Source organism: Streptomyces sp. BJ20 (assembly GCF_022869105.1).
Taxonomy (GTDB): Bacteria; Actinomycetota; Actinomycetes; order Streptomycetales; family Streptomycetaceae; genus Streptomyces; species Streptomyces griseoincarnatus.
This window is the reverse complement of record NZ_CP094918.1, coordinates 2,393,789-2,622,738: the sequence shown is the minus strand read 5'-3', so window position 1 is coordinate 2,622,738 and position 228,950 is coordinate 2,393,789. Positions and strand designations below refer to the sequence as shown.

The window sequence follows — 228,950 nt, the reverse complement described above, 5'->3', positions numbered from 1 at the left end:
GTGGGTGGTGCCGGTGGCGTACAGGATCCGCTCGGTGACGGTGGTCTTGCCTGCGTCGACGTGAGCGAGGATGCCGAGGTTGCGGACGACGGCGAGGGTGTCGGTGGTGCGCATGGCCCGTGGCCTTTCGGATGGAACCGGAGAAGGGCAGCGCGATTTCCTCGGCGCACGGCGCGGAGAACCCCGGTCGGGGGCGGTCGGACGTGCGTCAGGGCAGTCGGTGCCGGCCGCGCAGCGGGCACCGGGCGGCCGGAGACACCAGGATCACCACGGACCGGCGGGACCGGGAACGGGGAGCGGCGGCGACAGCGGTGTGGACACGCACGGCCGGACTCCCTCCCAGGTCGGATCTGATCGCGCGCACCGCCGACAGGGGGCGGTGGGCGCCTGCCCGGCGAGTGTAGGGAGACGAGCGACCGCGGGGCCACGCAATTTTCGCCGCAGGTCACACGGAGATTGTCTCACATGGTGGAACGCCGTTCCTGAGACGTGAGACCTTCTGAGAATGTGGAGTGATCGTCCCCGTGGAAAGACCGTGAAATGCCCGCACCAACCACCAGTCCGGCCCCGACTTCCGTCAACTCGCGGTCGCGCGTCCTCGTCGCCAGCCTCATCGGCACGACGATCGAGTTCTACGACTTCTACATCTACGCGACCGCCGCCGTACTGGTCTTCCCCACGCTCTTCTTCCCCAGCAGCGACCCCACCACGGCGCTGCTCTCGTCCTTCGCGGTGTTCGGCGCCGCGATGGTCGCCCGGCCGATCGGCGCGGTGGTCTTCGGTCACCTCGGCGACCGCCTCGGCCGCAAGGGAACGCTCGTGGCCTCCCTGCTCACCATGGGCATCGCCACCTTCCTCATCGGCGTACTGCCCACTTACGCGCAGGCCGGCTGGGTGGCGACCGCGCTGCTGGTGCTGATGCGGCTGGCGCAGGGCTTCGCGCTCGGCGGCGAGTGGAGCGGCGCGGCCCTGGTCGCCACCGAGAACGCGCCGAAGGGCAAGCGCGCCCTGTACGGCACGTTCCCGCAGCTGGGCGCCCCGCTGGGCTTCATCATCGGCAACGGCCTGTTCCTGGTCATCGGCGCGCTGCTGCCGTCCGCGGCCGGCGCCGACCCGTCCCAGCCGTCGGACGCCTTCCTCGACTGGGGCTGGCGCATTCCGTTCCTGTTCTCGGCGGTGATGGTCGCGATCGGCCTGTGGGTGCGGATGCGCCTGGTCGAGGCGCCGGTGTTCGAGAAGACGCGGGAGGCGGGCCTGGTGCGGAAGCTGCCGTTGGCCACGGTCTTCCGGAACCACTGGAAGCAGCTGATCCTCGGCACGTTCTTCATGCTGGCGACCTACGTGCTCTTCTACCTGATGACCACGTTCTCGCTGAGCTACGGCCGTACGGCGGAGGACGCGGCCGTGCCTGGCCTGGGCTACGAGTACACGACGTTCGTGCTGATGATGATCTTCGGTGTGCTGTTCTTCGCGGTGTTCACCCTGGTCTCCGGTCCGCTCGCGGACCGCTACGGCCGGCGCGCCACGCTGATCGCGGTCACGGCCGGGATCCTGGTCTTCGGCCTGGTCTGGGTGCCGCTGATCGGCCTCGGCACCGTGGGTGTGGTGCTGTGGCTGGTGTTCGGCTTCACGCTGATGGGCATGACGTTCGGCCCGATGGGCGCGCTGCTGCCGGAACTGTTCCCGACGAGCGTGCGGTACACGGGCTCCGGCATCTCCTACAACGTCAGCTCGATCCTCGGCGCGGCCGTGGCCCCGTTCATCGCGGTGGCCCTGTGGGAGGCCGCCGACGGCTCCCCGTGGCTGGTCGGCGTCTACCTGTCCTCGATGGCGCTGCTGACGCTGGTGGCGCTGCTGATCGGCAAGGAGACGAAGGACGTCGGCCTCGACGAGGGCGAGGGCGGCGACGCCTCCGGCCGGGACGAGGCCCTCGCCACGGTCTCCTGAGCCATCCGGCACCCGCACCGCGGCCCCCTGCCCCCCGTCAGGGAGCGGAAGGGGGCCGCGGTGCGTCCTCGCGGGGGCACCGGTTCGCGCACAGCCGCCGGCGGCGAGAACGGTGACGCTCCGGTCGCGCCCCGCGGGCGGCAACGGGCGTCGTGGACGGCACCACGCCGGTGCGCACGCCGGTCGTGTACGGGGATTCCCCTCGGTGCCGGCGGCACCGTTCGGCGTCGACGCGGATCGGGGAGGCCGCGGACGGTGGCGAGGGGGCCACGGATCCTCCTGGCCGTCCGGCGGGCCATGGCGGGCAGCACCGTACGACCCGTCGCACACGGCGGGGAAACGCCTTACCCATCCGCCGGCCGCCCTCAACACCGGCCGAATCACGCCTGTCACGCGAAGGAGAGAAAGTCGGACGTTCAATTACCGGCGCGCAGGAAATGACAAGAATGGCGAATGCCGCCTGCAATAAGCACGCGTTACACCCGCATCAACTCCCGACCTTGTCCGAAAATAGTAGGCACCGTCGTGTAGTATCGATCGACAGTGGGCCCATTTTCCGACAGCGGAGGACAGGCCGACAACGGGGGCATCTCGATGCACCCGCGCACTCTCTTCACGATCGTGAATACGACGGAGGGTCGCCGATGCCATCGATTCGGATCTTACTCATGGACACCGAACGGCTGGTCGCCGAAGGTTTCCGAAATTTACTACAAAGCTTCAAGGAGTTCTCGGTGGTGGCCGTCGCGCACGACGAGGCCACCGCACTGCGCCACCTGGGGCGGCATCACCCGCACCTTGTCGTGATGGGCCCGGGAGCGGGCGGAAACGGAGGCATGGACACCGCACGAGCGATCCGCCAGACCTCACGGCACGTCCGCATCATCGTCCTGGCGTCCAGCCGGCAGCCGATCCACATGCGCGAGGCCTTCGTGGCCGGCGCCAACGCCTACCTCTCGCGCGACATCGACGCCCAGGAATTGCGCGACACACTGCTCACCGTGCACCGCGAAGGCGTCGCCCTGTCCGCCGCGGCCGCCGGACAGGTCCTCGAACTCGTATCCGGCGGCCTGAGCCGCGACGCCTCACCTCTCGACCTGCTGACCCGGCGCGAACGAGAGATCCTCTTCCTGGTCGCGGACGACCAGGAGACCCACCACATCGCCGCCCGACTGGGCATCACCCCCAAGACCGTACGCAACTACCTCAGCCGCATCTACGCCAAACTGGGCACCCGCAACCGCCTCCAGACCGCCTTGTACGCCCTGCGCTGCCCGGAGCTCCACCCGCAGTCGGCAGCCAAAACCTGACCCCCCTTCGTCCACGTTCACCCACGAGCTAATACGATACGCTACCCGTAGCGTATCGTATTGACTCCGGACTGGGAGGGCGGCGTCGTGCTCAAGCGATGGTGGACCTTGTGCGTGGTGTCGGTGGGCAGCTTCATGCTGCTGCTCGACGTCACGATCGTGAACATCGCACTACCCGACATCGAGGAGGCGCTCGACGCGTCCCTCACCGATCTGCAGTGGGTGGTGGCCGCCTATGCCGTCGCGCTGTCGGCCGCCCTGCTCACGGCGGGATCGCTCGCCGACCGGTTCGGCAGACGCGCCGTCTTCTCGTGGGGGATGGCCGTCTTCACCCTCGCGTCCCTGCTGTGCGGGGTCGCCCAGAGTCCGCTGATGCTCAACCTGGCGCGCGTCCTGCAAGGGGTCGGCGGCGCCGCCCTGCTGGCCACGTCCCTGGCGCTGCTGGCCGCCGCCCACCCGGACAACAAGGAACGTCACGTGGCGCTCGCCGTCTGGGGCGCGGTCAGCGGCGCCGCCCTGGCCGTGGGACCGCTCGCCGGCGGGATCCTCGTGGAGGGTGTCGGCTGGCGGTGGATCTTCCTGGTCAATCTTCCGGTCGGGATCCTGGCCCTCGTCGCCACCGTCATGCGCGTCGAGGAGTCCCGCGCGGAGCGGCCGGGCGCCATCGACTGGCCCGGGTTCCTCACCCTCGGCACCGCCCTGGGCACGCTCTCCTTCGGCCTGCTACGGGCCAACGAGGAGGGATGGGGCAGCACCCCGGTAGTAAGCGCGTTCATCGTCTCAGGCGTCTCCCTCGCCGCCTTCGTCGTCGTGGAACGGATCCGGCGCGACCCCATGCTGCCGGGTGAACTGTTCGAGAAGATCACCACCACGGGCGCCGCGCTGGGCGTCCTGGCCATGAGCACGACGGCGTTCGCCCTGCTTCTGTACCTCACCCTGTACCTGCAGACGGTGCTGGGCCACGAACCACTGGCCGCGGGACTGCGGCTGCTGCCGCTGACCCTCTCCATCTTCGTGGCGTCCGCGGCGGCGGCCCGCCTGGGAACCTCGCTGCCGGCCCGTTGGCTGGTCTCCGCGGGCCTGGCCTGCATCGGTACGGGACTGCTGCTCATGGGCGACATCTCCGCCTCGGACGACTGGACCGGCCTGCTCGCCGGCCAGTTGGTCACCGGTCTCGGTGTCGGCCTGGTCAACCCGAACGTGGTCGCCGCCGCGATGGGCGCCGTCGAGCCGGCCCGGGTCGGCGTGGCCTCCGGGCTGAGCAACACCTGCCGCTCTCTTGGCATCGCCGTGGGGGTGGCCACGCTCGGCTCCGTCTTCGCCGACCGGGTGCGGGACGGGGTGCACGACGCGCTGGCGGGCACCCCGTTGGAGGCGCGGGCCGGCGAGCTCGGCCACGCGGTGGCCTCCGGGCAGGTCGGTCCCGCACTCGCCCAGCTGCCCGGGGAGCAGCGCGAAGTGTTCGCCGGAGCGGCGCAGGGCGCGTTCGTCGACGGCCTCAACTCGATCCTGACCGTCGCCGCGGTGGTGGCCTTCGTGGGGGCGGTGCTCGTCCTCCCCCTGATCCGCAGCCGCGACCTCGTCACCGCCGGGCCCGACGGCGAGCCCCTTCCGATCGCCGCGGGGCACTGATCCCCGCGCTACGTCAACCACAGGAGCAGACAGTGCAGACCCTGACCAGCCGGTGCGTCGTCGTCGGCGGTGGCCCCGCGGGCATGATGGCGGGACTGCTCCTCGCCCGACAGGGCGTGGACGTGACCGTCCTCGAGAAACACGGTGACTTCCTGCGGGACTTCCGCGGGGACACGGTGCATCCCTCGACCCTGCGCATCATCGAGGAACTGGGGATGATCGACGAGTTTTTGCAGATCCCGCACAGCAAGGTCAGCACCATCACCGTGCAGACGCCCGCGGGCCCCACCGTCTTCGCCGACTTCGCGAAGATCCGCGGAGCGCACCCGTACATCGCGTTCATGCCGCAGTGGGACGTCCTCGACTTCCTCGCGCGCAAGGGGCAGGAACTGGACACGTTCCGGCTCTTCCAGAAGGCCGAGGCCACCGGGGTGATCCGGGAGGGCAACCGGGTCCGCGGGGTGCGGGCCGTGACGCCGGACGGGCCCCTGGAGGTCCGGGCGGACCTCGTGCTCGCCGCCGACGGCCGGCACTCCACCATGCGCCGGTCCGTCGGGCTGCCCGTCTCGGCGTCCGCCGCGCCCATGGACGTGCTCTGGTTCCGGCTGAGCAGGGAGCCGGGCGAAACCATGAGCTTCCTGCACACGGGCCCCGGCTTCGTGCTGGTCACCATCGACCGCGGTGAGTACTGGCAGATCGCCTACGTCATCCCGCAGGGTGCCTACGACACGGTCCGCTCGGAGGGTCTGGACCGACTGCGCGCCGACGTGACCTCCGTGCACGGGCCGTTCGCCGCGCGTCTGGGCCGGGAGATCACCGACTGGGACCAGGTGAAGCTGCTGAGCGTGCGCGTCGACAGGCTGCGCACCTGGCACCGGCCGGGGCTGCTGTGCATCGGCGACGCCGCCCACGCGATGTCACCGGCCGGCGGGGTGGGGATCAACCTGGCCGTGCAGGACGCCGTGGCCGCCGCGCGCATGCTCGGTCCGGTGCTGCGCGCCGGCCGCACCCCCGACCGGCGCGATCTGGCCGCGGTGCAGCGCCGTCGTTCCCTGCCGGTGCGGGCGGTGCAGACGGCCCAGGTGCACATGCTGGCCGACCTGTACCCCAAGGACCGCAGGACCACGGTGGAACGCCCCCTGGCCGCCCGCGTCGTCCGCCGCTTCCCCTTCCTGACCCGCTGGACGGCCCAGTTCATCGGCGTCGGCCTGCGCCCGGAGCACGTGGACTGACCGGTGCGGGGTGCCGTGCGGCGGAGGCGCCGCCGGGGCGCGAGCGGTCGCCCCGGCGACGCCGGCCCTCGGACCCGAGGGTGCCCCGAGTTCGCCCGCCGGCGTGACGCGCGGCGCGGGCACTTCGGGACGACGGCCCCACCGGGCGGGGCGGCCGGACGCGCCGCGCGGGGGCGGCCCGGACGCGGTGGGGCCACGGAACCGTGTCAGGCGCGGATCGACGGCCAGACCACGTCCAGGACCCGATCCGCCCAGTCGGACGGCGGGGTGCCCTGAGTGACGGAGCGGGCTATGTAGGAGCCCGCCAGCATGCTCACCACCGTCTCGTGGTCCACGCCGGCCCGCAGCTCCCCCTCCGCCTCCCCCGTACGCAGCGCTCCGAGCATGACGTCCAGGCGAGGACGCAGAATGGTCTCGCGGAAGGCTTGTGTGAATTCCGGGTCCTCGTCGCCGTGCAATACGGCGGCAAGGGCGCGCAGCCCCACCACGTCCTCGACACCGCGCCTGAATTGCTCAAGCAAATTCTTCAGTCGTTCCCGGGTCGGAATTCCCCTCGGCGGCTCGGGGATGTCCTCCACGAAGGCCAGGGAGGAACGCAGCAGCTCGTAACGGTTCTTGTAACGCCGGTAGATCGTGGTCTTCGCGACCCCGGAGCGCTGGGCCACGGCTTCCATGGTGACTCCCGTCGGCCCCTTTTCCCGCAACAACGCGAGTGCCGCCAGGACGATTTCCCGGGACACTTCCGCACTGCGCGGCCTTCCCGGCGCCGACCGAGTGTTTTCTCCATGAATCATTCCGCGGATTATATCTGCGTCAAGGAGCGGGACGGGCCCCCGCGCCGACCGCGGTCCGGCTCACCGGCGCCCCGGCCGTGTACAGCCGGCCGAGGGCGTCCAGCATCGTCCCGGTGCCGTCGGTGCTGCGGCCCAGCGAGGCCGGCCAGAGACGTCCGCCGCCCGGCAGACAGCGGGCGCCGAGCCCCACCAGCGCCCGTCCCGGCCCGAGCTCCAGGAAGGCGCGTATTCCCATCGCGTCCATCACACGTATCGCGTCCAGGAACCGGACCGGACCACGCATGTGCCGCCCCCAGTACACCGGTGTGAGCTGTCCGGCCTCCAGCAGTCGCCCGGTGACGGTGGAGACGAAGGGCACGCGCGGAACGCAGGTGCGCACCCCCTTCGCGACGGCGGCCAGTTCACCGAGTGCCGGTTCCTGGAGAGGCGAGTGCAGTCCCGCCGGCACCGGAAGCCTGCTGACCCGGATTCCCGAGGCGGCCAGCCGCTGCGTGATCCGGTCCAGGGTGGCGGCCCGCCCCGACAGCGACACCTCCGCCGGTGAGATGACCGCCGCGATCCCCACCGTCGGCTCGAAGTCCTCGAGCACGTCGAGTGCGGTGTGCTCGTCCAGGGCGACGACCGCCATCGCGCCGTCCGTGACCCGCTCCGCCAGGGTGATCTCCGTACCGAGCAGCCGCACCGCGTCCTCCACCCGGAGCGCGCCCGCGCAGGCGGCGGCCGCGTACTCGCCCGAGCTGAAGCCGAGCACCGTCGCGGGCTCGACGCCCCGGCTGCGCCACAGTTCGGCCAGGGCCGTGCTCACGCAGAAGGTACCGAGCGCGCCGTGCGCCGTGCGGTGCACGACGTGGGGCTCCGCATCGGGGTGGAGAAGGCGCTGCAACGGCGTCGAGACGAACGGCCGGGCCGCATCCGCGCAGCGGTCGAACGTCTCCCTGTACACCCGCTCGGTGCGGTACAGCCCCTGTCCCATGCCCGCGAACTGCGCGCCCTGGCCGCTGAAGAGGAACGCGACGCGCGCGGGCCCGTCCGCGACCCCGGTGTGCACCTCGCGGACCGTCTCCCCGGCCAGGTGTGCGTCGAGGCGGGCGGCGACCTCCTCGGCGGTGCGTCCGATGACGCTCAGCCGGTGCGCGGCGTGCGGGCCGTCGGCGGCGCGTGCGCACACCTCCGGCAGCGAAGGGCCGCCGGGCCGCGTCAGCAGGACCGCGGTGTCCCGTGCGAGGCCGGCCAGCTTCCCGGCACCGGTGGCGGACAGCAGGAGCAGACGGGTGCCGTGGTCCGCGGTCACGGCCGCCGCTCCGGCCCCGGGCCGTCGCCGGCGCGGCCCGTCTCGGCCACCGCCCGGCACCAGGCCGCGCCCGCGTCGGCCAGGGCCACGGGGAAGGCCGTGAAGGTGAAGGGCCCCTCCGGGATCTCCCGGAGCCTGGCGAGCCCTTCGATCTGCACGAACTCCCTCCGCCTGCCGTGCATGTGGGCCGGCCACAGGACATCACGGTCCCCCGAGGAGTAGTAGCGTTCGACCATGTCGCGGGCGGGCCCGTCGAAACTCCAGCAGTCCGTGCCGAGGACTTTCACGCCGAGGTCCAGCAGGTGGTCGACGGCCCCGGGGGTGATCGCCGTGGACCGTGTGTAGTACTCGGGCGTGCCCAGACGCAGATCGGAGTCGGTGCGGAAGAGCACCACGGTTCCGGGCCCGACGCGTGCGCCGGAGCCCGCCAGCGCCTCCTTGACGTCGGCCGCGGTCACCTTGTTCCCGCAGGCCCGGACGTCCAGCACGGCCCCGGGTCCGCGGAACCACTCAAGGGGCAGGTCCATGACCTTCTTGGCGGGGCGCCCCTCACACTCGGGTCCGTAGTGGAAGGGCGCGTCCACGTGCGTGCCCTGGTGCACGGACATGCGGTAGAACTCGTTGGACAGGAAGCAGCCGTCCGGCAGGTCGTGCGGGCGCAGTCGGCGGCGGCCGGTGAGCCACCGCCAGTGGTTGACCAGCCGGTCCCTGCGGCTGTCGCCGGGCAACGCCCGTATGCGGCGGGAGAGATGACGGATGCCGTCCCGGTGGAGCCACTGCTCGAACTCGACCCCGGGGGCCCGGCGGCTGACGGGAATGCTCAGGTCGACGTACACGGCTACTCCTCACTCAGTACGTGCGCCGGTCCGCGGCACGGCGGCCGGTGGTCCTCGACGTGCCGGGGATCCACCCGGGCACCGCACGCCGGTAGGCGGCGTACTCCTCCCCGAAGGCCTCCCTCAGTCCCGGCTCCTCGATCCGGACGGTGGTCACGCAGGACACGGTCAGGACGAAAGCGGCCCAGACCAGGACGGCCGTCGCGGACCACAGCAGGGCCTCACCGGCCAGGAGCAGGGTCATCCCGGCGGCCATGGGGTTCCGGATCACCCCGTACCAGCCCGACCGGACCAGCCGCTCGGGCGGGCGGTCGCCCAGGGGGGTGGGCTGGCGCAGGTAGACGCGGTCCACGGCGTCCGCGGCCATCCAGGCTCCGAGCAGGGCCAGGACGAGCCCGGCGGTCACGCGGAGTCCGTCCCCGCCCGGGGGCGGGGGGCCCGGCAGCCACAGTCCGAGTGCCGAGGGGACCGCGCCGGCCACCACGAGGGGGATCAGCAGGGGCTCGGCGCGCAGTGTCCGTACACGGCTCACGGCAGGCTCCCGAGCACGGGGGCGAGGGCGGTCGCCGCACGCTCCCCGTAAGCGCCGCGGAGCCGGGCGGCGAGCGAACGGGCACCCACCGTGTATTCCTGGGTGCCGACCGACTCCAGGGCGAAGGAGGCGAGGACGCAGCCGAGCCGGGCCGCCGCCTCGACCGGGGCTCCCCGGGCGACGGCGGCGAGCATCCCGGCGCGCAGCGCGTCGCCCGCGCCGGTGGGCTCGACGGCCGTGACGTCGGGGACGGCGGGCACCACGACCGGTTCGTGGCCGGAGCGCTCGATGAGCACCCCGGCGGCGCCGAGCGTGGTGACCCAGGTCCCGACCCGTTCCAGGACGCCACGGGCGGTCCAGCCGGTGCTCTCCTGGAGCAGCGCCGACTCGTACTCGTTGGTGAACAGCCAGCGGGCGTCCGTCAGCAGGAACTGCACGTCCGCGCGGTTCAGACGGGCGATCTGCTGCGAGGGATCGGCGACGAACGGCAGTGCGGCGGTGCGACACTCCTCGGTGTGCCGGAGCATCGCCGCCGGGTCGTTCGGCGAGACGACCACGAGGTCGAGGGGCCCGGCCCGCTCGGCCACCTCGTGCAGCGAGATGGTGCAGGCCGCCGCCATGGCCCCGGGGTGGAAGGCGCCGATCTGGTTGTGGTCGGCGTCGGTGGTGCAGACGAACCGTGCCGTGTGCCCACCGGGCACGACGAGCACGGAGTCGGTGTCGACGCCGTGCTGCTTCAGCCACACCTGGTAGTCGGTGAAGTCGGGTCCGACCGCACCCACGAGGAGGGGCGTCAGGCCCAGCCGGCCGAGGCCCAGGGCGATGTTGGCGGCGACCCCGCCGCGCCGGGTCTCCAGCCGGTCGCACAGGAACGACAGGGAGACGCTGTGCAGCCGGTCGGGTACCAGCTGTTCGGTGAAGCGGCCCGGGAAGAACATGAGATGGTCCACCGCGATGGACCCGGTGACGGCGATACGCACCTTGGAGCCTCCTGAGGTGGTGCGGCGGTGCGGGGGGTCAGACCCCGGCGGCCTGCCGGAGCTTGTCGGCCCGGTCGGTGACCTCCCAGGTGAATTCCGGGCCGGTGCGGCCGAAGTGCCCGTAGGCGGCGGTCCGGGAGTAGATCGGGCGCAGCAGGTCCAGATCGCGCACCAGGGCCGCCGGCCGCAGGTCGAACACCTCGGTGACGGCACGCTGGACCGCGGAGACCGGCACGGTCTCGGTGCCGAAGCACTCCGTGAACAGGCCGACGGGGCGGGCGGTGCCGATGGCGTACGCGACCTGGACCTCGCAGCGGGCGGCCAGGCCGGCCGCGACGACGTTCTTGGCGACCCAGCGCATCGCGTACGCCGCCGACCGGTCCACCTTGGACGGGTCCTTGCCGGAGAACGCGCCGCCGCCGTGCCGGGCCATACCGCCGTAGGTGTCGACGATGATCTTCCGGCCGGTGACTCCCGCGTCGCCCATCGGGCCGCCGACCTCGAAGCGGCCGGTCGGGTTGACCAGCAGCCGTACCCCGGAGACGTCGAGGACGTCGGCCAGCGCGTGGAGTTCGGGGCCGAGGACGTGGGTGCGCAGGTCGGGGGCGAGGAGCGTGTCCAGGTCGATGTCGCGCGCGTGCTGGCTGGAGATGACGACCGTGTCCAGCCGGACCGGGCGGTCGCCGTCGTACTCGACGGTGACCTGCGTCTTGCCGTCCGGACGCAGATAGGGGACCGTGCCGTTCCTGCGCACGTCGGACAGGCGCTTGGACAGCCGGTGGGCGAGGGTGATCGGCAGCGGCATCAGCTCCGGCGTCTCGTCGCAGGCGAAGCCGAACATCAGTCCCTGGTCGCCGGCGCCGAGCCGGTCCAGTGCGTCCGCGCGTCCCTCGATCTGGGACTCGTAGGCGTCCGACACGCCCCGGTCGATGTCCGGCGACTGCCGGCCGAGGGAGACGCTCACCCCGCAGCTCGCGCCGTCGAAGCCCTTGGCGGAGGAGTCGTAGCCGATGGCGAGGATCCGTTCCCGTGCCACGGCGGCGGCGTCGATGCCGACACGGCCGGAGACCTCGCCGGCGATGTGCACCTGACCGGTGGTCACGAGGGTCTCCACGGCCACCCGGGCGTCGCGGTCCTGGGCGAGCAGGGCGTCCAGGACCGCGTCGCTGATCTGGTCGGCGATCTTGTCGGGGTGTCCCTCGGTGACCGACTCCGACGTGAACAGGCGCCGGGTCACGGTCGTACGGCTCCGGACTCGATCTTCTGCTTGATGCCGGCCTGGTTGTGGCGGGTGTGGACGTTCATCCGCTCCAGGACGGTCTCCAGCGGCACGTCGAACTTCTCGTCCAGTTCGAAGTCCTGGACCCAGGTCATCAGGGTGCCCTCCGGGACCGGCTGGTAGGTCCACCTCAGGTGCATGTACCGGAACGGGTACAGCGGGTCACGCCGCTCGGCGACCGCGACGAGTCCGCGGTGGTCCAGGATGCGCCAGGAACGCCAGCTCGCCCCCTCGGCGTTGGTGAGCTCGAAGACGATCTCGCTCCAGCGGCCCTCGCGCTCCTGGGAGACGACCTTGGCGTCGCTGTACTCGTCGAAGATCTCCGACCAGCGGGAGATGTCGTTGGTGACGTCGAACACGTGTCCGGCGTCGGCCTCGACGACGATGCTGTTCTCGATGCGCGGCACTGTCTCATCCCCTTCCCGCGGCGGCCGGCAGCAGGCGCGTCACGCAGTCCACGAGGTCACCGAAGGTGGTGAAACCGCCCTCGGCCTCGGCGTCGATGTCGATTCCGAAGTGCTGCTCCAGGGCGACGACGATCTCCACCAGTTCGGTCGAGTCGATGTCGAGGTCGCGGCTGAGGTGCCGGCCGTCCTCGAGTTCCCCGGCGTCGAAGCCGATGCCTCGCAGGACGTCGACCACTTCTTCCCGAACGTTCATCCGGTTCACTGACTCCTTCACTCGTTCTCGTCGCGTCTCACACGGCCACGGCGATGGCCACGGCGACACCGGCCTCGTGCGTGATGCTCAGGTGCAGGCGGCTGAGCCCGGCGGTCTCGAACGCCCGTGCCGCCCGCCCGGTCAGCCGGGGCGTCGGCGCCCCGGACGGTTCCCGGCCGATCTCCACGTCCCGCCACGCGCACCCCGCGCCGTGTCCGCCGAGGGTCTTGCGAACGGCCTCCTTGGCCGCCACCCGGCCGGCCAGACAGGCGGCGCGGTGGTGCGCCGACGCCCCCTGGCACAGGGCCTGTTCGGCCGGGGTGAGCAGCCGGTCGAGCAGCGGCTGCCCGCGTCGCTCCAGCATGGTGCGCAGCCGGCCGACTCCGACCACGTCGATGCCCACCGCCCGCACACCGGGTACGTCCGGAGTCACCGGCCCGGTCAACGCCTCAGTACCAGACACGCGTTGACACCTCCCAGCCCTCGTGAGACCACCAGCGTGTGCTCCCACCCGGGGGCGGGCCGGGCCTCGCCGCGCACCAGGTCCAGATCGATGCCCGGCGCCGGGCGGCCGAGGTTGACGGTGGCCGGGACCGTCTCCTCCCGCATGCCTCTCAGGGCCAGCGCCACGTCGGCGGGCGCGGCGGCGCCGAGCAGGTGACCGAAGCCGGACTTGGGCACGGTGACCGGCACGTGGGCCGCGGTCGGTCCGAAGGCCTCGTGCAGCGCATAGCCCTCGGTGACGTCCTCGAAGGGGATCGCGGAGCCGTGCGCGAACACCGCTCCCAGGTCCTCGCCCGAGACGCCGGCCCGGTCGACCGCGGTGCGCATGGCACGGCCGAGGACCTGGCCGGTCGGTTCGACGGTGTAGTACGGCATGTAGCCGTCGGTGCTCACGCCCCAGCCGGCCAGTTCGCCGAGGATCGTCGCGCCCCGGCGTTCGGCGTGCTCGCGCCGCTCCAGGATCAGGAACACCGCGCCCTCACCGAAGACGCTGCCGCCGTGTCCGGCGTCGAAGGGCCGGTACAGCTCGTCGGGTGTGAGCGTGCCGCGGGCCTTGGCGCCGAGCCCACTGGTCTCCAGGCACAGCCAGCCGTACGGGGACAGCGGCGCCTCGACACCGCCCGCGATGACGACGTCGGCGCGGTCGCGCAGCAGCGCCTCGGCGCCGCCGATCAGGGCGTACGCGCCGCTCGCTCGGTCGGCCACGAAGGTGCGGGCCGGGCCCTTGACGCCTTGGTCGATGCAGATGTTGCCCTGGGGGGCGGCGGGGAACCAGGCGGTCGCCTGGTAGGGGCTGACCGCGCGTGGACCGTCGGTCCACAGGTTGCGCAGCTCGCGTTCGGCGAACTCCCAGCCGCCGAGGATGTTGCCGACCATGACGCCGGTGCGCTCGGGGGTCACGTCCGTGCCGATGGCGACGCCGGCCTCCTCGAGGGCCTGGCGCACGGCGTGGACGGCCAGGTGGGTGAAGCGGTCGGTGCGCTTGACGAACCGGGACGGCAGCTCGGCATCGGCGTCGAAGCCGGCCTGCCCCGCGGCCGGGCAGGCGTACGCGGAGGCGTCGAAGCGGTCGATGGCGGTGACGTGCGCGACCCCTTCCCTGGCTCCCTCCCACAGGGGGTCGAGGCCCGTGCCGGCCGGGGTGACCGCGCCGATTCCGGTGATGACGACGCTCATCGCCGGCCTCCTTCCCGGACCGCGCCGACGACCAGGGCCGCGTGCAGTCCGGCGAAGCCGCTGGCGTCCTTGAGGATGACCTCGCCGTCCCAGGGGCGTCCGGTGCCCGGCACGTAGTCGAGATCGCACGTCGGGTCGGGGTTCTCGTAGTTGGCGGTGGGGTGCACGAAACGGTGGGTGCAGGCCAGGGCGCACAACACGAGCTCCATGGCGCTGGCCGCGGCCAGGGCGTGGCCCAGCATGGACTTGGCGGAGTTCACCGGTATCGCGCGGGCGCGCGGGCCCAGGGCGAGTTTGAGCGCACTGGTCTCGCAGGTGTCGTTCTGCCGGGTCGAGCTGCCGTGCGAGCTGACGTGGTCGATGTCGTCGGGGCTCAGTCCGGCGCGCTCGACGGCCTGGCTCATGGCACGGGTCAGGTCGGCGCCGTCGGACAGCAGGTCGGTCATGTGGATGGCGTTGGAGGTGTGGGAGAAGCCGTCGATCCGCAGGTACGGCGTCGCCCCGCGGGCCCGTGCGTGCTCCGCCTCCTCCAGTACCAGGACGCCGCAGCCCTCGCCGAGCACGAAGCCGTCGCGCCCGTCGTCGTAGGGGCGGGAGGCGGCCTCGGGCCGGTCCTTGTGAGCACGTGAGAGGCAGTTGATGATCTCGAAGGAGGCCACGGTGACCGGGGTGATGGGCGCCTCGGTGGCTCCGGCGATCATCACGTCCGCGTCCCCGTGGGCGATGGTCTCGAAGGCGTGGCCGACCGCGTCGATGCCGCCGATGCAGCCGGTGGACAGGGTGACGCACGGGCCCTGCGCGCCGAACAGGGCGGACAGGACCGTGCCGGGGGTGTTCGACATGGAGGCGAGGTACAGGTCACGGCCCGCCTTCGCCGGGTCGATGGGCTTGCGGCCCTCGTCCGTGACGGCGAGGAACTCCTCCTCCATCTTGGGCGTGCCGCAGATCGCCGTGGAGAGCGAGATGCCGGTGCGGTCGGCCGCGTGACCGCCGGCCTCGAGACCGGCGTCCCGCATGGCCTGGGCGGCGGCCGCGACGGCGAACTGCACGTACCTGTCGAGCCGTTGCACCTCGGGCGGCAGGGAGGGTATCTGCTCCTCGAAGCCGGGTACCTCCGCCACCGCGTCGGAGAGGAAGGCGAATTCCTTGAACAGGGCGGAACTGGTGATGTCGGAAAGCGGTTTGGTGACGCTCCTGCCCGCCGAGACCGTGTCCCAGAAGGCGTCCTTTCCTGTTCCCGCCGGGCTGACGACTCCGAGCCCGGTGACGACCACTTCTCGCATGGTTACTGCCTTTCTCCCGTCAGGGCCGTCACCAGCCCGCGGGTGACGCATTCCTTCGCCGTGATACCGGCCTCGGCCATGAGGGCGCGGTATTCGTCGGCCTCGGGCAGGCCGCCGTTCTCGGTGTTCACCAGGAGGCTGAGCGCGAGCATGGGACGGCCGAGCGGGGGCCGGCCCGGCGGCGTCCGCATGATGTCGGCGAGCAGCAGCGTGCCGCCGGGCCTCAGTACGCGGGCGCACTCGCGGATCATCCGGGCGGCGGTCCGCCGGCCGGCGAACCGGCCCGCATGCGCCATGACGACGGTGTCGAACTCGCCCTCCGCGAACGGCGTGCCCCCGAAGTCGGCCGCCACGAAACGGAACCGTCCGGCGACCCCGAACTCCGCCGCGCGCTCGCGGGCCACGGCGAGGAGGGCCGGATGGTCGTGTGCGGTCACCCGCGCCCGGGGGTCGGCGCCGGCCAGCGCGATGCCCCACTCCCCGCTGCCGCAGGTGAAGTCCAGGACCCGGCCGGCGTCGGCCGGCCCCAGGGCCGCGACCACGCCGGACGCGATCCGCACGGCGAGCGGGAAGGCGCCGGCGAACATGCCCTGGTGCCGCCCGCGCCCGGCCGGGTCCCCGAGGTCGCCGCCGCGGTCGCCGGAGCGTGCGAGGGACGTGAGCGCACTCCAGCGGTCCCACTGCGCGAGCACCTCGTCGAAGTGGTCCCCGAGGTAGGCCGGGGACCCCTCCACCAGGTACGCGTGCGCCGTCCCCGTCGGCGTCCAGACCGCTCCGCCGTCACCCGACACCAGCCCGAAGTCCTCGAGCACCTCGAGCAGCCCGCCCAGCACCCGCGCGTCGCAGCTCAGGTCGTCGGCGAGTCGCGCCGTGGTGCGCGGGGTCTCGGCCAGGGCGGTGAACACGCCCAGGTCCAGGGCCGCGCCCAGTGCCCTCGCCCGGGCGAACCCGAAGTTGAGGGCCAGCAGCGGCGCGGGATCAGGCAGTTCGGTGTAGCGGGCGAGGGCCGTGGCGACGGAGGCCGACGGCGTCGACGTGTCCGTCACCCGGAGCCCTTCGTCGCGACGAGCAGCCCGGACAGCGCGGACACGTTTTTGGTCTCCACGTTCCGGAATCCGGCGGCGTCCACCCAGGAGCGGATCTCGTCGACGTCCCGGACCTCGCCCTCCTCGGTGTTGACCAGCAGGATCAGCCCGAACATGGAGGGGAAGAGACCGGAGGCGAGCGACGGCATGTGGGAGTGCACCAGCAGCAGCCCGCCGTCCGGGAGATGGGCGTGGATCCGCTTCACCAGGTGCGCGGCCCGCTCGGGACCGTAACCGTCGAGGACGTGGGAGAGCAGGACGGCGTCGCTCTCGGGCCAGGCGTCCTCCATGATGTCGGCGGGCATCACGTCGATCCGGTCCTTGAGCCCGGCCTCCGCCACGTTGGCGCGGGCCAGGTCGGTGACGGCGGGGTAGTCGAGGGAGGTGACGCGCAGCCCGGGGTGGCGCCCGGCGAGCGCGATGGAGTAGTCGCCGGAGCCGCAGCCCAGGTCGATGATGTGGCGCACGTCGCCCAGGGGTGCGGCGGCGGCCAGCCTGTCCGCCTGGAGGCGGGAACTGACCCGCATGGCCTGGATGAGCCGGCCGGTGCCCTCGCGGCCCTCACCGGCCGCGGCGCCCTGGTCGCGGTACCCCTTCTTCAGCACCCGCTGGTTGAGCGAGGCGTTGGCGCGCACGGCCTCGTCGAGCCGGGCGAAGTGGCCGAAGTGGGAGTCCTGGTGCTCGGCGAAGCCGCCCATGTAGTCGGGCCGCCCGGCGACCAGATAGCGGTCGGCCTCCTCGCTGTTGCGGTACGTCCCGCCCTCGACGCGCACGAGTTCCAGGCCCTTGAGCGCGACGAGGAGCGCCCGGGTGGGGCGCGGACTGAGGCCGAGCTCGCCGGCCAGGTCCTCCACGGTGCGCGGCGCCTTGTCCAGGGCTTCGAAGACGCCCAGGTCGAGGGCGGTGAACACCGCCTTCGACTGGAGGTAGGCGGTCAGGATGGAGTGGACCCGGGAGGAATCCTCCCGGGCAGGCGTCGCGGCGGTCACTTGCCCTCCAGGAGGCTGGTGTACTCGGGCAGCTGGGTGTACTCGTAGGGGTCCTCGGAGAGGAACACGTTGCGCACCGGGGGCCGCTCGGTGGGGGCGACCACCAGAAACCGGCAGGTCTGGTCGGGGCCGGTCACGAAGCCGTGCGGCTCGTTGCGCGGGATGAAGACGGCATCGCCGGGGCCGACCTGCTCGGTGCGGCCCTGGTCGGGCATGACGAGGCCCATGGAGCCCTCGATCACGTAGATCTCGTGCTCCCACTCGTGGAAGTGGGGCGGGGTGGAACCGTTCGGCGCCACCTCGAACTCGGTGAGGACGAACCGGTCGGCACCGTCCGGTGTGTCGATGAGCTTGCGGTGCGTCGTCTCCTTGGCACCCGGCTCCCGTACGATTTCGGCCTTCACCTGTGTCCGGTGCACGCGTTTCATCCGACACCCTTCTTTTCACCGGGGGACTTCTCATTGCGGATCGCGGGCGGAACGCGACAGGTCCTCGCCGGGCCGGTTCCTGACCGTGCCGGCTTTCGGCCTTGTCGACCGCCGGTGCCGAATCTAGGTGAGCCTCTCGGGCCGTCTCGACGGGCAAGGGCCACTGCGCGCGCCGGGCGATTGTCCGGCCGTCACCGGGGACAAACGCCCACGGGGCCGGGACGGACGGGATCACGTCGTCGCTGAGAAGGTGACGCTGAAGGCACGGCGGCCGGGACTCCGTGATCCGCCTGTGGACGGGAGCGCGACCGCCGACTGTCGGGGGCGGGACCTTGCCGCAGCTCACCCCCGTTGTCAGTGCCCCTCCCTAAGGTGAAGCCATCATCTGGACGGGCCAAGATCCATCCGGGGGTTCACGCCTCGGACGGACACGTCCGCCTGCGGAGAAGGGCGTTGGGGAGCTCCCTGACGGTCCGAGGGGAAAGGGATGGACGCGATGAGCGCCACGGTGAAGGACCGGCTGAAGAAGCACTTCGTGAACCACGTCGCTCTCGTCATCGACAAGTCCGGTTCGATGCGGGGCCACTCGGAGCAACTGGTGCGCGTCGTCGACGAGTTCGTGAAGGGGCTCGCGGAGGAGTCGGACCGGCTCGGGCACGAGACGCGGATCAGCCTCTACGCCTTCGACCACCTCGTCGAGAACCTGGTGTGGGACATGGACGTGAAGCATCTGCCGTCCATGCGGGGCCTGTACACCGTGGAGAACGGCGCGACAGCGCTGATCCAGGCGTCGGTGAAGGCGCTCGACGACCTCGGGCACATATGGGAGGAGTACGGCGAGCACAGCTTCCTCCAGGTCGTCGTCACCGACGGCGAGGAGAACGCCTCCGGCGCCGACACGACGGGTGCGCGACACGACCTCATGCCCGACGGGCGTGCCGTCCTGGACGAGTGGCGGAGCAGGATCGCCGACAAGATGAACACCCTGCCCGACCACTGGACGTCGGCCATCATGGTGCCGAACTCCCTGGCCAAGCGCACCGCCCAGCAGTACGGGTTCCCGACGGGCAACATCTCGATCTGGGACGCCGACTCCGACCAGGGCGTCGAGGAGGCGATCGGCGCCGTCAAGACGGCCGCGACCAGGTTCCTGCGCGACCGCGAGCAGGGCGTGCGGGGCACGCGGAACCTCTTCGCCATGGGGCAGGACCTGAGCGCGGCGGACGTGGCGTCGAACCTCCAGGCCCTGGACGCCGGCAAGTACGTGCTCATCCCGGTGGACCAGCGCACGTCGATCCGCGAATTCGTCACCAGCGCCGGGCATCCGTACAAGACCGGCTGCGCCTTCTACGAGCTGTCCAAGCGCGAGAAGGTGCAGGCGAACAAGCAGATAGCCGTGGCGGAGAAGGACCCGGCGACCGGCCGCACGACCGGCAAGGTGTTCACCGGCCCCGCCGCCCGCCGGCTCCTGGGCCTGCCCGCGACCGAGGTCACGGTGGCGCCGGGGAGCAACGACGCCTACACGGTGTTCGTCCAGTCGACCTCGGTCAACCGGAAGCTGGTTCCGGGGACCAGGCTGCTCGTGCTGCTCTGACCTCGACCGGCCTCGCCCTGCACGGCCGGCCGCTGATCACCGACATCACGGTGCCGGTGGGGAAGGCCGCCTGAGCCGTCCTGACCGGTCGGTGCCCCTGACACGCTTCGAGGGCCCCGACCGTCCGGTCGGGGCCCTCGAAGGAGAAAGTGTCCGAGGGGGGACTTGAACCCCCACGCCCGATAAAGGGCACTAGCACCTCAAGCTAGCGCGTCTGCCATTCCGCCACCCGGACAAGGTGTCTGCCGCGTGCGGGGTGATCCCCCGCGGCGACATGGACAACCATACCAAGGTTTAGGAGTGCCTTTCACCTGCGTTTCCGTCGTCCCGGGGAGGCGCCGGACGGTCCGGCGCACGCCCCGTGCGGCCGAGGGCCGCGGACGGCTCAGGGGGTCAGCCGGTGGTCCGGGAAGTTCCCCGGCAGCCTCTCCCCCGCCGGGCCCCGGGTGACCGCCCGGACGAGGAGCTCGCCGCCGACGAAGGCGCCCCGCCAGGACGCGCCGAAGCCGCCGAACAGCTCGTCCCGGTCTCCCCGGGAGCGCGGCACCCCGTGCCCGATCTTGAACGCGCGGATGTGCGGGGCGAGCCGCTCGAAGGTGGCGCGTTCGTCCGTGGAGAGGGTGGCCACCAGCGCGCCGTTGGACGCGTTCATGGCGGCCAGCAGCTCCGCCTCCGTGTCGACCAGCACGATCGTGTCCACCGGGCCGAACGGCTCCGCGTGGTGCAGCGGGGAGGAGCGGGGCGGATTCAGCAGCGTGACCGGCTGGACGTACGCCGACGTGTCCTGGCCGGGCAGGAAGCGGGCGTCGGCCGGGGTGCCGCGGTGCAGCGGGACGGCGCCCCGGTCGATCGCCTCGGCGACCTGGTCGTCCAGTTCCTTCGCCTTGGCCGCGTTGATCACGGGGCCGAAGTCGAGCGCCGGGTACGGGTCGTCCGGGTGCTCGACGGCGAGGGGGTGGCCGATCCGCAGGGCGCGGACCGCGGGGAGGTAGGCGGCGAGGAACGCGTCGAAGAGGCTGCGCTGGACGACGAAGCGCGGGTAGGCCGTGCAGCGCTGCTTGCCGTAGTCGAAGAGCTTGGGGATGAGCGCGCCGAGGGTGTCCCAGTCCGTGTGGTTCCAGATACCCCAGGTGTTCAGCCCCTCCTGTTCGAGGATGTGCCGTTTGCCCAGGTCGGCAACCACGGTGGCGACCGCGGCGCCGGTGTCGCGGCCGCCGACGAAGGAGACGCAGCCGATCTCCGGCGCCCGCACAAGCGCCTCGGACAGCTCGCCGCCGCTGCCGCTGACGAGGGTGACCGGGACGCCCTCGCGGGCGGCGAGCGCCGTGGCCAGGGTGAGGCAGGCGACGCCGCCGTCGGTCGGGGTCTTGGCGACGACCGCGTTGCCGGCGAGCATCTGCACCAGCAGGGCGTGGACCAGCACGCTCATCGGGTAGTTCCAGCTGGCGATGTTGGAGACGGGCCCGTCGAGCGGGGCGCGGCCGTCCAGCATGGTGTCGATGCCGTCGACGTACCAGCGCACGCCGTCGATGGCCCGGTCGACGTCGGCGCGGGCGAGCCGCCAGGGCTTGCCGATCTCCCAGACGAGCAGGAGTGCGAGCAGGTCGCGGTGTTCGGCGAGCGCGTCGAGGGTGGCGGCGACGCGGGCGCGGCGTTCCGGCAGCGGGACGTGGCGCCAGGCGCGGTGCTGGTCCAGGGCCGCGCGTACGGCCTGCCGGGCGGTGGCCCGGTCCAGGCGGGGCGGTCCCGCGACGGGGGTGCCGTCGACGGGGCTCACGGCGGGCAGCGCCCGGCCGTCGGCCTGCCAGGCGGCGTTCCAGAGGTTGAGGACGCGGTCGTCACGGAAGGCCTCCGGGGCGACGGTCAGGCAGCGTTGCCAGGCGTCGTCCCAGGAGGTGCCGGACTTGAGGGTGAGGGTGGGTGGCATACGGTTCGCTCCGCTCTCGGTGCACGGTCGAGAGATCAGGGGGCTGCCCCGGAAGATTCGGGGGCCGGTGAGCCGGAAGATTCGGGGGCCGGTGAGCCGGGAGGTCAACGGCTGAAGCCGGGCGATCAGGGGCCCGCGGGCAGGTCAGGCGCCGGAGTCCAGCACGGCCAGCACGTGCCGCGCCGTCTCCGTAGGGGTGCGGCCGACCCGCACGCCTGCCGCCTCCAGGGCCTGCTGCTTCGCCCGTGCCGTACCGGAGGATCCGGAGACGATCGCGCCGGCGTGGCCCATCGTGCGACCCTCGGGGGCGGTGAAGCCGGCGATGTAGCCGACGACGGGCTTGGTGACGTGGTCGCGGATGTAGGCCGCCGCGCGTTCCTCCGCGTCACCGCCGATCTCGCCGATGAGGACGATCAGGTCGGTCTCGGGGTCCTCCTGGAAGGCCGTGAGGCAGTCGATGTGGGTGGTGCCGACGACGGGGTCGCCGCCGATGCCGACGCAGGTGGAGAAGCCGATGTCGCGCAGCTCGTACATCAGCTGGTAGGTGAGGGTGCCGGACTTGGAGACCAGGCCGATGCGGCCGGGTTTGGTGATGTCGGCGGGGATGATGCCCGCGCCCGACTGGCCGGGGCTGATCAGGCCGGGGCAGTTGGGGCCGATGACCCGGGTGCCGCGCTTTCGCGCACGGTCGAGGAAGGCGACGGAGTCGTGGACGGGGACGCCCTCGGTGATGACGACGGCGAGACCGATGCCGGCGTCGGCGGCCTCGGTCACCGCGGCCTTGGTGAAGGCGGGCGGTACGAAGACCACGGTGACATCGGCACCCGTCGCGTCCATGCCCTCGGCGACGGAGCCGAAGACGGGGACCGGCCGGTCAGGGAAGTCCACGGTGCGGCCCGCCTTGCGCGGGTTCACGCCGCCGACGACGTTCGTGCCGGCGGCGAGCATCCGCCGGGTGTGCTTCATGCCCTCGCCGCCGGTCATGCCCTGGACGAGGATCTTGCTCTCCTTGGTGAGGTGGATCGCCATGTCGTCCGGTCTCCTCAGGGTGTGGTGGCGAGGTGGGCGGCCCGGCTCGCGGCGCCGTCCATGGTGGTGACCTGCTCGACGAGCGGGTGGGCGCGCTCGTCGAGGAGGGCGCGTCCGCGCTCGGCGTTGTTGCCGTCGAGGCGCACGACGAGCGGCTTGGTGAGCCGTACGGTGTCCAGCGCGCGGACGATGCCGTCGGCGACCGCGTCGCAGGCGGTGATGCCGCCGAAGACGTTGACGAAGACGGACTTGACCGACGGGTCGGAGAGGACGACGGACAGACCGTCGGCCATCACCTGGGCGGAGGCGCCGCCGCCGATGTCGAGGAAGTTGGCGGGGCGGGCGCCGCAGCCGGCGACCACGTCGAGGGTGGACATGACGAGTCCGGCACCGTTGCCGATGATGCCGACCTCGCCGTCGAGCTTGACGTAGTTGAGGCCCTTGGCGGCAGCCGCCGCTTCCAGCGGATCGTGACCCGTGTCGGCCTCGTCACCCCAACGCGCCTGCCGGAAAAGGGCGTTGTCGTCGAGGGTGACCTTGCCGTCGAGTGCCATGATCTGTCCGTCGCGGGTGCTGACGAGCGGGTTGACCTCGACGAGGAGGGCGTCCTCGCGGACCAGGACCTCCCAGAGCCGGACCAGGATGTCGACGGTGCGGGCGGGCAGGCCCGCAGCGTCGGCGATGCGGGCGGCGACGGCCGGGGTGACGCCCTCGGCCGGGTCGACGGGGACGCGTGCGACGGCCCCGGGGCGGGTGGCGGCGACCTCCTCGATGTCCATGCCCCCTTCGGCGGAGGCGATGGCGAGGAAGCCGCCGGCGGCGCGGTCGAGGACGTAGGAGACGTAGAACTCGCTCTCGATGTCGACGGGTTGGGCAAGCATCACCGTCTCGACGGTGTGGCCCTTGATGTCCATGCCGAGGATCTGGCGTGCGGTGAGTTCGGCGGCGGCCGGGTCGGCGGCGAGCTTGACGCCGCCCGCCTTGCCGCGTCCGCCGGTCTTGACCTGGGCCTTGACGACCACACGGCCGCCGAGCCTGCGGGCGATCTCGCGGGCCTGTTTGGGCGAGCCGGTGACCTCGGCCCGCGGCACCACGATGCCGTGGTCTGCGAAGAGTTCCCTTGCCTGGTGTTCGTACAGGTCCATCTCGGCTCCTGTCTGTGACGTCGCCGGAGGGTCCGCGGAGGGCCGGGAACCGGCGACCGAAAAGTGCCGCGCACCCCCTGGACACCACCCATCGGATGCGGGATAACAAGGTTCATACAGTATTCGTCGACTGTATGCAATGTACCGCGAGAGCGTTCCCCACCCCCTAGGAAAGGGACAAGGACTTCGCCATGCCCGACGACACCCAGGACGTCATCTCCGGCGGTCATCTCGTCGCCAAGGCCCTCAAGGCCGAGGGCGTCGACCGCATCTACACGCTGTGCGGCGGCCACATCATCGACATCTACGACGGCTGCGTCGACGAGGGCATCGAGGTCGTCGACGTACGGCACGAGCAGGTCGCCGCCCACGCCGCCGACGGCTACGCGCGCATCACCGGCAAGCCCGGCTGCGCGGTGGTCACGGCCGGACCGGGTACCACCGACGCCGTCACCGGGGTCGCCAACGCCTTCCGCGCGGAGTCTCCCATGCTGCTGATCGGCGGCCAAGGGGCGCTCACCCAGCACAAGATGGGGTCACTCCAGGACCTCCCGCACGTCGACATGATGAACCCGATCACCAAGTTCGCGGCGACCGTGCCGGACACGGCGCGCGCGGCGGACATGGTGTCGATGGCCTTCCGCGAGTGCTATCACGGCGCGCCCGGCCCCTCCTTCCTGGAGATCCCGCGCGACGTGCTGGACGCCAAGGTGCCCGCGGACAAGGCGCGGGTGCCGAAGGCGGGCGCCTACCGTGCCTCGACCCGCTCGCCCGGCGACCCGGAGGCGGTCGAGAAGCTGGCCGACCTGCTGGTGCACGCCGAGAAGCCGGCGATTCTGCTCGGCAGCCAGGTGTGGACGACCCGGGGCACCGAAGCGGCCGTCGAACTCGTCCGCACGCTCAACGTCCCCGCCTACATGAACGGCGCGGGGCGCGGCACGCTGCCGCCCGGGGACCCGCACCACTTCCAGCTGTCGCGCCGGTACGCGTTCTCGGGCGCCGACGTCATCGTCATCGTCGGCACGCCCTTCGACTTCCGCATGGGCTACGGCAAGCGGCTCTCCCCCGCCGCGACGGTCGTGCAGATCGACCTCGACTACCGCACGGTGGGCAAGAACCGCGACATCGACCTCGGCATCGTCGGGGACGCGGGGCTGGTGCTGAAGGCGGTGACCGAGGCGGCCTCCGGGCGGGTCAACGGCGGTGCGTCGAAGCGCAAGGAGTGGCTGGACGAGCTGCGCGCGGCCGAGCAGACCGCCCTGGAGAAGCGGCTGCCGCAGCTGCGCTCGGACGCCTCACCGATCCACCCCTACCGGCTGGTGAGCGAGATCAACGACTTCCTCACCGAGGACTCGGTCTACATCGGCGACGGCGGTGACATCGTCACCTTCTCCGGGCAGGTCGTGCAGCCCAAGTCGCCCGGCCACTGGATGGACCCGGGGCCGCTCGGGACGCTCGGCGTCGGTGTGCCGTTCGTGCTGGCCGCCAAGCAGGCGCGGCCCGACAAGGAGGTCGTCGCGCTGTTCGGCGACGGCGCGTTCTCCCTGACCGGCTGGGACTTCGAGACGCTGGTCCGCTACGACCTGCCGTTCGTCGGCATCGTCGGCAACAACTCCTCGATGAACCAGATCCGTTACGGCCAGGCCGCCAAGTACGGCAAGGACCGGGAGCGGGTCGGCAACACCCTCGGGGACGTCCGCTACGACGAGTTCGCGCGGATGCTCGGCGGGTATGGCGAGGAGGTCCGCGACCCCGCCGACATCGGCCCCGCGCTGCGCCGTGCCCGGGAGTCGGGCAAGCCGTCGCTGATCAACGTCTGGGTGGACCCGGACGCGTACGCCCCCGGAACCATGAACCAGACCATGTACAAGTGAGGTGCACGCCCATGACCCCCAAGGCACTTGAGGGCATCCGCGTCCTCGACATGACCCACGTCCAGTCCGGGCCGTCCGCGACCCAGCTGCTGGCCTGGCTCGGCGCCGACGTCGTCAAGCTGGAGGCGCCCACGGGTGACATCACGCGCAGGCAGCTGCGCGACCTGCCGGACGCCGACTCCCTCTACTTCACGATGCTCAACTGCAACAAGCGGAGCATCACCCTGAACACCAAGACCGAGCGCGGCAAGGAGATCCTCACCGAGCTGATCCGGCGTTCGGACGTCATGGTCGAGAACTTCGGTCCGGGCGCCATCGACCGGATGGGATTCACCTGGGACCGCATCAAGGAGATCAACCCGCGGATCGTCTACGCCTCCATCAAGGGCTTCGGCGACGGCCCGTACACCAACTTCAAGGCGTACGAGGTCGTCGCGCAGGCGATGGGCGGGTCGATGTCGACGACCGGCTTCGAGGACGGGCCGCCGCTCGCGACCGGCGCGCAGATCGGTGACTCGGGCACGGGCGTGCACGCGGTGGCCGGCATCCTCGCCGCTCTGTTCCAGCGGGAGCGCACCGGGCGCGGGCAGCGGGTGAACGTGGCCATGCAGCACGCGGTGCTCAACCTCTGCCGGGTGAAGCTGCGCGACCAGCAGCGCCTGGCGCACGGGCCGCTCGCCGAGTACCCGAACGAGGACTTCGGCGACGAGGTGCCCCGCTCGGGCAACGCGTCCGGAGGCGGTCAGCCCGGCTGGGCCGTGAAGTGCGCGCCGGGCGGCCCGAACGACTACGTGTACGTCATCGTGCAGCCCGTCGGGTGGAAGCCGGTCAGCGAGCTGATCGGCCGGCCGGAACTGGCGGACGACCCCGAGTGGGCGACGCCGGAGGCCCGGCTGCCGAAGCTCAACAAGATGTTCCAGCTGATCGAGGAGTGGTCCTCGACGCTCCCCAAGTGGGAGGTGCTGGAGCGGCTGAACGCGCACAACATCCCGTGCGGGCCGATCCTGTCCACCAAGGAGATCATCGAGGACCGCTCGCTGGTGGCCAACGAGATGGTGGTGACGGTCCCGCATCCGGAGCGCGGGGAGTTCGTCACCGTGGGCAGCCCGCTGAAGCTGTCCGACTCCCCCGTGGACGTGGTCGCCTCCCCGCTGCTCGGCGAGCACAACGAAGAGGTCTACGTCGGCGAACTCGGTCTCGGCGACGAGGAGTTGCATCTGCTCAAGTCGAACGGGGTGATCTGAGGTGATGGCCGAGGACCGCACGGCGAAGGTGCGGGCGCTGCTGGACGCGGTGCGCGCCGAGGGCCGGACCGCGCTGACCGCGCCGGAGGGCAAGGTGATCGCCGACGCGTACGGCGTCGCCGTGCCCGGGGAGGAGCTGGCGCGGGACGTCGACGAGGCGGTGGCCGCGGCGGCCCGGTTCGGCGGGCCCGTGGTGATGAAGATCGTGTCGCCGGACATCCTGCACAAGACCGACGCCGGCGGTGTGGTCGTGGGCGTCGAGGGTGCGGCGGACGTGCGGGCGGCGTTCTGCCGGATCGTGGAGAACGCGCGGGCGTACGACCCTCGGGCGCGTGTCGAGGGCGTGCAGGTGCAGGAGCTGCTGCCGCGGGGGCAGGAGGTGATCGTCGGCGCGGTCACCGACCCGACCTTCGGGAAGGTGGTGGCGTTCGGGCTCGGCGGGGTGCTCGTCGAGGTGCTGAAGGACGTCACGTTCCGGCTGGCGCCGGTGGACGCCGACGAGGCGCTGTCGATGCTCGGCTCCATCCGGTCGGCGGAGATCCTCTCCGGGGTGCGGGGCCAGGAGGGCGTGGACCGGTGGGCGGTCGCCGAGCAGATCCGGCGGGTGTCCGAACTGGTCACGGACTTCCCGGAGATCGCCGAGGTGGACCTCAACCCGGTGATCGCGACGCCGCAGGGCGCGGTCGCCGCGGACATCCGGGTGCTCCTCTCCACGGAGACGCCGAAGGAGCGCCGCCGGTACTCGCGGGAGGAGATCCTCACCTCCATGCGGCGGCTGATGCAGCCGCGGTCGGTGGCGGTGATCGGCGCGTCCAACGAGTCCGGCAAGATCGGCAACTCGGTGATGCGCAACCTCGTCGACGGAGGCTTCGCCGGGGAGATCCATCCGGTGAACCCCAAGGCCGATGACATTCTGGGCCGCAAGGCGTACAAGAGCGTCACCGACGTTCCCGGCGAGGTGGATGTGGCGGTCTTCGCGATACCCGCCCGGTTCGTGGCAGCGGCGCTGGAGGAGGTGGGGCGCAAGCGGATCCCGAACGCCGTCCTCATCCCGTCCGGGTTCGCGGAGACCGGTGAGCACGCACTCCAGGCGGAGGTCGTGGCGATCGCCGAGCGGAACGGCATCCGGCTGCTGGGGCCCAACATCTACGGCTACTACTCCACCTGGCAGGACCTCTGCGCCACGTTCTGCACGCCGTACGACGTCAAGGGCGGGGTGGCACTGACCAGCCAGTCGGGCGGCATCGGCATGGCGATCCTGGGTTTCGCGCGGACCACGAAGACGGGCGTCTCGGCGATCGTCGGGCTCGGCAACAAGTCGGACCTGGACGAGGACGACCTGCTGACCTGGTTCGGGGAGGACCCGCACACCGAGTGCATCGCGATGCACCTGGAGGACCTCAAGGACGGGCGGGCGTTCGTCGAGGCCGCGCGGGAGACCGTGCCGAAGAAACCGGTGGTGGTGCTCAAGGCGGGCCGTACGGCCGCGGGCGCCAAGGCGGCCGGTTCGCACACGGGGGCGCTCGCGGGTGACGACGCCGTGTACGACGACATCCTGCGGCAGGCCGGCGTGATCCGGGCGCCGGGGCTGAACGACATGCTGGAGTACGCGCGGGCGCTGCCCGTGCTGCCCGCCCCGCGGGGCGACAACGTCGTGATCATCACCGGGGCGGGCGGCAGCGGGGTGCTGCTGTCGGACGCGGTCACGGACAACGGGCTGTCGCTGATGGAGATTCCGCCGGATCTGGACGCCGCGTTCCGGGAGTTCATCCCGCCGTTCGGCGCGGCCGGGAACCCGGTGGACATCACCGGGGGCGAGCCGCCGTCGACGTACGAGGCGACGATCCGGCTGGGTCTCGAGGACCCGCGCGTCCACGCGCTGGTGCTCGGCTACTGGCACACGATCGTCACACCGCCCATGGTGTTCGCCGAACTCACCGCGCGGGTGGTGGCGGAGTTCCGCGAGCGGGGCGTCTCCAAGCCCGTGGTGGCCTCGCTCGCCGGGGACGTGGAGGTCGAGGAGGCCTGCCAGTACCTCTTCGAGCACGGGGTCGTGGCCTACCCGTACACGACCGAGCGGCCGGTGGCCGTGCTGGGCGCCAAGTACCGCTGGGCGCGGGCCGCCGGGCTGATGGGGGGCGGCTCATGAGGTGACGGGGCGGGGGGCCGGCCGGCGGGTGCGCGCCGGCCGGCCCCGGACCCGGGCGCGCACGAAAGGCATGGGACAGGGGGCGCTGGCCAGTTCTTTCGACGCAAGGGGTGCAAACTACATGGCAACCACGGATGTCACACGGGTCGTCCCCTATCGGGAGGTGACCGACAGGAACGGGCGGGTCTACCGCGTCGGCGAGTCCGACGTCGACATCATGGGCCGCAAGCGCAAGTGGATGGTGATCCTGCCCTGGGTCGGCATGATGGGCATCTCCTCCGCCGAGTACGCGTTCGCGTCGGCGGAGGACACGCTCCACGAGGCTCACAGCTGGTCCAGCGGCAGCATCTACTGGATGATGACCGCCTGGGTGTTCTGCCAGGCCGCGGTGGCCTTCCCGGCGGGCCGGCTGCGGGAGAACGGCAAGCTGCCCGCGCGGTGGGCGATGATGCTCGGCTCGGTCGGCACGCTGCTCGGTTATCTCTCCCTGGCGTTCGCGCCGCATGTCGCGCTCGCGTTCATCGGGTTCGGCGTGTTCAGCGGCATGGGCGCGGGCATGGTGTACGCGACCTGCGTCAACATGGTCGGCAAGTGGTACCCGGAGCGCAAGGGCGGCAAGACCGGCTTCGTCAACGGAGGTTTCGCCTACGGTTCGGTGCCGTTCGTCTTCATCTTCCACGGCTACATGGACGGCTCCAACTTCCGCTGGGTGCTGGTCGCCTCCGGCGTGTTCCTCGCCGGGGTGGTGGCGGTCGCCGGGTTCTACTTCCGGGACCCGCCCAAGAACTGGTGGCCGGCCTCGATCGACCCGCTGAACCCGCCGGACGACCCGCGCGCCCGGCGTTCGCTCCAGAAGAACCCGCCCGCCGTCAAGCAGTACTCCCCGATGGAGGCGTGGCGGACCGGCCGCGTGGCGCTGATGTGGTTCTGTCTCGCCTGTACCTCGGGCGTGAACATCTTCGGCATCGCGTTCCAGGTCGACATCGGTGAGGACGCGGGCTTCGCGGCGGGCATCGTGGCCACCGCGATGTCGCTGAAGGCCATCGTCAACGGCACCGGCCGCGGCGTCATCGGCTGGCTCTCCGACCTGTACGGCCGCAAGCAGTGTCTGCTGTACGTGTGCGTGATCCTGGGCCTGGCCCAGTTCGGCATCATCTGGTCGGCGGAGATCAAGAACCTGCCGCTGTTCCTGATCTTCTCCGCCGTCTCCGGCTTCGGCGGCGGCGCCATCTTCCCGATGTTCGCGGCACTGACGGCGGACTACTTCGGGGAGAACAACAACGCCACCAACTACGGCATGGTGTACAGCTCCAAGCTGGTCTCCGGGCTCGGCGCGGGCATGGGGTCCATGGTCGTGGCCGCGTGGGGCTACAACGGCGCCTTCGGTCTCGCGGGCGGCATCTCGCTCTTCGCCGGGTTCGTCGCGCTGTTCCTGACCCCGCCAGGACGTTCGAGGAGCAAGAAGGTGACGCCCAACCCGCGTCCGCTGGGCGAGGGTTGACGAGCGGCTCCCGCCCGGTCCGTCGTCACGCGGTCAGCCGCGGCGCCGGCGCAGGGCCGCCATGTTGTCGTAGCTGATCTTCGCCTCGCGCAGCGACTGCGCCGGGTCGGTAGCGCTCGGGGAGTTGTCGTCCTCCACCATCGGGTTGCGGTAGTTGCTCAGCCCGACGCGGGAGAAGAACGTGGTGTAGTCGATGTCACCGGTGCCGAAGGGCACCATGTCCCAGCCCATGCCGTTGGTGGTGTCGACGACGCCGTCCTTGGCGTGGAACAGCGGGTAGCGCTTGTTGTACCGGGTGACCAGGCCCGCCGGGTCGAAGACGTTCCTGCGGGTGGAGCCGTCGGGCGCGGTGTAGGTGTGGAACTTGTACTGGGCGACGTGCGCCCAGAAGATGTCCATCTCCAGCCACACCAGCCTGGGGTCGGTGACCTTCAGGAAGTACTCCAGCTTCCGGATCCCGGAGCTGCGGGTCGGACGGCCCTGGTCGTCCAGCGGACCCCGGTCGAGCAGGAAGCCGTACGCGCTGTCGTGGTTGTGGGTGTAGAGCTTGACGCCCTCGCGGCGGGCGATCTCGCCGAGGGCGTTCCACTTGTCGGCGGCCACGTCCCAGTCGGCGCGGTAGGAGCTGCCGGTGGGGTCGCCGCCGGTGCCCATGTGGTCCATGCCGAGGATGTTGGCGATCTCCAGGTGCTTCTTGAAGGTGTCCTTGTCCTCGGCGGTCAGCGGCCAGGACGAGGGGATGAAGCCGTGGTTGCCCTGGGCGCGCAGGCCGTACTCGTCGAGCCAGGAGCGCAGCAGCCGGGCGCCCTGGACCGACTCCAGGCTCGCGCCGCCGGGGGCGTTGGCGTGCTGGTTGTAGCCGGCGAACTCGACCTGGCGGTAGCCGTGCCGGGCGAGCTGCTTGAACACCTCGCGGAAGCCGGAGGGCAGGTCACTGGCGAGCGGGTCGCGGGCGGTGGCGTCACGGACGGTGTAGAGGATGATGCCGCGCTTGTGCGGCGGGACGAGCACCTGGCCGCGGCCGTGGCCGTGGCCGTGGTCTCTGCCGTGGGCCAGGGCGGGGGCGGCGCCGAGGACGGGGGCGGCGACGGCGCCGGCCGCCACGGCGGTGCAGGTGCTCAGGAAGCGGCGCCGGGCCACGCCGAGGCTGCGGCGCAGCGCCTCGTCCGGGGTGTCGGCGAGGGCGGCCGGGTCGGCGCCGGCGGGGCGGGAGGGGTCGGAGTACGAGGTCACGGGTGCCTGCCTTCTCGGTCGTGGCCGGTCCCGGCGGCTGCGGGACCGGCCGTTGTCAGTGCCGTGTGTTTCACTCTCGGTAGTCGGAGTTCGGCGGGCGTGGTGCCGTGCGGTGTCAGCCGAGTCCGGCGAGCCGGAGCAGGAGTTGCTTGACGTCGGTGGCCGCGACGCGGTCGCCGACAGCGCGGGGGGTGGAGCAGATGAGGAGCGGACCGTCGTCGTCGCTCGCGGGGAGGCGGCCGTGGCTGCCACGAACAGGTGAGGCGTCGAGGGGGACGACCGCCATGCGGTAGCGCATGCCGAGCTTCTTGCGCGCCAGCGCGCCGGCCGCCTTGACCTTGACGTAGGGGTCGTGGGGATCCATGAACAGCTCGACCGGGTCGTAGCCGGGTTTGCGGTGGATCTCGACGAGCTGCGCGAAGTCGGGCGCGTGGTCGTCGTCGAGCCAGTAGTAGTACGTGAACCAGGCGTCGGGTTCGGCGACGGCGACGAGTTCGCCGGCGCGCGGGTGGTCGAGGTGATGGGCCTTCTTGCCCTCGTCATCGAGGAGCTGTTCGATGCCGGGCAGTCCGTCGAGTGCCTCGCGGGTGGCGTCGAGGTCCTCGGGGCGGCGCACGTAGACGTGGGCGATCTGGTGGTCGGCCACGGCGAAGGCGCGGGAGGCCATCGGGTCGAGGTACTCCATGCCGTCCTGGGTGTGGACCTCCAGCAGGCCCGCGCGGCGCAGGGCGCGGTTGATGTCCACCGGCCGGTTCACACGGGTGATGCCGTACTCGGACAGGGCGACGACGGTGCGTCCCTCGGCGCGTGCGTCGTCCAGCAGCGGGGCGAGGGCCGCGTCCAGGTCCGCGGCGGCCTTCAGGGAGCGCGGGTCGTCGGGGCCGAAGCGCTGCAGGTCGTAGTCGAGGTGAGGGAGGTAGCAGAGGGTCAGGTCCGGGCGCCGGGTGTTCATGATGTGACGGGTGGCGTCGATGATCCACCGGCTGGACACCAGGTCGGCGCCGGGTCCCCAGAAGTGGAACAGGGGGAAGGTGCCGAACTTCTCGGTGAGTTCGTCGTGCAGCTCGGGCGGCCGGGTGTAGCAGTCGGGTTCCTTGCGGCCGTCGGCGTAGTAGACGGGGCGGGGGGTGACGGTGATGTCGGTGTCCGCGCCCATGGCGTACCACCAGCAGATGTTGGCCACGGTGTAGCCGGGGTGGGCGCGGCGGGCGGCGTCCCAGAGCTTGTCGCCGGAGACGAGGCCGTTGTGCTGCCGCCACAGCAGGACGTCACCGAGTTCCCGGAAGTACCAGCCGTTGCCGACGATGCCGTGCTCGGAGGGCATGGTGCCGGTGAGGAACGTGGACTGGGCGGCGCAGGTGACGGCGGGCAGGACGGTGCCGAGCGGGGCGCGGGAGCCGGACTGCCCGAGGGTCTTGAGGTGGGGCATGTGGTCGAGCAGACGGGGGGTGAGGCCCACGACGTCCAGGACGAGCAGGGGGGTGGGGTCGGTCATGGGAGTTCCTTCAGGCCGAGGTCCGTCAGCAGGTCGCGGGCCAGGGTGAGTTCGGCGGCGATGCCGTCGGCGAGCTGGGCGCGGCCGCGGGGGCGCAGCTCGGGCGGGAGCGCCTGCCAGGTGTAGGTCTCCACCTCGAGGTGACGGGTGAGCGGGTGCGGTCCGCCGACCAGGCGGGTCAGCGCGGAGGTGAGGACGGGCAGCGTGGAGGTGAGGGGCGCGGCGGGGGCCGCGTGCAGGGGAACGTGGAAGTGGGAGCGCCAGGGGCCCGCGTCGGGCAGGGCGTCCCCGGCGAGGGCCTCGTCGAGGTCGTCGGTGCCGCGCAGTCCGGCGGCCGTGGCTGTGCGGGTCTGGTGCAGGAAGCGGGGTTCGGCGAAGGCGGCGAGAGCATCGCGGACCCCGGGGAGGTGCGGCTGTTCGGCGTGCAGGGCGGCGGACAGCTGGGACTTGACTACCGGGACGCCGGCCCGGGCGAGGTTGTCCAGGGCGGTGCCGGGATCTTCGAAGGAGGTGGCGAGGTGGCAGGTGTCGACGCAGATGCCGATGCGGTCGTGTCCGACCGCGGTGAGCGGGGCGATGGCGTCCCGTGTGGTCTCGACGACGCAGCCCGGTTCGGGTTCGAGGGCGACGCGGATGGAGCGCCCGGTGAGCTCCTCCAGCGCGTCGAGGCGTTCGGCGAGGGTGCGCAGGGCCGTGCGGGCGGTCTCCGCGCGCTCGTCGTCGTAGGCGGTGCGCCAGGCCAGCGGCAGAGTGGAGATGCTGCCCTCGGTGACGTCCTCGGGGAGCAGTCCGGCGAGGACGCGGGCGAGGGCCGCGGTGTACTCCAGGCGTTCGGGGTCGGCCCAGTCCGGTGTGTAGACGCGGTACTTGACCTCCTCGGCGCCGAAGCCCTCGTAGGGGAAGCCGTTGAGGGTCACGACCTCCAGGCCCCGCCGTTCGAGTTCGCAGCGCAGTCCGCGCAGCGCGGCGGGGTCGGTGACCAGGGCGCGGGCGGCGTCCTTGGCCAGCCACAGTCCGATGCCGAGCCGGTCCCGGCCGAGGCGGCGGCGGACGGGTTCGCAGTGGTCACGGAGCTGGGCGAGGACGCCGTCGAGGGTTTCGGCGGGGTGGACGTTGGTGCAGTAGGCGAGGTGGACGGTGGACCCGTCGGGGTGGCGGAAGCGCATGGCTCACGCCCCCGCGGCGTCGGCGGTGTCCGGTGTCGGTGCGTCTCTTGGCTGGCCGCGCAGGATGGAGTTGCCCTCGTGGGTGGCCTCGGGGGCCGTGACGTCGAGGTTCAGGCGTCCACTGAGGCCGTAGAAGGCGACCGGGTTGCGCCACAGCACGCGGTCGACGTCGTCCTCGGTGAAGCCCTCGGCGAGCATCAGGTCGGCGACCTTGCGGGTCTTGAGGGGGTCGCTCTTCCCCCAGTCGGCGGCGGAGTTCACCAGCACCTGCTCGGGGCCGTAGGCGCGCAGGAGGGCGACCATCCGCTCCTCGTCCATCTTGGTGTCGGGATAGACGGAGAAGCCGAGCCAGGCACCGCTGTCCTTGGCCTCCTTGACGGTGGTCTCGTTGAGGTGGTCGATCAGCACCCGCTCCACCGGCAGCGCGGACTCGCGGACCACGTCGAGGGTACGGCGCAGTCCGGCGAGCTTGTCGCGGTGCGGTGTGTGGACCAGCGCGGGCAGCCCCTGGTCGGCCGCCATCTGGAGCTGGGCGGCGAGCGCGGTGTCCTCCGCGGGGGTCATGGAGTCGTAGCCGATCTCGCCGACGGCGACGACGTTGTCCTTGAGCAGATAGCGGGGCAGCGCGTCGAGGACGGGCGTGCAGCGCGGGTCGCCCGCCTCCTTGGGGTTGAGGGCGAGGGTGCAGTGGTGGGCGATGCCGTACTGGGCGGCGCGGAAGGGTTCCCAGCCGAGGAGGGAGTCGAAGTAGTCGAAGAAGGAGGCCGGGGAGGTGCGGGGCTGGCCGAGCCAGAAGGAGGGTTCGACGACGGCGCGGACGCCCGCGGCGTACATGGCCTCGTAGTCGTCGGTGGTGCGCGACGTCATGTGGATGTGGGGGTCGAAGATGCGCATCAGGACTCCTTGCCGTGGGGGACGTCCGGGCCGGCCGCGCCCTGCGCCGGGGCGGCTTCGGTCAGGGCCAGGACGCGGTGCAGGTCCTCCGGGACGGTGCGGCCGGCGGCGGTGCGCTCGGCGGCGTGGTCGCCGAGCATGCGGGCGAGTTCGGCGTCACCGCGGGCACGCCGGGCGAGGTCCGCGACCAGGTCGACGGCGACGCCGGTGAACAGGCATTTCAGTACGGCGTGCCGCCATGCGTGGGCGTCGAGGTGGCGGGCGCCGTAGGGGCCGAGGGCGGCGGCGACCAGCCGGGTGTCGTTGGTGCGCAGGGCGTCCTCGACGAGCGGGAGCGCCTCGGGCCCGGGCACCAGGTGGGGCAGGGCGTGCAGGACGGCGCGGCGTTCGTCGGCGGTGCCCTGGTGGTAGACGCGGGTCAGGGCCTCCGCGTCGGCGCGGGCCGCGTGCAGGATGAGGACGCGGGCGGCGTCGGCGTGTTCGGGTCCGCAGCGGCGGCCCGCCTCGGCGAGGCGCAGCTCCCACACCGAGATCGGCCCGTGGGTGCCGGGGTGGGTGGTCGCCTCGTCCACGGCCTGGTCGAACCAGGCGCGGGCGGCTCCGTCGAGCCGGGACGCGAGGTGGCGGCGCAGGTCGGCGGGCGGGGTGACGGCGGGGGTGGTGCCGTCGCCGGGGGCGGCCGGTCTGCCGATGGTGTCGGCGTCCGGACCGGCCGGTGCTGCGTGCGGGCGGGTCATGGGGTGCTGCTCCCTTCGGGGGTGGCGGAGGGATCGCCGTGAGAGGGGGTGGTGGACGTGCCGGTGGTGCGCTCGGCGGCGAGCCGGGCGGCGCGGTGGAGGTACGGCAGCGAGTGGGCGGCGAAGCGGGGGCCGGCGTGGGAGTGCCGGGGCAGTTCGACGACGGTCAGGCCCCGGTATCCGGTGGCGGCGAGCGCGGCGAGGACGGGCGGGAAGTCGATCTCCCCGTCGCCGAACGGCAGATGCTCGTGGACGCCGCGGCGCATGTCCTCGATCTGCACGTGGCGCAGCCAGGGCGCGGCCTCGCGGACGCAGTCCGCGGGCGCGAGGGGTTCCAGGCACTGGCAGTGGCCGATGTCCAGGGTGAGGCCGAGCGGCTCGGGGTCGCCGAGGGCACGGCGCAGGTGGTGGAAGTCGGCGAGGGTGGCGAGGAGATGACCGGGCTCGGGTTCGACGGCGAGCGGGACCCCGGCGGCGGACGCGGCGTCCAGCACCGGCCCGAACGCCTCGGTGAGCCGCTTCCAGGCGGTGTCCTCGTCGGTGCGGTCGGGGACGGTGCCGCTGAAGCAGTGCACGGCGTGCGCCCCGAGGTCGGCCGCGACCTGGACCGCCCGCACCAGCAGGTCGACGCGGCGCGCCCGGTCGTCGGGGTCGGGGTCGAGCAGGGACGGGCCGTGTTTGCGCCGGGGGTCGAGGACGTAGCGGGCGCCGGTCTCCACGGTGACGCCGAGCCCCAGCTCGTCCAGGCGGCGCGCGACGTACCGGGTGCGGGCCGCGAGGTCGGGGGCGAGCGGGTCGAGGTGCATGTGGTCGAGGGTCAGTCCCACGCCGTCGTAGCCGAGGTCGGCCAGCAGGCCGAGGGCGTCGTCGAGGCGGAGGTCGGCGAGGCCGTTGGTGCCGTAGCCGAAGCGCAGCGGCAGCGCGGGGGGCTCGTGCGCGGTCATGTGATGCTCACCTTCCTCATGGAGCGCCGGCGGGCGAACAGCCGTCCCGCCGGGGCCAGCGCCGCGATCAGCAGGGACGTGGCGGTCGCCCCGGACCGGGCGGCGAGCGCCGCCTGGAGCGGGACGGTGGCGCGGATGCCGCCGCCGACCGCGCGCTGGGTGAGCGGGGGTGAGGGGTTGAGCGCGGCGTGGACGTACGGCCGGGCGGCCGTGACCGCGTAGGCCGCGGCGAGCGCGGCGGTGACGGCGCCGGCGGGTGTGGCCCGGGCGCCACCGACCGGGGTGGGACCCGGCAGGCCGGGGGCGGCTGCTGCCCGCCGGCCTGCCGGGAGTCGGGCACGGCGGTGCGCGACCAGCCGGGTCACGGCGCCCGTCGTCGCGAGGGCGGCGAGCGGGGCCGCCGTCGAGCCGCCGGTGGTCTCGCGCCGGGAGACGGCGGTGACGGCGAGGGTGTGGCAGCCGAGGAGGGCGGCGGAGGGCGCCGCCGCACGGGCGGAACCCGCTGCGGCCGCGCCCATCAGCAGGTCCAGTCCGCGGGCGGCGGCCATGGCGGCCGGGCCCGCGGGTGTGTGCTTCAGCGCCAGGTCGTACGCCCAGACCGTCGCCGCCAGCGGGGCGGCCACCGCGAGGGCGGGGCGGCCGGCGCGGGCGGCGAGCAGCAGTCCGGCGCCGGTGAGTCCGCAGGCGGCCGTCAGCGCTGCGGTGGGGCGGATCCGTCCGGACGGAAGGGGGCGGTGGGGGCGTTCCACGGCGTCCTCGGCGCGGTCGGCCCAGTCGTTCAGGACCATGCCGGCCGCGTAGAGGCACAGGGAGGAGCCGATGGGGAGCAGGGCGCGGGGTCCTGGCCGCGCGCCGGCCGCGGCGACGCCGGCGAGGGTGTCGCCGGGGACGGTGAACAGGGCGGGCAGGCGGATCAGTTCGGCCCAGGCGGCGGCGCGGCTCGGGGTGACGGGGCCGTCGGCGGTCGGGGGCTCCGATGTGGTGTCGCGGTCCACGGGGGTGAGGGGTGGCGACGCGCTGTGGGTCATCGGTGCGCCCCGCTGTCCCCCGCCTCGTCGGTCGGGCGTGCGGTGTCGCTCAGGCGTGCGGCGAAGCGTTTCAGCTCCGTGTACTGCTCCCCCAGGGACGCCGGGCCGTCGCCGACGGGGTCCTTGAAGTAGAAGCCGAGTTCGCCCAGCGGGCCGGTGATGCCCTGCTGTCCGGCGCGGAGCAGCAGCCGGGCCAGGTCGAGGACGAGGGGCGCGGCGAGGGCGGAGTCGCAGCCCTGCCAGATCGTCTGGAGGATCATGCGGGAGCCGAGGAAGCCGTCGAAGGCGATGTGGTCCCAGGCCGTCTTCCAGTCGCCCAGCGCGGGCACGTCGTCGATGTGCACCTCGCCCTCGGGGGCGGCGCCGAGGGTGTCGGCGAGGACGCGTTCCTTGCCGGCGTTCTTGGCGGCGGCCGCTGCGGGGTCGGCGAGGGCGGCGCCGTCGCCGCCGCCGAGGAGGTTGGTGCCGGACCAGGCCCGCACGGCGAGGGCGCGCTGCTGGAACATCGGGCCCAGTACCGACCGCAGCAGGGTCTGCCCGGTCTTGCCGTCCCGGCCCGCGTACGGCACGCCCGCCTCGGCGGCGAGCTGGGCCAGCGCGGGGTGGTGCAGGCCGGTCGAGGGGGTGAAGTTGACGTAGCCGCAGCCGGCGCGGAGGGCGGCGGCCGCGTAGAGGGAGCTGGGCGGCAGGTCGCCGGCCGCGGGGGCGGGTTCGGTGGAGGCGACGTTCACGACGACGGTACCGGCGAGGTGGTGGCGGTCGGTGAAGTCGCGGATGTCGGCGGCGAAGACGTCGATCCAGTCGTCGTCGGCGCGGGCGGGGCCGGTGTCCGCGTCACGGAGGGCGGGGCCGCCGGGCCTGATCTCCCGGTCGGCGGCCAGGAGTTCGGCGTGCACGGCGGCCGGGAGGCCGTGCGGGAGGACGCCGCCCTCGGCGAGGTGCTCGGCGCGTTTGGGCAGCGGGCAGTCGACGGTGTCGTGCCCGCCGAAGACGAGCGAGGCCAGCGGGGGCAGGCCGCTCGCGGCGAAGTCGGGGGTCTCGGTGACCATACCGGTCGGCGGATGGAGCCCGGCGGCGACGGCCGCGCATCCCGCGACGGCGGTCGTGGCGACGGACCCACGGGCCCCGACGAGCCAGACGCCGTAGCGGAGGGCGGCGGGGGAAGAGGTGGTGGGGACGGAGGACGGTTCGGCGGACATGGGCAGCCTCCTTGTCGAACGCGAACCGAATGTGGCGGTGCGCCGGCGCACCGCCGGCCCTTCGGCCGGCGGTGTGCCGAACCCCGGACGGGGTGGTGTCCGGCTCGGGGACCGGACGGGAGCGCTCATCCCCGGCCCGGCAGCGGCCGGGCCCGGGAGCCGGGTGCGAAACCGGGTCGGTGACCCGGTCACACGTCCGGTCCGCGGCCCGTCGCCCTGCCGGGCAGGAGCCGTGCGATGCCCCGGGCAGGAACCCGGCGCGTGCCCGGCCTGCGGCCGGGCGGGTACACGTCCCGAGACCGGGACTGGGACCGGGCGCTGGCCCGTACCCGGGAGCCGGGTGGTACCTCGTGCGGCTAACCCGGGCGCGTCACTGCGCCTCGCCCGGCATCGGCACCGGGGCCAGGCCGGTGACGGCGCGTAGGTGGAGCGCCCGCCGGCCCGGGGGCCGGGCGGGTGCCCGTCCCTCCCGGGTCGGATCAGGTGCCGGAGAACTCGAAGGAGGTCCCGGGCCGGGGCGGCCCGGGGTGAGGCGGCGGGCGGGGGTCCGGCGTCCGCCCGCCCGCCGCCGTTCTCGGGCCCTCCTAGGAGGGCAGTTCCTTCAGCTGGATGTTGCGGAAGGAGACCTTGTCGTCGGAACCGTGGTTCTGCAGACCGATGTAGCCGTCGGTCAGGCTCCGCTGCGGGTCCTTGTTGGTGAAGTCGTTGATCTTCACCCCGTTGAGGAACACCTGGAGCCGTTCGCCCTTGACCTTGATCTCGTAGGAGTTCCACTGCCCCGGCGGGCGCAGCACCTGGTCACGGGCCTTGATGTTGGCCGACTTGAAGGAGTAGATCGCGCCGGTGGTGCGATCCGCCGCGTCCGTCGCGTCGATCTGGATCTCGTAGCCCCGGTCGACCGCCGACCACGGGTCGTCGGAGGCCGGGAAGCCCACGAAGACGCCGGAGTTGTCGTCGCCGCGCATCTTCCAGTCGAGCTTCAGCGAGTAGGACGTCAGCTCCTTGGCCTGGTACCAGAGGAGGCCCATGCCGCCCTCCGACTCCATGACCCCGCCGTCCTTGACGACGAACTTGCCGGGGCCGGCCTGCTTCCAGCCGTCCAGGGTCTGGCCGTTGAAGATCTTCCGGTAGCCCTTGTCCGGCTTGCAGTCCGCCTTCACCTGGCCGGTGGCGTACTGGAGGCCGCCGAGCAGGTGGGTGCGGAAGGCCTCGTCGGCGTACGACTCCTTGGTGTGGCCGCCACCGGTGTAGAAGGAGCGGCCGCCGCCGTAGCTCTGGCACCAGGCGATCGGGTGGTCGCCCTTCATGTTCCCGCCCTGGTAGGTGGTCTCGTCCAGGGTGGCGAGGACCTTGGCCTGCTCACGCGGGTTGGTGCGGTAGTTGTACCACTCGTCCGTGCGCTCCCAGGTGTCCTCCAGGTGCGCGGTGGCCGGGTGGTCGTGGTCCTCGACGCGCACGGTGGCCTTCTGGATGGCCGGGTGCGAGTCGAAGTACGCGCCGACGAGACCGCCGTAGAACTCCCAGTCGTACTCGGTGTCGGCGGCGGCGTGGATGCCCATGTAGCCGCCGCCGTTCTTGACGTAGTTCTCGAACGCCTTCTGCTGGTCGGCGTTGAGGACGTCACCGGTGGTGGAGAGGAAGGCGACCGCGTCGTACTTGGCGAGGTTGGCCGTGGTGAACTGTCCGGCCTCCTCGGTTGCGGTCACCGAGATCCCGGCGGGGGCTCCGAGTTCCTTCAGCGCCTTGACGCCGTCCCCGATGGAGTCGTGCCGGAAGCCGGCGGTCTTCGAGAAGACCAGGACCTTCTTGCCCTTCTTGAACGGCTCCTTCGAGAACTCGAAGTCGTCCACGTCGAACAGCGCGCCGTCACCGCCCTTGAAGACCAGGTAGATCTCGGTGGTCTTCTTCGGCAGTGCCCGCAGCGGGACGTCGACGTCCTGGAACGTCTCCCAGCCGCCGGTCGGCGGGATGTACGCCGAGCCGTGCAGCGGGCCCTCGGGGGAACCGGTGCGCAGCTCGATGTAGCCGCCGGCGCCGCCGGAGGAGGCCCGTACGGTCATCTTCCTCTGCCCGTCGAAGCGGTAGGGGCTGAAGGAGATCCAGTCGCCGTCGTTGATGTCGCCGACCGTCTTGCCGCCGTTGGCCTGCGTCTTGTCGAAGACGTTGACGCCGGACTGCTCGGTGAAGTGCTCGGCCTGGCGGTGCAGCGGCTGGATGACGGTGCGCGCGGTGCCGGTGAGGGCCTCCTGGCCGTTGGCCCCGCCGTCGGTGTAACTGGCGCCGACCACACCGTAGATGTTGGCGTTGGGGTCGTGGCCGCCGTCGCCGGGGGGCGGGGTGAGGGTGCCCTCACAGCCCGTCTCGCTGGTGAGCTCGTGGGCGTGGGAGTCGTGGCCGAGGCTGTAGGCGACCTTGACCTTGGAGCAGTCGATCCGCTCCTCGGGGTCGGTGACGGTCACCTTGAACGGCACGGGCTCGCCGAAGGCGGCCAGGCTGCCGTTGCCCGGGACGTCGATCCGCACCTTGGGCTCGGTGTTGCCGACGACGATCCGGACGCTGGCGTTGCCGGTGTTGCCCTCGGGGTCGGTGGCGGTGAAGGTCGCCGTGTAGGTGCCGACCTTCTTGTACTTGTGGGTCGGGTTCAGCCCCTCGCCCTTGGTGCCGTCACCGAAGTCCCAGGCGTAGGTGAGGTCCGGGGAGTCGGCGTCCTCCGCGGTGGCGCTGAACGTGACCTTCAGGCCGGCCGCGCCGGACGTGCGGTCGGCGCTCACCCCGACGATCGGGGAGAAGCCGTCCTCGGCGTTCTCGATGCGGTACAGCCCGGAGAACTCGTCACCCTGGAACCAGGACAGGCCGTAGTCGAGGACGTAGAGCGCGCCGTCGGGGCCGAAGTCCATGTCCATGATCTGCGTGCCGGTCCACGGGAAGTCGTTGATCTTCGCGACCGAGCCGTCCTCGTTCTGCTCGATGCGCTTGATCCAGCGGCGCCCGAACTCGCCGGCGAAGAAGTCGCCGTCGAACTCCTCGGGGAACTTCACCGAGGACTCCAGGTCCGGGTCGTAGCGGTAGACCGGGCCCGCCATCGGGGACTCGGAGCCGCTGCCGAACTCGGGGACGGAGCCGCCGTCGTAGGGGATCCAGGCGGGCTGGGCGGGCGGCAGGTCGACCAGGCCGGTGTTGTGCCGGGAGGTGTTCTTCGGCGCGGAGCAGTCGAACGTGTCGCCGGAGGTGCCGGTGGCGAAGTCGTAGTCGACGTAGGCGTCGTTGTCGCCGGTGCAGAACGGCCAGCCGAAGTTGGCGGCCTTCGTCACCTTGGCGAACTCGACCTGTCCGGCCGGGCCGCGGGTGGGGCTGGCGGCGCCGGCGTCGGGGCCGTAGTCGCCGACGTAGACGATGCCCGTCTTCTCGTCGACGCTGATGCGGAACGGGTTGCGGAAGCCCATCGCGTAGATCTCGGGGCGGGTCTTCTCGGTGCCCGGCGGGAAGAGGTTGCCCTCCGGGATGTCGTACGAGCCGTCCTCGTTGACCTTGATCCGCAGGATCTTGCCGCGCAGGTCGTTGGTGTTGCCGGAGCTGCGGCGCGCGTCGAAGGCGGGGTTGCGGTTGTCGCGCTCGTCGATCGGCGTGTAGCCGTCGGAGGCGAAGGGGTTGGTGTCGTCGCCGGTGGACAGGTAGAGGTTGCCCTCGGCGTCGAAGTCGATGTCGCCGCCGACGTGGCAGCAGGTGCCGCGGGAGGCGGCGACGTCCAGGATCTTCTTCTCGCTGGACAGGTCCAGGGTGCCGTTGGAGTTCAGGGTGAACCGGGAGAGGCGGTTGACGCCGTCGAAGGTGGCGAAGTCCTCGGCGGTGCCGGTCTCCGGGGCGTCCCCGGCGGGCGTGTCGAGCGGCGGCGCGTAGTAGAGGTAGATGGCCCGGTTGTTCTCGAAGTCGGGATCCACCCCGACGCCCTGGAGGCCCTCCTCGTCGTGGCTGTAGACGTCGAGACGGCCGGCCACCTTGGTGGTGCCGCCCGCGTCGGTGAGGCGCAGGGTGCCGTCACGGGAGGTGTGCAGGACGCTGCGGTCGGGGAGGACGGCGAGCGACATGGGCTCGCCCGTCTCGGCCTCGCCCTTGGCGAGCGGCACCTGCTGGAACTGCCCGTCGGCCGCGGCCGGTTCGTCGTGCTCCGGGTGGCCGGGGTGGGCGCCGGCGACGGTGGCCGGGGTGCCCACGGCCAGCAGCAGGCCGGTGACCAGGGCGAGCGTGGTGCGGAAGACGGGGCGTTGGGCGGTGCGGGTCGATTTCAGTCTTCTTCTGTGCACGAAGTCCCTCCGGGAACGGGATGGGGCCGTACGGAATGCTGATCGTGCGGTGCGTGCGGGCGCCGGGGTGCGCCGTCACCCCGGAGGCGTGGGTGCCCTGAACACTCAGGGACGGTAACCGCGTTCTTCCTGGGGGAACACCCCTTGGACCGCGCCTGGTTGAACTTTTTCCCTCAACAGGACAAAGCGGCGTGAGGGCATGCCGGACCGGGGACCGGCGACAGCGCCGGCCCCCGTCACCACCTGCGGCAGGGCCCGTCCCTCAGCTGTTGAACGCCGCGTCGAAGGACGCGCTCGGCGGCTCGTAGTCGAAGGCCTTGAGGCGCTTCAGGGCCTCCGGGGCGCCCTGGAGACGGTCCATGCCGGCGTCCTCCCACTCCACCGACACAGGGCCCCCGTAGTCGATGGAGCGCAGCATGCGGAAGACGTCCTCCCAGGGCACGTCGCCGTGGCCCGCGGAGACGAAGTCCCAGCCGCGCCGGGGGTCGCCCCAGGGGAGGTGGGAGCCGAGGCGGCCGTTGCGGCCGTCGAGGCGCTTGCGGGCCTCCTTGCAGTCGACGTGGTAGATGCGGTCCCGGAAGTCCCACAGGAAGCCGACCGGGTCGAGGTCCTGCCAGACGAAGTGCGACGGGTCGAAGTTCAGGCCGAACGCCGGGCGCCGGTCCACCGCGTCGAGGGCACGCACGGTCGTCCAGTAGTCGTACGCGATCTCACTGGGGTGGACCTCGTGGGCGAACCGCACGCCCTCCGCGTCGAAGACGTCCAGGATCGGGTTCCAGCGCTCGGCGAAGTCCTCGTAGCCGCGCTCGATCATCGAGTCGGGGGCGGGCGGGAACATGGCGACCAGGTGCCAGATGGCCGAGCCGGTGAAGCCGATCACCGTGTCGACGCCCAGCAGGGCCGCCGCCCGGGCGGTGTCCTTGATCTCGGCGGCGGCCCGCTGCCGTACGCCCTCGGGTTCGCCGTCGCCCCAGATGCGTGCGGGCAGGATGTTCTGGTGGCGTTCGTCGATGATGGCGTCGCATACGGCCTGGCCGACGAGGTGGTTGGAGATCGCCCAGCACTTCAGGCCGTACTTGTCGAGCAGCTGGTGGCGGCCGGCCACGTAGGAGGGGTCGGCGAGGGCCTTGTCCACCTCGAAGTGATCGCCCCAGCAGGCGAGTTCGAGGCCGTCGTAGCCGAAGTCACGGGCGAGCCGGCAGACCTCCTCGAGCGGAAGGTCGGCCCACTGGCCGGTGAACAGCGTGAAGTTGCGCGGCATCCGTATCCGTCCTCCTCAGGCGGCGATCGGGGTGTAGACGGCGTTCTTCTCTGCGCTCTCCTCCACCGCCGCGAGGACGCGCTGCACCTGGAGCCCGTCCGCGAAGGACGGCTCAGGGCCGCGGCCCTCGGCGATGGCGTGCACCAGGTCGCGGGCCTGGTGCGCGAAGGTGTGCTCGTAGCCGAGCCCGTGGCCCGGCGGCCACCAGGCGTCCAGGTAAGGGTGGTCGGGCTCGGTGACGAGGATGCGGCGGAAGCCGCCGTGCGCGGCGTCCGCGGTGCCGTCGTGGTACTCGAGCTCGTTGAGCCGCTCCAGGTCGAAGGCGAGCGAACCGCGCTCGCCGTTGAGTTCGATCCGCAGGGCGTTCTTGCGGCCGGTGGCGTACCGGGTGGCCTCGAAGGACGCCAGCGCTCCGGAGGCGAACCGGCCGGTGAACAGGGCGGCGTCGTCGACGGTGACCTGTCCGGTGCCGGCCGCGGAGACGGCGGCCAGGCCGCTGCTCGGCGCGGTGGGCAGAGGCCGCTCACGGACGAACGTCTCGGTGAGCGCGGAGACGCCAGCGAGCCGCTCCCCCGCCAGGTACTGGGCGAGGTCGACGATGTGCGCGCCGAGGTCGCCGAGCGAGCCTGAGCCCGCCTGCTCCCGGCGCAGCCGCCAGGTGAGCGGGAACTGCGGGTCCACCAGCCAGTCCTGGAGGTAGACCACCCGCAGGTGCCGCAGGGTGCCGATGCGGCCCTCCTCCACCATCCGCCGGGCCAGCGCGGTGGCGGGCACCCGGCGGTAGTTGAAGCCGACCATGGCCGCCTGGCCGCGGTCCCGCGCCTCCTGGGCGGCGCGGGCCATCGCCTCGGCCTCCGCGACGGTGTTGGCGAGGGGCTTCTCGCACAGCACGTGCTTGCCCGCGGCCAGCGCGGCCAGCGCGATCTCCGCGTGGCTGTCGCCGGGGGTGCAGATGTCGACGAGGTCGATGTCGTCGCGCTCCACCAGGGCGCGCCAGTCGGTCTCGGCCTCCGCCCAGCCGTGCCGGTCGGCCGCCGCCCGCACGGCGTCGGCGTCCCGGCCGCAGATCACGGCCATCTCGGGGCGGAGCGGCAGGTCGAAGACGCGTCCCACGGTGCGCCAGCCCTGGGAGTGGGCGGCGCCCATGAAGGCGTATCCGACCATGCCGATGCGCAGCGGTGGCTTCCCCGTTTCCGCCCCTTCGGACGCTTGCGGCTGTGCCATTCGGAAGTCCTCCTCGTCGTCGTGGCGGGCGGGGCGGTCCCCGCCCGGTGGGCTGGTCAGGCCCGTGGAGCGGGGCTCCTCACCGGAAGCCGGTGGGCATGTACTGGTCGACGTTCTCCTTGTCGACGACGGCCGAGTAGCAGGTCACCGACGAGGGGATCTCGAACTCGGCCAGGCCGCCGATGCCCTTGCCCTGGCCGAGGGCGCGGGCGAGGTCGATCGCGGAGGCGGCCATCGTCGGCGGGTACAGGACCGTGGCCTTCAGGACGCCGTTGTCGGCCTTGATGGCCTCGAACGCGGAGAGCGCGCCGGCGCCTCCGACCATCAGGAAGTCGTCGCGGCCCGCCTGCTCGATGGCGCGCAGGGCGCCGACGCCCTGGTCGTCGTCGTGGTTCCACAGCGCGTCGAACTGCGACTGGGCCTGGAGCAGCTGCGCCATCTTGGCCTGGCCGGACTCGACGGTGAACTCGGCGGCCTGGCGGGCCACCTTGCGGATGTTCGGGTAGTTCTTCAGGGCGTCGTCGAAGCCCTGGGTGCGCTGCTTGGTCAGCTCCAGGTTGTCCAGGCCGGCCAGCTCGATCACCTTGGCGTCCTGCTTGCCCTTGAGCTTCTCGCCGATGTAGTGGCCGGCGTTGAGGCCCATGCCGTAGTTGTCGCCGCCGACCCAGCAGCGGTACGCCTGCGGGGTGTTGAAGATGCGGTCCAGGTTGACCACCGGGATGCCGGCGCGCATCGCCTTCAGCCCGACCTGGGTGAGGGCCTTGCCGTCGGCCGGCAGGACCACCAGGACGTCGACCTTCTTGTTGATGAGGGTCTCGATCTGGCCGATCTGCTGGGCGGTGTCGTTGGAGCCCTCGGTGATCTCCAGGGTGACGTCGGAGTACTTCTCGGCGCGCTGCTTGGCGTTGTCGTTGATGGCGTTGAGCCAGCCGTGGTCGGCCTGCGGTCCGGCGAAGCCGATGGTGACCTGCTTGCCGGGCTTGTCGTCGGCGGCCGGCTGGTTGTTGGCGGCGGACTCGCCGCCCCCGCTGGGCTCGTTGCTGGTGCAGCCGGTGACGAGGGCGCCGGCGGAGACGGCGGCGGCTCCGAAGAGGAGCCCTCTGCGGCTGGTGAACGTCGGCTCTGGCATGGCGGTGAACCCTTCCCTCAGGTCGTGCTCGCGGTACGCCGCTGGACCAGCACGGCGGCGACGATGATCGCGCCCTTGGCGATCTGCTGGACGTCGGTCTGCAGGTTGTTCAGGGCGAAGATGTTGGTGATGGTGGTGAAGATCAGTACGCCGAGGACGGAGCCGACGATGGTGCCGCGGCCCCCGGTGAGCAGGGTGCCGCCGATGATCGCGGCGGCGATGGCGTCGAGTTCGTAGAGGTTGCCGTTGGTGTTCTGGCCCGAGCCCGCCAGCACGATCAGCAGGAAGGCGGCGATGCCGCAGCACAGCCCGGACAGCAGGTACAGGTAGAGGCGCTGGCGGCGGACGTCGATGCCGGCCAGGCGGGCGGCCTCCGCGTTGCCGCCGACGGCGACGGAGCGGCGGCCGAACGTGGTGCGGTTCAGGACCAGCCAGCCGACGACGGTGACCGCGGCGAACACCAGCACCAGCGGGGGGATGCCCAGCACGTAGGCGTCGCGCTCGCCGAGGTCGAGGACGCTGTCCACGGTGACGATCTGCGTGCGTCCGTCGGTGATCTGGAGCGCCAGACCGCGGGCGGAGGCGAGCATGGCGAGGGTGGCGATGAACGGCACCATCCCGCCGTACGCGATGAGCACCCCGTTGACGAGACCGCAGCCTAGTCCGACCAGGACGGCGGTGAAGAGGATGCCGGCGAAGCCGTACTCCTGGGTGGCGACGGTGGTGGCCCACACGGAGGCGAGGGCGACGATCGCGCCGACCGACAGGTCGATGCCGCCGGAGATGATGACGAAGGTCATGCCGACGGTGACGACGCCGATGACGGACGCCTGGGTGAGGACCAGCTGGAGGTTGCGGGTGTCCAGGAACTGGTCCGGCTTGGTGAGGCCGCCGATCAGGATCAGTACGGCGAGCACGCCGAGCAGGGACAGGGTGCGCACGTCGGCGCGGAACAACACGGCCCGCCAGGCGGGCTGTTCGCCGGCCGACGGCACCTTGGGGGCGCTGTCCCGCGGCGGGGAGACGTTCTGCGTCATGACGCCGGGCTTCCTTCCATGACCAGGTCGAGTACACGGTGTTCGTCGAGTTCGCGGGCGGGCGCCGTGTGGACGACGGAGCCCTCGCGCAGCACCAGCACGCGGTCGGCGAGGCCGAGGACCTCGGGCACCTCGCTGGAGACCAGCAGCACGGCGAGTCCTTCGTCCGCCAGTCGCCGTACGACGGCGTACAGTTCGGCCCGCGCGCCGACGTCGACGCCGCGGGTGGGTTCGTCGAGCAGCAGCACCCGGCAGCCGCGCAGCAGCCAGCGGGCGAGGACGGCCTTCTGCTGGTTGCCGCCGGACAGGGTGCGCACGGGCACGTCGGGGTTGTCGGGCCGCAGGGACAGCTCCCGGACCGCCGCGCGCGCCGCCCCCAGTTCGGCGCCGCGGTCGATCCAGCCGGCCCGCGCGAAACGGGACATGGAGGAGACGGACACGTTGCGGGTGACCGACTCCAGCATCAACAGGGCCTGCGCCTTGCGTTCCTCGGGGGCGAGGCCCAGTCCGGCGCGGACGGCTGCGCGGACGCTGCCGGGGCGCAGCGGTTTGCCGTCGACGAGGACGCGGCCGGTGTCGGGCTTGCGGGCGCCGTAGATCGTCTCGAGGATCTCGGAGCGCCCGGACCCGACGAGGCCCGCGAGGCCGACGATCTCGCCGGGGCGCACCTGGAGGTCGAGCGGGGCGAACTCGCCCCGCCGGGACAGGTTCTCCACGGTGAGCACCGGCTCGGCGGCCGCGACCCGCGGGGTGTCGGGACGGGGCGGGAAGACGTACTCGACGTTGCGGCCCGTCATCAGCGACACCACCTCGCTGGTGGGCGTCGACTTGGCGGGGAGCCCGCGGGCCACCGCACGGCCGTCCTTCAGCACGGTCACGCGGTCGCCGATGCGGCGGATCTCCTCCAGCCGGTGGGAGATGTAGACGACGGCGACGCCGGCGGCGGTCAGGTCGCCGACGATGCGGAAGAGGTTGTCGACCTCGTCCGGGTCGAGTGCGGCGGACGGCTCGTCCATGACGATGAGCCGCACGTCGTGGGAGAGGGCGCGGGCCATGGACACGATCTGCTGGTGCGCGGCGGACAGATCGCCGACCAGACGGCCGGGGTCGATCTCGGGGTGCCCGAGGCGCTGCAGGAGTTCCGCGGTGGACGCGCGGGCCGCCCTTCCGCGGACGACGAAGCCGGCGGTGGTGGGTTCGTGTCCGAGGTGGACGTTCTCGGCGACCGACAGATGCTCCACCAGGTCGAGTTCCTGGTAGATGGTGGCGATGCCGAGGCGCATGGCGGCGATCGGCGAGCGCAGGGTGACGTCTTCCCCGCGCCAGCTGATCGTGCCCGTGTCGGGCTGGTGGGCGCCGGCCAGGACCTTGATGAGCGTGGACTTCCCGGCGCCGTTCTGGCCGAGCAGACAGTGCACCTCGCCGGCCTGGACGTCCAGGTCGACGCCGTCCAGGGCCCGGACTCCCGGGAACGACTTGGTGATGCCGGACATGCTGAGCAGCGGTGGTTCTGGTGCCATGCGGATTCCCCTCGGCGGGCGTGGGCCGACGGCCCCTCGCGGGGCAAGAGTTTTCGGGCAGGGCGGAGCGGAGCGGCGGCGGTGTGGGTGGTGTTCGGGTGCGGGTCGTACCGGTACGGGGCGACGCCCCGCGTGGGCGGGTGGTTCGGCTCCCAGCCGGAAGCAGGCGGCTTCCGACACGGCGGGTCGTGCGGTGCGTGCGTTTCGCGCCGGCGCGGGTGGCGGTCGCACCGGCACGGTGGTGCTGCGCGTGCCGGAAGGGGGGTGGCGGCCGCTCCGGCGGTGGTGCCTTGCCTGCCGGGACGGGTGGCTTCCGCACCGGCGGGTCGTGCTCGTGCCGGTGCGGCTGGCGGCCGTACCGGCGCTGTGCCGTGCACGCCGGTACGGGCGGACCCGTACCGACGGGTGGTGCCGATCTGGTCGGCGCGGGCGGACCCGCGCCGAGTGGTGCCGGCCGGTGCGGGCGGGGCGCCCGCGCCGGGTGGTGCCGGGGTGCCGGATGCCGGTACGACTGGCCGTCGTCCGGCACGGGTGCGGGCGGCGAAACCGCACCGGCACGGTGGTGCCGTGCCCGCCGGAAGCGGGTGGCTTCCGCACCGGCGGGTCGTCTCGTGCCGGTGTGGCTGGCGGCCGTACCGGCGCTGTGCCGTGCACGCCGGTACGGGCGGACCCGTACCGACGGGTGGTGCCGATCTGGTCGGCGCGGGCGAACCCGCGCCGGGTGGTGCCTTGCCCGCCGGAAGCGGGCGGCTTCCGCACCGGCGGGTCGTGCTCGTGCCGGTGCGGCTGGCGGCCGTACCGGCGCTGTGCCGTGCACGCCGGTACGGGCGGACCCGTACCGACGGGTGGTGCCGATCTGGTCGGCGCGGGCGGACCCGCGCCGGGTGGTGCCGGCCGGTGCGGGCGGGGCGCCCGCGCCGGGTGGTGTCGGGGTGCCGGATGCGGCGGGGCCGCCCGGCGAGGGTCAGGCGGGTGAGAACAAGTGGTCGCTGATGAGGCGGGCCGCGCCGATGACTCCGGCGGTGGGGCCCAGCTCCCCCAGGACGATGGGGAGGTTGCCCGTCGCCAGGGGCAGCGAGCCTCGGTAGACCTGGGTGCGGATCGCGGCGAGCAGGGTGTGGCCGAGGCCCGTCACTCCGCCGCCGATCACCACCAGGCCGGGGTTGAAGAAGCTGACCAGGCCGGCGATGACCTGCCCGGTGCGGTTGCCGCCCTCGCGGATCAGGTCGAGGGCGGTGGCGTCACCGGCGGCGGCCGCGGCGGCGACGTCGACGGCGCTGAGCGTGCCGTTCGCCTCGAGCCGGACGGCGAGTTCGGGCGAGCGCTGCTGCTCCGCGGCCTCCGTGGCGTCCAGCGCGAGGGCAGCGCCGGAGAAGTGCGCCTCGAGGCAGCCGCGGTTGCCGCAGGCGCACGGGCGTCCGTCGGGCACGGCCTGGATGTGCCCGATGTCGCCCGCGCTGCCCGTCGTACCGCGGTACACCTCACCGCCGACGACGATGCCGCAGCCGATGCCGGTGCCGATCTTGACGCAGAGGAAGTCGGCGACGGTGCGGGCGACGCCCGCGTGCTGCTCCCCCAGCGCCATGAGGTTCACGTCGTTGTCGACCATGACCGGGCAGCCGAGCTCCTGGCTGAGCGCCTCCCGCACGGGGAAGCCGTCCCAGCCGGGCATGATCGGCGGCGCGACCGGGATGCCCTCGGGGAAGCGGACCGGCCCGGGGACACCGATGCCGGCGCCGTCGAACCCCTCCGCGATCCCGGTGGCCTTCAGCTTGGCGGCCATGGACAGCACCTGCTCGAAGACCGCGACCGGTCCCTCGCGCACGTCCATCGGCTGGTTGATGTGCCCGAGGATCTCCAGCTCGGCGTTGGTGACGGCGACGTCGACCGAGGTCGCGCCGATGTCGACGCCGAGGAAGCGCAGATGCGGGTTGAGACGGATGTTGTGGGAGCGGCGCCCGCCGCGCGAGGCGGCGAGTCCGTCGGCCACGACGAGTTCCGTCTCCAGCAGCCGGTCCACCTCCACGGCCAGTTTCGACCGGGAGAGGTCGACCTGGTCGCCCAGCTGGGCGCGGGAGTTGGGCCCTCCGTCACGCAACAGCCGTAGCAGTCGTGCCTGATGGGCGTTCGCGGGTCGCGCTGTCATGCGTCTCACGAGCCCCTCCCCGCCTCATCGGCTGTGCGCGCCGGATTCCGGCCACGTGCGTGGCGTGCTTTCGGATGGGAAAGTAGCAGCGCCTGCCGGAGGTGGGAAGAAGTCGCGCAGGAATTGCCCCCTACTTTTTCCACTCTCAGGACAAAGAAGGGGGTGCGGGGCCCGGGACGACCCCGCCCAGGTCGGGCGAAAGCCCCTCAGGAGTCCTCCCGCGCGTGGTACGACCGCCGCGTGTGCTCGGTGTGTTCGCGCATCAGCCGCGTGGCCGACTGTTCGTCCCGCGCGGCGATCGCGGCGATCAGCTCGCGGTGCTCGATCCAGGACTGCTCGCCGCGCTGCCGGGCGACGGGCGTGTAGTACCAGCGCACCCGCCGGTCCACCTGGGCGGCCAGCTCGGCGAGGACCGCGTTGCCCGCGAGTTCCATCACCTTGGCGTGGAAACGGGCGTTGAGCGCCACCGCGGCGTCCACGTCGTCCGCCTCGACGGCCTTGAGGCCCTCGGCGAGGATCTCCTCCAGCGCCCGGACGCCCTCGCTGTCGGCGTTGCTCGCGGCGAGCCGGGCCGCCTCCGCCTCCAGCAGCGTGCGCACGGTGAGGAGCTGGTCGGCCTCCTCCTCCGTCGGCTCGTGCACGAACGCGCCCTGCGCGGGCCGCAGATCGACCCACCCCTCGGTGTTGAGACGCTGGAGCGCCTCGCGCACCGGCTGACGGGAGACGCCGAGGTGGCCGGCGAGTTCGCTCTCGACGAGGTGCTGGCCCGGCTGGAGGGCGCGGGTGGTGATGAGTTCGAGCAGTGCCTCGTAGACGCGGTCGCGCAGCGGGCCCGGCCGCTCGAGCCGGGGCACCGCCCCGTGGGGCAGTCCTGTCGACAACATCGGTCCCCCTCTTCGGCGGCGCCGGGCGTCCGTCGTGAACGCCGGTGACACCGTAGACGTCCTGGGTGATTGTCTTTCGTCTACAGTCTACGGCGCGCCGTCGCACCCCGTTCGGGTTGCCCTCGTCACACCCGCGCCACTCCCGGCGGGCTCACGGGTAACGCACGACCTGCCTGCTCACGGGCAGCGCACACCCCGCCTGCTCACGGGCAGCGCACGACCTGCCCCGCGTAGGACAGGTTGCCGCCGAAGCCGAACAGCAGCACCGGGTCCCCGCTCGACACCGCGCCCTGCTCGACGAGTTTGGAGAAGGCGAGCGGGATGCTCGCGGCCGACGTGTTGCCGGAGTCGACGACATCCCGCGCGACGACGGCGTTGACGGCGCCGATCCGGCGCGCGAGGGGCGCCACGATCCGCAGGTTGGCCTGGTGCAGGACGACCGCGGCGAGGTCCTCGGGCGTCAGGCCCGCCTTCCCGCAGACGCGTCGGGCGAACTCCGGCAGCCGGGTGGTCGCCCAGCGGTAGACGCTCTGCCCCTCCTGCGCGAACCGCGGCGGAGTCCCCTCGATCCGCACCGCGTTGCCCATCTCCGGCACCGAGCCCCACAGCACCGGGCCGACGCCGTCCTCCGCTCCCGGCGCCGCCGCCTCCACGACGGCCGCGCCCGCCCCGTCGCCGACCAGCACGCAGGTGGTGCGGTCGGTCCAGTCGGTGACCTCGGACATCTTGTCGGCGCCGATCACCAGCACCCGCTCCGCCCCGCCGGCCCGCACGGCGTGGTCCGCCGTGGCGAGGGCGTGGGTGAAGCCGGCGCACACCACGTTGATGTCCATGACGGCGGGCCCCGGCATCCCGAGGCGGGCGGCGACGCGGGCCGCCATGTTGGGCGAGCGGTCGATCGCGGTGGAGGTGGCGACCAGGACGAGGTCGATCTCGTCGGGCGTCCGGCCGGCCGCGGCGAGCGCCTTGGCGGCGGCGTGCGCGGCCAGTTCGTCGACGGGCTCGTCGGGTCCGGCGATGTGACGGGTGCGGATGCCGACGCGGCTCGTGATCCACGCGTCGCTGGTGTCGACCATGCCCGCGAGATCCTCGTTGGTCAGGACCCGGGCGGGCTGGTAATGGCCGACGGCGGTGATGCGCGAGCCGCTCATGATGATCCCCTCGGTGATCCGGTTGCGGGATGCACCAGTCTGATCAGTGACTCACGGGTACGAGTGCAGGTGATGCGACAGGAAACGGGCGCGAGGCTTGTCGCCTTCCGTCAGCCCCCGAGGGCCGCCGTCAGGCGTCCCCGCGCCCGTCCCCTTCCCTACCGGCCGGTCACCCGGTGAACAGCTGCGTCGCCTTGCGCACCAGCTCGTACAGCCCGTAGGCGAGCGGGAGGCCCACCCAGAGCCAGGAGAAGGCGATCAGCGCGCGACGCGAGCGCTCAGGCTGACTCGGGCTGCTCTCGCCGGTCATCGGCGGCCTCCTTCGACGTCTCGGCCGGTGTCCCGGCGGGTTCGTGGTGGCGGGGGTGCACGGGCCGGACCAGTTCGTTGGCGACGAAGCCGACGGCCAGCAGGGCGATCATGACGACCAGGGAGACGCCGTAGAGGGACGGGCCGTGCTTGCCTGCCTCCTCCTGGCGGTCGGCGACCCAGTTGACGATGAGCGGTCCGAGGACGCCGGCGGTGGACCACGCGGTGAGCAGCCGGCCGTGGATGGCGCCCACCTGGTAGGTGCCGAAGAGGTCCTTGAGGTAGGCGGGGATCGTCGCGAAGCCGCCTCCGTAGAAGGACAGGATGACGAGCGCGGCGAGCACGAACAGCGGCTTGGAGGAGTCGCCGAGCGACCAGATGAGTGCGTACATGAGCGCGCCGACGCCGAGGTAGACGCGGTAGATGTTCTTCCGGCCGATGAGGTCGGAGGTGGTGGACCAGCCGATGCGGCCCGCCATGTTGGCGGCGGACAGCAGGGCGACGAACCCGGCGGCGGCCGTGGCGGACACCGGCGCGGAGCTGTCCGCGAAGAAGTCCGTGATCATCGGTGCGGCCTTCTCCAGGATGCCGATGCCGGCGGTCACGTTCATGCAGAGCACGAGCCAGAGCAGCCAGAACTGCGGGGTGCGCACGGCGGACCGGGCGGAGACCCGCGGTCCCGCGGTGACGGCGGGCGCGTCGGCCGTCGGCGGGGCAGTGGGAGGCACGCGCACCAGCAGCACGCCGAGCGACATGAAGACGGCGTACGTCAGCCCGTGCACGAGGAAGGCGTACGCGATGCCAACGTTGTCGGTACCGAAGGATTCGAGCATCTGCGCCGACCAGGGGGAGGCGATCAGCGCGCCGCCGCCGAAGCCCATGATGGCGATGCCGGTGGCCATGCCGGGCCGGTCCGGGAACCACTTGATGAGCGTGGAGACGGGCGAGATGTAGCCGATGCCCAGGCCGATGCCGCCGACGAAGCCGTAGCCGAAGACGATCAGCCAGTACTGCTCGGTGGCCGCGCCCAGCGCGGAGAGCAGGAAGCCCGAGGAGAAGCAGATCAGGGCGACGGTCATCGCCCAGCGCGGGCCCCGGCGTTCGACGAGCGTGCCGCCGAAGGCCGCGGACAGGCCGAGCATGACGATGCCGAGCTGGAAGGGCAGCGCGCTCTGGGTGCCGCTCAGGTCCAGGGCGGATTCGAGCGGCGGCTTGAACACGCTCCACGCGTAGGCCTGGCCGATGGAGAGGTGTACGGCAAGTGCGGCGGGCGGGACGAGCCAGCGGCTCCAGCCCGGCGGTGCGACGGGGGGACTCATGAATCCCCAACCGTAGGGAGCGTCCCCTCCCTTGAGAAGACCGTTGAGCGGACAACCACCGGTACTGCACAAAGCCTTGTCGACCCCCTCTCCATACTGTAGACAATATTTCGTCGACAGAGATTCGGCGATCCTCCTGGTTCTTCGGTGTCCCTCGACCGGACGGAGCTCCCTTCGCCATGAAAGTCGCAGTCCTCGGCGCCGGTGCGATCGGCGCCTACGTGGGCGCCGCGCTCCACCGCGCGGGCGCCGACGTGCATCTCATCGCCCGTGGACCGCATCTGGCGGCCATGAGGCAGGACGGGGTACGGGTGCTGAGCCCGCGCGGCGACTTCACCGCGCGTCCCCACGCCACCGACGACCCCGCCGAGGTCGGCCCCGCCGACTTCGTGTTCCTGGGCCTGAAGGCCAACGCGTACGCGGCGTGCGGGCCGCTGATCGAGCCGCTGCTGCACGGCACGACGGCCGTGGTGGCCGCCCAGAACGGCATCCCCTGGTGGTACTTCCACCAGCACGGCGGCCCGTACGACGGACGCCGGCTGGAGAGCGTGGACCCCGGCGGCGCGGTCAGTGCGGTGCTCGCGCCCGAACGGGCCGTCGGCTGCGTGGTGTACGCGGCCACCGAACTCGAACGGCCCGGTGTCGTCCGCCATGTGGAAGGCACCCGCTTCTCGATCGGTGAACCCGACCGCAGCGTCTCCCCGCGCTGTCTCGCCCTGAGCGAGGCGATGCGGGCGGGCGGTCTGAAGTGCCCGGTCGAGCCGGATCTGCGCAACGACATCTGGCTCAAGCTGCTGGGCAACATCTCCTTCAACCCGATCAGCGCCCTGGTGCGGGCCACCATGCGGCAGATGTGCCTGCACGGCGGCACCCGCCAGGTCATCGAGACGATGATGGCCGAGACCCTGGCCGTCGCCCGCGCGCTGGGCTGCGAGGTCGGCGTCTCCATCGAGCGGCGGCTGGCCGGCGCCGAGCGGGTCGGCGACCACCGCACCTCGACGCTGCAGGACCTGGAACGCGGCAAGCCGCTGGAGCTCGACGTGCTGCTCGCGGCCGTGGTCGAGCTGGCGGAGATCACCGGCGTCCCCGTGCCCACCCTGCGCACCGTGCACGCCCTGTCCGACCTGCTCGCGCTGAGGAGCGCCGCATGAGGAAACGCGACCGGACCCCGAAGACCTACACCCGCCTCACCCACCCCCTCGTCCGCGACTCACGGGACGAGCCCTTCCGCCGCGCCACCTGGGACGAGGCGCTGGACCGCACGGCGCGCGCACTGGGGGCGGCGCGCGGCGCGTTCGGCATGTTCTCCTGCTCCCGCGCGACCAACGAGATGAACTACGTGGCGCAGAAGTTCGCCCGGGTCGTCATGGGCACCAACAACGTCGACTCCTGCAACCGCACCTGCCACGCGCCCTCGGTCGCCGGACTGTCGGCGGCGTTCGGCTCGGGCGGCGGAACCTCGTCGTACGAGGAGGTGGAGCACACCGACGTCGTCGTGATGTGGGGCTCCAACGCCCGCTTCGCGCACCCGATCTTCTTCCAGCACGTCCTGAAGGGCATCCGTAACGGCGCCCGGATGTACGCCGTCGACCCGCGCCGGACGTCCACCGCGGAGTGGGCGGAGAGCTGGCTCGGGCTGAACGTCGGCACGGACATCGCGATGGCCCACGCGATCGGCCGCGAGATCATCCACGCGGGCCTGGTCAACGAGGCGTTCGTGCGGCGCGCCACCTCCGGCTACGAGGAGTACAAGGCACTCGTCGAGCCGTGGACGCTGTCCCTCGCCTCGAAGGTGACCGGTGTCCCGGCCGCCGCGATACGGGAGCTGGCGCACGCCTACGCCCGCGCCGAACGCGCCCAGCTGTGCTGGACGCTGGGCATCACCGAGCACCACAACGGCACCGACAACGTACGCGCCCTGATCAACCTCGCGCTGCTGACCGGGCACGTCGGACGGTACGGCTCGGGCCTCCAGCCGCTGCGCGGGCAGAACAACGTGCAGGGCGGCGGCGACATGGGCGCGATCCCCAACCGGCTGCCCGGCTTCCAGGACCTCCTCGACGCGGGCGTGCGCGCCAAGTTCGAGTCCGCGTGGGACACCGCCATCCAGCCCCGGTACGGGATGACGCTGACGGAGATGTTCGAGGCGATGGAGGACCGGTCGCTGCGCGCCGTCTACTGCATCGGCGAGAACCCGGCCCAGTCGGAGGCGGACAGCGAGCAGGCCGTGCGCCGGCTCAAGGAGCTGGACTTCCTGGTGGTGCAGGACATCTTCCTGACGAAGACGGCGGAACTGGCCGACGTGGTGCTGCCCGCGACGGCCGGCTGGGCCGAGACCGAGGGCACCACCACGAACAGCGAACGCCGGGTGCAGCGCGTGCGCCGGGCCGTCACCCCGCCCGGGGAGGCCCGCGAGGACATCGACATCCTCTGCGACCTCGCCGGACGCCTCGGACACGACTGGAAGTACGACGGCGCCGAGGCCGTGTGGAACGAGCTGCGCGCGGTCTCCCCGGACCACCACGGCATGACGTACGAGCGGCTCGAGGAGCACCAGGGCATCCAGTGGCCGTGCCCCAGCACCGACCGGCTGGAACCGCCCTACCTGCACGGCCGGTTGTGGGAGAAGGATCCCGGACTCCGGGGCCGGCCCGCGCCGTTCGGGATCGTGCAGCACGACCCGCCGGTGGACCTCACCGACGAGCGGTACCCGGTCCGGCTCACCACGGGACGGCGCCTGGACTCCTACAACACCGGGGTGCAGAGCGGCAGTTTTGCCTCCCCGCTGCGGCGCGGCGAGTACGTCGAGCTGTCCCCCGAGGACGCCGAGCGGTACGGGGTCGTGGTGGGTGAGGAGGTGCTGGTGACCTCGCGGCGCGGGTCCGTGCGGGCGCCGGTGTGGGTGGACCCCGCGCTGCGGCCGGGGCTCGCGTTCATGACGTTCCACTTTCCCGACGAGGTGGACACCAACCAGCTGACGATCGAGGCCAACTGCCCGATCGCGGGGACGGCGGAGTTCAAGGCGTCGGCGATCCGGATCGAGAAGCTCCCGGCCCCGACACACGTGAGGTGAGCGAGCGTGGACCTGCGTTTCGGTGACAGCAAGCCGACGGACGAGGAGCGCGCCGCCGTCGACGCCCTGCTCGGGCCGCCCGAGTCGTCCTGGGAGGGCGCCGACCGCTCCGACGCGGACCTGAGGTGGGCGCGCGGCGGACGGGCCGCGCGTGACCGCCGCGACCTGCTGCTGCCGGGGCTGCACGCGCTCAACGACCGGGTCGGCTGGATCAGCGAGGGCGGCCTGGACTACCTGTGCCGCCGGCTGACGGTCCCGCCGTCCGAGGCGTACGGGGTGGCGACGTTCTACGCCATGTTCTCCGTCCGCCCGCGCCCGGCCACCGTGCTGCACGTGTGCACGGACCTGGCGTGCGCGGCGGCGGGCGCGCCGAAGCTGTGTGAGGCGGCGGAGGCGCGCCTGGGCCCGGGATCGGGGGTGAAGGTGGAGCGCGCTCCGTGTCTGGGCCTGTGCGAGCGGGCACCGGCGGCGCTGGTGATCCGGGCAGGCGAATCAGCCCGTCCGGCGTTCGAGGACGAGGTCCGTTCAGGGCCGAAGGGGGGTCCGGGGGCGCAGCTCCCAGGGAACGGGATCGAGAAGGGGCGCCGGGGGCGACGAACAGCGGTCTGCGCCCCCGCCACCCCCGACACGGCGGTCCAAGCGGCCACCACCCCCGAGAACGCTCCCGAGGAGCCCGCCGCCGCCCTCGCGGTCCCCCAGGCGCCCGACCCCCGCCTCCTCCTGCTGGGCCGCGTCGGCACGGTGGACCCCGCCGGCCTGGACGACTACCGGGCGCACGGCGGGTACACGGCGCTGCGCCGCGCCTTCGCGCTCGGGCCCGCCGGGGTGATCCGGGAGGTGACCGACTCCGGGCTGCTGGGCCGTGGCGGCGCGGCCTTCCCCACCGGCCGCAAGTGGCAGGCCACCGCCTCCCAGCCGGACCACCCGCACCACCTCGTCTGCAACGCCGACGAGTCCGAGCCGGGCACGTTCAAGGACCGCGTGCTGATGGAGGGCGATCCGTACGCGCTGGTCGAGGCCATGACGGTCGCCGCGTACGCGACCGGCGCACGGCACGGGTACCTGTATCTGCGCGGCGAGTACCCGCGCGCCCTGGTCCGCATGGAGCACGCGATCACGCAGGCCCGCGCCCGCGGTCTGCTCGGCGACGACATCCTGGGCCAGGGGTTCTCCTTCGACGTCGAGATCCGGCGGGGAGCGGGCGCCTACATCTGCGGTGAGGAGACGGCGCTGTTCAACTCGATCGAGGGGTTCCGGGGCGAGCCGCGTTCCAAGCCGCCGTTCCCGGTGGAGAAGGGTCTGTTCGGCAAGCCGACGGTCGCGAACAACGTGGAGACGCTGGTCAACGTCCTGCCGATCCTCACGCTGGGCGCGCAGGCGTACGCGGCCATCGGCACCGGCGCGTCCACCGGCCCCAAGCTGTTCTGCGTCTCGGGCAGCGTGGCCCGCCCCGGGATCTACGAGCTGCCGTTCGGCGCGACCCTCGGCGAGCTCCTCACGCTCGCCGGGGTACGGGACGGTCTGCGGGCGGTGCTGCTCGGCGGGGCCGCCGGCGGCTTCGTCCGCCCCGACGAGCTGGACATCCCGCTCACCTTCGAAGGAACCCGGGAAGCCGGCACCACCCTCGGCTCCGGTGTCGTCATGGCCTTCGACGACACCGTGCCGCTCCCCCGCCTGCTGCTGCGCATCGCCGAGTTCTTCCGCGACGAGTCCTGCGGCCAGTGCGTGCCCTGCCGGGTCGGCACGGTCCGCCAGGAGGAGGCGCTGCACCGGATCGCCGCGCGCACCGGCGCGGACGCCGCCGCCGACATCACCCTGCTGCGCGAGGTCGGTCGCGCGATGCGGGACGCCTCGATCTGCGGTCTGGGCCAGACCGCGTGGAACGCCGTGGAATCCGCCATCGACCGTCTGGGGGCGTACGAATGACCGTGACACCGCTGGGGATCCCCCGCCGTCTGCTGGAGTTCACCCTGGACGGGGAGCCGGTCCGGGCGCCCGAGGGGTCGACGATCCTGGACGCCTGCCGGGCCGCAGGCAAGGACGTCCCGACGCTGTGCGAGGGCGACACGCTCACCCCGAAGAACGCCTGCCGGGTCTGCGTGGTGGAGGTCGAGGGCGCGCGCACCCTGGTCCCGGCCTGCTCACGCAAGGCCGAGGCGGGCATGGAGGTCCGCACCGGCACCGAGCGGGCCCGGCACAGCCGCAAGGTCGTCCTGGAGCTGCTGGCCTCCTCGGTCGACCTGTCGACGACGCCCCGTGTCGCCGAGTGGCTGAAGGAGTACGAGGCGAAGCCGGACCGCTTCGGCCCGGACGCGGCCCGGCTGAACGAGGAGCCGCGCGTCGACAACGACCTCTACGTGCGCGACTACGGCAAATGCATCCTCTGCTACAAATGCGTCGACGCCTGCGGCGACCAGTGGCAGAACACCTTCGCGATCTCCGTCGCCGGGCGCGGCTTCGACGCCCGGATCGCCGTGGAGCACGACGCGCCGCTGACCGACTCGGCGTGCGTGTACTGCGGCAACTGCATCGAGGTGTGCCCCACGGGGGCGCTGTCGTTCAAGTCGGAGTTCGACATGCGGGAGGCGGGTACGTGGGACGAGTCGCGGCAGACGCGCACGACGACCGTGTGCGCCTACTGCGGCGTGGGCTGCAACCTGACGCTCCATGTGCAGGACAATGAGATCGTGAAGGTCACGTCGCCGCACGACAACCCGGTGACCCACGGCAACCTGTGCATCAAGGGCCGGTTCGGCTACCAGCACGTGCAGAACCGGGACTGAACGGAACGGACAGGGACATGGGACGAGTCACGGAACGACGCAAGGTGATCCGCATCCGGGACGGGGCGGTCTCCACCCGCCCGGACACGCTCGTCGCCGAGGAACCCCTGGAGATCCGGCTCAACGGCAAACCCCTGGCGATCACCATGCGCACCCCGGGCGACGACTTCGCACTGGCGGCCGGCTTCCTGGTCAGCGAGGGCGTGCTGGCGTCGGCCCCGGACCTCCGCAACATCGTCTACTGCGCCGGGGCGACGGCCGACGGCTCGAACACGTACAACGTGGTCGACGTGACGACCGCGCCCGGGGTGACCGTCCCGGACATCACCCTGGAGCGCAACGTCTACACCACCTCGTCCTGCGGTCTGTGCGGCAAGGCCAGCCTGGACGCGGTGCGCACCACGACCCGTCACCCGATCGCCGACGCACCGCCGCTGCGGGTGACGCCGGAGCTGCTGTCCGAGCTGCCGGACCGGCTGCGGGCGGCCCAGCGGGTCTTCGACCGCACCGGCGGGCTGCACGCGGCGGCCCTGTTCGACGAGCACGGCGAGCTCCTCGACGTACGGGAGGACGTGGGCCGGCACAACGCGGTCGACAAGCTCGTCGGCCGCGCCCTGCAGAGCGGGGACCTGCCGCTGTCGCGGACGGTCCTCATGGTGTCCGGACGGGCCTCGTTCGAGCTGGCGCAGAAGGCCGTCATGGCCGGCATCCCGGTGCTGGCGGCGGTCTCGGCGCCGTCCTCGCTGGCCGTGGACCTGGCGGCGGAGACCGGCATGACCCTGGTGGGCTTCCTGCGGGGCAGTTCCATGAACGTGTACGCGGGTGAGGAGCGGATCGCCCTGCGGGCCGCGGCCGTCAGGGCCTGACCGCACCCGCTCGCTGCACGGCGGCGGGGCCCCACCGGCGGGGAGCGCCCCCTGCGCCGCGGGGCCCCGCCTCGGCCGGGGCCCGGTGGACCGACGCCCCCGCTGCCGCTAACGTCACCCGGCGTGCCCGGCGACACCACGAGAGGACGGCGGCGGACGGGGACCTGGATCTCCGCGGTGCTGGTCCTGGTCCTCGGGGCCGTGCTGGTCTCCGGGCGGGCGGAGGACGACGGCGACGACGAGGAGTGTCCGCCCCGCACGGTCGTCTCCTGGGCTCCCGAGCCCCGGCTCACCTCCGCCTTCGCCCGGTACGGCGACGACGACGCCCGGACCGACGACTGGACCGGCGGGGACGGCACGCACTCGGTGCGGCTGCCGGACGGGCGGCTGCTGTGGCTGTTCTCCGACACCTTCCTGGGGCGGGTGCACCGGCCGCCCAACCCGGCCGGCGAGGCGTACGCCTGGCGGGACGGCTCCGCGCCGCTGGTGCGCAACTCGGCGGTGGTGATGCGCGACGGCCGGCCCGAGTCCACCCTCCCCGCCCCGCTCTTCCCCGACCCGGCCCCCGGAAGCTGGCGCTGGCCGGTCGCCGCCCGGGTCGAACCGCGCTCCCCCGGCGCGTCCGAGCAGGTGCTGCGGGTGCTGCTGTGGGTGCGCCGGCACGGCGCCCCTCCGTGGATCTACGGGGAGCCGCTCGCCACCGAGGTCGCCACGCTGACCCTGCCCGCCCTGCGCCTGGAGTCGGTGACCACGGTGCTGGACCAGCGGCGGGTGGGCGACCTCTCCCGCCGCGTCCTGTTCGGCACCACCCTGGTCGAGGAGGACGGCTGGACGTACGTGTTCGGCGGTGACGACGGGCGCCCCGCGTCCCGCGCGGCCTCGCACGCCCATGTGGCCCGGGTGCCCGAGGGAGGTCTCGCCGACCCGGCCGCCTGGGAGTACTGGGACGGCTCGGGCTGGCGGTCGCGCGCCCGTCCGGCGCCGGTGCTGGGCGACGGGCGGCGCACCGGGGTGGGCAGCGCCTTCACGGTCACGCGGGACGACGGGACGTACGTGCTGTTCACCATGGCGGCCGGTGCGGAAGGGCTGGCGACGGTGACGGCGTACTGGGCGTGCTCCCCGGCCGGGCCGTGGCACGGTCCGGCGGGCGCGTTCACCCCCGCGCTGCCCGCGGCCGGCACCGCCGCCTACAACCCGCAGGCGCACCCGGAGCTGAGCCGGGGCGGGCGGCTGGTGCTGAGCCTCGACGTGAACTGGCTGGAGACGTCCGCGGCGGCGGCGATGCTCAGCCGGAACGTGTCGCTGTACCGGCCTCGGTTCGTGACGGTGCGGCTCGGTCCTCCGCGGTGACCTCCGGGACGGGGTCCTTGGAGCGGCGCTTGGCGATGACCGCGCACACCATGAGCTGCATCTGGTGGAAGAGCATAAGCGGCAGCACGGCCAGCGAGGCGTGCGCGCCGAACAGCACGCTCGCCATGGGCAGTCCGGCGGCCAGCGACTTCTTCGACCCGGCGAACTGGATGGCGATGCGGTCCTCCCGGCCGAAGCCGAGGCCCTTGGCGCCGTACCAGGTGAGCGCCAGCATCACGGCGAGCAGCACGGCCTCGACGACGAGCAGTCCGCCGAGCCGGCCGGGGCTGACCTGGCTCCAGACGCCCTGCACCATGCCCTCGCTGAACGCGGCGTAGACGACGAGCAGGATGGAGCCCCGGTCCACGAGGCCCAGCACCTTGCGGTGGCGGGCGACGAAGCCGCCGATCCAGCGGCGGGTGAACTGCCCGGCGAGGAACGGCGCCAGCAGCTGGAGCACGATCTTCACCACCGAGTCGCCGGAGAGGCCGCCCGCGCTGCCGCCGAGCAGCGCCGCGGCGAGCAGCGGGGTGACGACGATGCCGGCCAGCGAGGAGAACGAGCCGGCGCAGATCGCGGCGGGCACGTTGCCGCGGGCGATCGAGGTGAACGCGATCGACGACTGGATGGTGGACGGGACCAGGGTGCAGAACAGCAGCCCCTGGTACAGCGGGTCGTCGAGGAACACCGGGACGAGTCCGCGGGAGGCCAGGCCCAGCAGTGGGAAGACGACGAACGTGCAGGCCAGGACGGTGACGTGGAGCCGCCAGTGCTTGAGGCCGTCGAGCGCCTCACGGGTGGAGAGGCGGGCGCCGTAGAGGAAGAAGAGGAACGCGATGGCGGCGGTGGAGGCGCCGGAGGCGACGTCCGCGCCGGCGCCCCGGGCGGGCAGCAACGCGGCGACACCCACCGTGCCGAGCAGGAGCGTGATGTACGGGTCGATCGGCAGCCGGCGCGGCCAGTGCAGGCGTTTCACGGTGCTCCACGTGCTCGGGTGTGTGGGCTCGGCGGTGCGGTTCCCCGGAGCGGGTGCCCCGGACGGCCGGGGACAAGGGGTCCCCGCTCCATCCTGCTCCTCCGTCCCGTGATCGGGAATCCCGTACACCGCTCTCACTGTGATCGCGTCACGTGATGACCGGTGTAGGCTGCCGGTTCCATGTACGAGCCGACCCACCTGCGGACCTTCCTGTCCGTGGCGCAGACGCTGAGCTTCACGCAGGCGGCGCGGCGGCTGGGGCTGCGTCAGTCGACGGTGAGCCAGCACGTGCGGCGGCTGGAGGAGGCCGCCGGGCGGCAGTTGTTCACGCGGGACACCCACTCGGTGGAGCTGACCGAGGACGGGGAGGCGATGCTCGGCTTCGCACGGCGCATCCTGGACGTGCACGAGCAGGCGGCGCAGTTCTTCACCGGCACCCGGCTGCGCGGGCGGCTGCGGTTCGGGGCGTCCGAGGACTTCGTGCTGACCCGGCTGCCGGAGATCCTCGAACGGTTCCGGCACGAGCACCCGGAGGTCGACCTGGAGCTGACGGTCGAGCTGTCGGGCACCCTGCACGAGCAGCTCGCGGAGGGCCGGCTGGACCTGGTGCTGGCCAAGCGGCGGCCGGAGGACCCGCGTCCGGACCCGCACCGGCTGGTGTGGCAGGACGAGTTGGTGTGGATCGGCGCGCCGGGCCTGCGGCTCGACCCGCACCGCCCGGTGCCGCTGATCGTCTACCCGCCGCCGGGCATCACCCGGGACCTGGCGCTGCGGGCACTGGAGCGGGAGGGCCGCCAGTGGCGGATCGTGTGCAGCAGCGGCAGTCTCAACGGGCTGCTCGCGGCGGCGCGGGCGGGGCTCGGGGTGATGGTGCACGCGCGCGGGCTGATCCCGCCGGGGCTGGTGCGGATGCCGGAGCGGGCGGGTCTGCCGGAGCCGGGCTCGGTGGACTTCGTGGTGGTCCACGGCCGGCGGCGGCCCTCGGCGCAGGGAGCGGCGGACGCGCTCGCCGCGGCGATCCTGGCGGGCGGCGACCGGCTGCACCGCGGCGGACAGGGGTGACGGTGCCGCCCGCGGAAGGGTGACGGTCCGGGCGGCCCGTGCGCTGAGCTGGGTGGAGGCCGTCGCGCCGCCCATGGGCCGGTCATGGGGACGTACAGATTCCGTGGAGATTGCGACACCGGAACTTACTCCGCCGTCAGGATTGTGCCCGGACCCTACCCGCTTGCGAGGTTTCTCCTTCACCGGTCGGCGGTCTCGCGCCCGTTACGCGGTTTTCGACCCCCTCCCGCCCCCGGAACACGTGGGGTAGCTTTCACCGCGCTGTGCGGGACGACGGTGTTGCCGCACCGGTCCGAGCGCCAGGAAGCGGGGAGCGGGATTGCGCGAGTTCACCAACCCTCCGTTGTCACAGGCGCCCGCGGTGGGCGGTCTGGCCGACGTCGTCTTCCGGTACGCCGAGGAGGAGCCGCTGCGGGCGGCGCTCGGCCGCAAGGACGGCGACGGCCACTGGCGTGACGTGACCTCCGCCGAGTTCCGTGACGAGGTGCTCGCCCTGGCGAAGGGCCTTCTGGCGAGCGGGATCCGGTTCGGCGACCGCGTCGCGATCATGTCCCGCACCCGGTACGAGTGGACCCTCTTCGACTTCGCGCTGTGGTCGGTCGGCGCGCAGGTCGTCCCCGTCTACCCGACGTCGTCGGCAGAGCAGTGCTCGTGGATGCTGCACGACGCGGAGGTGTCGGCGGCGATCGTGGAACACGAGGACCACGCGATGACCATCGCGACGGTCATCGACCGGCTGCCGCGGATGCGCCGGCTGTGGCAGCTCGACGCGGGCGCGGTGCAGGAGCTGTACGACGCGGGCGCGCACCTCGAGGACGACGTGGTGCACCGGCACCGCAGGGCGGTCACCCCCGATTCGGTCGCGACGATCATCTACACCTCGGGCACCACCGGCCGCCCCAAGGGCTGCGTCCTGACGCACGGCAACTTCATGTACGAGGCGGACACCGTCATCGAGCGCTGGGAGCCGGTGTTCCACTCCAAGCGGGGCGACGAGGCGTCGACGCTGCTGTTCCTGCCGCTGGCGCACGTCTTCGGGCGGATGGTGGAGGTCGCGGCGATCCGCGGCAAGGTGAAGTTCGGCCACCAGCCGCAGCTCAACGCGGCCGCGCTGATGCCCGACCTGGCCGCGTTCCGGCCGACGTTCATCCTGGCCGTGCCGTACATCTTCGAGAAGGTGTTCAACGCGGCGCGGCGCAAGGCCGAGCGGGAGGGGCGCGCGGGCCCGTTCGAGAAAGCGGTCGACGTGGCCGTGCGGTACGCCGACGCGATGGAGGCGAGAGCCTGGGGCACCGGTCCCGGCCCGTCCGCGGGGCTGCGGATGCAGCACCAGTTGTTCGACAAGCTCGTGTACTCCAAGATCCGTACCGCGATGGGTGGCAGGATCCGGCACGCCATGTCGGGCGGTTCGGCGATGGACCGGCGCCTCGGCCTGTTCTTCGCGGGCGCCGGCGTGCACGTCTACGAGGGGTACGGGCTGACCGAGTCGACCGCCGCGGCCACCGCCAACCCGCCGGAGCGCACCCGTTACGGCACGGTCGGGCAGCCGATCCCCGGGGTGAGCGTGCACATCGCCGACGACGGCGAGATCTGGCTGCACGGCGAGAACGTCTTCCAGGGCTACCTCAACAACCCGAAGGCCACCGACGAGACGCTGCACGACGGCTGGCTCGCCACCGGTGACCTGGGCTCCGTGGACGAGGACGGCTATCTGACCATCACCGGGCGGAAGAAGGAGATCCTGGTGACGTCCGGCGGCAAGAGCGTCTCACCGGGCGCGCTGGAGGAGCGGGTGCGCGACCATCCGCTGGTCAACCAGTGCATCGTGGTCGGCAACGACCGTCCGTACGTGGCCGCGCTGGTCACCCTGGACCAGGAGGCGGTCGACCACTGGCTGGCGATGCGGGGGAAGCCGCGGCTCTCCCCGGCCGAACTGGTGCGCGACCCGGATCTGGAGACAGAGGTGCGGCGCGCGGTGGTCGCGGCCAACACCCTGGTCTCGCAGGCCGAGTCGATCCGCACCTTCCGCATCCTGGCGCAGCCGTTCACCGAGGAGCACGGGCTGCTCACCCCGTCGCTGAAGCTGAAGCGCAGGGCCATCGAGAAGGCGTACACCGAAGAGGTCGAGGCGCTGTACCGGGCGTGAATTCCGCGGTCAGGAATGCGGCGGGGGCCGTGATCGTTGACGATGGGGGTATCAGCTGACCACAACCTAAGGATCGAGAGCTCGTGAGCAAGGTCCCCCCGATCACCCTGAACAACGGCGTCGAGATGCCCCAGCTCGGGTTCGGCGTCTGGCAGGTACCGGACGCGGAGGCCGAGACGGCCGTGGCGGCGGCACTGGAGGCCGGCTACCGCAGCATCGACACGGCCGCGATCTACGGCAACGAAGAGGGCACCGGCAAGGCCGTCGCGCGGTCGGGCATCCCCCGTGAGGACATCTTCGTCACCACCAAGCTGTGGAACGGCGACCACGGGTACGACTCCACCCTGAAGGCCTTCGACACCTCGCTGTCGAAGCTCGGCCTCGACTACGTCGACCTCTACCTCATCCACTGGCCCACCCCGGCCCGCGACCTGTACGTCGACACGTACAAGGCGTTCGAGAAGCTGCTGTCGGACGGGCGGGTGCGCGCGATCGGCGTGTCCAACTTCCTGCCGGAGCACCTGGAGCGGCTGATCGGGGAGACGTCGGTCGTCCCGGCGGTCAACCAGATCGAGCTGCACCCGCACCTCCAGCAGGCCGCCTCCCGGGAGTACCACGCGGAGCAGGGCATCGCCACCGAGGCGTACTCGCCGCTCGGCTCCGGCAAGGGCATCCTGGAGATCCCGGCGATCGTGGCCATCGCGCAGAAGCACGGCCGCACGCCCGCCCAGGTGGTGCTGCGCTGGCACCTCCAGCTGGGCAACGTCGTCATCCCCAAGTCGGTGACGCCGTCCCGCATCAAGGAGAACATCGACGTCTTCGGGTTCACCCTGGACGCCGAGGACCTGGCGGCGATCAGCGCGCTCAACGAGGACCGGCGGGTGGGATCGGACCCCGCCGAGTTCAACCAGGCCTGACGGCGCCCACGCCGGTGGCCGGCCCCCGCGGTGACGGGTGGCAGGCCACCGGCGTTCGCGCACCGGTCAGTTGGGCTGCCCGAGGGGCCGGACGACCACGGTGTTCACATCCACCCCGTGCGGCTGGCCGAGCGCCCACACCACCGACCCGGCGATCTGCTCGGCGGTGAGCATGTGCCCCAGTGACGTCACGTCCCGGCCGTCCCAGAACGGGGTCTCCACCCGGCCCGGCGCGATCAGCGTGACCCCGATCCCCCACTCGGTGACCTGCCGCCGCGTGTTCTCGGCGAGCCCGGTCACCGCGTACTTGGTGGCCCCGTACAGATTGCCGGGCGTGGGCACGAACCCGGCGACGCTGCCCACCAGCACGATCCGCCCGCCGCCGCGCCGGAGCGCGTCGACGGAGGCCCGGATCAGCAGGGCGGGGCCCAGCACGTTGGTGAGCACCATGTCGGTCCACCCGGCGGGGTCGCCGTCGGCGACGGTGTCGTGCGTGGCGTACCCGGCGTTGGCGACGACGGCGTCCAGCCGCCCGAACCGCGCCAGCACGGCGTCGACGGCGCCGCTCACGTCGGCGTAGTCGGCCGCGTTCCCTGGGAGCGTCAACAGCCGCTCGGGCTCCCCGAGTTCCTTGGCGAACGCGTGCAGCCGCTCCTCCCGCCGGCCGGTGACGGCGACCGCCTCCCCCGCCTCCAGCAGCCGCCGCGCCACGGCGGCGCCGATCCCGGTCCCGCCTCCGGTGACGAGCGTGACCCGCGTGTCGTCGGTCATGGGAACTCCCCTGTCGTCTCGTTGTGTGCCGGGGAGTCCATCACTTGGAGCGCTCTTCAGGTCAAGGGGTCACACCGGCCGTACCCCCGAATGGACCGTGTGGGCCGCCAGGACGAACACGTCGGGACGGTGGTGGACGCTCGCCGGGTCGTCCGGGTCGACGAGGCGGTCCAGGGTGGCGCGGTCGTCGGGGTCCAGGTACTCGCCGAGCATGTCGCGGGTGCGGGTGAGGGACTCGACGACGTAGGCGCGGGCGCGGTCCGGGACGGGGGCCGGGAGGTCGAGGAGGAAGGTGCGCGAGCGGGTGTGGTGCAGGCCGGCCGCGGTGAGCAGGGCGGGCCAGTCCTCCACCTGGGCCACCGAGCCGGGCAGTTCCTCCCGCATGCGGCTGAACCAGTCCTCCTCCACGGCGCCGATCCGGGCCTGGAGGCCGGGACGGCCGAAGCCGATGTCGCGGGGCAGGAAGCGGGAGGGCAGTCCGCCCTCCATCACGGCGAGCGTGCCGCCGGGCGCGAGCCGTTCGACGCAGGCCGCGAGCGCGGCGCCCTGGTCGCCGAGGTGGTGGATGCTGCGGCTGGCCCACAGCAGGTCGGCCGGGTAGTCCAGCTCGGCCAGCACGCCCGGCATGTCGCCGGTCAGGGTGGCGAAGCGGTCGCCGGCGCCGAGGCGTCCGGCGCGGGCGCGGGCCCGCTCCAGCAGCGGTTCGGACCCGTCGACGGCCACGATCCGGGCGCCCGGGAAGGTCTCGGCGAACAGGCCGGAGATCACGCCGGGTCCGCTGCCGGCGTCCACGATCAGCCCCGGTTCGGTGACCTCCTTCGCCAGCCAGGCCAGGGCGTGCTCGTACAGCGGGGTGAACAGTTCCGCCTGGCTCTCCAGCAGGGGCGCCAGTTCGGCCCAGTCGAGGTGCTCGTGGTCGTGCCCGTGCGCGTTCCCGGAACGGTGCTCGTCGTGCCCGGGTGCGTGGTGGTGGTGCGCCATGGTGGTCAGCCTCTCCGCTCGGATGCGGTCAGCGTGCGACGACGCACCGGGGGCGGGCAAACCATGTTGCCGGGACGGCAAAACACGGTGGTCCGCCGGACCCGGGGCCCCGCGTGGGGTCCGGGTCCGGCGGACGCGGGTCAGCCGGTCACGACAGCGGCGGGTAGGCGTTCTTCATCAGCTCCTGGAACTGGGCGGAGAACCAGTGCCCGGAGATCGGGGCGTCGCCGAGCGCCCCCGACATGTTGTTGTCGTTGCGCGGATTGCCGGTGTACGTGGGGTCGCACATCCGGTCGAAGCCCTTGCCCTCGTCGTTGTCGATCTCCTCGCTCGCGCCGTCGGACTCGCCCGGGGGCTTCATCCACACGTAGGCGTCGATACCGGGCTCCGGGGACGCCTGGGGCCGCTCACCCAGACCGGCTCCGGCCTGGTTGCACCAGTTGCCGGTGTTGTACCGGCGGTCGTAGCGGCCGCCGTCGACGTAGGTGTCCACGCTGGTCGTCGCGCCGGGACCGGTGGGCCGGTTCGCGCCGCCCCAGCCGTTGCGGGACGTGTCGATCAGCATGCCGATGTTCGAGTCGAAGCCGAGCGAGACCAGCTTCTCGCGCAGCGCCTGGGCGTACGACAGCTCGTCGACGTAGCGGTTCCAGCTGACCCACTTCGACTCGCGCACGGACTTGCCGGCCACGTTGTCGTTGATGGAGAAGTGGTCTTCCTTCAGGGCGCTGTAGTTGGCCGTGTTGGCGATGAAGCCGTGCACGTCGGCGACGGTCGCGCCCTCGGCGGTGGCAGCCTGCTTGAACAGCTCGGCGGAGGGGCCGAAGTTGTCGTCCCAGCCCAGCCAGCCGTGGTGGCCGGCGTCCACGTAGTTGTAGACGTTGGGCGCGTCACCCAGCTTGTTCAGGGCGTAGCCGACGCCCTTGACGTAGTTGCCGTTGGCCTTCATCGTGTCGCAGTTCGGCGTGGCGGTCGCCCGCGGCGACACGTTGGTGACCAGGTTGGGCAGGGAGTCGATCTCGACCGTGGTGACGATCCGCAGCGAGGCGTACTTGGAGTCGGCGAGGATCTCCGCGATCGGGTCGATGTACTCGCTCTTGTAGCGGTCGATCTCCGTGGGGCCGAGTTCACCGTTGGAGGCGAGGGCGGCGCAGTCGCGGCCGGGCAGGTTGTAGATGACCAGCTGGACGACGAGTTCGCCGGAGCCCTTCTGTTCCAGGGCCTCGTCGAGGTGGTCCCGCAGGCCCATCTTGCCGCCCGCCCCGTTGATGGCGGCGGTGCGATCCAGCCAGACACCGGTGGGCTGGTTCGCGATGCGGCTGCCGCCCGGCTCGGCGGCGGCGTTCGCGGACCACTCCGGGTTCACGTACACCTTGGCGCCGTCGTACGGGTTGTCCACCCGGTCGCCCTGCGGGGGCGGGTCCGTCGGGTCGGTCGGGTCGGTCCCGCCGTCGTCGACGTTGCAGGTCACCCCGTCGAGGGTGAAGGTGCTGGGCACGGCGTTGGTGCCGCTGTGGCTGCCCTGGAAGCCGAAGGTGGCGGAGCCTCCGCTGGCGAGCGTGGCGTTGTACGACTCGTTGGCCGCCGTGACGTTCGCGCCGGACTGGGTGATCCTGGCGTTCCAGCCGCTGGTCACCCTCTGGTTGCCGGCGTAGGTCCAGTTCACCGCCCACGACGACTTCGCGGCGCCGTGGTTGGTGACCGTCACGGACGCGGTGAAGCCGGTGTCCCACTGGTTCTGCACCTGGTAGTCCACGGTGCAGGGGACGGCGGCCGCGCCGGCGTCGCCCGGGACGGCGGCGATCGCCGTCCCGGTGGCGCCGGCGACCAGCGCCGTGGCGGCGAGGAGCGCGGTTCTGGTGCGACTCATGGTGCGGGTTTCCTTATCCGTAGGGGGCGTTCCTTGTGGGCGCGCGCAGGCGTTCGCGCGGCCTGGTGCCTTACGGGGTGGGGGATGCCGTCCCGGATCCGCACGGGCGGGTCCGTGTTGCCGGCCGGACGTCTCCGGGCGGCACGACGGCACAGGGATCCCACGGTGACGAGCGCCCTCGCGTCAGGTGCTCCACACGTGCACGGGGGTGGCTCAAAGTACTGAACGCGGGGGGTGGCTCATCGGGCGACTCCTTGCAGCTCGGACGTGTCGTGACCGACGCGTCGACTGATGGAACCGCTCCCACTGGTGCACATGAAGCTAGCGCCAAGTGACGATGAAGAACAGAGGGTGTGCGGACTTTGGCGTTTCTCGGCGCGTCGAATCTTTTCGATTCGCACCAAGGCTTGACCGGTCATCACCCCGTGCCCACTATGGGAGCGCTCCCACTGGTTCAAGCCTTGACATGTCGAGTCGCAGGAAGGACCAGCACCATGCATCCCCCACCTCGCAGACGCGGTGGCGTGCGCCGTCTCTTAGCGATCGCCGTGACCGCTCTCGCACTGCCGCTGACGATGCTGTCGACGGGTACCACCCCCGCCCGGGCGGCGGCCGTCCAGTGCAGCGTGGACTACAGGACGAACGACTGGGGGTCGGGCTTCACCACCGACCTGACCGTCACCAACCGCGGTTCGGACGTCATCGACGGCTGGACCCTGACGTACGCCTACTCGGGCAACCAGCGCCTGGTGAACGGCTGGAACGGCAGCTGGTCGCAGTCCGGCTCCACCGTCACCGTGAAGAACGCCGGGCACAACGGCCGGATCGCCGCCGGCGCCGCCGTCACCACCGGCGCCCAGTTCTCCTACAGCGGCACCAACACCGCGCCCACCTCCTTCTCGGTCAACGGCACAGCCTGCGTGGGCGCCCACCAGCCGCCCATCGCCGTGCTGACCAGCCCGGAGGCAGGCTCGGTCTACTCGCAGGGCGAGACCGTGCCGCTCGAGGCCACGGCCGCCGCGGCGGACCGGGCCACCATCACCAAGGTGGAGTTCTACGACGACACCGAACTGCTCGGGACGGACACCTCCGCGCCGTTCACGCTGTCGGTCGGCGGTCTGGCCGTCGGCGCCCACTCGCTGGTCGCGAAGGCGTACGACAGCCTGGGCGCCTCCGCCTCCTCCACCCCGGTCGGCATCACGGTCGCCTCGGGTCCCGCCGTGGTCGCGAGCCCGTCCCAACTGGGCGTCCGCCAGGGTGAGTCGGGCACGTTCGAGGTGAAGCTGTCCAAGCAGCCGAGCGCGAACGTCACCGTCACGACGGCGCGGGCGAGCGGCAACACTGGGCTGACGGTGTCCTCCGGCGCGGCCCTCACCTTCACGCCGTCCAACTGGAGCACCGCGCAGCGGGTGACCGTGGCCGCCGACGCCTCCGGCACCGGCTCCGCGGTCTTCGAGTCCACGGCGCCCGGCCACGCCAAGGCCGCGGTGACCGTGACCCAGCTGGGCGCGACCAAGTCGTACGAGGGCCGCTTCCTGGAGCTGTACGACAAGATCACCGACCCGGCGAACGGCTACTTCTCCCCCGAGGGCATCCCGTACCACTCGGTCGAGACGCTGATCGTCGAGGCGCCCGACCACGGTCACGAGACCACCTCGGAGGCGTACAGCTACCTGCTGTGGCTGCAGGCCATGTACGGCAGGATCACCGGGGACTGGACGCGGTTCAACGACGCCTGGGAGACGATGGAGCAGTACGCCATCCCGACCGTCGCGGACCAGCCGACCACCTCCTTCTACGACCCCTCGAAGCCGGCGACGTACGCGCCCGAGCACGACACCCCGGACGAGTACCCGTCGCAGCTCGACGCGAATGTCTCCGTCGGACGTGACCCGATCGCGGCGGAGCTGAAGTCGGCCTACGGCACCGACAACGTGTACGGCATGCACTGGATCCAGGACGTGGACAACGTCTACGGCTACGGCAACTCGCCCGGCAAGTGCGAGGCCGGACCGTCCGACACCGGCCCGTCCTACATCAACACCTTCCAGCGCGGCCCGCAGGAGTCGGTGTGGGAGACCGTCACCCAGCCCACCTGTGACGCCTTCAAGTACGGCGGCACCAACGGCTACCTGGACCTGTTCACCAAGGACGCGTCCTACGCCAAGCAGTGGAAGTTCACCAACGCCCCCGACGCCGACGCGCGCGCGGTGCAGGCGGCGTACTGGGCCGACCTGTGGGCGAAGGAGCAGGGCAAGGGCGGCCAGGTCGCCGGGACCGTCGCCAAGGCCGCCAAGATGGGTGACTACCTGCGCTACGCGATGTACGACAAGTACTTCAAGAAGATCGGCAACTGCACCAGCACGTCCTGCCCGGCCGGCACCGGCAAGGACGCCTCGCACTACCTGCTCTCCTGGTACTACGCCTGGGGCGGCGCCACCGACACCTCGGCGGGCTGGTCCTGGCGCATCGGCTCCAGCCACGCGCACGGCGGCTACCAGAACCCGCTCGCCGCGTACGCGCTGGCCAACCACGCGCCGCTGAAGCCGAAGTCGGCGACGGGCGCGGCGGACTGGGCCAAGTCCTACGAGCGGCAGCTGGAGTTCTACCGCTGGCTGCAGTCCGACGAGGGCGCCATCGCGGGCGGCGCGACCAACAGCTGGGCGGGCCGCTACACCACCCCGCCGTCCGGCACACCGACCTTCTACGGCATGTACTACGACGAGAAGCCGGTGTACCACGACCCGCCGTCGAACCAGTGGTTCGGCTTCCAGGCGTGGTCGCTGGAGCGGGTGGCCGAGGTGTACCAGCAGACGGGCAACGCGCTCGCCAAGTCGGTCCTCGACAAGTGGGTCGACTGGGCGCTGTCCGAGACCACGGTGAACCCGGACGGGTCGTTCCTCTTCCCGTCCACGCTGAAGTGGTCCGGCAAGCCCGACACCTGGAACGCGTCCTCGCCGGGCGCCAACAACGGGCTGCACGTCGAGGTCGTCGACTACACCAACGACGTCGGTGTGGCCGGCGCCTACGCCAAGATCCTGACGTACTACGCCGCCCGCTCCGGTGACACCGAGGCGGCGGACACGGCGAAGGCGCTGCTGGACGGCATGTGGGAGAACCACCAGGACGACCTCGGCATCGCCGTCCCGGAGACCCGCGCCGACTACGAGCGCTTCGACGACCGCGTGTACATCCCGTCCGGCTGGACCGGCACCATGCCGAACGGCGACCGGATCGACTCCTCGTCGACGTTCCTCTCGATCCGCTCCTTCTACAAGGACGACCCGGCCTGGTCGAAGATCGAGAGCTATCTGGAGGGCGGCGCCGCGCCGGTCTTCACGTACCACCGGTTCTGGGCCCAGGCGGACATCGCCACGGCCATGGGCGCGTACGCGGAGCTTCTCGAATAGTCCCCGCCGACGCTCCGTGTACCGGTCCCGGCACCTGACGCCGGGGCCCCGCGGGCCGGGCGGTCCCCTCGCGCACGGGGGGCCGCCCGGTCCTCGCACGCTCCCGTTTCTTCACCCCCCACGAGGAAGGACACCCCCACCGTGCGAAGAACCCGCGTCCTCACGGCCGTGCTCGCCCTGGCGGCCGGACTGCTCGCCGGCGGGCCGCCCGCCCTGGCCGCCGACGCCCCGGCCCCCGCCTCCGTTTCGAAGGCCGCCGACACCTACACCTGGCGCAACGCGCGCATCGACGGCGGCGGTTTCGTGCCCGGCATCGTCTTCAACCGCGGCGAACCGGACCTGGCGTACGCCCGCACCGACATCGGCGGCGCCTACCGCTGGCAGGAGCCGACACAGAGCTGGACCCCCCTGCTGGACTCGGTCGGCTGGGACGACTGGGGCCACACGGGCGTGGTCAGCATCGCCTCCGACTCGGCCGACCCCGACCGGGTGTACGCGGCGGTCGGCACGTACACCAACGACTGGGACCCCGGGAACGGCGCGGTGCTGCGCTCCGCCGACCGGGGCGCGAGCTGGCGGAAGACGGCGCTGCCGTTCAAGCTCGGCGGCAACATGCCCGGCCGGGGCATGGGCGAACGGCTGGCGGTCGACCCGCACGACAACGAGGTGCTGTACCTGGGCGCGCCCAGCGGTCACGGCCTCTGGCGGTCGACGGACGCGGGCGTCACCTGGGCGGAGGTGGCGTCCTTCCCCAACCCCGGGAACTACGCGGAGGATCCGGACGACGAGAGCGGGTACGCCTCGGACAACCAGGGCGTCGTCTGGGTGACGTTCGACGAGTCGACGGGAACCGCGGGCTCGCCGACGCGGACCGTGTACGTCGGGGTCGCCGACAAGGAGAACGCCGTGTACCGCTCGACGGACGCGGGCGCGACCTGGGAGCGGCTGGCCGGCCAGCCCACGGGGTACCTCGCGCACAAGGGCGTCCTCGACGCGGAGAACGGCTACCTCTATCTGGCGTACAGCGACACGGGAGGGCCGTACGACGGCGGCAAGGGCCGGCTGTACCGGTACGCCACGGCGACCGGGACCTGGACGGACATCAGCCCGGTCGCGGAGGCGGACACCTACTTCGGCTTCAGCGGGCTCACCGTGGACCGGCAGAACCCGGGCACGGTGATGGCGACCGCGTACAGCTCCTGGTGGCCCGACACGCAGATCTTCCGCTCCACGGACAGCGGCGCCACCTGGACCCAGGCGTGGCGCTACACCGCTTACCCGGAGCGCGAGAACCGCTACGTCATGGACGTCTCCTCGTCGCCGTGGCTGACGTGGGGCGCGAACCCGGCGCCGCCCGAACAGACACCGAAGCTGGGGTGGATGACGGAGGCGCTGGAGATCGACCCGTTCGACCCGGACCGGATGATGTACGGCACGGGCGCGACGGTCTACGGCACGGAGGAGCTGACGAACTGGGACGACGACACCTCGTTCACCATCCGGCCGATGGTGCGCGGCCTGGAGGAGACGGCGGTCCTGGACCTGGCCTCTCCCCCGTCGGGCGCCCCGCTGCTCAGCGCGCTCGGCGACATCGGCGGGTTCCGGCACACGGACCTGACGAAGGTGCCGTCGATGATGTTCACCCGGCCGAACTTCACGTCGACGACGAGCCTGGACTTCGCGGAGTCGGACCCGGACACGGTGGTCCGCGTGGGCCACGTCGAGTCCGGTCCGCACGTGGCGTTCTCCACCGACAACGGCGCCAACTGGACGGCTGGGACGGACCCTTCGGGGGTCAGCGGCGGCGGGACGGTCGCCGCGTCGGCGGACGGCGGCCGCTTCGTGTGGAGCCCGGAGGGCGCGGGCGTGCACCACACCACCGGCTTCGGCACCTCGTGGTCGGCGTCGCAGGGCATCCCGGCGGGCGCGATCGTGGAGTCGGACCGGGAGGACCCGGAGACCTTCTACGGCTTCAAGTCCGGACGCTTCTACGCCAGCAGGGACGGCGGGGCGACCTTCGAGGCGTCGCCGGCGACCGGGCTGCCGGCCGGTGACAGCGTGCGGTTCAAGGCGCTGCCGGGCAGGGCGGGCGAGATCTGGCTGGCGGGCGGGTCGGCCGACGGACCGTACGGGCTGTGGCACTCCACCGACTTCGGGGAGACGTTCACCAAGCTGCCGGGTGTCGAGGAGGCGGACACCGTCGGCTTCGGCAAGGCGGCACCGGGCTCCTCGTACCAGACGCTGTTCACCAGCGCGCGGATCGACGGGGTGCGCGGCATCTACCGCTCCACGGACGCGGGCGCCAGCTGGGTACGCGTCAACGACGAAGCGCACCAGTGGGGTTGGACCGGCGCAGCCATCACCGGCGACCCACGGGTCTTCGGCCGGGTGTACGTGGCGACGAACGGCCGGGGCGTGATCTACGGCGACCCGGCGGACCCGGGCGGCGGCACCGACCCGGGCCCGCCGGGCGCGTGCGAGGTGACGTACCGGGTGGCCAACGCGTGGGGCGACGGCTTCCAGGCGGAGGTCCGCCTGACCAACACGGGCACGACCGCGTGGGACGGCTGGTCGCTGACCTGGTCCTTCCCCGACGTCGAGCGGATCACCCAGCTCTGGAACGGCGCCCACACCCAGTCCGGCGCCGCGGTCACGGTCCGCAACGCGGACTGGAACCGCACGGTGGCCCCGGGCGCGTCGGCGGCCTTCGGCTTCACGGCGAGCGGCCCGGCCGCGGGAGCGACGCCGTCGGCGTTCGCCCTGGGCGGGAGGACATGTACGGCGCGCTGAAGATCGCCGGCGGGGGATGATGGGCCCGCCCCCGCCGGCGACCCCGAAGGAGCCCCGATGCACGGACGGATCATCTTCCTCAACGGCACGTCCAGTTCGGGGAAGTCCAGCATCGCCCGGGAACTGCTGGAGGTGCTGGAGGAGCCGTACTTCCACATGCCCGTGGACTCCTTCCACCGGATGCGGACGAGCCGGGAGATCGACGCCGACCGGCTGCCCGACGTGCTGCACCGCACCTGGCGGGGGTACCACCGCGCGGTCGCGGGGATGGCCGCCGCGGGGAACAACGTGGTGGTCGACCATGTGCTGAGCGAGGAATGGAGGCTGGCCGACTGTCTGGAGCTGTTCGAGCCGCGGGAGGTCGTCCTGGTCGGCGTGCGGTGCTCGCTGGAGGAGACCGAGCGGCGCGAGCGGGAGCGGGGCGACCGCCCGGCGGGCCTCGCCGCCCGCCAGTACACGCGGGTGCACGCGCACGGCGTGTACGACGTCGAGTGCGACACGACCACGACGAGCCCGGCGGACTGCGCCCGCGCCATCGCCGCCTTCCTTCCCCACCGCCCCTCCCCCACCGCCTTCGAACGGCTCCGCGCCGTCGCGGAGGTGAGCGGACGGTGAGCCGGATCGCGCTGCTCGGGGGCGGGTTCTCCACGGACGCGGACGGGGTCCTTGACGACTGGGTGCTGGGACATGCGCGTGCCTCACGGCCCAACGTGTGCTTCGTGCCTACGGCCAGTGGGGACGCGCCCGCGTACATCGAGAAGTTCTTCGACGCCTTCCGGGCGCGGGACTGTGAGCCGTCCGTACTCCCCCTGTTCCGGCGGGAGTCGAGCGACACGGCACTGCGTGACGTCCTGCTCGCGCAGGACGTCGTGTACGTCGGCGGCGGCAACACCGCCAACCTGCTGGCCGTCTGGCGGGTGCACGGTGTCGACCGGCTGCTGCGGGAGGCGTACGCCGGCGGGACGCTGCTGTGCGGGATCAGCGCCGGGGCCAACTGCTGGGCCGAGGGGTCGCACACCGACTCCTACGGCCCGCTGACCCACCTCCCGGACGGGTTCGGGCTGCTGCCCGGCTCGGTGTGCCCGCACTACGACAGCGAACCCGGGCGCCGGTCCTCCTACCGGGCGGCCGTGGCGCGCGGCGCGCTGCCCGCCGGGTGGGCGGTGGAGGACGGCGCGGCGGCGCTCTTCACGGACGGGCGTCTCACCGAGGCGGTGACGCGGTCGCCCGGGGCCCGCCTGTACCGGGTGCGGGCGGACGGCGAGGCGGGAGCCGTCGAGGAAGCGGTGCCCTGCCGGCTGCTCGGCGGGTGACCCTACGCCGTCCTGCGGAACGCCCTGAGGGTGAAGACCGGGTCCGGGCGGGGGCGGTCCTGATCGGGGAGGGCCGAGAGGCGGGCGGCGAACTCCTCGACCAGGAGGTGGCCGGGCGGGAGGGTGACGAACCAGCCGCGCCGCAGGTCCTCCACCGTGCGGCGGGGGCTGCGGCCCTGGCCGTGGCCCCGGAAGCGGGCCTCCCCCGCCGGGACCAGTCCGTGCCCGGCCGCGCAGGCCGTGACCGTCGCGGGGTCGTCGGGCACGGGGCTCGGCGGGCGCTCGGCGAGCACGGCGTCGATGTCGCTGCCCACGTTGTGCGACAGCCCCTTGTGCACTGTGGTCACGTACACCCCGCCGGGCCGCAGCACCCGCGCGCACTCGGCGACGACGGCCCGCACGTCGGCGGGGTCGGTCAGCAGGTGCAGCAGCCACACGCTGACCACCGCGTCGAAGCTCGCGTCGCGGAAGGGCAGCCGGCGGCTGTCGGCGCGCACCACGGCACCCGGCAGCCGGACGCCGGCTCGCAGGGTCATCGACGTCGACAGGTCCACGCCCGTGACCCGCAGTCCGGGGCGGGCCGCGGGGAATCTCCGGGTCACGATGCCGGTGCCGCAGGCCACGTCCAGCAGCCGCCGCGCCCGGCGCGGGACGAGGCTCATGACGGCCTCGGCGGCGGCCGCCGCGCGGGGTTCACCGCCGCGCAGGGTGTCGTAGCGCTCCGCTTCCTCGTCGTAGTCCAGCACGCGCCTCAGTGTGCCCCGTGGGCGGGCGCCAGGTCCTCCACCCTCCGGGCGAGCTCGAGGTCCTTCTCGGTGACGGCGCCGCCCGCGCTGTGGGTGTGCACGGACAGGGACACCGTGTGGTAGCCGAGGGTGAGGTCGGAGTGGTGGTCCAGCTCGTCCTGCACCCGGGCGACGTGGACGACCATGGCCGCCGCCGCGATGTGCGAGTCCAGCCGGTAGGCGCGGGTGAGGCGGTCGCCGTCGAGCGTCCAGCCCGGCAGCTCGGCGAGCCGGGACTCGATCTCCGTCCGGGACAGCGGTTCGACGGGCATGCGCGGTGCTCCTTCGCCGGGTCGGCTCTTCGTGGCGCGTCCAGGCTGCCACAGAAGCCCGGTCCGTGCCCTGGCCGGAAGGGCGGGCGGCTCCCCGGCCGAGGGTTCCTCGACTACGGTCCTGTCATGACCGCTGCCCCCTCCGAGACCGTCCCCCGCACCGAGGGTGTGGGCCCGCTGCTGCGCGCCTGGCGGCAGCGGCGGCGGGTCAGCCAGCTGGAGCTGGCCCTGCGCGCCGACTCGTCGGCCCGGCACATCAGCTTCGTCGAGACCGGCCGGTCCCGGCCCAGCGAGGAGATGGTGCTGCGGCTGGCGGAGCACCTGGACGTGCCGATGCGGGAGCGCAACGCGTTGCTGCTGGCGGCCGGTTACGCGCCCCGCTATCCGGAGACCCCGCTGGACGACCCGGCGCTGGAGGTCGTGCGCACCGGCATCGAGCGGCTGATCGGCGGGTTCGAGCCGTACCCGGCACTGGTGGTGGACGCGGCGTACGACGTGGTGGCGGCCAACCGGGGGGTACTGGCGCTGTTCGAGGGGGTCCCGGAGAGTCTGCTGACGCCGCCGCTGAACGCGGTGCGGCTCACCCTGCACCCGCGGGGGCTGGCGCCGCGGATCCGGAACCTGCCGGAGTGGCGCGGACACCTGCTGGAGCAGATGCGGCGGAGCATCGCCCTGCGCCGCTCGGACCGGCTGCGGGCGCTGCACGACGAGGTGGCGGCGTACCCGGTGCCGGACACCGCCGGACGCGCGGAGGAACCGTCGGAGCCGGTGGCGTACTTCGCGCTGCCGATGGTGATCGAGCACCGGGGGCGGACGCTGTCGTTCGTGTCGTCCATCGCCACGTTCAACACCCCGATGGACGTGACCGTCGCCGAGCTGGCCGTGGAGACGCTGCTCCCGGCGGACCCGGCGACGGCCGCGTACCTTCAGACCTGGCTGGACTGACGTGCCTTCAGCGCCTGGTGCTGCATCAGGGTGAGGCCGCCCACGGTGAGCGCCTGGAGCACGACCCACACCGCGCCCGCGGTGGTGGGCGAGAGCCACAGCGCGAGCGCCAGGAAACTCGCCGCCGTCCAGGCGAGGTTGGCCTCGACGACACCACGTACGCCGGCCGTCGGCGGGTGCGGCCGGGCGGCCAGCAGGCCCACGCCGGCCGCGTACACGGCGAGGAACGCGCCCAGTGCGAGCAGCAGCCCGGAGCCGATTCCGAGGAACCGGCCGAGCGGTCCGGAGAGGGCGAGGTAGGCGAGGGCGTTGACTCCGGTCACCGCGGCGTCGAGGGCCAGCAGGCGGCGCAGCGGGGCTCCGGTCCGGACGGGCGAGGTCAGCGGGGTCGTGGACATGGGGCGTCATCCTCCGTGGGGTGCGGTGCGGGGCTCGGTGCGTCCACGATCCCGTGCGGCGCCGTACGGGTCGATTACGTCCGGGGTAATGCGGCGGGCGGCGGGAGAAGGGCGGTCACCTGCGGCTCGTGAGAGTCTCGGAGAGACATGACAGGATGAGCGCGTGCCCGAGCACGTTGGGGAGGCGTGGCGTTGAGTGAGCGGCGGGCCGCACCCACGGTGGGCCAGGTGGTCCTGGGACGGCGGCTGTACGAGTTGCGGGAGGCCGCGGGTCTCTCACGGGAGGAGGCCGCCCGCATACTGCGGGTGGCGCCGGCCACCGTCCGCCGGATGGAGACCGCCGAGGTCGCCCTGAAGATCCCGTACGTCCAGATGCTGCTGACCGCCTACGGGGTGCCCGACGGCGAGGCGGACACGTTCGTCACGCTCGCCGAGGACGCCAACCGCCCGGGCTGGTGGCAGCGGTACCACGACGTGCTGCCCGAGTGGTTCAGCCTGTACGTCAGCCTGGAGGGCGCCGCCCGCATCATCCGCTCCTACGAGCCGCACTTCGTCCCCGGACTGCTCCAGACGGAGGACTACGCGCGCGCCGTGCTGGAGGCCGGCACGATCGGCACGGCGGGCCCGGAGACGGTCGAGCGGCACGTGGCGCTGCGCATGGAGCGGCAGCGGCTGCTGGAGCGCCCCGACCCGCCGCACCTGTGGGTGCTGATGGAGGAGACGGTGCTGCGACGCCCGGTGAGCGGGGACAGCCGGGTGATGCGCGACCAGTTCGACAAGCTGCTGGAGTACGCGGAGCGGGACCGGGTCACGCTGCAGATCGCCGAGTTCGCGGACGGGCCGCACCCGGGGACGTACGCGCCGTTCTCGCTGTTCCGGTTCGCCGAGCCGGAGCTGCCGGACATGGTGTTCACCGAGTACCTGACCGGCGCGCTGTACCTGGACTCCCGCAAGGAGGTCTCGGTGCACCTGGAGGTGCTGGACCACATGACGGCCCGTGCGGCCTCCGCCCGGCGCACCGAGAAGCTGCTGCGGGAGTGCCGCGAGCGCCTGTGAGGCGCCCGCGGGCTCAGGCCGCGCCCTCCTGGCGGCCGCCGCCGTCCTTGTCGTCGTCGACGATCTCCGCGTCCACGACGTCGTCGTCGCCTGGTGACGTGCCGCCGCCGTCCGCGGGGCCGGGCCCGGCCGTTCCGCCGGTGTCGGCGGCCCCGGTCTGCGCGTACATCGCCTGGCCCATGCGCTGGCTGACCGTGGCGACCTTCTCCACGGCGGCGCGCAGTTCGCCGGTGTCGGGCGACTCCTGCCCCAGCAGCCGTTTGACGTCGGCGACGGCGGACTCCACCTCGGACCTGGTGGCGGCGGGCACCTTGTCGCCGTTCTCGGTGAGGAACCTTTCGGTCTGGTAGACGAGTTGCTCGGCCTGGTTGCGGGTCTCGGCGGCCTCCCGGCGCCTGCGGTCCTCCTCGGCGTACTGCTCGGCCTCCCGCATCATGCGGTCGATGTCCTCCTTCGGGAGGGCCGAGCCGCCGGTGACGGTCATCTTCTGTTCCTTGCCGGTGCCCAGGTCCTTCGCGGAGACGTGCATGATGCCGTTGGCGTCGATGTCGAACGCCACCTCGATCTGCGGCACCCCGCGCGGGGCCGGGGGCAGCCCGGTCAGGTCGAACGTGCCGAGCTTCTTGTTGTACGCGGCGATCTCGCGTTCGCCCTGGTAGACCTGGATGCCGACCGACGGCTGGTTGTCGGCGGCGGTGGTGAAGATCTCCGAACGCCGGGTGGGGATCGTGGTGTTGCGCTCGATCAGCTTCGTCATGATGCCGCCCTTGGTCTCGATGCCGAGGGACAGCGGGGTGACGTCGAGCAGCAGCACGTCCTTGACGTCGCCGCGGATGACGCCCGCCTGGAGGGCGGCGCCGAGGGCCACCACCTCGTCGGGGTTGACGCCCTTGTGCGGTTCCCTGCCGGTGAGTTCGCGGACCAGGTCGGTCACGGCGGGCATCCGGGTGGAGCCGCCGACGAGGATGACGTGGTCGATGTCGGACAGCCGCACCCCGGCGTCCTCGACCGCCTGGTGGAAGGGCTTCTTGCAGCGGTCGAGCAGGTCCTCGGTGAGCTCCTGGAACTGGGCCCGGGTGAGCTTCTCGTCCAGGTGCAGCGGGCCTTCCGCGGAGGCGGTGATGTACGGCAGGTTGATGGTGGTCTCGCTGGACGACGACAGCTCGATCTTCGCCTTCTCGGCGGCCTCGCGCAGCCGCTGGACGGCCATCTTGTCCTGCGCCAGGTCGACGCCGTACTGGCCCTTGAAGCGCTTGGCGAGCCAGTCCACGATCCGCTGGTCCCAGTCGTCGCCGCCGAGGTGGGTGTCGCCGTTGGTGGCCTTCACCTCGATGACGCCCTCGCCCATCTCCAGCAGCGACACGTCGAAGGTGCCGCCACCGAGGTCGAACACCAGGACGGTCTGGTCGTTCTCCTTGTCCAGCCCGTAGGCGAGCGCCGCGGCCGTGGGCTCGTTGATGATGCGCAGCACGTTGAGGCCGGCGATCTCGCCGGCCTCCTTGGTGGCCTGCCGCTGGGTGTCGTCGAAGTACGCCGGCACGGTGATGACGGCGTCGGTGACGTCCTCGCCGAGGTAGGACTCGGCGTCCCGGCGCAGCTTCTGCAGCACACGGGAGGACAGTTCCTGCGCCCGGTAGCGGGTGCCGTCGACGGAGCCCTGCCCGGGGAACCGCCACTGGGCGTCGCCCATGTGCCGCTTGACCGAGCGGGCGGTGCGGTCGACGTTGGTGACGGCCTGCCGTTTGGCGACCTCTCCGACGAGCACTTCGCCGTTCTTCGCGAAGGCCACGACCGAGGGTGTGGTGCGGGCGCCTTCCGCGTTGGCGATGACGGTGGGCTCACCGCCTTCGAGCACGGCCACCACCGAGTTCGTGGTTCCCAGATCGATTCCGACGGCACGTCCCATCGCTGTAACCCCTTCCGTCAGGGCTCCGCTCCGGCCTTCCAACACTTCCAGCACAAAACTTGAGCGGCATCTTGTCAAGTGTGCGGGCGGAGGGAAGTCAGCGGGAGTCGCCGCCGTCCGGGTGGTCGCGCAGCGTCACCGCACGGCGGGGACGGTCGGTGACCAGGACGTCCACGCGCGGGTCGTCGAGGAAGACGCGCAGCGCCGCATCGTCGTTGACCGTCCACACCATCGTGAACAGTCCGCCTCGGGCGGCCTCGCGCAGCACGGTGGCGCGGGCCAGCCGCTGGTGCACGGCGACCCCGTGGGCGCCGCAGGCTCGGACGCGGCGCAACGGCAGCAGTTCGCTGATCCGGGTGCGCACCAGCCGGCGGCGGCCGAGGTCCCGGCCGTCGCGGCCCAGGGAGAGCAGGGCGCGCACGCGCGGGCGGGCGGCGGTGAGGGCGGCGACGGAGCGGTCCTCCAGGGTGGTGGCCACGACCCCGTCCTCCCCCAGCACGGCCACGGCCCGGTCCAGCAGCTCCCGCTCGTAGCCGGTCTCCTTCAGGTCCAGGTGGGCGACGAGCTTCCCCGCGATCAGCTCCATCACGTCCTCGACGACCGGGACCGGGTGTCCGGCGCGGGCGTCCAGCTCGGCGCGGGTGAGCGTGGACAGCAGGGGCCCGGTACCGCCCACCCGGGCGTCGTGGTGGACGACGAGGACGCCGTCCGCGGTGCGCCGTACGTCGAACTCGACGTACTCGGCGCCGGAGGCGAGCGCGTCCCGGTACGCCTCCCAGGTGGCCGGGGCGGCGCGCTCGGTCCCTCCGCGGTGGGCGGAGACGGCGGGGCGTGACGTCATGGCGGCGGCTTCCGTTGGCGAGGACGGCGCAGGCCGCCCCGGTGACGGGGCGGCCTGCGGTGGCCCTTGCGGTACGGGCGGGTCAGGCGAGCTTCGCCGTCAGGGTGATCTCGGTGCCCTTGAGCGCCTGGCTGACCGGGCAGTTCACCTTGGCGTCCTCGGCGGCGGCGACGAAACCGGCCTCGTCCAGACCGGGGACGGTGCCCTCGACGGTGAGGTGGATGCCGGTGATGCCCTGCCCGGGCACGAAGGTGACCTCGGCGTTGGTGGTGAGCCGGGTGGGCGGGGTGCCCGCCTTGTCGAGGCCGTTGGACAGGGCCATCGAGAAGCAGCTGGAGTGCGCGGCGGCGATCAGCTCCTCGGGGCTGGTCTTCCCGTTCGCGTCCTCGGCGCGCGAGGCCCAGGTGACCGGCTGCTCGGGGATGGCGCCCGAGGAGTCGAAGGCGACGACCCCGCTGCCCTTGAAGAGGCTGCCTTCCCAGACGGTGTGTGCGGCGCGCGTGGTTGCCATGACGCAATCCTTTCGAGAAAAGTCCGGCCGGGTGACCGGCGGTGCTCGGTCCGGACATCCGGATCACCGGGTGCCCTGGTCCATCCGATCACATCACGGCTCAACTCACCCGGAAGACGGGCCCCCTCGGGGCGAAGGGGAGGGTCCCGCCCCGCGGGACCAAGTAGGCGTGCTCGCGCCGCACCCGCAGCACGTCGCACCAGCCGTCGGTGATGACCAGCACCGGTGCGCCCCGCGGGAAGTCGTCGGCGCGCTCCAGCAGGTCGACGCCCGGCTGGAGGACGGTGCCGCCCCGGCCGCGCACCCGCACTCTCCCGGCGATCTCGGTGACCGGGACGTAGCCCGCGTCGTGCGGCGCGGCGTCGCAGAACACCACGCGCGCCGCCGGCACGTCGCGGGACTCCGCGTAGGAGGCGATGGCGCCGAGCGCCTTGCCGAGAAGGGTCCGGTTCATGGAGCCGGAGGTGTCGAGGACGACGCCGAAGGTGCAGCGGGCGACCTCCTCGGGCGGGTACCGGCGGCCCGCGCGCGGGATGTCCGGGGTGGACGCCTGGCGCCGGGAGGGCCGGGCGAAGGACCGCAGCGGCTCGGGGCGGGGCACGAACTCGTCGAACCAGCGGGCGAGCCGGGCGTCCCAGGGCAGCGGCGGATGGCTGAGGGCGCGGATCTCCTCGACCAGGCCGGCCGGCAGCAGTCCGCGCTCCTGGCGGTCGTGCAGGTCCAGGCCCTGGGCGAGGCCCCGGCGGTAGAAGCCGTCGAGGTCGACGCAGTCGCGGGGCGGGCCGAGCGGGGCGCCGAGGACGTCACCGAGGCCCTTGCCGCGCGGGGTCGCCAGGCGGCGGGAGCGGCGCTCGCCGGCGATGCGGTCGTAGACCTCCTCGGCGGACAGTCCGGCGAGGTCCTTGTCGTACAGCAGGCCCCCGGGCATCGTGCCGATGTCCATCTCCACGAGCCAGCCGTTGATGACGAAGTCGCAGGCGACGTTGAACAGGAACGGGTCGCGGGGGCCGCAGCGGTCGCCGTGGCGCAGAGCGGCGTGCAGCATCTCGTGCGCCAGCACGAACCGCCACTCGTCGTCGTCCAGGATCCGCAGCGGGTTGACGTAGATCTCGCCGGCCTCGGCGTTGACGGCGGCGACGGAGATGCCGTGGGCGCGGGCCAGTTCGGCGTCGGCGACCAGGGTCATGCCGGAGGCGATGCCGCCGAGCAGGGGGTAGGAGGAGACGAACCAGCTCAGCGCCTTGTGCCAGGGACGGCGCGGGGCGGGCGCGCCCTCCAGGCTGTCCCGGCGGCCGCCCGCGACGTCCATCGCGGCGGCCACGGTGCGGGTGAGGGCGGAGGCGAACGCCAGCTGGTGGTCGGGCGGCTGCCCGTACCAGCCGTTCCAGTCGGTCAGGTGCAGGTCGGGCTCGCCGCCCGCGGTGCCGCAGCGCCGGTAGGGCTCCGGGACGCCGGTGCGCCGCCAGGCGGCGGCGAGGCGCTCCTCGTCGCCGTCGGGGTAGGCGGCGGGCAGCTCCTCGGGCGGCCGGCCCACGGGCGAGCCGAGCAGGAATCGGTCGACGACCACGCAGCGGGCGGCCTGCTCGCACGCGTCCGGCTGGGTGCGCGGCCCCGGGGCGGCGGGAACGTGGCCGAAGCCGAGGTGCAGGACGGCGTGCGCGAGGGCCCACGCCCAGGTCTCCGGGTCGGCCGTGCGGTCGGGGTGGACGTGCAGCACGGCGTCGGAGTCGACGCGCACCAGGCCGTCGCGGGGGGACAGTTCACAGTCCTCGCGACGGCAGACGTCGACGTCCACGGCGGCCAGCGCCGGATTGGCCCGCATGATCCGCAGCCCCGCGGTGAACGCCTCCGCCGCGAGGTCGCGCTTGCGGCGCTGCTTGTCGCCCTTGGTGTGCGGGCCCCTGCCGTGGGCACGGCTCACCGGCGCGCCTCCACCAGTCGGGGCATGTCGCGGGCCGCCTCGACGAGGAACCAGGACGGCAGCACCGGGTTGCCGTCCGTGTCGGGGGCGATGACCGTCTGCGCGACCTCCACGGAGATCTCCGCGAGCTGCACCAGCAGCGACTTGGCGCGGTACGCGATCTGCCGGCCGGCCGCCGACATGTGTTCCTTGGACGCGGGCAGCTCCTTCACCAGCCGGCCGCGGAAGGACTCGGCGAGGTAGTAGAGCAGGTCGCGGTCCTCGGGGCGGTGCGGCCAGCGGGCGTCGCCCTTGAGCACGGCGTCGATGCCGAAACGGCTGCGCACGATCTTGACGTAGCCGCAGAAGGCGGAGGCGTGGGCGGGGGTGAGCGTGCCGTGGGCGAGGACCTTCAGGGTGTCCTCGTCGAGGTCGCGGCCGAAGGAGTGCAGCGCGTCGGAGAGCATGTGCCAGGAGCGGGGCGTGGAGAACGGCTCCTCGGTCTTGGGCGGCTTGGACCACAGGTGGTCGGGGCGGTCGGTGAGGTGGTCGGTGATCCACGGGTGGATGCCGTTGTCCGCCGCCCACACCAGCCAGTCCTTCGGGGACGCCTCCAGGTGGACGTGGGTGAGGCGGTTGACGAGCGCGGAGGCCAGCGGACGGGCGAGCGCGTTGTCGGTGGCCCGGTTGCCGGCGCCGATGACGACGGACCCCTTGGGCAGCTCGTAGTCGCCGATGCGGCGGTCCAGGATCAGCGAGTAGAACGCCTTCTGCACGTCCGGGGTGGCCGCGTTCAGCTCGTCCAGGAACAGGCAGTACGGCTCGTCCCGGGCGATCGACGCGGGCGGGCAGAACACCGAGCGGCCGTCCCGGATCTGCGGCACGCCGATCAGGTCCTCGGGGGCCAGCTGGGTGCCCAGCAGACTCACGCACTCCAGCCCGAGGCTCTCGGCGAACTCCCGGACCAGGGAGGACTTCCCGATGCCGGGCGCTCCCCAGAGGAACACGGGCCGCACGGTCGCCAGCCCGAGCATCAGCTCCGGAACACGGGCGGGGGTGACGGTGACGGCTGCCTGCACGCGGATGCTCCCTCTCCGCGCCTCGGCGGGCGCGGGCGACACGGCGGTGGACGACTCGCGGTCGAGGTTCTCAACCGGAGGGCGTGTCCGTCACGCGAATATCCGCACGCGACGTCCCTGTCGCCGCGCTCAGGCCGCGCGCTCGCGGTGGTCCGGCATGGGCCCGGTGCCGGACTCGTCGGCCTCGGCGAGCCAGCGGCGCAGGACGTGGTGGACCTGTTCGGCGCCGGCCAGGTCCGTGCCCTCGGGGACCGGCGCGGACAGGACGAGCGGGGAGAGCAGGAAAGGCCGGGACTGGGCGCCGCCGAGGCCGCCGTGCGAACCGATCTGCTCCTCGAAGGCGAGCACCTCGCCGTCCGCCGGGTCGTGGAAGGAGTTGACCATGATGTCGGCGGTGTGCGGGAAGGTGTGGGTGCGGCGCACGACGTCGGCGGCGCCGGGTCCGAACGGGGCCAGCGGGCCCGGGTTGTCGTCGAGGTCGTCCAGCGGGATCTCCGCGCCGTAGGCGCCGAGGACGACCCCGCCGTGGCGCTCGCTGCGCACCAGCAGGAAGCCGATGCCGGGGTGGTTGGCGAGGGTCGGCAGCAGCGCGGGGTGCCGGGCGTCGATCTCCTCCTTGGTCATGCGGTGCGGCACGTCCGGGAAGGACACCAGGCCCAGGTTGCCCGAGGCGAGCACGACCGGCTCCGAGCCGCGGGTGGGCCGGTAGTGCTCGGCGCCCTCCTCGACGGGCCGGCGCAGCGCGGCGCGGACGGCCGCGCGGGCCTCGGCGCCGCTGTGGGTGCTGCGGGCGCGGCGCGGCACGGGCAGCCCGCAGCCGGCCCGCACCAGGTCGGCGAGGGTGAGGCCGTAGCGGGAGCGGAAGGTCTCGCCGGGGCTCTGCCCGTGGTCGGACAGCACGACGATCCGGTACGGGCGGGGCGCGTGCTCGGCGACGTTCTCGATGAGGGTGAGGGCGCGGTCGAGGCGGCGCAGCACCTGCTCGGTGTCGCGGCTCGTCGGCCCGGAGTGGTGGGCGACCTCGTCGTAGGCGACCAGGTCGGCGTAGACGGCGCTGCGGCCGGCCAGCACGTCACCCATCACGGCGGCCGTGACGACGTCCCGCTCGACGACGGTGGCGAAGGCGCGCACCAGCGGGTACAGCCCGCCGCGGGAGACGCGCGGGCGCTGTCCGCGTATCCGGGCGCGCACGGACTGGCCGATCTCCCGGCCCACCTCGGCGCCGAAGGACAGCGCGGTGCGCACCGCGTTGGCGGGGTCGGAGAAGTACGCGAAGTAGCCGGAGCGGGAGCGGGCGGCCGGGCCTCTGCGCCGGGCGGCGATGGACAGCACCAGCGCCTGCTCGTCGGCGCCGCCGCCGAAGAGGTTGCCCCGGCTGGCGCCGTCCTTGGCGAGCAGCCCCGCGTGGCCGGAGTGCTCGATGGCGCGGGCCTGGAGCTCGGCGGCGCTGGTGGGCCGGTTGCAGACCATCACCTCGCGGCGGGCCTTCTCGTACCAGCGGAAGGCGGGGACGTCGAAGTTGCTGCCGTGCAGGATGCCGAGCTGGCTGGCGCCGGTCTGGCTGGACCAGTCGGTGCGCCAGGGGGTGAGTCGGTGGGTGGGGCGGTCCCCGCCGGTGCCGAGCCAGCGGGCGACGGTGGGCATCAGGCCCTTGTCGACGGCGGCCAGCAGGACGTCGTGGCCGACGCCGTCGAGCTGGACGAAGACCGTGCCGGGGGTGGCCGGGCAGGGCGGGTCGGAGCGCCGTCTTCGGTCCGCGAGCCGGTAGAGCCGCCGGCGGTAGGCGTCGTCGTCGCGGACGGCGAGGGCGCCTCCGGTGGCGGAGGCGACCGCGGACATCACGGCCGCGACGACCACGGCCGTCTCGGGGGCCGCCGAGCCGCGCTCGACGGGGTTGAGGCGCAGCGCCACCCACAGCAGGGCGCCGTTGAGGAAGAACACCAGCACGCCGAGGACGAGCGCCGGCACGAGCAGCAGCAGCCGCACCAGGAGAGGCCAGACCAGCGCGGACAACAGACCGAAGGCACCCGCGCCGAGGGCGGCGGTGACCGCGATGTCGGTGGCGCTGCCGCCGTCGGCCGACCGCAGCCGGAAGTCGGGCAGGATGCCCGCGAGGGCGAGCATGGTGAGTGTGGAGACCGCCCACACGGTGACACTCCGCCCGATCTGACTGGCGACCTTCCGCCATCGCCCGTCACCCACGCCGCGCACACCTCACGTTCCGTCTCTGGCCCGCCCCCACCCTGTCACAACGTCCTGAAGTGCCTTTTCGTCCCCCCTGGTCCGCCGACCGGCACACTCAGCGGCCGTCGTAGCCGGCGGTCGGCATGGACAGCCTGCGGTGCACCCGGGCCTTCATCGCCGCGTCGTACGACGGCTCCGCGTGTCCCACCGTCTCCACCCGCGCCCCGCGCCGCGCGCACTCCGCGGTGAACTCGGCCACGGACGACAGGGCCCGCTCCAGCACCCTCCGGCTGGGCGCGACGAACAGGTCGGCGCCGGGGCGCACCCCGTCCCAGAGCAGCGCGTGGTCGGGGCGCAGACCGCGCACCAGCAACTCGCGCGCCACCACGTACCCGTGCTCGGCGGCCCAGAGGGCGCACATCGTGTGCTGGCCGCGGGAGTCCACCAGGAACGGATCGGCGTCCAGCTCCTCCAGCGGCGTCAGGCTCGCGATGGCCGTCACCCGCACCGGCGCCATGGCGTCCCCCTCACCTCGGGCCCACCTCGGGTTTTCGCCGACGACCCTACTCCTGCGCGTAGGCTTCGGGGAGTCGCGCGAAGGAGGCGAAGAGGTGCCGGTGGAGGTCACGTGGTGGGGGCACGCCACCTGCACGCTGGAGGACTCGCACACGCGCGTCCTCACCGACCCCCTGTTCGCACGCCGGCTGGCGCATCTGCGGCGCAGGCGCGGCGCGGAACCGACGCCGGAGGCGCTGCGCGCGGACGTCGCGGTGGTCTCCCATCTGCACGCCGACCACCTCCATCTGCCGTCGCTGGCCCGGCTCGCCCCGGGCACCCGGCTCCTCGTCCCCCGCGGCGCGCTCCGCGCCGTGCCGGGGCTGCGCAAGCTGACCGCGCTCGACGTCACGGAGATGGCGCCCGGTGACGTGACGTCCGTCGGCGCCCTCGCGGTGCGGGCGGTGCCCGCGCTGCACGACGGGCGGCGGCTGCCCGTCGGCCGGCGCCACGCGCCCGCCCTCGGCTATGTGGTGGAGGGCGAGGCGCGCACCTACTTCGCCGGGGACACCGGCCTGTTCGAGGACATGGCCAAGGAGGTCGGCCCGGTCGACGCGGCGCTGCTGCCGGTGGGCGGCTGGGGGCCGTACCTGGGCGAAGGGCACCTGGACGCGGGGCGCGCGGCGCAGGCGCTGGCGCTGCTGGGCGCGGCGAGCGCGGTGCCGGTGCACTACGGCACGTACTGGCCGATCGGGATGGACGCCGTGCGCCCCCACGAGTTCCACGCGCCGGGGCACGAGTTCGAGCGGCTGGCGGCACGGCAGGCGCCGGAGGCGGTGGTGCACCGGCTCGACCATGGGGAAAGCGTGCGCCTGGGGGGCGTGCGGTGATATCCCCCGCCGCCCTCGTGCCGGCGGCCGGCGGTCTGGTGCCGCCGGTGGCCGTGGCGCCCGAGTCCACCCAGCAGGCCATCGCGTACCCGTCGCTGTTCCTGCTGGTGCTGATCGGGGCGCTGGTGCCGGTGGTGCCGACGGGCGCGCTGGTCAGCTCGGCGGCCGTGGTCGCCTTCCACCAGACCGCGCCGTTCTCGATGGCGCTGGTGTTCGTGACGGCGTCGCTGGCCGCCTTCCTGGGTGACGTGGCGCTGTACTGGCTGGGGCGGCGCGGGATGACGTCGAAGAACGGCTCGCGCTGGCTGGAGGCGATCCGGGAGCGCGCCCCCGAGGAGCGGCTGGCGCAGGCCCAGGAGAAGCTCGCCGACCACGGGGTGGCCGTGCTGGTGCTGTCCCGGCTGATCCCGGCCGGGCGGCTCCCGGTGATGCTGGCCTGCCTGGTCGCGAAGTGGCCGCTGCGGCGCTTCGTCCGCGGCAACCTGCCGGCCTGTCTGGCCTGGGCGGCGACCTACCAGCTCATCGGCGTCCTCGGCGGTTCGCTGTTCCCCGAGCCGTGGGAGGGCGTGCTCGCGGTGGTCGTGCTGACCGTGCTGATCAGTGTGGCGCCGGGCCTGTGGCGGCGGGTGCGCCGCACGACCGCCGGCTGACGCCGATCGGCGGGTCACGCGAGCACCCGCGACCCGCCGATCGGCAGGTCCCACAGCCGGTCCCGGGGCAGTCCGGAGGCCTCCCAGGCGGCGCGGACCCGGGTGAGCGGCTCGAGGACCGGCTCCGCGGACAGCACGAACGTGCCCCAGTGCATGGGCGCCATGTGCCGGGCCCCCAGGTCCTGGGCGGCGCGCACCGCCTCCTCGGGGTCGCAGTGCACGTCGGCCAGCCACCAGCGCGGGTCGTACGCGCCGATCGGCATCAGGGTCAGGTCGATTCCCGGGTAACGGCTGCCGATGCGGGAGAACCAGTGGCCGTAGCCGGTGTCGCCGGCGAAGTGCACGCGGTGGCCGTCGGGCGCGGTGAGCACCCAGCCGCCCCACAGCGAGCGGCAGGTGTCGGTCAGGGTGCGCTTGGACCAGTGGTGGGACGGCACGAAGTCGAAGCGGACACCGTCCAGTTCGGCCGCCTCCCACCAGTCGAGCTCGGTGACCCGGGTGAACCGGCGGCGGTGGAACCAGCGGCCCAGGCCCGCCGGCACGAACATCGGGGTGTCGCGGGGCAGCCGCCGCAGGGTCGGGGCGTCCAGATGGTCGTAGTGGTTGTGGCTGATGACGACCGCGTCCACGCGGGGCAGCGCCTCCCAGGCCACGCCGACGGGCGTGACCCTGGCCGGCGTGCCGAGGATGCGCCGGGACCACACCGGGTCGGTGAGCACGGTGAGCCCGCCGATCCGCACCACCCAGCTGGCGTGGCCCGCCCAGGTCACGGCGAGCGTGCGGGCGTCCACATCGGGCACCGGGCCCGGCGCGTACGGCAGGTCGGGGATGCCGGCGAGGCCCTCGGGGCCGGGCCGCACCGCGCCCTCGCGGGCGAAGCGCGCGAAGGCCTTGAGGCCGGGCAGCGGGGCGGTCAGCCGGTCGTGGAAGGCGCGGGGCCACACCCGGCGCTCGGCGAGCGGACGCGGTTCGGCGAGCGGGGGGAGGGGGCTGTCGTCGCGGGCCCGGGGGCCGGCGTCCGGTGCCGTGGTCGTCGGTCTGGTCGACTCGTGCCGCTGCGTCATCGAGAGGACTCCCATCGCCGAGCGTCGTCACGGAGGTCGTCGAAGACCGATGTCACCTTGTTCAACGCGCGTCCCACCCGTGGCAGTTCCGCCGATTCGTCCGCATCCAGGCACGCGGCGCGCTCCTCGGGCGTCTCCCCCAGCAGGGGCGCGGTGCACAGTCGTACGCGCGGTGTCTCGAGGTCGTCGCCGAACCGGTGGCCGCCCGCCGCGGGCATGCCCAGCCGGACGGTGAGGAAGTCCTCCAGCTCCTGGGCGTCGCCGACGCCGTGTGCGGCCAGCGCGGGCGCCAGCGGGGTGAGGTCCACGTACAGGTGCCGTCCGCACTGCGGGGGCCGGGCCAGGGCGCCCGCCGCGACGACGGCCCGGTGCGCGGCGGCGGCCACCCGCGCGTGGGTCCGTACGGACGCGGCGACGCGGGCGGTGACCGGCTCGGGTTCCGACAGCGCGTACCCGGCGGCCGCGGCGACGGGGGCCGCCACGCGCGCGTCGAGGGCGGTGAGCACGTCGAGGACGCGCGCGTGCAGCGCGGAACCCTCCTCGCCCGCGGGGAAACGGGCGACAGCGGCGGGCCAGCCGGGCGGGAGCAGGGAGCCGGCGAGGTCGGTGACGACGGTGACCCGGTCGGGCAGCATCTCGGCGGGGCTGAGCAGCACCGAGCCGTGCGGGTCGTGCAGCGTGTCGCGCCAGGTCTCGTCGCTGACCAGGTGCAGGCGCTCCCCGGCCGCGGCCTCCAGCGTCTCGTGCAGCAGCTCGGGCGGGGCGACCGTCGCGGTGGGGTCGTCGGCCACGGACAGCACCAGCAGCCGAGGGTCGCGGCCCTCGGCGCGCATCCGGCGCACGGTCTCCAGCAGCGCGTACGGGTCGGGGACGCCGCCGCTCTCGGGGGGTGTCGGGACGTGGAAGACGGGTCTGCCGAGCAGCCGCGCGTACGGCGCCCACCAGGCGGCGCACGGCCTGGGCACCAGGACGTCGCCGTCGATGGCGGCGGTCAGGGCGGTGAGCAGGGCGGGCGCGCCGGGGCCGAGGATCGTGCGGTCGGGGGCGGCGGGGAGTCCGCGCCGCTCGCCGTGACCGCAGGCCGCGTCGATCAGGGCGGTGCCCCCGCCGACCGGTTCGGGGCCGGCGCGGGAGGCGGCCGCCGCCAGCACTCCGGCCAGCTCGGGCAGCACCGGCAGCCCGTCCTCGGGGAGCGGCGGCCCGAAACGGACCGGGCCGTGGCCTTCCGGATGCGTCCGCATCGCCACCTCCGCGCAGTTGCCAGTGCCCGGCGCCGTGTCCCGGCGTCCGAACGTGCCGCCCTCGGCGAAGTCAGTACCCCGAGACCGGCCCGTCATGAGCACGGTGCCGGATCGGGTGCGCCGCGCACCGGCACGGCCGCCCGGCGCAGGCGTCAGATGCGCGTCCGGCCGGTGCGGCGGCGGAGCAGCCGGTGCGCGCCGGCGCCGAACGCGCCCGCCATCAGCAGACCGCCCGCGACCTGGGCGGGCACGGAGTCGGTGAAGGCGCCGCCGCCGCCCGCCTGGACGCCCTGGTGCGCGGTCGGTGAGGGGCAGGGCGTCGACGTCGGCTTGTGGGTGGGGGTCGTCGGCTTGTGGGTGGGGGTGGGGGTGTGGGAGGCCGTCGGCGAGGTCGTGGGCTTGGGCGGGGCGGTCCAGAGCGGGGCCGCCTCGGGGTCGCTCGCGGGACCGGTCCCGGGGTCGGTCGCCGTGCGCGGCGGGGCCTTGTGGTCCATGGCTCCGGGGTCGGCGGCGTACGGGTCGGCGGCGTACGGGTCGGCGGCGTAGGGATCGGTCGCACTGGGGTCCGTGCCGTACGGGTCGGTCACGCCGGGGACCTGCGCCGTGCCGGGTGTGCCCTCGGGGCCCGGCACGCCGGCGCGCTCCTCGGCGCCCGCGTCGGGGATCAGCTCCTCGAGTCCGGCGGGCGGTTCCTCCGCCAGTTCGGGGGCGAGCGGGTCGCTCTGCGCCGGTTCCTCGGGGGCGAGGCCCTCGGCGGAGTCGAGTGACGTGGCGCCGTAGAGGTCGGCCTCGGTGAACTCCTCCACCAGGGTCTCCGAGGTGTACTCCTCGACCTCGTGCGCGCCAGGCGCCGCCGGGGTCGGCGTCGCGCTGCGGGAGGCGTGCCCCTGCCGCTCGTGTCCGGCGGTCGGGGACGCGCACGGGGAGGGGGACGCCCAGGCGCCCACGCTGCCGGGGGCCGTCAGGGCGGACGCGGTCGGGGCGAGCGCGCCGAGGACGGTGCCGGCGACGGCGGCGACGGACAGGGCACGGGCGGTGCGGCGCATGGTGCGGGCTCCTTCGGCGACGGCTGGGGCGCGACGGTCGCCCCGGTGCCATCACAGCCCGCCCGTCCCGGCCCCGCGCGCGGCCGGACACCATTCGCGGGACCGGACGCACCCGTGCGGGTGAGGAAGACCCCTGGGCCGGTCCGGCGGATCATGCCGGACAGGTCCTAGGCGTCGCCGGTGTCGCCCATCACCTGGTCGCGGACCCGGCCGCAGCTGCGGCTGATCAGCCGGGAGACGTGCATCTGGGACAGGCCCAGCTCCTGCGCGATGCTGTTCTGCGTCATGTCGTCGAAGAAGCGCATGTAAAGGATCGCCCGCTCACGCTCGGGCAGCTCGGCCAGCCGGTCCTTGACCGCCTCTCGGTCGACCACGGTGTCCAGCGCCGGGTCGGGGCCGCCCAGGGCGTCGCCCAGGGACCAGCCGTCGCCGCTGCCGGGCATCTCGGCGTCCAGGGACAGGGCGCTGAAGCTCTCCGCCGCCGACTGCCCGGTGCGCACCTCGTCCTCGGTCAGTCCGGTGCACTCGGCGATCTCGGCGACGGTGGGGCTGCGGCCCTGGACGGTCTGGGAGAGGTCCTGGGAGGCGTGCCGGACCCGGTTGCGCAGTTCCTGGACGCGGCGCGGGACGTGCAGGGTCCACATGTGGTCGCGGAAGTGCCGCTTGATCTCGCCCGTGACGGTCGGCACCGCGTAGCTCTCGAAGGCGTTGCCGAGGTCCGGGTCGTACCTGTCGACGGCCTTGACCAGACCCAGGGCGGCGACCTGGCACAGGTCGTCGTAGCTCTCGCCCCGGCTGCGGAACCGTCCGGCGAGGCGGTGGGCCATGGGGAGCCAGGCCCGTACGAGTGCGTCGCGGAGCGCGTCCCGCTCGGGTCCTTCGGGCAGGGCGGCGAGCCTGCGGAAGTCCTCCACGGTGTCGGGTGCGTCGTGATGGGAATGCGTCTTGGCGCCTGTTCGGCTCGGCATGGTGCGTCGCCACTCCCTAGGAGGTGCTCGGGGACGGACGGTCACCGTGGCGGACGCACCCGCCGGGACAGGGACGCCCGGGGGCGGTCGACCGCCGCCACGGACGTGCCTCCTGTCCGAAGCACTACCGGTCCGCGTTCCCCCGTGTCAGCCGCGCAAACCTTCCATGGACCGGTCGCCCGGTTCCGGTTCCGCCTCTCGGGGTGGCAGGACGTAGTCCTCGTAGCGGCCCAGCATCAGGATCACGCCGAGCATGAGGAACGGGACGAGCAGCGCGAGCACCACCATGGCCGGTCCTTCCGGAAGCCGCGTGGGGGGCGTGCGGCCCGGGTCTCCCCCGGTCCCGGTGTCAAACCACTGCTGCGCGCACCCGCCCTCCGGATCCGCCCGGATCGCCACGTGTGAGCCGGTGTCGGCCCGCGCTCCTCGGGTACGCGGCACGCACCCCCGAACGACCTGGAGGGAGACATGCAGCGAGGCAGTGACCGGCTCAGCGTCCACCGTGACGACGAGATGAAGCACGAACTGCAGGGCCTGCTGCGGTCCGGACATCCCACCCGCACCGAGGAGTGGCACGACCCGGAGCCGTTCGCCGACGACGACCCCGAGGTGGCGCGCGGACCCGTGACGCCCGGCCGGGACCCGTCGTCGCTGGAGACGGTGCGACTGGAACTGGCCCGGACCCTGGGCCGCGGGGACTTTCCCGCGGGCCCCCGTGAACTCATGCGTGCCCTGGACCGGCGGCACGCCCCCGACGCGCTCGTCGAGGCGCTGGAGCGGCTGCCCCGCAAGGACCGCTACCACAACGTCCAGGAGCTGGCCCGGGCGCTGACCGGGGTCCGGGAGACGGAGACGGCTTGACCGGAAGGGAGGCCCGCCGGCCATGACCCAGTTCGTGAAGGACGTCATGACCCCCGGCGTGGTCGCGGTCCGTCCGGACGCCTCGGTCGTCGAGGCCGCGCGACTGATGCGCGGCCAGAACATCGGCGACGTGGTGGTGGCGGACGGACAGCACGTCGTGGGGGTGGTGACCGACCGGGACATCACCGTGCGGGCGGTGGCCGAGGGCCGGGACCCGTACGCGGTGAGCGTCGGGTCGGTGTGCACCCCGGACCCGCTGACGCTGGCCCCGGACGACCCGGTGGCGTCGGCCGTCACCCTGATGCGGGAGCACGCAGTACGGCGGATCCCCGTGGTGGAGGGCGGACTGCCCGTCGGTCTGGTGACCCTCGGCGACCTGGCCGAGGCCCGGGACCCCGGGTCGGCCCTCGCCGACATCAGCCGCGCGGACCCCGACGACACCGGCTGACGCGAGCAGCACGACGGATCGGCATCGGCTGACGCGGAGGAGCACGACGGATCGACACCGGCGACGGACCGACGCGACAGCGGACCGACAAGGACGACAGACCGAAACAGACGACAACCGACACAACGACGAAGGGACGTAGCGCCATCATGCGCATCGCATTTCTGACCGCACCCGAGGGCGTCGAGCAGGTTGAGCTGACCGAACCCTGGAAGGCGGCCGAGCAGGCGGGACACGAGCCCGTGCTGGTGTCGACGCAGTCCGGGGAGGTCCAGGGGTTCAACCACCTCGACAAGGCGGACACCTTCCCTGTTCAGGAGGTCGTCGGCGACGCCTCGGCGGACTCCTTCGACGGGCTGGTACTGCCCGGCGGGGTCGCCAACCCGGACTTCCTGCGGATGGACGACAAGGCCGTCGCCTTCGTCCGGGACTTCTTCGAGCAGGGCCGGCCGGTGGCCGCGATCTGTCACGCGCCGTGGACCCTGATCGAGGCGGACGTCGTGCGCGGCCGGGTCATGACCAGCTGGCCGAGCTTGCAGACGGACCTGCGCAACGCCGGCGCCGAGTGGGTGGACGAGCAGGTCAAGGTCTGCGACCACGGCTCGAACAAGCTGGTCACCAGCCGGAAGCCGGACGACCTCAAGGCGTTCTGCGAGACCTTCCTGGAGGTGTTCGCGGCCGAGCGCGCCTCGTGACCGCGTGAATGTGACGGACGGGAGCCCCGCCGGCGCGGGGCTCCCGTCCGTCGTTCACGTGCCCGAGGCGGTCGGCGTCGCGGAGTCCGAGGCGGTCCGCTCCCGGGCGCCCTCGCGGGTGCGGCCGGGCGCGACGGGGCGACGCGGGTTGCGCCGCAGGTACTCGCCCTCCAGCTGCGCCATGCGCTCGTTGTGGGCCCGCAGCGCGTCGTTGGACCCGTACAGCAGCGTGTCGTGGCGCGTGCGGTGGATGGTCTCCAGCTCCTTCATGAGCTGCTGGTCGTCCAGGCGGCTCGGGTCGACTCCGGTCATCGTGGTGCCCCGCTCGTCGTGTGCGTTCATGCGTCCCGGGTACCCGCGCCGCGCCCGGGCCACCACGCGTCAGCGGGCGCGTTCCACCCGGCGCTCGTCCCAGACCGGCTCCGGGGTCTCGCGGACCCGGCCGTCGCTGCCGAAGACCAGGAACCTGTCGAAGGAGCGGGCGAACCAGCGGTCGTGCGTGACGGCGAGGACGGTGCCCTCGAAGCTCTCCAGCCCCTCCTGGAGGGCTTCCGCCGACTCCAGGTCGAGGTTGTCGGTGGGCTCGTCCAGCAGCAGGGCCGTGACGCCCTGGAGCTCCAGAAGCAGGATCTGGAAGCGGGCCTGCTGCCCGCCGGAGAGCCGGTCGAAGGTGCGCTCCGCCTGCTGGGTCAGCTCGTAGCGGCGCAGCCGGGACATGGCGGCGCCCCGGTCCTGGGCGTGCTCGGTCCACAGGATGTCGAGCAGGGTGCGGCCGATCAGCTCGGGGTGGGCGTGGGTCTGGGCGAAGTGTCCGGGCACCACGCGCGCGCCGAGTCGCCAGGCGCCGGTGTGCGCGACGTCCTCACCGGCGAGGAGCCGCAGGAAGTGCGACTTCCCGGAGCCGTTGGAGCCGAGCACCGCGACCCGCTCGCCGTAGAACACCTCCAGGTCGAACGGCTTCATCAGGCCGGTCAGCTCGAGCCGCTCGCAGGTGACGGCACGGACGCCGGTCCGGCCGCCCTTGAGGCGCATGCGGATGTCCTGCTCGCGCGGCGGCTCCGGCGGGGGCCCGGCCTCCTCGAACTTGCGCAGCCGGGTCTGGGCGGCGCGGTAGCGGGACGCCATGTCGGGGCTGTTCTCGGCGGCCTGCCGCAGGGTCAGCACCAGTTTCTTCAGCTGGGCGTGCTTCTCGTCCCAGCGGCGGCGCAGCTCCTCGAAGCGGGCGAAGCGCTCGCGCCGCGCCTCGTGGAAGGTGCGGAAGCCGCCGCCGTGCACCCAGGCGTCGGCGCCCGCCGGGCCGGGTTCGAGCGAGACGATCTTCTCGGCGGCGCGGGCGAGGAGCTCGCGGTCGTGGGAGACGAACAGGACCGTCTTGCGGGTCTCCGCGAGGCGCTCCTCCAGCCAGCGTTTGCCGGGCACGTCCAGGTAGTTGTCGGGCTCGTCGAGCAGCAGCACCTCGTCGGGGCCGCGCAGCAGCGCCTCCAGCACGAGCCGTTTCTGCTCGCCGCCGGAGAGGGTGCTCACCTGCCGCCACTGGGCCTTCTCGTAGGGGACGCCCATCGCGGCCGTGGTGCAGATGTCCCACAGCGTCTCGGCTTCGTAGCCCTGCACTTCGGCCCAGTCGGAGAGGGCCTGCGCGTAGCGCATCTGGGCGGCCTCGTCGTCGACGGTCATGATGGCGTGCTCGGCGGCGTCCACCGCGCGGGCCGCCTCGCGGATACGGGGTGGTGCCACGGACACCAGCAGGTCGCGCACCGTGGTGTCGTCCCGTACCGAGCCGACGAACTGGCGCATCACGCCCAGGCCGCCGGTGACGGCGACGCCGCCGCCGTGCGGGGCGAGCTCGCCGGAGAGGATGCGCAGGAGCGTCGTCTTGCCGGCGCCGTTGGGTCCTACGAGGGCCATGACGGCCCCCTCCCCCACCCGGAACGACACGTCTCCCAGGAGTGTCCTCCCGTCGGGGAGGTGGTACTCGAGGTGCGCGGCTTCCAGATGTCCCATGGGCGCGATTCTGCGGGGCGCCGGGAGCACCTGGCAAACAGGTTTTCCGGCGCCCTTTCCGCGCGGCCGCGACCGACAGTGTTCCCAGTATGTGAAACGCGCATCTCATCATGCGGGGGGCGCGCGTAATCTGGCCGCCCTCACGCCGAGTTGGAAGGGGTGGCCCCGCCATGCCGCACGCAGGGGAGACCGCCGTCTACACGCACGGGCACCACGAGTCGGTGCTGCGGTCGCACACCTGGCGCACCGCGGAGAACTCGGCCGCGTACCTGCTGAGGGCGCTCAAGCCCCACATGCGGATCCTGGACATCGGCTGCGGGCCCGGCACCGTCACCGCCGACCTGGCCGCCCTGGTGCCCGACGGACACGTCACGGGTCTCGACCGGGAGCCGGGCATCCTGGAGCGGGCGCGCGCGGTGGCCGAGGAGCGGGGTCTGACGAACGCGGACTTCGTGACGGGGGACGTGCACGCGCTGGACTTCCCCGACGACACGTTCTGCGTGGTCCACGCCCATCAGGTGCTCCAGCACGTGGGTGACCCGGTGGCCGCGCTGCGCGAGATGCGGCGGGTGACGAAGCCGGGCGGGTACGTCGCCGTCCGGGACGCGGACTACGCGGCGATGACCTGGTATCCGGGGTCGGCGGGCCTCGACGACTGGCTGGACCTGTACCGGCGCGTGGCGCGGGCCAACGGGGGTGAGCCGGACGCGGGGCGACGGCTGAAGGCGTGGGCCCTGGAGGCGGGGTTCACCGACGTCACGGCGACGACGGGAACCTGGACCTACTCCACGGCGGAGGAACGCGCCTGGTGGAGCGGGCTGTGGGCGGACCGCACGGTGGCGTCGGCGTACGCGGAACGAGCCGTGGCCGGCGGGCACGCCACCCGCGCCGAGCTGCAGGCCGTGGCCGCGGCGTGGCGGGAGTGGGGCACCCGTGAGGACGGCTGGTTCGCCGTGCTGCACGGCGAGATCCTCTGCCGCGAGGACGTCTGACGGACATCTGCCCGGCGGCAGGAGGGGCCGGCGCCCCAGGATCTCAGTCCCGGGGCAGCAGCGGCCCCAGCGGACCGAGGTCGAGGTTGAGGTCCTCGGGGCGCAGCCCGTAGCGGTTGCGCAGCTCGGCCATGCGGTCCTCCAGCAGCATGAGCGTCAGCCCGACCCGCTCCTCCTGCTCCTCGGTGAGGTCACCCTCGTCGAAGCGGCGTACCGCCTGGCGCTCCATGAGCTGGCGGAGCAGTTCCACGACGGTCAGCACCAGCTTCACCAGGTCGCGTTCGACCGTGTCCGGCTCCAGGTCGAGGCGTCGGCGGGGCTTGGGGCGCGACTCGGCGGGGCGGACGGCGGTCTCCGGGGCGGCGTCGAAGGACGCCTCGGGGTCCAGGGGCGACCGGCCCTCGAAGAGGTCGGCGTCGGTCACCGTGACGGGTTCCGGCGCGTCGGGCGCGCGGTGCCGCGGGTCGTCGGTCACGGAGACTCCTCGAAGGGCGAGGGGACGTTCTGGTTCACGGAGCTGATCAGCGCGTTGAGGTCGATGCGGACCAGGTCGACGTCGGCTATGCGCAGCGTGATGTCGCCCGTGATCACCACACCGCCGGCCAGCAGCCGGTCGAGCAGGTCCACGAGGGCGATCTCACGCCGTTCGACTACGGTCACGTGGTCCCCTCCCCGGCGGTCCTCCCACCGGCGGGCTCCTCTCCGGCCGCCTCCTCCCCCGCGAACGAGTAGGCCGCCCAGGGCCCGGTGAGCTCCACCCGCAGCCCCGGGGAGTCGTCCTTCGTCCGCTCCACCTGCTCCACGAACGCCTCCGACTCACCACGCGGCACGAGATAGGCGGCGTTGAGCACGTTGCGGCCGCGGTGGCCGGACAGGGTGGGGTTCTGCGGCGCGTGCAGCCGGGAGTCCTCGGCGAAACCGGCGAGGTTCGCGTGCAACCGGGTCGCGAAGGTCTCGGCCCGCTGCCACTGGTCCTCTCGCGACCGCGTCTGCTCCCGGCGCCGGCGCAGATAGTCCCGTCCGGACATCGCCGCGGGCTGCGGCGCCGGCCGCTCGGGGGCCTGCTCCGGCTCGGACTCCAGGTACACCTTGACGCCCCACTCGACCCGGCCCTCCAGCCGGTCCAGCCCGCGCAGGAAGTTCTCCTCGCGCGCCTCGATCATCGACCGTACGCCGCTGTCGTCGCGGAAGACGGTGCCGAGCCGCAGCGGCAGCGGGGTGGTGACGGTGGTGAGCGCGTCGATCACCCCCTGGTGGGCCCGCGCGACCGCGGTCAGCCAGTCCAGGTCCTCCAGGTGCGCCCGCAGCGACTCCTCCGCGAAGTCCGCCTCGGGCACATGACTGACCACGGCCACCAGGTCGCGGTGCGGTACCAGCCGCGGCGGGTCGCCGCCCACCCCCGTCAGCTGGGCCTGGAGCGGTGTGCCGAAGGGACGGCAGACCGCGTAGACGTAGCGCAGTCCCGTCACGGGGTCTCCTCCTCGGCGCGACGCGGCTCCAGCTCCTCCAGCCGGGCCAGGCGCTCGCGCAACTCGGCGTTCTCGCGGGCCAGTTCGTCGCGCCGGGCGCGTGAGGACAGCGCCGGGTCCGACTCCCACCAGTCGATCCCCATCTCCTTGGCCTTGTCCACGGAGGCGACGACGAGGCGCAGCTTGATGGTGAGCAGCTCGATGTCCAGCAGGTTGATCTTGATGTCACCCGCGATCACCACGCCCTTGTCCAGCACCCTTTCCAGGATGTCGGCGAGATTGGCGCTGCTGCCCTGGCCGTACGGGTCGGGGAGTCGGCTGGGGGTGGTCATCGGCGGCTCCGGCCCTCGGGTTCCTCAGGAGCGGCCTCGTCGGCCGGCTCGTCGTCCTCGTATTCCTCGTCCTCGTCCTCGTACTCCTCCTCCGGAGGGACGCCCTCCTCGTACTCCTCGTCCTCGTCGTCGGCGGCTTCCTCGTCCTCGTCCTCGTACGGGTCGTCGGGCTCGGCGCCGCCGGCCTCGTCCTCGTACGCGTCCTCGGGACCGGCGCCGTCCTCGTCCTCGTCGTCGGCGGCTTCCTCGTCCTCGTCGTACGCGTCCTCGGGGCCGCCGTCGGTCTCTCCCTCGGGGGCTTCCTCGTCGTGCTCCTCGTCCTCGGGGCCCTCATCCTCGGAGCCCTCCGGGCCCTCGGCCTCGCCGTCCTCGTGCTCGCCCTCGGGGCCGCCCTGCTCCTCCTCTTCCTCGGCCACGGCGTCCTCGTGGGACTTGACGACCTCGCCCTCGCGGATCTCGCCGCGCCAGCTGTCCTCGGCCTCGCCCTTGATCGTGATGAAGCGGGCGAAGTTCTTCAGGTCGAGCCGGGCACGGCGGCCCTGGGCACGCCAGATGTTGCCGGTCTTCTCGAAGAGGCCCGAGGGGTAGTACTCGATCACCATCAGGACCCGGGTCAGGTTGTCGGCGATCCTGTGGAAGGAGACGACGCCCTTCATCGTGCCCTTGGCGCCCTCCGTCGACCACGCGATGCGGTCGTCGGGGACCTGCTCGTTGGTCGTGGCCTTCCAGCTGCGGTTGGACCACCAGATCTTCGCCTGCCAGTCCGACGTGGTGTCGTCGGACTTGTTGGCGCTCTTCACGCCCTTGGCGAAGGTGCTGAAGTCCTGGTACTGCGTCCACTGGTCGTACGCCGTGCGCAGCGGCACACCGACGTCGATGTACTCCATGATGACGGTCGGCTTGTTGCCGGAGGACTTCTTGCGCTTGCCACCGCCGCCGAGGTTCTTCAGGGCGCCCTTGACGTTGTCCTTGGCGCGCGTGGCGCCGAGCTCCACGGCGGTGCGCAGGGGGCCCTTGCCCTCGGCGAGCTTCTTGCCGCCGTCGGCGGCGAGCTTGGCGAAGCCGGGGCTGTTGCCCTCGGCGATGTCGTTGAGCTTGCCCGTGGTCTCGCCCAGCTTCTGGCCGACGCCGGTCAGCAGCCGGGTGGCCTGGGCGGCGAGGTAGTCCTGCAACTCGGCCTTGAGCCGGTCGGCGGCCTCGCTGTGGGCGAGGTCGGACAGCGGGTTCTTGGCGCCGTCAGCGCCGTCACGTGCGGCGGACGTGGCCCGCCCGGCGGTCTCGGTCATCACTCACCGCCTCCCTTCGAGGGACGGGAGCGGGCGCCGCGCGAGGCGGACGCGGTCTTCTTCGCGGCCGTCTTCTTGGCGGCCGTCTTCTTCGCAGGGCCGCCGGCGGCGCGCTTGGCCGGTGCGGCCTTCTTCGCCGCGGGGCCCTTCTTGGCCGGAGCCTTCTTGGCGGCCTTCTTCGCCGTCCGCGCGGTGTCCGGTCCGCGCTCGCGCCCGCCGTCGTCGTCCCGGTCGTCACCGGCGTCGTCCGGCCCGCGGTCGTCCGGCTCCTCGTCGGCGTGCCCGTCCGTACCGTCCCGGTCCTCGCCGCCGCCGTCCAGCCGGCCGCGCACCTCCGCGGTGCGGTCGTGCAGCCGGTCGGCGAGCGAGCTGATCTGCCGCTCGACCAGTGCGCCCGAGGCGGCCTTGCCGACGCCCTGCAGCTCACCGCGGAGCTGGTCGCCCAACTCCTTGAACTGCGGGTTGTCGCGCAGCTGCTGCGACACCAGGTCGGCGACGGCCCGCGGGCTCAGGTTGAGCTTCTTGCCCGCGACCAGTCCGCCGACGGCCAGCGCCATCTTCAGCTTCTTGGTCCGTCCGAGGAGATATCCGGCCCCTATGGCGAGGCCCAGTCCCGTTCGATTCATTGGTGTGCCGTCCCGTCCCCTTGACCCGCGCCCGTGCGCGTGGCGATCTCCAACCGGTCCAGGAGTGCGTCCTCCTGTTCGTCGAACTCCTCCTCGGTGATCTCCCCTGCCTCCAGCAGTTCCTCCAGCCGGGCCAGCTCGGCACGGATGGTCGCGGGGTCGTAGTAGATGCGTTCCGCTTCCTGAAGGACCTGCCGGACGGCCCAGGCGCCGCCGCGCGCCGGGGCGAGCGGCAGCAGCAGCACTTCCGAGATCAGGCCCATGTCGTCACTCCGCTCCGGTGTCCGCCCCCGCGGCCGTGGTGCCCGCCGGCTCGGCGGGGCCGGGCTCGACGAAGCTGTACGGCGGCAGTGGGCCGTTCAGTCGTATCTCCAGGTGGGGCATGTCCGTGCGGGCCTGCTCCACCGCGGCCAGGAACTCCTCCGCCGTCGCGCGCTTCACCAGGTACGAGACGTTGGCGAGCCAGCCGGTGGACTCGGGGCCCACGCTCTCGGCGTCGGCGATGCCGCGCAGCGCGTTCTCCAGCGCGGCGCCGTCCTCGGACTCCCGGGCCTTGACGGCCTCGGCCACCATCTCGCCGAGGCGGATCTTGTCGTCGTAACTGCCGCCGCCGGACTGCCGGTTGGACTCCGCGAGGGCCCGGATCTCCGGGTTGAGGGCCATCACGTGGTGCAGGACGGCCTCTTCCACGTGGTTGGCCTTGACGTTGTACTCGACGCGGCCGTCGAGGGCGCGCAGCCGCTCCAGGTAGTGGTCGGCGCGCTCGGCGAGGACGGAGGTGACGGCGTCGTCGTCGGGGGCGACGCTGCCGAAGCGCATGGGCAGGACGCAGCCACCCGCGCCGATCTCGCTGAGCACGTTCTGGTGGGCGAGCAGCTCGCGCCGCTTGGGGCGCAGGCCCTCGGGGGCGTCGCTGACGACGGCCGCCAGGTCACCCTGGGTCAGCACGCGCAGCGGGCGCGCCGGGTCGCCGACGCCTCCCATGCCCTCGGGCAGGGAAGGGTGCGAGGCGGCCGTGATGCCGTAGACGTACGTGCTCACTCCTGCTCCTCCTTGCGCCGCGACGCGCTCTTACGGGCCCGGGGGCGCGACTCGGTCTCGCCCTCGCGCCCCTGCTTGAAGGCGTCCGAGATGGTCTCGGCGGCGCCGGAGAGTGCTCCCTTGGACTTGCCGCGGGCGCCGGACTCGGTCACCTCGCCGACGATCTCGGGGAGGCCGGGGCTCTTCTTGGGCCCGGACTCGAGGTCGAGCCGGTTGCACGCCTCCGCGAAGCGGAGGTAGGTGTCGACGCTCGCGACGACGACACGAACGTCGATCTTGAGGATCTCGATGCCGACCAGGGACACGCGCACGAATGCGTCGATGACGAGCCCCCTGTCCAGGACAAGCTCAAGCACGTCGTAGAGACCGCTGCTGCTGCCTCCGCCGCCGGACTGCTGTGCCGGTACGACTGTCATGCCGGCCGTTCCTCCTTGGTGTCGGGAATGTGGGGATGTGGGAGTGTGCCTGCTGTCGTGCGGCCTAGCGGCCGCCGGGCCTGCGCGCGTCGGCGCGTCCGCGCTCGTAGCGGCGGACCCTCCGGTACCCGGTGAGGTCCCCGTCGGGGTCCAGCTCCACCTGGTAGCTCGCCATCAGGCTCATCGTGTCGGGCACCCGCTCCAGCTCGAGGACCTCGACCTCCAGCACCCAGCCCTCCGAGGTCTGCTCGAAGGACGACACGGACTCGGCCTCCATGCCGGTGAGCTCCGCGAGCTGCTCGCGCGCCTGGCGCAGCACCTGCATGGGCTTCGGCTTCTTCCGTTCCGTGGTGCTCTCGGTCGGGTCGCTGTCGTTCTCGGGCCGCTTGCGGGGTGCGGTTCGTTTACGGGGCGTGCGTGAGGCCCTGGTCTGCTGGGAGTCCTGGCTCTCACGGGAGTCCTGAGATTCCTGTGAATCTTGCGACTCTTCGGTGTTTTTCGTGTTCGACATGGCCACCTCTCCCTCCGTGTGGCCGCAAGTGTGTTCGCCAAACCTCCGAGGTCTCACCCGTCCGCCACGTCCAGCTGTCGCCCCTGTTCGCCGGGGGGTAGGGGAAACGGCTTCTGCGGGTCAGCCGCGCCGCGCGGCGAGCCTCCGGCGGGCCGGAGCGAGGGAACGGCCCTTGCGGGAGAGACCCGCCCACGGGTCCGTGGCGGCCTGCTCGACGGCGTTCTCCACCGTCCAGCGGCGGGCGTGCAGCTCCGGGTCGTCGAGCTGCTCCCAGGTGAGCGGGGTGGCGACGGGCGCTCCCGGCAGGGCCCGGACCGTCCAGGGAGCGACCGCGGTCTGCGCGTACGCGTTGCGCCCCACGTCGAGGTAGAGCCGGTCACCGCGGTCCTTCTTGCGGGCCGCGGTGGTGAGCCGGTCCGGGTGGGCGTCGGCCAGCGTGTCGGCGACCTCGCGGGCGAACTCCCGTACCGTGTCGAAGTCCTGGCCGCCGTCGAGCGGCACGACCACGTGCAGACCGCGCGAGCCGGTGGTCATCAGGGCCGAGGGCAGGGCCAGTTCGTCCAGCAGCTCTCCCAGCCACCGGGCGGCCTCCCGCACCGCCTCGAAGTCGTCGCCGGACGGGTCGAGGTCGAAGACCAGCCGGTCCGGGCGGTCCACGTCGTCGGCGCGGGAGAGCCAGCGGTGCAGCGTGATGCTCGCCTGGTCGACCAGGTACAGGAGGGTCGCGGTGTCGTCGCACACGGTGTGCGTGACCGTGCCGCCCTCCTTGCCGACCTCCACCCGGGTGATCCAGTCCGGGTAGTTGTCGGGGGTGTTCTTCTGCATGAAGGCCGGGCCGTCGATCCCGTCGGGCCGCCGGTCCAGCATCAGCGGCCGGCCCCGCAGCTGCGGCAGCATGTGGCGGGCGACGGCCCGGTGGTAGTCGACCAGATCCCCCTTGGTGAACTCCCGGGCGGCGTCGCCGCCCGGGATGAGCACCTTGTCCGGGCGGCGGATCTCCACCCGGCGGCGGCCGGCCCGTACGGTGCGCGAGCCGCCGTCGCTCACGACACGATCGCCTCCCCCACCAGCAGCCTGCCCGCCACGGCGATCGACGCGGCGTCGATCCCGGCGGCGTGCAGCTGCTCCTCGGGGGCGGCCGAGCCCGGCATGTTCCGCACGGCGAGCCGCACCAGTCGCGGCACGGGACGCCCGTCGCCGAACGCCTCGGCGACCGCGTCGCCGAGCCCGCCCTCGGGGTGGTGGTCCTCGACGGTCATCAGACAGCCGGTCTCCTCGGCGGCCGTGCGCAGCGTCTCCACGTCGACGGGCTTCACCGAGTACAGGTCGACGACCCGTACGGCGATGCCCTCCTCGGCGAGGGCGTCGGCCGCGGCCAAGGCCTCCGGCACGGTGACCCCCGCGGCGACCAGGGTGAGCCGGTCCTGGCCGGAGGAGCGCAGCACCTTGCTGCCGCCGACGGGGAACTCCTCGTCGGGACCGTAGATCACGGGGCTCTTGCCGCGGGAGGTGCGCAGATAGCGGATGCCCTCCAGGCCGGCCATGGCGGCGACCAGGCGGGCGGTCTGGTTGGCGTCGCACGGGTACAGCACGGTGGAGCCGTGCACCGCCCGCATCATCGCCAGGTCCTCCAGGCCCATCTGGCTGGGTCCGTCCTGGCCGATGGCGACGCCCGCGTGCGACCCGACGAGGTTCAGGCCCGAGCCGCTGATCGCGGCCATGCGGACGAAGTCGTGGGCGCGGGTCAGGAAGGCCGCGAAGGTGGAGGCGAACGGCAGCCAGCCGCGCGCGGCGACCCCGACGGCGTCGGCGACCATCTGCTGCTCGGCGATGTAGCACTCGACGTAGCGCTCGGGGTGTTCCTTGGCGAAGTACTCCAGGCGGGTGGAGTCGCCGACCTCGCCGTCCAGGGCGACGACGTCGTCGCGCGCGGAGCCGAGGGCGGCCAGCGCCTCGCCGAAGGCGTCGCGGGTGGCCATGTCCTCGCCGCGCTCCCAGCGGGGCAGCTCGGGCGTGGTGACCCGCCGGGCGGGGGCCTCGCCGTCGGCGGGCGGCGCCTGGACGGTGATGCGCAGGTCGCGGGGTCCGCCCAGTTCGGCGATGGCGTCCTCCGCCTCCGGCAGCGGCTTGCCGTGCAGCCCCTCCCGGTCCTGCACGGCCTCCACGCCCTTGCCCTTGAGGGTGCGGGCGAGGATCGCGGTCGGCTGGCCATGGGTGGACAGCGCCTCACCGTAGGCCCGGTCCACGGCGTCCACGTCGTGCCCGTCCACCTCGACGGTGTGCCAGCCGAACGCCTGGAAGCGGCGGGCGTAGGCGTCGAGGTCGTGGCCGTGCCGGGTGGGGCCGCGCTGGCCGAGCCGGTTGACGTCCACGATCGCGGTGAGGTTGTCGAGGTTCTCGTACGCGGCCTGCTCGGCCGCCTCCCACACCGAGCCCTCGGCCAGCTCGCTGTCGCCGCACAGCACCCACACGCGGTGGTCGGTGCGGTCCAGCCGCTTCCCGGCGAGCGCGAGGCCGACGCCGACGGGCAGGCCCTGCCCGAGGGAGCCGGTGGCGGTCTCCACCCAGGGGAGCTTGCGGGGCGTGGGGTGGCCCTCCAGGCGGCTTCCGTTCTCGCGGAAGGTGAGCAGTTCCTCGTCGCCGATGACGCCGGCCGCCTTGTAGGTGGCGTACATCAGCGGGGAGGCGTGGCCCTTGGAGAGGACGAAACGGTCGTTGGCGGGATGGTCGGGGCGCTCGAAGTCGTAGCGCAGGTGGCGGGCGAAGAGGACGGCCATGAGGTCGGCCGCGGACATCGACGACGTGGGGTGCCCGGAGCCGGCGGCGGCCGCCGCCCGGACACTGTCCACCCGCAGCTGCTGTCCGAGCTCGACGAGTTCACCGGTGTTCATGCGTCTCCTTCGCTGGGTCGGTCGGTACGGCGGACGGGACCGGGCGCCACGTCCGGGCCGGGTTCCGGCTGGTCGGGCGGCGGGGCGACGTCGGACGGGCCCGTGATGGGCTGGTTCCTGGCCGGCTCACCGCCCGGCTGGTTCTTCGCGGGCTCACCGCCCGGCTGGTTCTTCGCGGGCTCACCGCCCGGCTGATTCTTCGCGGGCTCACCCCCCGGCTGATTCTTCGCCGGCTCACCGCCCGGCTGATTCTTCGCCGGCTCACCGCCCGGCTGATTCTTGGCCGGCTCACCACCGGACCGGGTCTTCGCGGGCTCGCTGTCCGGCTGGTCCTTCCTCGGCCGGCCGCCCGTGTCCGAGGGGCCGGCGGACGAACCGGCGGCTTCGGGCCTGCCCGGGACGCGCGCGACCTCGGGGGACGCGGTGTCCAGCGGCACGGACCAGGACCGTACGAGGCCCAACTGGACGGCCTGGCGGGGCAGTACGGCGTCCAGCAGCCAGTCGGCGGCCACCCGCACCCGGTTGCCGGGCATCGCGGCGAGGTGGTAGCCGCGGGTCACCGCGCCGGCCGCCACCCCGGACAGGTTGACGCCGAGCGGGTTGGCGGCGGCCTTGACGCCGCCGAGGTCCACCACGAACCCCAGGTCCTTGTGGCGGTACGCCTGCCGCTCCCCGTCGCCGAAGGACGCGGCGATGTTGTGCGCGCAGACCTTGCCCTGCCGCCAGGCGTGCTGGGCGGTCATCGGGGTGTACGAGCCGGGGTTCTCCAGGTCCGGCACGGCCGCCGCGTCACCGCAGGCGAAGACCTCGGGGCGGCCCGGCACCTGGAGGTGCGGGTCGACCAGCAGCCGGCCGCGTTCCATGGGCAGCCCGAGGGACTCGGCGAGCGGGTCGGGGCGCACGCCGACGCACCACACGAGGGTGCGGGTGTCGACGAACTCCCCGTCGGTGAGCAGCACGCCGTCAGAGGTGGCCTCCTTCACGGAGGTGCCCATCCGCACGTCCACGCCCCGCTCCCGCAGCACCGTGTCGGCGGTGCGGGAGAGCCGTTCGTCCAGCTCGGGCAGGACCCGGTCGGCGATGTCCAGCAGGATCCAGCGGGGCCGCATGCCGGTGCGCAGCGGCTGCTTGGCGACCTGAGCGTCGGTGAAGAGCTGGCCGTGCGCGGCGACCTCGGTGCCGGTGTAGCCGGCGCCCACGACGACGAAGGTGCACCGCGAGGAGCAGCGCTTCGGGTCGTCCGTGGCGGCGGCCAGCTCCACCTGGCGGGTGATGTGGTCCCGGAGGTACAGCGCCTCGGGCAGGCCGCGGAAGCCGTGGGCGTGCTCGGCGACGCCCGGGATGGGCAGCAGCTTGTTGACGCTGCCGGCGGCGAGCACCAGCCGGTCGTAGGAGAGGGTGCCGCCCTCGCCCTCGGGGCCGGTGTAGTGCACCTGGCGGGCGTCGAGGTCGATACGGCCGGCCTCGCCCAGCACCAGTTTGACCTGCGGGAGCGTCCCGGAGAGGGACACGGTGACCCGGCGCGGTTCGAGGATCCCGGCCGCGACCTGGGGCAGCAGGGGCAGGTACAGGAAGTAGTCGGTCGGGTTGAGCAGGACGATCTCGGCCCGGCCCCTGGCCGTGCGGGACAGGATCTGGGCCGTGCGGTAACCGGCGAAGCCGGCTCCGACGATCACAATGCGGGGTCGACTCACGGTTCGCCTCCGGCGCGGTCGCGTACGTCGGGAGACTTCCGCGTCCCCCTGCGCGGGGCCGCCAAACGTCGGAACGGTTCACGACGGGGCGGTCCGGTACGGCTGCGTCCCCTCAGCTCTGCCGCACGAAGGCGCCGCCTCGGCTTCAGCCGTCGCCCGGGCCGCGGTCGGTACCCGGGACCCGGTCGGTACCCGGGACGCGGTCGGTGCCGGGGACGCGGTCGGTGCCGACCGTGGGCGGCGTGGACGGCACCGGGGGCACGGAGGCGGGACCCGCTGCCCGCGTCCCGCCGGCCGCGGGGGAGCCCGGGGTGTCGGGGCGGGCCGCCGTCCGCAGGGCGAAGGCGACCGCGGCCAGGATCACCGCCGTGATCAGGGCCGCCGCCCAGCCCGGGAGGACCAGGTCGAGGGCGAGGCCCACGGCGAGGGCGACGGCCGCGCCCGCGTACAGCGCGGCGGCGCCGGAACCGGCGTAGAGGGCCGCCTTCCGGCGCCGTCCCCGCGTCTGCTCGCGGAGTTCGGCGCGTACGGACTCCCTGGCCACGTGGGCCAGTTCGTCCACCAGGTGCTTGTCGAGGTGCTGCATGTGCTCCAAGCGCTGCATTGCGCCCGGGTACCCGTGCCCGGGACCCGGTAACTCGCCACGGTGGTACGGCGGGAGAGAGTGATGTGGAGATCGTCCGCGTCCCACCCGCCGCCCGGACCGGCCAACTAGGCTCGGACGCATGGAGATTCTGGGTGCCACACTGCGCGTCTGCGTCGACGACATCGAGACCGCCATCCCCTTCTACGAGCGGCTGGCGGGCGGGACCGCCATGCGGTTCGAACGGGAGGGCGTCCAGGTCGCCGCAGTGGGCTGTTTCCTGCTGATGAGCGGTCCCGAGGCCCAACTGGACGTGCTGCGCAAGGTCGCCGCGACCATCGCGGTCAAGGACGTCGACGAGACCCGCCAGGTGCTGGAGGAGATGGGCGCGGCCGTCCTCGCCGGACCGCTGCCCACCCCCGTCGGCCGCAACCTGATCGCACGCCACCCGGACGGGGCGGTCTACGAGTACGCCGACCGCCGCGCCTGACGTACCGTCACGGCAGGTCCCGACACGGATCCCCCGTCACGGCGTGGCACGCATCCGGAAGTCGTACCGCTCCGGCAGCGGTTCGCCCGTCAGCCGCGCCCACAGCCGCCCGACGACCTCGTCGCCCTCGCGCAGATCGGCGACCTCGAAGCCCGCGTCGAACACGGCGCGGGCCTCCTCGTTCCGTCCCTCGGCGAGCAGCAGGCCCGCCTCGATCAGCCGGAAGCGCCCGCGCGCCCGGGTGGCGGGGGCCAGCCGCTCCCACACCGACCGGGCGTCCGTCGTGCGGCCCACCGCGAGCAGCGCCTCGATCGCCTCCCGCCCGAGAGCGGCCACGGCGGCGGTCCACTCCCCCGCCGTGTCGCCCGCCTCACCGCCGCCGGCCTCCCCGGCCTCGCGGCACAGGTCGTCGAAGGCCCGCACATAGCGGTCGGCGGCGCGCTCCGGGTGGCGTTCCTCCCGGTCGGCGACGGCGAGACAGCGCAGGACCGGCCAGGACGGACCGTCCTGCGCCAGTCCCCGCTCCCAGCTGCGCACTGCCTGTGCCCGGTCGCCGCCGTGCCACTGGGCGACGCCCAGGTGGTACTCGGTGAGCCCGGTCGCGGGCGCCGTCTCCAGCATGTCCCGCCAGTGCCGGGCGACCAGCGTCCCGCCGGGCGGCCGGCTGCCGGGCGCCTCGGGGAAGGACCCGGCGCGCAGCAGGTGCAGCCATGGCTGCTGCTCCTCGCCGAGGGTGCTCTCGTCGAAGGGCGTGCCGGGCAGCTTCCAGCCGGCCCGCAGCACTTCGAGCGCGCCCCACCCGGACCCGGTGGCCAGCCGCTCGCCGGGTTCGGTGTCGGCGTACGGCAGCCAGGCCGCGTACGCCGCGTCGACGTCCGCGCGCGGCAGCACCCCCTCGAGACGGGCCTCCGCCTCGTCGAGGACGGCGCCCCACTCCCCGTCGCGCCGTGCCTCGAAGGGCCCGTACGCCTCCAGCCAGGACACCTCGCTCTCCGGTTCCAGACGGACGTGCTCCAGCTGCGTGCGGGCGAGGCCGGCCTGGATCTCGCAGTAGCCGCCGGTGCCGGGTGCGGTGAGCCACTGCTGCCAGCTCCGTCCGCCGGGTCCGCGCCCCCACACGAACAGCTTCCGGCCGCGCAGGGTGTCGGTGGAGGTCTGCACGAGCCCGTGGCCGTCGCCGTCCAGCGCGGCGATCCAGCGGCGGCGCTCCTCGGGGACCTCGTAGAAGTAGTCGGCGGCGTAGGTGCTGTGGGGCGGGTAGGTGCGGTCGACGCCGTCGTACTCGGGGACGGGGACGCGGCTCAGGCGCTGCTCGTAGCCGAAGTGGTAGGCCTCTTCGGCGGGGGCGAGGACGCGGCAGTCCTCGGGGACGGCGATGTTGGACCACCAGTACGTCGGCGCCTGCCGCTCGTGCGGGTTGCGGATCCGTGCGCCGACGTAGAGGAAGTCGGAGCCGTCGGGCAGCCACAGGTCGACCTGGAAGGGCAGGTCGCGCAGCCGCTCCCACTCCCACAGGCGCAGCATCTCCCCGCCGTCCGGGGCGGGGACGCGGGCCGCGTGCACGGGTGAGCAGGACAGAGTGGTGTGGCCGGTCGCGCCGATGTTCCACTCGATGCCGCCGGAGAACCAGGCGCCGTTGAGCGCGAAGTTGGCGGGCTGGAACACCGGGTTCACGTACAGCAGTTCGCGGCCGGTGGGCGTGTGGACGAGGGAGGCGATCCGGCCGCCGAGGCCGGGCAGGACCGTGGCGCGCAGGCGGTCGTTCTCGAGGACGAGGGCGTCGAGGGGCCGGGGCGCGCGGTCCCGGTCGTAGCCGTCGCGGACGGGGACCGGCAGCAGGCTGTGCAGCGGGGCGTAGCCGATCTGCCGGGCCATGTCGCGCGGCAGGTCCTTCTTGTCGCGGTCCTCGATGCGGTGCATCTCGTCGAGGGGACGCAGGGCGGGCAGCGGGTTGTCGGGGCCGAGGTGCGCGGCCGGCAGCGTGAGTACCTCATGTCGGATCGTCGTCACGATCTCCATGGAAACCCCCGGAGGCCTGCCTGAACAGAGGCCGTGACGAGGGTTTCCGCGCGTGGTCAGCCGTCCCCGGTCAGCATCTCGCTGGTGAGCGCCCAGCGTTCGTGGTCGCGCCAGGCGCCGTCGATGTAGAGCATCTTCGGTGAGAAGCCCTCCTTGCGGAAGCCGCAGGTGCGGGCGAGGGCGATCGAGGCGGCGTTGCCCGGCTGCACGTTGATCTCCAGCCGGTGCAGCCGCATCGGCCCGAAGGCGTAGCGCACGACGAGGTCCAGCGCCTCGCGCATCAGCCCGCGTCCGGCCGCGTGGGCGAAGGCGCCGTAGCCGAGGGCGCCGCAGAGGAAGCCGCCCTCGACGATGTTGTTGATGTTGACGAAGCCGGCGAGGGCGCCGTCCGCCTCCTTCTCGCAGACCAGGAACCCCGCCTTGGCGGGATCCTCGATCAGCCGCTGCGCGTAGGCGGCGTAGGCGGCCGGGGTGTCCGGCGGGAACAGCCAGGGGTGATGCAGGTCCTTGCTCTCCCGGGCCCGCGCGGTGAACTCGGCGGCGTCGTCGTAGGTGAAGTGGCGCAGGCCCACGCGGCGGCCTTCGGCGAGGTATCGGGAAGCGGTGTGCGGCACCCTGTCACCCTACGATGCCGGCGCGCGCCGGGCAGGGCGCCCTCGGCCCTGCCCGGCGCGTCCGACTTCAGCTCTGCGGCGCGCTCAGCTCAGCGCCGGTTCCTCCAGCGTCAGCGTCCCCGCGTCCGCGTCCAGTTCGGCCGCGGCCCCGAACGGCAGCGTGAGCGCGTCGTCGCAGTGCCCGAACCCGAACTGCTCGGCCACCGGCACCCCGAGCCCGCCGAACCGGTCCACGAGCAGCGTCCTGACCTTCTCGTACGGGTCGCACTCCGCCCAGGAGCCCAGCAGCAGCCCGGCGACGCCGTCGAGCATCCCGGAGCGCAGCAGCTGGGTGAGGTAGCGGTCGAGGCGGTAGGTCTCCTCCCCCACGTCCTCCAGGCACAGCAGTCCGCCGCGCGCGGAGTCGCGGGTGTGCGGGGTGCCGATACCGCCGGCGATCAGGGAGAGGCAGCCGCCGAGGGTCACCCCGCGGGCGCGTCCCGGGACCAGCGCGGTGCCGTCGGAGCGGATCGTGCGCACCGACTCGGGGTCGAACAGGGTGGCGCGCAAGTGCTCCTGGGCCCGCGCGCTCTTGATGAAGTCGGCGCCCGCGGCCATCGGCCCGTGCAGGGTGACCAGGCCGAGCCGCACCGCGAACGCCTCGTGCAGCGTGGTGATGTCGCTGAACCCGACGAAGGCCTTCGGCCCCGCCGCCCGCATCGCCTCCCAGTCGAGGGCGTCGGCCATGCGCTGCGCGCCGTAGCCGCCGCGGGCGCAGATCACCGCGTCGACGGCCGGGTCGCACCAGGCGTTCTGCAGGTCGGCGGCGCGGTCGGCGTCGCTGCCGGCGAGGTAGTCCAGCTCGCCGTGCCGGTCGAGGACGTGCGGGGCGGCCACGGGGTCGAGACCCCAGCCGCGCAGCACGTCGAGCCCGGCCGCGAGCCGCTCCTCGGGGATGGGGCCGCTGGGCGCGACCACGGCCACCCGGGCGCCGGGGGCCAGGCGGGGCGGGCGCCGCAGCGGCGTCAGCGAGGTGGGCGCGCTCACGGCGTCAGCTCCAGGGCGGGGATGCCGGGCGTCTTCAGCCCGAACGCCTGCGCGTACAGGGACAGCTCGGCCTCCAGGGCGCGCACCATGGTGTCCGCGCGGCGGAAGCCGTGGCCCTCGCCCTCGAAGGTGATGTAGGCGTGCGGGACGGCCCGGCCGGCCAGCCGGGCGAGGAACCGCTCGCACTGCACGGGCGGGCAGATGACGTCGTCCAGCCCCTGGAGCAGCAGGAACGGTGCGCTCAGCCGGTCGGCGTGGGTGACGGGCGAGCGCTCCTCGTACCGCTCCGGCACCTCGGCGCGCGGCCCGATCAGCGTCTCCAGGTACTGCGACTCGAAATCGTGCGTCTCCCCTGTGCCCCAGCCGGTGAGGTCGAGCACCGGGTAGATGATCGTGCCGCAGGCGTAGACGTCGGTGGTGGTGAGGGAGGCGGCGGTGGTCCAGCCGCCGGCGCTGCCGCCGCGGACGGCGAGCCGGGCCGGGTCGGCGACGCCCTCCTCGGCGAGGGCCCGGGCGACGGCGGCGCAGTCCTCGACGTCGACCACGCCCCACTCGCCGCGCAGCCGGTTGCGGTACTCGCGGCCGTACCCGGTGGAGCCGCCGTAGTTGACCTCGGCGACGCCGATGCCGCGCGAGGTGAAGTAGGCGATCTCCAGGTCGAGGACCAGCGGGAAGCGGCCGGTGGGTCCGCCGTGCGCCCAGATGACGTACGGGGGCAGCTCGCCGGCGGGGCCGGTGCGGTCGGGGCTGCGCGGCGGGTACACCTGGGCGTGGATCTCCCGGCCGTCGGGTCCGGTGAAGGTGCGGACCTCGGGCTCGGGGTAGAAGGCGGGGTCCACGGCGTCACGGTGGGCGGCGCCGATCACACGGGCCCGGCCGGTGCGGGTGTCCAGCTCCACGACCTCGTAGGAGCTGTGCGGGCTCGCCCCGACGGCGACGACCCGCTCGCCGAGCGCGGCGAGGGTGGGGCCGAACTCGCTCCAGGGTCCCGCGGCGTCGACGACCTCGCAGGTCTCCGGGTCGAGCACGGCGAGCCGCTGGGCGCCCTTGCCGTGCAGGACGGCGATCAGTCCGCCGTCCAGCGGGGCGAACCAGCACTGGCCCAGCTTCCACAGCGGCCCGGCGAACTCCTCGGGGCGCGGGCAGACGGGCTCGCCGTCCCGGTAGAGGTTCCACCAGCCCGTGCGGTCGCTGGCGTAGAGCAGACGGTTGTCGTGGGTCCAGTCGGCCTGCGGGACGGACTCCTCGGGCCCTCCGGCGACGGCGCGGGCGCCGGTCAGGGTGCCGTCCGCGGCGACGTCGGCGACGACCAGCTCGGTGCCGTCCCACGGCATACGGGGGTGGTCCCAGCCGATCCAGGCGGCGCGCGTCCCGTCGGGCGAGAGCCGAGGTCCGGTGACGAACCGGTGCCGCTCCCCGGTCAGCTTCCGGACCGCGCCCCGGTCCTCGGCGGCGGACCCGTCGAGGGGGACGGCGGCGAGCACCCGGCGCACGTCGCTCGGGCCGTCGCCGGTGAACTCCTCCAGGACGCACCACACCTCGCCGCGCTCCGGCAGCACGACGGGCTCGGCCCAGCGCAGCCCGGGACCGACCGTCGACACCGGGGTGAGCGGGGCCGGTTCGGCGCCCGGCTGCCAGCGGTAGAGGCGCTGGTCGGGGAAGTGCGCGAACACCACGAGCGGCACGCCGTCGCAGACGGCGCCGGCCCAGGGGTGGCCGCCGTACTCGATGACGCGGCTGCGGACGTTCCACGGCGCGGGCAGGACGGACTCCTCGGTGCCGTCCGCGTGGCGCCGCACCAGGGTGCGGCGGCCCGCCTCGGCGGGCCGGGGCTCGGTCCACCACACCTCGTCCCCGACGAAGCCCACGTACTCGGGGCTGCCGTCGTGGGCCGCGGCCATGGCCGCGTCGACGGGCGAGGGCCACTCGCCGTACGCCTGGGTCTGCACTGTCTCCCCCACTCGCCTCACGCCGACCGCAGGAACCGGTCGAGCACCTGGACACCGAACTGGAGTGCCTCGACCGGCACGCGCTCGTCCACGCCGTGGAAGAGGGCCTGGTAGTCGAAGCCCTCGGGCAGCTTCAGCGGCGCGAAGCCGTACCCGGTGATGCCGAGCCGGGCGAACTGCTTGGCGTCCGTGCCGCCGGACATGCAGTACGGCACGGTGTGCGCCTCGGGTGCGAACGCCCGCACGGCCTCGCGCATCGCGGCGAACGTCGGGGAGTCCACCGGCGCCTGGAGGGCGATCTCGCGGTGGGCGAACTCCCAGTCGACGTCGGGGCCGGTGAGCCGGTCCATGGTGGCCCGGAACTCGTCCTCCGCGTCCGGCAGGAACCGCCCGTCGACGTGCGCGACGGCCTCGCCGGGGATCACGTTGACCTTGTAGCCGGCGTCGAGCATCGTCGGGTTGCTGCTGTTGCGGACGGTGGCCTCGACGAGCTTGGCCGCCCCGCCGAGCTTGTCCAGCAGGGCGTCCACGTCGGACAGGTCGGTCTCGATGCCGTACACGGCGGCGATCTCGGTCAGCGCGGCGCGCACCGTCGGGGTGAGCCGCAGCGGCCACTCGTGCTCGCCGATGCGGGTGATGGCGGCGGCGAGGCTGGTGACCGCGTTCTCCCGGTTGACCTTGGAGCCGTGTCCTGCGCGGCCTCGGGCGGTGAGCCGCATCCAGCCGGTGCCGCGCTCGCCGGCCCCGATCGGGTAGAACTGCCGGCCCTGTCCGTCGTGGAAGGTGTACGCGCCGGACTCGCTGACGCCCTCGGTGCAGCCCTCGAAGAGGTGCGGGTGCCGGTCGGCGAGGAAGCCCGCGCCGTCCGCGGCGCTGTCCTCCTCGTCCGCGGTGAACGCGATGACGACGTCCCGGCGGGGACGCACGCCCTCGCGCGCCCAGGAGCGCACCACGGACAGAATCATCGCGTCCATGTTCTTCATGTCGACGGCACCGCGTCCCCATACGACGCCGTCGCGGATCTCCCCGGAGAAGGGGTGCACGCTCCAGTCCGCGGGCTCGGCCGGGACGACGTCCAGGTGGCCGTGGAGCAGCAGCGCGTCGGCCGACGGGTCGGTGCCCTCCAGCCGCGCCACGACGTTGGTCCGGCCCGGGGTGCGCTCCAGCATGACCGGCTCCAGGCCGGCCTCGGCGAGCCGCGCCGCCGCGTACTCGGCGGCGGGACGCTCCTGGCAGTCGCCCCCGCCCCGGTTCGTCGTGTCGATCCTGATGAGGTCGGACGTGAAGGTCACGACCTCGTCCAGGGCGAGCTGGTCAGCCATACTGCTCCTCCACCGCGGCCGAGGCGATCGTGGTGACCGCCTTGAAGGTGCGGATTGCGTCGTACATGGTCTCGCTGCTGTAGATCACCTTGCGCTCGCCGCCCCGGGTCACGCCCGGCACGACGGTGACGGCCCCGGCCAGGTGCTCGGCGTCGAACTCCACCGCCACGGTGAAGGGCCCGCCTCGGACCGGTTCGTGGCGGACCGCGAGCGTGGCCGCCTCCTTGGCCGCCGCCTGGATGTCCGCGGCCGTCCGGGAAGGGGTGCGGCACACGGCGGCGTACCGCGACACGTGGTCCTTCACGGCGACCTTCCGCGCCTCGGGCGCGTAGCCCAGGGCGTCCTCGCAGGCCACGTCGTCGCCGGTGACGAGGATCACCGGGACTCCGTACTCGGCGGCCACGTGGGCGTTGAGCAGGCCCTCGCTGGCGCGCACGTCGTTGAGCCACACGCCGGTGACGGAGTTGGCGAGGAAGGTGTGCGCGAGGACGCCCTCCATGCCGGCGCCCGCGTGGTACCCCACGAAGGCGATGCCGTCGACGTCGCCGCGCTGGACGCCCTCCACCATGGACAGGTCCTTGTGCCGCCCGGTGAGCATCTCGGCACGCTCGTCGAGCCGCTCCAGCAGCAGGTTGCGCATGGTCCAGTGGGCCTCGTTGATCAGCACCTCGTCGGCGCCGCCGTCGAAGAAGCCGCGCACGGCGGCGTCCACGTCGGAGGTGAACATGGACCGGCACCGCTCCCACTGGGGCGTCCCCGGCAGGACGTCGGCCGGCCAGGTGACACCGGTGGCGCCCTCCATGTCGGCGCTGATGAGGATCTTCATGGCGCACACGCTACGTCGTCCCGCATCGCTCCGGCCACCCTGTGGATAACTCTCACCGGTCCAGACCACTGGCGCCTCGCGTGCGCCTCGGCCCGCACCGCCCGACCTGCGTGGATGCCCGGCCGGGCCTACGGTGAACGGGACGAGCGCCCGCCACGGAGCACAGGAGCGTCGCATGCCGCGGACCCGGAACCCGCTGGACGGAAGGACCGCCGTCGTCACCGGCGCGGCCCGCGGCCTGGGCGCGGCGATGGCCCGCGAGCTGTCCTCGCGCGGCATGAGGGTGGCGCTGCTCGGGCGGGAGGAGCGGACGCTGCGGCAGGTGCGGGACGAGCTGCCCGGCGAGGGCGGCTGCTGGGAGGTCGACGTCACGGACGACGAAGGCCTCGCGGAGACCGGCGCGGACATCCGGGCGCGTCTCGGGCCGCCGTCGGTCGTGGTCGCCAACGCGGGGGTCGCCGAGGGCGGGCCGTTCGCCGGGTCCGACCCGGCGGTGTGGCGGCGGGTGATCGAGGTGAACCTGATCGGCAGCGCGGCCACCGCCCGCACGTTCATCGGTGATCTGACCGCGACCGGCGGCTGTTTCCTCCAGGTGGCGTCGCTGGCGTCGATCGGCTCGGCGCCGATGATGAGCGCGTACTGCGCGTCGAAGGCGGGCGTCGAGTCGTTCGCGCACTCCCTGCGGGCGGAGATGGCGCACCGTCATGTGGCCGTGTGCATCGCGTACATCAACTGGACGGACACCGACATGATCCGCGGCGTGGACGAGCACGCGGTGCTGCGCGAGCTGCGCGGTCACATGCCGCCGCCCGCGCGGAAGGTGTACCCGGTGGAGCATGTGGCGCGGCGGTTGGTGGACGCGGTGGAACGGCGCCGTCCGTCGGTGTACGTGCCCGGGTGGCTGCGCGCGACACAGCTGGTGCGGGGGGCGATGCCGCCGGTGGTGACGGCGCTGTCCCGGCGTGAACTGCCGCGGCTGGCCGCCGCCGAACCGTTCGAGGCGACCGGGCTGCTGGGCGCCGGCGGTCTCGCGGACCAGGCCGCCGCCCGGAGCCGCCGGACCTCCTGACCGGCGCGCACCTCCGCGCCCCTTGCCCTCCTCGCACCGCAACGACGTGTGTAGACACCACGGTTGAACGATGTCACGTGTGTGCGGGCCACATTGTGGCCGGATCTGAGCGGGATCACACTGCCGGGTACCGCTCAGCGCACAGTGATCACCCGTGACGGATCGTGCCGCTGGCGTCGTCCGCCGTCGCACCGAGGAGCCGTTCGGTCATGCGTAGACCCCTTTTCCTGTCCGCCGCCGTGGCCCTGCTCGCCACCGCCTTCACCGCCGGCTGCTCCAGCCCCGGCAGCAGCACCGCCTCCGGCGCCGAGGAGGTGAAGGTCGCCCTCATCACCTCCACCAGCGGCCCGCTGGCCTCGTACGGCGAGCAGTACCTGCGCGGTTTCGAGGCCGGCCTCGACCACGCGACCGACGGCACCGGCGCCGTCGACGGCGTGGAGATCACCGTGCTCAAGGACGACGACGGCGGCGACCCGGCCAAGGGCGTCTCCCTGGCCAAGAAGCGCATCGGGCAGGGGGTGCCGATCATCGCGGGCTCCGCCGTCTCCGGCGTGGCCACGCAGATCGCACCCGTCGCGGCGCAGAACAAGACCCTCTACATCAGCGGGCCCGCCGCCACCGACGCGCTGACCGGCGTCAACCGCTACACCTTCCGCTCCGGCCGCCAGACCTACCAGGACGTGCTGACCGCGAAGAACATCCTGGGCGGCTCGAAGGGCAAGAAGGTCGTCGTGCTGGCCCAGGACAACGCCTTCGGCCAGGCCAACGCCGCCGCGGTGAAGTCCGTGCTCGGCACCGGCGGCACCACCGTGGGCGAGGTGCTGGCGCCGCCCGCCGCCACCGATCTGACCCCGGTGGCGAGCAAGGTGAAGGCGGCCCGGCCGGACATGGTGTTCGTCGCCTGGGCCGGGGACACCGCCCAGTCGATGTGGTCCACCCTCGACCAGCAGGGCGTCCTGGACGCCGCCACCGTCGTCACCGGGCTGGACAGCAGGGCGAGTTACCCGGTCTTCGGCAAGGCGCGGGAGAAGGTCACGCTGCTGGCGCACTACGTGCCCGGCGCCGCGGACACCCCGGAGGCGGAGGCGATGCGGACCTACTTCAAGGCGAAGAAGTGGGAGGAGGACCTGTTCACCCCGGACGGGTTCAACGCGGCGCAGATGGTCGTCGAGGCGGTCCGGGCGGGCGGCGCGAAGGGCGACACGGACGCCATGGTGAAGGCGCTCGAGGGCCTCTCGTTCTCCGGTGTGAAGGGGCCGAACACCGTGCGGGCCGCCGACCACGCGCTGCTCCAGCCCACGTTCCAGGCGCAGTTCACCGGCGAGGGCGCGCCGCGGGTGGCGCGGACCTTCCCCGCCGATCAGGTCGCCCCCGCCGAGACGAGGATCGGCTGAGCATGACGTCCGTACTGCAACTGGACCGGCTGTGCTGGTCGGTGGGGGGCGCCGACATCATCGACGGGGTGTCGCTCGCCGTGCGCGAGGGCGAACTCCTCGCCGTGATCGGCCCCAACGGGGCGGGCAAGACCTCCCTGTTCAACCTGATCACCGGGCTGACCCGGCCGACCGGCGGCGCCGTCCTGCTCGACGGTCACGACATCACCGCCCTGCCCCCGCACCGCCGGGTGCGCCGGGGCATCGGGCGGACCTTCCAGTCGTCCTCGGTGTTCCCGACGATGACGGTCGCCGAGCACGTCGACCTGGCCGCCCGGTCCGCCGGGGTGCGCCGGGTCGGCGCGGCGGACGTCACCGGAGTGCTGGAGCGGGTCCGGCTGGCGCACCGCGCGGACGATCTCGCGGCCGGCCTGTCGCACGGCGACAAGCGCAAGCTGGAGCTGGCGATGCTGCTCGCGCCCACCCTCGGCGCGGGCACGGCCGGGACGCGGCTGATGCTGCTGGACGAGCCGATGGCCGGCGTGGCCTCGGAGGAGACCGCCGAACTCACCGACCTCATCAGGTCGTTGCACCGCGACGAGGGCCGCACGGTGCTGCTGGTCGAGCACCACATGGACGTGGTGCTCGGCCTCGCCGACCGGGTCGCCGTGATGCACCACGGGCGGCTGCTCGCCGCCGCGAGCCCCGCCGAGGTGATGGCGGACGCCACCGTCCAGCAGGCCTATCTGGGAGACGAGCTGTGACCGCGCCACCGATCCTGCGCGTCGAGGCCCTCGACGTGGACATCGCCGGGTCCCGCATCCTCACCGGCGTCACCTTCGAGGTGCCCGCCTCCGGCGTGACCGCCCTGCTGGGCCGCAACGGCGTCGGCAAGACCACGACCATCCGCGCGGTGCTGGGGCTGCTGCCGGACGGCGGCCGGGTCACCGCGGGCCGTGTCACCTTCGCCGGCGACGACATCACCCACGAGCCCACCCACCGCACCGTGCGCCGCGGCATCGGCTACGCGCCCGAGGACCGCGGGGTGTTCGCCGGGCTCACCGTCGCGGAGAATCTCGCGCTGGCCGAACGCCCGGGCCACGAGCACCGCTACGACCTGGTGCACGACCTGTTCCCGGAGCTGGCCGCCCGCCGCGACCAGCGCGCCGGCACCCTGTCCGGCGGCCAGCAGCAGATGGTCGCCCTCGCCCGGACCCTGCTCAACGACAACACCCTCGTCGTCGTCGACGAGCCCACCAAGGGCCTCGCGCCCCGGGTGGTCACCGAGGCCGCCGAGGTGCTCGAACGGGCCGCCGAACGCGTGCCGTTGCTGCTGGTCGAGCAGAACCTCGCCGTGGTGCGTCGGCTGGCCCGCAGCGCGGTGGTGCTGGACGCCGGCCGGGTCGTGCACACCGGCGACGCCCGCGACCTGCTCGCCGACACCGCCCGTACGACCGCGCTGCTGGGTGTCGGCAGCCGCCCCGACCACGGAGCCGCCTGATGGACACCCTCGTCCTGCTCACCCTGACCGGACTGGGCCTGGGGGCCCTGTACTTCCTCATCGCCTCCGGGCTCGCCCTGATCTTCGGGCTGATGGACGTGCTGAACTTCGCGCACGGCGCGTTCCTCACCGTCTCCGTCTACACCGCCTGGCGCACCGCCGAGACGGTCGGCGGGATGCCGGGGCTGCTGCTCGCCGCCGTGGTGGGCACCCTCACCGGACTGCTGCTGGCGGCCGTGGTCGAACTGGTCCTCATCCGGCGGCTGTACGGCCGGGTCAAGGAGCAGATCCTGGTGACCGTCGGCCTGTCGCTCGCCGTCCCGGCGCTGGTGCAGACCGTGTGGGGCGCCGACGCCCGGCCGTTCCCGGTGCCCGACGCGCTCTCCGGCACCGTCGGCGTCCTGGGGGCGCGCGTGCCGGTGAACCGGTTCCTGCTCGTCGCGGTGGCCCTGCTGGTCCTGGCCGGCATCCACCTGTTCCTGTCCCGCACCCGCTACGGGCTGATCGTCCGCGCCGGGGTGGAGGACCGCGCGATGGTCACGGCGCTCGGCATCGACGTCACCCGTGCCTTCACCCTGGTCTTCGCGCTCGGCGGCGCCCTCGCGGGCCTCGCAGGCGTGCTCGGCGGCCTCTACTTCGGCTCGCTCTCGCCGCACCACGGGACGTCGCTGCTGGTGTTCGCGTTCGTCGTGGTGATCATCGGCGGTCTCGTCTCGATCACCAGCGTGGCGCTGTCCGCGCTCACCGTGGGCCTGGTGCAGCAGTACGCCAACTACTACGCGGGCGGCTACGGCGACCTCGCCGTCGTGGTCCTGCTGGCCGCGGTGGTGCTGTCCCGGCCGGCCGCCAGGACCGGGTCGCCGCCCGCCCGGCTGCGCCGCGCGCTCACCGCACTCCGCACCCGATCCGCAGGAGGCACGGCATGACCGCCACCCGCACCCCGCGGGCCACACCCGTCGCCCCGGCCCCGGCCGTCAAGGACACACCGGGCGCGAAGCACGGGCTGTTGCGCCGGCTGCGTCCGGCGACCGTCCCGGTGGCGGTGCTGCTGGTCCTCGCGCTGCTGCCGTTCTCGGCGCTGGACGTCCCGGTACTGCTCGACGGCCCGGTCAACTCCCCCGGCTCGCTCCAGCTGTTCGCGTTGTGCCTGGTCTTCGGCGCGCTCGCGCTCGGGTACGACCTGATGTTCGGCCGCACCGGGCTGCTGTCCTTCGGGCACGCCCTCTACATCGCGGGAGGCAGCTACGGCGCCCAGCTCGCCATGACCGAGCTGGGCCTGGGCCTGCTGCCGGCCGCGCTGCTCACCCTGGTGCTCGGGGCGCTGGCCGCCCTCGTCCTGGGCGCGGTCTCGTTGCGCACCCTCGCCCTCGGCAGCGTGGGCTTCGCGATGGTCACCCTGGCCTTCGCGCAGGCGGGCTCCATCTACGTGGAGCGCAACCCGGGCGGCCTCACCGGCGGCGAGGAGGGGCTGCCGCTGTACGTCGACGGGGTGCCGGACGCCCTGGTCGGGGTGCAGAACACGGCGAACGTGTACTGGCTGGCGCTCGCCTATCTGGTCCTGGTGGCGGGCGTGGTGTGGACGGTGACCGCGCGCCCGGCCGGCCGGGTGTGGCAGGCGATCCGGGACAACGAGCAGCGGGTGGCCGTCCTCGGCCGCAGCCCGTTCGCGCACAAGCTGGGCGCGTTCGTGCTGGCGTCCTCCCTCGCCGTGCTCGGCGGGGTGCTGCACCTGCTGGTCACCGCGGGCGCCACCCCGCACACCTCCACGCCCGAGTTCACGCTCACCCTGCTGGTGATGGTGGTCCTAGGCGGCAGCGGCACCCGCTGGGGGCCGGTCGTGGGCGGGGTGCTGTTCACCTATCTCGACCAGCGGCTCGGCGGCTGGGACCTGGGGGTGGAACCGATGCTGATCCTGGGCAGTCTCTTCGTCCTGGCCGTCTGTCTGGCCCCCGGCGGCGTCACCACCCTGGGCCGAAGGAGAAGCGCATGACCACGTCCGGGTCCGCCCTCGCGCGGGACCTCACCGCCCCCGTCCGCGGCGGCCGGCTCGCCGTCACCCGCTGGCCGGGGGACGGGCCGCCCGTCGTCGCCCTGCACGGCATCACCGCCAACTCGCTCGCCTTCGCCGCCCTGGCCGACGCCCTGCCCGGCGTCGACCTCCACGCCCCCGACCTGCGGGGCCGGGCCGGGAGCGCGGAGCTGCCGGGACCGTACGGACTGGGCGCGCACGTCGACGACACGGTGGCGCTGCTCGACCATCTGGGGCTGGAACGGGCGGTGCTGGTGGGCCACTCCATGGGGGCCTTCGTCGCCGCGCTGGCCGCCGCCCGGCACCCGGACCGCTTCCCGCGCGTGGTGCTGGTCGACGGCGGGCTGGGCTTCCCGCCGCCCGGGGGCACCGACATCGACGCGCTGCTGAAGGCGGTGATCGGCCCGGCGATGGACCGGCTGTCGATGACGTTCGCGAGCGCGGAGGACTATCTGGCGTTCTTCCGCGCCCACCCGGCGCTCGGCCCGCACTGGGGCCCGCACGTCGCCGGCTATGTGACACGGGACCTCACGGGCCGGGCGCCCGAACTGCGCAGCAGCTGTGTGCTGGACGCGGTGCGGGCGGACGGCGCGGACGTGCTGGGTGACGCGGAGACGCTGGCCGCCGTGCACCAGCCGGGGGTGCGCGGCGAACTGCTGTGGGCGGAGCGGGGGTTGCTCGACGAGCCGCGGGCGCTGTACGACGCCGGGCGGGTCGCCGCGGCGGCCCTGGACCCGGCGCGGATGGCGGCCCGCCGGATCGACGGCACCAACCACTACTCGGTCCTCTTCCCGCCGGCCGTGGAGGAGGTCGCCGCCGCCGTACGGGACGCCCTGGCCGAGGGGTGACCGGGGCGGTGGGCCGGAGCCGCGGAGGGGGGCGGCTCCGGCCCACCGCTCAGGGGCGGTCAGTCCTCGTGCCCGAGCTGGAGGTCGCGTTCGGTGCGGCCTCCGCCGGCCACCTGGAGCACGGTGGCGACCGGCGGGTAGCCGGCGGCGATGACCGTGTACTCGCCGGAGGACAGGTCGACGAACCGGAAGGTGCCGTCGGGTCCGGTGGTGAGGGTGTCGACGACGTTGCCCGCCGCGTCGAGCAGCGTGACCCGCGCGTCCTCCACCGGCCGTCCGCCGCCGGCCCGCACGGTACCGCGGAGCACGGCGCCGCCCGCCAGCTCGACGTCCTGGCGCGTCTCGCGGGCGGCCTGCACGGTGACCGGCAGGGCCGCCGGGCGGAAGGCGGGGGCGCTGGCGGCGAGGGTGTACTCGCCCGCGACGAGTTCGGTGATGACGTAGCCGCCCTCGCGGCCGCTGCGCGTGCCGGCGACGACCTCGCCGTGCACGTTGGTGAGGGTGACGGCGGCGTCCCGTACGGGGGTGCCGTCGGCGGTGACGACGCTGCCCGCGAGCCGGCCCGCGCCGCCGAGGACGACGTCGAGCTCGACGGGCCGCTCGCCGACGGTCACGGAGACCGCCTGCGGCTGGTGACCGCCCGCGGCGGCGATCAGGACGTATGAGCCAGGTCCGGGAGTGGCCAGTGCGTATCGCCCGTCGGCGCCGCTCGCGCCGCGTCCGGTCTGCTGTCCCTGGACGTCGATGAGGGTGAGCGCCGCGCGCGGGACGGCGGTGCCGTCGGGGTGCTGGACGGTGCCGCAGACGGGGATGCCGCCGCTGTGCGCACCGCGCGCCTGCGGTACGCGCGCCTCGAAGTGCGGTGCGTCCTGGGCCGGGTCGGCGGTGGGGGTGTGGTGGGACACCAGTGGTTTCTCCTTGAGGAAGAAGGCGATGAGCAGGCCGAGGACGAGCACCGGCACGAGGTAGAGGAAGATGCGCGGCATGGCGTCCGCGTAGGCCTGGACGTAGGCGTCGCGCAGCTCCGGCGGCAGGGCGTGCACGAGTTCGGGGGTGATCGACCCGGCGTCGGCCGGCGTCCCGGCGGCGCCGGCGGGGAGCCGCTCGGCGAGCGCGTCGGTGAGCCGGTCGGCGAACAGGGTGCCGAAGACGGCGGCACCGACGCTGCCGCCGATCTGCCGGAAGTAGTTGTTGGCGCTGGTGGCGGTGCCGAGGTCCTCGGGGCGCACGGAGTTCTGCACGGCGAGGATGAGGACCGGCATCACCATGCCGATGCCGGCGCCGAGGACGAACATCCAGACGCTGTAGTGCAGCCGGGGCGTGCCGGTCTCCAGGCGGGACAGCAGCCACATGCCGACGACGGACAGGGCGGCGCCGACGACGGGGTGGCTGCGGTAGCGGCCGGAGCGGCTGATCATCTGCCCGGAGACGATGGACGTGCCGACGATGCCGCCCATCATGGGCAGCATCAGCAGCCCGGACTCGGTCGCCGAGGCCCCGTCGACCATCTGGAGGTAGGTGGGCAGATAGCTGGCGGCGCCGAACAGGGCGACGCCGATGACGAGGCCCACCAGGCCGGTGACGTTGAAGACCGAGTCACGGAACAGCCGCAGCGGGATGAGCGGTTCGACCGCGAACCGCTCGACGACCAGGAAGGCGGCGGTGGCCGCGACGGCGCCCGCGCCGAGGCCGAGCACGACCCGGGAGTCCCAGGCGTACTCGGTGCCGCCCCAGCTGGTGAGCAGGACCAGGCAGGTGGACGCGGCGGTCAGCAGCAGCGTGCCGAGGACGTCGAAGCGGCGCCTGGCCCTCGGCTTGGGCAGCTTCAGCACCAGGGCGACGACGACCATGGTGGCCAGGCCGAAGGGCACGTTGATGTAGAAGCACCAGCGCCAGGTCAGATGGTCGGTGAAGTAGCCGCCGAGCAGCGGTCCGGCGACGGACGCGAGTCCGAAGGCGGCGCCGATCAGGCCCATGAAGCGGCCGCGCTGCCGGGCCGGCACGATGTCCGCGATGATCGCCTGCACACCGATCATCAGGCCGCCCGCGCCGATGCCCTGCACCGCGCGGTAGGCGATGAGCTGGTCCATCGTCGTGGCGCGGCCGGCCAGCGCGGAGCCGACGACGAAGACGAGGATCGCGAACTGGAAGACGCCCTTGCGGCCGAGCTGGTCGCCGAGCTTTCCGTACACCGGCAGTCCGACGGTGGCGGTGAGCAGGTAGGCGGTGATCGCCCAGGACATCTTGTCCAGGCCGTGCAGCTCGCCGACGATCCTCGGCAGGGCGGTGGCCACGATCATCTGCTCGAGCGCGGCGAGCAGCAGCGCCGACATCAGCGCGAGAAAGACGAGCCGGACCCGGGCGGGGCTCAGGGCCGGACCGCTCTCCGGGGCCGGGGACGGAGGGCCCCCGGCCGGTGGCACGGGGGGTGGCGGCCCCCCGGCCGATGGAGCCGTGACCGGCTCGTCCTGCGTCAGAGTGATCCCGCCCACGTGCCGCTCCCCTCGTCGCACTGCCGGACAATTCCCGCGTAAAAGCGACAACTACGAGCAAGCACGACGAGTTACGGCACGGAGTCGGTCCGCCGAGAGATCACTCGAACCGGTGACGGAAGCGCCAACTCCGTTTCAGATGAACGGAGTTGGACGACGGCGGTGCGGCCGGGACTACTGCTTCCCGACCTCGGCGTCCAGCCGGGCCAGCACGGCGTCGTAGATGCGGGCGAGGCCCTTGGGGGCGAAGGTGCGCTCGAAGAAGCCCCCGATGCCGCCCGCGCCGTTCCACACGGTGGTCACGACGACCCGGGCGCGGCCCTCGCCGGCCGGGGTGACCCGCCAGGTGGTGACCATCGAGGAGTTGCGGTCCTTCTCGACCAGTTCGCCGTCGGTGGGCTCGGTGACCTCCAGGAGGCAGTCGCGCACCCGCTTGCTGGTGGCCTGGAGCTTCCAGTGCACGAGGGTGCCCTCGCCGTCGCCGCCCTCACGGACCTCGTACTCGCTGAACTGCTCGGGCAGCAGCTTGGCGCGGGTGCCGCTGTAGTCGGCGAGGGCGTCGAACACCGTGTCCGCGTCCGCCGCGACGATCCGCTCCGTAGTGGCCTCGACCTGCGCCATCGCATTCCTCCAGGGCTGGGTTCTCCAGGGTCGGGGCACAGCCAACCACCCCTGCGCCCGCCGCCCAAATCGAGGTTCCGGAACTGACCGAAGATGTCGCTCGCACGATCAAGGGAACATGTGTTCTATTCTGTGCGACAGCGACACCGAGGAGGCGTCATGCGCTGGGAGAACCTCTCACCGGACTCCGAACACAGCCGTGCCGACACCGCGCTGTTCGGCGCGGATGCGGTCACGACCCGCACCTTCGACACGCCCGAGTTCCGCGGGATCACCTTCCACGAGATCCGGGCCCGCTCCATCGTCAACCGGGTGCCGGGCGCCTCCCGCATGCCGTTCGAATGGACGGTGAACCCCTACCGGGGCTGCTCCCACGCCTGCGTCTACTGCTTCGCCCGCAAGACGCACAGCTACCTCGACCTCGACACCGGGCTGGGCTTCGACAGCCAGATCGTGGTCAAGGTGAACGCGCCCGAGCTGCTGCGCCACCGGCTCGCCTCCCGCTCCTGGCACGGCGAGCACATAGCCATGGGCACCAACGTCGACTGCTACCAGCGCGCGGAGGGCCGCTACCGGCTGATGCCGGGGATCATCGAGGCCCTGCGCGACCACGCCAACCCCTTCTCGATCCTGACCAAGGGCACGCTGATCCTGCGCGACCTGCCCCTGCTGCGGCAGGCCGCCGACGTGACCGACGTCGGCGTGTCGGTGTCCGTGGGCTTCACCGACGAGGAGCTGTGGCGCACGGTCGAGCCGGGCACCCCGGCGCCCGAGCGGCGGCTGGACGTGGTGCGCGCCTTCACCGACGCCGGAATCGGCTGCGGGGTGCTGATGGCGCCGGTGATCCCCTTCCTGGGCGACCGGCCCGAGCAGCTGAGGGCGACCGTCCGGGCCATCGCCGCCTCGGGCGCCACCTCGGTCACCCCGCTGGTGCTGCATCTGCGGCCCGGCGCCCGCGAGTGGTTCATGTCCTGGCTGGCCGAGCATCACCCGCACCTGGTCGCCCGCTACCAGCGGCTGTACGCGGAGGGCGCCTACGCGCCCCGCTGGTACCAGCGCCGGATCACGCGTCAGGTGCACGACCTGGCCCGGGAGTACGGCATCGGCCCGGCGCCCGCGGGCACCCCGCGCCGCCTCCCTGCCCCGGCGCCGGAGGAGCCGGAGGAGGAACTGCCGACCCAGCTGACGCTGCTCTGAGGGCATCCGGGCGCATCCGGCGGCCCGATTGGGTCAAGAACTGACGGAACACGTTCAGGCGGGGCGCCACATCGGGACGATGCCGCGTGAGCCGTGAGTGTCGCGGTCCACAGCACATCGCCCTGGGAGAACCATGAGAAAACGCGCAGCCGTGCTGTGCGGCGCCGCCGCCGTTGTCGCCTCGGGCCTCACGGCCGTGCCCGCCGAGGCCGGCGCCCCGCACGCCCCGGAGACGTTCCACGCCGCCGCCCCGGCCTGGAAGAAGTGCGCCACCGACGACTACCCGACGCTGCAGTGCGCGTCCGTCGAGGTGCCGCTGGACCACGCCGACCCCTCCGGGCGCACGATCACGCTGGCGCTGTCGCGCGTCCCGCACACCGCGAAGAAGTACCAGGGTCCGCTGCTGGTGAACCCGGGCGGCCCGGGCGGCAGCGGACTGACGCTCGCCGGGTTCGTCGCCGCCTCGCTGCCGAAGAAGGTCGCCGCCGAGTACGACGTCGTCGGGTTCGACCCGCGTGGCGTGGGCGAGAGCCGCCCGGCCCTGGACTGCGTGCCGGGCCACTTCGACGCCGTACGCCCCGACTCGGTGCCCACCTCGCCCGAGGTGGAGCAGGCCAACCTGAACCGTGCGAAGTCCTTCGCCGAGGCGTGCGGGCGCAAGTACGGGGACCTGCTGCCGCACATGACCACGACGGCCGCCGCGCGCGACCTGGACGTGATCCGGCAGGCGCTGGGCGCGGAGCGCGTCAACTACTTCGGCTACTCCTACGGCACCTATCTCGGCACCGTGTACGCCAAGCTCCACCCGCAGCGGGTGCGGCGTCTGGTGCTGGACTCCGTGGTCGACCCGACGGGCGTCTGGTACGACTCCAACCTCGATCAGAACCAGGCGTTCAACGCCCGCCACCGCGCCTTCATGGACTGGGTCGCCAAGCACGACGCGACGTACCGCCTCGGCACCGACGCGGAGAAGATCGAGGCCGCCTGGTACGCGATGCGGTCCGGGCTCAAGGAGAACCCGGCCGGCGGGAAGGTCGGACCGGCCGAGCTGGAGGACACCTACCTTCCGGGCGGCTACTACAACGGCTACTGGCCCTACCTGGCCGAGGCGTTCGCCGCCTACGTGAACGAGAAGGACGGCGGGCCACTGGTCGAGGCGTACGAGAACTTCGGCGCCACCGACGTCGCCGGGGACAACGGCTACAGCGTCTACACGGCGATCGAGTGCCGGGACGCGGTCTGGCCGCGGGACTGGGCGCAGTGGCGCAAGGACAACTGGGAGATGTACGAGCGGGCGCCGTTCATGTCCTGGAACAACGCCTGGTACAACGCACCGTGCGCGTACTGGCCGGTCGAGTCGGCGCGGCCGGAGCGGATCAACACCACGAGCCAGGTGCCGCCCGCGCTGCTGTTCCAGGCCACGGACGACGCGGCCACCCCGTACCAGGGCGCCGTCACGGTGCACCGCCGGCTGGAGCGCTCCAGCCTGGTGGTCGAGTCGGGCGGCGGCAACCACGGCATCACGCTGAGCGGCAACGCCTGCCTGGACCGGCACCTGGCGGCGTACCTGGCCGACGGCACACTGCCGCGCGGCAGCCACGGGGACGCCGACGCGGTGTGCGCGGCGCTGCCCGACCCGAAGCCGCTGACCTCGAAGGCGGCCCCCGGCACGGCCCGCGGCTCCGTCCTCCACGGCCTCCTCGGCTCCCGCATCTGACCCGCGGAAACCCGGGGGCGGACGCGCGGCACGGTGGGCCATGATGACCCGCATGACCCGTCTGCCCCGCGCGTCCGCCCCCGCTCGCGTCCGTATCCGCCCGATGACCGCCGACGACAGCGACGAGGTCGCCGCGATGCGGGTGAGGGGGTGGCAGCACGCGTACCGCGGGATGATCCCGCAGGCGTGTCTGGACGCGATGGACGTCGCGGCGGAGGCCGGGAAGCAGCGGGCGCGGCTCGCGGCCGGGGACGGCAGCGTGGTGAACCTGGTCGCCGAGGCGGCGGACGGCACGCTCGCCGGCTGGGCCGCCTACGGGCCGTACCGGGACGGCGAGGTGCGCACCGGCGACGGCGAGCTGTACGCCCTGTACCTGCCGCCCGAGCGGATCGGGCAGGGGGTGGGGCGCGCCCTGCTGACCGAGGTGAGCGGCCGCTGCGCGGCGGCCGGGCTCCCTCGGATGTTCCTGTGGGTGCTCAAGGAGAACGCGCGCGCCCGCCGTTTCTACGAGGCCGCGGGCTTCACGCCGGACGGCGCCGAGGAACCCTTCGAGGTGGGCGGGGTCGCGGTGCCGGAGGTGCGGTACGTGCGGGCTCTCGCCGGCTGACCGGGTCAGATCCACGTCGGGCCCGGACCTGCCCCTCCTGTGACCGCCCCGTCCTGTGACCGCCCTGTCCTGGTCCGGGCAGGCCCCCGCGCACAGCCGAGCGCCGAGCCGCCGTTCCCCCTCCGCGGACGGGACACGCGCCCTCCCTCACCGGCTCGCGGAACGGGCGGCCTGTCCCTGTCCGGGCCGAGCCCCGCGCCCGGCCGTGCGGCGCCGGCCGGCCGCTCCCGTCCGCGGACGGGACACCCCGCCTGCTCGCAGGAGCTGTCCGAGGTCCGGCGGGCCCTCGCCCTCGCCCGCTCGCGGAAGCGGTCCAGGGTCCGGCGGGTCCCGGGGCGCGGGGAGGGGACCGGTGGCGGGGTGCGACAGCGAGGCGACGGCCCGTCAGTCGCTATCGCTGGCCCGGGATCCGTCCGCGGGCGCCCCCCTGGTGCGGGATGCGGGCCAGGGCGTGCACCGCCGCCTCCGCCAGGGCCGGGTGCGCGAGAGCCTCGTTCAGCACGGACTCCGCCCGCGGGTCGCCGAGTTCGCCAAGTCCCTCCACGCAGGCGAGCGCGACCCGGCGGTAGGGGTCGTGCGGGCGCAGCCGGCGGCGGAGGGTGGTGATCAGGGCCGGGACCGCCTCGGGGGCGCGCAGCTCGGCGAGGAGGCGGACCGGGTGCAGGGCGTAGGCGACGCGGAGTTCGTTGGTGGCGAGGGCGGCGGCGGCGCGGGCGGTGCGCGGGTCGCCGAGGCGGCCGAGGGCGTAGGCGGCGGCGGCGCAGCGTGACGGGTCGCGGTGGTTGAGGAGGAGCACCAGCGCCTCGAAGGCCCGCCGGTCACCGGCCGTTCCCAGTCTGAACGCGGCCAGTTCACGCGCCCACAGCGGCTGCCCGGGAGCGGTGAGGACACCGGCCAGGAGGTCGTGGTCGTCGGTGGCGGCCAGCCGCTCGAACGCGGCCGTGCCGCCGGACTCCGCCCGTAAGCGCTCCGTGAGCGTTCGCAACTCTTCGTCCATGGCGACGAGGTTAGGGGGATCACACCGGACGCGGGACCCACCTCACAAATCCGGGGGCTGGCGCGCTCGTTACCCGCGAGTTAATCTCAGACGAGCGAGTTACCCACTCGCACCCTCCTCACGGCGGTCTGGTGACGCGGCCGCAGTGAGTCGCAGTCGGTTCGGTACCCCGTGTACCGCAGTACGGCTCGGCCCCGGGACAGGGCCGGTCGGACCCACCGCCGGGTTTCCGGCGGTCCGGGCGTGTGCGCTCGCAGCCCGGCCAACACCCGCATCCACGCACGCACCCGGTGCGCCTTCCGGCGCACCCGGGCGCTGCTTCCGTCGTCACCCTCATTCCTGGAGTCCCGCGATGGCCACTCCCCAGTCCGACACCCCTCTGTCCCCGCTCCGGACCGTCGCCGTGGTCGGCCTCGGCACGATGGGCACCGGCATCGCCGAGGTCCTGGCCGCCGCCGGCCGCGACGTGATCGGCATCGACGTCAGTGAGGCCCAGGCCGCGAAGTGCGTCGCCGCCCTGGAGGCCTCCACCGCCCGCTGCGTCGGGCGCGGCCGGCTGACCGAGCAGCAGCGCGCGGAGCTCCTCGCCCGAGTCACCACCGGCACCGACCTCTCGGCCGCCGCCGACGCCGACCTGGTGATCGAGGTGGCGCCGGAGTCGTACGAGATCAAGCAGCAGATCTTCCGGGAGCTGGACGGCGTCGTGCGGCCGGAGACCGTGCTGGCCACCGGCACCAACGCGCTGTCGGTGACCCGGCTCGCCGCCGATTCCGCCCACCCGGAGCGCGTGCTGGGCATGCACTTCTTCAACCCGGCCCCCGCGATGAAGCTCGTCGAGGTGGTCTCCAGCGTGCTGACCGCGCCCGCCGCCGTCACCGCTGTCACCAACCTCGCCCTGGACCTGGGCAAGGAGCCGGTGGCGGTCGGCGACCGGCCCGGTTTCGTCGCCGACGGGCTGCTGTTCGGCTACCTGAACCAGGCCGCCGCGATGTACGAGGCCCGGTACGCCTCCCGTGAGGACATCGACGCCGCGATGCGGCTGGGCTGCGGCCTGCCGATGGGCCCCCTGGCGCTGCTGGACCTGATCGGCGTCGACACCGCCCGCACGGTCCTGGACGCCATGTACGCCGCCTCCCGCGACCGGCTGCACGCCCCCGCGCCGATCCTCAAGCAGCTCAGCGAGGCGGGCCTGACCGGCCGCAAGGCGGGCCGTGGCTTCTACACCTACGAGGCGCCCGGCAGCGGCACGGTCGTGGAGGACGCCCTCACCCCGCGCGAGGACGGCCCCTCGGTCGAAGGCCGTCCGGTGCGCTCGGTGGGCGTGGCCGGTTCGGGCACGATGGCGTCCGGCATCGCCGAGGTCTTCGCCAAGGCGGGCTTCGAGGTCGTGCTGGCCGCCCGCAGCGAGGAGAAGGCGCAGGCGGCGAAGGCCCGCGTCGGCAAGTCGCTGTCCCGGTCGGTCGGCAAGGGCCGGATGACCGCCGAGGCCGCCGCGAGCACCCTGGACCTGATCCGTACGACGGGCACCTACGACGACTTCGCCGACGTGGACCTCGCGGTCGAGGCGGTCGCCGAGGACCTGGAGGTCAAGCGGCAGCTGTTCACCACTCTGGACAAGGTCTGCAAGCCGGGCGCGGTGCTCGCCACCACCACGTCCTCCCTGCCCGTCGTCGCCTGCGCCCGCGCCACCTCGCGCCCGCAGGACGTGATCGGCATGCACTTCTTCAATCCGGCGCCGGCGATGAAGCTGGTCGAGGTGGTGCGCACCGTCCTCACCGCCGACGACGTCCACGCCACCGTGCGCGAGGTCTGCGCGAAGATCCGCAAGCACGCCGTGGACTGCGGCGACCGGGCCGGGTTCATCGTCAACGCGCTGCTGTTCCCGTACCTGAACAACGCGGTGAAGATGGTGCAGGAGCACTACGCCACCCTGGACGACATCGACGCCGCGATGAAGCTGGGCGGCGGTTACCCGATGGGGCCGTTCGAGCTGCTGGACGTCGTGGGGCTGGACGTGTCGCTGGCCATCGAGAAGGTGCTGCACCGCGAGTTCCGCGACCCGGGGCTGGCCCCGGCGCCCCTGCTGGAGCACCTGGTGGCCGCGGGCTGCCTCGGCCGTAAGACCGGCCGCGGCTTCCGCGAATATGCCAAGCGCTGAGCGGTACCCCGGCGAGCCGTTCCCGGACGGTGCCGAGTGGGGCGGGCTGCTGGACCCCGACCGGTTCCCGCCGCCCGCCCGCACCGCCCCTCCCCCGCCCCCCGAGGGCGGGGGAAGCCCCGGTCACGCGCACCGCACCGCGCGTATGCAGTACGTTCAGGGCATGTCCCAGCCCGCCAAGTCCGTACGTACGCCAGCCACGACCGAGCCGCCGGAGTCCACGGCCGGCTCGCGTGCCGCCGCCCAGCGGCTGAAAATGCGCCGGGAGCTCGCGGCCGCCGCGATGGAGCTGTTCGCGACCAAGGGGTACGAGGCGACCACCGTCGACGAGATCGCGGCCGCCGCCGGGGTGGCCCGCCGCACGTTCTTCCGCCACTTCCGCTCCAAGGAGGAGGCGATCTTCCCCGACCACGACGACACCCTGGTGCGCGCCGAGGCGGTGCTCAACGCCGCCCCCGCGCACGAGCACCCGCTCGACACGGTGTGCCGGGGCATCAAAGAGGTCATGAAGATGTACGCGGCACGGCCGGACATCTCGGTCGCCCGCTACAAGCTGACCCGTGAGGTGCCCACCCTGCGGGAGGCGGAGATCGCCTCGGTGGCCCGCTACGAGCGGCTCTTCACCCGCTATCTGCTGGGCCACTTCGACGAGCACGCGCACGACGACGACGCCAACGACGACCCGCTGCTGGCGGAGGTCGCCGCGTCCGCGGTCGTCACGGCGCACAACCACGTGCTGCGGCGCTGGCTGCGGGCGGGCGGCCAGGGCGACGTGGAGGCGCAGCTGGACCACGCCTTCGCGATCGTGCGGAAGACCTTCGGCACGGGGATCATGGCGGGCCGGCGCACGGCCTCCCCGCAGCGGCCGCCGGCGGCCACGGCCTCCGCGCACGGCGAGGTGCTGGTGACGGTCGCCCGCACCGACGCCCCGCTGGAGGAGGTCATGGAGGCCATCGAGCGGGCCCTCAAGGAGCGCTGACCCGCCTTCCGACGCTGTGATGACGGCCACCCTTCGGGGTGGCCGTTTTGCCATGTCAGGGGCGCTTTTCGCCCACGTTTCCGAGACGTTTCGATCGATCATCGCTCATCTGAGGCGTAAAGATTTCACCTGAGAGCAAGTTCTGGCACGCAGTGCCTTGCCGACTGACACGGCGTGCCATACGTTGAAGGAGTCCGGGCGAGTCCCGGCGGGTCCACCACCCGCACGCCCGGCGCCTGCGTCACAGGCACCCTCCCGCGCAACCACGCGCTGCCGAAGCACCACCCGCCGAACCGACGGCACCCCTCAACCCTCAGCAGCACACCGACGTAACCCTCAGCGCCCCTCCCTCAGGGCGCCCATCGCCGGAGGCAACACCGTGACCGTCAAGGACATCCTGGCCGCGATCCAGTCGCCCGACTCCACGTCGGAGGACTTCGCCGCCCTGCCGCTCCCCGAGTCGTACCGCGCGATCACCGTGCACAAGGACGAAACGGAGATGTTCGCGGGCCTCGCCACCCGCGACAAGGACCCCCGCAAGTCGATCCACCTCGACGACGTGCCGCTGCCCGAGCTGGGCCCCGGCGAGGCCCTGGTCGCCGTGATGGCCTCCTCGGTCAACTACAACTCGGTGTGGACCTCGATCTTCGAGCCGCTGTCCACCTTCGGGTTCCTCGAGCGCTACGGCCGCACCAGTGAGCTGGCCAAGCGCCACGACCTGCCGTACCACATCATCGGCTCCGACCTCGCGGGCGTCGTGCTGCGCACCGGTCCCGGCGTCAACTCGTGGAAGCCCGGCGACGAGGTCGTCGCGCACTGCCTGTCCGTCGAGCTGGAGTCCTCCGACGGTCACAACGACACGATGCTCGACCCCGAGCAGCGGATCTGGGGCTTCGAGACGAACTTCGGCGGCCTCGCCGAGATCGCGCTGGTGAAGTCCAACCAGCTGATGCCGAAGCCGGACCACCTCAGCTGGGAGGAGGCCGCCGCCCCCGGCCTGGTCAACTCCACCGCCTACCGCCAGCTCGTCTCCCGCAACGGCGCCGGCATGAAGCAGGGCGACAACGTCCTCATCTGGGGCGCGAGCGGCGGCCTCGGCTCCTACGCCACCCAGTTCGCGCTGGCCGGCGGCGCCAACCCGATCTGCGTCGTCTCCAGCGACCAGAAGGCGGAGATCTGCCGGAAGATGGGCGCCGAGGCGATCATCGACCGCAACGCCGAGGGCTACAAGTTCTGGAAGGACGAGAACACCCAGGACCCCAAGGAGTGGAAGCGCTTCGGCAAGCGCATCCGCGAACTCACCGGCGGCGAGGACATCGACATCGTCTTCGAGCACCCCGGCCGCGAGACCTTCGGCGCTTCGGTCTTCGTCACCCGCAAGGGCGGCACCATCACCACCTGCGCGTCGACCTCGGGCTACATGCACCAGTACGACAACCGCTACCTGTGGATGTCCCTGAAGCGCATCATCGGCTCCCACTTCGCCAACTACCGCGAGGCCTGGGAGGCCAACCGCCTCATCGCCAAGGGCAAGATCCACCCCACGCTCTCGAAGACCTACGCCCTGGAGGACACCGGCCAGGCCGCCTACGACGTGCACCGCAACCTCCACCAGGGCAAGGTCGGCGTGCTGTGCCTCGCCCCCGAGGAGGGCCTCGGCGTGCGCGACCACGAGAAGCGGGCCAAGCACATCGACGCCATCAACCGCTTCCGGAACATCTGAGGCAGGGCGGACATGACAGAGCGCCAGAAGGACCGTCCGTGGCTCATGCGGACGTACGCCGGCCACTCGACCGCCGAGGCGTCCAACGAGCTGTACCGGCGCAACCTCGCCAAGGGGCAGACCGGGCTGTCGGTCGCGTTCGACCTGCCGACCCAGACCGGCTACGACTCCGACCACGTCCTCGCCCGCGGCGAGGTCGGCCGGGTCGGCGTGCCGGTCGCGCACCTCGGTGACATGCGCCGGCTGTTCCAGGACATCCCCCTGGAGCAGATGAACACCTCGATGACGATCAACGCCACCGCCATGTGGCTGCTGGCGCTCTACCAGGTCGTCGCCGAGGAGCAGGGCGCGGACGTCACCAAGCTCCAGGGCACGACCCAGAACGACATCGTCAAGGAGTACCTGTCCCGCGGGACGCACGTCTTCCCGCCCGGGCCTTCCCTCCGCCTGACGACCGACATGATCGCGTACACGGTCTCCCACATCCCGAAGTGGAACCCGATCAACATCTGCAGCTACCACCTGCAGGAGGCCGGGGCCACGCCGGTGCAGGAGATCGCGTACGCGATGTCCACCGCCATCGCCGTCCTCGACGCGGTGCGCGACAGCGGCCAGGTGCCGCAGGAGCGCATGGGCGACGTCGTCGGCCGCATCTCCTTCTTCGTGAACGCGGGCGTCCGCTTCATCGAGGAGATGTGCAAGATGCGCGCCTTCGGCCGCATCTGGGACACCGTCACCCGCGAGCGGTACGGCATCGAGAACCCCAAGCACCGCCGCTTCCGCTACGGCGTCCAGGTCAACTCGCTCGGGCTGACCGAGGCGCAGCCGGAGAACAACGTCCAGCGGATCGTGCTGGAGATGCTGGCCGTCACCCTCTCCAAGGACGCCCGCGCGCGTGCCGTTCAGCTGCCCGCCTGGAACGAGGCGCTCGGTCTGCCCCGCCCCTGGGACCAGCAGTGGTCCCTGCGCATCCAGCAGGTCCTCGCCTACGAGAGCGACCTGCTGGAGTACGAGGACATCTTCGAGGGCTCGAAGGTGATCGAGGCCAAGGTCGAGGAGCTGGTCGCCGAGGCGACCGCGGAGATCGAGCGGATCCAGGAGATGGGCGGCGCGATGGCCGCCGTGGAGTCCGGCTACCTCAAGTCCCAGCTCGTCTCCTCGCACGCCGCGCGCCGCGCCCGGATCGAGTCCGGCGAGGAGAGGATCATCGGGGTCAACGCCTTCGAGGGCACCGAGCCCAACCCGCTCACCGCCGACCTGGACACCGCCATCCAGACCGTCGACCCCGCGGTCGAGGCCCGGGTGATCGCCTCGCTGCAGCACTGGCGCGACACCCGCTACCAGCCGCCCTTCAACCACCCGCGTCCCTGCAAGGCGCTGGAGAAGCTGAAGGAGGCCGCGCGCGGCACCGACAACCTGATGGAGGCCACCCTGGAGTGCGCCAGGGCCGGCGTCACCACCGGCGAGTGGGCCGGCGCGCTGCGCGAGGTCTTCGGCGAGTTCCGGGCGCCGACCGGGGTCTCCTCGGCCCCCGTCGCGGTCACCGCCGAGGAGGGCTCCGCCCTGTCGGAGGTCCGCCGGAAGGTGGAACTCACGGCGAAGGACCTCGGCGTGGGCAAGCTGCGCTTCCTGGTCGGCAAGCCCGGCCTGGACGGCCACTCCAACGGCGCCGAGCAGATCGCCGTGCGGGCCCGCGACGCCGGGTTCGAGGTGGTCTACCAGGGCATCCGGCTCACCCCGGAGCAGATCGTGGACGCCGCGCTTGCGGAGGACGTCCACGCGGTGGGGCTGTCGATCCTCTCCGGATCGCACGCCCAGCTGGTCCCGGACGTGCTCGAACGGCTCCGTGTGGCCGGCGCCACGGACATTCCCGTGATCGCCGGTGGCATCATCCCCAGCGGTGACGCCGAACAGCTGCGGGCCGCGGGTGTCGCCGCGGTCTTCACGCCGAAGGACTTCGACATCACCGGGATCATCGGCCGCATCGTCGACGAGATCCGCAACGCGAACAAGCTCGACCCCCTGGAGGTCCCCGCATGACCAGCCCCGCCCCGGTCAACCGCCTTCGCCCCCGCCGCTCCTGTCTGGCGGTACCGGGAAGCAACCCGCGCTTCCTGGAGAAGGCCCAGGGCCTCCCCGCGGACCAGGTCTTCCTGGACCTCGAGGACGCCTGCGCCCCGCTCGCCAAGCCCGAGGCGCGGCACACCATCGTGAAGTTCCTCAACGAGGGCGACTGGACCGGCAAGACCCGCGTGGTGCGCGTCAACGACTGGACCACCGAGTGGACGTACCGGGACGTCGTGACGGTCGTCGAGGGCGCGGGCCCGAACCTCGACTGCATCATGCTGCCGAAGGTGCAGAACGCCCAGCAGATCGTCGCCCTGGACCTGCTGCTCACGCAGATCGAGAAGACCATGGGCTTCGAGGTCGGCCGGATCGGCATCGAGGCGCAGATCGAGAACGCGCAGGGCCTGAACAACGTCAACGAGATCGCGCAGGCCTCCCCGCGCGTCGAGACCATCATCTTCGGCCCGGCCGACTTCATGGCGTCCATCAACATGAAGTCGCTGGTCGTGGGCGAGCAGCCGCCCGGCTACCCGGCGGACGCCTACCACTACATCCTGATGAAGATCCTGATGGCCGCCCGCGCCAACGACCTCCAGGCGATCGACGGCCCGTACCTGCAGATCCGCAACGTCGACGGCTACCGCGAGGTCGCGCAGCGCGCCGCCGCGCTCGGCTTCGACGGCAAGTGGGTGCTGCACCCCGGCCAGGTCGAGGCGTCCAACGAGATCTTCTCGCCGTCGCAGGAGGACTACGACCACGCCGAGCTGATCCTGGACGCGTACGACTACTACACGTCCGAGGCGGGCGGCAAGAAGGGCTCCGCGATGCTCGGCGACGAGATGATCGACGAGGCCAGCCGCAAGATGGCCCTGGTCATCGCGGGCAAGGGGCGTGCGGCCGGCATGCGGCGCACGTCGACGTTCGAGATCCCGGAGGCCTGACCGTCATGCAGTTCGGACGCACCTACGAGGAGTTCGAGGTCGGGGCGACGTACAAGCACTGGCCGGGCAAGACGGTCACCGAGTACGACGACCACCTGTTCTGTCTCCTCACCATGAACCACCACCCGCTCCACATGGACGTGAACTATGCGGAGAAGACGACGGACTTCGGCAAGAACGTGGTGGTCGGGAACTACATCTACTCCCTGCTGCTCGGCATGAGCGTGCCGGACATCTCCGGCAAGGCGATCGCCAACCTGGAGATCGAGTCGCTCAAGCACGTGGCGCCGACCTTCCACGGCGACACCGTCTACGGGCAGACGACCGTCCTGGACAAGTGGCCGTCGAAGTCGAAGAACGACCGCGGCATCGTGTACGTCGAGACCAAGGGCTACAAGCAGGACGGCACGCTGGTCTGCGTGTTCCGCCGCAAGGTGATGGTGCCCACCGAGACGTACATCAAGGAGCGCGGCGGCGAGCAGCCCGGCCGCCCCGAGCTCAAGGAACAGGGGAAGTAAGCGATGGCCCGTCTCGCCCAGACCGCCGGTCTGACCGACGTCCAGCAGGAGATCCTCTCCACCGTCCGGGACTTCGTCGACAAGGAGATCATCCCGGTCGCGACCGGGCTGGAGCACCGCGACGAGTACCCGCAGCAGATCGTCGACGGGCTCAAGGAATTGGGCCTGTTCGGTCTGATGATCCCCGAGGAGTACGGGGGTCTGGGCGAGTCCCTCCTCACGTACGCGCTGTGCGTGGAGGAGATCGCCCGCGGCTGGATGTCGGTCTCCGGCATCATCAACACGCACTTCATCGTGGCGTACATGCTCAAGCAGCACGGCACGCAGGAGCAGAAGGACCACTTCCTCCCGCGCATGGCGGCCGGCGACATCCGCGGCGCCTTCTCGATGTCCGAGCCGGGCCTCGGCTCCGACGTGTCGGCCATCACGTCGAAGGCGGTGAAGGACGGTGACGAGTACGTCCTCAACGGCCAGAAGATGTGGCTGACGAACGGCGGAACGTCGTCCCTCGTGGCCGTTCTGGTGCGAAGTGACGAAGGACACTCCCCTGAAGAGGCAGCCGCCAAGCCGCACAAGTCGATGACCACCTTCCTGGTGGAGAAGGAGCCGGGCTTCGGCGAGGTCCGTCCGGGCCTGACCATCCCCGGCAAGATCGACAAGATGGGCTACAAGGGCGTCGACACGACCGAGCTCATCATGGACGGCCTGCGCGTTCCCGCCGATCGGGTGCTCGGCGGCGTCACCGGCCGAGGTTTTTACCAAATGATGGACGGCGTCGAGGTCGGTCGGGTGAACGTCGCGGCGCGTGGCTGCGGCGTCGCGCAGCGTGCCTTCGAACTGGGCGTCCGGTACGCCCAGCAGCGTCACACTTTCGGCAAGCCGATCGCCCAGCACCAGGCCGTCCAGTTCAAGCTGGCCGAGATGGCTACCAAGGTGGAGGCCGCGCATGCCATGATGGTCAACGCAGCGCGCAAAAAGGACTCCGGGGAGCGAAACGACCTCGAGGCAGGGATGGCGAAGTACCTCGCCTCCGAGTACTGCAAGGAGGTCGTGGAGGACGCCTTCCGGATCCACGGCGGCTACGGCTTCTCGAAGGAGTACGAGATCGAGCGCCTCTACCGGGAGGCCCCGATGCTGCTGATCGGTGAGGGCACCGCTGAGATCCAGAAAATGATCATCGGCCGTCGACTGCTCGAAGAGTATCGATTCCAGGGCTGAGCAGGGTCAGATGTCTGGATACGGGGTGTTTTCTTGAGGAAGAGGATCACACCCCGTATGCGTTACTCGGCCGCCGACTTGGTTGCCTGGCTTACCCAGTTGCGGCCGAGAGCCGCTACGATCGCCGGAAAGCCGCCGTCCCCCGCAGTTGCGCGGCATCATCCGCTACGAAGGTCATCCATGCCCCACAGCCAAACCTCTGCACACCGCGACAGCCTCGCCGGCGTACGCCTCGCGCGCGGAGCATCGCCGTGGCTTCTGCCGACCGTCGCCACCGCAGCCGTGAGCCTGCTCCGCGCCCGCCGCTCGGGCGCCGCCAAGGCCGTCGCCGTCCCCGCCACCGCTCTCGCGGCGGGGATGCTGTGGTTCTTCCGCGACCCCGAGCGCGAGATCGCCCAGGGCCGGGTCATCTCGCCCGCCGACGGTGTGGTGCAGAGCATCATGCCCTGGAAGGACGGACGCACCCGCGTCGCGATCTTCATGAGCCCGCTCAACGTCCACGTGAACCGCGCCCCCCTGGCCGGCACCGTGACGTCGGTCGAGCACATCCCCGGTGGCTTCGTTCCCGCCTTCAACAAGGAGAGCGAGAACAACGAGCGCGTGGTGTGGCACTTCGACACCGAGCTCGGTGACATCGAGATGGTCCAGATCGCCGGCGCGGTGGCCCGCCGCATCGTCCCCTACGTGCCCCAGGGCACCAAGGTGGAGCAGGGCGAGCGCATCGGCCTCATCCGGTTCGGCTCGCGCGTCGACATCTACCTGCCCGAGGGTGTCGAGGTGGATGTCGAAGTGGGCCAGAAGACCGTGGCTGGGGTGACTCGCATTGACCGTGGTTGATCCAGAGACCCAGGCCGGCTGGGTGCCGGAGGCCGACGAGGACGACGACGAGGAGATGCCTCTGTCGCTGCGCCTGTCGATAGCGGACACCCTCACGCTGGGCAACGCCACGTGCGGCTTCATGGCGGTGTACTTCACCACCACCGGCATCCTGATCCCCCATCTGCAGGGCAGCCAGGAGACCGGCATGGCCCGCCACAGCGCGGCCACGGCGGTCATCCTGATGCTGTGCGCGGCGGTCTTCGACCTGTTCGACGGCCTGGTGGCGCGCAAGCTGCGCTCCTCACCGATGGGCGCCGAGCTGGACAACCTCTCTGACCTGATCAGCTTCGGCCTGGCGCCGGCGTACTTCGTCCTCGTCTACGGCATGGTCGCGGACGACGCGCACCAGAGGGTGGCCGCGGTCGGGGCGATCGTGGTGCTGCTGGCGGTGGTGCTGAGACTGGCGCGGTTCTCCTGCGTCACGGTGAAGGACGGCACCTTCCAGGGCATGCCGTCGCCCTTCGGGGCGCTGACGGTCGTGTCGATCGTGCTGCTGGAGCTGCCGTTCGTGGCGACGCTGCTGGCGATCATCGGGACGGCATGGCTGATGGTGAGCCGCGTCGAGTACCCGAAGCCGCGGGGGCGCCTCGCCGTGGCGATGCTGTCGTGGATCGTGCTGTCGATGGCGCTGCTGGCGGCATGGGCCTTCGACGCGCCGAGCGGACAGCTGCTGCTGCAGACGGGGTGTGCGCTGCAGCTGGTGATGGGGGCGGTGATTCCGCTGTTCGCCACGGCGCGGCGGGTGAACAACTTCCGCGACAACCGTCGCGAGGCGCGGGCGGCACAGCTGCCGTAGCGCGGCCACGGACCGTGTGGGGCCCCGGACCTGGGAAGGGTCCGGGGCCCTTGTGCGTGCGGCGCCCGCCCGCCTCACAGGACCTGCTCGTCCTCCTCGGGCGCCTTGCGCTTCCGGTGCGCCATCACCTCCCAGAAGGCCTGCAGCTCCCGCACGGGGATGCTCACCCATGGAGCGGTGCGCCGTGTGAAGGCCGGCAGGTGCCAGCGACGGTGGCTGTGCAGGAGTGCCTGCTGCTGCCGGCAGAAGGGCTCCTCGATCTCCTTCTGCGTCCTCGCGGCCTTGGGAGGGTAGGGGCACAGGCGGAACGTGCAGGTCGGCAGGCAGGTGGAGCCCGGCTCGTCCTGGTCGTTGCGGCCCACGCTCCGCTCGGGGTGGAGCGGGGTCCGGTCGTGGGTGAGGCAGGGCGGGAGGTCGCTGCGGTCGGTGAGCTCCAGGCGCTCCTCGATGGCGTCCGGGCTGCCGTCCCGCTCGGTGAGGTTCAGCATGATCAGGACGTCGGCGAGGAGACGCTGCGCCCGAGGGTGCAGGCTGGTCCAGCCGGACGACGGGGCGATCCACAGATTGTGCTTGCGGTAGCGCTCCGGGTCCGCCGGGGTGGACCCGACGCTGTCGACGGCGCCGTGCTCGTCGATCCAGAGGAACTGCTCGGGATGCCCCGTCTCCAGGGCCAGGGTCACCAGGTCTCCGGCCTCGGCGACGAACGGGTGGAGCATCGCGCGCGGCCCTCCTCCGTCTCCCCCGCCGCGGCGCGCGCTCCCCGCGATGGCGAGCCAGCGGGTGACCGCGTGCACGGGCTCGACGGACGCGCCTTGCCCGACAGGGGCGTCCCCCCGCCCGGCCGTGTCGGGCAGCTCCCACAGGCACAGGGCGTGGAGCAGGCTGAGCTGCGCGTACCAGGAGCGGCTGGAGGCGAGCATCCGCTCGGCATGCCTGGTCAGGAACGCCCGGCTCTCCTCGTAGACGTCCGGATGACGCCTCCGCCGGTTCGCGGCGTTCTTGAAGCCCTGGGTCATGGCGATCTCGAAGGACAGCGGCAGGTCGGGCTCGGGCGACCCCGTGGACGGCGCCGGCGCGCCGTCCCGGCCGGCCGCGACGGTGAGGTGCCGCAGCCAGAGATCGAGGCGTTCCTCGGCCTCGCCGCGGTACCTCGCGGAGACGGAGCCGAGGAACATGGGGACCAGCCAGGCCCGCAGGGCGAAGTGACGCCACTGGACGGTGCGGCGCTGCTCGTGCTCCCGTACGAACCGGGCGTACCGCTGCTCCCTGCGTTCCGCCGTCCCCGGGGCGGCGGCCCGGCCCGCCTCCGTGTCCTCGAGCCAGGCGGTGTAGTCCTCGTTGAGCTTCCGTTTGGCCTCCCGCGTCTGGTGCAGGTACTGCCGCACGGGATCGGTGTCGAGGGGGAACTGCTCCCGCAGGGCGCGGAAGGCGGCGTCACCGCCCGCGGCGATCTGGTGGGCGATCGCGGTCCTGACGGCGTGGGAGGGCTCGTGCGTGCCGATGCTGAGCAGCCGCTCGTACGGCAGCGGAGGCGGTGCCACGCCCGTCCCGGGGGGTGTCCCGGCCCCGTTCCTGCGCCTCTCCCGGTCGCGCAGCGCCGCGCCGAAGCGCCGCACCAGCCCGAGCTTGGCGTCCTCCACGGTGCGCTGGTCCGACCTGATGACCAGCCCCTCCCACTGTTCGTCGAGGCTGCGGGCCAGTTCGTCCTGGAGCGGCTCCGGGTCGATGCTGTCGATCTCCAGGGCGGCGGCGTACAGGTCGAAGTACTTCGCGTCGTGCCGGTTCGCGGCGGCGTCGCGGAGCAGTTCGCTCGTCCTCGGGGCCCTTGTGCCGTCGCGTGGTCCGGACGGGCGGGGCGCCGCGGTGGTGGCCCGGTGGCGGGAGAGCAGCACCAGGGCGATGAGGAGTTCGCGGGACGGGCCGGGGCCGCGCAGGGCGGGTCCGACGACGGCGGCCATCTCGTCGTCCGGCACCTCGGTCAGCAGCCGGTGCCCCAGGTAGGCCTGGACGATGCTGTGGGGGAAGCGGACCCTGTTCTCGGATCCCCGCACGAGCCCCAGGTGCTGTCCGTTGGCGGCGTGCCGGGCGAGCTCGGCGTAGCACTCGGTGGGTGCGTCCAGCGGATTGATCCAGGACGACGACTCTCCGACCGTGCGGGCCAGCACGTTCCAGATCGCCTCGCGCTGGGCCGGCGAGACGGAGGGGCTGGCCGCCTCCCGCCACGATCCGGCCGACCGCTCCTCGGACCGGGTACCGGACCGGCGGCGCTCCCGGAGATCGTCCAGGTAGGCGCCGACGAAGTCGTCGAAGGACACCTCCAGGCTGTCCTGCAGCAGGCCGAGACAGGCCAGGGCCGACACGACCCACAGGGTCTCCCTGCGTTCCCTGCGGTCCATGACCAGCTTGTCGCGGATCAGCCCGTCCTCCATGGCCCGGCGGTAGCTGTCGAGGAGCCACAGCCTGATCGTGGAGCAGTCGTTGCTGCGCGTGTTCAGCCGCCCGTCGTTCTCGCGGAGCGTCAGGTGCTCCAGCAGCCCGCGCTGTTGCAGGGCGCGGGCGATGCGCAGATAGATCGGCGAATCGGAGACCTCGGCGGTCTCCACCACCCAGTCCAGCCGGCGTTCGTCCCCCTCGCCGGGTTCCCGGACCAGGTACTCCAGCGCCGCCTCCTCGCTGAGCGGTTCCAGGTCGGTGATGGCGGCCCTGGTGCCTTCCAGCGGCGCGTGCGGGCGCGAGGCGATGACCAGGGGGAGCTGCTGGCGGTCCGCCCGGTCGATGGCCCGTCGGATGATGTTGTCCCGGTCCTCCCGGTACCGCTCGTCGAGGAGGGCTTCCTCCAGGCCGTCGGCGATGACCACGGCCTTGTCGTCGAGCCGCAGTTGCCGCCATGCCTTGTCGATGTTCCCGGCGGCGAAGACACCCTGGTCGGCCTCCTCGGCGAAGCGGCGTCGCGCCATCTGTTCGAAGTCGAACTCCCCGTCCATGTCGCGCAGGCGCAGCGGCACCGGTACGGCGGACTGCTGCGCGAGCATGCGGGTCAGCTCCACGAGGACGGCGGTCTTGCCGACGCCCACACCGCCGACCAGCAGATAGGGACGGCGCGTCTCGCGGTTGCGGAGCGTCTGGGCCATCACCTGGGCCAGTTCGCGGCGCCCGACGATCCGGTCGACGAGCGTCCCGGCCGTGGGGACCAGCTCGTGCGGGCGGGTGCGCGCCTTCCTCACCAGCGGCCTCTTGGCCTTGTGGTACCAGTACAGGAGGAAGACCGCGAGGAGGAGCGCGCCGGTCAGCACGGGGCTCACGAAGGACAGCACGGTGCTGAACCAGGCAGCCTCCCGAACATCGTGGAACCACGAGCGCTCGTTCTGCGAGGAGTCGTACGCGGCCAGCGCGATCCAGGTGAGCAGCAGGGCGGTGCCGACGAAGGCGAACACGCGCAGCAGCCGGCCGAGCGAGACCCGCCAGGGGTGCCACCTGCGGTTCGGGACGATGCTCCGGCGGGCCTCCCGGCCGGTCCGGTACGACCGCCAGCGCCGGCCCACCGCTCGCGCGGCCCGGAGCGTCCAGCGTCTCGGGTACAGCGTGAACCAGGCGGCGTCACGCGGCCGCTGCTTGCCCTCCGGGCTGCGGATGACCTTGGTGGGCATGGCGTCGTTCCCTCCGTGCTGCGCCCTCCGGCGACACGTCACGGAACACCGGAAGGCGCAGCGGCCGGTGACGCCGCCACTCCTCGCAGGCAAGGACGTCGGGGACGTCCACCTGTGGGTTTGCCTTCATGTCCATGGAACCACTGATGAGGAGGATCGCAACACGGTCCCGCCGTGGCGCTCGGACCGCTGCCTCGGCGTGTGGTGAGAGGGTGTCAGGTCCACCGGGGCCCCGGGGGGACCTGACACCGCCCGGTTCAGGTCAGGTAGTCGTGGGCGATGCGTTCCGCCGTGCGTTCCAGGATCGGCCCCGCATCGGCGATGCACTTCGCCACGTCCGGCTCCACGTCCGTCAGGGCGTACGCCCTGCGCATGCCGGCCCGCCCCAGCACCTCCGGCGCCAGCGCCAGCCGCCCGCACACCGCGACCACATCCCTCCCGGCCGCCCGAGCCGCCGCGGCGACGCCCGCCGGCGCCTTCCCGTGCAGCGTCTGCTCGTCCAGCGACCCCTCCCCCGTGATCACCAGATCCGCCCGCTCCAGCGCGGCGGCGAAGCCCAGGACGTCCAGCATCACCTCGATACCGGGCCGGAACCGCGCCCCCACGAGCAGCGCCCCGAACCCGATACCGCCCGCGGCCCCCGCCCCCGGCGACGCCGCCACCGCCCCGGCGTCCAGCACCTCGGCGAAGTGCCCCAGCGCCGCGTCCAGCCGCTCCACGTCCTCCGGCGAGGCGCCCTTCTGCGGCCCGTACACGGCGGCGGCGCCCTTCGGGCCGGTCAGCGGGTTGTCGACGTCGCTGGCGAGCACGAACTCCACCGCCCGCAGCCGCGGGTCGAGACCGGACAGGTCCGCGGTCGCCACCTCCGCCAGCGCGGCGCCCCCCGGCCCGACCGGCTCGCCCGACGCCGTGAGGAACCGCGCGCCGAGCGCGGCGAGCATCCCTGCCCCGCCGTCGGTGGTCGCGCTGCCGCCGACGCCGAAGACGATGCTCCGCGCTCCCGCGTCCAGCGCGGCCCGCAGCAGCTCCCCTGAGCCGTACGTGGACGCGGTGAGCGGCGCGAAGACGCCCTCCGGCAGCCGCTGCAGCCCGCTGGCCTCCGCCATCTCCACGACGGCGGTGCCGTCCCGCAGCGCGTAGGCGGCGGTCACCTCGTCGCCGAGAGGTCCGCAGACCCGTACCTCGTGCCGCTCGAACCCGGCCGCGACGGCCGCCGCGACGGTGCCGTCGCCGCCGTCGGCCACCGGCAGCGCCTCGACCCGAAGGTCCGGCCGGACCCGGCGCAGCCCGGCGGTGACCCGCTCGGCGACCTCCACGGCCGTCAGCGACCCCTTGAACTTGTCCGCGGCGACCAGCACCCGCTGGGCCGACGGCGTCGTACGCGTACCGCTTCCTGCAGCGTCCGCCACTTGGCTTCCCCTCGTTCATCGGGCCCCGCGCGCGTGCCGGGGCCTGTCGCGCCGCTGCGACCCTAACCGCCGGGCGCCGTGCCCGTCATGCACCGACCGGCCCGTGGACCGGTACGGAACCCCCGGGAAACGGGTAGACCGGTCCCATGACCGCCACGACCGAAGTGACCACCGCGACCGGGCTCGCCGACCGCATACTCGGCGGCTGGCTGGGCCGGATCGCCGGCAACATGCTCGGCAAGCCGGTGGAGCAGGGCGAGGTGTGGACCCGGGACCGCATCGACCGCTACCTGCGGGCCGCGGACGCGCTGCCGCTGACCGACTACCTGCCGGAACCTCCGACGGCGGAGGAGGAGCGGGCGCTGCGCCCGGAGTGGCGTCACTGCGTCCGGGGCCGGGTGCACGGCAGCTGCCGGGACGACGACGTCGACTACGCGATCCTCGGCCTGCACCTGCTGGAGACGCACGGGTTCGGCTTCAGCACCGAGCAGGTGGGCGACCTGTGGCTGCTGCGGCTGCCGTACCTCCAGACGTTCACCGCGGAGCGGGCGGCGTACCGGAACCTGGCGGCCGGGCTGCGGCCGCCGCTGACGGCGACGTACGACAACCCGTACCAGGAGTGGATCGGCGCGCTGATCCGCGCCGACGTGCACGGCTGGGTCTCGCCGGGCGCGCCGCGCCGGGCCGCCGCGCTGGCCCGCAAGGACGCGGTGCTGTCGCACACGGGCAACGGGGTGTACGGCGCGATGTGGGCGGCGGCTCTGGTCGCGGCGGCGTTCACGGCGGCGACGGCGCGGGAGGCGGTGGACGAGGCGCTGGCGGTGGTCCCGGCGAGCAGCAGGCTGGCGCGTACGGTGCGCCGGGTGGCGTCGCTGCACGAGAGCGGGCTGCCGTGGGAGGACACGCTGGCCACGCTGGAGGAGGAGACGGCGGGGCTGGGCTGGATCCACACGGTCCCGAACGCGGCCGTCATCACCGCGGGGCTGCTGTACGGCGACGGCGACTTCTCCCGGAGCGTGGCGCTGACCGTGCGGGGCGGTCTGGACACGGACTCGGGCGGCGCGACGGCCGGGTCGGTGGCGGGGGTGATGTGCGGGGCGGCCGCGATGCCGGCGCAGTGGAAGGAGCCGCTGGAGGACACGGTGCGCAGTGCGGTGTTCGGGTTCGACGGGGTGCGGATCAGCGAGCTGGCGGAGCGGACGCTGCGGCTGGCGCAGGCGGAGGCCTGACCGCACGGCTCCGCCTGCCGTGCTCCGGCGTGTGCGCCCGCCGTGTCGATCACGGGACGGCGTGTGCTGCCGTGCGCCGGGCGGGCGGGGCCGCGGCGGCCCAGGTGGGGCGCCCGGCCGCCGTTACCCTTCCCGCATGACCACCACGCAGGACACCCAGGACTTCGCCGGCTACGTCGCCTCCCTCCCCCGCGTCCTCGCCGGGGCCGCCGCCCTCTTCCGGGACGTGCGGGGGCGGGTGCTGCTCGTCGAGCCGAACTACCGGGAGGGGTGGGCCCTGCCCGGCGGCACGGTCGAGTCGGACGAGGGGGAGAGCCCGCGGGACGGGGCGCGGCGGGAGACGGCCGAGGAGATCGGCCTGGACCGGCCGCTGGGCCGGCTCCTCGCGGTGGACTGGGTGCGGACGCCGGGTGTGCCGCCGCTCGTGGCGTACCTGTACGACGGCGGGGTGCTCGGAGAGGACGAGCTGAGGGCGATCCGGCTCCAGGAGGAGGAGCTGCTGTCGTGGCGGCTGGTGGAGCGCGAGGAGATCACCGCGCACCTGCCGGGCTCCCTGGGCCGCCGGGTGCTGGCCGCGCTCGACGTGCTGGCGGACGGCTCGGGCACGGCGGAGCTGGAGGACGGCCGCCGCGTGCACTGACCGGCGCGATATCGGCTCGCCGGGCGCGCCCCGTCCGCCCTACCCTCGCGGCATGAGCAAGCCCCTCGTCGCCCTCCTGACCGGCGCCGGCGTCAGCACGGACTCCGGCATCCCCGACTACCGCGGACCGGCCGGGCTGTGGCGCCGCGACCCGGACGCCGAGAAGCTCGTGACGTACGAGTACTACATGGCCGACCCGGAGATCCGCCGCCGGTCGTGGCGGATGCGGCAGGAGAACTTCGCCGCCCTGCCCGAGCCGAACGCCGCGCACCGTGCGGTGGCCGAGCTGGAGCGGTCCGGGACGGCGGTACGGGTGATCACGCAGAACGTGGACGGTCTGCACCAGCTCGGCGGCATGCCGGACCGCAAGGTGCTGGAACTGCACGGCACGGCGCGCATGGTCGTCTGCACGAAGTGCCACGCGCGGACGCCGATGGAGGACGCCCTGGCCCGCCTGACGGCCGGCGAGGACGACCCGCCCTGCGTCGACTGCGGCGGCATCCTCAAGCCGGCGACGGTGATGTTCGGCGAGGCGCTGGACCCCATGGTGCTCGGCGAGGCGGTGGCGGTCACGAAGGCCTGCACCCTCTTCATAGCCGCCGGCACCAGTCTCCAGGTCCACCCCGCGGCGGGCCTCGCCCAGGTCGCCGCCGACCACGGCGCCCGCCTGGTCGTCGTCAACGCGGAACCGACGCCGTACGACGACCTGGCGGACGAGGTCGTCCGCGAACCGATCGGCACGTCGCTGCCGGCGCTGCTGCGGCGGATCGCCGCTTAGTCACGCCTGGAAGAGAGCCGCTCCACGTTCGAAATCCAGCAGGCGCTGTTTGCGGGGCAGACCGCCGCCGTAGCCGGTGAGGCTGCCGGTGGAGCCGATGACGCGGTGGCAGGGGACGATGACGCCGACCGGGTTGCGGCCGTTGGCCAGGCCGACGGCGCGGGACGCCTTGGGGTTGCCGAGGAGGTCGGCGAGCTGTCCGTAGGTGCGGGTCTCGCCGTAGGGGATGCGGCGGAGCTGGTCCCACACGCGGAGCTGGAACGCGGTGCCGTGCAGGCGCAGGGGGACGGTGAACTCGGTCAGTTCGCCCGCGAAGTAGGCGGCCAGCTGTTCCTTCGTCTCCGTGAAGGGGCTGTCGTCGGGGGCGCCGAAGGTCTCCTCCGGCGGGCGGTGGCGCTGACCCTCCATGTAGAGGCCGCAGAGGACACCGTCGTCGGCGACGAGGGTCAGAGAGCCGTAGGGGCTGTCGGTCACGGTGTGCTGTCGCATCGGTCCTCCCCTGCCGGTCAGGCCGGCAGGACGTTGATCGGGTGGCTGTCGGTCGCCCAGAGGTACTGGACGGCGTACGCGCGCCAGGGGCGCCAGGCGGCGGCCCGGGTGGTGAGGGCGGCCGGGGTGGACGGGAGGCCCAGGGCGCGGGCGGCACGGCGGACGCCGAGGTCGGTGGGGAGGAAGGCGTCGGGGTCGCCGAGGGCGCGCATGGCGATGACGTCGGCGGTCCAGGGGCCGAAGCCGGGGAGGGCGAGGAGTGCCGCGCGGGTCTTGGGCCAGTCGCTGTCGGCGCCCAGGCGGAGGTCGCCGTCCGCGAGCCGGCGGACCAGGGTGGTCAGGGTGGCACGCCGGGTGCGGGGCATGGCGAGGGCGTCCGGGTCGAGCGCGGCCAGGTGCTCCGGTGCCGGGAAGAGGTGGGTGAGGCCGCCCTCGGGGTCGTCGACGGGTGTGCCGTGCGCGGTGACCAGGCGGGCCGCGTGGGTGCGGGCGGCGGCCGTGGACACCTGCTGTCCGAGGACCGCGCGCACGGCGAACTCCGCCTCGTCGACCGTGCGCGGCACCCGGCGTCCGGGCGCCTTGTCGACCAGGGGCGCGAGCGCGGGATCGGCGCGCAACTGCTCGTCCACCGCGACCGGGTCCGCGTCGAGGTCGAGCAGGCGGCGGCAGCGGCTGATGGCGACGGTCAGGTCCCGCGGGTCGCTCAGGGCGAGCCGGCAGGCGATGTGGTCGGGGCGCGGGGCCAGGGCGACGATGCCGTGGCCGTACGGGAGGCGCAGCGTGCGGCGGTAGGCGCCGACGGGGTCACCGCCCACGCCTTCAGGGCTGCGCGGGAGCCACTCCTCGACGCCGGGTACGGCGGTGGCGGCGAGGTGGCCGAAGAGGTTGTCGGGGTGGAGCGGGGCACGGAACGGCAGGCGCAGCGTGATCACCCCGGGTGTGGCGGCGGCCGCGTGTTTCGGCGCCCGGGTGCGCAGCTCGCTCGGGGAGAGCGCGAACACCTCGCGCACGGTGTCGTTGAAGGTGCGCACGGAGGAGAAGCCGGCCGCGAAGGCGACGTCCGCCATCGGCAGGCCGGTCGTCTCGACGAGCAGCCGCGCCGTCTGCGCCCGCTGGGCGCGGGCCAGGGCGAGGGGGCCCGCTCCCAGTTCGGCGAACAGCTGGCGTTCGATCTGCCGGGTGCTGTAGCCGAGGCGGGCGGCGAGTCCGGTGACGCCCTCGCGGTCCACGACGCCGTCGGCGATCAGCCGCATGGTGCGGGCGACGAGGTCGGCGCGTACGTTCCACTCCGGGGAGCCGGGGCTGGTGTCGGGGCGGCAGCGCTTGCACGCCCGGAATCCGGCCTGCTGGCAGGCGGCGGCGCTCGGGTGGAACACCATGTGCTCCGGCTTGGGCGGAACCGCAGGGCAGCTGGGCCGGCAGTAGATGCCGGTGGTGAGGACGGCGGTGTAGAACCAGCCGTCGAACCGCGCGTCCTTCGACTGCACGGCGCGCACGCAGCGCTCGGTGTCGGTGTGCATCCCCTGGTGCATGCCTCAAGGATCCGGCACGGGACCTGCCGGGGTCTGGCGGGAATCCGACATCAACGTCCGGTGTCCTGCGGTTCCTCGGATCACCGTCTCCGGGGTGGGGCCAGCAGGTCGCGCATCGTCTCCGCCGCCCGCACGGCCGCGTCGCCGCAGCAGTTGTTGAACAGGACGTGCAGCTCGTCCGCCTGCTGTGCCGCCCGGCGCAGGCGGGGCGCCCACGCGGCGAGCTCCGTGACGTCGTAGTCGTGGCGGAAGCGGTCCTCCTTGCTGCCCCTCCCCCACGCCGCGTTGCGGCCGTGGAACCGTACGACGGCCACGGCGGGCCGGGTGACGGGGACCAGGGGCGGCAGCGAGGCGGGGAGGCCCTGCGCCATGTCGGTGCCCACCGCCGTCACGTCCAGGGAGGTCAGCAACTCACGCGTCTCGTCGGCGCGTTCGGCGGTCCACCAGGCGGGGTGGCGGAACTCCACGGCGAGCGGCCAGCCTTTGGTGCGTGCCGCGCAGTCCTCCAGGAAGCGTTCGGCCGGGGCGCCGGGGGTGAACCACGGGGGGAACTGGAACAGCACGGCCCCCAGCCGTCCGGCCGCGCGCAGGGGGTCGACGGCCTCCGCGAAGCGGCCCCACACCTCGTCCAGCAGGGCCGGAGCGGCGGGACCACGCGCGGGCACCCGGTCGCGCAGGTCGGCCGGAAGCGCCTCGGGCCGGGTGGGGTGGCCGGTCAGCAGGGAGAACGCCTTGACGTCGAAGCGGAAGCCGTCCGGGGTGCGTTCCACCCACAGCTCGCTGTTGCGGCGGCGCGGCAACGCGTAGTAGCCGGAGTCCACTTCGACGACCGGCAGCCGCTCCGCATAGTGCCGCAGCCGCCCTTCCGCGTCGCGCCGCCCGCGCGGGTACCAGCCGCTCGCGACGAGTTGGCGGTCCGTCCAGGAGCAGGCGCCGACCATGATGTCACCCATGGGAGCCCGGTTACCCCGGGCTCCCCCGAGTGTGCCGCGCTATTCGACGGCGGTGGGCCGGCGGGACAGGGTGTGCGCCCGGTCCACGTCGGTGAGCGGGCGCAGCCGGTAGGTGTAGGCGTAGTCGCGGTCGGCGAAGAGCTTGAACTCGTCGTGGGTGTGCGCACCCCAGCTGTTGTCGCCGCCCACGCCCATCTGCCGGTGGTTGACCCGCAGGACGACCGCGTCACGGGGGGTGAGCTGGTAGTCGTGCCGGACGCCCGCGGACAGGTCCTCCGGGGTGAAGTGCGAGGCATTGATCTCGACGAGGGGTTCACCCGTCACCAGCAGCCCCCGTCCGGTCCGGTCGGTCAGCGCGGCCCAGCGCACGTCGGTCTTGTTGCCGTTCTCCTGCGGACGGATGTACGGGGTCCACTGCTCGGCCACGGTCGAGGACCAACGGCCCACATCGGTACCGGCGTTGCGGTCCCAGTGGTTCTCCTCGGGGCCACGCCCGTACCAGTGCAGCCGGTCCAGGCGGCGGGGCAGGAACAGCAGGGAACCGACCTCGGGGAGATACGGCAGGTTCGCGGCGCCCGGGCGGAGGGTGTGGTCCACCTTGATCTCGCCGTGGCCGAAGACCGTGTACGTCGTGGAGTACCGCGACTCGACGGTGGTGGGGAGGGTGCCGGTGACGCGGACCTCGACGGCGCGGTCGCCGAGCGGCCGCACGGTGACGCCGGTGACCGTGCGGCGGGCGCCCGCGTCGCGCCAGGTCTGGTTGCGCAGGTGCTGGCCGTTGCCCCGGTCGTTGTCGGTGGGCGCCCGCCAGAAGTTGGGCGCCGGCCCGGAGGTGAGGAGGCGGGTGCCGTCGGCCTCGTAGTCGGTGAGGAGGCCGGTTCGGCGGTCGACGGTGACCGAGAAGCCCTGGCCCGTGATGCGGACGTCCTCGTCACGGGTCTCGTGCTGCAGCGCCGGGACGCGGGACAGGGGCACGGGCACGACCGCCGGGGTGTCCGCGTCGAGCGGGAGCTGATGCCGGGCCACCTCGAAACCGGGCTCCGCCCAGGGTGTGCGCTCCCGCGTGGTGAAGGACAGCTGGAGGAAGAACTCCGTGCCCGGGGCCGGATCGCGGGGCAGGCGCACGGGCAGGCCGACGCGCTTCTCGGACAGCGGCTCCAGGTCGAGCTGGTCCCGGGTGAAGCGTCCGCGGCCGGTCACCTCCCCGTCCGCGACCAGCTCCCACCGGCCGTCGAAGTCACGGAGGTTGGTGAACAGGTACTCGTTGGTGAGGGTGACCGCGCCCGGTCCGCCGCCGGGGGTGCGGACGGCGCCGACGGCCTGGTGGACGCGTTTGATCTCGGCCGCCTTGCCTCCGAGCTCGCGGTCGGCGGTGACGATGCCGTCCGCGACGAACGCGCCGTCGTTGGGGTTGTCGCCCCAGTCCCCGCCGTATGCCAGGAAGGTCCTGGCCTCGGGGCGTTTCCGCTCCGTCCTCACGGTGGCGGCGTCGAACCAGAAGCGCACGCCCTCGTCGCCGGGCGTCCGGTCCTCCGAGCCCAGTTCGGCGGTGGTGAGGGCGCGGGCGTAGACGCGGGCCCGGCGGATCGTGCCGTCGAACTCCCGGGTCTGGTTGTCGGTGTCGGAGGCGAGGGACAGCGGGGCGGTGTTGCTGGTGGGCCGGCGGTCGGTGGTGCGGGTGGCACGGACCGCGCCGTCGACGTACAGGCCGAGGGTGCCGGTGCCGGCGTCGAAGACGCCCGCGACATGGTGCTCCCTGCCACTCCAGTCGTCCGGAACCGTCCAGTTGACGGCGATCCACTGGCCGTCGGAGTGGATGAAGAACTCCACCCTGCGGTCGGTCTGCTTGAGCGCGTACTGGGTGTCGCCCTTGGCCACGATCGGCTGGTGGTAGCCGGGCACGCCCGGGGTGAACCACGCCTCCAGGGTGAGGGAGCCGGTGAGGTCGAGGCTGTCGTGCCGTTCGAAGACGGTGATGCCGGACAGGCCCTTGTCCCGGTCGAGGCGGCCTCGGGTGGCGAGGATCTCGCCGCGCAGCGCGGCCGGCCCCGACTCGGTGAGCAGGACGCGTCCGGGTACCGGGGTGTGGAGGGACTGGTCGGCGAAGTCCCAGATCCAGCCGCCCTGGAGGACGTCGTGACGGCGCACGACGTCCCAGTACTTCCCGAAGTTGCCGTTGGAGTTCCCCATCGCGTGGGAGTACTCGATCATGACGTACGGCCGGGTGTCGGCGGTGTCCAGGGCGCGCTGCTCGACACGGTCGGGGCTCTCGTACATGCGGGAGCGGATGTCGCTGATGCCGGGCCGGTCGTCGCCCTCGTACTGGATGACACGGGTGGCGTCGTAGGAGCGGATCCAGTCGTGCATGGCGGTGAAGGTGGAGCCGCCGCCGGCCTCGTTGCCGAGCGACCAGACGACCACCGAGGGGTGGTTCTTGTCGCGGTGGACCATGTTCTGCGCGCGGGCGACGCAGGCGGCGGTCCAGTCGGGGTGGTCGCCCGGGTAGCGGTCGCGGATGCCGTGGGTCTCGAGGTTGGTCTCGTCGACGAGGTAGAGGCCGTACGCGTCGGCGAGTTCGTACCAGAGCGGGTTGTCCGGGTAGTGCGAGGTGCGGACGGAGTTCATGTTGAGCCGCTTGACGATCGTGATGTCCCGGACCATGTCCTCGCGGGTGAGGGCGGTGCCGCGGGCCGGGTGCATCTCGTGGCGGTTGGTGCCGCGGAAGGACACGGGGCGGCCGTTGATCCGCATCAGCCCGTCCTTGAGCGCGAACTCCCGGATCCCCACCCGGTGGGAGAGGGTCTCGACGACCGCGCCGGCCGGGTCACGGAGCCGGAGGACGGCCGTGTAGAGGTACGGCTCCTCCGCCGACCACAGCCGCGGCTCGGGCACCGCCCGCGACGCCCGTACGGTGACGTCCCGGCCGGCCTCCACGGAACCGAGGTCGGCGGTCTGCCGCAGCGGCCGGGACCACACGGCGTGCCCGCGCGCGTCGTAGAGCTGCGTCTCGACGGTGTACCGGCCGCCGCCCGCGCCCTCGCCGTACGCCCGCACATGCGCGGTGACGTCCAGCTCGGCGGCGGTGTACGTGTCGTCGAGCGGTGTCTCCAGCTTGAAGTCGCGCAGGTGCACGGGCGGGGTGGAGAAGAGGTGGACCGAGCGGAAGATGCCGCTCAGCCGGATCATGTCCTGGTCCTCCAGCCAGTCGCCGTCGGAGTAGCGGTACACCTCGACCGCGATCTGGTTGGTTCCGGGGCGGAGGTGGTCGGTGACGTCGTACTCGGAGGGGGTGTAGGAGTCCTCGTCGTAGCCGACGAGTTCTCCGTTGATCCACACGTAGTGCGCGGACTTGACGCCCTCGAAGTGCAGGAAGACGCGGCGGCCGCGCCAGTCGCGCGGGACGGTGAAGGTGCGGCGGTACTGGCCCACGGGGTTGTAGCGGGTGGGCGCGGCGGGCGGCTGGGGCTCCTCGCCGCGGCCGTTGGGGCCCCAGTAGGGGTAGGTGATGTTCAGGTAGATCGGGAAGTCGTGGCCGTGCATCTGCCACACCGACGGGACCGGGATCGTGTCCCAGCCACGGTCGTCGGTGTCGGTGCGGTGGAAGTCGGGGTCGCGGTCCTCGGGCCGGTCCGCGTAGGCGAACTTCCAGGTGCCGTCCAGGTCCAGCCGGTACGGCGAGCGGGTGCGGTCGGCCGCGAGCGCCTGCGGTACGCCGGCGTACGGCATGAGCGTGGTGTGCGGGGGTTCGGTGCCGAGGCGGAAGACGCCGAAGTCGTTCCACTCCGGTGGGCCGTCGTCGGCCTGCGGGCGCGGGCCGGCCGCGTGCGCGGCTCCGGAGGGGGCGGCGAGCGCGAGGGCGCCGAGCACGGCGGCGCCGGACTCCAGGAGACGGCGGCGGCTGACGACGGGGCGGGCGGGACCTTCGGCGGGAGACACGTGCGGGTGCGGCATGACCGTGGCCTTCCTCGGTGCGACAGGGCACTGCACGGACTGAGGGCACGCCGGATCCCCCGGCGGCGCGGCGTCACGGCGGCGACGTCACGCCGGAGGAGAACCACGACGGGTGGTGACGGTGCGACTACTGAGCCCGCCACACCCTAGGACTCGCACACAAACGAAGCAATGATGCCGTCGGACTCTGTTCGGTCGTGGTGGTTCAGTGCTCTCCTCTCTGGATCACGGGGTGCCGTGCGGTCAGCCGCTCGTGACGGTGCCCTCCGGTTCCGGCGTGCCGTGTTCGCCGAGCCAGCGGGCGAGCTTGCCGCGCCGGCCGATGGCCCGCAACCGGCGCTCGGCGTCCTCACGGGTCTCCGGGGTGGCGACGAGCAGGACCTCGTCGCCGGCGCACAGCACGGTGTCGCGGTCGGGCACCAGCGTGGCGCCCTCGCGGACGATCAGGGTGACGACGGCCGGGTGCGGCAGCCGCAGCTCGAAGACGGCGACCCCGTGCAGGTGGGAGCCCTCCGGGATGGCCACCGTGAGCAGGTCGGCGTCCAGGACGTCGAGGGGCGCGGCCTCCACCTGGATCTCGCGCAGCGCGTCCGTACGCACCAGGCCGAGGCGGCGGGCGACGGCGGGCAGGGTGGGGCCCTGGAGCAGGGTGAACAGGGCCACCAGCACGAACACGATGTTGAGGATCTCGCGGGCGTGCGGCACCTCCTCCACCACCGGGAAGGTGGTGAGCACGATGGGCACCGCGCCGCGCAGACCCGCCCAGGAGATGAACGCCTGCTGCCGGAGCGGGATGCGGAACGGCAGCAGGCACAGCAGCACCGAGACGGGGCGGGCGACGAGCAGCAGCACCAGGCCGACGACGAGGGCCGGCAGTACCGCCCCGGACAGCTCGCTGGGATCGACGAGCAGGCCGAGCATCACGAACAGGCCGATCTGGGCCAGCAAGCCGGCGCCCTCGGCGAAGGACCGGGTGGCGGCGCGGTGCGGGAGCTGGGAGTTGCCGAGGACCAGCCCCGACAGATAGGCGGCGATGATGCCGCTCGCGCCGACCGCGCCGGCGGCGGCGAAGGCGGTGATGCCGAAGCCGACCGTGGCCAGCGGGTAGAGGCCCGTGGCGGGCAGGGCGATGTGGCGCAGGGCGACGGAGCCCAGGAGTCCGATCAGCACGCCGAGCGTGCCGCCGGCCGCCAGCTGGAACAGCAGGTTGCCGAAGAGGGGGCCGATCGCCGGGACGTCGGAGGTGGTGGTGGAGAAGACCAGGACGAGGATGATGGTGGGCGCGTCGTTGAAGCCGGACTCCGCCTCCACGAGTCCGGTCAGCTTCCGGGGCAGGGGCAGCGCCCGCAGCACGGAGAAGACGGCGGCCGAGTCCGTCGAGGAGACGATCGCGCCGAGCAGCAGCGCCACGTTCCAGTCCAGACCGAGCAGGAAGTGGGCGCCCGAGGCGGTGACCAGTACGGACAGGAACACACCCACGGTGGCCAGCACGCCCGCGGGCGCCACCAGTCTGCGGACGTCGCTCCACTGGGTGGTCAGACCACCTTCCACGAGGATCACGGCCAGGGCCGCGGTACCGAGCGCCTGCGCGAGCTGGACGTCGTCGAAGGCCAGGCCGAGCCCGTCCTCGCCGGCCACGATCCCCACCGCGAGGAAGAGCAGCAGACTGGGCAGACCCGCCCGGTGCGCGGTGCGGGCGGCGGCGATGCTGGCCAGCAGCACCGTGCCCGCGATGAGCAGCGTCACGTACAGCTCGGGCAGGGTCATCGATCAGTTCCTCGTACCGTCCTCGGTCGTCCGTCGGTCGCCGCCATCCCGGTCCCGTCCACGGCGCTGTGCATCACGATCACACCGGGCGGGGCGGCACAGGCGCACATACACGCCCGGCGGGCACCGGCGTCGAAGGGATCAAGGGGGCCGTTCGAACCCTCACCCGAGCGGGTGGGTCCACGCCATCAGGGCCATCACCCAATTCGAGGCGTGCCGGACATGTACGGCGGGAATGCTCGGTGCACGGACCTCGGCACCCGGGCCGCGACTGGGTAAAGTGGTGGCAAAGGTGCCGGCTCTCCCTCTGTGCCGGCCGGCGCCGGCCGAAGCCCTCCACCCCGGGTGAGAAGAGGCGCGACATGGACCCTTGGCTGATCTGGCTGATCGTCGCGGCCGTCCTGGCCGTGGCGGAGATCTTCACCCTCACCGCCGCCCTCGGCATGCTGAGCGCGGCCGCGCTGGTCACGGCGGGTGTCGCGGCGGTGGGTCTGCCGCTGTGGGTCCAACTGCTCGCGTACGCCGTCCTCGCCGCCGTCACGCTGCTGTTCGTCCGGCCGCTCGCCCTGCGTCACCTCCAGCGCCCGCAGCGTACGCGCTTCGGTGTGGACGCGCTCGTGGGCAAGCCCGCGCAGGTGCTGACGGCCGTGTCGGGCACCGACGGCAGGATCCGCATCGACGGCGAGGAGTGGACGGCCCGCAGTTACGACGAAACACTGGTGATCTCGCCCGGCACGACCGTCGACGTCATCGAGATCAGTGGCGCCACCGCGATCGTCTACCCACGGGACTGAAGCCATGGACATCTCCGCCCCTCTCGTCGCCGGGCTGCTGGTGGCCCTGCTCGCGATCTTCACGGTGATCCGGGCGGTGCGCATCGTGCCCCAGGCGCGCGCCCGCAACGTGGAGCGGCTGGGCCGCTACCACAAGACCTTGACCCCCGGTCTCAACCTCGTCATCCCGTACATCGACCGGGTGCACCCGCAGATCGACCTGCGCGAACAGGTCGTGTCCTTCAAGCCGCAGCCGGTCATCACCGAGGACAACCTGGTCGTCGAGATCGACACCGTGCTGTACTTCCAGGTCACCGACCCGCGCGCCGCTTTCTACGAGATCGCCAGCTTCCTCCAGGCGGTGGAGCAACTGACCGTCACCACGCTGCGCAACGTGGTCGGCTCCATGGACCTGGAGAAGACGCTCACCTCCCGGGACACCATCAACAGCCAGCTGCGCGGGGTGCTCGACGAGGCGACCGGGAAGTGGGGGCTGCGGGTCAACCGCGTGGAGATCAAGGCCATCGACCCGCCGCAGTCCATCAAGGAGGCCATGCAGAAGCAGATGCGGGCCGAGCGGGACAAGCGGGCGGCGATCCTGGGCGCCGAGGGGCAGCGCCAGTCGCAGATCCTCACGGCGGAGGGCGACAAGCAGGCGGCCGTGCTGCGTGCGGAGGGCAACCGGACCGCCGCGATCCTGGAGGCCGAGGGCCAGTCGCGCGCCATCGACGAGGTGTTCCAGGCGATCCACCGCAACGACCCCGACCCGAAGCTGCTCGCCTACCAGTACCTCCAGGCGCTCCCCCAGCTCGCGCAGGGGCAGGGCAACAACTTCTGGGTGATCCCGAGCGAGATCACGACGGCGCTGCAGGGGGTGTCGAAGGCGTTCAGCGAGTCGCTGCCGCCGTCCCCGGCCACCCGGGCGAAGCCTGCCGCCGACGACGAGGCCGCGGCCAAGGCCGCCGACGACACGGCGGAGGCGGCCCAGGCGGCGGCGGAGGCGGTCGCCGACGCGGCGGAGGCGGACCGGCGCCCGCGGGGGCTCTGAGGTCCGCGTCGGGGCCGGGACCGCCGCCGACCCGGCCGGTGTCGGCGCCTCGGGTCAGGCCGGAACCGCCGGAGTCGCGGGCGTCGCCTGAGCTGTGGCCGGACGACGCGGCGGGCGTGAAGAGCGGCCTGTCCGGTACGGGCCGCGTGGTCGGCGGGAGAGGCGAGGGCGTCAGGTGACGGCACGCGGGGGCGTCGACGCGCCCCCGTCAGCCGACCGCCGCCGCGAACGCCTCGTACGCCCGTTCGTCGAAGAGGACGAAGGTGATCTCCTCGACCGACGTGTCCGTGGTGCGGACCGTTCCCACGGCGATGCGGGCCGCGTCGTCCAGAGGCCAGCGGTAGACGCCCGTGGAGACGGCGGGGAAGGCGACCGTGCGGGCGCCCAGTTCACCGGCGACGCGCAGGGACTCGCGGTAGCAGGAGGCGAGGAGCGGGGAGCGGTCCTCCGTCGCGCTGTGCACCGGGCCGACCGTGTGGATCACCCAGCGCGCGTCCAGCCGGCCGGCGGTGGTGGCGACCGCCTGTCCCGTCGGGAGCCCCCTGCCGAACCGGGAGGCGCGCAGGGCGCGGCACTCGGCAAGGATCTCCGGGCCGCCCCGCCGGTGGATCGCGCCGTCGACGCCGCCTCCGCCGAGGAGGGACGAGTTGGCCGCGTTGACGATCGCGTCGGCGCTCTGCCGGGTGATGTCGCCCTGCACGAGGGAGATCCTGGGGGTCGTCATGTCTGGCGGAGCCTCCTCCACACCGCCTTGGCGGCGTTGTGCCCGGGCATGCCGTGCACGCCGGGACCGGGCGGGGTGGCCTGCGAGCAGATGAACACGGCGGGGTGCGGTGTCGCGTACGGGAACAGCGACAGCTTGGGGCGCAGCAGCGTCTGGAGCCCGGAGACGGCGCCGGTCGCGATGTCGCCGCCGACGTAGTTGGCGTTACGCGCGGCCAGTTCGGGCGGGCCCGCGGTGGCGCGGGCCAGGACGCGGTCGCGGAAGCCGGGCGCGAACCGCTCCAGCTGGCGCTCGATCGCGTCGGTGAGGTCGCCGGTCCAGCCGTGCGGGACGTGCCCGTAGGCCCAGAAGACGTGCTTGCCTTCGGGGGCGCGGGTGGGGTCGACGACGGAGGGCTGCACGGTGATGAGGAACGGCGCGTCGGGGGCGTGCTTCTCCCGGGACGCGGCGCGCAGGGCGGCGCCGATCTCCGCGCTGTCCGCGCCGATCTGCACGGTCCCGGCCCTGCGCGCCTCGGGGGCGGTCCACGGGACGGGCCCGTCGAGCGCGTAGTCGATCTTGAAGACGCCGGGTCCGTAGCGGTAGCGGGCGTAGTGGTCGCCGAAGCCGGCGATACGGGCCAGCGCGGTGGGCGAGGTGTCGAAGACGTACGCCCGCGCCGGGGGCAGGTCGTCGAGCCGTTTGACCTCGTAGTCGGTGTGCACGGTGCCGCCGAGTTCGCGCAGGTACGCGGCGAGGGCGTCGGAGATGGCCTGGGAGCCGCCCCGGGCGACGGGCCAGCCGCGGGTGTGGGCGGCGAGGGCGAACACCAGGCCTATGGCCGAGGTGGCGAAGCCGCTGAGCGGGGCCATCACATGGGCGACGAGGCCGGCGAAGAGGGTGCGGGCGCGCTCGTCGCGGAAGCGGCGGGCCAGCCAGGTCGACGGGGGCAGGCCGACGAGGCCGAACCGGGCGAGGGTGACCGGGTCGCGCGGCAGCGCGGTCAGCGGCAGCGACATGAAGTCGCGGACCAGGGTGTCCCAGCGGTGCAGGAAGGGCGTCACGAGCCGCCGGTACGCGCCGGCGTCGCGCGGCCCGAAGGAGGCGGCCGTCTCGCCGACCGAGCGGGACAGCACGGCCGCCGTGCCGTCCGGGAAGGGGTGGGCCATGGGCAGCTCGGGGTGCAGCCACTCCAGGCCGTACCGCTCCAGCGGCAGGCCGCGGAAGGCGGGCGAGCTGACGGCGAGGGGGTGGGCGGCGGAGCAGGGGTCGTGCCGGAAGCCGGGGAGGGTCAGCTCCTCGGTGCGGGCGCCGCCGCCGACGGTCCCCTTGGCCTCGAAGAGGGCCACCGAGAAGCCACGCCTGGCCAGTTCCACGGCGGCGGTCAGCCCGTTCGGCCCCGCCCCCACCACGACCGCATCGAGCATCGACGGCACCTTCGGACTCCTTCGTCAGCCGACGGCCACAGAGGATCAGGATATGCCGGGCCGCGCGCGGGACCGGACGGCGTCCGGTCACCCGCACCGCACCGCCCGGCCTCCCGCACGGTCACACGGCCGCGGACAGCAGCTCCACCACCCGCCGCGCGGTGGCCTCGTCCCGCGCCGCGGTGAACGGCAGCGTGTTGCCGCCTCGGATGTCGAAGGGCGTGCCCGCGCGGGTGAGGTGGGCGCCGCCCGCCTCCTCCACCAGCAGCAGACCGGCCGCGTGGTCCCAGGCCAGCTCCCAGCTGAACGCGGTGGCGTCCAGCTCGCCCCGGGCCACCGCCAGGTACTCGAGTCCGGCCGAGCCGCAGGGGCGCGGGGCCACGCCGTCGGTGCGCAGGCCGAGGAGGGCGCGCTTCTGCTCGTCGGTGGTGAAGTCCGGGTGGGAGGTGGCGACGCGGATCTCCCGGCCGGGCTCCGGGGAGCCGGAGCGCAGCGGCTCGCCGTCGAGGCGGGCGCCCTGTCCGCGCACGGCGGTGGCCAGCAGGCCGAGGGCCGGGGCGTACGTCCAGGAGGCCTGCACCACGCCGTGCAGGGCGAGGGCGACCAGCGTGCAGTAGCCGGTCTCGCCGCGCACGAACTGGCGCGTGCCGTCGACGGGGTCGACGATCCACACCGGCGCGTCCCCCCGTATCGCCTCGTACGACGACGGGTCGGCGTGCACGCCTTCCTCGCCGACCACCACGGATCCGGGCAGCAGGCGGGGCAGCTCCGCCGTGAGGCGCCGCTCGGCCTCGCGGTCGGCGTCGGTCACCACGTCGTGCGGCCCGGTCTTGCGGTCCACCTCGTGGGCGGCGAGACGGCGCCAGCGCGGCACGATCTCCCGCGCGGCGGCCTCCCGGACCGCGGCCTCCACGTCGTGGGCGTACCGGGTGAGGAACTGGTCGATGGTCGCGTGGGTCTCGATCACTCGTCCATGAGAGCACGCCGCACCGACAGCCCCGCCACGCCTCGGGACGATCTCGGGTGCGGGCGGCGCGGAAATGGGCCGCCCGCACCCGGTGGCATGGGTTCAGCGGCCCACCGCGTACCCCTGCTGGCCGCGCGGGTTGGCGGCCGCGGAGAGGATGCCGGTCTCCGGGTCGCGGGCGACCGCGCAGAGCCGGCCCTCGGACCAGGCGTCGCCGACGGTGACGGCGTGGCCGCGGCGGCGCAGCTCCTCGACGACCTCCGGGTCGGTGCGGGACTCGACGGTGACGCTGCCGGGCCGCATGCCGCGCGGGTAGAACGAGCCGGGGAAGCTGTCGTTGTGCCAGTTCGGGGCGTCGATGGCGCCCTGGAGGTCGAGCCCGCCGCGCACCTTCGCGCGCAGGGCGACGGCGAGGAAGAAGTGCAGCTGCCACTGGTCCTGCTGGTCGCCGCCGGGCGTGCCGAACGCCATGACCGGCACGCCGTCGCGCAGGGCGAGGGACGGAGTGAGCGTGGTGCGGGGGCGGCGGCCCGGGGTGAGGCTGTTGGGCAGGCCCTCCTCCAGCCAGGTCATCTGGAGCCGGGTGCCGAGCGGGAAGCCCAGCTCGGGCACGACGGGGTTGGACTGGAGCCAGCCGCCGCTGGGCGTGGCGGAGATCATGTTGCCCCAGCGGTCGACGATGTCGAGGTGGCAGGTGTCGCCGCGGGTGGCGCCGTCGGCGGAGACCTCCGGCTCGCCGGGCACGGGCGAGGTGGGGCTCTTGGCGACGGTCGGCTCGCCGACGCCCATGGGGCTGAAGCCGGGATCGTCGGTGGCGACGACGCGCGCGTGGGCGGCGAGCCGGGGGGCGCGGCCGCCGGGGCTGCCGGGGCGCAGCTCGTGGGAGGCGCGCGGGCCGACCAGGGCGCGCCGCTCGGCGTTGTACGCGGCGGACAGCAGGTCGTCGAGCGGTACGTCGGCGGCGTCGCCGTACCAGGCCTCGCGGTCGGCCATGGCGAGCTTGCAGTTCTCGATCAGCAGGTGCTGATAGGCGGCCGAGCCGTAGGGCGGCAACTCGTCCGGAAGCAGTGCGAGTTGCTGGAGGAGCGCCGGGCCCTGGCTCCAGGGGCCCGCCTTGCACACGGTCCAGCCGTCGAAGTCGTACGTCACCGGGTCCTCGTAGCCGGCGGACCAGGCGGCGAGGTCGTCGGCGGTGAGGGTGCCGGTGTGGTGCTTCCCGCTGGTGTCGAGGGTGGGCCGGGCGGCCTGCCGGACCAGGGCCTCCGCGACGAAGCCGGTCCGCCACACGTCGCGGGCGGCTTCGATCTGCGCCTCCCGGCCGCCGGCTCCCGCGACCTCGGCGAGGAGCCGCTTCCAGGTGGCGGCGAGGGCGGGGTTACGGAAGAGCTCGCCGGGGCGCGGCGGGCGCCCGCCGGGCAGGTAGACCTCGGCGGAGGTGGTCCACTCCGTCTCGAACAGCTCGCGTACGGTCTCCACGGTCTCGCCGACCCGCTCCACGGGCGGGTGGCCGTCCTCGGCGTAGGCGACGGCGTACTTGAGGACGTCGGCGAGGGACTTGGTGCCGTGGTCGCGCAGCAGGAGCATCCAGGCGTCGAAGGCGCCGGGCACGGCGGCGGCGAGGGGTCCGGTGCCGGGGACGAGGCCGAGGCCGAGCCCCTTGTAGTGGGCGACGGTCGCGCCGGCCGGGGCGACGCCCTGCCCGCACAGCACCCGGACGTCCCCGCCGGCGGGGGCGAGGATCATGGGCACCTCGCCGGCCGGGCCGTTGAGGTGGGGTTCGACGACGTGCAGCACGAAGGCGCCGGCGACGGCGGCGTCGTAGGCGTTGCCGCCGTCCTCGAGGACGGCCATGGCGGACTGGGAGGCCAGCCAGTGGGTGGAGGACACCATGCCGAAGGTGCCCTGGAGGGTCGGTCGGGTGGTGAACTGCATCCCCTGCCCCAGGTGTTCGCGTCGTCCGGCCCTGCGCACCACCCGCTCCGGGCCGGCGGCCTCGGCCACTGCCGCACGCAGGGTAAGCGCGTACTGCGGGACGACGCCACCCTCGGCGGCGCCCGCGGCACCGGGCGTCGCGGGCGTGACGGGAACAATCCGGGCGGGCCCGGTGTTGGCGCACGCGGCTGACGAAAGGCGGAGTCGTGCACGGTGAGTACAAGGTCCCCGGCGGCAAGCTCGTCGTGGTGGACGTGGACGTGGTGGACGGGGCGCTGCGCCACGCGCGCGTGGCGGGCGACTTCTTCCTGGAGCCGGACGAGGCGCTGGACGCCGTGAACGGCGCCCTGGAGGGCGCCCCTGCCGACACCGACGCCGCCGGTCTGGCCGCGCGGATCGAGGCCGCCCTGCCGGAGGGGACCGTGATGTACGGGCTCACGGCGGAGGGCGTCGGCATCGCGGTGCGCCGGGCGCTGGCGCACGCCACGGACTGGACCGACTACGACTGGCAGCTGGTGCACGAGGGGCCGCAGCCGCCCGCGCTGCACATGGCCCTGGACGAGGTGCTGACCGGCGAGGTGGCCGCCGGGCGGCGCCCGCCGACGCTGCGGGTGTGGGAGTGGGCTTCCCCCGCCGTGATCATCGGCAGCTTCCAGTCGCTGCGCAACGAGGTGGACCCCGAGGGCGCCCGCCGGCACGGCGTGGACGTGGTGCGCCGGATCTCCGGCGGCGGCGCGATGTTCGTGGAACCGGGCAACACCATCACGTACTCGCTGTCGGTGCCGGAGGCGCTGGTGCAGGGCCTGTCCTTCCAGGACAGCTACGCCTACCTCGACGACTGGGTGCTCGGTGCGCTCGGCGACATGGGCGTCCGCGCCTGGTACCAGCCGCTGAACGACATCGCCACCGACCAGGGCAAGATCGCGGGCGCGGCGCAGAAGCGGATCGTGGGCCCGGACGGCGCACCCGGCGCGGTGCTGCACCACGTGACGATGGCGTACGACATCGACGCGGACAAGATGCTCGAGGTGCTGCGCATCGGCAAGGAGAAGCTCTCGGACAAGGGGACGAAGAGCGCGAAGAAGCGGGTGGACCCGCTGCGCCGGCAGACGGGGCTGCCGCGCGAGGCGGTCATCGGGCGGATGGTCGACTCCTTCCGCGCCCGCTACGGACTGACGCAGGGCAAGGTGACGGACGGGGAACTGGCGCGCGCTCAGGAACTGGCGCGGACGAAGTTCACCGCACCGGAGTGGGTCGCGCGGGTGCCCTGACGCTCAAATCCCCCTATTCGCAGAGGAACTGCGGCAAGCGGCCGCTGATGCGGAACCGCGCCGTCACCGCGCGCCTACGGAGCGAGTTGAACTCTTCCGCACCTTGACGAAGCGTGTGACACTGGCGTCCCGTCCGCAGTGCGGACCCCCTCCGCACCGTCCCCCACGAGAAGTGCGCCGTGCGTTCCTTTCCTCTGCCGATCGCCCTGACCGCCCGTCTGTCGCCGGTGGTCGTCCTCGCCGCGGCCGGTTGGGCGCTGTCCTCCGGCCCGCTGGCCACGCCCGAGGCCTCCGAGGACGAGCCGACCGGGAAGACCGCCTCGCAGCAGTCGCCCACCGCCCCGTCCGAGACGCAGGCGGTGAAGACGTACGCCGCGTCGCCCGAGCCGTGCGCCTCGCTGTCCGCGAAGACGGTCAAGTCCCTTGTGCCGGGCGCGAAGACGGCCGGCAAGGAGATACCGTCCACGGACTCCGACCTGCGCCGCACCTGCTCGTGGAACGCCCTCAAGGGCTACGACTACCGCTGGCTCGACGTGTCCTTCGAGGTGCTGGCCTCCGACGAGGCCGCGGAGAAGTCGTACGACGGGCGGCTGGCGGAGAAGAGCGGCGGGGGCGCCGTCCCGGGCCTCGGGGACGCGGCGTACTCGGTCGTGAACCTCACCACCGAGGACAAGCAGGACACGCGTGAGGGTGTCGTGGTGGCGCGGGCCGCCAACGCGCTGGTGATCGTCACGTACAACGGCAGCGACTTCGAGTCGAAGAAGGCGCCGAGCACGGAAGAGATCAACAAGGGCGCGATCAAGGCGGCCAAGGAAGCCGTGGCCGCCCTGCAGAAGACGCGGGGCTGACCCGGACACGGATCCGGAACCGATGGTTCCGTGACATCTGTCACAGCTCGTTCCCGATCTGACCGGGTCGCTTAGTAGCGGGGCTGCGGCGACATGGGGGACTTGTCCGTCTTGACGGGAACGCGGACCGGGCCCGCAGGGAAGGCGGGCCGACCGGGATCCGGATGTCCGCGCTCCGTCGCCGCCCGGCGCTTTCTGACGTGACGGCAGACGCTCCCGCCACCCTCCCGTGGGCCGGTCGGCATGCTCTCCCGCCCGCCGCAAGGCCCTGGATGGCCTACGAAGCCGAGTAGTAGGTGAGCCCTTTGCGCCCCGCGCCGGGCCGTCCGAAGAATGACCAGCCTCCGCACACCCAGGGGTGAGGTCACGCATGGGAATCCATCGCCAGCAGAAGAAGTACCGGCGGACGGTCGTCACCGCGGTCGCCGTCGGCGTCATCGGCATACCCTCGGTCGCCATGGCCTGTACCGACTGGCCGGACGGCGGGCAGCGGGAGGACCGCGCCACCTCGGTGCCGTCCGTCGGGGAGGACCGCTGGGACGGCCCCGGCTGGTACAGCCGCTGGCGCAGCCAGCACGAGGGCGACCCGTCGCCGGTGTCCTCCGGCTCCCCCGGCCCCTCCGCGAGCCCTTCCGAGGACGCCCGCAAGCACCACGGCGGAAAGCCGTCGCAGAAGCCGAGGAAGAAGACCACCAGGCCGAGCAGCGCGGCCCCCTCCACGACCACGGCGGCCCCGAAGCCCACCACCGCGGCTCCCAAGCCGTCGACGGCCGCTCCGGCGCCCTCCACCACCGCACCGAAGCCGACGACCGCCGCCCCGGAACCGACCGCCTCCGCTCCGAAGCCCACCGCCACGGCCTCCGGCGCCGTCGCCCGGGTCGTCGAGCTGGTCAACGCGGAGCGTGCCGAGGCCGGCTGCGCCCCGGTGACCGCGAACTCCACGCTGAACACGGCCGCCCAGCGGCACAGCGAGGACATGGCGTCGACCGGCACCATGTCCCACACCGGCTCCGACGGCTCCGACCCCGGTGAGCGCATCACCCGCGCCGGGTACGCCTGGAGCACCTACGGCGAGAACGTCGCCTACGGCTACTCCACCCCGGAGCAGGTGATGCAGGGCTGGATGACCAGCCCCGGCCACAAGGCGAACATCCTCAACTGCTCCTTCAAGGAGATCGGCGTCGGTCTGTCCGGCACCTACTGGACGCAGGACTTCGGCACGGCCCGCTGAGGCCGCCGAGGCACCGCGGGGACGCGGCGGCGGGTCCTCACACCCGCCGCCGCGTTCCCGCCGTCAGCCCGACGTACACGGCGAGCGAGGCCGCGAGGCCGACCGCCCAGCCGTAGTCCGCGAGGGGCTTCAGGAACGGGATCAGCCCGTCCTCGGGGAAGGGCCCCTTGCCGGGCGCCGAGTGGGAGCCGCCCACCGCGAGCACCCCGCCGACCAGGAAGGCGACGACGGCGTGGACGTTCCAGCCGGACGTGTACCAGTAGCGCCCGCCCGGGGTGTACAGATCGGTCAGGTCCAGCCGGGTGCGGCGCACGATCCAGTAGTCGGCGATGAGGATGCCGGCGACCGTGCCGAGCAGCCCGCCGACCAGCCCGAGCCAGGTGAAGATGTACAGCTCCGGCGTCTCGGTCAGCTTCCACGGCATGATGACCACGCCGACCACCCCGGTGATCAGCGCCCCCGTGCGGAAGGTGATGAACTTCGGCGCGAGGTTGGCCAGGTCGTACGCCGGTGACACCACGTTCGCCGCGATGTTCACGGAGATCGTGGCCACGAGCACGGTGATCAGCGCGAAGAGCAGCCCGAAGACGTTGTCGGTCTTGGCGGCCAGTTCCACCGGGTCCCAGATCGCCGCCCCGTAGACGGCCTGCGAGCCGGACGTGACGAACACCGACAGCAGCGCGAACAGGGTCATGGTCGTGGGCAGTCCCAGCGTCTGCCCCCACACCTGGGCGCGCTGCCCCGCACCGAAGCGGGTGAAGTCGGGGATGTTGAGGCTGAGCGTCGACCAGAAGGCGATCATGCCCATCAGCGACGGGAAGAACACCGGCCAGAAGTCGGCGCCCCAGCCCAGCCGGGACGGCTGGTCCAGCAGCGGCCCGAGACCGCCGGCCTTGTTCGCGATCCACGCCAGCAGCACCAGGGCGCCGACGATGACGAACGGCGCGGCCCAGTTCTCGAAGCGGCGCAACGCCTCCATGCCCCGGTAGATGATGGCCAGTTCGAGCGCCCAGAACAGCACGAAACAGACCCACAGGGTCCACGGCTGGCCGCCCACCTCCGACGCCTCGGCCCAGCCGCCGAACAGCTTGCCCAGCAGAATGAAGATGCCCTGGCCGCCGATCCAGGTCTGGATGCCGAACCAGGCGCAGGCGACCGCGGCCCGGATCATGGCGGGCAGGTTGGCGCCGCGCAGCCCGAAGGAGGCGCGGGCCAGCACCGGGAAGGGGATGCCGTACTTGGGGCCGGCGTGACCGGTCAGCAGCATCGGCGCGAGCACGATGACGTTGGCGAGCGCGATGGTGAGGACGGCCTGCTTCCAGTCCATGCCGAGCGCGACCAGTCCGGACGCGAGCAGCCAGGAGGGGATGTTGTGCGCCATCCCCACCCACAGAGCGGTGAAGTTGTACGTGGTCCAGCGGCGGCGGGCCAGCGGGACCGGCAGCAGGTCGTCGTTGACGAAGCGGGCGTCGGTGAGGACGGTGCCCGGCGGGAGCTCGACGCGTCCCGCCGGGTCGGGTATCGGATTCTCTGAGGGCGCGGGCGGGACGGTCGCGGTCATGGGCGGTGCCTTTCGCAGTGGTGCCGGTTCAGTCTCCGAGTGCCGGGATGATCTCCGCGCCGTACGCGTCGATCGTCGTCTCCTGCGCGTCGTGCATGTCGTACACCGCGAACTGGTCGACCCCGAGGTCACGCAGGGCGCGGAGCTTCTCGATGTGCGCCTCGGGCGGGCCGAGCAGGCAGAAGCGGTCCACGATCTCGTCGGGGACGAAGTCCGTGGACGGGTTGCCGGCCCGTCCGTGGTGGCTGTAGTCGTAGCCCTCGCGGCCCTTGATGTACTCGGTGAGCGCCTCGGGGACCATGCCGGAGTGCTCGCCGTAGCGGGAGACCAGGTCGGCGACGTGGTTGCCGACCATTCCGCCGAACCAGCGGCACTGCTCGCGGGCGTGCGCCAGGTCGTCACCGACGTAGGCGGGAGCGGCGACGCAGATGGTGACGGAGTCCGGGTCGCGGCCTGCCTCGGCGGCGGCGTTCCGCACGGCCTTCACCATCCACTCGGTGAGGAACGGGTCGGCGAGCTGGAGGATGAAGCCGTCGGCCTTGCGCCCGGTGAGAGCGAGCGCCTTGGGCCCGTAGGCCGCCATCCACACCGGCAGCCTGCCGTCGCGGACCCACGGCAGGCGCATCCGCTGCCCGTCGACCTCGGCCTCGCGTCCCTCGGCGAGGTCGCGGATCACCTCGATCGCCTCGCCGAGCCGGGCGAGGGTGTTGGGTTTGCGTCCGGCGACGCGCATCGCGGAGTCGCCGCGGCCGATGCCGCACACGGTGCGGTTGCCGAACATGTCGTTGAGGGTCGCGAAGGTGGAGGCGGTCACCTCCCAGGTGCGGGTGCCCGGGTTGGTGACCATCGGGCCGACCTTGAGGGTCGTGGTGTTCGCCAGGATCTGGCTGTAGATGACGAAGGGTTCCTGCCACAGCACGGCCGAGTCGAAGGTCCACCCGTGGGTGAAGCCGTTGCGTTCGGCGCGCTTCATCAGGCTGATCACCCGCGACGCCGGCGGGTCGGTCTGCAGGACGAGGCCGAAGTCCATGCGCTCCGCTCCTAGTTGAGGTACTGACAGGTGGAACGCGGGGTGTAGACGCCGTGTCCGGCGTGCCCGGTGTACTCCCGGTCGGTGACGACCGGGACCCCGCGCGAGAACACGGTCTCGACACGGCCGGTGACCCGCTTGCCCTCGTACGCCGAGTAGTCGACGTTCATGTGGTGGGTGTCGGCGGACAGGACCTGCTCGGCCGCCGGGTCGTAGATGACGACGTCGGCGTCGGCGCCCGGCGCGATGGTGCCCTTCTTCGGGTACAGGCCGAACATCCGCGCCGGGGTGGCGCAGGCGATCTCGATCCAGCGGCGGCGGCCGATGTGCCCGTCGAGGACGGCCTGGTGGAGGAGGTCCATGCGGTTCTCCACGCCCGGCAGCCCGTTGGGGATCTTGGAGAAGTCGCCGCGGCCGAGTTCCTTCTGGCCGCTGAAGCAGAAGGGACAGTGGTCGGTGGAGACCACCTGGAGGTCGTTGGTGCGCAGCCCCCGCCAGAGCGCCGCCTGGTGCTCCTTGGGGCGCAGGGGCGTGCTGCACACGTACTTGGCGCCCTCGAAGTCGGGCTCGGCGAGGTTGTCGGTGGACAGGAACAGGTACTGCGGGCAGGTCTCACCGAAGACGGGCAGGCCGTCGTCACGGGCCCGGGCGAGTTCGGCGACCGCCTCGGTGGCGGAGACGTGCACGACGTAGAGCGGAGCGCCGGCGACCTGCGCGAGGCGGATGGCGCGGTGGGTGGCCTCCGCCTCCAGGAGAGCCTTGCGGACCTCGCCGTGGAAGCGGGGGTCGGTCTCGCCGCGGGCGAGGGCCTGCTCGACGAGGACGTCGATGGCGATGCCGTTCTCGGCGTGCATCATGATGAGACCGCCGTTGTCGGCGGAGCGTTGCATGGCGCGGAGGACCTGTCCGTCGTCGGAGTAGAAAACCCCGGGGTAGGCCATGAACTGCTTGAAGGAGGTGACGCCCTCTTCCACGAGGAGGTCCATCTCCTTCAGCGTCTCCTGGTTCACGTCCGAGACGATCATGTGGAACGCGTAGTCGATCGCACAGGTGCCCTCCGCCTTCGCGTGCCAGGTGTCCAGGCCCTCGCGCAGGGTGTGCCCGACGCTCTGCACGGCGAAGTCGACGATGGTGGTGGTGCCGCCCCAGGCGGCGGCCCGGGTGCCGGTCTCGAAGGTGTCGGAGGCGAAGGTGCCGCCGAAGGGCAGCTCCATGTGGGTGTGCGCGTCCACGCCGCCCGGGATGACGTACTTGCCGGTGGCATCGACGGTCCGTTCGGCAGTGAAGGCCTCGGCGGCGGGGGTGCCGGAGGCGGCCAAGGCCGCGATGCGGCCGTCCTCCATGAGGACGTCCGCGTGTACTTCGTCGGAGGCGGTGATGACGAGTCCGCCGCGGATGACTGTGCGGGTGCTCATGTCCGGGTCGCTCCTCCAGGTGGGTACGTGCGGGTTGTCTGTGGCTTGTCGCGCAGTTCCCCGCGCCCCTTCAGGGTGTTGGCGCTCACGGGGTTGCCAGGGGGCCGTAGGCCGACGGGTTGCGGTCGCGGTAGAACTGCCAGCGGTCTCGGACCTCTCGGAGTGTGGCCAGGTCCAGGTCGCGGACGACCAGTTCCGTCTCCTTGTCGCTCGCGACCTCGCCGACGAAGCGGGCCTCCGGGTCGACGAAGTAGCTCGTGCCGTAGAAGTCGTTGTCGCCGTACTCCTCGACGCCCACCCGGTTGATGGCGCCCACGAAGTACTCGTTGGCAACGGCCGCCGCCGGCTGCTCCAGCTGCCAGAGGTAGCCGGACAGGCCGCGTGAGGTGGCCGACGGGTTGAACACGACCTCCGCGCCCGCCAGTCCGAGCGCGCGCCAGCCCTCGGGGAAGTGGCGGTCGTAGCAGATGTAGACGCCGATCCGGCCTGCCTGGGTGTCGAAGACGGGCCAGCCGCTGTTGCCGGGGCGGAAGTAGAACTTCTCCCAGAACCCCTTCACCTGCGGGATATGAGTCTTGCGGTACTTGCCCAGATAGGAGCCGTCGGCGTCGATCACGGCGGCGGTGTTGTAGAGGACGCCGGGCTGCTCCTCCTCGTACATCGGCAGCACCAGGACGAGGTTCAGTTCCCGTGCGAGGCGCCGGAAGCGCTCGACGATCGGGCCGTCGGGGACGCGTTCGGCGTACTCGTAGAAGGCGGGGTCCTGCACCTGGCAGAAGTACGGTCCGTAGAACAGCTCCTGGAAGCACAGCACATGAGCGCCCTGCGCGGCCGCGTCGCGCGCGGCCTGCTCGTGGACCTGGATCATCGACTCCTTGTCGCCCGTCCAGGCGGTCTGGAAGACGGCGGCTCGGATCACTCGGCTCATCGGGACCTCCGGTCGCTCGGTGTGCAGTGAGCCTAGGAAGCGGACGAGCGCGCTTTGAGTGGCACCGTGTCACGTCTGCCGGGGCGCGACGTGTCACCGTGTCATCCGCGGACGATCCCATGTGTCACCGCCGTTGCCGCAGGTGGTCGCTCGTTTCAGCGTTGTTGCGCGTCGTGCGCGAGGAGTGCGATGTGCAGCGAGGCGGCCTGTTCGAAGTCGTCCAGGTCCACCCCCAGGCGCGCCTGTATCGCCTCCAGCCGGCGGTACAGCGCCGGCCGGGACACGTGATGCAGCTGCGCGGTGCGGGACTTGTTGCGGCCGGTCGCCAGGTACGTGCGCAGTACGGGCAGCAGGTCCTCGCCGGGGTCGCAGAGCAGCCCGGCCAGTTCCCGTTCGGCGAACGACTGCACCTGCGGGTCGTCGCGCAACAGCCGGACCAGCCCGCGTAGATGGACGTCCCTCAGCCGCACCACGGGCGGCAGGTCGAGGGCGGCGGCGTCGTCCGCGGCAGCGTCGGCGACGTGCCGGGCCTCACGCAGCCCGGCGGGCACGTCGTCGAAGGAGGTGCGGGCCGCGGCGGCCGCCACCACGACGTGCTCGTCGGCCGGTTCGGCGCGCAGCCGGGCCGCGAAGTGCGCGGTGAGCGCCTCGGCGTCCTGGTCGCGGGCGAGGCTGAGCAGCACGGCTGTGGCGGTGGCGGACAGTTCGCCCGCGATGCCGGGCAGGCCGAGCAGCCGCAGTGTCCGGTCCAGCGAGGCGGCCCGGCGTCCGCGCACCACGAGCGGCACGAACGTGCGCCGGTTGACCGGGAGTCCGGCGGCGCGGGCGCGGGGCAGCAGGTGGCGGGCCGGTACGGCGCCACCGACCAGGTCGGTGAGCAGGCTCAGCGCGGACTGCTCCTCCCACGAGCAGCCGGCGCCGCCGAGCATGCGGTGCAGGACGAGCGCCTCGGCGGCCCGGTCGGCGAGCAGCCGCCCGGTCTCGGTGTCGCCCCGGTAGCCGCACAGCACCAGCCGGCCCCACGGCTCGCCCCGCCCGTCCAGTTCCGCGCGGATCCAGCCGTGGCCCTCGCTGCGGCCGGCCTGCCGGGCGATGCGTTCCCAGTCGCGCAGCACGTCGTCGACGGCGGACCGCTCCCCCGCCGTGCCGAGGACGCGGTGGGCGAGGTTGGTGACGACGACGGGGCAGCCGCTGTGCCGGGCGATCTCGTCGAGCAGCCGCTGCAGCGGGGCGCCCCCGGTGATGAGCGCGGTGAGTTCGGTGCGGACCGCCTCGGAGAGGCTGACGGCGGCGAACTTCCGCCGCACCAGCCGGGACTGCACCTCCTCGGTCAACTGGGCGAAGGGGAAGGGGCGGTGGAGCACCACGAGGGGCAGCTGGCAACGCTCCGCCGCCCGCCGCATGGCCTCCGGCGGGGACGGGAACGCCCGGCCGAGACCGAGGACCACGGCGGACGCCTCGGCGCGGTGCAGGGAGCGGACGTACTCGGTCTGCTTGTGCTCGTCACCGGCGAGCAGCACCCCGGTGGTGAGCACCATCTCCCCGCCGCTGAGCATCACGCCGACGTCGGCTGCCTCGGCGACGTGCACCCAGCGCACCGGCCGGTCCAGCCGGCCGGCCCCGGCCACCACCTCGGGCTCCCCGGCGAGCACCCGCTCCAGGGCGAGGACCTGCCGGACCGAGAGGGCCGGTACCGGTGGCTCCCAGGTGGTCATGGCGGCGTCCTCCGGTGGGTGTCGGACTACTGGATGCTCCTCAGGGCGTCCTCGAGGATCGCGGCGCCCTCCTCGGCCTCGGCGACGTTCAGGGACAGCGGCGGCGCGACGCGCAGGGCGCTGGTGTCGTGGCCGCCGCCCTTGCCGATGAGCAGACCACCGGCGCGGGCGGCCTCCAGGACGGCGGACGCGGCGTCGGGGTCTGCCTCGTCGGTGCCGGGCTTCGTCAGCTCGATGCCGATCATCAGGCCGCGTCCGCGTACCTCCCGTACGGCGGGGACGTGGGCGGCGGCGGCTCGCAGCCGCTCGATGAGCAGGCCGCCGACGCGGCGCGCGTTGCCCTGGAGGTCGTGCTCCAGCAGGTAGGTGAGGTTGGCGAGGCCCGCCGCCATCGTGATCTGGGTGCCGCCGAACGTGGAGATGCTGTTGGCGTCCAGGCAGTTCATGATCTCGGCGCGGGCGACGACGCCGCCGATGGACATGCCGTTGCCGATGCCCTTGGCGAAGGTCAGCATGTCGGGCGGGCCGCTGCGGGCGTGCGCCTGCCAGCCCCAGAAGTGCTCGCCTGTGCGGCCCCAACCGGTCTGCACCTCGTCGGAGATCCACAGCACGCCCCGCTCGTGCAGCACCTCACGGAACGCGGCGTAGAGGCCGTCGGGCGGTGAGGTGAAGCCGCCGACGCCCTGGATCGGCTCGGCGATCAGCGCGGCGGGCGGGCGGCTGTGCCCGAGGAGGTCCTTGAGGTCGTCGACGCAGGCGGCGACGTAGTCGTAGTCGTCGAGGTCGGCGAACGGGCCACGGGTGCGCACCCCGCCGTGCACGTACAGCGTCTGCAGCGGGGAGAGCGAGGTCGGGGACCAGCCGCGGTTGCCGGTGACGCCGACGGCGCTGAAGGAACGGCCGTGGTAGCTGTTGCGCATCGCCAGGATCGTGTTGCTGCGCCGGTAGGCGGTGGCGAGCAGCAGCGCGGTGTCGTTGGCCTCGGTGCCCGAGGTGGTGAAGAAGACGCGGGCGTCGGGGATGCCGCTGAGCTGGGCGATCCGTTCGGCGAGGTCCACCATCGGCCGGTTGAGGTAGAGGGTGGAGGAGTGGACGATCCGCTCGGCCTGCTCGGTCACCGCCTTGGTGACCTCGGGCAGGGCGTGGGCGGTCATGGTGGTGAGGATGCCGCCGAAGAAGTCCAGGTAGCGGTTGCCCTGGGCGTCCCAGACGTGGCGTCCCTCGCCGTGGGTGATCTCCAGGGGCTCGTCGTAGTAGAGGGCGAGCCAGTCGGGGAGGACGGCGCGGTGGCGGCCTAGCAGGTCGTCGTTCACGGGCGCACCAGCCCTTCGTAGGCGTCAGGGCGGCGGTCGCGGTAGAAGGCCCACTGCTGCCGCACCTCGTCGATGAGGTCGAAGTCGAGGTCCCGGACCACCAGTTCCTCCTTGCTGTCGTCAGCGACCTCGCCGACGAACCGTCCGCGCGGGTCGACGAAGTAGCTGGTGCCGTAGAAGTCGTTGTCGCCGTACTCCTCGACGCCGACGCGGTTGATGGCGGCGACGAAGTACTCGTTGGCGACGGCCGCCGCGGGCTGCTCCAGCTGCCACAGGTACGCCGACAGGCCGCGGTGCGTGGCCGACGGGTTGTACACCAACTGGGCTCCGTTGAGCCCGAGTTGCCGCCAGCCCTCCGGGAAGTGGCGGTCGTAGCAGATGTAGACGCCGACCCGGCCGACGGCGGTGTCGAAGACGGGCCAGCCGAGGTTGCCCGGGCGGAAGTAGAACTTCTCCCAGAACCCCTTCACCTGCGGGATGTGGTGCTTGCGGTACTTGCCGAGGTAGGTGCCGTCGGCGTCGATCACGGCGGCGGTGTTGTAGTAGTGGCCGGACTGCTCCACCTCGAAGACGGGGGCGACGACGACCATGCCGGTCTCGCGGGCCAGGTCCCGCACCCGGCGCACGGTCGGGCCGTCGGGGACCGCCTCGGCCCAGCGGTAGTGCTCGGCGTCCTGGACCTGGCAGAAGTAGGGGGCGTTGAACACCTCCTGGAACCCGATGACCTTCGCGCCCCGCCGGGCCGCCTCGCGGGCGTGCTCCTCGTGTTTCGCCAGCATGGACTCGGTGTCGCCGGTCCAGGTGGCCTGGACCAGGGCGGCGGTTACGACGTTGGGCATGAGCTGCTGCTCCTTCGACGCGACGTCAGCGCCTCTACGCCCGTAGAGACGGCCGTAGAGGGACGAACGTAAGCCTCTCGGACGGCCTTGCCAAGACCATCGTCGTGCGGCCAGTGGAGTCGATCGTGATTGACACCCCTGTGGGTGAGTGGGCCGGGCCGCCGGCCCCCGGTCAGGCGGCCAGTCCCGCGACGCGCAGGGCGTGCAGGACGTCCCAGTGCCGTTCCTCGGACACGCCGCGGGCGGCCGTCAGCAGCAGCGGCACCAGGCGTCCCGGGTCCGGTGCGGCCGTGCGGGCGGCGTCCTGCGGGGTGCGCATCCGGACACAGGCGTCGAGCAGGGCGCGCAGCTCGCGGTGGCGGGTGCCGTCGGCGAGGGCGAGGGCCGCGTGCCCGATCTCGGCGGCCGGGCGGACGACGCCCTGCCGCAGGATCTGCTCGCCGTCCTCCGCACGGCCTCCCGCGGTGAGCGCGTCGGAGGCGGCGACGAGACGCTCTGCGGGCAGCGTCGCCGCCGCCTCCCACAGCAGGGTCGCCCAGTCGGCGGCGAGCCCGGCCCGCTCCATCTCGCCCGCGAGCAGGGGGAACCGTACGGCGGGCCAGTACGCGGCCTCGTTCAACAGGACGTGCGCGTCGCCGCTGCGGCCCTCGCGGCGCAGGCGGGTCAGGGTCCGCACGAGGTGGGCGACCTCGCGGAGGCCCTCCGCGTCGGGCCGGCTCTCCTGGGGCCGCTCCTCGGCGTCCGTCTCGGCGGCGGCCCCGGCGAACCGCGCGCCGCGGGCGGCGGTGACGGTGACGGGCAGCTCCGGCACGGCGGCGGTCGGCTCGACGACGGGCGCCGCCCCGTCGTCCTCCACCCCGGCGAACCGGGCACCGCCGCGACGCCGCTTGCGGGACGGTGCGGGACGCGTCTCCTCGGCGGACGCGGGCGGAGGCACATGCTGCTGCGCCGCGCGCAGCTCGGGCGGGACGGGGCCGGGGGGTGCGGGATGGCCGTGGGGCCGCGGAGCGGGCGCCTGTCGGGCGGCGTGCGGGGAGGGGTGCGCCTCGGGAGGCGCGGTCGTGTGGCGGTCGGCGGCGTGCGAGGCGGGGTGGGGGTGCGGTGAGCCGGGGGCGGAGAGCCGGTGGCTCGGGTCGGCCGGAGTCGGGCCGTGACCCGAGCCGGGCGAGGCCGGACCACCCCCGTCACCGGCCGAGGACAGGCCCCGACCCCCGCGGATCGGCGCGGAGCCACGCGCCGGGGCGGCCGACGACGGGCCGTGGCCACGGTCGGCCGGAGTCGGGCCATGGCCCTGGGCGGGCGACGGCGGAGTGGGGGACGACGGTCGGCCCCGGTCGGCCGGGGCCGACTGCGCGCCCCGGGACTCGGAGGAAGCGGCGTCCGGAGTCCGGCGGGTGGCGAAGCGGCCCTGGGTGTGGGCCGGGCTCGTGGCCCGTGTGCGGTCGTCGAGGGCGGTCATCCGGGCCGTGAGCTCCGCGCAGCGGGCCGTCGCACGGCGGTAGTCGTCCTCGGCCCAGGCGAGGTCGTTGCCGAGGGCCTCCGCCTCCTCGTGGTTCGCCGCGGCGGCGAGCCGCCGTGTCAGGTCGGCGCGGCGGTCCGCCGCGTACCGCTGCTCACGGAGCATCACGTCGAGGTGGTCGCCCAGCGTCTGCCGGGCGCCGGGCCGCGCGTCGAACGCGGCCGTCGCCTCGGCGTGCAGTGAACGGGCCCGGGGCAGCTCGGCCTCGGCGGCCGCGGGGCCGTGCACGGCGGCCAGGTCCTGGAGCAGTGACTCCACCACGTCCCACGGCGGCGGTTCCCGCCCTTCGAGGCACGCCCGCATGCCCTCGGGGTCACGCTGCCAGAACACCAGGCACCAGCCCGCGTACCGGTCCAGACGCGCCAGCAGACCCCGTAGGTGGTCCGTGAACTCCCGGACACCGTCCGGGAGTTGCTCCGCAGCCATAGCCAACTCCCGCCATTCCCGGAGTACTCGACTCCGTAGATAACACCCGGCGTGTTACGGCGAGGCTACGGAGAGTTTTCCGGCGGGGTGCGGGAGCCGCGCGCGGCGCGGTGCCGTCGCGCTAGGCGGCGATCGACGCGTCCGGGGCGCCCGGCACGTCCGGAACCTCCGGCGCGCAGCGGCCGATCAGCTCGTCCATGGACAGGCCGAGCGCCCCGGCCAGCGCGGCCACGGTGAAGAACGCGGGGGTCGGCGCCCGCCCCGTCTCGATCTTGCGGAGGGTCTCCGCGGAGATGCCGGCGCTCGCGGCGACGTCGGTCATGCTGCGGGCTCCGCGCGCCTCACGCAGCAGACTGCCGAGCCGCTCGCCGCGTTCGCGCTCTTCGGGGGTCAAGGGGGTGCGCACCATGGCGCCCATTCTAATACCGGTATAGTAATTGGCATGGTGGAGCTGAAGACCGACGCATCGATCGATGCCATGTACGAGACGGGCCAGGTCGTGGCCCAGGCGCTGACGGCCGTGCGGAAGGCCGCCGACGTGGGCGTCTCCCTTCTGGAGCTGGACGAGGTGGCGAGGGAGGTGCTGAACGCGGCCGGCGCGACGTCGCCGTTCCTGGGGTACCGGCCCACCTTCGCGCCGACCCCGTTCCCCGCCGTGATCTGCGCTTCGGTGAACGACGCGATCGTGCACGGCATCCCGTCCCGGTACCGGCTGCGCGACGGGGACCTCGTGTCCGTCGACTGCGGCGCCCAACGGGGCGGCTGGGCGGGCGACTCGGCGATCAGCTTCGTCGTGGGCACGGCGCGCCCGGCGGACACGCGGCTGATCGGGACGGCCGAGCGGGCCCTCGCGGCGGGCATCGAGGCGGCCGTGGTGGGCAATCGGATGGGCGACATCGCGCACGCCATCGGCACGGTGTGCCGCGGGGCGGGCTACGGAATCATGGAGGACTACGGGGGCCACGGCATCGGCCGCCGCATGCACGAGGACCCGCCGGTGCCGAACGAGGGCCGTCCGGGACGCGGGATGCCGCTGCGGCACGGCATGGTCCTGGCGATCGAGCCGATGCTGATCGCCGGCGGCGGCGACGCCTACCGCACGGACCCGGACGGCTGGACCCTCCGCACCACGGACGGCACCCGCGCGGCCCACACGGAACACACGGTCGCGATCACCGAGGCGGGGCCGCGGGTGCTCACGGCGCGGGACTGAGAAGCGGTGGGGGCGGGCACGCCCAGGTCCGCGAACCTGGACATGCCCGCTCAGACCGAACGTGTCATCGTGGGCATGAGCGCGCCTCGACCGGGTTACCCGGGCCCGGCACGTCGACCCAGCGAAGGAACGGATGACGATGACGAATGGTTTCGTCGGCCCGGAGGGTGACCCGTTCGCAGAATTCCTCGCCCGCTTCTTCGGCGGGCAGCGCCCCCGCCAGATCGACATCGGCAGGCTTCTGAGCCAGCCCGCGCGTGAACTCGTGCGCGGCGCCGCCCAGTACGCGGCCGAGCACGGCAGCCGTGACCTGGACACCCAGCATCTGCTGCGGGCCGCGCTGTCCGCCGAGCCGACCCGGAGTCTGCTCAGCCGCGCGGGCGCGGACCCGGACTCGCTGGCGTCACAGATCGACGACCGGTCGGGGCCCGTGCAGCACCCGCCCGGCGAGGTGCCCCCGCCGACCTCGCTGTCCCTGACGCCCGCCGTGAAACGGGCGCTGCTGGACGCGCACGAGATGGCCCGGGCGAGCGGCGCCGGTTACATCGGCCCGGAGCACGTGCTCAGCGCCCTCGCCGCGAACCCGGACTCGGCGGCGGGGCACATCCTGAACGCGGCGAGGTTCGCCCCGTCCGGCCCGCCCGAGGCGCCGGAGGCCCAGCAGCCGCGCCAGGAGCGTCCCCGGCCGTCGACGGGCACCCCGACCCTGGACAAGTACGGCCGTGATCTGACCGCGCTGGCCCGCGAGGGCCGCATCGACCCGGTGATCGGGCGGGACACGGAGATCGAGCAGACCGTCGAGGTGCTGTCCCGCCGCGGCAAGAACAACCCCGTGCTGATCGGCGACGCGGGCGTCGGCAAGACCGCCGTGGTGGAGGGGCTGGCGCAGCGGATCGCCGAGGGGGACGTGCCCGACATCCTGCTCGGCCGCCGCGTGGTCGCCCTGGACCTGACCGGCATCGTCGCCGGCACCCGCTACCGGGGCGACTTCGAGGAGCGGATGAACAACCTCGTCGACGAGATCCGCGCCCACTCCGACCAGCTGATCGTGTTCATCGACGAACTGCACACCGTCGTGGGCGCGGGAGGCGGCGGCGAGGGCGGCTCGATGGACGCCGGCAACATCCTCAAGCCGGCCCTGGCGCGCGGCGAGCTGAACATCGTCGGCGCGACGACCCTGGAGGAGTACCGGCGGATCGAGAAGGACGCGGCCCTGGCGCGCCGCTTCCAGCCCATCATGGTGCCGGAGCCGACGCCCGCGGACGCGATCGAGATCCTGCGCGGTCTGCGTGACCGCTACGAGGCGCACCACCAGGTCCGCTACACCGACGAGGCGCTGGTGGCGGCCGTGGAGCTGTCCGACCGCTACCTCAGCGACCGCAGGCTGCCGGACAAGGCCATCGACCTGATCGACCAGGCGGGTGCCCGGGTGCGGCTGCGGGCGCGCACCAAGGGCACCGACGTCCGCGCGATGGAGCGTGAGGTCGATCAGCTGACCTGCGACAAGGACCAGGCGGTCGCGGACGAGCAGTACGAGCAGGCCATGCAGCTGCGCGACCGCATCACCGAGCTGAAGGAGCGCATCGCGCGGGCCGGCGGCGAGGACGAGGTCGACGAGGGCCAGAGCCTGTGGGTGGACGCCGAGGCGATCGCCGAGGTGGTGGCCCGGCAGACGGGCATCCCGGTCAGCCGGCTCACCGAGGAGGAGAAGGACCGCCTGCTGGGCCTGGAGCAGCACCTGCATCAGCGGGTGGTGGGCCAGGAGGAGGCCGTACGGGTCGTCTCGGACGCCGTGCTCCGCTCCCGCGCGGGTCTCTCCAGCCCGGACCGGCCGATCGGCAGCTTCCTGTTCCTCGGCCCGACGGGCGTCGGCAAGACGGAGCTGGCTCGGGCGCTCGCCGAGGCGCTGTTCGGCAGCGAGGACCGGATGGTGCGCCTCGACATGAGCGAGTACCAGGAACGGCACACGGTGAGCCGTCTGGTGGGCGCCCCGCCCGGCTACGTGGGCCACGAGGAGGCCGGCCAGCTCACCGAGGTGGTGCGCCGGCACCCGTACTCGCTGCTGCTGCTCGACGAGGTGGAGAAGGCGCACCCGGACGTCTTCAACATCCTGCTGCAGGTGCTGGACGACGGCCGGCTGACCGACTCGCAGGGCCGCACGGTGGACTTCACCAACAGCGTGATCGTGATGACCAGCAACCTCGGTTCCGAGGCCATCACCCGGCGCGGCGCGACCCTGGGCTTCGCCACGGGCGGCGCGGAGGCCGACGAGGAGGCGCGGCGGGAGCAGATCCTGCGGCCGCTGCGGGAGCACTTCCGGCCCGAGTTCCTCAACCGGATCGACGAGATCGTGGTGTTCCGCCAGCTCACCCGCGACGAGCTGCGGCAAATCACCGACCTGCTGCTGGAGAGCACCCGTCGCCGTCTGAAGGGGCAGGACATCACCGCCGACTTCACCGATGCGGCCGTGGACTGGCTCGCCGAGCGGGGCTACGAACCGGAGTACGGCGCACGGCCGTTGCGACGCACCATCCAGCGGGAGGTCGACAACCAGCTGTCCAGGCTGCTGCTGGACGGCCGTGTGAGGGAGGGCGGCCGGGTGACGGTGGACGCGCAGGACGGCCGCCTGGTCTTCCGCACGCAGGAGACGCCCGCGCCGGAGTCGCCACCGGAGCAGTGACGTCCGTACAGCCGTCGGCCCGCCCCCCTCACGTGAGGGGGGCGGGCCGACGGCTGTGAGGGCCGTGAGGGGCCTCTATCGCCTGGGGTGGACGACCATCGCCGAGCCGCCGCCCCGGCGGACCTTCTCCGCCGCCGCGAGCCAGGCGCCGCCCGGGAGCCGCTGCACGGCGGTGGCCGCGCCGACCTCCGGGTTCTCCCGGAAGGAGTGTCCGATCGCCTCCAGCCGCTGCCTCAGCCCGCTGTCGTACAGGCCGGGTTCGAGTTCGGTCTGCGCGGCGTTGCGCTGGCTGGCGCGGGGTGCGGCGATCGCGTCGACGAGGGGCAGGCCGCGGTCGAGGAAGTTGGTCAGGGTCTGCAGCACGGTGGTGATGATGGTCGCGCCGCCGGGCGAGCCGAGCGCCACCACCGGGCGGTCGTGCCGGTCGAGCACGATCGTCGGTGCCATGGACGAGCGGGGCCGCTTGCCGGGACCGGGCAGGTTCGGGTCGTGGACGGCCGGGTTGGCCGGGGCGAAGGAGAAGTCCGTCAGCTCGTTGTTGAGCAGGAACCCGCGTCCTGGCACGGTGATGCCACTGCCGCCGGTCTGCTCGATGGTGAGCGTGTAGGAGACGACGTTGCCCCACCGGTCGGCGGTGGTGAGATGTGTGGTGCTCTCACCCTCGTACGTCGTCGGCGCGGCCGTACCGCCCGCGGCGCACGGCGCCGGACGGCGGGGGTCGCCGGGGGCGACGGGGCTGGTGAGGACGGCGTCGTCCTTGATCAGGCAGGCGCGGGAGTCCGCGAACCGCTGCGACAGCAGCTCCTTCGTCGGTACGTCCTCGAAGGCGGGGTCGCCGACCCAGCGGCCCCGGTCGGCGAACGCGATGCGGCTCGCCTCGATGAAGCGGTGCAGGTGGCGCACGTCGCTCGCCTTGGACAGGTCGGTGCGCTCCAGGATGTTGAGCGCCTCCCCGACCGTCGTGCCGCCGGAGGACGAGGGCGCCATGGAGTAGACGCCGAGACCGCGGTAGGAGGTCTTCGACGGCGCCTGGAGCTTCGTGCGGTAGGTCGCGAGGTCGCGCCGGGTCAGGTCGCCGGGGCGTGCGTTCCAGCCGGACGCCGGATCCACGGGCGGCTTGTTGACCGTGCTCACGATGTCGCGGGCGATGTCACCCCGGTACAGGGCGTCGACGCCCTTGCGGCTCAACTCGCGGTAGGTGCGGGCCAGGTCGGGGTTCTTGAAGGTGGAGCCGACGGCGGGGAGTTCGCCGCCCGGCAGGAACAGCTCGGCGGTGTCGGGGAAGTGCCGGAAGCGGGTCTCGTTGGCGGCGGTCTGCGCGCGGAAGGTCTCGTCGACGGTGAAGCCGTCGCGGGCGAGGCGTTCGGCGGGCCGGAGGACCGTAGCGAGGCTTCTCTTGCCCCATCTGTCGAGCGCGCGCTGCCAGGTGGCGGGGGTGCCGGGCGTGCCGACGGACAGTCCGCTGCTGACCGCCTCGGCGAACGGGATCGGCGCGCCGTTCTCCAGGAAGAGGCCGGAGTCGGCGGTGAGCGGGGCGGTCTCGCGGCCGTCGAGGGTGTGCACGGAGCGGGACCGGGCGTCGTAGTGGACGAAGTAGCCGCCTCCGCCGATACCGGCCGAGTAGGGCTCGGTGACGCCGAGCGCGGCGGCCGTGGCCACGGCGGCGTCGACGGCGTTGCCGCCCTTGCGCAGCACCTCGATGCCGGCGGCGGTCGCGTCGGGGTCGACGCTGGAGACGGCGCCGCCGTGGCCGACGGCCACCGGCGCCTTGGACACCGGACGGGAGTGAGGGGCATGTTCGTCGTGGGGGGTCGGCGGCGCGGCCGCTCCCACCGAGACGACGGCGGTGGTGACCGCGAGGACCGCGAATTTCCGTGCGACAGGGCGACGCATCCGCACCTCCAGTAAAGGGCCGTCCGGGCAGCTTAGTTCGCCGCCATGCCCGCGTCAGGGAGGCCGTACGCGCGTGCCGCCGTGCGCTGTCGGGGCGTCCGCCCGCCCGGGGCGTCGAACACGGGTGCGCTCGGGACCGCTACCATGCGCGCCCATGAATGACGACGTGCGCAACATCGTGCTGGGCCTGGTGGCCGCGGGCATCAGCGCCAGCCTGGGCTGGATCGCCCGTACGTACCTCTGGAAGCGCAAGCTCCGGCGCAAGCAGGCCTTCTTCGGACTTCCCGACAACTCCGAGTCGTTGCTCGTCGTCAACCGCGACCCGGCGACGGCCGAACCGGCGGTGCACCGCTTCGACGTGTTCGCGCTGCTCGAACTGTCCGCGCTGGTCAAGGACTGCGGGGCGCACGTCCAGGTGGTCACTCAGGACGCGGCGCACCAGGGGTTCGGCGAGCGGACCGAGTTCTGCGTGGGCGGGCCGGGGTCGAACCGGCGGATGGTCGCCCACATGGCGGCCATGCTGCCCGGGGTGCGGGTCAACATCGACCCGGAGCCGGGTCCGGACCGCGGCGCCTTCCGCATAGGCGCCGACCTGTACCGCATGGAGCCGGGCATCACCGAGTACGTGCTGCTGGCGCGGCTGACGGCGGGCGAACGGCGGGAGACGCGGCCGGTGTTCCTGTTCTGCGGGCAGCGGGCGATCACCAACCAGGCGGCGACGCGTTACCTCGCCCGCCACCACGAGCGGCTGGCCCGCAAGTACGGGTCGGGGTCGTTCGTACTGCTGCTGAAGGTCGTCAACTCGCAGGCGTACGGCCCGGACGTGGTGGAACTGGTCGCGGACGTCACCAAGCCGGCACAGAGCCCGCTGCCCGCACCTTCTGAGCCGGCGGCGCCGAAGGCGCAGAAGAAGTCGCACCGGGCGGACTGAAGGACCCTCCCCCACGGGTCGCCCTGCGGGTGGGCTGCACGTCGGGCGGGTCCGGTCCGGCGCCCCGTGGGCCTCACGTCCGCGCATCCGGAGGCGTCGCTCCGGAACAGGAGCGGCCCCTGGAGGGGGCTGGGCGGCACCACCCGTCCGGCGCGCAGCTGACCTTCTCCTCACCTGCGGGCGACCGTGGCTCGGCCGCTGCCGCCGGGAGCAGTGATCTCCGGCTGCCGCCGGACGGGACCGGCCTGTGTGATCCGCCGCCCCGGCTGGGCGGGCGGTCCCGTCCCGGCGGCGTCCCCGCTTACGCCGCGAAGTCTCCTCCTCCACCGGGACGGAGGAAACATCGTAGTCGAGGTCCGGGCGGACGGGTTTCCGTACGTCATGGTGACCGCCGCAACGTATCCGGGCAAGATCGCCAGGACGGAGCGACACGCACTTTCCGGGCATAAGCCGTATTTACAGCGGGTGATGGGGCGCGCGCGGGGGCGCGCACCTCAGCCTTCCGCGACTTCCGCGTACCACTGCGACAGTTCGGGCGCCCCGTCGGCCGCCCACCGGTGTCCCGCGTCGACGACGTCGAACTCCCGTCCTCCGGCGAGCCGTACGACCGGCTGTCCGTCGGGACGGAGGCCCCAGGCGGCGCCCCCGACGGTGCGGACGATCACGGTGCCCAGGTACAACCCGGCGTCGTTCCCCAGCCATTCGGAGGTGTCCTCGTCGTCCCGCCAGCGCGGAACCAGCTGGTCGAGGGCCTCCAGCGAGGCCGGGCCGTCGTCCAGCCGGACCCCTTCCCGCTCCGCCTGGGAGCGCAACAGCGCGCACTCGGCGAGGAGTTCCGCGAGCCCCTCAGGGCCGGGGAGTTCGTCCTTCCGGCGCCGCTTGCCCAGGAACGGGATCCTCATACTGCCAGCCTGTCATTCGAACCGCCCCGCGCACCACAGGCGCGCGGGGTCCGCCGACGCCGGGCCGGCCCCCGTCACACGTCCAGGTCGACGACGACCGGGGCGTGGTCCGAGGCGCCCTTGCCCTTGCGCTCCTCACGGTCGACGTAGGAGTCGGTGACGGCCTTGGCGAACGGCTCGTTGCCGTAGACCAGGTCGATGCGCATGCCGCGGTTCTTGGGGAAGCCGAGCTGACGGTAGTCCCAGTACGTGAACGGGTGGTCGTACTTGAGAGGGCGCGGGACGACGTCGGTCAGGCCGGTCTCGCGCAGGGAGGCGAGGGCGGCGCGCTCGGCCGGGGTGACGTGCGTGGAGCCCTCGAAGGCGGCCGGGTCGAACACGTCGTCGTCGGTCGGCGCGATGTTGTAGTCGCCGAGGACGGCGAACGGGCGGTCGCCCACCGCGTCACCCGCGACGGCCGCCTTCAGGGCCTCCAGCCACTGGAGCTTGTACGCGTAGTGCGGGTGCTCCACCTCGCGGCCGTTCGGCACGTAGACCGACCAGACGCGCACCGGGCCGCAGGTCGCGGAGACGGCGCGGGGCTCCTCGGAGCCGTCGTACCCCGGGTCGCCCGGGAGGCCCTTGACGACGTCCTCCAGGCCGACGCGGGAGAGCACCGCCACGCCGTTCCACCGGCCGGTGGCGTGGACCGCCGCCTCGTAGCCCAGCTCGCGCAGCTGCTCCGCCGGGAACTGGGCCTCGGCGACCTTGGCCTCCTGGAGGCACAGCACGTCCGTGCCGCTGCTCTCCAGCCAGGCCAGGAGCCTCGGCAGGCGGGCGGTGATCGAGTTCACGTTCCAGGTCGCGATGCGCATGCCCCACAACCTACCCGCCGCCTGTGACAACGCGCGGCCGTCGGCCGTGGCCCGTGGACGGGCGCCGACGGCCGCCACCCGCGGCTCAGAGCTGTACCGCGTCCCTGGGGGCCAGCCGCAGGTGCTCGGAGCCGCCGAGGGCGCCGATCTGGCGGTCGTAGATCGGGCGGGCGAGGTCGGTGAGCAGGGCGTCGTGGATGTCGTAGGCGCGCTGCGGGCGGACCTCGCGAACGTAGTCGATCACCTCGGAGATCTTGTTCCACGGCGCCATGACGGGCAGCATCAGCGTCTCGACCGGCTGGTCGGGGACGGTGAGCGCGTCGCCCGGGTGGAACAGCTTGCCGCCCTCGACGAGGTAGCCGACGTTGGTGATGCGGGGGATGTCCGGGTGGATCACCGCGTGCAGCTCGCCGTGCGCCTGGACGTCGAAGCCGGCGGCGGTGAAGGCGTCACCGTGGCCGACGGTGTGCACGCGGCCCGGGAAGGCGGCGGAGACCCGGTCCGCGACCGCCTTCAGCGTCCAGATCTCGGCGGCCGGGTTGGCCTCCATGGCGGTGCGCAGCCGGCCCTCGTCGAAGTGGTCCGGGTGCTCGTGGGTGACCAGCACGGCGTCCGCGCCGACGGCGGCGTCCTCCTCGCTGAATCCGCCCGGGTCGACGACGAGGACGCGTCCGTCCTTCTCCAGCCGGACGCAGGAGTGCGACATCTTGGTGAGCTTCATGACTCCATCCTGCATCCGGGGCGCGGGGCGGCACGCCGGGGCGGGGGCGGGGGCGTCCGCGCCCGGCGGCCGCGGGACCGTCCGAGCGGTGCGGGGCCGTCCGAGCGGTGCGGGGCCGTCCATGCGGTGCGGGACCGTCCTCGCAGTGCGGGGCCGTCCACGCGGCGCGGGACCGTCCTCGCAGTGCGGGACCGTCCACGCAGCGCGGGGCTCACTCCGGTGGGGTGGTCTCCTCGCGGATGACCTGCCGCGCCACGCGGAAGGCGCCGCTGGCGGCCGGGACGCCGCAGTAGACGGCCGCCTGGAGCAGCACCTCCTTGATCTCGTCCGGGGTGAGACCGTTGCGCAGGGCGGCCCGGGTGTGCACGGCGAGTTCGTCGAGGTGGCCGCCCGCGACGAGGGCGGTGAGGGTGACGCAGCTGCGGGTGCGGCGGTCGAGGCCGGGGCGGTGCCAGACCTCGCCCCAGGCGTACCGGGTGACAAGCTGCTGGAAGTCCTCCGAGAAGGCGTCGGTCTGCTCCAGGACCCCGTCGACGTGCGCGTCGCCCAGCACCTCCCGGCGGACCTTGATGCCGGTGTCGTACGGGTCCGGGGAGCCCTGCACCTGCGGGGGCACGGCGGCCGGGGCGATCTCGGCGACGGGCGCGGGCTGCGGCGGGGCGACGCCCGGCGCCTGCGGCGGCCGGGGCGCGGCGGCGGGCAGCACGACGTGGCCGGCGGTGATCTCGGGAAGGGGCTGCCAGGCGGTGGAGAAGTGCCGGACCAGCAGGTCGGTGACGGCGGCGGGCTGCTCCACCGGCACGAGGTGGCTGGCGCCGGGCACGACGGCGAGGCGGGCGTCGGGGATGCCGGCGACCAGGGTGCGGGCCTCGGCGGGCCCGGTGACCTGGTCCTCGGAGCCGACGAGCACGAGGGTCGGCACGCCGACGCTGCCGAGACCCGCCCGGACGTCGAAGGAGGCGAGGGCCTCGCAGGCCGCGATGTAACAGCCGGGGTCGGTGGTGCGCACCATCTGCACGGCCCACTCGGTGATCGCGGGCTGGGCGGCGGCGAACCCGCCGGTGAACCAGCGTTCGGGCGCCGAGCGGGCGATGGGGTCGAGGCCGTTGGTGCGCACGATCACGCCGCGCTGGCGGAACTCGTCGGCGGTGCCGAAGCGGGGCGAGGCCGCGATCAGCGCGAGGGACGCGAGGCGCTCGGGGTGGCGCAGCGCCAGCTCGATGCCGACGGCGCCGCCGAGCGCGCAGCCCGCGTACCCGAAGCGGTGGACACCGAGGCTCTCGAGGGTGGCGAGCAGCCGCGTGGCGAGGTCGCCGACGGAGGCGGCGGGGTGGGCGGGGGCGCCGCCGTGCCCGGGGAGGTCGAAGCGGAACACCCGCCACTGCTTCGTCAGTTCGGGAATCTGCCGGTCCCACATGTGCCATGTAGCACCGAGGGACGGCCCCATGACGAGGACCGGGGCCTGTTCCGGCCCGTCAAAGCGGTATTGCATGGTGTCGACGTTCTTCTCACTCACCCGTTCACGCTCCCACATCTCACATTCTCTTCGTGAACGGGGGCGGAGCCACTCGCTAGACCTCCCCACGTGTCCGCCGCCGGCCGCAGGTCGTCCACATCCGGTTTCACGTACCAGCGCTTCGTGGTCCGGATGTCGGCGTGACCGGCCCACCGGGCGAGGAGATGGTCCGGGACACCGTGGTTCGCCAGGTACGTCAGGCAGCTCGCACGGGCGTCGTACAGACGAACTCGCCGCAGCCCGCTGCGATCCATGACCTTGTAGGCTCGCTCACGCAGTTGCCGCCCGTTGAGCGCTCTTCCCCGAGCGTCCACGAGGACGTAGCCGCTGTCTTCGTACCCCTGCCCGGCCGCCGTCTTTTCGGCTGCCTGATCAGCCCGGAACGCGGTCAAAGCAGCCGCAACCGGAGCCGGCAGAGGAAGCTGCCGCTCACCGGCAAGCGACTTGGCGTCCTTCTCCACCACGATGTCGTTCCCCATGACCGTCCGGGTGTTGGTGATGGACACCGTGGCTTCGTCCAGGTCGACGTCCGCCCAGCGCATGCCACAGATCTCCGCCGGCCGAAGCCCCATCAGAGCCAGAAGAAACGGTGCCTGCAGGCGGTCACCTGCGATCGCACGAACAAAGGCGCGTACTTCCGTGACGCTCCACGGCGGCACAGCCTCCCTGGCCCTGCGCTCTGCCTTCCGTGCCCTACGGGGAACGGTCACCTCACGAGCGACATTCACCTCGACCAGACCCCGTGTCACCGCCCGGTCGAGCGCCTCCTTCAGCCGGGCCAGCGACATCTCGACCGAGGTCGCCCCCAGGCCGGTGCCCGTCTTCCCTCTCCGTACGCGCCCCTCTTGGAGCGCCCATCGCATCCATGCCTCGACATGGTCCTCGGTGAGGTCCTGGAGCCGGATGCGCCCGAGCCTTCCGCGGACGCGGGCCAAGGTCATGGTGTAGCTGTAGGCAGTACTTTCTTCTAGATCTTCTGCCTTCATGGACAGCCACTGATCGAGCCACTCGTCCACCGTGACCTGACTGAGCGGTGCCCGCTCTGCCTCGTAGCGACGATGCACGATGCTCGCGTACTCCGCCTTCGCCTCCCTCAGCGTGCCGAAGGTACGCGTCACCTGCTTTCGCTTCCCGGTGATCGGATCAGGGCCTGCGTCGACCACAAAACGGTACCGAACCTTCCCCTTGGCATCAGGGACGAGCTTCTTGATCGGATAAGACAGAACTGCCCGCTTTCCTTCAGTGTCGGAGCTTCTCTGGAACAGAGAAGTCGCCAGGGCTTGACGAACCACTCCAAGGGTTGCCGTGATCGCCGGTTTGGCCAACCGGCGATCACGATCTATGTTCCGCTCACCGTCGGCCGGGACCGGCCCTCCGCAGTCCCGCAAGAGTCCATGCGCGTGCCAGCCCCACTGGTGGGACGGCGGTGGTCCGCCCACTGCTCCCCGGAGCTCCGCACTCGGCCGTCCAGGGCGATCTTGTCCTTGCCGCGCATGGAGAGGGCCAGGAGCCTCGCATCGAAGCCAAACCTGTCCGGACCGCGCTCCTCTTCGGAGCGCGGCTCCCCCGCTGGCGGCGAGCCGACAGCGTCGGCATCCGGGTTGACGAGCGCTCCCTCACCTCCGGTCGACCGCTTCCGGCATGCTGACGGGAGCGGCACACCTGACGTGAACCACCCTGCCCCTCCTGGGGCGACCGCTGTGGGTTGCGAGCTGACCCGGCCGCCGAGCAGGAACAGTATCGCCGGCACGATGACCATGCGAACGATGAAGGTTATGACTGTTGGCGGGTCTCACCCGCCGGGGTCCCATACGTTCTCCGCTGCCACCTACCAGGACACTTTCGGCGGCCCCCCTTCCGGCACCGCACGCCGCGGCCCTCCGGCTGACTCGCAAGCGTCGGCGATCGAGTCCAGGGACACAACTGCCCGCCACCCTCGCCACTCGGGCTCAGAGGGACGTCGTTGGCCTGTACACCCAGGACTCCTGCATCTCGGCTGCTCCCTTCTTTGCCCGGCCTGGCCGCTTTGACAATACGGAGGAAGTCTCCGTATTGTCGGGGCCTAATCGGAGATGCTCTCCGTTTTATGTCTCATCTGGAGGGCCAGTCGTGTCAAGCCGTCAGATGCTCCTGTGCATGCAGTTCACCAGCGGCTACGGAGCCGAACCCGGGGCGTGGCGTCTTCCTGGGGCGAACCTGCGCAGCTATACGGACATGGACCAGTTCGTGCGGTACGCGCAGGCAGCCGAGCGAGGCAAGATTCAGCTGCTGTTCTTCGCGGACACTCCGGTTCTGGATGTGGACCTCGAACAACAGGTCCCGCATTTCGCGATCGATCCGTTGCTGGTCATGACGTCCATCGCGCGGGAGACGGAGCGGATCGGGCTGGTCTCCACCGCCTCCACCACCTTCAACGAGCCCTACAACCTCGCCCGCCAGTTCAAGGCGCTGGACGTGATCAGCCACGGCCGGGCCGGCTGGAACGCGGTCACCACCTCCGACCCTGCCGCCGCGGCGAACTTCGGCCGCACTGTCCCGCCGCGGGCGGAGAAGTACGAGCGGGCCCACGAGGTCGTGCAGATCGTGCAGGCGCTGTGGGGAAGCTGGGAGAAGGGCGCGTGGGTCTTGGACGTGGACGGCAAGCGGTTCGCCGACATGGACAAGATCCAGCCGGTGAATCTCCAGGGCCGCCACGTCGCCTCCCGCGGCCCACTGCCCATCCCGCCCTCCGAGCAGGGCCAGCCGGTCATCTTCCAGGCGGGCGGCGGCAGCCACGGCCTGGAGCTGGCCGGCCGCTACGCCGACGGTGTCTACGCCAACCCCTACACCATCGAGGACGGCCAGGCCCAGCGCCAGGCACTGCGCGATGCCGCCGAGCGCGCCGGACGCGACCCGGACGAGGTGAAGATGTTCGCCGGCTTCATGCCAGCCATCGCCGCCTCCCGCCGGGCCGCCCTCGACCGGCGGCGGTTCCTCGACGAATCCGTGGACCTGCGCCAACGCGTCCGCTACCTCGGCGCCATGATCGGCCTGCCGCTCGACCACGGGCAGATCGACGAACCGCTGACCGCGGAACAGCTGGCCGACGCCGTACCCAGCCCGCACGACCCGCGCTCCGCCCGCGCCCTTCAGGTGGCACGGGAGGGCTGGACCCTGCGTGACGTACTCGCCCACGGCGTCATCGACTACCACCCGGTCGTGGCCGGCACCGCCGAGGACGTAGCCGACCACATGCAGCAGTGGTTCGAGGCCGGGGCCTGCGACGGCTTCTCCCTGGCCATCGACGGCTACCACGACGGCGTCGACGCCTTCGTCGACCAGGTCGTCCCCCTCCTGCAGGAACGCGGCCTGTTCCACCTCGACTACGAAGGCCCCACCCTGCGCGACCACCTCCACGCCCGCCAGCAGTACGGTCTCGACACGCGCGTCTCGGAAACGGCGGCCCGGTGATGTCCACCAGCGCGTCTCTGCGATCCGGCGCCACGGCGCAGCAGGCGTTCCGGGACGTCATGGCCGCCGTGGCGTCTCCGGTCGCCGTGGTCACCGCCCTGGACGACGGCCGCCCGCACGGCACCACGGTCAGCGCCTTCGCGTCCCTGTCCCTGACGCCGCCCATGGTGCTGGTGTCGCTGGACCAACGCTCGCGTCTGCTGGCGGCCGTCCGCCGCAGCGGCCGCTTCGGCGTCAACGTCCTCGGTGCGCACCAGGCCGATCTGGCCTCCGTCTTCGCCCGCTCCGGACCCGACAAGTTCGACGGAATCGACTGGTCGCCGAGTGGCGAGCTGCCCCGGCTGCCCGATGCCGCGGCGTGGATCGTCGCCGAGGTGGACGACTGCGTCGACGCCGGCGACCACACCGTCCTGCTCGCCCACGTAACGGCCGCGGAGCCGGGTCAGGGTTCCCTGAAACCGCTCACGTATCACCGGCGCTCTTTCGGCACCCATACACCACTGACCCAGTGACCGTGCGACACGACGAGGAAGGCATGGGATCCAGGGCCGATCACGGGCCCTGGGCATGGGGCGGCGCTGCGTGCCCTGCTGCGTCCAGCACACAGCGCCGCGGACGATCATCACCGAGAACCTGACCGGACCGCTCGGTACCGGGCACACCAACGAAGCAAGGAGCAACGATGCCGACCCTGGGAATCATCGGAAGCGGCAACATCGGGGCCGCGATCGCACGACTGGCGGTGGCCGCGGACATCGACGTGGTGATCGCCAACTCACGCGGCCCCGAAAGCCTGACAGATCTCGTCGGGGAACTGGGGCCGCGCGCCACGGCCGGCACCCTCGAAGAGGCCGCCCGCGCCGGAGAGGCGACCGTACTCAGCATTCCCCTGACCGCGTACCACGACCTGCCCGCCAGCCTCCTGACGGGCAGGACCGTGCTGGACACCGGCAACTACTATCCGCACCGCGACGGCCGGATCGCCGAACTCGACTCCGAGGAAGTGACCACGGCCGAGCTGGAGCAGCAGCTCCTGCCCGGCGCGCTGCTGGTCAAGGCGTTCAACAACATCCTGGCCCACCACATCCCCCAGCTGGCTCGGCCCGCCGGAGCTCCGGACCGTAGCGCCCTGCCCATCGCCGGCAACGACCCCGACGCGAAGGTCCGGGCGGCCGAGCTGATCGGTCGGCTCGGCTTCGACACGGTGGACGCCGGCACCCTGGACGAGAGCTGGCGCTTCGAGCCCGAGGCCGGCGCCTACACCCACATCTACCTGGCAGATCCCGATGTGCCGACCGAGCGCATCATGCAGGCCCCTGCGGCGCCGCTGCCCGCTGGCAAGCTCCAGGAGGCGCTGCGGACGGCCCAGCGGGTGAAGGTGGCCGCGCGCACCTTCTGACAGCGCGTATCCGGGCAGCGCCGTAACACCTTGCGCTGCCCCCATACCTTGGCCCCGACGTCGCCGACGTCGGGGCCAAGGTATGGGGAGTGGGAGGCGTGCTGCTCGACGGTCGACGTGCGAGTCGGGGCACCCCCGGAGGGGCTCACATGAACAGGGCCCGGTTCAGGCGGACGCCGTACTCCGCGTCGGGGTTGGTCGTGGCGTCCCCGACCCTTTCCTGGATCGCGGCGACGGCCAGGTCGCGCCGCTTGGGCAGGCGCTCGACCTCCGCAGCCGCCAGCGCACCCGGCATCTCCTCGCGAGTGAGGTCGGTGCAGTAGCACGGCGCGCCCGGCTGCTGCCGCCACGAGTCCGCGAGCGTTCCGGCGTCGAAGGCGTCGAACCCGGTGTCCTCGACCAGCGCCATGGCCATCTGGCGGTCCCGATCGCGGTCGGCGGCGACGGGGATGGCGATGCGGTCCGGGCTCCCCGCGGGCCTGCCCTTGGTCGCGAACGAGTGGGAACCGATCGCGTTCCACGCCTTGGCGATCGGCCGGCCCAGCTGTTCGGTGACCCACAGGCTCTCGACCTGACCGGCGTCGATGGCCTCGATCCGGCTGTCCCGCGCCGGGTAGTAGTTCGACGTGTCGATGACGACCGTGTCGGCCGGCACGTCGGCGATCAGTGACGCAACCTGCGGAAGACGGTTCAGGGGAATCGAGAGGATCACGACGTCGACGTCCTCGACGGCTTCTGCCGCCGTCACCGCGCGCCCGCCCATGGAGAGGACGTCAGCCTCGATCGTGTGCGGGCCGCGCGAGTTGGCCACCTTCACCTGATGCCCTGCCGCGGCCAGCCGCTGGGTCAGCGTCTTCCCGATATGCCCTACGCCCAGAATGCCGATCTTCACGATGTTTCTCCTTGCCTCGAGTTCGGTCGCGAGAGGCCGCCGACGCTGCGTCCGCGGTGTCCCAGTGGCAGCCCAGCCCGCAGGCCGCGCGCCCGACGGGTGGGGCGTCCAGCGGTGAGCTCTCGGGAGAGCACCCCGCGCGCAAGGGCGCCACGCTTCGGCCTGCGGTTACGCGGGGTCTTCGCCGCTCCCGGGAGCTGTTCCCGTCGTGGGCGTCTCCCACCCGGTGCGCATGAGGGAAACGAGCGCGTCGGGAGAAGATTCGTCGGCCATGGCGGCGCCACGGGCCCAGGCGGTGGCCAGCGTGCTGAGGAACAGGTCACGTCCCCGCACCCAGGGCTTGGCGCCGCCGTCGCGCTGGGCAGGGCGGAGGAAGTCCTCGGTGGTCGTGATGAATCCCTGACAGGTGATCGCCAGCGGGGACGCGTCTTCGGTCAGTGCGGCCCGCAGGGGTTCGGGCAGGCCGTCGAAGGCGGTCACCCATTCACCCAGTGCCTGAAGCCACTGGGCGAGCGCGTCGCGGGAGTCGGTCACCTCGCGCCGGATGGCGTCCCGGCGGGCCTCCAGTTCTTCGTCGCGGGCCTGCAGCAGGGCAGCCAGCAGGGCCTCCCGGTTGGGGAAGTGCCGGTAGAGGGTGCCCGGACCGACACCGGCCCGCTTGGCGATGGCGTCCATGGAGCCGGTGATGCCCTGCTCGGCGAAGAACTCTTCAGCGACCTCGAGGATGTGCGTGCGGTTGCGCTGCTTGTCCGTCCGCTGCCGACGCTCGCCGGTGGCTGCCTCACCCATGTCGTTGCACCTCCCGTTGACAATGCGGAGACCGTCTCCGTATCGTCTTCCGTGAAACGGAGACTATCTCCTTATCGGTTCCCATGCTACCGCCGACCTCGGCAGGCATCCGCTGCTCCTAGGGCAGCCCGGCGCGGCACACAGGCGTTCCGTGCCGACGGCCACCGGGGCGGCACACCCCACGCGACAGCTCCCCGGCCGAGGCCCCACCGGGTTGGGCTTGTGCAGCCGGACCCCACCGGCGCGCACCGACGGCATGGAACGCGTACGGCCCTTCGCACACCCAGCAACACGGAAGAGATCACATGTCCCCCGACAAGACTCCGGCGCCGGCCGCCGCAGACGCACCGCCACCGACCCGCAACGACGACAGACTGGCCTCCCAAGACGTCCTCGTCATCGGGATCCTGATGGTCTCCGCGTTCACCGTCCTGCTGAACGAGATGCTGCTGGGAGTCGCACTCCCCACCCTGATCACCGATCTCGACATCACTCCCACCACGGGACAGTGGCTCACGACGGGTTATCTGCTGACCCTGGCGATCCTCATCCCGGCCACCGGCTTCCTCCTACGGAGGTTCACCCTCCGTACGATCTTCCTCGGCTCGCTGTCCCTGTTCACCCTGGGCACGGCGATCGCCGCCGCCGCCCCGGGGTTCGGCGTGCTGTTCACCGGCCGCATCATCCAGGCAGCGGGCACGGCCGCCCTGATGCCCCTGCTGATGGCCACGACGATGCGCCTGGTGCCCCCGCACCGCCGAGGCCGGACGATGGCGCTGGTCACCGGCCTGACCGCGGTGGCACCCGCGGTCGGCCCGGCGGTGTCCGGCCTGGTGATCTCCCAGCTCAGCTGGCGGTGGCTGTTCATCCTCGTCCTGCCCGTCGTCCTGGCCGGGCTGGCCCTGGGCGCCGCCAAGCTGCGCAACATCACCACTCCGGAACCGGTCAGGCTGGACGTGCTGTCCCTCGTCCTGTCCGCCATCGGGTTCGGCGCCCTCGTCTACGGCCTGTCCACGATCGGCGAGTCGGCCTCCGGCCACGCACCGATAGCCCCCTGGATCCCGATCATCATCGGGCTTCTCGCCCTGGCGGTCTTCGTCCGCCGCCAGACCGTGCTGCAGCGCAGCGACAACGCCTTCCTCGACATGAGGATCTTCCGCACCCCGTCGTTCACCGTGCCGCTGCTGGTCATGCTCGTCGTCGCGCTGGTCGGGTTCGGCACCACGATGGTCCTGCCGCTGGTCCTCACCAACGTCGCGGGCCTGACGACGCTCCAGATCGGCCTCTTCCTGGTCCCCGGCGGAGCCCTGATCGCCCTCGTCTCGGCCCTCGGCGGACGCATCTACGACCGCTACGGACCGCGCCCCCTGGCCGTCCCCGGATCGGTCATCTGGACGGGTGCCCTGTGGTTCCTGAGCCGAGCGGACGAGAACACCGGTGTCACCGCGCTCCTGGCCGCCTACCTCGTCCTGTCGGCCTCCCAAGCCCTCATGTGGGCGCCGATGACGACGGCCGCACTGTCCTCCCTGCGCACCGAGCTCTACCCGCACGGCACCGCGGCGTTCAACACCGCCCAGCAGCTGGCCGGCGGCGCAGGCGGCGCCGTCCTGATCTCGGCCTACACCATCGGATCCCACGCCAAGGACGCGGGAGCACTGAACCTGGCCCAGTCCGTCTCGGCGTCACAAGCCGCCTTCACGACGGCGGCGGTCATCGGCTGCCTCGCGATCATCGGCACCCTCTGGGTCCGCAGAACCGCAGCCACCCCCCAGCCGCCGGCGTCTCCACCGAGCAACGCTCCCGTCAATGCCACCGCAGTGCCGACAGCGTCGTCGGCAACGGACTGACAACCCCGGCGCAGACGCCGACACACCGGCGAGGAGCCGCCACTTGAAGCGGGTGGCTCCTGGCGCTGGCAGCCAACGAACCGCGTACTGCACCGAGCCGACCCTCGATGACCTGGGAGCCGCTTGTGCCGCGGCCGACCACAACGAGACCCGGAGCAAGCGGAACCGCCAGACGCCACGCTTCGCCGCTCTCACCTCCACGCCCACGCTCGAGGAGACCGTGGAACCAACCACTCCCCTCGCCACTGACACGCCCGCCCTCCGGCCACCCCGAGCCGCCCTCTGGAAAGGAACCTCTTGTCCACCACCGCCTCCCTGTTCACCGAACTCGTACGCGTCAGGCACTCCCCGCGGCAGTTCCGGCCGACGCCGCTGTCCCCTGCGGACATCCGCGGCGTCCTGGAGGATGCGCAGACCGCCCCCTCGAACAGCAACACCCAGCCCTGGACGGTGCACATAGTCTCGGGTGCCGCCCGGGACGCCTTGAGCAAGGAACTGCTCAAGGCGTACGAGGACGGCCGGGACTCGGCGGACTTCACCGGCGACTACGGCGACGGCGTCTACCTCGAGCGGTCCTATCAGCACGGCGCCCGTGTCTACGGGGCGCGAGGCATAGCGCGCTCCGACATGGAGGGCAGGAACGAAGTGATCCGCGAGAACCTGCGTTTCTACGATGCGCCCCACGTCGCCCTGCTCTTCATGCCACAACTCGGCGACGGGGTCCGGACGGCCGGTGACATCGGCATGTACGCCCAGAACTTCCTGCTCTCGCTGACCGCACGAGGCTTCCACGGCATCCCGCAGGCCGTCCTCGGCGTGTACGCCGACACGGTCCGGGCGTCGCTGGGCGTCCGAGACGACCTCAAGCTGCTCTTCGGCATCTCCTTCGGCATCGGCGACAAGACGTCACCGATGTACGACATCGGCATGGGACGCATCCCGCTGCAACAGAGTGTGGTCCTGCACGACACCCCCGGAGTCCTCGACGAGCAATAGCTGTTTCCCTCACGAGGCGGGCCCGGGGCGGGGAAGTAGTTGGTGTCTGCTGGGGCGTAGGCCGCTGCGACGGGGGTGGACGGCAGGCAGCCCTTCCCGGAGTCACAGTGCTGGCGCCCTACCGGGTGGGCCGCACCATCGCCCCCGGTGAGCGGAAACATCTCGAACCGGGGCCGGGTCACGGTCAGCTGCGTTGCCGGCGAACGGCGCCAACGTTGCGGTCAGCGTCGAACCGCAGTGGCGAGATCGTCCACCCAGGGTGGATTCGCACTGGGGACCGAAACCGTCAGGGCGGCGACTTGGGCGGCGAACGAGCAGGCATCAGCGACGTCTTCGAGGGTCAGTTCGTCGAGGCGGCCACCCAGGTGTCCGGCATCGGCAAGGCGGTGCAGCAGGCCCGCGGTGAAGGAGTCGCCGGCACCGACGGTGTCGATGACCACCGCAGGAGGGGCTGGGACGGTGACGCGCGCACCGTCGAGGGACGCGAGGGCGCCGCGTCCGCCAAGGGTGATGACGACGAGGCGGGCGCCTGCGGTGTGCCAGGTGTCGCAGGCTTCTTCGAGGCCGGCACCGGGCGCCAGGAAGGTGCAGTCGTCTTCGCTGAGGCGGAGGATGTCGGCGACGGCGCACCAGTGGTGCAGCCGTTCGCGGTAGGCGGAGGGCGGTACGAGCAGGGGGCGGACGTTGGGGTCGATGGATACGGTGGTGCGCTCGCGCACCTGAGCGAGGTGTTCCTCGATTCGGCTGCCGCCGGGCCGGCGGATCAGCGCGAGAGAACCGGTGTGTAGGCAGACCGCGTCGTCGTTCCGCGTCGCGGCGAGTTCGCTGTCGGTCCACTGCCAGTCGGCGGCGCCGTCGGCATAGAAGCCATAGGTGGCTTGGCCGGTCGCGTCGAGGTCGGCGACGGCGAGCGTGCTGGGCTCGGAGGTGGTCACGCTGCTGGTCAGGTTGACGCCGGAGGCGTTGAGGCGGGCGCGGAAGAGGGTGCCGAAGGCGTCGTTGGAGAAGCGTCCGAGGAAGCGGGTGGGGGTGCCGAGCCGGGCGAGGGCGACGGCGGTGTCGGCCGGGCCTCCACCGGCCAGCGCCCGTAGGGCCAGACCATCGGGATCGGACCGGTCGCGATCCTCGAAGATGTCGGCGACGCACTCGCCGAGGACGTCGACGCTGCCGGGGGACCCGGGTCGGGCCATGGTGACTGTCCGCCTTCGCCTGCATGAACGCCGCCCCCGCCTCCCGCACCTACTACGACCGCCAGCGAGCCCGCGGCAAGACCCACACCCAAGCCCTCCTCCGACTCGCCCGTCAACGCATCAGCGTCCTGTTCGCCATGCTCCGCGACGGCACCTTCTACGAACCCCGGACACCGAAAGACGTCGAGCTCACCGCATAACCTCAGCAACCCCAAACCACCCCAAACCCGACAGGGGTGCCTTGACGAAAGACATAGAGGCCCCCGCAGCCTGCTCACTCGGGGGCGTACTGCGGGGCGGCCGGCTCAGCCGCACGCTCCGTTCCCGCCCGCGGCCATCCGACTCCCCGAGGCGTCAGCCTGATCGTCGTGGGCCTGTCGCCGGGCCCTCGGTCCACGATGATCCAGCCCTCGTCCGCCAGATACGTACAGGCGACGAGGAAGTCCCGCTCGGGGATACCGAGGTCGTCCTGGAGCTCCGCTCCGTCGACACCGCCTTGGCCATCTCCTCCGGCAGTTCGGAGCAGAGCTCGCATGACCTTCTCACGGTATGCCTGCCGCTCGCGCAGTATCGCCATGACATGCCGTCGCCGGTCGTCCTCGCCCGCGCCGCGATCCCTGGTCTCCCTCGTGGGTGCCGCGATCACGTCCGCCTCCGACCGGCGATGCCGCCGGGCCCGGCGGCCTACCCCCGGCAGGGCGTCGCTGTAGGGGAAGGCCGCGATCCGCTCGCCGTGCTGAACGTTGAGCCGGTGGATCAGAACGCCTCCGACGGCGATCAGGAAGAGCAGCGCGACCACAGTGATGGCTGTAACCGTCATGACCGCTCACCTCCAGCGCCCGGAGGCCGTGCCGCGCCCGGAGGCCGTGCCGCGGCCGGTCGCCGTGCCGCGGCCGGTCCCTTGCGCCCGGGCCGGGATGACGCGCGGCCCGCCCCACCGTCGGTCTCCCACGCTTCCTCTCGGCTGCGGGCATCGGCCGCGTCCACTGCACGCTCCCGGTGCGGGACCACGGCGGCAGGGCCCATCAGCTGCGCTGCGGCAACCGCTCCGGTCTCCGGCGGGATCACCAGCATGTCCCTACGGCCACCGGAGGACACCAGGGTCAGCCTGTGCGGGTCCTGTCCTTCGGCCGACCAGTCCACCCGCACGGTGCGCCCGGCCAGGGACACCCAACGCGGGATGACGGGCCAGTGGGAGGGGCTCACCGTGATGCCGGTGATGCGGCCCCAGGCGCCGCCCACTGCGTCCGCCAAGGGCGGCAGCTCACGGGTGAGGGCACGGGAGCGCGGCCACCACACGCCGTCCAGGCTGCCCGGTGCGGCTGTCAGGGATACGCGGGCCCGCGGCGACGGGGCGCGCCCGGTGGATGCCGTGCGGTCGATGGTCACGGTCATGGCGCGGACCTGTCCCCGGGAACCGCCGTACGGACCCGGAATTGTCGATCACCGGGAACGGCACCGGTACGGAGCCGGTGCGCGAAGAACCCCCGGTAACCCCACCGTACTCCCTCGAACAGCTCGAAAGCACCGGACGTCCGGGCGTTCGGGCCCGCCTCGCCATCGTGGGACCAGCCGTGATGCCGGTGGGCTGATCCGGTGCGGTCCGCCCGCTGCCCACCGGGGCGACCGACGACAGCGGGCGGACCGCACAGTGCGCCCGGGTGGAGTACACCGAGTGGGTTGAGCGTGCTATCTGTCCCGTACCTCGGTGTTGTGGCACACGTGGCAACTTGAGGTCCAGACGATGGTGGAAGCACAGACCGGGTGGGCCCCGCGTTCCGGTCCCGCGGCCGGGGTTTCGTTCTCGTGGTGCGGAGCTGTCCGGCGGTACAAGTCACCCAGGCTGCTGCTTCGTACGCACGGCTGAGGCTTGCAGCGTATCCGCGCCGGAACTGACATGCCGCTGGGTCTCCTGGGGGCCGTGCCAGTCCAGGCACACGGCGGTGGCATCGTCCTCGAGCCGGCCGTCGGCGGCGTCGCGGATCGCGGACGTCATCGCCAGTGTGGTCTCCCGCGGGTGCAGGCCGCGGGTGCGCTCCAGCAGAGCGGGCAGGTCGACCTTCTCGCCATGGCGTTCGAGCATGCCGTCCGTGATCATGAGGAGACGGTCACCGGGCCGCAGGTCGAGGTCCTGCACACGGTACGGCCGGGGAGTCAGTTCGGACAGCCCGAAGGGATGGTCCACCTGGCAGGTGATCATCTCCACAGCGCCCCCACGCATGCGCAGTGGCCAGGGATGCCCCGCGTTGACGAGCCGGGCCCGCCCGGTCCGGAGATCGACCCGCAGGAGTTGTCCGGTGGCATGGCCCTGGCCGTGGTCGTTCAGTGCCTGGTCGGCACGCAGGGCCTGCTCGGCCAGGCCGGCTCCCGCCCGGCGGGCGCCGCGCAGGGCACCCACCAGGACTGTGGCGGCCAGGGCGGCGTCGATGTCGTGGCCCATGGGATCGGTCACCGACACATGCAAGGTGTCACGGTCCAGTGAGTAGTCGAAGGAGTCCCCGCTGAGGTCCTCGGAGGGCTCAAGGTTCCCGCAGAGGGTGAACTGCGCAGCCTCGCACGACAGTGACGGAGGCAGTAGCTGGTACTGGATCTCGGCCGCCAGCGTGGGAGGCCTGGAGCGTTTCCCCCAGGTGTAGAGGTCGGTGAAGCGCCCATTGGCGATCACGACGTAAGCCAGGATGTGAGCGGCCTCCCCGACTTCTTCGAGGACGTCTTCGCCCGGGGCCGTCGGCAGGAGCAGTTCCAGCAGCCCGATCGCATCCCCCCGGTTGGTGACCGGCGAGATCACCCGCTGCCCCTGGCCGGTCGCCTCCTGATACAGCCGCTGGGTGCGGATGACCTTTTCGTAGACGCTGCCGAACAGGGGGATCCGCTCCGTCTCCCGCTCGCTCTCCGCGGCGGTGGTGGACAGCCGCGCCACCGCTCTTCCTGTCAGGTCCACAATGAGGAAGGAGACCCTCGTGGCGTCGAAACGCCGTCGCAGATCCTCCGCGATCACGTCGACGGCGTCCGCCGGCGCCGCCGTCTCCGCTGCCGTCAGCAATCGGGGAAGTCCACTCTGCTCATCACTCACGACCCGTGGTCCCTTCCACCAGCCCATCCCACCAGCTTGGGAACCGCCGCCGTCGGCGTCAATCGTGAAGGGGCCACAGTCCGGCATCGCGGACGCGGTTGCCCTGCTCGGGCCCGAACCCGATGAGAAGTCGGGACGACGGCGCCTCCCCTTCAGGCAGCGAGAGCCGAAGCTCTCGACAGCCTGTCGTCTCGACGGGTGCCGTCCTCGTCGGGGCAGGGCAGGGACGTGACCGAAGAGCAGCCACTCGCCTGCGACGGCAGGCTCCTCGGGATCAGTCCTGGCCAAGGTGTGCGGTGGTTCCCGGCTCGTCTTCACCGTCCGGAACTCCAGACAGCGGGCGGCGGAACTGTGCCGTGGTCAGGTGGACCGCACGGTGGCCAGTGCCTTGTCCAGAGCAGCGCGGATCTCGTCGGACAACCGTTCGCTGTGGACCCAGTCCACTATCTGCTCGGAAACCTGCCGCAGCTTGACATTGGTGTGCTGTGAGACTTCTCGAAGCACTTGGAAGCCCTCGTCGGGGCGCAGGCCACCGAGGGTGACAACCACCCCGATCGCCTGGTCTACCACGGCGTGAGAGACGACGGCCTCCTGCAACTGACTGATTTCCGCCCGCAACTCACCGATCTCGTTCAGAAAACCTTCCCGCCCCGGGACCGTGTGCACTTCGGTCCGCACCGGAACGCCATTGCGAGGGCTGTCCATCGTGATCACATCCCAGGGAGCGGGTCTCCCGCCCCGGTCACCCGTGCCGGAGCGGAACTGCGAGGACGACAGTTCGACTTTTACCTCAGGACCCTGCCTTTGTGCATCCTGTCCCGCGGCGTGCGTCTGCGCCCGTGAGCCGACTCGGCCTGAGTGTCAGGGTGCAGGCCGCCGGTGAGGGAGCGCTCGCAGCGTGCCCGCGGTGTCGGGTTCACCCCTGCGGTCCGGCTTCGTCGGACTCTTCCTCTCCCTCCATGACCCGGATGCCCTCATGGGTCAGAGAGGCAGTGGCAGGAGTCCCGTGCGACGTCCAGTCGACCATGATCAGGCCCTCGTCGACCAGATAGGTACAGGCTGCGCCGAGGTCGTCGTCGGGCAGGCCGAGCTGCTCACGGAGTGCCGTCCCGCTGACCTCGGGACGGTTGCGCTCCATGGCGCCGTACAGGCACCGCAGGACTGCGTGGCGGTAGACCCTGCGATCGCGGAGTGTCGTCATGTCTGGCGCTCTCAAGGCTTGCGGCCGGCCCTGCGGACGCCGACAGGCAGCCGGCCCTGCGGCCTCGCTCATGGCGCCCCGCGTTCGGGTGCCCCGCCCGACTGCGCGCATGCGGCCTTCCGCGGCGGAATGCCGGGTTGTCACCGCCGTTCCCGGCGACGCCGGTGCCCCAGCGAGGAGTAGCGTGGTCAGGGGCGAGCGGAACAGAGCGTTCGTCCCGGACCCCTGAACGGTTGGTTCTCATGACCGACTCCGGCACCTCCTCCGGTTCCCGCCATCTGCCCGGTGGCGTTCATACGGCGATACGCCCCGGATGCGCGCTGCTCCGGCTCGAGACGACGGCATCGCGGGAAGGCGTGCTGGACGGGGCGTGGTGGCCGAGGTCGCGCGACATCGGTGCGGAGTTGCCCGCGCTGCTCAGCGCCCTCACCGAACACCTCGGCCCGTTGACGCGCCTCGGGCTGGACGCCGCGGCCTGGGAGGGGCTGCCGACGCGAATCGTCGTCGCCGACCGGGTGGTGCACATCGACTCGTTCCCGGTGAGCGACGACACCGTCCTGATCACCCAGGGCGAGAACGACCTGTTCTCACTGCTGGTGGTCCCGCCTGATGCAACACCCGAGGCCGCCCGCGCGGCGATGGCCCAGGCCGTCGTGGCAGGCAATCCCAGTACGGCGGCGCAGATCCTCATCGATACGGGAGGCGGACAGGCACGGCAGCTCTGACGGGCCCCGTCGCCTCACGGCCGAAACCAACGGTGCGCTCAGCCGCACCCCGCCACGCTGTTCGTTCGCCGCGGCGGGTCCGGAAGAACAGATCGGCGCACGCGTGCTTGGTCACCAGCAGATCGGCACCAGCCCGGAGAGCCGACTCAGCGACCGGCGCCGCCAGATCACGCGCCCGGCATGCTCCCGGTGTCCCCCAGGGCCAGGAACCCGGTACGGCCGGTCAGGCGTTGGACGCTCTCATGCAACCCTCGCTCGCAGGGGGCCTCGGGACCTACCGGAAATCCGAGGACGCACCCCACCAGCAGGGTCGTCTCCGCGACCAGCAGCACGAAGCCCGGCCGTCGGCCGTCGGCAGCCGCCGAAAGAAGTCGGCCCATCCCCGGTGCGCCGACGAGGGCCCGCTCTTCCCGGTGACGCCGGTGGATCTCCAGCCAGCCGCACAACCAGTTACGCCGCCCCTCGAAGGTGAGCACAACAACGATGTGGCGCGGGCAGCCGCGTTCCGGCCGGGCGCACCGCCTGCCGATGGTTCGTGACCACGGCAGACGGCTCACTCGTGGGGCACACTGCCGAACCCCATGACTCCTGGGTATCCCCCGGGTTCGAGCCCAACCACGTATCGGGAACGACGGAAACATCCGCTCCCGGATCGCTCACGCAACACCCGGGAGCCGGGATGCGACCGGACTGGAATGCCCCGCATCGCTCGCATGCCACTTGCCTGAGCGACGTCGGGCACTCGCCGTTGACGCGGAGGAGGAGGCATGACCCGACAGGCCGCCCTGCGCACGGGAAAGAGGTTGTCGGCGGTCTCTGAACCTGGGTTCTGGATCACTTTCCGTGCCAGGGCCACGGAGGGTCACCGAAACCGCGATCATGAACGGCCTCGCGCGCTGAGGAGGACTCGCTTGCGGAGCAGGTCGAAGTTGGCCCGGCCGAACATCTGCCGCTTGAGCATCTTGATCTTGTTGTTGTGGCCTTCGACGGCGCCGGAGCTGTAGCGGAGGCTGAGGCCGGCGACGACGGCGTCGAGGTCTTGACCGAGCCCGGTGACGAAGGTGTGCAGCGCGGGCAGGTCGTCGGCCGTCACGCTGGTGATCCACTGGTCCAGGTGTTTGCCCTGGCGGTTGTTCATGAGCTCGGCGAACGCGCGGACGTGATGGGCGGTGCGGTTGTGTCCGGGGCAGCGGGTCAAGATCGTTTTGAGCTGCTGGGCCTGGTCGTCGGTGAGGCGGTCGGGGTAGCGGGTAAGCCAGCTGGTCACGTTCCGCACGGATGGCGCCTTGCGGGGCGGGTCGTGCGGGAAGTTCTCGCGGAGTTTGGCCGCGTACTTCTTCAAGACGTTCTCGCCGCCGGGGTAACCGCGCTCGCGTACTTCCTCGAACAGGCGGCGGGCGACGGTGCAGCCCTCGGCCCACCGCTGATGGAGGTAGGGCTTGCAAGGGTCGAGGATGCTGGTGCGGCCGGCCCACCGGCCGACCAGGAGCTCGTCTGCGCTCGCCGCATTCGCGTAGCGGCGGACGGTGTTGCGGGCGAGCCCGAGCTGGCGGGCGATCGTGCGCAGGCCGATGTCTTGGTCGAGTAGGGCGTGGACAGTCGTGTGCTGTTCCCGGACGCGGTCGGAGAGTCGGCCGGTTGTCCTCGGCCCGGTGGGAGAGGACTGATCGAGGTTCGCCGCGTTCTCCATGGCCGCAGTGACCTGGGACGTGGCGGAGTCGTGCGGTTCACGCAGCAGAGTGCGGTGCTGGACGACGGTCTTCTCGACGGCCTCGGCGAGGTTGGACCAGATGTGCCACCGGTCCGCGACGTGGATGGCGTTCGGGGCGCCGAGGCGTCCGGCCTCGGCATAGGCGGTGGAGCGGTCGCGGCAGATCACCTCGATGCCGGGATGGTCGGCGAGCCATCGGGCGACCGTCGACGTCGTCCGGTCCGGCAGCAGGTCGACGGGCTGTCGGGTCTCGATGTCGATCAGGATCGTGCCGTAGTTGTGTCCCTTGCGGAGCGCGAAGTCATCCACTCCGAGCACCCGCGGTGCCGACGTCTCGGGATCAGCTAGGACCTGTCCGGTCGATCATGCGACTGCCCGGTGCCCGGGTCGTTGTTGTGGGCATGGGGCGGGGAGATCTGACGGATGCAGAGTGGGAACGGCTGCGGCCGTTCTTGCCAGTCAGCAATGGGCGTTGTGGCCGGTGGCGGGATCATCGGCAGGTGATTGACGGGATTCTGCACCGGGTTCGGACCGGGGTGCAGTGGCGGGATCTGCCCGAGCGGTTCGGGCCGTGGAAGACCGTCTATGAACGCCACCGGCTATGGTCAGCCGACGGCACGTGGGAGCGTCTGCTGCAGCAGGTCCAGGCCGCGGCTGACGCCGAGGGTGAGATCGACTGGGACATCTCAGTGGACTCCACCATCGTGCGGGCTCATCAGCACGCGGCCGGTGCCCGAACCGAACCGCCGCCAGCGTTTGCCTCAAAGGGGGCCGAAGGGCCAGAACATCAGGGCGAAACAGCCTGGCAGAGCCTGCTCGCCCGGCTGGTGGAGGTGGTCCGGGAGGTGAGGGACTGGGCCGCTCGCGCGGGGGGTTCACCAGCAAACTCCACCTGAGCGCCGACGGCCGCTGCCGCCCGCTGTCCTTCGTCATCACCGCAGGGCAGCGGGCGGACTGCACCCAGTTCCAGACGGTGCTGGCAAAGATCCGCGTCCCGAGAACCGGTTCGGGCCGGCCCCGCACGAAGCCCGACAGCATCGCGGCCGACAAGGCATACAGCAACGGCCCATGCCGCGAATACCTGCGGCGCCGCGGCATCCGGCACACCATCCCGGAGAAGACCGACAGCCAGGCCGCCCGCCTGCGCAAAGGCTCACGTGGCGGACGGCCGCCAGGCTTCGACGAAGAGCGGTACAGGAAGCGCAACACCGTTGAACGAGCGATCAACAGGCTGAAGCAGTCCCGGGCCGTGGCCACCCGCTACGACAAGCGCGGCTATATCTTCCTCGGCACCGCAACCACCGCAGCTCTGCTGATCTGGCTTCGAAGTTGAGTCCCGGACTCACAAAGCGATAGGCCGATAAGCCAGAGCCTGATCGACCACCTCATCAGCCGAAAGGTCCCGCTCCGGCGGCCAGAAGATCAAGCCGCTGACGTGACCGGAGGGACACACCAGAGCTCTGTCGAGCCTGTCCAGCCAACCGGCCACCTCGTCGTCGGAGCCGTAATCCATATCCATGATCCGCTGCACAAGCGCGACCGCCTCCGCACGGCTCATTTCCACGGCACTCATCATGTCCCTCCGCGCAGCCACCGTAACGGGACGCGTGATCGCCCGGACAGGCCCTAGGCGACGGATCAACCGCAACAGCGTCGACCTGCTCACCCCGGCCGCCAGAGCATGGGACAGACGAGCGCCGGCCCGGCCGGCCAGCATCACCGCCAGGCGTTCCAGCACCTTCTGCAGCCCGGTGCTGCGTCGGCCCTGCCGGACGGTCAGCCCGTCGACCTGCTCGGCGAACGTCGCCTGCCTGCAGGGACGTTGACCGCAACGGAAGCGCCGCACCTGTAACTCGATCAGTACCGGGCGCCCGCCGACCGCGCTGTCGGCGAGCCGACGTACGTATCGGCTGTGCACCCGAGACGACCATGCTCCGCACGCCGGACAGGCGGCTCGCTCTGCAGCCGTCCGGGCCCGTACGGCCACCAACTCGCCGTAGGACACGACGTTTTCGATCATGACACCTTCGACCTGGTGGAACCACAGGTCCTGGAGGAGGACATCAGCCACGGCCGTTCATGATCGCGGTTTCGGTGACCCTCCGTGGCCCTGGCACGGAAAGTGATCCAGAACCAGAATTCAGGCGTCGCCGAGACACGCAGTGAAGACCCGGTGGATGCCGGGCCTTCACGTTTGAGTAGCGGGGACAGGATTTGAACCTGCGACCTCTGGGTTATGAGCCCAGCGAGCTACCGAGCTGCTCCACCCCGCGTCGGTACGGTGAACTGTACGGCACCGATCGGAATCGACCCAATCGACTTTCGCATGCGCTCGTCGCGCTGGTCGTCATCCGCCTGTGAACAAACAAGCAGACTCGTCGGACGAGCGAGCACCCCCGGAAGCTCCCCGTCGAGACCGCACACCCACAGTCATGCACATGGCCGCCTGTCCATGCAGCGCCGGAGGAGGACGCCATGCCCACTGCGGCGTCCGGGCGTCGGTTCCGCCCAGGGGGACTCGGTGGTGTCCGGAGGAAGGCCGCCGCATCGCCGACGTCTTGCTCGGCAGGATTGATGTCCAGGGTGGTGATCTCGTCGCCGGTTACCTTCACCGCGCAGGAAGAGGATGCTGCGGAACCCGCCACGACGACTTCGTCGGCGTACGGGAAGGGGGCGACGGTCGCGAAGACGGGTCGGGCGGCGCAGCCGGTGACGCGGTACCCGAGTAGGCATGCGGCCTGGCTGAAGTCGACGGCGCCGAAGATTGGCGTGCGGGGCGGAGCAGCACGTACGGGAACGAGGACTGAGAGCTTCTCAAGGCAGCTGTCAGGGTCCCCTCCGGTATCGATCACGGCGTGCTCGGATTCCCTGAACGTGTGTGTTGCCGCTGATGGTCGAGCACGTCGTGGCCCCGCCATTCCCTCATGTCTTCCGCCTCGAACACGGTGCGCCTACCATCGCAGGTCAACTGAAGACCGCTGTCTCGCCTTCTCTCGCTCCTCTGTCCCTCCCCTGCCCCACCAAGCGCCGCATCCCGGAAAACAGCCGACTTGCAGACAGGACCGCGGCGGATTTCAAGCAGGGGGACGCCCAGGGACCGCCCCGCCCGTCCCGGAGCAACACGCGGCAACGCGTGTGACAAGCGGCGCGAGCCCGAACCCGGCGCGGTCAGTAGGTGGCGAGGGAGATGGCGGCGTAGTGCGCGGTGAACGCTGCCACGGTCAGGGCATGGAAGACCTCGTGATAGCCGAACCAGCGGGGTGAGGGGTCGGGCCGCTGCAGGGCGTAGACGACCGCGCCCGCGCTGTACAGGAGACCGCCGACAACGATCAGGACGACTACGGCTGCTCCGCCGGTGTGCAGGAAGTCGGGAAGGTAGCTTACCGGCGCCCAGCCCAGGGCCAGGTAGCACGGGGTGTACAGCCAGCGCGGAGCTCCGACCCACAGGACCCGGAACGCGATGCCGGCCAACGCTCCCGTCCAGACGATCCACAGCAGCACGGACCGCTGCTCGGGCGGGAGGAGGAGCACGGCCAGGGGGGTGCAGGTGCCGGCGATGATCAGGAAGATGTTGGCGTGGTCGAGGCGTCGCAGAAGAGCCTCGCCGAGCGGTCCCCAGGTGCCACGGTGGTAGATGGCGCTCGTCGCGAACAGCAGCCAGGCGGTGACCGAGTACACGGCGCAGGCCAGGACCGCCTGCCGAGTACCGGCCAGGCAGATGAGTACGACGCCCGCGATCAGTGCGGCGGGGACCATTCCGGCATGGAGCCAGCCACGCAATTTCGGCTTGACCGGTTCGGCCAGGTCGGCCACCCGCTCCACCAGAGCAGTAACCGGGTGAGCCCCCTTCCCCGCCTGGTCGCCTGGTGACTCGTCGGGTAGCCCGTCCGCACGGCGCTCCGCACGCGCTGACACGACGTGACCACATTCAACTTCGGCGGCGTCGCGGGACACGGCTTCTCGTCCTCCCCCGGGCTCCTGGGCGTCACTGGCAACCATGCGGTCATGCTAGGAAACCTCACCCGGACACATGGCGGGAGGTCGGTCCAGAACAGAGTCACGTCGCCGGGCCTGAGCCGGTTCGCCACCGTGGGAACTCCTGCCCCGTTGACCTACCGCCAATTGGGCCTGCCGAAGCCGAGTAGAACGGCTGGTCCTGGGAACGATCAGGGCTTACGAACGGGCATCTCCGCTCGCCTACGCGCAAGGATCGCCGATGCTTCCTGAGGTCCGCCCCTACATATCCACCGCGCTCGCAGACCAGTTGGAACACCAACTGGACCTGGCTCCGCATCTCGAGGCGGGCCGGCTCGATGTGGAGGGCGTCGCCGGCGTCGCAGTGGTCGCAGCCGCCCACTCCGACGGCTATGCGGCCACCGGCCATCTCCTCGGGCTGTTGGCCGCGCTGCCTGCCCCCACCGCGGCAGGAGAGCACTTCTGGTCGGACCTGTGGAGGTCTTCGGGCACCGCGTACCTGCTGCCCGTCAACATCAAGGATCCGGTGCTTCGTTCGCTGGCAGGAGAGGGAACTGCCCTGGCCCGGCAGATCCTCTCGGCCGTCGATGAGATGACCCCGCCCCAGCGCGTCGCGGCCGGGGAGGTGATCGGTCAGGCCCTCGTCGAGTCCGACCATCTGCCCGACCTCAAGACACAGGTCATCGGAGAACTGTGGCTCCGAGATCTCGAGCTCAGCGCCTGGCGCGTCCTGCACGCAGACCGCAGGTCGGACGATCCGGCTGGACGGAAAGCCTTCCTCGACGCCTGGACGAGCGTCTGAGCGGTCGGCTCCTCCGAGCTGCACGGTAGCCGCGCCAGACACGCGGCTCCCGTGCCCGACGACGCTTGCAGCGACTGAGGTCAGGAAGGTTCAAGCCGAAGTGGCAACGGCCCCGGGCCTCCACAGATCAGGTGGCCGCGCAGCAATTGCCGCGCGGCCACCTGCCGCGGCGTGCGCAACCTCTCGGGCAGGTCTGCGAGGTCAGACCAGGTTGATGTTCTCGGCCTGCGGGCCCTTCTGGCCCTGGGTGACGTCGAACGTCACGGCCTGGCCCTCCTGGAGCTCACGAAAGCCGGTGGAGTTGATCGCGGAGTAGTGCGCGAAGACATCCGGGCCGCCGCCGTCCTGGGCGATGAAGCCGAAGCCCTTCTCCGCGTTGAACCACTTCACAGTTCCCGTTGCCATGCCTCATGCCTTCCAGTCGATGAACGCCTCCCACTCCATGTGGCAGACGGAGGTGATCGTCCTGGTCCCTGCGGCACAGCACAGCAAAACGCCCACACCAAAGGCGCGGGCAGGGAATTCCGAACCACGACAGCTGACACAGACGCTACACGCCCACACACCGGGTCACCACAGGAAATGATCACGTCACACACGAGACCGTGCGTGCGGTGCCCGCCGACGCTGACGGGCACGCTCATCTCATGCTGCTGCCGTCGGGTTCGCTGATTCGGCGGCGCGGCGGTATTCGGCGTTGAGGCGCTGGGCTTCCTCGAGCTGGTCTTCAAGGATGACGATCCGGCAGGCGGCCTCGATGGGGGTCCCGTGGTCGACGAGTTCCCGGGCGCGGGCGGCGACGCGCAACTGGTAGCGGGAGTAGCCGCGATGTCCGCCTGCGGAGCGCAGCGGGGTGATGAGGCGGTGTTCGCCGATGGCCCGGAGGAAGCCCTGTGTGGTGCCGAGCAGTTCGGCGGCCCGGCCCATGGTGTACGCGGGGTAGTCGTCGTCATCGAGACGGCCGAACGTGTCGTCTGCTGTCATTGCACCTCTCTGTGGAACGCGTGGAGGGGCCCTGGCGCCTTACTGGCACCAGGGCCCCGAAGGAACTACTACACCATCTGCCGGCCCTGATACTGCACCGGCCTTCCGTTTCCGCAAACCCGACCGAGATGCTGTCGGGGGCGCGGGGATCGCGGTTGCTTGACCGGAGACCACCTCACTATCGATGTCCTGCGGTACCCGGGGCCAAGAATTCCGCCCGGGCGATCCTGATGGCGCTCGGCTCCTCCGTTCTTCCCTCTTGATCAACTACTCACTTTCGGAAACCGTGAACTGCTGGTGGCCTCGAACAGCGCCACTCTTCGGCAGCCAGCCCCGTCGCCCGTCCTGCGTCTGCTCTGGCTTGGAACCCCACTGCCGAACCTCCCGGTGCGCGCGCCCGCAGCCGACGCCTTCACCGAGGTACTGCTCACTGACTTCACTGCTGGGTGCTGCGAACCTTCACTTGCTGGTACTGCCACTGCGGTACTGCTCATGGCGGCCCCTGATCACTGCGGGCCACCCGGTGCGGTCGTCAGTCCCGTCGCCGTCCTGCAACCGCTCTGGCTTCGGAACTCCACCACCGCACCGTCCTGCGAACTGCAACTGCGTACTGCTGCCCGGCAGTTCATCTCTGCCGGGCCTCTCCTGATCTCGGCTACAACAAAAACCTTAACCACACCGTCGACCAATGTCTACTCCGGCGGGTATAGATTTTCGTGCGCTGGAAGACGAGGTACTCCGCCTCGACCGGTCCCATGGATGGTTCAAGCAGCTGCGAGGCTCTGTCCGGCGCTCACAGTGACTCACCGCCGCGTGGCATGTCGGGCTGGGCGTGCCGTCGCCGACTGCTCCGCGGCGAACGTCGGCGGCATCGGCCAACGCTGCGTCTCGTGAAGAACACCACCGTTCGGCACGGACGTTTCCAGCCGTGACGCCCCCCGGGTCGGCCGTTGACGAGCGCGGCAGAAGGCCCTGCGCCGCCTTCGACGATCCCGGGATGACCGAGCAGCTGGTGGCGGACCGGCACGGCCCCTGACTCGAGCAGACCGCGGGCCGCGAAGACGCGGGTAGCGTCACCGCTCAGGCAGCCGGATGGCCGGCGAATACGGTCCGCCTCATGTCGCAGCCTGACGAGTTGCTCGCCGCCGTCGGCGCCCCGGTGGAGTCCGACCAGAGCAATCAGAGTCCCTGACCGTGGTCACCAGTGGCGCTGTCATCACCGGTCGATCGGCTTGGGGAATGCCTTCGTGCGGCGGGTCGGCTGCTCACGCAGGCGCTCCTGCACGCTCCCGGGAAAGACGAGGGCGTCGGCCTCGGCCTCGGCAGGCCAGGTGGCCGGCGTCCGGGTAGGCCGACAGGCCACCGGCGGCCACGACGAGCTCCGCAGAAGCCCCGTCGGGATGGTTCCCGACGGGGCTCCCCCGTATCACCGACGCCCCTATAACGCAGGGGTGTGGGAAACCGGTCTGACCAGGTTGAAGACCTCGCGGGCGGCATACCGCTTGAGGCATCGGATGATCTCGCGTCGGGTCTTGCCCTCCTGGGTGCGGCGTTCGTAGTACGCCTGGGTGCGGGGGTCGTGGCGCAGCCGGGTGAAGACGATGCGGTGCAGGGCAGCGTTCGCCTGACGGTCGCCGCCGTAGTTGAGCCGACGCGTGCGCCGTCGGCCGGAGGAGTACTCGATGGGGCTGACTCCGCAAAGGGCGGCAAAGGACGCCTCAGTGTTCAGCCGCTCGGGATTGTCCCCCATGGTGATCAGGAGAGTGACGGCGCTGTCCGGACCGATGCCCACCGGTTCGAGTAGCTGTGGGGCGTGGCGTTCGACGAGCCCGGTCAGGCGTTGGTTCAGCTCATCGATCTGTGCGGTGAGCTGTTCGATGCGCTCGGCGAGCATGCGTAACGTCATGTGGGTGGCCTGGACCGCTCCGTCCTCGTCTCCCCCACCATCGTGCGGGACGAGGCGCGCGCAGGTGCGGAACAGCTCGGCGTTGCCCAGGCTGGACATTCGTTCCCGCAGGGCGGGGTCGGCGATGACCAGGACGGCCTTGAGCTGGTTGATCGCCTGGGTGCGGGCCTTGACCGCGGAGTCCTTGGCAAGTTTGTAGATCCGGGCGGCGTGCACGGGTCCGTCGCCGGACTTGGCCCGGGCCCGGGCGCGACCGCTGAGCACGGCTCGCGCGGCGGCCTGTGCGTCGAGCGGGTCCGACTTGCCGAGCAGCCGGCGGGCCGATCGGTCGGGCCGGTTCACCTCGAACACCAGGATCTGCTGGGCCAGCAGGTAGCGGGACAGGCCCGCGCCAAATGTGCCGGTGTCCTCCACGCCGGCCCGGCGCACCGTCCCCCGCTTGCGGGCCCACAAGAGCAGTTGCCGGTAACCGGCCGCCGTCGCCGGAAAGGACTCGGTGCCCAGGATCTTCCCGAGCGGGGAGATCACGGCGGCGACATGCACCTCGCCGTGCGTATCCACGCCCAGAACCACCTCGCGCCGAACGGGAGGATCCGTGCTCGATGAGGTGCTGCGCTGTCGGGTCGTCATGATGGTTCGCCTCCCGCTATGTGAGTTGCTGGGTAGGTGGCACCGGCCCGCTCGGGCGGTCTGAACCGTGATGGCGCCTGGAACTCGGCAAGGCCCCTATAGGGACACGCCCTGTGGTTCGGTACCAGCAGGCACCGTCCCGCGACGACAGTCGACACGCCTGTGACTGGACACTTCGGTCAAAGATCTCATGAGTCAGACCCCGTCCGGGACGGCATCGCTCAACCGTCCCATCAATCCCGGCGCACCGGCACGTCCCGACCGCAGCCGCATGGCTTCGTTCGATCCAGTGCCCAACCTGGCTTGGACAGGCTGACAAGAAATCGATTCTTCGTTCACTCGTGACCGGCATCGACAGACAGCCGTGTGGCCCGCCTTACTGGTTGTCCTTCGTCGACCACGGCGCGAACCACCCCGGCCCCCCTATTGGTAAGCGGCTGTCCATAAGTCCTGTAGCTGCTACGTGAGATCCCGCCATCCTTGCCTGGGCGCCGTCCACCACGATGAGCGGCAGGGCCCGCAATCTGGGATCGTCACTCCCGACGCGAAGGTGCGTGCCCGCTACCGGTTGGCAGGCGATGGCGCGGTCACTCGGGTCGAGCTGCTCCAGCGGGTGGCCCATCGGGCTGGAAGGCCAGGCATGATAGCCCGAACCATTTCATCGGAAGCTGGACCGGAATGAGCGGGCCCCGAGGAGGTCCTGGACGATGTCCGCGCACTGGCCGTGAAGGCGTACTTCTCGTACGTGAGTCAAGTCCGCTCTCGGTAGGCCCTGTCGAGAGCGGCCAAGGCAGCTTCGATGTCCGTGGTACCGGCGAAGAGAGCTTCGACCTGGGCGAAATGCGTCTGTTGCACGGCGGAGTTCGGCCAGCGCTGATCCATGAAGGGAATGGTGGTGCCGGCCTTCTGCCGCTCCGCGACCTCCCCGATCGCGGGGTCGACGGTGAAGGAGGCGTTCGGGATCGCGGGCAGGGTCGAGCCGGAGCGGTTGTACAGGTTCTGTCCACGAGCGGATCCCAGGAAGTCGATGAAAGCGAGGGCCTCCTTGCGATGTGGGGTGTCGGGGTTGAGGCCATAGGCGGCCGAGACGGCACCCGGCATCCGCGTGTCGCCGGGGTCATCTGTGGCGGGCAGTGCGGTCATGCGCAGTTTCATGCCGGGGGCAGCGGCACGTAGCTCGGACAGTACGCTCGCGACCTGGACGACCCCCACCGCCCGGCCAGTGGCCACCTGGTCGAGCGTTTCCTCGTACGTCGTGTCCAGTGGGTCGGCGTTGAAGCAGCCGCGGTCGTCCATCTCCATGTACTTGCCCAGGGCAGTTCTCCAGCCGGAGCCGGCGAAGGTTTCCTTGCCGAGTTCCATGTTCTGGTCGAAGTCCGGTTCGTCGGCGTAGACGGTGGTCGCGACCAAGGCGTAGGTGATGAGCTGGGTGACCCAAGGGGTGGCGTTGCCCAAGGCGAGGAGGACCTTGTCGTGGTCTCGGGCCTTGTCGCAGAGGGCCAGGAGTTCCGTCCAGGTCCGGGGCGGTGCTCCTCCGATGGCGTCCAGTGCTCCCATCGAGAACACCGCGCCGATGCCGCTGAATGTCACGGGTACCGCATACGTGCTGCTGTTCACGGCGGTGACTGGTCTGACGCCTACGGGCATCGTGAAGTTGAAGCGGCGGAGGCTGAGGTTCTCCAGAAGGTCGTCGCGTTCCAACGCGGTGACGGAGGCGGGATTGCCGTTGCCGGGCCAGACGGTGAACACGTCGGGGCCCTTTCCGGCGCGGAGGTCACCTGGGAGTTCCTGCTGGAGGGCGCCGGCGTCGACGTAATCGACTGTGACGTGTGTGTCCGGGTTGAGACGGTGGAACTCGGCGACAACGGTGTCCATCGCGGACTTGTCGGTGGCGCTTGCCCTGACGGACAACTCGACCGGCCCGTCCTCTTCGGCGCCGAAGGGGCCGCATCCGGTCGACGTGGTGACCGCGAGTACCAGGGCGAGAGCGAGGCCGGGCAGGTGTGAGGTGCGTTTCACGGACGTACTCCGGGCGGGAAGGAGGCGCGAGGTTGGTCAGAGCGATGTGGGGTGTTGGAGCGAGGTCGCCTGTCGGCGGCTCGTGTGACGTTCACTCGACCGTGAAGAGGTCACACGAGCCGCCGACACCCCGGGGGCCGAGGGAGGTCAGCCGAGTGTGAGGGCACGCTGTGCGGTCACGACGCGGGACGAGCGCGCCGTCGCGAAGGTGTAGACGCCTGGGGTGAGCGTCATCGCTCCCGACTTCCAGACGCTGAGGTCCTGGACCGGGATCGTCAGGCTGAGTCGTTTCGTGCCGGCCGCGGGGAGGGTGACTTTCTGGAAGGCGACCAGACGGCGCGGTTCCGCTGCCGCCGAGGCGGGGAGGGTGGCGTACACCTGGACGACCTCGGTGCCCTGACGCCGTCCGGTGTTGGTCACAGTGACCTCGACGGTGACCTGCCTGGCGGCCGCGTTGTAGCTCGCTTCCAGGGAGCCGTGGGCGAACGTGGTGTAGGACAGGCCGTGGCCGAAGGGGAAACGGGGTTCCTGCTTCCTGGCGTCGTAGAAGCGGTAGCCAACGGCGATGTCCTCGTCGTAGGTGACGGTGCCGTTCGTGCCCGGGTAGGTGGCGGGGGTGGTGCCGGGCCCTTGGGTGGCGTCGGTGGGGAAGGTCACCGGGAGGCGGCCGGCCGGGTCGCTGTCGCCGAAGAGGACGGCGGCGATGGCGGTGCCGGCACCGCGGCCCGCGTACCACGTCTGCACGACGGCCTCCACGTCGTTGAGCCAGGGGGTGGCGACGGGGCCGTCGGTGTTGAGGACGACGATCGTGCGCGTGTTGGCGGCGGCCACGGCCCTGACGAGCTGGTCCTGGTCTCCGGGCAGCGCGTATCCCTCGTGGTCCATGCCTTCGCCGGCGACCCGGTTGACGAAGACGACGGCCGCGTCGGCCGCGCGGGCCGCCGTCACGGCGGCGGGGATGAGGGACTCGGGCTGCCAGCCGAAGGTCAGGCCGCACGTTCCGGGTTCCGCGGTGGCGTTGTTGTAGGTGATCTCCACGGTGACGGCGCGTCCGGCGGTCAGTTCGGCGGTTCCCTGGAGCGGGTAGTCGTAAGGGCCGAGGAAGAAGCGGGCCATCTGGCGGGTGCCGGAGACGACCGTCCTGCCGTCGATCTTCAGCGTGGTCGTCCCGGACGGCAGCAGGGAGAAGCGGTGCAGGCCGGTGGAGGTCGGCGTCAGCGTGCCGGTCCACTTGGCCGACCACACCTGCGGCAGGCCCTCGACGGGGGCGGCGGTGAAGTCGACGGTGGTGTCGGTGCGGGTCGTGACCGGTGTGCCGGTGCCGTCGGCACTGGCGTAATAGCTCGCCCTCAGTCCGGCCGCCCCGGTGGGGGTGCGCAGGACGGTGGAGGGGACCGTGGTGAGGGGGAGGTCACCCTTGGTTCCCTGGGCGTGTGTGACCTTGACGGAGCTTCCGGCGCGGGCGCGGATCGCGTCGAGCGGGGTGGTCCAGGTCCCGGGGTCCACGTACGTGGAGCCGGACACGCCGGTGAAGGTGTCGGACCCGGCCGGGCCGATGACGGCGAGCGACTTCACCGCGCTGGTGAGCGGCAGGGCCGCGGAGCGGTTGGCGAGGAGCACCGTGGAGGCGACGGCCGCCTCGTGCGCGAGGTCCTTGTGCGCCTGGGTGCTGACGTTGCCCGCCGGGGCGGGGACGGGGTGGTCGAAGAGGCCGTTCGCGAACATGGTGACGAGGATGCGCCGGGCCGCGTCGTCGAGCCGAGCTGCCGGTATCGCGCCGCCGGTGAGGGAACCCGCGGGGATCTGGACGCCGCCGGGGCCGAGTCCGGCGAGGTCCATGCCGGCCCGGGCGGCGGCCACCTGGTCGTCGCCGGCCCAGAAGTCGGGCACGGTGTAGCCCTGGAGGCCCATTCCCTTCTTCAGATCGTCGAACAGGCCGGTGTGCCGTGTCGCGAAGGTGCCGTTGATCTTCGGGTAGGCCATCATCACCGAGGTGGCGGGGGCGGCGGCGATCACGCGGCGGAAGGGCGCCTGGTAGTACTCGTGGAGCGCTCGGTCGGACACCTTGGTGTCGATGAAGAAGCGGTTGACTTCCTGGGTGTAGGCGGCAAAGTGCTTGAGGGTGGCCGCCATGTGCTGGGACTGGATGGCCACGGTGAGGGCGGCGCCCAGCCGTCCGGCGAGCACCGGGTCCTCGCCCATGGCCTCGGCCTGACGGCCGAAGTGCCATGTGCGGGTCAGGTCGATGGTGGGGCCGAGGGCGTTGTTGTACCCCTTGGCCCGGCCCTCGGTGCCGATGGCCTTCCCGATCCGGGCGGCGAGCGTCTCGTCGAAGGTGGCCGCCTGGGCCACGGGTACGGGGAAGGCGGTGACGCCCGTCTCTCCGCGCAGCCCCGCGGAGGCGTCGACCATGGTGAGGGCGGGGATGCCGAGGTGGGCCACGGCGGCGAAGTCGCAGCGTACGAGGGCCTCTTTCTCGCCGGCCGTCATGCGGGCGAGCAGTTCGGCGGCCCGGTCCTGCGCCACGGACCGCGGCGCGGCGACCGCTCGGTCGGTGACCGCGGGGGCCATGCTCGCGGCCAGGGCCGTGAAGGCTGCGGCGGATAGGAACGTTCGTCGGTTCACAGCGGCTCTCCGGACTGAGATGGCGGCAGTACGACGCGCCGCCGCGGGTTGGGGGGAGGTGAGGCCGACCGAGGGGTCAGGTCACGGCCGGCCTCGGCTCGATGGGGCTCTGGGAGCAGCCGCGTGGTCGCGGAGCCCCGAGGGATCGCATTTCCCTTTTTTCACTTCTCGGCGGCAGAGTGTTCGCCGCGTCCCACGGTGAGCTCTCGGCGCCACGGCCGTATTCGGCCACGAAGTTCTTCCCAGCAGGCTGGAAACTATGGCCTCCTCCGATGCAAGGTCAACCCTCCGGGACCTCCTCTTTAAAATAGACCCTGACCAGCAGGTTCCTTGCTTGGAATTTCAATGACGCCCTGAAATTTCAATTGAACGGACCGATGGAATTCTCTGCCATCGACGCCCTGGATGATCTGAATTCACAAGACAAATAGCAGCCCGACGCATCGCGTGATGCGTCGGGCTGTCCCTCTTCGCGTACGGGAGACGGTCAGGCCGCCGCTCCGAGTTCCGCGGTGTCCAGGACATGGTCGCCCGGCCCAAGGGCGAGGGGTGCGCAGCCGGGGAGTTCCACTGTGGCCGTACAGCCTTCCGGCACCGTGATGTCGGCCGTCATGCCGGTGGCGGTGAGCTCCCAGGACAGTGCGGCCGTCCCGTAGGGAGTGTCATGGCGGACACAGGCCCAGCTGATGCCGCCGCCCGGACGGGGGCGGAAGGAAAGCCGGCGGTAGCCCGGGGCGGTGGCGCTGATACCGCCGACCACCCGGTGCAGCCAGTCGGCGACGGCTCCGAGCGCGTAGTGGTTGAAGCTGGTCATGCCGCCCGGGTTGAGGGTGCCGTCGGGCCGCAGACTGTCCCAGCGCTCCCAGATCGTGGTGGCGCCCATGGTGACGGTGTAGAGCCAGGAGGGGCACTCGGTCTGCAGCAACAGCTGGTAGGCGACGTCGAGGTGACCGTTGTCGGTGAGGGCGTCGCAGATGAGCGGGGTGCCGACGAAGCCGGTGGAGATGCGCGCGCCGTCGGCGAGCACGATCTCGGCGAGGCGGTCGGCAGCCGGTCCGCGCTGTTCCGGCGTGAGCAGGTCGAAGGCGAGGGCGATCGCGTACGCGGTGGCGCTGTCGCTGGTGAGGCGGGCCGAGGGCAGGACGTACCGTCGCCGGAATGCGTCGGCTGCCTCGGCGGCGAGTGCCGCGTACCGTTCGGCGTCCGCGTCCAACCCCAACTCCGCCGCGGCCAGGGCGAGATGTCGTGCGGAGTGGGCGAAGTAGGCGGTGGCGACGAGGTAGCGGTCGGTGCGGCCCGCGGCCGGGTCGTCGGGTGGGGCGGCCGGGTCGAGCCAGTCCCCCAGCTGGACGCCGGTGTCCCACAGGCGGGTAGGACCGGCAAGGCGTTCGACCAGCTCGACCCACGCTTTGGCCATGGGGTAGTGGCGGCGCAGGAGTTCCAGGTCGCCGTAGCGCTGGAAGAGCGTCCAGGGCGTGAGGGTAGCGACGTCTCCCCATGCGGCGCCGGGGTGGATCGGCGTCCACATCGGCTCGCCCGGGATGACGGGGACGTACCAGGGGATTGTGCCGTCCGGGAGTTGTTCGATGCCGACGTCGGTGAGCCAGGAGTCGAGCAGGCCGGCGCAGTCGTAGAGGAAGCTCGCCGTGGGGGCGAAGACCTGGATGTCGCCGGTCCAGCCGAGGCGTTCGTCGCGCTGCGGGCAGTCGGTGGGCAGGTCGACGAAGTTGCCGCGCATGCTCCACACGACGTTCTCGTGCAGGCGGTTGACGAGCGGGTCGCTGCACTCGAACCATCCGGTGCGGCGCATGTCCGTGTGGTAGACGCGGGCGGTCACCTGCCCCGCCGTCAGGTCGCCCGGCCAGCCGCTGATCTCGGCGTAGCGGAATCCGTGCAGAGTGAAGCGGGGCTCCCAGGTCAGCGGTCCCGCGCTGGAAAGGATCAGGGTGTCGACGGACGTCGCCTCGCGCAGGGGGCGAGTGGCCAGCTCGCCGTCCTGGAGGACTTCGGCGTGCCGCAGGGTGAGGGTGGTACCGGCCGGTCCGTCGACGGTGACCCGGAGACGGCCGACGAGGTTCTGGCCGAAGTCGAGCAGGTACCGTCCGTCGTCGGTGCGGGTGACGGTGACCGGGGTGATCTCCTCGGTGCAGCGCACGGGCGGTCCGAGAGGAGCGACGAGGGTGCCGGCATCTCGTGCGCCCGTGCGGACCGGCGTCCAGTCCCCCGCGCCGGCCGCGGGCGGTGTGGCCCACGTGGGATCGTGCAGGCGGGCGTCGAAGGTCTCCCCTTCGTACAGGCCGCTGGTGAGGATCGGGCCGGGTGCCGCTTCCCAGGTTCGGTCGGTGGCGACGACATGGGTGGTGCCGTCGTCGTACTCCACCTCCAGTTGGGCGATGAGGGACTGGTCGGTGCCGTAGATGTTGCGGGTGCCGCCGTCGAAGCCGTACTTGCCGCGGTACCAGCCGTCGCCGAGCCAGGCACCGATGGTGTTGGCGCCCTCGGTGAGGTGGGCGGTGACGTCGTGGGTGCGGTACCGCAGCCGGTGCGGATAGACGGTCCAGCCCGGTGCGAGCGCCTCGTCGCCGACGCGGTGTCCGTTGATCTCCACCTCGTACAGGCCGTGAGCGGTGACATAGAGGCGTGCGCGGGCAATGGGCCGGTCGAGACGGAAGTCCTTGCGCACGCGGGCAGGGCGGCGCTCGCCCTCGGGGTCCTCGTCCCAGTCGGCGCCCACGGGTACGGCCTGCCAGTCGGCGGCGTCGAGGAGCCCCGCCTCGGCGGCTGCCGGTGTGCTCCACTCCGAGGGGTCTGCGGCGTCGGAGGTCCAGACGCGGACGCGGACGGTGGCGCGTTCCCGGGACGTCAGCGGGTCGCCGGGCCACGGCACGAGGACCTGCTCGGCGCTGTCGACGCGCCCGGTGCGGCGGAT

192 protein-coding genes, 2 tRNA genes and 3 pseudogenes (2 of these 197 running past the window's edge) are annotated in these 228,950 nt (G+C 72.2%); 70 read left to right on the top strand and 127 right to left on the bottom strand.

Features of this window, described 5'->3' with window-relative positions:
• A protein-coding gene (gene fusA / locus MTR79_RS11965) for an elongation factor G (RefSeq protein ID WP_244790088.1) crosses the window boundary here: on the bottom strand, positions 1–114 show its start. The gene continues 1,941 nt to the left of window position 1, outside the view; only the first 114 of its 2,055 coding nucleotides appear in the window; its start codon is at positions 112–114; its stop codon lies beyond the left edge, outside the window.
• A 426-nt stretch (positions 115–540) separates the two neighbouring features.
• Here fusA and MTR79_RS11960 point away from each other — a divergent pair, with 426 nt between their 5' ends.
• The 4 genes from MTR79_RS11960 to MTR79_RS11945 all read left to right on the top strand — a co-directional run bounded on the left by MTR79_RS11960 (position 541) and on the right by MTR79_RS11945 (position 6,121).
• Positions 541–1,947, top strand: a complete 1,407-nt coding sequence (locus MTR79_RS11960; RefSeq protein WP_189363636.1) for an MFS transporter — start codon at positions 541–543, stop codon at positions 1,945–1,947.
• A gap of 668 nt (positions 1,948–2,615) precedes the next feature.
• Positions 2,616–3,257 (top strand): response regulator transcription factor, encoded by a 642-nt coding sequence (locus MTR79_RS11955; RefSeq protein ID WP_233229625.1) that lies wholly within the window; start codon positions 2,616–2,618, stop codon positions 3,255–3,257.
• A 60-nt stretch (positions 3,258–3,317) separates the two neighbouring features.
• Positions 3,318–4,889, top strand: coding sequence for an MFS transporter (locus tag MTR79_RS11950; RefSeq protein ID WP_233229624.1), 1,572 nt, complete (start codon positions 3,318–3,320; stop codon positions 4,887–4,889).
• Positions 4,890–4,921: 32 nt separating this feature from the next.
• Entirely contained in the window at positions 4,922–6,121 is a 1,200-nt protein-coding gene (locus tag MTR79_RS11945; protein WP_244790085.1) for an FAD-dependent oxidoreductase, read from the top strand.
• Positions 6,122–6,327: 206 nt separating this feature from the next.
• On the opposite strand, the gene MTR79_RS11940 is transcribed toward MTR79_RS11945, so the two are convergent.
• The 14 genes from MTR79_RS11940 to MTR79_RS11875 are packed head-to-tail and all read right to left on the bottom strand — an operon-like array spanning position 6,328 to position 17,958.
• Positions 6,328–6,915 (bottom strand): TetR/AcrR family transcriptional regulator, encoded by a 588-nt coding sequence (locus tag MTR79_RS11940; RefSeq protein WP_189363635.1) that lies wholly within the window; start codon positions 6,913–6,915, stop codon positions 6,328–6,330.
• 19 nt (positions 6,916–6,934) lie between these two features.
• Positions 6,935–8,206: an acyltransferase domain-containing protein gene (locus MTR79_RS11935; protein WP_244790083.1), complete on the bottom strand. Its 1,272-nt coding sequence runs from the start codon at positions 8,204–8,206 to the stop codon at positions 6,935–6,937.
• A complete protein-coding gene (locus MTR79_RS11930; RefSeq protein WP_086700978.1) occupies positions 8,203–9,042 on the bottom strand; it encodes a cyclase family protein in 840 nt (279 codons plus the stop codon). Before MTR79_RS11930 ends, MTR79_RS11935 begins: the two co-directional genes overlap by 4 nt.
• 13 nt (positions 9,043–9,055) lie before the next feature.
• Positions 9,056–9,574, bottom strand: a complete 519-nt coding sequence (locus tag MTR79_RS11925; protein WP_244790081.1) for an isoprenylcysteine carboxylmethyltransferase family protein — start codon at positions 9,572–9,574, stop codon at positions 9,056–9,058.
• A complete protein-coding gene (locus MTR79_RS11920) occupies positions 9,571–10,554 on the bottom strand; it encodes a carbohydrate kinase family protein (RefSeq protein WP_086700975.1) in 984 nt (327 codons plus the stop codon). Before MTR79_RS11920 ends, MTR79_RS11925 begins: the two co-directional genes overlap by 4 nt.
• 37 nt (positions 10,555–10,591) lie before the next feature.
• Complete coding sequence (gene metK, locus MTR79_RS11915; protein WP_244790079.1) at positions 10,592–11,791, bottom strand: methionine adenosyltransferase; 1,200 nt, start codon at positions 11,789–11,791, stop codon at positions 10,592–10,594.
• Positions 11,788–12,240 (bottom strand): SRPBCC family protein, encoded by a 453-nt coding sequence (locus MTR79_RS11910; RefSeq protein ID WP_086700972.1) that lies wholly within the window; start codon positions 12,238–12,240, stop codon positions 11,788–11,790. Before MTR79_RS11910 ends, metK begins: the two co-directional genes overlap by 4 nt.
• A gap of 4 nt (positions 12,241–12,244) precedes the next feature.
• Positions 12,245–12,493, bottom strand: a complete 249-nt coding sequence (locus tag MTR79_RS11905) for an acyl carrier protein (RefSeq protein WP_086700971.1) — start codon at positions 12,491–12,493, stop codon at positions 12,245–12,247.
• Positions 12,494–12,530: 37 nt separating this feature from the next.
• Positions 12,531–12,956: a holo-ACP synthase gene (acpS, locus tag MTR79_RS11900; protein WP_244790077.1), complete on the bottom strand. Its 426-nt coding sequence runs from the start codon at positions 12,954–12,956 to the stop codon at positions 12,531–12,533.
• A complete protein-coding gene (locus tag MTR79_RS11895) occupies positions 12,935–14,173 on the bottom strand; it encodes a beta-ketoacyl-[acyl-carrier-protein] synthase family protein (protein ID WP_086700968.1) in 1,239 nt (412 codons plus the stop codon). Before MTR79_RS11895 ends, acpS begins: the two co-directional genes overlap by 22 nt.
• Positions 14,170–15,456, bottom strand: coding sequence for a beta-ketoacyl-[acyl-carrier-protein] synthase family protein (locus MTR79_RS11890; RefSeq protein WP_244790075.1), 1,287 nt, complete (start codon positions 15,454–15,456; stop codon positions 14,170–14,172). The genes MTR79_RS11895 and MTR79_RS11890 overlap by 4 nt, the downstream gene beginning before the upstream one ends.
• 2 nt (positions 15,457–15,458) lie before the next feature.
• Complete coding sequence (locus tag MTR79_RS11885; protein WP_244790073.1) at positions 15,459–16,502, bottom strand: class I SAM-dependent methyltransferase; 1,044 nt, start codon at positions 16,500–16,502, stop codon at positions 15,459–15,461.
• Complete coding sequence (locus MTR79_RS11880; protein ID WP_086700963.1) at positions 16,499–17,530, bottom strand: methyltransferase; 1,032 nt, start codon at positions 17,528–17,530, stop codon at positions 16,499–16,501. The genes MTR79_RS11885 and MTR79_RS11880 overlap by 4 nt, the downstream gene beginning before the upstream one ends.
• Complete coding sequence (locus MTR79_RS11875; protein WP_086700962.1) at positions 17,527–17,958, bottom strand: cupin domain-containing protein; 432 nt, start codon at positions 17,956–17,958, stop codon at positions 17,527–17,529. The genes MTR79_RS11880 and MTR79_RS11875 overlap by 4 nt, the downstream gene beginning before the upstream one ends.
• Positions 17,959–18,454: 496 nt before the next feature.
• On the opposite strand from MTR79_RS11875, the gene MTR79_RS11870 reads away from it, so the two are divergent.
• Positions 18,455–19,552 carry a vWA domain-containing protein gene (locus tag MTR79_RS11870; protein WP_244790071.1) on the top strand — a complete coding sequence of 366 codons (1,098 nt, stop codon included), beginning with the start codon at positions 18,455–18,457 and terminating at the stop codon, positions 19,550–19,552.
• A gap of 150 nt (positions 19,553–19,702) precedes the next feature.
• Here MTR79_RS11870 and MTR79_RS11865 read toward each other — a convergent pair.
• The 4 genes from MTR79_RS11865 to sucC all read right to left on the bottom strand — a co-directional run bounded on the left by MTR79_RS11865 (position 19,703) and on the right by sucC (position 23,653).
• Positions 19,703–19,787: transfer RNA gene (locus tag MTR79_RS11865), tRNA-Leu, on the bottom strand.
• Positions 19,788–19,937: 150 nt separating this feature from the next.
• Positions 19,938–21,479 (bottom strand): aldehyde dehydrogenase family protein, encoded by a 1,542-nt coding sequence (locus MTR79_RS11860; RefSeq protein ID WP_244790070.1) that lies wholly within the window; start codon positions 21,477–21,479, stop codon positions 19,938–19,940.
• Between the two features lie 144 nt (positions 21,480–21,623).
• Positions 21,624–22,508 (bottom strand): succinate--CoA ligase subunit alpha, encoded by an 885-nt coding sequence (gene sucD, locus MTR79_RS11855; RefSeq protein WP_189363627.1) that lies wholly within the window; start codon positions 22,506–22,508, stop codon positions 21,624–21,626.
• Positions 22,509–22,522: 14 nt separating this feature from the next.
• Complete coding sequence (sucC, locus tag MTR79_RS11850) at positions 22,523–23,653, bottom strand: ADP-forming succinate--CoA ligase subunit beta (RefSeq protein WP_189363626.1); 1,131 nt, start codon at positions 23,651–23,653, stop codon at positions 22,523–22,525.
• Positions 23,654–23,844: 191 nt separating this feature from the next.
• Between sucC and MTR79_RS11845 the strand changes: the two genes are divergently transcribed.
• The 4 genes from MTR79_RS11845 to MTR79_RS11830 all read left to right on the top strand — a co-directional run bounded on the left by MTR79_RS11845 (position 23,845) and on the right by MTR79_RS11830 (position 30,421).
• Positions 23,845–25,527, top strand: coding sequence for a thiamine pyrophosphate-binding protein (locus MTR79_RS11845; RefSeq protein ID WP_189363625.1), 1,683 nt, complete (start codon positions 23,845–23,847; stop codon positions 25,525–25,527).
• An 11-nt stretch (positions 25,528–25,538) separates the two neighbouring features.
• Positions 25,539–26,771 carry a formyl-CoA transferase gene (gene frc / locus MTR79_RS11840; RefSeq protein WP_175448513.1) on the top strand — a complete coding sequence of 411 codons (1,233 nt, stop codon included), beginning with the start codon at positions 25,539–25,541 and terminating at the stop codon, positions 26,769–26,771.
• Positions 26,772–26,775: 4 nt separating this feature from the next.
• Positions 26,776–28,920: an acetate--CoA ligase family protein gene (locus MTR79_RS11835; RefSeq protein ID WP_244790069.1), complete on the top strand. Its 2,145-nt coding sequence runs from the start codon at positions 26,776–26,778 to the stop codon at positions 28,918–28,920.
• Positions 28,921–29,041: 121 nt separating this feature from the next.
• Positions 29,042–30,421 (top strand): OFA family MFS transporter, encoded by a 1,380-nt coding sequence (locus tag MTR79_RS11830; RefSeq protein WP_244790067.1) that lies wholly within the window; start codon positions 29,042–29,044, stop codon positions 30,419–30,421.
• A 33-nt stretch (positions 30,422–30,454) separates the two neighbouring features.
• Here MTR79_RS11830 and MTR79_RS11825 read toward each other — a convergent pair whose 3' ends face one another.
• From MTR79_RS11825 to MTR79_RS11735, 19 genes are all read right to left on the bottom strand, one after another.
• Positions 30,455–31,654 (bottom strand): sugar phosphate isomerase/epimerase family protein, encoded by a 1,200-nt coding sequence (locus MTR79_RS11825; protein WP_244790065.1) that lies wholly within the window; start codon positions 31,652–31,654, stop codon positions 30,455–30,457.
• Between the two features lie 115 nt (positions 31,655–31,769).
• Complete coding sequence (locus MTR79_RS11820) at positions 31,770–33,149, bottom strand: nucleotide pyrophosphatase/phosphodiesterase family protein (RefSeq protein ID WP_175448517.1); 1,380 nt, start codon at positions 33,147–33,149, stop codon at positions 31,770–31,772.
• A complete protein-coding gene (gene eboE / locus MTR79_RS11815; protein ID WP_244790063.1) occupies positions 33,146–34,315 on the bottom strand; it encodes a metabolite traffic protein EboE in 1,170 nt (389 codons plus the stop codon). Before eboE ends, MTR79_RS11820 begins: the two co-directional genes overlap by 4 nt.
• 3 nt (positions 34,316–34,318) lie before the next feature.
• The gene (locus MTR79_RS11810; protein WP_086705269.1) at positions 34,319–35,209 is read right to left on the bottom strand and encodes a TatD family hydrolase; all 891 of its coding nucleotides are present in this window, start codon (positions 35,207–35,209) and stop codon (positions 34,319–34,321) included.
• Positions 35,209–35,946, bottom strand: coding sequence for an EboA domain-containing protein (locus tag MTR79_RS11805; RefSeq protein WP_189363619.1), 738 nt, complete (start codon positions 35,944–35,946; stop codon positions 35,209–35,211). The genes MTR79_RS11810 and MTR79_RS11805 overlap by 1 nt, the downstream gene beginning before the upstream one ends.
• Entirely contained in the window at positions 35,943–36,890 is a 948-nt protein-coding gene (locus MTR79_RS11800; RefSeq protein WP_244790061.1) for a sugar phosphate isomerase/epimerase family protein, read from the bottom strand. Before MTR79_RS11800 ends, MTR79_RS11805 begins: the two co-directional genes overlap by 4 nt.
• The gene (locus MTR79_RS11795; protein ID WP_244790059.1) at positions 36,887–37,918 is read right to left on the bottom strand and encodes an SCO3242 family prenyltransferase; all 1,032 of its coding nucleotides are present in this window, start codon (positions 37,916–37,918) and stop codon (positions 36,887–36,889) included. Before MTR79_RS11795 ends, MTR79_RS11800 begins: the two co-directional genes overlap by 4 nt.
• Positions 37,915–39,117, bottom strand: coding sequence for an inositol-3-phosphate synthase (locus MTR79_RS11790; RefSeq protein ID WP_244790057.1), 1,203 nt, complete (start codon positions 39,115–39,117; stop codon positions 37,915–37,917). The genes MTR79_RS11795 and MTR79_RS11790 overlap by 4 nt, the downstream gene beginning before the upstream one ends.
• A 584-nt stretch (positions 39,118–39,701) precedes the next feature.
• Positions 39,702–43,418 (bottom strand): ThuA domain-containing protein, encoded by a 3,717-nt coding sequence (locus MTR79_RS11785; RefSeq protein ID WP_244790055.1) that lies wholly within the window; start codon positions 43,416–43,418, stop codon positions 39,702–39,704.
• A 262-nt stretch (positions 43,419–43,680) separates the two neighbouring features.
• Positions 43,681–44,679, bottom strand: a complete 999-nt coding sequence (locus MTR79_RS11780) for a sugar phosphate isomerase/epimerase family protein (RefSeq protein WP_086702367.1) — start codon at positions 44,677–44,679, stop codon at positions 43,681–43,683.
• 15 nt (positions 44,680–44,694) lie between these two features.
• Positions 44,695–45,903, bottom strand: a complete 1,209-nt coding sequence (locus MTR79_RS11775) for a Gfo/Idh/MocA family oxidoreductase (protein WP_244790053.1) — start codon at positions 45,901–45,903, stop codon at positions 44,695–44,697.
• A gap of 79 nt (positions 45,904–45,982) precedes the next feature.
• A complete protein-coding gene (locus tag MTR79_RS11770; protein WP_244790051.1) occupies positions 45,983–47,032 on the bottom strand; it encodes a substrate-binding domain-containing protein in 1,050 nt (349 codons plus the stop codon).
• Positions 47,033–47,049: 17 nt separating this feature from the next.
• The gene (locus MTR79_RS11765; protein ID WP_048458824.1) at positions 47,050–48,069 is read right to left on the bottom strand and encodes an ABC transporter permease; all 1,020 of its coding nucleotides are present in this window, start codon (positions 48,067–48,069) and stop codon (positions 47,050–47,052) included.
• Complete coding sequence (locus tag MTR79_RS11760; RefSeq protein WP_189363615.1) at positions 48,066–49,589, bottom strand: sugar ABC transporter ATP-binding protein; 1,524 nt, start codon at positions 49,587–49,589, stop codon at positions 48,066–48,068. The genes MTR79_RS11765 and MTR79_RS11760 overlap by 4 nt, the downstream gene beginning before the upstream one ends.
• Positions 49,590–50,553: 964 nt before the next feature.
• On the bottom strand, positions 50,554–51,735 hold the full coding sequence (locus MTR79_RS11755) for an ROK family protein (protein WP_086702371.1): 1,182 nt from the start codon (positions 51,733–51,735) through the stop codon (positions 50,554–50,556).
• Between the two features lie 206 nt (positions 51,736–51,941).
• Complete coding sequence (locus MTR79_RS11750; protein WP_086702373.1) at positions 51,942–52,619, bottom strand: GntR family transcriptional regulator; 678 nt, start codon at positions 52,617–52,619, stop codon at positions 51,942–51,944.
• A gap of 203 nt (positions 52,620–52,822) precedes the next feature.
• On the bottom strand, positions 52,823–53,770 hold the full coding sequence (locus MTR79_RS11745) for a beta-ketoacyl-ACP synthase III (RefSeq protein WP_244790049.1): 948 nt from the start codon (positions 53,768–53,770) through the stop codon (positions 52,823–52,825).
• Between the two features lie 169 nt (positions 53,771–53,939).
• Complete coding sequence (locus MTR79_RS11740; RefSeq protein WP_189363613.1) at positions 53,940–54,080, bottom strand: hypothetical protein; 141 nt, start codon at positions 54,078–54,080, stop codon at positions 53,940–53,942.
• The gene (locus tag MTR79_RS11735; RefSeq protein ID WP_086702376.1) at positions 54,049–55,398 is read right to left on the bottom strand and encodes an OFA family MFS transporter; all 1,350 of its coding nucleotides are present in this window, start codon (positions 55,396–55,398) and stop codon (positions 54,049–54,051) included. Before MTR79_RS11735 ends, MTR79_RS11740 begins: the two co-directional genes overlap by 32 nt.
• A gap of 179 nt (positions 55,399–55,577) precedes the next feature.
• Here MTR79_RS11735 and MTR79_RS11730 point away from each other — a divergent pair, with 179 nt between their 5' ends.
• The 6 genes from MTR79_RS11730 (at position 55,578) to MTR79_RS11705 (ending at position 63,470) form a co-directional block, all read left to right on the top strand.
• Complete coding sequence (locus tag MTR79_RS11730; protein WP_244790047.1) at positions 55,578–56,549, top strand: 2-dehydropantoate 2-reductase; 972 nt, start codon at positions 55,578–55,580, stop codon at positions 56,547–56,549.
• The gene (locus tag MTR79_RS11725) at positions 56,546–58,471 is read left to right on the top strand and encodes a molybdopterin-dependent oxidoreductase (protein WP_086702379.1); all 1,926 of its coding nucleotides are present in this window, start codon (positions 56,546–56,548) and stop codon (positions 58,469–58,471) included. Before MTR79_RS11730 ends, MTR79_RS11725 begins: the two co-directional genes overlap by 4 nt.
• 6 nt (positions 58,472–58,477) lie before the next feature.
• Complete coding sequence (locus MTR79_RS11720; RefSeq protein ID WP_244790045.1) at positions 58,478–60,397, top strand: NAD(P)H-dependent oxidoreductase subunit E; 1,920 nt, start codon at positions 58,478–58,480, stop codon at positions 60,395–60,397.
• Positions 60,394–61,254 carry a 2Fe-2S iron-sulfur cluster-binding protein gene (locus MTR79_RS11715; RefSeq protein WP_048455242.1) on the top strand — a complete coding sequence of 287 codons (861 nt, stop codon included), beginning with the start codon at positions 60,394–60,396 and terminating at the stop codon, positions 61,252–61,254. Before MTR79_RS11720 ends, MTR79_RS11715 begins: the two co-directional genes overlap by 4 nt.
• 17 nt (positions 61,255–61,271) lie before the next feature.
• On the top strand, positions 61,272–62,120 hold the full coding sequence (fdhD, locus tag MTR79_RS11710; RefSeq protein ID WP_086704615.1) for a formate dehydrogenase accessory sulfurtransferase FdhD: 849 nt from the start codon (positions 61,272–61,274) through the stop codon (positions 62,118–62,120).
• Between the two features lie 123 nt (positions 62,121–62,243).
• Entirely contained in the window at positions 62,244–63,470 is a 1,227-nt protein-coding gene (locus tag MTR79_RS11705; protein WP_244790043.1) for a DUF4185 domain-containing protein, read from the top strand.
• Here MTR79_RS11705 and MTR79_RS11700 read toward each other — a convergent pair.
• Positions 63,406–64,446 (bottom strand): bile acid:sodium symporter family protein, encoded by a 1,041-nt coding sequence (locus MTR79_RS11700; protein WP_086699312.1) that lies wholly within the window; start codon positions 64,444–64,446, stop codon positions 63,406–63,408. The genes MTR79_RS11705 and MTR79_RS11700 overlap by 65 nt on opposite strands.
• Before the next feature lie 180 nt (positions 64,447–64,626).
• Between MTR79_RS11700 and MTR79_RS11695 the strand changes: the two genes are divergently transcribed.
• The 3 genes from MTR79_RS11695 to MTR79_RS11685 all read left to right on the top strand — a co-directional run bounded on the left by MTR79_RS11695 (position 64,627) and on the right by MTR79_RS11685 (position 68,571).
• Complete coding sequence (locus MTR79_RS11695; RefSeq protein ID WP_086699314.1) at positions 64,627–65,508, top strand: LysR substrate-binding domain-containing protein; 882 nt, start codon at positions 64,627–64,629, stop codon at positions 65,506–65,508.
• A gap of 319 nt (positions 65,509–65,827) precedes the next feature.
• Positions 65,828–67,654, top strand: coding sequence for an AMP-dependent synthetase/ligase (locus tag MTR79_RS11690; protein WP_244790041.1), 1,827 nt, complete (start codon positions 65,828–65,830; stop codon positions 67,652–67,654).
• A gap of 125 nt (positions 67,655–67,779) precedes the next feature.
• Positions 67,780–68,571 (top strand): aldo/keto reductase, encoded by a 792-nt coding sequence (locus MTR79_RS11685; RefSeq protein WP_102639021.1) that lies wholly within the window; start codon positions 67,780–67,782, stop codon positions 68,569–68,571.
• 66 nt (positions 68,572–68,637) lie between these two features.
• On the opposite strand, the gene MTR79_RS11680 is transcribed toward MTR79_RS11685, so the two are convergent.
• The 3 genes from MTR79_RS11680 to MTR79_RS11670 form a co-directional block, all read right to left on the bottom strand.
• Entirely contained in the window at positions 68,638–69,342 is a 705-nt protein-coding gene (locus MTR79_RS11680; protein ID WP_244790039.1) for an SDR family NAD(P)-dependent oxidoreductase, read from the bottom strand.
• A 69-nt stretch (positions 69,343–69,411) separates the two neighbouring features.
• Entirely contained in the window at positions 69,412–70,323 is a 912-nt protein-coding gene (locus MTR79_RS11675; protein ID WP_048455249.1) for a class I SAM-dependent methyltransferase, read from the bottom strand.
• 148 nt (positions 70,324–70,471) lie between these two features.
• Entirely contained in the window at positions 70,472–72,190 is a 1,719-nt protein-coding gene (locus MTR79_RS11670; protein ID WP_086699320.1) for a glycoside hydrolase family 6 protein, read from the bottom strand.
• Positions 72,191–72,684: 494 nt separating this feature from the next.
• Here MTR79_RS11670 and MTR79_RS11665 point away from each other — a divergent pair, with 494 nt between their 5' ends.
• From MTR79_RS11665 to MTR79_RS11650, 4 genes are all read left to right on the top strand, one after another.
• The gene (locus MTR79_RS11665) at positions 72,685–75,600 is read left to right on the top strand and encodes a glycoside hydrolase family 48 protein (protein WP_244790037.1); all 2,916 of its coding nucleotides are present in this window, start codon (positions 72,685–72,687) and stop codon (positions 75,598–75,600) included.
• Positions 75,601–75,741: 141 nt separating this feature from the next.
• Positions 75,742–78,390 (top strand): cellulose binding domain-containing protein, encoded by a 2,649-nt coding sequence (locus MTR79_RS11660; protein ID WP_244790035.1) that lies wholly within the window; start codon positions 75,742–75,744, stop codon positions 78,388–78,390.
• A 57-nt stretch (positions 78,391–78,447) separates the two neighbouring features.
• A complete protein-coding gene (locus MTR79_RS11655) occupies positions 78,448–79,005 on the top strand; it encodes an AAA family ATPase (RefSeq protein ID WP_086699324.1) in 558 nt (185 codons plus the stop codon).
• Entirely contained in the window at positions 79,002–79,703 is a 702-nt protein-coding gene (locus MTR79_RS11650) for a peptidase E (RefSeq protein ID WP_244790033.1), read from the top strand. Before MTR79_RS11655 ends, MTR79_RS11650 begins: the two co-directional genes overlap by 4 nt.
• A 2-nt stretch (positions 79,704–79,705) precedes the next feature.
• Here MTR79_RS11650 and MTR79_RS11645 read toward each other — a convergent pair whose 3' ends face one another.
• Together MTR79_RS11645 and MTR79_RS11640 are read right to left on the bottom strand one after the other, a co-directional pair.
• Positions 79,706–80,449 (bottom strand): class I SAM-dependent methyltransferase, encoded by a 744-nt coding sequence (locus tag MTR79_RS11645; RefSeq protein WP_189363600.1) that lies wholly within the window; start codon positions 80,447–80,449, stop codon positions 79,706–79,708.
• A 5-nt stretch (positions 80,450–80,454) separates the two neighbouring features.
• Complete coding sequence (locus MTR79_RS11640) at positions 80,455–80,760, bottom strand: 4a-hydroxytetrahydrobiopterin dehydratase (protein ID WP_086705142.1); 306 nt, start codon at positions 80,758–80,760, stop codon at positions 80,455–80,457.
• Between the two features lie 126 nt (positions 80,761–80,886).
• On the opposite strand from MTR79_RS11640, the gene MTR79_RS11635 reads away from it, so the two are divergent.
• Complete coding sequence (locus MTR79_RS11635) at positions 80,887–81,705, top strand: helix-turn-helix transcriptional regulator (protein ID WP_086705143.1); 819 nt, start codon at positions 80,887–80,889, stop codon at positions 81,703–81,705.
• Here MTR79_RS11635 and MTR79_RS11630 read toward each other — a convergent pair.
• Positions 81,687–82,103, bottom strand: coding sequence for a hypothetical protein (locus MTR79_RS11630; protein ID WP_189363598.1), 417 nt, complete (start codon positions 82,101–82,103; stop codon positions 81,687–81,689). The genes MTR79_RS11635 and MTR79_RS11630 overlap by 19 nt on opposite strands.
• A gap of 192 nt (positions 82,104–82,295) precedes the next feature.
• On the opposite strand from MTR79_RS11630, the gene MTR79_RS11625 reads away from it, so the two are divergent.
• Positions 82,296–83,159 (top strand): helix-turn-helix transcriptional regulator, encoded by an 864-nt coding sequence (locus MTR79_RS11625; protein ID WP_086705145.1) that lies wholly within the window; start codon positions 82,296–82,298, stop codon positions 83,157–83,159.
• 13 nt (positions 83,160–83,172) lie between these two features.
• Here the strand turns inward: MTR79_RS11625 and dnaK are convergent, their stop codons facing one another.
• The 7 genes from dnaK to MTR79_RS11590 form a co-directional block, all read right to left on the bottom strand.
• The gene (dnaK, locus tag MTR79_RS11620; protein ID WP_244790031.1) at positions 83,173–85,065 is read right to left on the bottom strand and encodes a molecular chaperone DnaK; all 1,893 of its coding nucleotides are present in this window, start codon (positions 85,063–85,065) and stop codon (positions 83,173–83,175) included.
• A gap of 97 nt (positions 85,066–85,162) precedes the next feature.
• Positions 85,163–85,906, bottom strand: a complete 744-nt coding sequence (locus tag MTR79_RS11615) for a glycerophosphodiester phosphodiesterase family protein (protein ID WP_244790029.1) — start codon at positions 85,904–85,906, stop codon at positions 85,163–85,165.
• 82 nt (positions 85,907–85,988) lie between these two features.
• Positions 85,989–86,417, bottom strand: coding sequence for an OsmC family protein (locus MTR79_RS11610; RefSeq protein ID WP_033273722.1), 429 nt, complete (start codon positions 86,415–86,417; stop codon positions 85,989–85,991).
• Positions 86,418–86,517: 100 nt separating this feature from the next.
• On the bottom strand, positions 86,518–88,338 hold the full coding sequence (locus MTR79_RS11605) for a hypothetical protein (RefSeq protein WP_244790027.1): 1,821 nt from the start codon (positions 88,336–88,338) through the stop codon (positions 86,518–86,520).
• Positions 88,335–89,396, bottom strand: coding sequence for a MoxR family ATPase (locus tag MTR79_RS11600; protein WP_086704724.1), 1,062 nt, complete (start codon positions 89,394–89,396; stop codon positions 88,335–88,337). Before MTR79_RS11600 ends, MTR79_RS11605 begins: the two co-directional genes overlap by 4 nt.
• Before the next feature lie 129 nt (positions 89,397–89,525).
• Positions 89,526–91,607 carry a phage holin family protein gene (locus MTR79_RS11595; protein ID WP_244790025.1) on the bottom strand — a complete coding sequence of 694 codons (2,082 nt, stop codon included), beginning with the start codon at positions 91,605–91,607 and terminating at the stop codon, positions 89,526–89,528.
• 88 nt (positions 91,608–91,695) lie between these two features.
• Positions 91,696–92,097, bottom strand: coding sequence for a hypothetical protein (locus tag MTR79_RS11590; protein ID WP_086704722.1), 402 nt, complete (start codon positions 92,095–92,097; stop codon positions 91,696–91,698).
• A 94-nt stretch (positions 92,098–92,191) separates the two neighbouring features.
• On the opposite strand from MTR79_RS11590, the gene MTR79_RS11585 reads away from it, so the two are divergent.
• Positions 92,192–92,965, top strand: a complete 774-nt coding sequence (locus MTR79_RS11585; RefSeq protein ID WP_086704721.1) for an MBL fold metallo-hydrolase — start codon at positions 92,192–92,194, stop codon at positions 92,963–92,965.
• Positions 92,966–92,982: 17 nt separating this feature from the next.
• Positions 92,983–93,615 (top strand): VTT domain-containing protein, encoded by a 633-nt coding sequence (locus MTR79_RS11580; protein WP_086704726.1) that lies wholly within the window; start codon positions 92,983–92,985, stop codon positions 93,613–93,615.
• Between the two features lie 14 nt (positions 93,616–93,629).
• Here MTR79_RS11580 and MTR79_RS11575 read toward each other — a convergent pair whose 3' ends face one another.
• The 5 genes from MTR79_RS11575 to MTR79_RS11555 all read right to left on the bottom strand — a co-directional run bounded on the left by MTR79_RS11575 (position 93,630) and on the right by MTR79_RS11555 (position 98,222).
• The gene (locus MTR79_RS11575; RefSeq protein WP_086704720.1) at positions 93,630–94,679 is read right to left on the bottom strand and encodes an MBL fold metallo-hydrolase; all 1,050 of its coding nucleotides are present in this window, start codon (positions 94,677–94,679) and stop codon (positions 93,630–93,632) included.
• Positions 94,676–95,920: an aminotransferase class I/II-fold pyridoxal phosphate-dependent enzyme gene (locus MTR79_RS11570; protein WP_244790023.1), complete on the bottom strand. Its 1,245-nt coding sequence runs from the start codon at positions 95,918–95,920 to the stop codon at positions 94,676–94,678. Before MTR79_RS11570 ends, MTR79_RS11575 begins: the two co-directional genes overlap by 4 nt.
• Before the next feature lie 152 nt (positions 95,921–96,072).
• Positions 96,073–96,966 carry a hypothetical protein gene (locus tag MTR79_RS11565; RefSeq protein ID WP_244790021.1) on the bottom strand — a complete coding sequence of 298 codons (894 nt, stop codon included), beginning with the start codon at positions 96,964–96,966 and terminating at the stop codon, positions 96,073–96,075.
• Between the two features lie 167 nt (positions 96,967–97,133).
• Positions 97,134–97,934 (bottom strand): RNA polymerase sigma factor SigF, encoded by an 801-nt coding sequence (locus MTR79_RS11560; RefSeq protein WP_244790018.1) that lies wholly within the window; start codon positions 97,932–97,934, stop codon positions 97,134–97,136.
• Positions 97,935–98,081: 147 nt separating this feature from the next.
• The gene (locus tag MTR79_RS11555; RefSeq protein WP_175447150.1) at positions 98,082–98,222 is read right to left on the bottom strand and encodes a hypothetical protein; all 141 of its coding nucleotides are present in this window, start codon (positions 98,220–98,222) and stop codon (positions 98,082–98,084) included.
• Between the two features lie 180 nt (positions 98,223–98,402).
• On the opposite strand from MTR79_RS11555, the gene MTR79_RS11550 reads away from it, so the two are divergent.
• The 3 genes from MTR79_RS11550 (at position 98,403) to MTR79_RS11540 (ending at position 99,938) form a co-directional block, all read left to right on the top strand.
• The gene (locus tag MTR79_RS11550; protein ID WP_086699128.1) at positions 98,403–98,795 is read left to right on the top strand and encodes a DUF2795 domain-containing protein; all 393 of its coding nucleotides are present in this window, start codon (positions 98,403–98,405) and stop codon (positions 98,793–98,795) included.
• A gap of 22 nt (positions 98,796–98,817) precedes the next feature.
• Positions 98,818–99,243 (top strand): CBS domain-containing protein, encoded by a 426-nt coding sequence (locus MTR79_RS11545; protein ID WP_189363591.1) that lies wholly within the window; start codon positions 98,818–98,820, stop codon positions 99,241–99,243.
• 149 nt (positions 99,244–99,392) lie between these two features.
• A complete protein-coding gene (locus MTR79_RS11540) occupies positions 99,393–99,938 on the top strand; it encodes a type 1 glutamine amidotransferase domain-containing protein (protein WP_086699125.1) in 546 nt (181 codons plus the stop codon).
• A 54-nt stretch (positions 99,939–99,992) separates the two neighbouring features.
• Here MTR79_RS11540 and MTR79_RS11535 read toward each other — a convergent pair whose 3' ends face one another.
• Positions 99,993–100,280 carry a DUF6158 family protein gene (locus tag MTR79_RS11535; RefSeq protein WP_086699136.1) on the bottom strand — a complete coding sequence of 96 codons (288 nt, stop codon included), beginning with the start codon at positions 100,278–100,280 and terminating at the stop codon, positions 99,993–99,995.
• 39 nt (positions 100,281–100,319) lie between these two features.
• Positions 100,320–101,939, bottom strand: a complete 1,620-nt coding sequence (locus MTR79_RS11530; protein ID WP_086699124.1) for an ATP-binding cassette domain-containing protein — start codon at positions 101,937–101,939, stop codon at positions 100,320–100,322.
• Positions 101,940–102,109: 170 nt separating this feature from the next.
• On the opposite strand from MTR79_RS11530, the gene MTR79_RS11525 reads away from it, so the two are divergent.
• Entirely contained in the window at positions 102,110–102,931 is an 822-nt protein-coding gene (locus MTR79_RS11525; RefSeq protein WP_189363589.1) for a methyltransferase domain-containing protein, read from the top strand.
• A 43-nt stretch (positions 102,932–102,974) separates the two neighbouring features.
• Here the strand turns inward: MTR79_RS11525 and MTR79_RS11520 are convergent, their stop codons facing one another.
• The 14 genes from MTR79_RS11520 to MTR79_RS11455 form a co-directional block, all read right to left on the bottom strand.
• Positions 102,975–103,406, bottom strand: a complete 432-nt coding sequence (locus tag MTR79_RS11520; protein WP_078894934.1) for a gas vesicle protein K — start codon at positions 103,404–103,406, stop codon at positions 102,975–102,977.
• Positions 103,403–103,591, bottom strand: coding sequence for a gas vesicle protein (locus tag MTR79_RS11515; RefSeq protein WP_006130875.1), 189 nt, complete (start codon positions 103,589–103,591; stop codon positions 103,403–103,405). Before MTR79_RS11515 ends, MTR79_RS11520 begins: the two co-directional genes overlap by 4 nt.
• A complete protein-coding gene (locus MTR79_RS11510) occupies positions 103,588–104,400 on the bottom strand; it encodes a GvpL/GvpF family gas vesicle protein (RefSeq protein ID WP_048455274.1) in 813 nt (270 codons plus the stop codon). The genes MTR79_RS11515 and MTR79_RS11510 overlap by 4 nt, the downstream gene beginning before the upstream one ends.
• On the bottom strand, positions 104,397–104,732 hold the full coding sequence (locus MTR79_RS11505; RefSeq protein WP_033273739.1) for a gas vesicle protein: 336 nt from the start codon (positions 104,730–104,732) through the stop codon (positions 104,397–104,399). The genes MTR79_RS11510 and MTR79_RS11505 overlap by 4 nt, the downstream gene beginning before the upstream one ends.
• The gene (locus MTR79_RS11500) at positions 104,729–106,018 is read right to left on the bottom strand and encodes an SRPBCC family protein (RefSeq protein ID WP_244790016.1); all 1,290 of its coding nucleotides are present in this window, start codon (positions 106,016–106,018) and stop codon (positions 104,729–104,731) included. Before MTR79_RS11500 ends, MTR79_RS11505 begins: the two co-directional genes overlap by 4 nt.
• Positions 106,018–106,644 carry a DNA primase gene (locus MTR79_RS11495; RefSeq protein ID WP_244790014.1) on the bottom strand — a complete coding sequence of 209 codons (627 nt, stop codon included), beginning with the start codon at positions 106,642–106,644 and terminating at the stop codon, positions 106,018–106,020. The genes MTR79_RS11500 and MTR79_RS11495 overlap by 1 nt, the downstream gene beginning before the upstream one ends.
• On the bottom strand, positions 106,641–106,907 hold the full coding sequence (locus MTR79_RS11490) for a gas vesicle protein GvpG (RefSeq protein ID WP_048455278.1): 267 nt from the start codon (positions 106,905–106,907) through the stop codon (positions 106,641–106,643). Before MTR79_RS11490 ends, MTR79_RS11495 begins: the two co-directional genes overlap by 4 nt.
• Before the next feature lie 4 nt (positions 106,908–106,911).
• On the bottom strand, positions 106,912–107,685 hold the full coding sequence (locus tag MTR79_RS11485) for a GvpL/GvpF family gas vesicle protein (RefSeq protein WP_086699118.1): 774 nt from the start codon (positions 107,683–107,685) through the stop codon (positions 106,912–106,914).
• Positions 107,682–108,101, bottom strand: coding sequence for a gas vesicle structural protein GvpA (locus tag MTR79_RS11480; RefSeq protein WP_244790012.1), 420 nt, complete (start codon positions 108,099–108,101; stop codon positions 107,682–107,684). Before MTR79_RS11480 ends, MTR79_RS11485 begins: the two co-directional genes overlap by 4 nt.
• A 64-nt stretch (positions 108,102–108,165) precedes the next feature.
• The gene (gvpO, locus tag MTR79_RS11475; RefSeq protein WP_086699135.1) at positions 108,166–108,612 is read right to left on the bottom strand and encodes a gas vesicle protein GvpO; all 447 of its coding nucleotides are present in this window, start codon (positions 108,610–108,612) and stop codon (positions 108,166–108,168) included.
• Between the two features lie 120 nt (positions 108,613–108,732).
• Complete coding sequence (gene ligD / locus MTR79_RS11470; protein WP_244790010.1) at positions 108,733–109,659, bottom strand: non-homologous end-joining DNA ligase; 927 nt, start codon at positions 109,657–109,659, stop codon at positions 108,733–108,735.
• Positions 109,656–111,503 carry a transketolase gene (locus MTR79_RS11465; protein ID WP_244790008.1) on the bottom strand — a complete coding sequence of 616 codons (1,848 nt, stop codon included), beginning with the start codon at positions 111,501–111,503 and terminating at the stop codon, positions 109,656–109,658. The genes ligD and MTR79_RS11465 overlap by 4 nt, the downstream gene beginning before the upstream one ends.
• Complete coding sequence (locus MTR79_RS11460; protein ID WP_244790006.1) at positions 111,500–113,197, bottom strand: NAD(P)/FAD-dependent oxidoreductase; 1,698 nt, start codon at positions 113,195–113,197, stop codon at positions 111,500–111,502. The genes MTR79_RS11465 and MTR79_RS11460 overlap by 4 nt, the downstream gene beginning before the upstream one ends.
• Positions 113,198–113,342: 145 nt before the next feature.
• Positions 113,343–113,801 carry a phage holin family protein gene (locus MTR79_RS11455; RefSeq protein WP_244790005.1) on the bottom strand — a complete coding sequence of 153 codons (459 nt, stop codon included), beginning with the start codon at positions 113,799–113,801 and terminating at the stop codon, positions 113,343–113,345.
• Positions 113,802–113,922: 121 nt separating this feature from the next.
• On the opposite strand from MTR79_RS11455, the gene MTR79_RS11450 reads away from it, so the two are divergent.
• The gene (locus MTR79_RS11450) at positions 113,923–114,270 is read left to right on the top strand and encodes a glyoxalase/bleomycin resistance/dioxygenase family protein (protein ID WP_033273749.1); all 348 of its coding nucleotides are present in this window, start codon (positions 113,923–113,925) and stop codon (positions 114,268–114,270) included.
• Between the two features lie 36 nt (positions 114,271–114,306).
• Here the strand turns inward: MTR79_RS11450 and MTR79_RS11445 are convergent, their stop codons facing one another.
• The 6 genes from MTR79_RS11445 to MTR79_RS11420 form a co-directional block, all read right to left on the bottom strand.
• Positions 114,307–116,289, bottom strand: a complete 1,983-nt coding sequence (locus tag MTR79_RS11445; protein ID WP_189363582.1) for a DUF5107 domain-containing protein — start codon at positions 116,287–116,289, stop codon at positions 114,307–114,309.
• Positions 116,290–116,345: 56 nt separating this feature from the next.
• Complete coding sequence (locus tag MTR79_RS11440) at positions 116,346–116,903, bottom strand: GNAT family protein (RefSeq protein ID WP_086699108.1); 558 nt, start codon at positions 116,901–116,903, stop codon at positions 116,346–116,348.
• 84 nt (positions 116,904–116,987) lie between these two features.
• The gene (locus tag MTR79_RS11435) at positions 116,988–117,911 is read right to left on the bottom strand and encodes an LD-carboxypeptidase (RefSeq protein ID WP_086699133.1); all 924 of its coding nucleotides are present in this window, start codon (positions 117,909–117,911) and stop codon (positions 116,988–116,990) included.
• Between the two features lie 14 nt (positions 117,912–117,925).
• Positions 117,926–119,878 (bottom strand): LpqB family beta-propeller domain-containing protein, encoded by a 1,953-nt coding sequence (locus MTR79_RS11430; RefSeq protein WP_244790004.1) that lies wholly within the window; start codon positions 119,876–119,878, stop codon positions 117,926–117,928.
• Positions 119,879–119,895: 17 nt separating this feature from the next.
• Positions 119,896–121,200, bottom strand: a complete 1,305-nt coding sequence (locus MTR79_RS11425) for a M20/M25/M40 family metallo-hydrolase (protein WP_244790003.1) — start codon at positions 121,198–121,200, stop codon at positions 119,896–119,898.
• The gene (locus MTR79_RS11420) at positions 121,193–122,026 is read right to left on the bottom strand and encodes a M55 family metallopeptidase (RefSeq protein WP_086699103.1); all 834 of its coding nucleotides are present in this window, start codon (positions 122,024–122,026) and stop codon (positions 121,193–121,195) included. Before MTR79_RS11420 ends, MTR79_RS11425 begins: the two co-directional genes overlap by 8 nt.
• Positions 122,027–122,201: 175 nt before the next feature.
• On the opposite strand from MTR79_RS11420, the gene MTR79_RS11415 reads away from it, so the two are divergent.
• The 7 genes from MTR79_RS11415 to MTR79_RS11385 all read left to right on the top strand — a co-directional run bounded on the left by MTR79_RS11415 (position 122,202) and on the right by MTR79_RS11385 (position 128,846).
• Positions 122,202–123,095 carry an SDR family oxidoreductase gene (locus MTR79_RS11415; protein ID WP_244790002.1) on the top strand — a complete coding sequence of 298 codons (894 nt, stop codon included), beginning with the start codon at positions 122,202–122,204 and terminating at the stop codon, positions 123,093–123,095.
• 209 nt (positions 123,096–123,304) lie between these two features.
• The gene (locus MTR79_RS11410; RefSeq protein ID WP_189363578.1) at positions 123,305–124,489 is read left to right on the top strand and encodes a substrate-binding domain-containing protein; all 1,185 of its coding nucleotides are present in this window, start codon (positions 123,305–123,307) and stop codon (positions 124,487–124,489) included.
• A 2-nt stretch (positions 124,490–124,491) separates the two neighbouring features.
• The gene (locus MTR79_RS11405) at positions 124,492–125,232 is read left to right on the top strand and encodes an ABC transporter ATP-binding protein (RefSeq protein ID WP_244790001.1); all 741 of its coding nucleotides are present in this window, start codon (positions 124,492–124,494) and stop codon (positions 125,230–125,232) included.
• Positions 125,229–125,969: an ABC transporter ATP-binding protein gene (locus tag MTR79_RS11400; RefSeq protein WP_086699097.1), complete on the top strand. Its 741-nt coding sequence runs from the start codon at positions 125,229–125,231 to the stop codon at positions 125,967–125,969. The genes MTR79_RS11405 and MTR79_RS11400 overlap by 4 nt, the downstream gene beginning before the upstream one ends.
• Positions 125,969–126,895, top strand: coding sequence for a branched-chain amino acid ABC transporter permease (locus MTR79_RS11395; RefSeq protein ID WP_244790000.1), 927 nt, complete (start codon positions 125,969–125,971; stop codon positions 126,893–126,895). Before MTR79_RS11400 ends, MTR79_RS11395 begins: the two co-directional genes overlap by 1 nt.
• Positions 126,892–127,959 (top strand): branched-chain amino acid ABC transporter permease, encoded by a 1,068-nt coding sequence (locus tag MTR79_RS11390; protein ID WP_244789997.1) that lies wholly within the window; start codon positions 126,892–126,894, stop codon positions 127,957–127,959. Before MTR79_RS11395 ends, MTR79_RS11390 begins: the two co-directional genes overlap by 4 nt.
• Positions 127,956–128,846 (top strand): alpha/beta hydrolase, encoded by an 891-nt coding sequence (locus tag MTR79_RS11385; RefSeq protein ID WP_244789996.1) that lies wholly within the window; start codon positions 127,956–127,958, stop codon positions 128,844–128,846. Before MTR79_RS11390 ends, MTR79_RS11385 begins: the two co-directional genes overlap by 4 nt.
• A gap of 59 nt (positions 128,847–128,905) precedes the next feature.
• On the opposite strand, the gene MTR79_RS11380 is transcribed toward MTR79_RS11385, so the two are convergent.
• Positions 128,906–131,338 carry an MFS transporter gene (locus tag MTR79_RS11380; RefSeq protein WP_086699091.1) on the bottom strand — a complete coding sequence of 811 codons (2,433 nt, stop codon included), beginning with the start codon at positions 131,336–131,338 and terminating at the stop codon, positions 128,906–128,908.
• 174 nt (positions 131,339–131,512) lie between these two features.
• The gene (locus MTR79_RS11375; protein ID WP_086699089.1) at positions 131,513–131,959 is read right to left on the bottom strand and encodes an SRPBCC family protein; all 447 of its coding nucleotides are present in this window, start codon (positions 131,957–131,959) and stop codon (positions 131,513–131,515) included.
• 159 nt (positions 131,960–132,118) lie between these two features.
• On the opposite strand from MTR79_RS11375, the gene MTR79_RS11370 reads away from it, so the two are divergent.
• The 3 genes from MTR79_RS11370 (at position 132,119) to MTR79_RS11360 (ending at position 135,480) form a co-directional block, all read left to right on the top strand.
• Complete coding sequence (locus MTR79_RS11370; RefSeq protein WP_086699087.1) at positions 132,119–133,156, top strand: Rv2578c family radical SAM protein; 1,038 nt, start codon at positions 132,119–132,121, stop codon at positions 133,154–133,156.
• A gap of 133 nt (positions 133,157–133,289) precedes the next feature.
• Entirely contained in the window at positions 133,290–134,873 is a 1,584-nt protein-coding gene (locus tag MTR79_RS11365; protein ID WP_086699086.1) for an alpha/beta hydrolase, read from the top strand.
• A 52-nt stretch (positions 134,874–134,925) separates the two neighbouring features.
• Entirely contained in the window at positions 134,926–135,480 is a 555-nt protein-coding gene (locus tag MTR79_RS11360) for a GNAT family N-acetyltransferase (RefSeq protein ID WP_244789994.1), read from the top strand.
• Positions 135,481–135,871: 391 nt separating this feature from the next.
• Here MTR79_RS11360 and MTR79_RS11355 read toward each other — a convergent pair whose 3' ends face one another.
• Positions 135,872–136,477: an adenylosuccinate lyase gene (locus MTR79_RS11355; protein ID WP_189363571.1), complete on the bottom strand. Its 606-nt coding sequence runs from the start codon at positions 136,475–136,477 to the stop codon at positions 135,872–135,874.
• Positions 136,478–136,829: 352 nt separating this feature from the next.
• On the opposite strand from MTR79_RS11355, the gene MTR79_RS11350 reads away from it, so the two are divergent.
• From MTR79_RS11350 to pssA, 9 genes are all read left to right on the top strand, one after another.
• On the top strand, positions 136,830–138,635 hold the full coding sequence (locus MTR79_RS11350; RefSeq protein WP_086699081.1) for a 3-hydroxyacyl-CoA dehydrogenase family protein: 1,806 nt from the start codon (positions 136,830–136,832) through the stop codon (positions 138,633–138,635).
• Between the two features lie 163 nt (positions 138,636–138,798).
• Positions 138,799–139,614 carry a TetR family transcriptional regulator gene (locus tag MTR79_RS11345; protein WP_181383266.1) on the top strand — a complete coding sequence of 272 codons (816 nt, stop codon included), beginning with the start codon at positions 138,799–138,801 and terminating at the stop codon, positions 139,612–139,614.
• A 379-nt stretch (positions 139,615–139,993) separates the two neighbouring features.
• On the top strand, positions 139,994–141,337 hold the full coding sequence (ccrA, locus tag MTR79_RS11340) for a crotonyl-CoA carboxylase/reductase (protein ID WP_086702873.1): 1,344 nt from the start codon (positions 139,994–139,996) through the stop codon (positions 141,335–141,337).
• A 12-nt stretch (positions 141,338–141,349) separates the two neighbouring features.
• Positions 141,350–143,377 (top strand): protein meaA, encoded by a 2,028-nt coding sequence (locus MTR79_RS11335; RefSeq protein WP_128127995.1) that lies wholly within the window; start codon positions 141,350–141,352, stop codon positions 143,375–143,377.
• Positions 143,374–144,345: a CoA ester lyase gene (locus tag MTR79_RS11330; protein ID WP_086705160.1), complete on the top strand. Its 972-nt coding sequence runs from the start codon at positions 143,374–143,376 to the stop codon at positions 144,343–144,345. Before MTR79_RS11335 ends, MTR79_RS11330 begins: the two co-directional genes overlap by 4 nt.
• 5 nt (positions 144,346–144,350) lie before the next feature.
• Positions 144,351–144,863, top strand: a complete 513-nt coding sequence (locus MTR79_RS11325) for a MaoC family dehydratase (protein WP_086705158.1) — start codon at positions 144,351–144,353, stop codon at positions 144,861–144,863.
• Positions 144,864–144,866: 3 nt separating this feature from the next.
• Positions 144,867–146,081, top strand: coding sequence for an acyl-CoA dehydrogenase family protein (locus MTR79_RS11320; RefSeq protein WP_189363569.1), 1,215 nt, complete (start codon positions 144,867–144,869; stop codon positions 146,079–146,081).
• 180 nt (positions 146,082–146,261) lie between these two features.
• Positions 146,262–146,918, top strand: coding sequence for a phosphatidylserine decarboxylase (locus MTR79_RS11315; RefSeq protein ID WP_026243357.1), 657 nt, complete (start codon positions 146,262–146,264; stop codon positions 146,916–146,918).
• 22 nt (positions 146,919–146,940) lie between these two features.
• Positions 146,941–147,756: a CDP-diacylglycerol--serine O-phosphatidyltransferase gene (gene pssA, locus MTR79_RS11310; RefSeq protein WP_244793129.1), complete on the top strand. Its 816-nt coding sequence runs from the start codon at positions 146,941–146,943 to the stop codon at positions 147,754–147,756.
• A gap of 74 nt (positions 147,757–147,830) precedes the next feature.
• Here the strand turns inward: pssA and MTR79_RS11305 are convergent, their stop codons facing one another.
• Entirely contained in the window at positions 147,831–151,403 is a 3,573-nt protein-coding gene (locus MTR79_RS11305; RefSeq protein ID WP_244789992.1) for an ATP-binding protein, read from the bottom strand.
• Positions 151,404–151,660: 257 nt separating this feature from the next.
• Complete coding sequence (locus MTR79_RS11300; RefSeq protein WP_244793127.1) at positions 151,661–152,761, bottom strand: glycerate kinase; 1,101 nt, start codon at positions 152,759–152,761, stop codon at positions 151,661–151,663.
• Positions 152,762–152,958: 197 nt separating this feature from the next.
• Here MTR79_RS11300 and MTR79_RS11295 point away from each other — a divergent pair, with 197 nt between their 5' ends.
• The 3 genes from MTR79_RS11295 (at position 152,959) to MTR79_RS11285 (ending at position 155,459) form a co-directional block, all read left to right on the top strand.
• The gene (locus MTR79_RS11295; protein WP_086705169.1) at positions 152,959–154,041 is read left to right on the top strand and encodes an ADP-ribosylglycohydrolase family protein; all 1,083 of its coding nucleotides are present in this window, start codon (positions 152,959–152,961) and stop codon (positions 154,039–154,041) included.
• Between the two features lie 136 nt (positions 154,042–154,177).
• Positions 154,178–154,681, top strand: a complete 504-nt coding sequence (locus MTR79_RS11290) for an NUDIX hydrolase (protein ID WP_189363568.1) — start codon at positions 154,178–154,180, stop codon at positions 154,679–154,681.
• Positions 154,682–154,733: 52 nt separating this feature from the next.
• Positions 154,734–155,459: a Sir2 family NAD-dependent protein deacetylase gene (locus tag MTR79_RS11285; RefSeq protein ID WP_086705167.1), complete on the top strand. Its 726-nt coding sequence runs from the start codon at positions 154,734–154,736 to the stop codon at positions 155,457–155,459.
• Here MTR79_RS11285 and MTR79_RS11280 read toward each other — a convergent pair whose 3' ends face one another.
• From MTR79_RS11280 to MTR79_RS11260, 5 genes are all read right to left on the bottom strand, one after another.
• Entirely contained in the window at positions 155,460–155,948 is a 489-nt protein-coding gene (locus MTR79_RS11280; RefSeq protein ID WP_086705166.1) for a methylated-DNA--[protein]-cysteine S-methyltransferase, read from the bottom strand.
• A gap of 17 nt (positions 155,949–155,965) precedes the next feature.
• The gene (locus MTR79_RS11275; protein WP_279952738.1) at positions 155,966–157,480 is read right to left on the bottom strand and encodes an AlkA N-terminal domain-containing protein; all 1,515 of its coding nucleotides are present in this window, start codon (positions 157,478–157,480) and stop codon (positions 155,966–155,968) included.
• A gap of 80 nt (positions 157,481–157,560) precedes the next feature.
• Positions 157,561–158,433 carry a DUF72 domain-containing protein gene (locus MTR79_RS11270; RefSeq protein WP_244789990.1) on the bottom strand — a complete coding sequence of 291 codons (873 nt, stop codon included), beginning with the start codon at positions 158,431–158,433 and terminating at the stop codon, positions 157,561–157,563.
• A 39-nt stretch (positions 158,434–158,472) separates the two neighbouring features.
• Positions 158,473–162,384, bottom strand: coding sequence for a glycoside hydrolase family 2 TIM barrel-domain containing protein (locus MTR79_RS11265; RefSeq protein WP_244789988.1), 3,912 nt, complete (start codon positions 162,382–162,384; stop codon positions 158,473–158,475).
• Positions 162,385–162,627: 243 nt separating this feature from the next.
• Entirely contained in the window at positions 162,628–164,151 is a 1,524-nt protein-coding gene (locus MTR79_RS11260; protein ID WP_244789986.1) for a potassium/proton antiporter, read from the bottom strand.
• Positions 164,152–164,513: 362 nt separating this feature from the next.
• Between MTR79_RS11260 and MTR79_RS11255 the strand changes: the two genes are divergently transcribed.
• Complete coding sequence (locus tag MTR79_RS11255; protein WP_086705136.1) at positions 164,514–164,945, top strand: NfeD family protein; 432 nt, start codon at positions 164,514–164,516, stop codon at positions 164,943–164,945.
• A gap of 4 nt (positions 164,946–164,949) precedes the next feature.
• The gene (locus MTR79_RS11250; RefSeq protein WP_086705135.1) at positions 164,950–165,972 is read left to right on the top strand and encodes an SPFH domain-containing protein; all 1,023 of its coding nucleotides are present in this window, start codon (positions 164,950–164,952) and stop codon (positions 165,970–165,972) included.
• Between the two features lie 208 nt (positions 165,973–166,180).
• Here the strand turns inward: MTR79_RS11250 and MTR79_RS11245 are convergent, their stop codons facing one another.
• From MTR79_RS11245 to MTR79_RS11230, 4 genes are all read right to left on the bottom strand, one after another.
• Complete coding sequence (locus tag MTR79_RS11245) at positions 166,181–166,696, bottom strand: O-acetyl-ADP-ribose deacetylase (protein ID WP_244789984.1); 516 nt, start codon at positions 166,694–166,696, stop codon at positions 166,181–166,183.
• Positions 166,693–168,102 carry an NAD(P)/FAD-dependent oxidoreductase gene (locus MTR79_RS11240; protein WP_048455585.1) on the bottom strand — a complete coding sequence of 470 codons (1,410 nt, stop codon included), beginning with the start codon at positions 168,100–168,102 and terminating at the stop codon, positions 166,693–166,695. Before MTR79_RS11240 ends, MTR79_RS11245 begins: the two co-directional genes overlap by 4 nt.
• Positions 168,103–168,223: 121 nt before the next feature.
• A complete protein-coding gene (locus MTR79_RS11235; RefSeq protein WP_244789983.1) occupies positions 168,224–169,069 on the bottom strand; it encodes an inositol monophosphatase family protein in 846 nt (281 codons plus the stop codon).
• A 102-nt stretch (positions 169,070–169,171) separates the two neighbouring features.
• Complete coding sequence (locus MTR79_RS11230; RefSeq protein WP_244793123.1) at positions 169,172–171,001, bottom strand: gamma-glutamyltransferase; 1,830 nt, start codon at positions 170,999–171,001, stop codon at positions 169,172–169,174.
• Positions 171,002–171,207: 206 nt separating this feature from the next.
• Between MTR79_RS11230 and MTR79_RS11225 the strand changes: the two genes are divergently transcribed.
• The 3 genes from MTR79_RS11225 to MTR79_RS11215 all read left to right on the top strand — a co-directional run bounded on the left by MTR79_RS11225 (position 171,208) and on the right by MTR79_RS11215 (position 174,351).
• Entirely contained in the window at positions 171,208–172,272 is a 1,065-nt protein-coding gene (locus MTR79_RS11225; RefSeq protein ID WP_244789982.1) for a biotin/lipoate A/B protein ligase family protein, read from the top strand.
• A gap of 179 nt (positions 172,273–172,451) precedes the next feature.
• Entirely contained in the window at positions 172,452–173,120 is a 669-nt protein-coding gene (locus MTR79_RS11220; RefSeq protein ID WP_244789981.1) for a hypothetical protein, read from the top strand.
• Between the two features lie 370 nt (positions 173,121–173,490).
• Positions 173,491–174,351, top strand: coding sequence for a CAP domain-containing protein (locus tag MTR79_RS11215; RefSeq protein WP_189363564.1), 861 nt, complete (start codon positions 173,491–173,493; stop codon positions 174,349–174,351).
• Between the two features lie 37 nt (positions 174,352–174,388).
• Here the strand turns inward: MTR79_RS11215 and MTR79_RS11210 are convergent, their stop codons facing one another.
• The 9 genes from MTR79_RS11210 to MTR79_RS11170 all read right to left on the bottom strand — a co-directional run bounded on the left by MTR79_RS11210 (position 174,389) and on the right by MTR79_RS11170 (position 185,506).
• Positions 174,389–175,912, bottom strand: coding sequence for an NCS1 family nucleobase:cation symporter-1 (locus tag MTR79_RS11210; RefSeq protein WP_244789980.1), 1,524 nt, complete (start codon positions 175,910–175,912; stop codon positions 174,389–174,391).
• Between the two features lie 28 nt (positions 175,913–175,940).
• Entirely contained in the window at positions 175,941–176,942 is a 1,002-nt protein-coding gene (locus tag MTR79_RS11205; RefSeq protein WP_244789979.1) for a TIGR03842 family LLM class F420-dependent oxidoreductase, read from the bottom strand.
• Positions 176,943–176,953: 11 nt separating this feature from the next.
• Positions 176,954–178,357 carry a dihydropyrimidinase gene (gene hydA, locus MTR79_RS11200; RefSeq protein ID WP_244789978.1) on the bottom strand — a complete coding sequence of 468 codons (1,404 nt, stop codon included), beginning with the start codon at positions 178,355–178,357 and terminating at the stop codon, positions 176,954–176,956.
• Positions 178,358–178,442: 85 nt separating this feature from the next.
• Entirely contained in the window at positions 178,443–179,285 is an 843-nt protein-coding gene (locus MTR79_RS11195; RefSeq protein WP_189363561.1) for a nitrilase-related carbon-nitrogen hydrolase, read from the bottom strand.
• 155 nt (positions 179,286–179,440) lie between these two features.
• On the bottom strand, positions 179,441–181,000 hold the full coding sequence (locus MTR79_RS11190) for a PucR family transcriptional regulator (RefSeq protein ID WP_189363560.1): 1,560 nt from the start codon (positions 180,998–181,000) through the stop codon (positions 179,441–179,443).
• Positions 181,001–181,026: 26 nt separating this feature from the next.
• A complete protein-coding gene (locus tag MTR79_RS11185) occupies positions 181,027–182,313 on the bottom strand; it encodes an aspartate aminotransferase family protein (RefSeq protein WP_244789977.1) in 1,287 nt (428 codons plus the stop codon).
• Entirely contained in the window at positions 182,310–183,152 is an 843-nt protein-coding gene (locus MTR79_RS11180; RefSeq protein WP_244789976.1) for a nitrilase-related carbon-nitrogen hydrolase, read from the bottom strand. The genes MTR79_RS11185 and MTR79_RS11180 overlap by 4 nt, the downstream gene beginning before the upstream one ends.
• A 172-nt stretch (positions 183,153–183,324) precedes the next feature.
• Positions 183,325–185,097, bottom strand: a complete 1,773-nt coding sequence (locus tag MTR79_RS11175) for a hypothetical protein (protein WP_244789975.1) — start codon at positions 185,095–185,097, stop codon at positions 183,325–183,327.
• Between the two features lie 121 nt (positions 185,098–185,218).
• Entirely contained in the window at positions 185,219–185,506 is a 288-nt protein-coding gene (locus MTR79_RS11170) for a helix-turn-helix transcriptional regulator (RefSeq protein WP_086701478.1), read from the bottom strand.
• 33 nt (positions 185,507–185,539) lie between these two features.
• Here MTR79_RS11170 and map point away from each other — a divergent pair, with 33 nt between their 5' ends.
• A complete protein-coding gene (map, locus tag MTR79_RS11165) occupies positions 185,540–186,310 on the top strand; it encodes a type I methionyl aminopeptidase (RefSeq protein ID WP_244789974.1) in 771 nt (256 codons plus the stop codon).
• Between the two features lie 139 nt (positions 186,311–186,449).
• Positions 186,450–188,990: an ATP-dependent Clp protease ATP-binding subunit gene (locus MTR79_RS11160; RefSeq protein ID WP_086701477.1), complete on the top strand. Its 2,541-nt coding sequence runs from the start codon at positions 186,450–186,452 to the stop codon at positions 188,988–188,990.
• Between the two features lie 75 nt (positions 188,991–189,065).
• Here the strand turns inward: MTR79_RS11160 and ggt are convergent, their stop codons facing one another.
• Positions 189,066–190,883, bottom strand: a complete 1,818-nt coding sequence (gene ggt, locus MTR79_RS11155) for a gamma-glutamyltransferase (RefSeq protein ID WP_244789973.1) — start codon at positions 190,881–190,883, stop codon at positions 189,066–189,068.
• A gap of 154 nt (positions 190,884–191,037) precedes the next feature.
• On the opposite strand from ggt, the gene MTR79_RS11150 reads away from it, so the two are divergent.
• Positions 191,038–191,814 carry a hypothetical protein gene (locus MTR79_RS11150; RefSeq protein WP_199204559.1) on the top strand — a complete coding sequence of 259 codons (777 nt, stop codon included), beginning with the start codon at positions 191,038–191,040 and terminating at the stop codon, positions 191,812–191,814.
• Positions 191,815–192,308: 494 nt separating this feature from the next.
• Here the strand turns inward: MTR79_RS11150 and MTR79_RS11145 are convergent, their stop codons facing one another.
• The 5 genes from MTR79_RS11145 to MTR79_RS11125 form a co-directional block, all read right to left on the bottom strand.
• Positions 192,309–192,716, bottom strand: coding sequence for a DUF6278 family protein (locus tag MTR79_RS11145; protein WP_244789972.1), 408 nt, complete (start codon positions 192,714–192,716; stop codon positions 192,309–192,311).
• 74 nt (positions 192,717–192,790) lie between these two features.
• A complete protein-coding gene (locus MTR79_RS11140; protein ID WP_244789971.1) occupies positions 192,791–193,570 on the bottom strand; it encodes an exodeoxyribonuclease III in 780 nt (259 codons plus the stop codon).
• An 85-nt stretch (positions 193,571–193,655) separates the two neighbouring features.
• Complete coding sequence (locus tag MTR79_RS11135) at positions 193,656–194,291, bottom strand: MBL fold metallo-hydrolase (protein ID WP_048455337.1); 636 nt, start codon at positions 194,289–194,291, stop codon at positions 193,656–193,658.
• Between the two features lie 211 nt (positions 194,292–194,502).
• Positions 194,503–195,807 carry an alpha/beta fold hydrolase gene (locus tag MTR79_RS11130; RefSeq protein ID WP_244789969.1) on the bottom strand — a complete coding sequence of 435 codons (1,305 nt, stop codon included), beginning with the start codon at positions 195,805–195,807 and terminating at the stop codon, positions 194,503–194,505.
• Positions 195,804–197,132, bottom strand: coding sequence for a tyrosine-type recombinase/integrase (locus MTR79_RS11125; protein ID WP_244789968.1), 1,329 nt, complete (start codon positions 197,130–197,132; stop codon positions 195,804–195,806). Before MTR79_RS11125 ends, MTR79_RS11130 begins: the two co-directional genes overlap by 4 nt.
• A gap of 811 nt (positions 197,133–197,943) precedes the next feature.
• Between MTR79_RS11125 and MTR79_RS11120 the strand changes: the two genes are divergently transcribed.
• From MTR79_RS11120 to MTR79_RS11110, 3 genes are all read left to right on the top strand, one after another.
• Positions 197,944–199,257, top strand: coding sequence for an NtaA/DmoA family FMN-dependent monooxygenase (locus MTR79_RS11120; protein ID WP_244789967.1), 1,314 nt, complete (start codon positions 197,944–197,946; stop codon positions 199,255–199,257).
• Entirely contained in the window at positions 199,257–199,769 is a 513-nt protein-coding gene (locus MTR79_RS11115) for a flavin reductase family protein (RefSeq protein WP_223780741.1), read from the top strand. The genes MTR79_RS11120 and MTR79_RS11115 overlap by 1 nt, the downstream gene beginning before the upstream one ends.
• A 170-nt stretch (positions 199,770–199,939) precedes the next feature.
• Positions 199,940–200,656, top strand: a complete 717-nt coding sequence (locus MTR79_RS11110; protein WP_244789966.1) for an NAD(P)-binding domain-containing protein — start codon at positions 199,940–199,942, stop codon at positions 200,654–200,656.
• Between the two features lie 145 nt (positions 200,657–200,801).
• Here the strand turns inward: MTR79_RS11110 and MTR79_RS11105 are convergent, their stop codons facing one another.
• Positions 200,802–201,551 carry an NAD(P)-binding domain-containing protein gene (locus MTR79_RS11105; RefSeq protein WP_280518388.1) on the bottom strand — a complete coding sequence of 250 codons (750 nt, stop codon included), beginning with the start codon at positions 201,549–201,551 and terminating at the stop codon, positions 200,802–200,804.
• Between the two features lie 165 nt (positions 201,552–201,716).
• Entirely contained in the window at positions 201,717–202,337 is a 621-nt protein-coding gene (locus tag MTR79_RS11100) for a TetR/AcrR family transcriptional regulator (RefSeq protein ID WP_244789964.1), read from the bottom strand.
• A gap of 305 nt (positions 202,338–202,642) precedes the next feature.
• Between MTR79_RS11100 and MTR79_RS11095 the strand changes: the two genes are divergently transcribed.
• On the top strand, positions 202,643–204,184 hold the full coding sequence (locus MTR79_RS11095; protein WP_244789962.1) for a DHA2 family efflux MFS transporter permease subunit: 1,542 nt from the start codon (positions 202,643–202,645) through the stop codon (positions 204,182–204,184).
• 297 nt (positions 204,185–204,481) lie between these two features.
• Complete coding sequence (locus tag MTR79_RS11090; RefSeq protein WP_244789960.1) at positions 204,482–205,180, top strand: nitroreductase; 699 nt, start codon at positions 204,482–204,484, stop codon at positions 205,178–205,180.
• A 221-nt stretch (positions 205,181–205,401) separates the two neighbouring features.
• On the opposite strand, the gene MTR79_RS11085 is transcribed toward MTR79_RS11090, so the two are convergent.
• Entirely contained in the window at positions 205,402–206,370 is a 969-nt protein-coding gene (locus MTR79_RS11085; RefSeq protein ID WP_244789958.1) for a carbohydrate kinase, read from the bottom strand.
• Positions 206,371–206,375: 5 nt separating this feature from the next.
• Between MTR79_RS11085 and MTR79_RS11080 the strand changes: the two are divergent.
• Positions 206,376–206,570: pseudogene (locus MTR79_RS11080) on the top strand (IS110 family transposase); the annotation flags it as partial.
• 74 nt (positions 206,571–206,644) lie between these two features.
• Here MTR79_RS11080 and MTR79_RS11075 read toward each other — a convergent pair.
• From MTR79_RS11075 to MTR79_RS11055, 5 genes are all read right to left on the bottom strand, one after another.
• Positions 206,645–207,190, bottom strand: a complete 546-nt coding sequence (locus MTR79_RS11075; protein ID WP_244789956.1) for a hypothetical protein — start codon at positions 207,188–207,190, stop codon at positions 206,645–206,647.
• Positions 207,187–207,765: a DUF5994 family protein gene (locus MTR79_RS11070; protein ID WP_244789954.1), complete on the bottom strand. Its 579-nt coding sequence runs from the start codon at positions 207,763–207,765 to the stop codon at positions 207,187–207,189. The genes MTR79_RS11075 and MTR79_RS11070 overlap by 4 nt, the downstream gene beginning before the upstream one ends.
• Positions 207,766–208,204: 439 nt before the next feature.
• Positions 208,205–209,470, bottom strand: coding sequence for a PP2C family protein-serine/threonine phosphatase (locus MTR79_RS11065; protein WP_244793121.1), 1,266 nt, complete (start codon positions 209,468–209,470; stop codon positions 208,205–208,207).
• Positions 209,471–209,803: 333 nt separating this feature from the next.
• The gene (locus tag MTR79_RS11060) at positions 209,804–210,148 is read right to left on the bottom strand and encodes an ANTAR domain-containing protein (RefSeq protein ID WP_189557643.1); all 345 of its coding nucleotides are present in this window, start codon (positions 210,146–210,148) and stop codon (positions 209,804–209,806) included.
• Positions 210,149–210,359: 211 nt separating this feature from the next.
• Complete coding sequence (locus tag MTR79_RS11055) at positions 210,360–210,644, bottom strand: hypothetical protein (protein WP_189557644.1); 285 nt, start codon at positions 210,642–210,644, stop codon at positions 210,360–210,362.
• Between the two features lie 242 nt (positions 210,645–210,886).
• Here MTR79_RS11055 and MTR79_RS11050 point away from each other — a divergent pair, with 242 nt between their 5' ends.
• A complete protein-coding gene (locus MTR79_RS11050; protein ID WP_189557645.1) occupies positions 210,887–211,369 on the top strand; it encodes a DUF5994 family protein in 483 nt (160 codons plus the stop codon).
• 877 nt (positions 211,370–212,246) lie between these two features.
• Here MTR79_RS11050 and MTR79_RS11045 read toward each other — a convergent pair.
• Entirely contained in the window at positions 212,247–213,389 is a 1,143-nt protein-coding gene (locus MTR79_RS11045; RefSeq protein ID WP_244789952.1) for a transposase, read from the bottom strand.
• A gap of 92 nt (positions 213,390–213,481) precedes the next feature.
• Here MTR79_RS11045 and MTR79_RS11040 point away from each other — a divergent pair.
• Positions 213,482–214,413, top strand: a pseudogene (locus MTR79_RS11040) (IS5 family transposase).
• 9 nt (positions 214,414–214,422) lie between these two features.
• Here the strand turns inward: MTR79_RS11040 and MTR79_RS11035 are convergent.
• From MTR79_RS11035 to MTR79_RS11015, 4 genes and pseudogenes are all read right to left on the bottom strand, one after another.
• Positions 214,423–214,653, bottom strand: coding sequence for an e9imm peptide (locus MTR79_RS11035; RefSeq protein WP_225641042.1), 231 nt, complete (start codon positions 214,651–214,653; stop codon positions 214,423–214,425).
• 267 nt (positions 214,654–214,920) lie between these two features.
• Positions 214,921–215,100, bottom strand: a pseudogene (locus MTR79_RS11030) (transposase family protein); the annotation flags it as partial.
• A 179-nt stretch (positions 215,101–215,279) separates the two neighbouring features.
• Positions 215,280–215,353, bottom strand: a tRNA-Met gene (locus MTR79_RS11025).
• An 895-nt stretch (positions 215,354–216,248) separates the two neighbouring features.
• The gene (locus MTR79_RS11015) at positions 216,249–217,079 is read right to left on the bottom strand and encodes a hemolysin III family protein (RefSeq protein WP_244789950.1); all 831 of its coding nucleotides are present in this window, start codon (positions 217,077–217,079) and stop codon (positions 216,249–216,251) included.
• 217 nt (positions 217,080–217,296) lie between these two features.
• On the opposite strand from MTR79_RS11015, the gene MTR79_RS11010 reads away from it, so the two are divergent.
• Positions 217,297–217,857, top strand: coding sequence for a hypothetical protein (locus MTR79_RS11010; RefSeq protein WP_244789948.1), 561 nt, complete (start codon positions 217,297–217,299; stop codon positions 217,855–217,857).
• 201 nt (positions 217,858–218,058) lie between these two features.
• Here the strand turns inward: MTR79_RS11010 and MTR79_RS11005 are convergent, their stop codons facing one another.
• From MTR79_RS11005 to MTR79_RS10980, 6 genes are all read right to left on the bottom strand, one after another.
• Entirely contained in the window at positions 218,059–218,262 is a 204-nt protein-coding gene (locus MTR79_RS11005) for a cold-shock protein (RefSeq protein WP_055495910.1), read from the bottom strand.
• Positions 218,263–218,502: 240 nt separating this feature from the next.
• Positions 218,503–218,841: a MerR family transcriptional regulator gene (locus MTR79_RS11000; protein ID WP_244789946.1), complete on the bottom strand. Its 339-nt coding sequence runs from the start codon at positions 218,839–218,841 to the stop codon at positions 218,503–218,505.
• Positions 218,842–220,279: 1,438 nt separating this feature from the next.
• Positions 220,280–221,308 (bottom strand): IS110 family transposase, encoded by a 1,029-nt coding sequence (locus MTR79_RS10995; RefSeq protein WP_244789944.1) that lies wholly within the window; start codon positions 221,306–221,308, stop codon positions 220,280–220,282.
• Between the two features lie 819 nt (positions 221,309–222,127).
• Positions 222,128–223,396: an ABC transporter substrate-binding protein gene (locus MTR79_RS10990; protein ID WP_244789942.1), complete on the bottom strand. Its 1,269-nt coding sequence runs from the start codon at positions 223,394–223,396 to the stop codon at positions 222,128–222,130.
• A 147-nt stretch (positions 223,397–223,543) separates the two neighbouring features.
• Positions 223,544–226,021 (bottom strand): glycoside hydrolase family 3 C-terminal domain-containing protein, encoded by a 2,478-nt coding sequence (locus tag MTR79_RS10985; protein WP_244789940.1) that lies wholly within the window; start codon positions 226,019–226,021, stop codon positions 223,544–223,546.
• Between the two features lie 487 nt (positions 226,022–226,508).
• Positions 226,509–228,950 carry the 3' portion of an alpha-L-rhamnosidase gene (locus MTR79_RS10980; RefSeq protein ID WP_244789939.1) on the bottom strand. 150 nt of this gene lie beyond the right edge of the window, so the window shows 2,442 of its 2,592 coding nt (coding positions 151–2,592); the start codon falls outside the window, past its right edge; it ends in the stop codon at positions 226,509–226,511.

Excerpts from the sequence above, each read along its gene's own strand:
- MTR79_RS11960 (WP_189363636.1), top strand. The coding sequence starts at position 541 with ATGCCCGCACCAACCACCAGTCCGGCCCCGACTTCCGTCAACTCGCGG.
- MTR79_RS11955 (WP_233229625.1), top strand. The coding sequence starts at position 2,616 with ATGGACACCGAACGGCTGGTCGCCGAAGGTTTCCGAAATTTACTACAA.
- MTR79_RS11940 (WP_189363635.1), bottom strand. The coding sequence starts at position 6,915 with ATGATTCATGGAGAAAACACTCGGTCGGCGCCGGGAAGGCCGCGCAGT.
- MTR79_RS11905 (WP_086700971.1), bottom strand. The coding sequence starts at position 12,493 with ATGAACGTTCGGGAAGAAGTGGTCGACGTCCTGCGAGGCATCGGCTTC.
- MTR79_RS11895 (WP_086700968.1), bottom strand. The coding sequence starts at position 14,173 with ATGAGCGTCGTCATCACCGGAATCGGCGCGGTCACCCCGGCCGGCACG.
- MTR79_RS11890 (WP_244790075.1), bottom strand. The coding sequence starts at position 15,456 with ATGCGAGAAGTGGTCGTCACCGGGCTCGGAGTCGTCAGCCCGGCGGGA.
- MTR79_RS11875 (WP_086700962.1), bottom strand. The coding sequence starts at position 17,958 with ATGAAACGCGTGCACCGGACACAGGTGAAGGCCGAAATCGTACGGGAG.
- MTR79_RS11870 (WP_244790071.1), top strand. The coding sequence starts at position 18,455 with ATGAGCGCCACGGTGAAGGACCGGCTGAAGAAGCACTTCGTGAACCAC.
- MTR79_RS11860 (WP_244790070.1), bottom strand. The coding sequence starts at position 21,479 with ATGCCACCCACCCTCACCCTCAAGTCCGGCACCTCCTGGGACGACGCC.
- sucD (WP_189363627.1), bottom strand. The coding sequence starts at position 22,508 with ATGGCGATCCACCTCACCAAGGAGAGCAAGATCCTCGTCCAGGGCATG.
- sucC (WP_189363626.1), bottom strand. The coding sequence starts at position 23,653 with ATGGACCTGTACGAACACCAGGCAAGGGAACTCTTCGCAGACCACGGC.
- MTR79_RS11845 (WP_189363625.1), top strand. The coding sequence starts at position 23,845 with ATGCCCGACGACACCCAGGACGTCATCTCCGGCGGTCATCTCGTCGCC.
- frc (WP_175448513.1), top strand. The coding sequence starts at position 25,539 with ATGACCCCCAAGGCACTTGAGGGCATCCGCGTCCTCGACATGACCCAC.
- MTR79_RS11835 (WP_244790069.1), top strand. The coding sequence starts at position 26,776 with ATGGCCGAGGACCGCACGGCGAAGGTGCGGGCGCTGCTGGACGCGGTG.
- MTR79_RS11830 (WP_244790067.1), top strand. The coding sequence starts at position 29,042 with ATGGCAACCACGGATGTCACACGGGTCGTCCCCTATCGGGAGGTGACC.
- MTR79_RS11820 (WP_175448517.1), bottom strand. The coding sequence starts at position 33,149 with ATGACCGACCCCACCCCCCTGCTCGTCCTGGACGTCGTGGGCCTCACC.
- eboE (WP_244790063.1), bottom strand. The coding sequence starts at position 34,315 with ATGCGCTTCCGCCACCCCGACGGGTCCACCGTCCACCTCGCCTACTGC.
- MTR79_RS11810 (WP_086705269.1), bottom strand. The coding sequence starts at position 35,209 with ATGCGCATCTTCGACCCCCACATCCACATGACGTCGCGCACCACCGAC.
- MTR79_RS11805 (WP_189363619.1), bottom strand. The coding sequence starts at position 35,946 with ATGACCCGCCCGCACGCAGCACCGGCCGGTCCGGACGCCGACACCATC.
- MTR79_RS11800 (WP_244790061.1), bottom strand. The coding sequence starts at position 36,890 with ATGACCGCGCACGAGCCCCCCGCGCTGCCGCTGCGCTTCGGCTACGGC.
- MTR79_RS11795 (WP_244790059.1), bottom strand. The coding sequence starts at position 37,918 with ATGACCCACAGCGCGTCGCCACCCCTCACCCCCGTGGACCGCGACACC.
- MTR79_RS11790 (WP_244790057.1), bottom strand. The coding sequence starts at position 39,117 with ATGTCCGCCGAACCGTCCTCCGTCCCCACCACCTCTTCCCCCGCCGCC.
- MTR79_RS11780 (WP_086702367.1), bottom strand. The coding sequence starts at position 44,679 with ATGCCGCGCAACTTCACGCTGTTCACCGGCCAGTGGGCCGACCTTCCG.
- MTR79_RS11775 (WP_244790053.1), bottom strand. The coding sequence starts at position 45,903 with ATGGCACAGCCGCAAGCGTCCGAAGGGGCGGAAACGGGGAAGCCACCG.
- MTR79_RS11770 (WP_244790051.1), bottom strand. The coding sequence starts at position 47,032 with ATGCCAGAGCCGACGTTCACCAGCCGCAGAGGGCTCCTCTTCGGAGCC.
- MTR79_RS11765 (WP_048458824.1), bottom strand. The coding sequence starts at position 48,069 with ATGACGCAGAACGTCTCCCCGCCGCGGGACAGCGCCCCCAAGGTGCCG.
- MTR79_RS11760 (WP_189363615.1), bottom strand. The coding sequence starts at position 49,589 with ATGGCACCAGAACCACCGCTGCTCAGCATGTCCGGCATCACCAAGTCG.
- MTR79_RS11755 (WP_086702371.1), bottom strand. The coding sequence starts at position 51,735 with ATGACAGCGCGACCCGCGAACGCCCATCAGGCACGACTGCTACGGCTG.
- MTR79_RS11750 (WP_086702373.1), bottom strand. The coding sequence starts at position 52,619 with ATGTTGTCGACAGGACTGCCCCACGGGGCGGTGCCCCGGCTCGAGCGG.
- MTR79_RS11745 (WP_244790049.1), bottom strand. The coding sequence starts at position 53,770 with ATGAGCGGCTCGCGCATCACCGCCGTCGGCCATTACCAGCCCGCCCGG.
- MTR79_RS11740 (WP_189363613.1), bottom strand. The coding sequence starts at position 54,080 with ATGACCGGCGAGAGCAGCCCGAGTCAGCCTGAGCGCTCGCGTCGCGCG.
- MTR79_RS11735 (WP_086702376.1), bottom strand. The coding sequence starts at position 55,398 with ATGAGTCCCCCCGTCGCACCGCCGGGCTGGAGCCGCTGGCTCGTCCCG.
- MTR79_RS11730 (WP_244790047.1), top strand. The coding sequence starts at position 55,578 with ATGAAAGTCGCAGTCCTCGGCGCCGGTGCGATCGGCGCCTACGTGGGC.
- MTR79_RS11725 (WP_086702379.1), top strand. The coding sequence starts at position 56,546 with ATGAGGAAACGCGACCGGACCCCGAAGACCTACACCCGCCTCACCCAC.
- MTR79_RS11715 (WP_048455242.1), top strand. The coding sequence starts at position 60,394 with ATGACCGTGACACCGCTGGGGATCCCCCGCCGTCTGCTGGAGTTCACC.
- fdhD (WP_086704615.1), top strand. The coding sequence starts at position 61,272 with ATGGGACGAGTCACGGAACGACGCAAGGTGATCCGCATCCGGGACGGG.
- MTR79_RS11695 (WP_086699314.1), top strand. The coding sequence starts at position 64,627 with ATGTACGAGCCGACCCACCTGCGGACCTTCCTGTCCGTGGCGCAGACG.
- MTR79_RS11685 (WP_102639021.1), top strand. The coding sequence starts at position 67,780 with ATGCCCCAGCTCGGGTTCGGCGTCTGGCAGGTACCGGACGCGGAGGCC.
- MTR79_RS11680 (WP_244790039.1), bottom strand. The coding sequence starts at position 69,342 with ATGACCGACGACACGCGGGTCACGCTCGTCACCGGAGGCGGGACCGGG.
- MTR79_RS11675 (WP_048455249.1), bottom strand. The coding sequence starts at position 70,323 with ATGGCGCACCACCACCACGCACCCGGGCACGACGAGCACCGTTCCGGG.
- MTR79_RS11670 (WP_086699320.1), bottom strand. The coding sequence starts at position 72,190 with ATGAGTCGCACCAGAACCGCGCTCCTCGCCGCCACGGCGCTGGTCGCC.
- MTR79_RS11665 (WP_244790037.1), top strand. The coding sequence starts at position 72,685 with ATGCATCCCCCACCTCGCAGACGCGGTGGCGTGCGCCGTCTCTTAGCG.
- MTR79_RS11655 (WP_086699324.1), top strand. The coding sequence starts at position 78,448 with ATGCACGGACGGATCATCTTCCTCAACGGCACGTCCAGTTCGGGGAAG.
- MTR79_RS11640 (WP_086705142.1), bottom strand. The coding sequence starts at position 80,760 with ATGCCCGTCGAACCGCTGTCCCGGACGGAGATCGAGTCCCGGCTCGCC.
- MTR79_RS11635 (WP_086705143.1), top strand. The coding sequence starts at position 80,887 with ATGACCGCTGCCCCCTCCGAGACCGTCCCCCGCACCGAGGGTGTGGGC.
- MTR79_RS11630 (WP_189363598.1), bottom strand. The coding sequence starts at position 82,103 with ATGTCCACGACCCCGCTGACCTCGCCCGTCCGGACCGGAGCCCCGCTG.
- dnaK (WP_244790031.1), bottom strand. The coding sequence starts at position 85,065 with ATGGGACGTGCCGTCGGAATCGATCTGGGAACCACGAACTCGGTGGTG.
- MTR79_RS11615 (WP_244790029.1), bottom strand. The coding sequence starts at position 85,906 with ATGACGTCACGCCCCGCCGTCTCCGCCCACCGCGGAGGGACCGAGCGC.
- MTR79_RS11610 (WP_033273722.1), bottom strand. The coding sequence starts at position 86,417 with ATGGCAACCACGCGCGCCGCACACACCGTCTGGGAAGGCAGCCTCTTC.
- MTR79_RS11590 (WP_086704722.1), bottom strand. The coding sequence starts at position 92,097 with ATGGCGCCGGTGCGGGTGACGGCCATCGCGAGCCTGACGCCGCTGGAG.
- MTR79_RS11575 (WP_086704720.1), bottom strand. The coding sequence starts at position 94,679 with ATGACGCAGCGGCACGAGTCGACCAGACCGACGACCACGGCACCGGAC.
- MTR79_RS11570 (WP_244790023.1), bottom strand. The coding sequence starts at position 95,920 with ATGCGGACGCATCCGGAAGGCCACGGCCCGGTCCGTTTCGGGCCGCCG.
- MTR79_RS11565 (WP_244790021.1), bottom strand. The coding sequence starts at position 96,966 with ATGCGCCGCACCGCCCGTGCCCTGTCCGTCGCCGCCGTCGCCGGCACC.
- MTR79_RS11560 (WP_244790018.1), bottom strand. The coding sequence starts at position 97,934 with ATGCCGAGCCGAACAGGCGCCAAGACGCATTCCCATCACGACGCACCC.
- MTR79_RS11555 (WP_175447150.1), bottom strand. The coding sequence starts at position 98,222 with ATGGTGGTGCTCGCGCTGCTCGTCCCGTTCCTCATGCTCGGCGTGATC.
- MTR79_RS11550 (WP_086699128.1), top strand. The coding sequence starts at position 98,403 with ATGCAGCGAGGCAGTGACCGGCTCAGCGTCCACCGTGACGACGAGATG.
- MTR79_RS11545 (WP_189363591.1), top strand. The coding sequence starts at position 98,818 with ATGACCCAGTTCGTGAAGGACGTCATGACCCCCGGCGTGGTCGCGGTC.
- MTR79_RS11540 (WP_086699125.1), top strand. The coding sequence starts at position 99,393 with ATGCGCATCGCATTTCTGACCGCACCCGAGGGCGTCGAGCAGGTTGAG.
- MTR79_RS11535 (WP_086699136.1), bottom strand. The coding sequence starts at position 100,280 with ATGAACGCACACGACGAGCGGGGCACCACGATGACCGGAGTCGACCCG.
- MTR79_RS11530 (WP_086699124.1), bottom strand. The coding sequence starts at position 101,939 with ATGGGACATCTGGAAGCCGCGCACCTCGAGTACCACCTCCCCGACGGG.
- MTR79_RS11525 (WP_189363589.1), top strand. The coding sequence starts at position 102,110 with ATGCCGCACGCAGGGGAGACCGCCGTCTACACGCACGGGCACCACGAG.
- MTR79_RS11505 (WP_033273739.1), bottom strand. The coding sequence starts at position 104,732 with ATGACCACCCCCAGCCGACTCCCCGACCCGTACGGCCAGGGCAGCAGC.
- MTR79_RS11500 (WP_244790016.1), bottom strand. The coding sequence starts at position 106,018 with ATGACCGAGACCGCCGGGCGGGCCACGTCCGCCGCACGTGACGGCGCT.
- MTR79_RS11495 (WP_244790014.1), bottom strand. The coding sequence starts at position 106,644 with ATGAATCGAACGGGACTGGGCCTCGCCATAGGGGCCGGATATCTCCTC.
- MTR79_RS11490 (WP_048455278.1), bottom strand. The coding sequence starts at position 106,907 with ATGGGCCTGATCTCGGAAGTGCTGCTGCTGCCGCTCGCCCCGGCGCGC.
- MTR79_RS11480 (WP_244790012.1), bottom strand. The coding sequence starts at position 108,101 with ATGACAGTCGTACCGGCACAGCAGTCCGGCGGCGGAGGCAGCAGCAGC.
- gvpO (WP_086699135.1), bottom strand. The coding sequence starts at position 108,612 with ATGTCGAACACGAAAAACACCGAAGAGTCGCAAGATTCACAGGAATCT.
- MTR79_RS11465 (WP_244790008.1), bottom strand. The coding sequence starts at position 111,503 with ATGAACACCGGTGAACTCGTCGAGCTCGGACAGCAGCTGCGGGTGGAC.
- MTR79_RS11455 (WP_244790005.1), bottom strand. The coding sequence starts at position 113,801 with ATGCAGCGCTTGGAGCACATGCAGCACCTCGACAAGCACCTGGTGGAC.
- MTR79_RS11450 (WP_033273749.1), top strand. The coding sequence starts at position 113,923 with ATGGAGATTCTGGGTGCCACACTGCGCGTCTGCGTCGACGACATCGAG.
- MTR79_RS11445 (WP_189363582.1), bottom strand. The coding sequence starts at position 116,289 with ATGGAGATCGTGACGACGATCCGACATGAGGTACTCACGCTGCCGGCC.
- MTR79_RS11425 (WP_244790003.1), bottom strand. The coding sequence starts at position 121,200 with ATGGCTGACCAGCTCGCCCTGGACGAGGTCGTGACCTTCACGTCCGAC.
- MTR79_RS11420 (WP_086699103.1), bottom strand. The coding sequence starts at position 122,026 with ATGAAGATCCTCATCAGCGCCGACATGGAGGGCGCCACCGGTGTCACC.
- MTR79_RS11415 (WP_244790002.1), top strand. The coding sequence starts at position 122,202 with ATGCCGCGGACCCGGAACCCGCTGGACGGAAGGACCGCCGTCGTCACC.
- MTR79_RS11410 (WP_189363578.1), top strand. The coding sequence starts at position 123,305 with ATGCGTAGACCCCTTTTCCTGTCCGCCGCCGTGGCCCTGCTCGCCACC.
- MTR79_RS11405 (WP_244790001.1), top strand. The coding sequence starts at position 124,492 with ATGACGTCCGTACTGCAACTGGACCGGCTGTGCTGGTCGGTGGGGGGC.
- MTR79_RS11395 (WP_244790000.1), top strand. The coding sequence starts at position 125,969 with ATGGACACCCTCGTCCTGCTCACCCTGACCGGACTGGGCCTGGGGGCC.
- MTR79_RS11390 (WP_244789997.1), top strand. The coding sequence starts at position 126,892 with ATGACCGCCACCCGCACCCCGCGGGCCACACCCGTCGCCCCGGCCCCG.
- MTR79_RS11385 (WP_244789996.1), top strand. The coding sequence starts at position 127,956 with ATGACCACGTCCGGGTCCGCCCTCGCGCGGGACCTCACCGCCCCCGTC.
- MTR79_RS11375 (WP_086699089.1), bottom strand. The coding sequence starts at position 131,959 with ATGGCGCAGGTCGAGGCCACTACGGAGCGGATCGTCGCGGCGGACGCG.
- MTR79_RS11370 (WP_086699087.1), top strand. The coding sequence starts at position 132,119 with ATGCGCTGGGAGAACCTCTCACCGGACTCCGAACACAGCCGTGCCGAC.
- MTR79_RS11365 (WP_086699086.1), top strand. The coding sequence starts at position 133,290 with ATGAGAAAACGCGCAGCCGTGCTGTGCGGCGCCGCCGCCGTTGTCGCC.
- MTR79_RS11360 (WP_244789994.1), top strand. The coding sequence starts at position 134,926 with ATGACCCGTCTGCCCCGCGCGTCCGCCCCCGCTCGCGTCCGTATCCGC.
- MTR79_RS11355 (WP_189363571.1), bottom strand. The coding sequence starts at position 136,477 with ATGGACGAAGAGTTGCGAACGCTCACGGAGCGCTTACGGGCGGAGTCC.
- MTR79_RS11350 (WP_086699081.1), top strand. The coding sequence starts at position 136,830 with ATGGCCACTCCCCAGTCCGACACCCCTCTGTCCCCGCTCCGGACCGTC.
- MTR79_RS11345 (WP_181383266.1), top strand. The coding sequence starts at position 138,799 with ATGTCCCAGCCCGCCAAGTCCGTACGTACGCCAGCCACGACCGAGCCG.
- MTR79_RS11335 (WP_128127995.1), top strand. The coding sequence starts at position 141,350 with ATGACAGAGCGCCAGAAGGACCGTCCGTGGCTCATGCGGACGTACGCC.
- MTR79_RS11330 (WP_086705160.1), top strand. The coding sequence starts at position 143,374 with ATGACCAGCCCCGCCCCGGTCAACCGCCTTCGCCCCCGCCGCTCCTGT.
- MTR79_RS11325 (WP_086705158.1), top strand. The coding sequence starts at position 144,351 with ATGCAGTTCGGACGCACCTACGAGGAGTTCGAGGTCGGGGCGACGTAC.
- MTR79_RS11320 (WP_189363569.1), top strand. The coding sequence starts at position 144,867 with ATGGCCCGTCTCGCCCAGACCGCCGGTCTGACCGACGTCCAGCAGGAG.
- MTR79_RS11315 (WP_026243357.1), top strand. The coding sequence starts at position 146,262 with ATGCCCCACAGCCAAACCTCTGCACACCGCGACAGCCTCGCCGGCGTA.
- MTR79_RS11305 (WP_244789992.1), bottom strand. The coding sequence starts at position 151,403 with ATGCCCACCAAGGTCATCCGCAGCCCGGAGGGCAAGCAGCGGCCGCGT.
- MTR79_RS11295 (WP_086705169.1), top strand. The coding sequence starts at position 152,959 with ATGACCGCCACGACCGAAGTGACCACCGCGACCGGGCTCGCCGACCGC.
- MTR79_RS11290 (WP_189363568.1), top strand. The coding sequence starts at position 154,178 with ATGACCACCACGCAGGACACCCAGGACTTCGCCGGCTACGTCGCCTCC.
- MTR79_RS11285 (WP_086705167.1), top strand. The coding sequence starts at position 154,734 with ATGAGCAAGCCCCTCGTCGCCCTCCTGACCGGCGCCGGCGTCAGCACG.
- MTR79_RS11280 (WP_086705166.1), bottom strand. The coding sequence starts at position 155,948 with ATGCGACAGCACACCGTGACCGACAGCCCCTACGGCTCTCTGACCCTC.
- MTR79_RS11275 (WP_279952738.1), bottom strand. The coding sequence starts at position 157,480 with ATGCACCAGGGGATGCACACCGACACCGAGCGCTGCGTGCGCGCCGTG.
- MTR79_RS11270 (WP_244789990.1), bottom strand. The coding sequence starts at position 158,433 with ATGGGTGACATCATGGTCGGCGCCTGCTCCTGGACGGACCGCCAACTC.
- MTR79_RS11265 (WP_244789988.1), bottom strand. The coding sequence starts at position 162,384 with ATGCCGCACCCGCACGTGTCTCCCGCCGAAGGTCCCGCCCGCCCCGTC.
- MTR79_RS11260 (WP_244789986.1), bottom strand. The coding sequence starts at position 164,151 with ATGACCCTGCCCGAGCTGTACGTGACGCTGCTCATCGCGGGCACGGTG.
- MTR79_RS11255 (WP_086705136.1), top strand. The coding sequence starts at position 164,514 with ATGGACCCTTGGCTGATCTGGCTGATCGTCGCGGCCGTCCTGGCCGTG.
- MTR79_RS11250 (WP_086705135.1), top strand. The coding sequence starts at position 164,950 with ATGGACATCTCCGCCCCTCTCGTCGCCGGGCTGCTGGTGGCCCTGCTC.
- MTR79_RS11245 (WP_244789984.1), bottom strand. The coding sequence starts at position 166,696 with ATGACGACCCCCAGGATCTCCCTCGTGCAGGGCGACATCACCCGGCAG.
- MTR79_RS11240 (WP_048455585.1), bottom strand. The coding sequence starts at position 168,102 with ATGCTCGATGCGGTCGTGGTGGGGGCGGGGCCGAACGGGCTGACCGCC.
- MTR79_RS11230 (WP_244793123.1), bottom strand. The coding sequence starts at position 171,001 with ATGCAGTTCACCACCCGACCGACCCTCCAGGGCACCTTCGGCATGGTG.
- MTR79_RS11215 (WP_189363564.1), top strand. The coding sequence starts at position 173,491 with ATGGGAATCCATCGCCAGCAGAAGAAGTACCGGCGGACGGTCGTCACC.
- MTR79_RS11210 (WP_244789980.1), bottom strand. The coding sequence starts at position 175,912 with ATGACCGCGACCGTCCCGCCCGCGCCCTCAGAGAATCCGATACCCGAC.
- MTR79_RS11205 (WP_244789979.1), bottom strand. The coding sequence starts at position 176,942 with ATGGACTTCGGCCTCGTCCTGCAGACCGACCCGCCGGCGTCGCGGGTG.
- hydA (WP_244789978.1), bottom strand. The coding sequence starts at position 178,357 with ATGAGCACCCGCACAGTCATCCGCGGCGGACTCGTCATCACCGCCTCC.
- MTR79_RS11195 (WP_189363561.1), bottom strand. The coding sequence starts at position 179,285 with ATGAGCCGAGTGATCCGAGCCGCCGTCTTCCAGACCGCCTGGACGGGC.
- MTR79_RS11190 (WP_189363560.1), bottom strand. The coding sequence starts at position 181,000 with ATGACCACCTGGGAGCCACCGGTACCGGCCCTCTCGGTCCGGCAGGTC.
- MTR79_RS11180 (WP_244789976.1), bottom strand. The coding sequence starts at position 183,152 with ATGCCCAACGTCGTAACCGCCGCCCTGGTCCAGGCCACCTGGACCGGC.
- MTR79_RS11175 (WP_244789975.1), bottom strand. The coding sequence starts at position 185,097 with ATGGCTGCGGAGCAACTCCCGGACGGTGTCCGGGAGTTCACGGACCAC.
- MTR79_RS11170 (WP_086701478.1), bottom strand. The coding sequence starts at position 185,506 with ATGGTGCGCACCCCCTTGACCCCCGAAGAGCGCGAACGCGGCGAGCGG.
- map (WP_244789974.1), top strand. The coding sequence starts at position 185,540 with ATGGTGGAGCTGAAGACCGACGCATCGATCGATGCCATGTACGAGACG.
- MTR79_RS11160 (WP_086701477.1), top strand. The coding sequence starts at position 186,450 with ATGACGAATGGTTTCGTCGGCCCGGAGGGTGACCCGTTCGCAGAATTC.
- ggt (WP_244789973.1), bottom strand. The coding sequence starts at position 190,883 with ATGCGTCGCCCTGTCGCACGGAAATTCGCGGTCCTCGCGGTCACCACC.
- MTR79_RS11150 (WP_199204559.1), top strand. The coding sequence starts at position 191,038 with ATGAATGACGACGTGCGCAACATCGTGCTGGGCCTGGTGGCCGCGGGC.
- MTR79_RS11145 (WP_244789972.1), bottom strand. The coding sequence starts at position 192,716 with ATGAGGATCCCGTTCCTGGGCAAGCGGCGCCGGAAGGACGAACTCCCC.
- MTR79_RS11140 (WP_244789971.1), bottom strand. The coding sequence starts at position 193,570 with ATGCGCATCGCGACCTGGAACGTGAACTCGATCACCGCCCGCCTGCCG.
- MTR79_RS11135 (WP_048455337.1), bottom strand. The coding sequence starts at position 194,291 with ATGAAGCTCACCAAGATGTCGCACTCCTGCGTCCGGCTGGAGAAGGAC.
- MTR79_RS11120 (WP_244789967.1), top strand. The coding sequence starts at position 197,944 with ATGCAGTTCACCAGCGGCTACGGAGCCGAACCCGGGGCGTGGCGTCTT.
- MTR79_RS11115 (WP_223780741.1), top strand. The coding sequence starts at position 199,257 with ATGTCCACCAGCGCGTCTCTGCGATCCGGCGCCACGGCGCAGCAGGCG.
- MTR79_RS11110 (WP_244789966.1), top strand. The coding sequence starts at position 199,940 with ATGCCGACCCTGGGAATCATCGGAAGCGGCAACATCGGGGCCGCGATC.
- MTR79_RS11100 (WP_244789964.1), bottom strand. The coding sequence starts at position 202,337 with ATGGGTGAGGCAGCCACCGGCGAGCGTCGGCAGCGGACGGACAAGCAG.
- MTR79_RS11095 (WP_244789962.1), top strand. The coding sequence starts at position 202,643 with ATGTCCCCCGACAAGACTCCGGCGCCGGCCGCCGCAGACGCACCGCCA.
- MTR79_RS11085 (WP_244789958.1), bottom strand. The coding sequence starts at position 206,370 with ATGGCCCGACCCGGGTCCCCCGGCAGCGTCGACGTCCTCGGCGAGTGC.
- MTR79_RS11075 (WP_244789956.1), bottom strand. The coding sequence starts at position 207,190 with ATGACGGTTACAGCCATCACTGTGGTCGCGCTGCTCTTCCTGATCGCC.
- MTR79_RS11070 (WP_244789954.1), bottom strand. The coding sequence starts at position 207,765 with ATGACCGTGACCATCGACCGCACGGCATCCACCGGGCGCGCCCCGTCG.
- MTR79_RS11065 (WP_244793121.1), bottom strand. The coding sequence starts at position 209,470 with ATGGGCTGGTGGAAGGGACCACGGGTCGTGAGTGATGAGCAGAGTGGA.
- MTR79_RS11060 (WP_189557643.1), bottom strand. The coding sequence starts at position 210,148 with ATGGACAGCCCTCGCAATGGCGTTCCGGTGCGGACCGAAGTGCACACG.
- MTR79_RS11055 (WP_189557644.1), bottom strand. The coding sequence starts at position 210,644 with ATGACGACACTCCGCGATCGCAGGGTCTACCGCCACGCAGTCCTGCGG.
- MTR79_RS11050 (WP_189557645.1), top strand. The coding sequence starts at position 210,887 with ATGACCGACTCCGGCACCTCCTCCGGTTCCCGCCATCTGCCCGGTGGC.
- MTR79_RS11035 (WP_225641042.1), bottom strand. The coding sequence starts at position 214,653 with ATGAGTGCCGTGGAAATGAGCCGTGCGGAGGCGGTCGCGCTTGTGCAG.
- MTR79_RS11015 (WP_244789950.1), bottom strand. The coding sequence starts at position 217,079 with ATGGTTGCCAGTGACGCCCAGGAGCCCGGGGGAGGACGAGAAGCCGTG.
- MTR79_RS11010 (WP_244789948.1), top strand. The coding sequence starts at position 217,297 with ATGCTTCCTGAGGTCCGCCCCTACATATCCACCGCGCTCGCAGACCAG.
- MTR79_RS11005 (WP_055495910.1), bottom strand. The coding sequence starts at position 218,262 with ATGGCAACGGGAACTGTGAAGTGGTTCAACGCGGAGAAGGGCTTCGGC.
- MTR79_RS11000 (WP_244789946.1), bottom strand. The coding sequence starts at position 218,841 with ATGACAGCAGACGACACGTTCGGCCGTCTCGATGACGACGACTACCCC.